At 47.1% G+C, this 198,509-nt stretch carries 179 protein-coding genes, 2 pseudogenes and 7 riboswitches (1 of these 188 cut by a window edge); of the genes and pseudogenes, 125 read left to right on the top strand and 56 right to left on the bottom strand.

The annotated features are described in order from the left end of the window. Positions 1-179 precede the first annotated feature (179 nt). A complete protein-coding gene (locus ADU24_RS17230) occupies positions 180-1,226 on the bottom strand; it encodes a GGDEF domain-containing protein (RefSeq protein WP_053367782.1) in 1,047 nt (348 codons plus the stop codon). Positions 1,227-1,443: 217 nt separating this feature from the next. Here ADU24_RS17230 and ADU24_RS17225 point away from each other — a divergent pair, with 217 nt between their 5' ends. Then, positions 1,444-2,676 carry a hypothetical protein gene (locus ADU24_RS17225; protein ID WP_156324612.1) on the top strand — a complete coding sequence of 411 codons (1,233 nt, stop codon included), beginning with the start codon at positions 1,444-1,446 and terminating at the stop codon, positions 2,674-2,676. Between the two features lie 230 nt (positions 2,677-2,906). Here the strand turns inward: ADU24_RS17225 and ADU24_RS17215 are convergent, their stop codons facing one another. The 3 genes from ADU24_RS17215 to ADU24_RS17205 all read right to left on the bottom strand — a co-directional run bounded on the left by ADU24_RS17215 (position 2,907) and on the right by ADU24_RS17205 (position 6,036). Then, positions 2,907-3,302 (bottom strand): secondary thiamine-phosphate synthase enzyme YjbQ, encoded by a 396-nt coding sequence (locus tag ADU24_RS17215; RefSeq protein WP_053367779.1) that lies wholly within the window; start codon positions 3,300-3,302, stop codon positions 2,907-2,909. A gap of 401 nt (positions 3,303-3,703) precedes the next feature. Then, complete coding sequence (locus ADU24_RS17210) at positions 3,704-4,573, bottom strand: DMT family transporter (protein ID WP_053367778.1); 870 nt, start codon at positions 4,571-4,573, stop codon at positions 3,704-3,706. A 206-nt stretch (positions 4,574-4,779) separates the two neighbouring features. Then, positions 4,780-6,036 carry a Zn-dependent hydrolase gene (locus ADU24_RS17205; protein WP_053367777.1) on the bottom strand — a complete coding sequence of 419 codons (1,257 nt, stop codon included), beginning with the start codon at positions 6,034-6,036 and terminating at the stop codon, positions 4,780-4,782. Positions 6,037-6,531: 495 nt separating this feature from the next. Here ADU24_RS17205 and ADU24_RS17200 point away from each other — a divergent pair, with 495 nt between their 5' ends. From ADU24_RS17200 to ADU24_RS17190, 3 genes are all read left to right on the top strand, one after another. Further along, the gene (locus ADU24_RS17200) at positions 6,532-8,124 is read left to right on the top strand and encodes a PTS transporter subunit EIIC (protein ID WP_053367776.1); all 1,593 of its coding nucleotides are present in this window, start codon (positions 6,532-6,534) and stop codon (positions 8,122-8,124) included. Positions 8,125-8,248: 124 nt separating this feature from the next. Further along, entirely contained in the window at positions 8,249-8,974 is a 726-nt protein-coding gene (locus tag ADU24_RS17195) for a glucosamine-6-phosphate deaminase (RefSeq protein ID WP_053367775.1), read from the top strand. 521 nt (positions 8,975-9,495) lie between these two features. After that, on the top strand, positions 9,496-10,290 hold the full coding sequence (locus tag ADU24_RS17190) for a MurR/RpiR family transcriptional regulator (protein ID WP_053367774.1): 795 nt from the start codon (positions 9,496-9,498) through the stop codon (positions 10,288-10,290). A 105-nt stretch (positions 10,291-10,395) separates the two neighbouring features. On the opposite strand, the gene ADU24_RS17185 is transcribed toward ADU24_RS17190, so the two are convergent. The 4 genes from ADU24_RS17185 to ADU24_RS17170 form a co-directional block, all read right to left on the bottom strand. Further along, positions 10,396-11,796 carry a PQQ-dependent sugar dehydrogenase gene (locus tag ADU24_RS17185; protein WP_053367773.1) on the bottom strand — a complete coding sequence of 467 codons (1,401 nt, stop codon included), beginning with the start codon at positions 11,794-11,796 and terminating at the stop codon, positions 10,396-10,398. Positions 11,797-12,046: 250 nt separating this feature from the next. Continuing rightward, positions 12,047-12,766: a sulfite exporter TauE/SafE family protein gene (locus ADU24_RS17180; protein ID WP_053367772.1), complete on the bottom strand. Its 720-nt coding sequence runs from the start codon at positions 12,764-12,766 to the stop codon at positions 12,047-12,049. A 400-nt stretch (positions 12,767-13,166) separates the two neighbouring features. Further along, positions 13,167-13,901 (bottom strand): twin-arginine translocase subunit TatC, encoded by a 735-nt coding sequence (gene tatC, locus ADU24_RS17175; RefSeq protein WP_053367771.1) that lies wholly within the window; start codon positions 13,899-13,901, stop codon positions 13,167-13,169. 80 nt (positions 13,902-13,981) lie between these two features. Next, complete coding sequence (locus ADU24_RS17170; RefSeq protein WP_053367770.1) at positions 13,982-14,182, bottom strand: twin-arginine translocase TatA/TatE family subunit; 201 nt, start codon at positions 14,180-14,182, stop codon at positions 13,982-13,984. Positions 14,183-14,604: 422 nt separating this feature from the next. Between ADU24_RS17170 and ADU24_RS17165 the strand changes: the two genes are divergently transcribed. Beyond that, on the top strand, positions 14,605-16,050 hold the full coding sequence (locus tag ADU24_RS17165) for an alkaline phosphatase PhoX (RefSeq protein ID WP_053367769.1): 1,446 nt from the start codon (positions 14,605-14,607) through the stop codon (positions 16,048-16,050). Between the two features lie 83 nt (positions 16,051-16,133). Here ADU24_RS17165 and ADU24_RS17160 read toward each other — a convergent pair whose 3' ends face one another. The 8 genes from ADU24_RS17160 to ADU24_RS17125 form a co-directional block, all read right to left on the bottom strand. After that, complete coding sequence (locus tag ADU24_RS17160) at positions 16,134-16,313, bottom strand: hypothetical protein (protein ID WP_053367768.1); 180 nt, start codon at positions 16,311-16,313, stop codon at positions 16,134-16,136. A 326-nt stretch (positions 16,314-16,639) separates the two neighbouring features. After that, positions 16,640-16,783, bottom strand: a complete 144-nt coding sequence (locus ADU24_RS23115; protein ID WP_156324611.1) for a hypothetical protein — start codon at positions 16,781-16,783, stop codon at positions 16,640-16,642. Between the two features lie 151 nt (positions 16,784-16,934). Next, complete coding sequence (locus tag ADU24_RS17155; RefSeq protein ID WP_053367767.1) at positions 16,935-17,549, bottom strand: PH domain-containing protein; 615 nt, start codon at positions 17,547-17,549, stop codon at positions 16,935-16,937. A gap of 239 nt (positions 17,550-17,788) precedes the next feature. Further along, entirely contained in the window at positions 17,789-18,676 is an 888-nt protein-coding gene (locus tag ADU24_RS17150) for a phosphatidylinositol-specific phospholipase C/glycerophosphodiester phosphodiesterase family protein (RefSeq protein ID WP_082306957.1), read from the bottom strand. A 953-nt stretch (positions 18,677-19,629) separates the two neighbouring features. Further along, complete coding sequence (locus ADU24_RS17140; RefSeq protein WP_053367765.1) at positions 19,630-20,256, bottom strand: GNAT family N-acetyltransferase; 627 nt, start codon at positions 20,254-20,256, stop codon at positions 19,630-19,632. Then, complete coding sequence (locus tag ADU24_RS23385) at positions 20,250-20,525, bottom strand: hypothetical protein (protein ID WP_053367764.1); 276 nt, start codon at positions 20,523-20,525, stop codon at positions 20,250-20,252. The genes ADU24_RS17140 and ADU24_RS23385 overlap by 7 nt, the downstream gene beginning before the upstream one ends. A 423-nt stretch (positions 20,526-20,948) precedes the next feature. After that, positions 20,949-21,977 (bottom strand): PTS transporter subunit IIC, encoded by a 1,029-nt coding sequence (locus tag ADU24_RS17130; RefSeq protein WP_053367763.1) that lies wholly within the window; start codon positions 21,975-21,977, stop codon positions 20,949-20,951. 342 nt (positions 21,978-22,319) lie between these two features. Further along, positions 22,320-24,632 (bottom strand): hypothetical protein, encoded by a 2,313-nt coding sequence (locus ADU24_RS17125; RefSeq protein ID WP_053367762.1) that lies wholly within the window; start codon positions 24,630-24,632, stop codon positions 22,320-22,322. Between the two features lie 243 nt (positions 24,633-24,875). Between ADU24_RS17125 and ADU24_RS17120 the strand changes: the two genes are divergently transcribed. The 13 genes from ADU24_RS17120 (at position 24,876) to opp4C (ending at position 41,126) form a co-directional block, all read left to right on the top strand. Continuing rightward, positions 24,876-25,574 carry an N-acetylmannosamine-6-phosphate 2-epimerase gene (locus ADU24_RS17120; RefSeq protein ID WP_053367761.1) on the top strand — a complete coding sequence of 233 codons (699 nt, stop codon included), beginning with the start codon at positions 24,876-24,878 and terminating at the stop codon, positions 25,572-25,574. Between the two features lie 293 nt (positions 25,575-25,867). Next, positions 25,868-27,196, top strand: a complete 1,329-nt coding sequence (locus ADU24_RS17110; RefSeq protein ID WP_053367759.1) for an extracellular solute-binding protein — start codon at positions 25,868-25,870, stop codon at positions 27,194-27,196. 66 nt (positions 27,197-27,262) lie between these two features. Next, complete coding sequence (locus ADU24_RS17105; RefSeq protein ID WP_053367758.1) at positions 27,263-28,138, top strand: carbohydrate ABC transporter permease; 876 nt, start codon at positions 27,263-27,265, stop codon at positions 28,136-28,138. Continuing rightward, on the top strand, positions 28,139-28,969 hold the full coding sequence (locus ADU24_RS17100) for a carbohydrate ABC transporter permease (protein WP_053367757.1): 831 nt from the start codon (positions 28,139-28,141) through the stop codon (positions 28,967-28,969). It begins immediately after the preceding gene. 53 nt (positions 28,970-29,022) lie between these two features. After that, entirely contained in the window at positions 29,023-29,850 is an 828-nt protein-coding gene (locus tag ADU24_RS17095) for a MurR/RpiR family transcriptional regulator (RefSeq protein ID WP_231689633.1), read from the top strand. Positions 29,851-29,866: 16 nt separating this feature from the next. Beyond that, on the top strand, positions 29,867-30,841 hold the full coding sequence (locus ADU24_RS17090; RefSeq protein ID WP_053367755.1) for an acetylxylan esterase: 975 nt from the start codon (positions 29,867-29,869) through the stop codon (positions 30,839-30,841). Positions 30,842-31,893: 1,052 nt separating this feature from the next. Then, a complete protein-coding gene (locus ADU24_RS17080; RefSeq protein WP_053367753.1) occupies positions 31,894-33,099 on the top strand; it encodes a quaternary amine ABC transporter ATP-binding protein in 1,206 nt (401 codons plus the stop codon). A gap of 4 nt (positions 33,100-33,103) precedes the next feature. Then, positions 33,104-34,831 (top strand): glycine betaine ABC transporter substrate-binding protein, encoded by a 1,728-nt coding sequence (locus ADU24_RS17075; protein ID WP_053367752.1) that lies wholly within the window; start codon positions 33,104-33,106, stop codon positions 34,829-34,831. Positions 34,832-35,231: 400 nt separating this feature from the next. Beyond that, entirely contained in the window at positions 35,232-36,203 is a 972-nt protein-coding gene (locus ADU24_RS17070) for an ABC transporter ATP-binding protein (RefSeq protein WP_053367751.1), read from the top strand. A gap of 13 nt (positions 36,204-36,216) precedes the next feature. Next, positions 36,217-37,218, top strand: a complete 1,002-nt coding sequence (locus ADU24_RS17065; protein ID WP_053367750.1) for an ABC transporter ATP-binding protein — start codon at positions 36,217-36,219, stop codon at positions 37,216-37,218. Continuing rightward, entirely contained in the window at positions 37,184-39,076 is a 1,893-nt protein-coding gene (locus ADU24_RS17060) for a peptide-binding protein (protein WP_231689632.1), read from the top strand. The genes ADU24_RS17065 and ADU24_RS17060 overlap by 35 nt, the downstream gene beginning before the upstream one ends. 153 nt (positions 39,077-39,229) lie before the next feature. Beyond that, positions 39,230-40,195, top strand: a complete 966-nt coding sequence (locus tag ADU24_RS17055) for an ABC transporter permease (protein WP_053367748.1) — start codon at positions 39,230-39,232, stop codon at positions 40,193-40,195. Between the two features lie 112 nt (positions 40,196-40,307). Next, on the top strand, positions 40,308-41,126 hold the full coding sequence (gene opp4C, locus ADU24_RS17050; protein ID WP_156324700.1) for an oligopeptide ABC transporter permease: 819 nt from the start codon (positions 40,308-40,310) through the stop codon (positions 41,124-41,126). Positions 41,127-41,333: 207 nt separating this feature from the next. On the opposite strand, the gene ADU24_RS17045 is transcribed toward opp4C, so the two are convergent. From ADU24_RS17045 to ADU24_RS17020, 5 genes are all read right to left on the bottom strand, one after another. Then, positions 41,334-41,726: a hypothetical protein gene (locus ADU24_RS17045; protein ID WP_053367747.1), complete on the bottom strand. Its 393-nt coding sequence runs from the start codon at positions 41,724-41,726 to the stop codon at positions 41,334-41,336. 132 nt (positions 41,727-41,858) lie between these two features. Then, positions 41,859-42,347 (bottom strand): hypothetical protein, encoded by a 489-nt coding sequence (locus ADU24_RS17040; RefSeq protein WP_053367746.1) that lies wholly within the window; start codon positions 42,345-42,347, stop codon positions 41,859-41,861. A gap of 177 nt (positions 42,348-42,524) precedes the next feature. Beyond that, entirely contained in the window at positions 42,525-42,902 is a 378-nt protein-coding gene (locus ADU24_RS17035) for a hypothetical protein (RefSeq protein ID WP_053367745.1), read from the bottom strand. Between the two features lie 174 nt (positions 42,903-43,076). Beyond that, positions 43,077-43,676 carry a hypothetical protein gene (locus ADU24_RS17030; protein WP_053367744.1) on the bottom strand — a complete coding sequence of 200 codons (600 nt, stop codon included), beginning with the start codon at positions 43,674-43,676 and terminating at the stop codon, positions 43,077-43,079. A 400-nt stretch (positions 43,677-44,076) separates the two neighbouring features. Further along, positions 44,077-44,391 carry a YrdB family protein gene (locus tag ADU24_RS17020; RefSeq protein ID WP_053367742.1) on the bottom strand — a complete coding sequence of 105 codons (315 nt, stop codon included), beginning with the start codon at positions 44,389-44,391 and terminating at the stop codon, positions 44,077-44,079. A 505-nt stretch (positions 44,392-44,896) separates the two neighbouring features. On the opposite strand from ADU24_RS17020, the gene ADU24_RS17015 reads away from it, so the two are divergent. After that, complete coding sequence (locus ADU24_RS17015) at positions 44,897-46,159, top strand: LysM peptidoglycan-binding domain-containing protein (protein ID WP_331457066.1); 1,263 nt, start codon at positions 44,897-44,899, stop codon at positions 46,157-46,159. A gap of 726 nt (positions 46,160-46,885) precedes the next feature. After that, positions 46,886-47,461 (top strand): competence protein ComK, encoded by a 576-nt coding sequence (locus ADU24_RS17005; protein ID WP_197277522.1) that lies wholly within the window; start codon positions 46,886-46,888, stop codon positions 47,459-47,461. Between the two features lie 736 nt (positions 47,462-48,197). Here the strand turns inward: ADU24_RS17005 and ADU24_RS16995 are convergent. After that, a complete protein-coding gene (locus tag ADU24_RS16995; RefSeq protein ID WP_053367737.1) occupies positions 48,198-49,130 on the bottom strand; it encodes a DUF3298 and DUF4163 domain-containing protein in 933 nt (310 codons plus the stop codon). A gap of 212 nt (positions 49,131-49,342) precedes the next feature. On the opposite strand from ADU24_RS16995, the gene ADU24_RS16990 reads away from it, so the two are divergent. From ADU24_RS16990 to ADU24_RS16860, 27 genes are all read left to right on the top strand, one after another. Then, on the top strand, positions 49,343-50,068 hold the full coding sequence (locus tag ADU24_RS16990; RefSeq protein ID WP_053367736.1) for a GntR family transcriptional regulator: 726 nt from the start codon (positions 49,343-49,345) through the stop codon (positions 50,066-50,068). 74 nt (positions 50,069-50,142) lie between these two features. Further along, positions 50,143-51,327: an SIS domain-containing protein gene (locus ADU24_RS16985; protein WP_053367735.1), complete on the top strand. Its 1,185-nt coding sequence runs from the start codon at positions 50,143-50,145 to the stop codon at positions 51,325-51,327. An 81-nt stretch (positions 51,328-51,408) separates the two neighbouring features. After that, positions 51,409-52,287 (top strand): tagatose bisphosphate family class II aldolase, encoded by an 879-nt coding sequence (locus ADU24_RS16980; RefSeq protein WP_053367734.1) that lies wholly within the window; start codon positions 51,409-51,411, stop codon positions 52,285-52,287. Then, positions 52,274-53,212, top strand: coding sequence for a 1-phosphofructokinase (gene pfkB, locus ADU24_RS16975; protein ID WP_053367733.1), 939 nt, complete (start codon positions 52,274-52,276; stop codon positions 53,210-53,212). Before ADU24_RS16980 ends, pfkB begins: the two co-directional genes overlap by 14 nt. A 272-nt stretch (positions 53,213-53,484) precedes the next feature. Continuing rightward, the gene (gene manA / locus ADU24_RS16970; protein WP_053367732.1) at positions 53,485-54,429 is read left to right on the top strand and encodes a mannose-6-phosphate isomerase, class I; all 945 of its coding nucleotides are present in this window, start codon (positions 53,485-53,487) and stop codon (positions 54,427-54,429) included. A gap of 128 nt (positions 54,430-54,557) precedes the next feature. After that, positions 54,558-55,577 carry a histidinol phosphate phosphatase domain-containing protein gene (locus ADU24_RS16965; protein ID WP_053367731.1) on the top strand — a complete coding sequence of 340 codons (1,020 nt, stop codon included), beginning with the start codon at positions 54,558-54,560 and terminating at the stop codon, positions 55,575-55,577. Positions 55,578-55,656: 79 nt separating this feature from the next. Continuing rightward, positions 55,657-56,199 carry an MgtC/SapB family protein gene (locus tag ADU24_RS16960; protein ID WP_053367730.1) on the top strand — a complete coding sequence of 181 codons (543 nt, stop codon included), beginning with the start codon at positions 55,657-55,659 and terminating at the stop codon, positions 56,197-56,199. Positions 56,200-56,217: 18 nt separating this feature from the next. Beyond that, a complete protein-coding gene (locus ADU24_RS16955) occupies positions 56,218-59,355 on the top strand; it encodes an alpha-mannosidase (RefSeq protein WP_053367729.1) in 3,138 nt (1,045 codons plus the stop codon). A 160-nt stretch (positions 59,356-59,515) separates the two neighbouring features. Further along, complete coding sequence (locus ADU24_RS16950; RefSeq protein WP_053367728.1) at positions 59,516-60,634, top strand: ROK family transcriptional regulator; 1,119 nt, start codon at positions 59,516-59,518, stop codon at positions 60,632-60,634. A 77-nt stretch (positions 60,635-60,711) separates the two neighbouring features. After that, on the top strand, positions 60,712-62,370 hold the full coding sequence (locus ADU24_RS16945) for a DUF4091 domain-containing protein (protein WP_053367727.1): 1,659 nt from the start codon (positions 60,712-60,714) through the stop codon (positions 62,368-62,370). Between the two features lie 223 nt (positions 62,371-62,593). Continuing rightward, positions 62,594-63,568, top strand: coding sequence for an ROK family protein (locus tag ADU24_RS16940; RefSeq protein ID WP_053367726.1), 975 nt, complete (start codon positions 62,594-62,596; stop codon positions 63,566-63,568). A gap of 72 nt (positions 63,569-63,640) precedes the next feature. Continuing rightward, positions 63,641-65,119, top strand: coding sequence for a CehA/McbA family metallohydrolase (locus ADU24_RS16935; protein WP_053367725.1), 1,479 nt, complete (start codon positions 63,641-63,643; stop codon positions 65,117-65,119). 52 nt (positions 65,120-65,171) lie between these two features. Beyond that, the gene (locus ADU24_RS16930; RefSeq protein WP_053367724.1) at positions 65,172-66,158 is read left to right on the top strand and encodes an ABC transporter permease; all 987 of its coding nucleotides are present in this window, start codon (positions 65,172-65,174) and stop codon (positions 66,156-66,158) included. A 22-nt stretch (positions 66,159-66,180) separates the two neighbouring features. Continuing rightward, positions 66,181-67,878 carry an extracellular solute-binding protein gene (locus ADU24_RS16925; protein WP_053367723.1) on the top strand — a complete coding sequence of 566 codons (1,698 nt, stop codon included), beginning with the start codon at positions 66,181-66,183 and terminating at the stop codon, positions 67,876-67,878. A 159-nt stretch (positions 67,879-68,037) separates the two neighbouring features. Beyond that, the gene (locus ADU24_RS16920) at positions 68,038-68,928 is read left to right on the top strand and encodes a carbohydrate ABC transporter permease (protein ID WP_053367722.1); all 891 of its coding nucleotides are present in this window, start codon (positions 68,038-68,040) and stop codon (positions 68,926-68,928) included. Positions 68,929-68,967: 39 nt separating this feature from the next. Continuing rightward, entirely contained in the window at positions 68,968-69,888 is a 921-nt protein-coding gene (locus ADU24_RS16915) for a metallophosphoesterase family protein (RefSeq protein ID WP_053367721.1), read from the top strand. Between the two features lie 24 nt (positions 69,889-69,912). Then, on the top strand, positions 69,913-73,050 hold the full coding sequence (locus tag ADU24_RS16910) for an alpha-mannosidase (protein ID WP_053367720.1): 3,138 nt from the start codon (positions 69,913-69,915) through the stop codon (positions 73,048-73,050). 60 nt (positions 73,051-73,110) lie between these two features. Next, positions 73,111-73,908: an endonuclease/exonuclease/phosphatase family protein gene (locus tag ADU24_RS16905; RefSeq protein ID WP_053367719.1), complete on the top strand. Its 798-nt coding sequence runs from the start codon at positions 73,111-73,113 to the stop codon at positions 73,906-73,908. Positions 73,909-73,930: 22 nt separating this feature from the next. After that, the gene (locus tag ADU24_RS16900) at positions 73,931-74,905 is read left to right on the top strand and encodes an aldo/keto reductase (RefSeq protein ID WP_053367718.1); all 975 of its coding nucleotides are present in this window, start codon (positions 73,931-73,933) and stop codon (positions 74,903-74,905) included. 45 nt (positions 74,906-74,950) lie between these two features. Beyond that, positions 74,951-75,715: a sugar phosphate isomerase/epimerase family protein gene (locus ADU24_RS16895; protein ID WP_053367717.1), complete on the top strand. Its 765-nt coding sequence runs from the start codon at positions 74,951-74,953 to the stop codon at positions 75,713-75,715. 30 nt (positions 75,716-75,745) lie between these two features. After that, positions 75,746-76,549 (top strand): 5-deoxy-glucuronate isomerase, encoded by an 804-nt coding sequence (gene iolB / locus ADU24_RS16890; protein WP_053367716.1) that lies wholly within the window; start codon positions 75,746-75,748, stop codon positions 76,547-76,549. 81 nt (positions 76,550-76,630) lie between these two features. After that, a complete protein-coding gene (gene iolC / locus ADU24_RS16885; protein WP_053367715.1) occupies positions 76,631-77,641 on the top strand; it encodes a 5-dehydro-2-deoxygluconokinase in 1,011 nt (336 codons plus the stop codon). Between the two features lie 299 nt (positions 77,642-77,940). Further along, positions 77,941-79,389 carry a CoA-acylating methylmalonate-semialdehyde dehydrogenase gene (locus tag ADU24_RS16880; protein WP_053367714.1) on the top strand — a complete coding sequence of 483 codons (1,449 nt, stop codon included), beginning with the start codon at positions 77,941-77,943 and terminating at the stop codon, positions 79,387-79,389. A gap of 92 nt (positions 79,390-79,481) precedes the next feature. Next, entirely contained in the window at positions 79,482-81,413 is a 1,932-nt protein-coding gene (gene iolD / locus ADU24_RS16875) for a 3D-(3,5/4)-trihydroxycyclohexane-1,2-dione acylhydrolase (decyclizing) (protein ID WP_053367713.1), read from the top strand. Positions 81,414-81,548: 135 nt separating this feature from the next. Further along, positions 81,549-82,412, top strand: coding sequence for an ROK family protein (locus ADU24_RS16870; RefSeq protein ID WP_053367712.1), 864 nt, complete (start codon positions 81,549-81,551; stop codon positions 82,410-82,412). A 97-nt stretch (positions 82,413-82,509) separates the two neighbouring features. Further along, complete coding sequence (locus ADU24_RS16865; RefSeq protein WP_053367711.1) at positions 82,510-83,166, top strand: HAD hydrolase-like protein; 657 nt, start codon at positions 82,510-82,512, stop codon at positions 83,164-83,166. A gap of 196 nt (positions 83,167-83,362) precedes the next feature. Next, positions 83,363-84,454, top strand: a complete 1,092-nt coding sequence (locus tag ADU24_RS16860) for a transglutaminase domain-containing protein (protein WP_053367710.1) — start codon at positions 83,363-83,365, stop codon at positions 84,452-84,454. Positions 84,455-84,895: 441 nt separating this feature from the next. On the opposite strand, the gene ADU24_RS16855 is transcribed toward ADU24_RS16860, so the two are convergent. The 7 genes from ADU24_RS16855 to garR all read right to left on the bottom strand — a co-directional run bounded on the left by ADU24_RS16855 (position 84,896) and on the right by garR (position 91,322). Further along, positions 84,896-85,348, bottom strand: coding sequence for a GNAT family N-acetyltransferase (locus ADU24_RS16855; protein ID WP_231689631.1), 453 nt, complete (start codon positions 85,346-85,348; stop codon positions 84,896-84,898). Positions 85,349-85,417: 69 nt separating this feature from the next. Further along, complete coding sequence (locus ADU24_RS16850) at positions 85,418-86,002, bottom strand: hypothetical protein (protein ID WP_053367709.1); 585 nt, start codon at positions 86,000-86,002, stop codon at positions 85,418-85,420. A gap of 83 nt (positions 86,003-86,085) precedes the next feature. Next, positions 86,086-86,589: a DinB family protein gene (locus ADU24_RS16845; protein ID WP_053367708.1), complete on the bottom strand. Its 504-nt coding sequence runs from the start codon at positions 86,587-86,589 to the stop codon at positions 86,086-86,088. Positions 86,590-86,831: 242 nt separating this feature from the next. Next, on the bottom strand, positions 86,832-87,212 hold the full coding sequence (locus ADU24_RS16840) for a hypothetical protein (protein WP_053367707.1): 381 nt from the start codon (positions 87,210-87,212) through the stop codon (positions 86,832-86,834). A gap of 237 nt (positions 87,213-87,449) precedes the next feature. Continuing rightward, complete coding sequence (locus ADU24_RS16835; RefSeq protein WP_053367706.1) at positions 87,450-88,793, bottom strand: GntP family permease; 1,344 nt, start codon at positions 88,791-88,793, stop codon at positions 87,450-87,452. 134 nt (positions 88,794-88,927) lie between these two features. Next, positions 88,928-90,361, bottom strand: a complete 1,434-nt coding sequence (locus ADU24_RS16830) for a four-carbon acid sugar kinase family protein (RefSeq protein WP_053368978.1) — start codon at positions 90,359-90,361, stop codon at positions 88,928-88,930. Positions 90,362-90,419: 58 nt separating this feature from the next. After that, positions 90,420-91,322, bottom strand: coding sequence for a 2-hydroxy-3-oxopropionate reductase (garR, locus tag ADU24_RS16825; protein ID WP_053367705.1), 903 nt, complete (start codon positions 91,320-91,322; stop codon positions 90,420-90,422). A 262-nt stretch (positions 91,323-91,584) separates the two neighbouring features. Here garR and ADU24_RS16820 point away from each other — a divergent pair, with 262 nt between their 5' ends. The 3 genes from ADU24_RS16820 (at position 91,585) to ADU24_RS16805 (ending at position 95,205) form a co-directional block, all read left to right on the top strand. Beyond that, on the top strand, positions 91,585-92,202 hold the full coding sequence (locus ADU24_RS16820; RefSeq protein ID WP_053367704.1) for a GntR family transcriptional regulator: 618 nt from the start codon (positions 91,585-91,587) through the stop codon (positions 92,200-92,202). A 364-nt stretch (positions 92,203-92,566) separates the two neighbouring features. Beyond that, positions 92,567-93,358: a hypothetical protein gene (locus tag ADU24_RS16810; RefSeq protein WP_053367702.1), complete on the top strand. Its 792-nt coding sequence runs from the start codon at positions 92,567-92,569 to the stop codon at positions 93,356-93,358. A gap of 458 nt (positions 93,359-93,816) precedes the next feature. Next, complete coding sequence (locus ADU24_RS16805; protein ID WP_053367701.1) at positions 93,817-95,205, top strand: M28 family peptidase; 1,389 nt, start codon at positions 93,817-93,819, stop codon at positions 95,203-95,205. Positions 95,206-95,470: 265 nt separating this feature from the next. Here ADU24_RS16805 and ADU24_RS16800 read toward each other — a convergent pair whose 3' ends face one another. Then, complete coding sequence (locus ADU24_RS16800; RefSeq protein ID WP_053367700.1) at positions 95,471-96,601, bottom strand: DUF2515 domain-containing protein; 1,131 nt, start codon at positions 96,599-96,601, stop codon at positions 95,471-95,473. A gap of 83 nt (positions 96,602-96,684) precedes the next feature. Here ADU24_RS16800 and ADU24_RS16795 point away from each other — a divergent pair, with 83 nt between their 5' ends. Beyond that, positions 96,685-98,697, top strand: a complete 2,013-nt coding sequence (locus tag ADU24_RS16795; RefSeq protein WP_053367699.1) for a terpene cyclase/mutase family protein — start codon at positions 96,685-96,687, stop codon at positions 98,695-98,697. A gap of 248 nt (positions 98,698-98,945) precedes the next feature. On the opposite strand, the gene ADU24_RS16790 is transcribed toward ADU24_RS16795, so the two are convergent. Both ADU24_RS16790 and ADU24_RS16785 read right to left on the bottom strand, forming a co-directional pair. After that, on the bottom strand, positions 98,946-99,407 hold the full coding sequence (locus ADU24_RS16790) for a GNAT family N-acetyltransferase (protein ID WP_053367698.1): 462 nt from the start codon (positions 99,405-99,407) through the stop codon (positions 98,946-98,948). Positions 99,408-99,911: 504 nt separating this feature from the next. Continuing rightward, complete coding sequence (locus ADU24_RS16785) at positions 99,912-100,295, bottom strand: glyoxalase superfamily protein (protein ID WP_053367697.1); 384 nt, start codon at positions 100,293-100,295, stop codon at positions 99,912-99,914. A 181-nt stretch (positions 100,296-100,476) separates the two neighbouring features. Between ADU24_RS16785 and ADU24_RS16780 the strand changes: the two genes are divergently transcribed. Then, positions 100,477-100,755: a hypothetical protein gene (locus tag ADU24_RS16780; protein ID WP_053367696.1), complete on the top strand. Its 279-nt coding sequence runs from the start codon at positions 100,477-100,479 to the stop codon at positions 100,753-100,755. 130 nt (positions 100,756-100,885) lie between these two features. Here ADU24_RS16780 and proC read toward each other — a convergent pair whose 3' ends face one another. Together proC and ADU24_RS16770 are read right to left on the bottom strand one after the other, a co-directional pair. After that, complete coding sequence (gene proC / locus ADU24_RS16775) at positions 100,886-101,719, bottom strand: pyrroline-5-carboxylate reductase (RefSeq protein ID WP_053367695.1); 834 nt, start codon at positions 101,717-101,719, stop codon at positions 100,886-100,888. 734 nt (positions 101,720-102,453) lie between these two features. Beyond that, complete coding sequence (locus ADU24_RS16770) at positions 102,454-103,773, bottom strand: short-chain fatty acid transporter (RefSeq protein ID WP_053367694.1); 1,320 nt, start codon at positions 103,771-103,773, stop codon at positions 102,454-102,456. 517 nt (positions 103,774-104,290) lie between these two features. On the opposite strand from ADU24_RS16770, the gene ADU24_RS16765 reads away from it, so the two are divergent. The 4 genes from ADU24_RS16765 to ADU24_RS16755 all read left to right on the top strand — a co-directional run bounded on the left by ADU24_RS16765 (position 104,291) and on the right by ADU24_RS16755 (position 107,134). Further along, positions 104,291-104,959: an SH3 domain-containing protein gene (locus ADU24_RS16765; RefSeq protein WP_053367693.1), complete on the top strand. Its 669-nt coding sequence runs from the start codon at positions 104,291-104,293 to the stop codon at positions 104,957-104,959. Positions 104,960-105,080: 121 nt separating this feature from the next. Next, a complete protein-coding gene (locus ADU24_RS23110; protein ID WP_156324610.1) occupies positions 105,081-105,218 on the top strand; it encodes a hypothetical protein in 138 nt (45 codons plus the stop codon). Positions 105,219-105,340: 122 nt separating this feature from the next. After that, the gene (locus ADU24_RS16760; protein ID WP_053367692.1) at positions 105,341-105,796 is read left to right on the top strand and encodes a DivIVA domain-containing protein; all 456 of its coding nucleotides are present in this window, start codon (positions 105,341-105,343) and stop codon (positions 105,794-105,796) included. Between the two features lie 90 nt (positions 105,797-105,886). After that, a complete protein-coding gene (locus ADU24_RS16755; protein WP_082306952.1) occupies positions 105,887-107,134 on the top strand; it encodes a transglycosylase SLT domain-containing protein in 1,248 nt (415 codons plus the stop codon). Positions 107,135-107,282: 148 nt separating this feature from the next. On the opposite strand, the gene ADU24_RS16750 is transcribed toward ADU24_RS16755, so the two are convergent. Then, positions 107,283-108,206: an LCP family glycopolymer transferase gene (locus ADU24_RS16750; RefSeq protein ID WP_053367691.1), complete on the bottom strand. Its 924-nt coding sequence runs from the start codon at positions 108,204-108,206 to the stop codon at positions 107,283-107,285. Positions 108,207-108,483: 277 nt separating this feature from the next. Between ADU24_RS16750 and galE (ADU24_RS16745) the strand changes: the two genes are divergently transcribed. The 3 genes from galE (ADU24_RS16745) (at position 108,484) to ADU24_RS16735 (ending at position 112,292) form a co-directional block, all read left to right on the top strand. Continuing rightward, positions 108,484-109,503: a UDP-glucose 4-epimerase GalE gene (gene galE / locus ADU24_RS16745; RefSeq protein WP_053367690.1), complete on the top strand. Its 1,020-nt coding sequence runs from the start codon at positions 108,484-108,486 to the stop codon at positions 109,501-109,503. A gap of 313 nt (positions 109,504-109,816) precedes the next feature. After that, the gene (locus ADU24_RS16740) at positions 109,817-111,001 is read left to right on the top strand and encodes an LL-diaminopimelate aminotransferase (protein WP_053367689.1); all 1,185 of its coding nucleotides are present in this window, start codon (positions 109,817-109,819) and stop codon (positions 110,999-111,001) included. Between the two features lie 364 nt (positions 111,002-111,365). Beyond that, positions 111,366-112,292, top strand: coding sequence for a nuclease-related domain-containing protein (locus tag ADU24_RS16735; protein ID WP_053367688.1), 927 nt, complete (start codon positions 111,366-111,368; stop codon positions 112,290-112,292). 893 nt (positions 112,293-113,185) lie between these two features. Here the strand turns inward: ADU24_RS16735 and ADU24_RS16730 are convergent. Beyond that, complete coding sequence (locus ADU24_RS16730) at positions 113,186-113,638, bottom strand: DUF2269 family protein (RefSeq protein WP_053367687.1); 453 nt, start codon at positions 113,636-113,638, stop codon at positions 113,186-113,188. A 179-nt stretch (positions 113,639-113,817) separates the two neighbouring features. Here ADU24_RS16730 and ADU24_RS16725 point away from each other — a divergent pair, with 179 nt between their 5' ends. From ADU24_RS16725 to ADU24_RS16675, 11 genes are all read left to right on the top strand, one after another. Beyond that, complete coding sequence (locus tag ADU24_RS16725) at positions 113,818-114,021, top strand: hypothetical protein (RefSeq protein WP_053367686.1); 204 nt, start codon at positions 113,818-113,820, stop codon at positions 114,019-114,021. Then, the gene (locus tag ADU24_RS16720) at positions 114,021-114,581 is read left to right on the top strand and encodes a hypothetical protein (RefSeq protein WP_053367685.1); all 561 of its coding nucleotides are present in this window, start codon (positions 114,021-114,023) and stop codon (positions 114,579-114,581) included. The genes ADU24_RS16725 and ADU24_RS16720 overlap by 1 nt, the downstream gene beginning before the upstream one ends. A 33-nt stretch (positions 114,582-114,614) precedes the next feature. Then, positions 114,615-115,388: a hypothetical protein gene (locus tag ADU24_RS16715; protein ID WP_053367684.1), complete on the top strand. Its 774-nt coding sequence runs from the start codon at positions 114,615-114,617 to the stop codon at positions 115,386-115,388. An 18-nt stretch (positions 115,389-115,406) separates the two neighbouring features. After that, positions 115,407-116,099, top strand: a complete 693-nt coding sequence (locus ADU24_RS16710; protein WP_053367683.1) for an AAA family ATPase — start codon at positions 115,407-115,409, stop codon at positions 116,097-116,099. A gap of 180 nt (positions 116,100-116,279) precedes the next feature. Then, positions 116,280-118,346, top strand: a complete 2,067-nt coding sequence (locus ADU24_RS16705; protein WP_053367682.1) for an Ig-like domain-containing protein — start codon at positions 116,280-116,282, stop codon at positions 118,344-118,346. 554 nt (positions 118,347-118,900) lie between these two features. Continuing rightward, positions 118,901-119,353: a type IV pilus modification PilV family protein gene (locus ADU24_RS16700; protein WP_053367681.1), complete on the top strand. Its 453-nt coding sequence runs from the start codon at positions 118,901-118,903 to the stop codon at positions 119,351-119,353. Positions 119,354-119,364: 11 nt separating this feature from the next. Further along, a complete protein-coding gene (locus tag ADU24_RS16695) occupies positions 119,365-119,781 on the top strand; it encodes a PulJ/GspJ family protein (RefSeq protein ID WP_053367680.1) in 417 nt (138 codons plus the stop codon). 27 nt (positions 119,782-119,808) lie between these two features. Further along, positions 119,809-121,158, top strand: coding sequence for a hypothetical protein (locus tag ADU24_RS16690; RefSeq protein WP_156324609.1), 1,350 nt, complete (start codon positions 119,809-119,811; stop codon positions 121,156-121,158). 394 nt (positions 121,159-121,552) lie between these two features. Continuing rightward, the gene (locus ADU24_RS16685; RefSeq protein WP_053367678.1) at positions 121,553-122,809 is read left to right on the top strand and encodes a M20/M25/M40 family metallo-hydrolase; all 1,257 of its coding nucleotides are present in this window, start codon (positions 121,553-121,555) and stop codon (positions 122,807-122,809) included. 152 nt (positions 122,810-122,961) lie between these two features. Then, entirely contained in the window at positions 122,962-123,750 is a 789-nt protein-coding gene (locus tag ADU24_RS16680; RefSeq protein ID WP_053367677.1) for a DUF3100 domain-containing protein, read from the top strand. After that, positions 123,750-124,235, top strand: coding sequence for a hypothetical protein (locus ADU24_RS16675; RefSeq protein WP_053367676.1), 486 nt, complete (start codon positions 123,750-123,752; stop codon positions 124,233-124,235). Before ADU24_RS16680 ends, ADU24_RS16675 begins: the two co-directional genes overlap by 1 nt. 104 nt (positions 124,236-124,339) lie before the next feature. On the opposite strand, the gene ADU24_RS16670 is transcribed toward ADU24_RS16675, so the two are convergent. Then, positions 124,340-124,873, bottom strand: a complete 534-nt coding sequence (locus tag ADU24_RS16670; RefSeq protein WP_053367675.1) for a hypothetical protein — start codon at positions 124,871-124,873, stop codon at positions 124,340-124,342. Positions 124,874-125,199: 326 nt separating this feature from the next. Here ADU24_RS16670 and ADU24_RS16665 point away from each other — a divergent pair. The 6 genes and pseudogenes from ADU24_RS16665 to ADU24_RS16640 form a co-directional block, all read left to right on the top strand. Continuing rightward, a pseudogene (locus ADU24_RS16665) lies at positions 125,200-125,742 on the top strand (GyrI-like domain-containing protein); the annotation flags it as partial. A gap of 19 nt (positions 125,743-125,761) precedes the next feature. Beyond that, positions 125,762-126,034, top strand: a complete 273-nt coding sequence (locus ADU24_RS16660; protein ID WP_053367673.1) for a DUF4190 domain-containing protein — start codon at positions 125,762-125,764, stop codon at positions 126,032-126,034. A 47-nt stretch (positions 126,035-126,081) separates the two neighbouring features. Beyond that, on the top strand, positions 126,082-126,627 hold the full coding sequence (locus tag ADU24_RS16655; RefSeq protein ID WP_053367672.1) for a GNAT family N-acetyltransferase: 546 nt from the start codon (positions 126,082-126,084) through the stop codon (positions 126,625-126,627). Positions 126,628-126,775: 148 nt separating this feature from the next. Further along, the gene (locus tag ADU24_RS16650; RefSeq protein WP_053367671.1) at positions 126,776-127,630 is read left to right on the top strand and encodes a serine/threonine protein kinase; all 855 of its coding nucleotides are present in this window, start codon (positions 126,776-126,778) and stop codon (positions 127,628-127,630) included. Beyond that, complete coding sequence (locus ADU24_RS16645; RefSeq protein ID WP_053367670.1) at positions 127,620-127,937, top strand: hypothetical protein; 318 nt, start codon at positions 127,620-127,622, stop codon at positions 127,935-127,937. Before ADU24_RS16650 ends, ADU24_RS16645 begins: the two co-directional genes overlap by 11 nt. Positions 127,938-128,102: 165 nt before the next feature. After that, positions 128,103-128,696: a histidine phosphatase family protein gene (locus ADU24_RS16640; RefSeq protein ID WP_053367669.1), complete on the top strand. Its 594-nt coding sequence runs from the start codon at positions 128,103-128,105 to the stop codon at positions 128,694-128,696. Between the two features lie 151 nt (positions 128,697-128,847). Here ADU24_RS16640 and ADU24_RS16635 read toward each other — a convergent pair whose 3' ends face one another. The 5 genes from ADU24_RS16635 to ADU24_RS16615 all read right to left on the bottom strand — a co-directional run bounded on the left by ADU24_RS16635 (position 128,848) and on the right by ADU24_RS16615 (position 133,435). Then, positions 128,848-129,321, bottom strand: a complete 474-nt coding sequence (locus tag ADU24_RS16635) for a GNAT family N-acetyltransferase (RefSeq protein WP_053367668.1) — start codon at positions 129,319-129,321, stop codon at positions 128,848-128,850. Between the two features lie 208 nt (positions 129,322-129,529). Beyond that, a complete protein-coding gene (locus ADU24_RS16630) occupies positions 129,530-130,561 on the bottom strand; it encodes an ABC transporter ATP-binding protein (RefSeq protein ID WP_269432241.1) in 1,032 nt (343 codons plus the stop codon). Next, the gene (locus ADU24_RS16625) at positions 130,558-131,580 is read right to left on the bottom strand and encodes an ABC transporter ATP-binding protein (RefSeq protein WP_053367667.1); all 1,023 of its coding nucleotides are present in this window, start codon (positions 131,578-131,580) and stop codon (positions 130,558-130,560) included. The genes ADU24_RS16630 and ADU24_RS16625 overlap by 4 nt, the downstream gene beginning before the upstream one ends. A 13-nt stretch (positions 131,581-131,593) precedes the next feature. Next, entirely contained in the window at positions 131,594-132,517 is a 924-nt protein-coding gene (locus tag ADU24_RS16620; RefSeq protein WP_053367666.1) for an ABC transporter permease, read from the bottom strand. An 18-nt stretch (positions 132,518-132,535) separates the two neighbouring features. Further along, positions 132,536-133,435 carry an ABC transporter permease gene (locus ADU24_RS16615; RefSeq protein ID WP_053367665.1) on the bottom strand — a complete coding sequence of 300 codons (900 nt, stop codon included), beginning with the start codon at positions 133,433-133,435 and terminating at the stop codon, positions 132,536-132,538. Positions 133,436-133,828: 393 nt separating this feature from the next. On the opposite strand from ADU24_RS16615, the gene ADU24_RS16610 reads away from it, so the two are divergent. The 12 genes from ADU24_RS16610 to ADU24_RS16560 all read left to right on the top strand — a co-directional run bounded on the left by ADU24_RS16610 (position 133,829) and on the right by ADU24_RS16560 (position 145,568). Further along, positions 133,829-135,415 (top strand): glutathione ABC transporter substrate-binding protein, encoded by a 1,587-nt coding sequence (locus ADU24_RS16610; protein ID WP_053367664.1) that lies wholly within the window; start codon positions 133,829-133,831, stop codon positions 135,413-135,415. Between the two features lie 917 nt (positions 135,416-136,332). Continuing rightward, the gene (locus tag ADU24_RS16605) at positions 136,333-137,004 is read left to right on the top strand and encodes a hypothetical protein (RefSeq protein WP_156324608.1); all 672 of its coding nucleotides are present in this window, start codon (positions 136,333-136,335) and stop codon (positions 137,002-137,004) included. 260 nt (positions 137,005-137,264) lie between these two features. Then, complete coding sequence (gene cyoE / locus ADU24_RS16600) at positions 137,265-138,161, top strand: heme o synthase (RefSeq protein ID WP_053367662.1); 897 nt, start codon at positions 137,265-137,267, stop codon at positions 138,159-138,161. A gap of 51 nt (positions 138,162-138,212) precedes the next feature. Further along, positions 138,213-138,530, top strand: a complete 318-nt coding sequence (locus tag ADU24_RS16595; protein WP_053367661.1) for a hypothetical protein — start codon at positions 138,213-138,215, stop codon at positions 138,528-138,530. Between the two features lie 435 nt (positions 138,531-138,965). Beyond that, entirely contained in the window at positions 138,966-139,103 is a 138-nt protein-coding gene (locus ADU24_RS23105) for a cytochrome c oxidase subunit 2A (protein WP_156324607.1), read from the top strand. An 11-nt stretch (positions 139,104-139,114) separates the two neighbouring features. Further along, positions 139,115-139,576, top strand: a complete 462-nt coding sequence (locus ADU24_RS16590) for a cytochrome c oxidase subunit II (RefSeq protein ID WP_053367660.1) — start codon at positions 139,115-139,117, stop codon at positions 139,574-139,576. A 16-nt stretch (positions 139,577-139,592) separates the two neighbouring features. Further along, positions 139,593-141,272 (top strand): cbb3-type cytochrome c oxidase subunit I, encoded by a 1,680-nt coding sequence (locus tag ADU24_RS16585; protein ID WP_053367659.1) that lies wholly within the window; start codon positions 139,593-139,595, stop codon positions 141,270-141,272. 271 nt (positions 141,273-141,543) lie between these two features. After that, positions 141,544-142,173 carry an SCO family protein gene (locus tag ADU24_RS16580; protein ID WP_053368976.1) on the top strand — a complete coding sequence of 210 codons (630 nt, stop codon included), beginning with the start codon at positions 141,544-141,546 and terminating at the stop codon, positions 142,171-142,173. Then, on the top strand, positions 142,173-142,730 hold the full coding sequence (locus ADU24_RS16575; RefSeq protein WP_197277521.1) for a hypothetical protein: 558 nt from the start codon (positions 142,173-142,175) through the stop codon (positions 142,728-142,730). The genes ADU24_RS16580 and ADU24_RS16575 overlap by 1 nt, the downstream gene beginning before the upstream one ends. Before the next feature lie 401 nt (positions 142,731-143,131). Next, entirely contained in the window at positions 143,132-144,370 is a 1,239-nt protein-coding gene (locus ADU24_RS16570; protein ID WP_053367657.1) for a GTPase family protein, read from the top strand. A gap of 259 nt (positions 144,371-144,629) precedes the next feature. After that, positions 144,630-144,896, top strand: coding sequence for a hypothetical protein (locus ADU24_RS16565; protein ID WP_197277520.1), 267 nt, complete (start codon positions 144,630-144,632; stop codon positions 144,894-144,896). Positions 144,897-144,959: 63 nt separating this feature from the next. Beyond that, the gene (locus ADU24_RS16560; protein WP_053367655.1) at positions 144,960-145,568 is read left to right on the top strand and encodes a nucleotidyltransferase family protein; all 609 of its coding nucleotides are present in this window, start codon (positions 144,960-144,962) and stop codon (positions 145,566-145,568) included. 142 nt (positions 145,569-145,710) lie between these two features. Here ADU24_RS16560 and ADU24_RS16555 read toward each other — a convergent pair whose 3' ends face one another. Next, on the bottom strand, positions 145,711-145,950 hold the full coding sequence (locus ADU24_RS16555) for a hypothetical protein (protein ID WP_053367654.1): 240 nt from the start codon (positions 145,948-145,950) through the stop codon (positions 145,711-145,713). 305 nt (positions 145,951-146,255) lie between these two features. On the opposite strand from ADU24_RS16555, the gene ADU24_RS16550 reads away from it, so the two are divergent. Continuing rightward, positions 146,256-147,113, top strand: coding sequence for a DUF6544 family protein (locus ADU24_RS16550; protein ID WP_053367653.1), 858 nt, complete (start codon positions 146,256-146,258; stop codon positions 147,111-147,113). 174 nt (positions 147,114-147,287) lie between these two features. Next, a complete protein-coding gene (locus ADU24_RS16545; protein ID WP_053367652.1) occupies positions 147,288-147,770 on the top strand; it encodes a hypothetical protein in 483 nt (160 codons plus the stop codon). A 245-nt stretch (positions 147,771-148,015) separates the two neighbouring features. Here the strand turns inward: ADU24_RS16545 and thiD are convergent, their stop codons facing one another. The 3 genes and pseudogenes from thiD to ADU24_RS16525 form a co-directional block, all read right to left on the bottom strand. After that, positions 148,016-148,828, bottom strand: a complete 813-nt coding sequence (gene thiD / locus ADU24_RS16535; RefSeq protein WP_053367650.1) for a bifunctional hydroxymethylpyrimidine kinase/phosphomethylpyrimidine kinase — start codon at positions 148,826-148,828, stop codon at positions 148,016-148,018. A gap of 3 nt (positions 148,829-148,831) precedes the next feature. Beyond that, positions 148,832-149,623 carry a hydroxyethylthiazole kinase gene (gene thiM / locus ADU24_RS16530; RefSeq protein ID WP_053367649.1) on the bottom strand — a complete coding sequence of 264 codons (792 nt, stop codon included), beginning with the start codon at positions 149,621-149,623 and terminating at the stop codon, positions 148,832-148,834. A gap of 13 nt (positions 149,624-149,636) precedes the next feature. After that, positions 149,637-150,399: pseudogene (locus ADU24_RS16525) on the bottom strand (3-oxoacyl-ACP reductase). Between the two features lie 132 nt (positions 150,400-150,531). After that, a riboswitch (TPP riboswitch) is annotated at positions 150,532-150,641 on the bottom strand. Positions 150,642-151,068: 427 nt separating this feature from the next. Continuing rightward, positions 151,069-151,177, top strand: a riboswitch (TPP riboswitch). Between the two features lie 178 nt (positions 151,178-151,355). On the opposite strand from ADU24_RS16525, the gene thiE reads away from it, so the two are divergent. Further along, the gene (gene thiE, locus ADU24_RS16520) at positions 151,356-152,042 is read left to right on the top strand and encodes a thiamine phosphate synthase (protein ID WP_053367648.1); all 687 of its coding nucleotides are present in this window, start codon (positions 151,356-151,358) and stop codon (positions 152,040-152,042) included. After that, complete coding sequence (thiW, locus tag ADU24_RS16515; RefSeq protein WP_053367647.1) at positions 152,021-152,521, top strand: energy coupling factor transporter S component ThiW; 501 nt, start codon at positions 152,021-152,023, stop codon at positions 152,519-152,521. Before thiE ends, thiW begins: the two co-directional genes overlap by 22 nt. 143 nt (positions 152,522-152,664) lie before the next feature. Here thiW and ADU24_RS16510 read toward each other — a convergent pair whose 3' ends face one another. The 4 genes from ADU24_RS16510 to ADU24_RS16495 all read right to left on the bottom strand — a co-directional run bounded on the left by ADU24_RS16510 (position 152,665) and on the right by ADU24_RS16495 (position 156,621). Next, a complete protein-coding gene (locus ADU24_RS16510) occupies positions 152,665-153,879 on the bottom strand; it encodes a M20 family metallopeptidase (RefSeq protein ID WP_053367646.1) in 1,215 nt (404 codons plus the stop codon). A 215-nt stretch (positions 153,880-154,094) separates the two neighbouring features. Continuing rightward, positions 154,095-154,928: a MetQ/NlpA family ABC transporter substrate-binding protein gene (locus ADU24_RS16505; protein WP_053367645.1), complete on the bottom strand. Its 834-nt coding sequence runs from the start codon at positions 154,926-154,928 to the stop codon at positions 154,095-154,097. A gap of 18 nt (positions 154,929-154,946) precedes the next feature. Next, the gene (locus tag ADU24_RS16500) at positions 154,947-155,597 is read right to left on the bottom strand and encodes a methionine ABC transporter permease (RefSeq protein WP_053367644.1); all 651 of its coding nucleotides are present in this window, start codon (positions 155,595-155,597) and stop codon (positions 154,947-154,949) included. Beyond that, positions 155,587-156,621 carry a methionine ABC transporter ATP-binding protein gene (locus ADU24_RS16495; protein WP_053367643.1) on the bottom strand — a complete coding sequence of 345 codons (1,035 nt, stop codon included), beginning with the start codon at positions 156,619-156,621 and terminating at the stop codon, positions 155,587-155,589. Before ADU24_RS16495 ends, ADU24_RS16500 begins: the two co-directional genes overlap by 11 nt. A gap of 187 nt (positions 156,622-156,808) precedes the next feature. Further along, a riboswitch (SAM riboswitch) is annotated at positions 156,809-156,913 on the bottom strand. An 82-nt stretch (positions 156,914-156,995) separates the two neighbouring features. After that, positions 156,996-157,100: riboswitch (SAM riboswitch) on the bottom strand. 397 nt (positions 157,101-157,497) lie between these two features. Between ADU24_RS16495 and ADU24_RS16485 the strand changes: the two genes are divergently transcribed. After that, positions 157,498-158,850 (top strand): UDP-glucose dehydrogenase family protein, encoded by a 1,353-nt coding sequence (locus tag ADU24_RS16485; RefSeq protein WP_053367641.1) that lies wholly within the window; start codon positions 157,498-157,500, stop codon positions 158,848-158,850. A gap of 44 nt (positions 158,851-158,894) precedes the next feature. Here the strand turns inward: ADU24_RS16485 and ADU24_RS16480 are convergent, their stop codons facing one another. Continuing rightward, positions 158,895-160,205, bottom strand: a complete 1,311-nt coding sequence (locus tag ADU24_RS16480) for an acetamidase/formamidase family protein (protein ID WP_053367640.1) — start codon at positions 160,203-160,205, stop codon at positions 158,895-158,897. A gap of 309 nt (positions 160,206-160,514) precedes the next feature. Between ADU24_RS16480 and ADU24_RS16475 the strand changes: the two genes are divergently transcribed. The 15 genes from ADU24_RS16475 (at position 160,515) to ADU24_RS23100 (ending at position 179,864) form a co-directional block, all read left to right on the top strand. Beyond that, positions 160,515-161,885, top strand: a complete 1,371-nt coding sequence (locus ADU24_RS16475; protein WP_053367639.1) for an NERD domain-containing protein kinase family protein — start codon at positions 160,515-160,517, stop codon at positions 161,883-161,885. After that, on the top strand, positions 161,885-162,715 hold the full coding sequence (locus ADU24_RS16470; RefSeq protein ID WP_053367638.1) for a serine/threonine protein kinase: 831 nt from the start codon (positions 161,885-161,887) through the stop codon (positions 162,713-162,715). The genes ADU24_RS16475 and ADU24_RS16470 overlap by 1 nt, the downstream gene beginning before the upstream one ends. Continuing rightward, complete coding sequence (locus tag ADU24_RS16465) at positions 162,712-165,534, top strand: AAA domain-containing protein (protein WP_053367637.1); 2,823 nt, start codon at positions 162,712-162,714, stop codon at positions 165,532-165,534. The genes ADU24_RS16470 and ADU24_RS16465 overlap by 4 nt, the downstream gene beginning before the upstream one ends. After that, positions 165,516-166,745, top strand: coding sequence for a hypothetical protein (locus ADU24_RS16460; RefSeq protein ID WP_053367636.1), 1,230 nt, complete (start codon positions 165,516-165,518; stop codon positions 166,743-166,745). The genes ADU24_RS16465 and ADU24_RS16460 overlap by 19 nt, the downstream gene beginning before the upstream one ends. A 406-nt stretch (positions 166,746-167,151) precedes the next feature. Continuing rightward, the gene (locus tag ADU24_RS16455; protein ID WP_082306949.1) at positions 167,152-168,186 is read left to right on the top strand and encodes a glycoside hydrolase family 43 protein; all 1,035 of its coding nucleotides are present in this window, start codon (positions 167,152-167,154) and stop codon (positions 168,184-168,186) included. 13 nt (positions 168,187-168,199) lie between these two features. Continuing rightward, on the top strand, positions 168,200-169,450 hold the full coding sequence (locus tag ADU24_RS16450) for an ABC transporter substrate-binding protein (RefSeq protein WP_053367635.1): 1,251 nt from the start codon (positions 168,200-168,202) through the stop codon (positions 169,448-169,450). Positions 169,451-169,580: 130 nt separating this feature from the next. After that, on the top strand, positions 169,581-170,501 hold the full coding sequence (locus ADU24_RS16445; protein ID WP_231689628.1) for a carbohydrate ABC transporter permease: 921 nt from the start codon (positions 169,581-169,583) through the stop codon (positions 170,499-170,501). Between the two features lie 10 nt (positions 170,502-170,511). Further along, positions 170,512-171,348, top strand: a complete 837-nt coding sequence (locus ADU24_RS16440; protein WP_053367634.1) for a carbohydrate ABC transporter permease — start codon at positions 170,512-170,514, stop codon at positions 171,346-171,348. A gap of 40 nt (positions 171,349-171,388) precedes the next feature. Beyond that, positions 171,389-171,814, top strand: coding sequence for a hypothetical protein (locus tag ADU24_RS16435; RefSeq protein WP_053367633.1), 426 nt, complete (start codon positions 171,389-171,391; stop codon positions 171,812-171,814). Between the two features lie 508 nt (positions 171,815-172,322). Next, entirely contained in the window at positions 172,323-174,125 is a 1,803-nt protein-coding gene (locus tag ADU24_RS16430) for a glycoside hydrolase family 2 protein (RefSeq protein WP_053367632.1), read from the top strand. A gap of 115 nt (positions 174,126-174,240) precedes the next feature. Next, complete coding sequence (locus tag ADU24_RS16425; RefSeq protein WP_053367631.1) at positions 174,241-175,230, top strand: LacI family DNA-binding transcriptional regulator; 990 nt, start codon at positions 174,241-174,243, stop codon at positions 175,228-175,230. A 60-nt stretch (positions 175,231-175,290) separates the two neighbouring features. Further along, positions 175,291-176,478 carry a galactokinase gene (locus ADU24_RS16420; protein ID WP_053367630.1) on the top strand — a complete coding sequence of 396 codons (1,188 nt, stop codon included), beginning with the start codon at positions 175,291-175,293 and terminating at the stop codon, positions 176,476-176,478. Then, positions 176,478-177,467 (top strand): UDP-glucose 4-epimerase GalE, encoded by a 990-nt coding sequence (galE, locus tag ADU24_RS16415; RefSeq protein WP_053367629.1) that lies wholly within the window; start codon positions 176,478-176,480, stop codon positions 177,465-177,467. Before ADU24_RS16420 ends, galE (ADU24_RS16415) begins: the two co-directional genes overlap by 1 nt. A gap of 14 nt (positions 177,468-177,481) precedes the next feature. Next, a complete protein-coding gene (gene galT, locus ADU24_RS16410) occupies positions 177,482-178,993 on the top strand; it encodes a UDP-glucose--hexose-1-phosphate uridylyltransferase (protein ID WP_053367628.1) in 1,512 nt (503 codons plus the stop codon). Between the two features lie 574 nt (positions 178,994-179,567). Beyond that, a riboswitch (cyclic di-GMP riboswitch) is annotated at positions 179,568-179,659 on the top strand. Between the two features lie 40 nt (positions 179,660-179,699). After that, positions 179,700-179,864, top strand: coding sequence for a hypothetical protein (locus ADU24_RS23100; RefSeq protein WP_156324606.1), 165 nt, complete (start codon positions 179,700-179,702; stop codon positions 179,862-179,864). A 129-nt stretch (positions 179,865-179,993) separates the two neighbouring features. Here the strand turns inward: ADU24_RS23100 and ADU24_RS16405 are convergent, their stop codons facing one another. The 3 genes from ADU24_RS16405 to ADU24_RS16395 form a co-directional block, all read right to left on the bottom strand. Continuing rightward, the gene (locus ADU24_RS16405; RefSeq protein ID WP_053367627.1) at positions 179,994-180,611 is read right to left on the bottom strand and encodes a class D sortase; all 618 of its coding nucleotides are present in this window, start codon (positions 180,609-180,611) and stop codon (positions 179,994-179,996) included. A gap of 5 nt (positions 180,612-180,616) precedes the next feature. After that, positions 180,617-181,333, bottom strand: coding sequence for a hypothetical protein (locus ADU24_RS16400; protein WP_053367626.1), 717 nt, complete (start codon positions 181,331-181,333; stop codon positions 180,617-180,619). 254 nt (positions 181,334-181,587) lie between these two features. Then, complete coding sequence (locus tag ADU24_RS16395) at positions 181,588-182,880, bottom strand: polysaccharide deacetylase family protein (RefSeq protein ID WP_053367625.1); 1,293 nt, start codon at positions 182,878-182,880, stop codon at positions 181,588-181,590. Between the two features lie 873 nt (positions 182,881-183,753). On the opposite strand from ADU24_RS16395, the gene ADU24_RS16390 reads away from it, so the two are divergent. After that, positions 183,754-184,197, top strand: a complete 444-nt coding sequence (locus ADU24_RS16390) for a DUF5946 family protein (RefSeq protein WP_053367624.1) — start codon at positions 183,754-183,756, stop codon at positions 184,195-184,197. 334 nt (positions 184,198-184,531) lie between these two features. Here the strand turns inward: ADU24_RS16390 and ADU24_RS16385 are convergent, their stop codons facing one another. Beyond that, complete coding sequence (locus tag ADU24_RS16385) at positions 184,532-184,828, bottom strand: transporter suffix domain-containing protein (protein WP_053367623.1); 297 nt, start codon at positions 184,826-184,828, stop codon at positions 184,532-184,534. 164 nt (positions 184,829-184,992) lie between these two features. Between ADU24_RS16385 and ADU24_RS16380 the strand changes: the two genes are divergently transcribed. From ADU24_RS16380 to gcvH, 3 genes are all read left to right on the top strand, one after another. Continuing rightward, positions 184,993-185,769: a Cof-type HAD-IIB family hydrolase gene (locus ADU24_RS16380; RefSeq protein WP_053367622.1), complete on the top strand. Its 777-nt coding sequence runs from the start codon at positions 184,993-184,995 to the stop codon at positions 185,767-185,769. 303 nt (positions 185,770-186,072) lie between these two features. Then, a complete protein-coding gene (locus ADU24_RS16375; RefSeq protein ID WP_053367621.1) occupies positions 186,073-186,429 on the top strand; it encodes an arsenate reductase family protein in 357 nt (118 codons plus the stop codon). A gap of 83 nt (positions 186,430-186,512) precedes the next feature. Beyond that, the gene (gene gcvH, locus ADU24_RS16370; protein WP_053367620.1) at positions 186,513-186,893 is read left to right on the top strand and encodes a glycine cleavage system protein GcvH; all 381 of its coding nucleotides are present in this window, start codon (positions 186,513-186,515) and stop codon (positions 186,891-186,893) included. Positions 186,894-186,930: 37 nt separating this feature from the next. Here gcvH and ADU24_RS16365 read toward each other — a convergent pair whose 3' ends face one another. Next, the gene (locus ADU24_RS16365; protein ID WP_053367619.1) at positions 186,931-187,119 is read right to left on the bottom strand and encodes a hypothetical protein; all 189 of its coding nucleotides are present in this window, start codon (positions 187,117-187,119) and stop codon (positions 186,931-186,933) included. Positions 187,120-187,294: 175 nt separating this feature from the next. Between ADU24_RS16365 and ADU24_RS16360 the strand changes: the two genes are divergently transcribed. The 13 genes from ADU24_RS16360 to ADU24_RS16295 form a co-directional block, all read left to right on the top strand. After that, positions 187,295-187,534, top strand: coding sequence for a YusG family protein (locus ADU24_RS16360; RefSeq protein WP_053367618.1), 240 nt, complete (start codon positions 187,295-187,297; stop codon positions 187,532-187,534). A 214-nt stretch (positions 187,535-187,748) separates the two neighbouring features. After that, positions 187,749-188,117 carry a toprim domain-containing protein gene (locus tag ADU24_RS16355; protein WP_053367617.1) on the top strand — a complete coding sequence of 123 codons (369 nt, stop codon included), beginning with the start codon at positions 187,749-187,751 and terminating at the stop codon, positions 188,115-188,117. Beyond that, positions 188,114-188,425: a thioredoxin family protein gene (locus ADU24_RS16350; protein ID WP_053367616.1), complete on the top strand. Its 312-nt coding sequence runs from the start codon at positions 188,114-188,116 to the stop codon at positions 188,423-188,425. The genes ADU24_RS16355 and ADU24_RS16350 overlap by 4 nt, the downstream gene beginning before the upstream one ends. Positions 188,426-188,674: 249 nt before the next feature. Next, on the top strand, positions 188,675-189,949 hold the full coding sequence (locus tag ADU24_RS16345) for an MFS transporter (RefSeq protein WP_053367615.1): 1,275 nt from the start codon (positions 188,675-188,677) through the stop codon (positions 189,947-189,949). A gap of 151 nt (positions 189,950-190,100) precedes the next feature. After that, positions 190,101-190,463, top strand: coding sequence for a hypothetical protein (locus tag ADU24_RS16340; protein WP_053367614.1), 363 nt, complete (start codon positions 190,101-190,103; stop codon positions 190,461-190,463). 46 nt (positions 190,464-190,509) lie between these two features. Further along, a riboswitch (SAM riboswitch) is annotated at positions 190,510-190,609 on the top strand. Positions 190,610-190,792: 183 nt separating this feature from the next. Then, a riboswitch (SAM riboswitch) is annotated at positions 190,793-190,905 on the top strand. Positions 190,906-191,065: 160 nt separating this feature from the next. Next, on the top strand, positions 191,066-192,091 hold the full coding sequence (locus ADU24_RS16335) for a methionine ABC transporter ATP-binding protein (RefSeq protein WP_053367613.1): 1,026 nt from the start codon (positions 191,066-191,068) through the stop codon (positions 192,089-192,091). Continuing rightward, positions 192,084-192,752 (top strand): methionine ABC transporter permease, encoded by a 669-nt coding sequence (locus ADU24_RS16330; RefSeq protein ID WP_053367612.1) that lies wholly within the window; start codon positions 192,084-192,086, stop codon positions 192,750-192,752. Before ADU24_RS16335 ends, ADU24_RS16330 begins: the two co-directional genes overlap by 8 nt. 53 nt (positions 192,753-192,805) lie before the next feature. After that, entirely contained in the window at positions 192,806-193,648 is an 843-nt protein-coding gene (locus tag ADU24_RS16325; protein WP_053367611.1) for a MetQ/NlpA family ABC transporter substrate-binding protein, read from the top strand. A 177-nt stretch (positions 193,649-193,825) separates the two neighbouring features. Continuing rightward, positions 193,826-194,197, top strand: a complete 372-nt coding sequence (locus ADU24_RS16320; RefSeq protein WP_053367610.1) for a carboxymuconolactone decarboxylase family protein — start codon at positions 193,826-193,828, stop codon at positions 194,195-194,197. 979 nt (positions 194,198-195,176) lie between these two features. Beyond that, positions 195,177-195,359: a hypothetical protein gene (locus ADU24_RS16310; RefSeq protein ID WP_053367608.1), complete on the top strand. Its 183-nt coding sequence runs from the start codon at positions 195,177-195,179 to the stop codon at positions 195,357-195,359. A 432-nt stretch (positions 195,360-195,791) separates the two neighbouring features. Continuing rightward, positions 195,792-196,577 (top strand): Fe-S cluster assembly ATPase SufC, encoded by a 786-nt coding sequence (gene sufC, locus ADU24_RS16305; RefSeq protein ID WP_053367607.1) that lies wholly within the window; start codon positions 195,792-195,794, stop codon positions 196,575-196,577. Between the two features lie 18 nt (positions 196,578-196,595). Further along, the gene (gene sufD / locus ADU24_RS16300) at positions 196,596-197,900 is read left to right on the top strand and encodes a Fe-S cluster assembly protein SufD (RefSeq protein WP_053367606.1); all 1,305 of its coding nucleotides are present in this window, start codon (positions 196,596-196,598) and stop codon (positions 197,898-197,900) included. Beyond that, positions 197,897-198,509 carry the 5' end (the start) of a cysteine desulfurase gene (locus ADU24_RS16295; protein WP_442853743.1) on the top strand. Its footprint extends 620 nt past the window's final position, so only the first 613 of its 1,233 coding nucleotides appear in the window; the start codon lies at positions 197,897-197,899; the stop codon falls past the right edge of the window. The genes sufD and ADU24_RS16295 overlap by 4 nt, the downstream gene beginning before the upstream one ends.

Here is a 198,509-nt window from a genome sequence, read left to right as displayed (position 1 = left end):
GGATGAGCGACAAAGATTGGGGCAGAAGCCGAAAAGATGTCGCTCGAATCCGGATGAATGAAGAAGTGAAGAAGGGGACGGATCTAGTGATTCATTCGGGGTTCGAATGAAACAGGAGAACCGTCCCTTTGTTTCATTGTTTCACTTTGTTTCATGGGCCAATTTTCCCCAAAAAAGCTTTACATAACGATTTGGTTTCTGCCGCGGTTTTTTGCTTCATAGAGGAGTTTGTCGGCTTTCTCTACGAGTTGGGTTGGCATTTCGCCGTTTTGCCTGCAGCAGCCGAAGCTCATTGTGAGAGAAAAGCTGCCTTTCCTTGCGTGGAACGTATAATTGGCGATTGCCTGTTGGATTTCAACGAGGAGTCTGTTCACCTCGGCTTGCCGCTTTATATAGAGGATCATCGCAAACTCTTCCCCTCCATAGCGGAACACTTTTCCGTGCTCTTCCGGAATGAAGGAAGTAAGAATCTCGCCAATTTTGCGCAGGACCATATCACCTGTTACATGCCCATACTTGTCGTTGATGCTCTTGAACTTGTCAATGTCGGCAAGAACGAGGTGGAAATCCTCTCCGTTTTGTAAATTCTTTCTCAAGCATTCCTGGAACGAGCGGTGATTCAAAAGATTTGTAAGGTAATCCCGGGTTGCGGCTTCCTCGAGCAGGTTTTTTTCCGAATAGTGCTTTCTTTCCCTTGAAACAATGATTCCTCCCAGGCAGCCCATTAGCAGCAAGAAGGCAACCTGGCAGATGTAAATGACTGCCGCTTGCAAGGAGGAGACTTCGGGATGCTGGATATAAAACATGATCGAGTAAACAAGAATGAATACAAGTGAAGAAATGATCCCGCCTATAAACCGCCAATACACAACAATATGAAGGATGATTAAATATGCTATTGGGAAAAGGGGGCTTTCAAGTCCTCCTGTAAGAGGAAGGAGGGCGGAAAACGCAATAAAGTCAAAGAATGGACCGCCTTTCGTCATGAGTGTATAGATTTTAGACCCTTCAAGAGACTTATGTAAGTGGTAATCCGAGATGCCCATATAAGCTAAGCCGAATACTAACAGGGCCATAAAGGCCTTAAGTTTATATGGTTCCGGATTTGTATTGTATTGAATAGCAAAAACAATGACCGCCAGTACTAAAAAAAACCAGCGCAAGGAAGAGAAAATGATTTCAATAGTATGGTCCGATTGATAAATATTCTTTATGTTAAATTTCATTCCTGCACATCCCGACAATAATTTTCCTTTTCTTTAGTATAAAGCAAATTTGGGCTAATTTTAATAATATTTTCCATTTTGTTTCAGGGGAGTTGGTCGGATTTGGGATAATTTTACTTTTATGAGGGGATAATGTTGAAAAAGGGAGTGAACTTTGGTTGCGGATATTGTTTCGCGTCCGGAAAATTCACTTCAATTAATCTGATGGGGTGTGGAGTTGAAGAGCCTGTTTTCCAATGATTTACGCCGTCCTCGAGCCCACACATCGCCATACATTATCAACTATATTTATGAACGCAATCCTTTACAGGTTATTTGGTGGTCGGCTGCCTTCCCTGGAGCGGGGCACATGGCTCTATGCAAGTATTTTTCCGGGGCACTCCTTATGGCCTGGGAGTTTTTTATCAATGTGAAGGCGCACATTAATGAAGCGATTTTTTATTCCATGATTGGCGAGTTTCAATTAGCGGCGGAGGTCATCGATACTCATTGGTTTTTCCTCTATATGGGTATTTACGTGTTTACGATGTGGGACAGTTATTCCACTGCGATTGATTTGAATAAGTTCTCCCGGTTGGCGGATAGGAATGATTCCCCGATTTTGCCTTTTAAAATTGGGGCGCTGGAAGTGAATTTTCTCGATTACCGAAAGCCGTGGAACGGGGTGTTTTGGTCGTTTATGACGCCCGGTTTAGGGGCTATTTACGCAAATAGGCTGCCGACGGGTTTTTTTGTAACGGTCTGTTTTGTTCTTACTGTTTATTACTCCAATGCATTGCCGGCTGTTCTTCTTACATTTGAAGGGAAAACGGAGCTTGCGGGAAAGGCCATTGATCCACAGTGGTTTTTGAATTTCCCGTCCATTCTTTTAACATCTGTAAGCAGTGCCTATTCGGACCTGTTATTCACGAACTCGTTATTCAAGATTGAACAATCCAGGTTTCTGAAAAAGAATTTTCAGCCAAAGGAATTTAGTATGCCGAATAAGAGGGGAGGGAAGAACTCCATGCATTTTGTATCAGCCTTTCAGCACAGCGCCTTTTTGGAGCTGGCCCTTAGCGACCTGGAGCAAAACGGTATTTCGAAAGAAAGTATCTTTGTCGCAACTTTGGATAAAAATTCGCCTGATTTTCCGGACGTTAGGAATACGCATAACGAAGCCGCCAGTAAATATGAATTCGCGTTTATTTTGGGCTGTGTTTTTATGCTGCTTGGAAGTATTTACGGGTTTATTTGGGAGTGGGGGCCAATCATCTGGGCGCTGATTGGCCTTGTCTTTGGCGGTGCTCTCGGTTTGGTTCTTTCCTTTATCTTTTTAAGGCGGAAATGGTTCAAAAAGAAAACTCAGACCGAAGTGGTTGTCATTGTCGAATGCGATAAAAATCAATCAGAGCTTGTGGAGCGGGTGCTTTGGGAGCATAAGGCATTAGGAGTGATGAAAACTTCATGAGGAGAATCGGGGGCTGGGCTAGTCCCAGCCTGATTTTAAAACTGCCGTCCAGGGAAGCCCGGGCGGCATTTTTGGGTTATGAAGCAGTGAAGCTGGGGACGTACCCTGTGATTCGCTTCGGAGAAAAATTCTGTAAAGAAATGAAACAGAAGATCCGTCCCCAGCTTCAATTTGGTTCACGTTTTGAAAAATTTTGTTGAGGAAATGAAGCGGTAAAAACGTCCACTAATTCATAGGACTTTTACAAAGAAATTCCGGGTCCTGGGTCCGTCGAATTCGCAGAAATAGATGCCCTGCCATGTGCCGAGCAATAGCCGGCCTTCATCCACGATCACGAGTTGGGAGGACCCGACTGTGCTGGCTTTCATATGCGCGGCTGTGTTTCCTTCCATATGCCTGTCTGCTTCATGGTGCCACGGATAGACTTCGTCAAAGCGGCGGATCATGTCGCGTTTTACGTCGGGATCGGCGTTTTCGTTAATGGTAATGCCGGCTGTCGTGTGCGGGCAATAGACGACGACCGCCCCTTCCTCCAGGCCTTGGTCTGATACAAAGTTCTGAATTAGTTCGGTTACCTCTAGCATTTCATCACGGTGATTCGTTTGCAGCGTGAACTTTTTTAACATGCGAAAACCTCCCCTTTCTCTTTAGTGTCTACTTTACTACAGTGGGGTGGGGGATGTCCTTTTTTAAAAGGTTCTTGACCACAAAGAGTGGTTTTAACGCCTGGGCTGACACCACACAATCCGTTAAAAGATGCTTTAATGACCGAACGGCGGTGTGCAGCCAGTCCTTCGGGCGCTAAAAGAAGATTTAGAGCCCGAACAGCGGTTGGCAGCCTGTCCTTCGGGCGTTAAAAGAGGCTTTAAAGCCCGAACGGCAGTTGGAAGCCTGTCCTTCGGGCGTTAAAAAACGCTTTAAAGCCCGAACGGCAGTTGGTAGCCTGTCTTTCGGTCAATCAATGAAAGATAACCCACTTTTTATGGTCGTAAGGATTTTAATATTAGAGTTGGGGTTAAATGAAACTTCACTTTTTTTCTTTGCGTGTGATAAGAGCAAGGCTTCCCAAAATAATCAACAGGCCGGCAAACATTCCGGAGGTTATCTGTTCATTCAGGATGATCGCTCCCCATAGCATGCCGAAAGGGGGAATCAAATATGTCACGGTCACCGTTTTCGTTGGGCCGACATGTTCGATCAAATAGTAGTAAAGGAGATATCCTAAGGCTGTCGAGAAAAGGGCGACTCCAAGGACCGAATACAAAACAACTGGCGCTACATTAATTGTCTGACCAGGGAAACCGGCCGAGGTTACCGGGATTAAGAGCAGTGTTGCGCCCATCAGTTGGCCAAAGGCAACCGTCAATGGCGAGCAGTTCTTGAAGGTTTTTTTCGCATAAACGCCCCCGAATGCATAGGAAACAGTCGAGAGAAGGGAGCACAAACTCGCCAGAAAAACCTCTAGGCTCGGCTCGACTGGACTCCAGCCAACCGTAATCACAACGCCGGCCAACCCAAGTATAATCCCGACGCCTTTTGAAAAAATAATCCTTTCCTTCATCCAGACCCAGACTGCAATTGCAGTGAAAAAGGGCGTCATCGCATTGATGATTGCCAATATAGACGCATTCAAATGAACAGCCGCCAGGGAAACGAGCGTAAAGGGGATGGCGGAATTCAGTGCGCCGATAATGAAATACTGTTTCCAGCGCAACCTCAGCTGGACTGTTTTTTTGAAAAAAAGCGCCAACGCCAACAAGGCGAGAGCGGCAAAGGTGACGCGCCCCTGAGTGGTAAGGAATGGACCGATTGCCGGGGAAGCAATCCTCACGAATAAAAAGGATGACCCAAACAAAGCTGCCAACGCAAACAACACAGCAAGTTCCTTAAGTTTCACACGCTTCGCCTCTTGTTCTTTTACTGACTCCTTTTTTACTGTATTCCTGGCGGGGAAATTGGGTGAGGAGGGCTTGCGTGTGAGGCTAACGAGGACATTTAAAATCAAAGCACCTAGGAAAATAAAAAGGACAGGATATAAAAGTCTTTAAAGACTCTATATTCCCGCCCAAAGGTAGTCGCCAATGTATTCAAACTAGCAATCTATCACTTGCATATTTCCAGAACCAAATGCATCATTACATCGATTCCCTTTTTCAAATCCTCATAGTCCGTCCATTCATCAGGGTGATGTGAAATGCCCCCTTTGCTAGGCACGTAGATCATATTGGTAGGAGCGAAATCAGCCATAATCATTGCATCGTGGCCGGTTCCATTGTTAATAATCGTATAGTGATAATCCAGCTTTTTGCAGATGTTTTTCATAATCTCTACATTTTCCTTGCACATGATGCTTGGCGGGGTTGGATTTGGATAGCCAATGCGCGCCATTTCGATCAGTTCTGCCTCTACATTCGTTTCTTCCTGGATGGATTTCAACTCAGCCATTAATTTTTCGTATAGATTAATATTTTCGAGAACATTCTTATCAAACGTTCGAATTTCTACTTTAGCCTGGACATATTCCGGAACGAATTGGTTGGAGTTAGGCGAAATCTCCATCTCACCGACTGCGCCTGCAATTCCGGACCCTAATGACTTTACTATTTTATTAACAGCCACAGTAAACTTCGATGCGGCAAGTAACGCATCCTTGCGTGTATCCATTGGTGCCGTTGAGTCTGCCAGCATTCCGTGGAATTTCACTTTGTATCGGCCTATWCCAGGAAGATACTCAACTAAGCCGATAGCCAGCCCTTCATTATCAAGAACGGGTCCTTGTTCAATGTGAAGTTCGATAAAGTTTTTAATCGTGCCTTTTTCCCTTTTCGCGCTTTTTAGATCGGGAATGAGGCCGTATTCTTTCATTGCTTCTCTTTTCGTTTGGCCGTGTCTATTTTTAACAGAATCCAGTTCCTGCTCGGTTAAAGTCCCAACAAGTGCCCGCGAATTTGAAACCCCGGTACTTGGGCCAAATGTTTCTCCTTCTTCAGCATTCATCGCGATCATTTCAATTGGATATTCATTTTCAATATTATTTTCATGGAGAACCCGCATGATTTCCAAGGCAGCCACAACGCCGGCAACCCCATCGAAAGCTCCGCCGTTTACAACAGAGTCATAATGAGAGCCAATCATAATAACAGGTGCGTCAGGGTTTTTCCCTTCTCGGCGCCCGAATAATGTGGAGAATCCATCCTCCCACACGTTCAGCCCTATTTTTTCCATCTCATTTTTCAAATAAGCTTTTGCTAATTTATCTTCATGGGAGTAGGAGGACCTTGTAACGCCATTTCCTGGGGTTGCAGTAAAGGCAGCCAGTGTCTCGATGTCTCTAATTACCCTGTCCAGATTAACCTTCATGCTTATCGTCCCTTTCAAAAGTATAAAATTGGATACATCTTTTCTCGACCCATCGTAGCACTTGATGTGTACGCCAACAATAAATGTGAGTCAATCAGATTAATTATTCACATTCTGAATAAATTTCTTTTTTATAAAAAAAGTACCCACCTAAGTGGATATATTTCCCTGAATATTTTTTCGCGATGTGAATTAATATTCAGAATTTGATAAAGGAATTTTAATGAAAAGAATGTATTGTTGGTTATTTTTTATAGTGATACCATGACATCAGAAAGTTTGATGAAAAGGCTTTCTTTTAAGCTGGTACAAATCTCTAGAGAAGTTTTAAGCAGGATGATGGTGTGTTTCCGGAAAACATACGAATCGGTCACAATTAGAGTAGTGGATTTAAATGAAAGTGAAGGCCGGCCTTTTTTAAAAAAATAGGTTGCTTGATTATTAGTAATGAATACGAGATTGGTTTCCAACGTTAAATTAGCTGGGGTGGATGATATGAGAACTGGTATCCAAAAGCTTGGAAAAACTTTGATGGGCCCCTTATCAATTATTGTTGCTTCGGGATTGCTCTTAGGAATTGTTTCGATCTTACAAAACCCGGCGATTGTCGGTGAAACTGTATCGAACGCTGCGATCATTCAAAACATCGTGGGCGGCGTAAGGGCGATTGTTGGCATGATGTTTGGGCTGCTGCCTATTTTATTCGCGATTTCGGTTGCTACCGGAATGGCCAAAGAGGATAAGGAAATCGCTGGTTTTGCTGCCGTCATCGCGTTTATTATTTTTCATGTAATGATCGGCTATCTCTTAAAACTAAATCAAATTACAGTCGACACGACTTCGGTCGACTATCTAGTGCAGCAAGGGAATTCACAAATTCGGGCATTTGAGATTTCGAACGCCTATGAAACGATGTTAGGGGTATTTACGTACCGAATGGGCGTTTTTGGCGGGATACTTGTTGGGCTATGGACCGCGTTTATCCATAACAGGTATCATACGAAACAACTTCCTACAGCTTTCAGTTTCTTTAGTGGAAACCGGTTTGTCCCAATCGTCATTATTGTGACAATCCCATTCCTCTCGATGATTTCGTATTTTGTCTGGCCATTTTTTAATACGGCGATTAATGGCTTGGGAGGCCTGATTGGCAAATCGGGAGCGATTGGTACGTTTATGTATGGTTTCGCAGAACGTCTGCTTATTCCGACAGGGCTGCATCACGTATTAAACCAGTTGATACGTTTCACCCCAATCGGCGGCATGGCTGTTGTTGATGGGCAAACAGTGTCAGGAGCATTGTCCATATTTAATGCGGTGCTTGCATCGCCGAATCCGGATATTGAAACATTGAGGCAATCCACTCGCTTCTTAACACAAGGTACCCATCCTTTCATGGTATTTGGGCTACCTGCAGCATGTTATGCCATGTATAAAACTTCTTATTTGGAACAGCGCCCAAAGGTTAAAGGGATGCTGCTCGCAGCCGGGCTAACTTCCTTTGTAACGGGTATAACGGAACCGATTGAATTTGCCTTTATTTTTGTCTCCCCGCTCCTGTATATCTTCCACGCATTTATGGCAGGKTTGTCATTTTTCCTTATGACAATCATGAATGTTGGGGTTGGTAATGCCGGGGGCGGACTGATTGATCTAGCCATCTTCGGTATTTTACAAGGCACCTATACGAAATGGTACGTGGATGTCATTGTTGGTCTGATCTATGCAGTTATTTACTACCATGTATTTAAATTTGTGATTCTGAAATTCAATGTTAAAACACCTGGCAGAACAACAGACTCCGAGATTGATTCAAGTGAGCAGGAAGTAGCCGCGGGTTCAGCCGGGGATGATTTCGGAGCCGCCATTCTTAAAGGTTTAGGCGGAAAAGAGAATGTTGTGGAAATTGATAATTGCATCTCAAGATTAAGGCTCGTCCTAAAAGACACGTCAATCGTAAATGAGTCAATATTAAAAGCAACAGGTTCCCTGGGAATGGTTAAAATTGATAAACAAAATATTCAAGTCGTCTACGGGCCTAAAGTAGAACAGGCAGCACGGTCTTTGAAAAAAGAAGTGAATAAATAACTCTTTTGGACGAGTGTGGAAAATTTGCTTTGTACTGTAAGTTTGAGTAGGCTAGTGGCGACGAGCTGCCACAATCGAAGAGGAGGGGAAAGTCATTAAAGTTATCAGGCTTTAATGAGAAAAAATGAAAACTATTTTTGTTAAAGATTATGATGAAATGTCAGCAAAAGCGTATGAGATTATTAAAGAAGTGATAGAAACCAAGGAAGAACCGGTTATCTCCATGACAACAGGTGGTTCTCCAAGGGGAGTATTCAAGTTATTGGTTGAAGGCATTAACAATGGCTTGGATATTAGCCATACAACCTTCATGAACTTGGATGAATACATGGGTCCGAGAGATGCCGCTTATTCAGTTAGATCCTTTATGTATAAAAATTTATATGACCTGGTCGATGCGGAACCTAAAAATGTTTTCTTGATTGATGGTGAAGCAGAAGACACGGATCAAGAAATTGCGCGGTACAAAAAAATATTGAACGACTATCCGAGAGATATTCAATTGTTGGGATTGGGCACGAATGGGCATATCGGTGCGAATGAGCCGGGAACTCCGTTTGATTCGACCATGTTTTTAGCAAAGCATGATGAATCTACAATTCAGAGCACAATGAGAGAGTACGGGATTACAAGAGAAGAAGCCCCAACTGAAATGTTGACTCTTGGATTTACGGAGATTTTGGAAGCCCAAACAGTATTGCTGCTTGTATCCGGCAAGCATAAGGCTGAAGCAGTGAAAGCGTTGCTTGAAGGGGAAATCACTGTGGATTGCCCTGCTACAGCGTTACGAAATTGTGAAAACGCGGTTGTCATCATTGATGAAGACGCTGCTTCGCTATTAGAAAAATAAGTGTGATTACCAAAATAGTAGTACAGACCGGGAGAGATGGTTTGTACTACTTTTATTTTTATTTTTACATGCCATGCGAAAACCTTCATCAAATAGAGCCTCGAATTTCTACATTTTTTCCGTTCCTTTTAAAACCCTTTAGGTTGAATCAAATATATCATTCGTAACGTTGCTGTTGATTTCCGCTACGGACACACGCTTTCCGCGGGGCGTCAGTGGAGCCTCCTCGGCGCATGCGCCTGTGGGGTCTCCACCTTGCCGCTGCATCCCGCTGGAGTCGGTGCCCTCCGCTCCAATCAACTTACAGTCCAAACTAAATGTGTAAAAAACAATTCAACTTTTATCACCTTCCCCAACTTCGCTGATTTTTTCACACTTAATATGTTCACCTGATTAGGCTTAAATCCTACGGAAATCTGTTCAATAAAGGGCTTGGCGGGTGTGTTATAATTGTGGAAAACCGGTCTGAATTCTACGATTTTATAATAAATAGAAAATCAAATTAGGGGGGCAAGCTGATTATGAATTTGGAGACATTGATTAATAAATATTATGACGAATTAAACGATAACGACTTACATGTAATCAGCTATATTAGTCAAAATATTGAGTTGTGCAAAGATAAAACTGTCACAGAAATTGCTAAGTATTGTACTGTTTCCCCCTCTACTATCATTCGAACAACGAAGAAATTAGGATTTGATGGCTATAGTGAATTTCGCTATTTTTTAAGGGACGAAGCTGATAGAAGAAGAGAAACAAAGATTTCTGCCAATCAATCTTTTCATAGCTCGGTTTTATTAAAAGATGTCCAGGAAACGATTAAACTTTTTGAAGGCGACAAACACTTAGAAGAAATTTATGATCTTTTATTAAAATCAAAAAATGTATTTGCTTACGGAACAGGCTATGGACAAAACTTGATGCTTAAAGAATTTTCGAGATGTTTATTGAACCATAATATATTCTTGAATATTATCCCTAGCAAGACAGAACTTGAGTTAATTTCTCAAGGAATCACACCGAATGATTTATTAATCGTTGCATCCTTATCCGGAAAAACTGGCTCGATTGATGCGATGTTAAAAAGTATAGCCGTTAAAAAAGTACCAATCATTTCAGTCACCGTTTTTTCCCGGAATGAATTAGCGTATTTAGCTGATTACAATCTTTATTATCAGGTCACTCATTTAAATAAAGTTAATCAACTAAATAACTCATCGTATTGTACACTAAATTTAGTATTAAGCTTGTTGTATGAAGGATTTACAAATTATATTAACGAACGGGAACCCGCTGTAATTAACCACCAGTAATGCGTAAAACATTCTGCTCAATAAGCAAAAACTCTTCTAAAACATCGCGTTTTGGAAGAGTTTTTTGGTTTGTGCATATGAATTCGTCCGTTTGTCGTAAGTTGCTTACGGAAGAATTTCAAAAACAGTTCCTTGATTTAAATCTGTCACCCTCATCGAGCCGTAAGCCCCTAGATAGAGCCGGGTTTGGTTCATGTTTGTTCCGAGGTTGACGTAGTAGGCGGAAGAGGGCTGGTCGGTTTCGATTATGCTGTAATCATTTGGGTGCCCGTCGGTTCTTGGGGTGGTGTAAGCCAAGACGCCTTTGGCGGGGGAGGTTTCCTTGCGGGCAAGGTCGGTGAACACGACGCTCCCGGTTAAGGCGGGGATTGCGGTCCCCATATAGGCTTGCACGCCGGTGAGTGCTGTCCCGCCGAACTTGCCGGGGCGGGAATCTTTATGAAAATATGTGGTTAAAGACGGTAGGCGCTTTGTTGACGCAGCTACTGCATCGCTGTAAAAGGCGAAAGAATGGGCGCTTGTTGTGGGATTCCCGGGGCAGCTCCTTATGACCGGTGTAGGAAACGCGCCTTCCCATCCGCGCCAGCCGAAGTTAATTAATCCCGTTTGGTCGAGTTGGGCGTTCATTTGAGCGGCTTCAACCAACCGGGTGACCGGGATTGGCTGATACTGAATGAATGAAAAGATTGACTCCGCGAAATCCTGTCCGACAATTCCCACGTGTTTGATCAACTGCTGCTGGATTCGTTGATAGGAGATGCCTGGTATATTCCGGACTCCTTTGGCGATTACTGTGAGGGTTTCCTGTATTGGCCGGGGGAGTTCGTTAAAACGGGTGGCGACAGGTGGATTGTTGATAAATTTATTTTTGCTTATGTCGATTTCAATGATTTTGCCGGCGATTTCCATGTCGTCCTGGGCGAGATTGAATGGGTCGTAGCCTGCCCCGCCATCCCCGGTTGTTAGAACCAGTTTGCCGGTTTCAGGTGAAAAGTTCAGGCTGTTGACGCCATTGTGATTGAAAAAGGGCCGCCTGATATTTAGCAGTGTGCGGCGTTTCTGGGGAAGGCCATTCGATGGCAGAATCCATTCTTCAACGGTGTCAATGTGATCATAACGCGTTTCCCTGTTTGTCCACCTGAGGTTTAATGTTCGAGGGTCGCATGGGTCGGGATGGAATTCTTCTGTAAGCGCACCAGGTCCTTGTGTTCCAGCGACGGAATAATGAAGGTAAAAGTGGCCGTTGGTGGTGAATTGGGGATGAAACGCGAGCCCGAGCAATCCCCGTTCGTCATATCCGCCGCCAGCATGGCCGAGCTTAATGATGCGGGAGCGGATGTCCAGAAACGTCCTTAAACCACCGTCTCCTATGTAAAAAATCTCCCCCACTTGCGTTGCGATGAATACTCTTTCAACCTGGTCTCCCGGAAGGAATGCGGTTTTCACGACTGTAGGTAAATTGATGTTCCTTACAATCGGCTGTAAACGAACTTTTACATTTGGCAATGGACTTACCCCCGTTCTTGTTGTTTCCTTATAATAAGAATATGGGGAGGACAGGTGTGTTAGTACTGGATAAGGAGTGCGGATGAAGTGCAGAAGGGGATGTATCTATGTTTCACCTCTTAAGTAGTGCGAGTTTCTTCTATTACAAAATAATAACACCTGAATGTAACAATAAAGTCGTTTGGAAATCTGATTTTTTGCCACAATCAGGCCCGATTACGGAAGAATGCCTTTCCCATCAATTTATAATTTAGAGGCTAGTTACTATTAAATAAACTCCTGTAAATATCAAAATTACATATGTAATTATTCGGAACGTTTTTTGGCTAATCCACTTAAAAAGTAACTGCCCAAGAAAGATTCCGGCAAAAAGAGGAGGTATAGCCACAAGAGAGGATAGCCATGCCTCTTTAGTGGTGCCGCCAAACGATATTTGCATAACCAAGCTAGCAAAATAAACAAAAAGATAATAAGCTAACGTTGTACTACGAAGTGTGCTTTTATCTATCCCAGCCCCGGAAAAATACAATAATAGAGGGGGACCTGGTACACCGATACTTGTCGTTAATAATCCCGAAATCCCTCCTGTTATAAAATCCTTGTTTCTCGTCCGATCTAACGTTAATTTAAAAATAAGAAGTATCGTTAAAATTAGAATAAGAGTACCAACGGCTATTTTTAATAATTGAATATTTATAAAAAGATAAATAAAAATACCAAAAACTAACCCTCCGATGCTACCTTTAATTAATCTAATTAGCAATGCTTTATCTACTTCTTTTCTAATTTTAAATATCATAAAAGCTGAAAGACAAATGGAAAGTATAATATTAATTTGAATTGCTGTATGCACAGGATAAATCAATAATAAAAAAGGAGTACCAATAATTGAAAAACCATAACCGGTACTTGTCTGTAACAGCGAAGCCACAAGCACGATTATAACAAGCACAATCAAATCTTCCCCCATAAAAATATCACCAACCTAAAACATCAAATAATCCAAATTAAATTCAACAATATGACTCGTTTGCAGTATAAGCCTATAATACTTTTACCATAAGAAATCCCTTTAGACTACTTCCAAAGGGGTTTACGGGCTGGATTGCTATTTACAAGATGAAGCGCGAGATACGTCCCCTGCTTCACTGCTTCAATATTTGTCGGAATCAATGGGCGGGATTGCGGTTGTCGCAAACGGTTTGCAATAAGGGAAATAGTTTTAGATTTTTGCAATAGATGAATGAAAAAACCTGCTCCAGTTTGCGTAATGCAAAAGAGCAGGCATTTTTTATGTGTAAATTATTCTTCGATAGAAGCGGAGATCAGCCTTAGTTTTTATCCAGCCTAAAACCTGTACCCGGGTTAGCTTACAGTTGGGCTTGCATACCTGTCTCATATTTAATACTTTTTTTATAAATAAAATTGGAAAGAGATACACTGATTTCGTAAAGCGTTAGTAAGGGAACGATGACTAGGATATCTGAAACGATATCGGGCGGTGTTATGAGAATAGACAAGACTACCAAAGCAAAGTAGGAAACTTTTCGGGCTTTCTTGAGTCTTGTGGGATTCAGGATTCCCAATCTCGTTAAAAACATCACGACGAGCGGCATTTCAAATATGAATCCAAACGGAAGTGTTAGGTTAATCATAAACACAAAATATTTCTGGGCTGTAAACATTGTTTCGAATTCCCCAGCTGAGAGGCCTGTCAGGAAACCCAACACGATTGGAAAAAGAACGAAATAGCCAAAACAAATCCCCAAAATAAATAATATAAATAAGCCTGGAATAAACTTAACCGTCACTTGTTTCTCTTCTTCCTTTAACGCAGGGGAAACAAATTTCCACGTTTGATATGCAGCCAGTGGAATGGTGCATGCAATGGCAAAAACAGATGCTAAAGTCATATAAACCCATAAAATATCACTTGGGCCCAGCACTGCCAGCTTCCCGTCATAATCCCTGACTAGCCAGCTATACAAATCAGGCACAAACATCATTGTTACGATTAAAAAAAGGATAAAGCCGCACATTGTTATGATGATACGACGGCGAAGTTCCTCTAAATGTCCAATTAGATGGGTATCTTTGGCTTGCATTTATACTGCCTCCTCCTGTTAATCCTTCAGTAAAAAGAAGATGTAAGCACAAATTGCCGCTTACATCTTCTTCTTTTCTGCTAAGCCTTTTTTTCTTCAGCAAGCATTTTCTGCTCTTTTGTTTGTTCTTCGTCGACTACCAGCTCACGGGCAGATTTTTTGAATTCCTTTAATGTGGATCCAACTGCCCGACCTAATTCAGGTAGTTTTGATGGGCCGAATATAATTAAAGCAATCACAAGGACGAGAATTAATCCTGGTATTCCGATATTTTGAAGCAAGGACTACACCTCCAATTGTTTATGAGCACAAACTGTCTCTTTTTTCAAACGGCCATGTTCTAGTGTTTTGTTCCCCCTTCGAAGTTGGTTATGTAATCACCTTGATTATAGTGAAGTAACAGGCAAATGTTTATAAAACGGGTGTAAAGAATAATAAAAATAGTATTAAAATTGTTACGGCGATATAGTGTTAACCTATGCTTTTTTGTGATTTTGGCTTGAAAAAGTGAAGCCTCCAAGAGCAATCAATGCAGGTAGCAGGTAGATTAACGTTTATCGAGCTTATTACCCCTTACAACCTTCGTTTACATATCTTAATAATTTTTAACTTAACCCTTACAGGAAAGATACCATATATTAAAATCCGCAGATTATTCTAAACTTGTACTTCAAAATACATTGGTGAAGGAGATACATATTCGATGGATGCTAATCAAACTTCAAAAAATGGCTTGAACAGACGGGATTTTTTAAAGGCTGGAGGAATGGGGACACTTGCTCTAACTCTTGGGTCAACCGGAGTTCTCACGCTTGGTTCAAAGGTGTTTGCAGATAAAACTGACAACCCTGCCAGCGGCTTTGCCGGATATGGTCCACTGGTTCCGGATCCAAATGGAATTCTTGATCTTCCAAGAGGATTCCAATACAAAATCATTTCCAGAGAAGGCGACCTGATGGCAGACGGAAACAAAATCCCTGGAGCATTTGATGGAATGGCGGCTTTTGAAGGTCTGAATAATACGACCATTCTTGTTCGTAACCATGAATTGGGGACGAGCGCAGTAAATCCTGTGGTTGGAAAAAATCCTTATGATCCAGCGGCTGTAGGTGGGACAACGGCTCTAGTTGTAAACGAGAATCGTGACGTTATAAAAGAATATGTAACCTCTTCCGGGACAATCCGAAATTGTGCTGGCGGCGCGACGCCATGGGGAACTTGGCTGACGTGTGAAGAAACACGTTCCGAAACACACGGTTATGTATTTGAAGTCGATCCACAGCAGCCGGAGAATGAAATGTCCAGGACTCCAATCAAGGAAATGGGGCGTTTCTCCCACGAAGCTTGTGCAATCGACCCATCTACTGGTTATGTATACTTAACGGAAGATGCCAGCCCAAGCTACTTATACCGCTTCATTCCAAATGACACAAGCCAAAAACCAGGAGCGCTGCATAAGGGCGGTAAGCTTTATGCGGCGGCGATTGAAGCAGTAACGGATCCATCGGCAAGTACGTTTAAAACAGGGCAAACATTCCAAATTGCTTGGAAAGAGCTTGACCCTCATTTCTGCCGCGAGGACGCTAAGGCACAAAACTGTATTGAATTTAATCGATTAGAAGGTGCGTTCTTCCAAAGTGGCGTCTTCTGGTTCGATGACACATCAGCCGGCGAGAAAAAACTTGGACGTGTTTACCGTTATATTCCCCACACGAATACGTTGGAGTTGTTTTATGAAGGAAATGATGCCCGTGATATGGAATATCCGGATAATATCTGCATGACTCCATGGGGCGACCTTTGGATTGCGGAAGATGGTTCCGGCCAAGACCGGCTGCTCGGAATTACCCCAGAAGGAAACGTTTATGTTTTTGCCGCCAACCGCTTGAGTGATTCGGAATTGGCAGGCCCAACTTTCTCGCCAGATGGACATACACTGTTTGTCAATATTCAAAGCCCGGGTAAAACCTTCGCAATCTGGGGGCCGTTCCAACGCAGGAACTCAGCTCGCGCAAGGGAAATGTCCTATGCGGCGCCTACTAATCTTGCACCGCAAGTTTCAGAAAAAGCGGCTAAGGCTGCCGAGGCACAAGGCATGTCTATTCTAGAAGCAGCTGCATTCGAACGGGCTGGAGTGGACATCGGCTAAGGGGAATGATTCAGCTTGGCTGAAAGGTGAAAAGGGGACGGTCCCGGTTTGCAAAGGCAAACTGGGACCGTCCCCTTAATTGTTTAATAAGATGAGCTAAGCCGCGTGTATTCGTATGTAAATGGCTGGGAGAGTTCGAGGGTAGCGATATCGGCATCGATTAGCGCGTATCCATTCTTTTGTTGGACGAGCAGGGCTTTCTTCAGTTGAAGCATGCTCATGCCGGGGCGCTTTTTAAGCATTTCCTGTAATGTTGTTTCCATGCGAAGTCATCCTTTCGCGTTTTGTTACCACTATTATCACATTGTTTTCATAATAAAGGGCATTAAATTGTTGCGGCATTATGAACATTCTTGTCGGATTTTTATTTTTTAGGGGATTTTTTGGCGGACGGGGACTGTTTTTAGTGGGTGGTAACTTGGTGTGATTAAGTGGATTGACTGTTTGTGTGGATGGGAATTGATTGTGTAGGTGGGCTGGCTTGTGGGGAGGTTGCTTGGTGGCATTGTGCAAACTGTCCATGGGATTGGGGGGATGGTGCTTGGGCCGATTTTTCAAAAAAAATTACCGCACCAGGGTGCGGCGTTCGCTATTGAATTTCAATTTCTTCTTCTTCGTTAAACGCTTCAGGGGAAGTGGTTTCACTGCAGTTCCAACAGTAGCTTCTAATGTTTTCCCATATCGTCAGCTGTTCGCCGCAATAAATGCATTCATTTGGATCAGATTGTGTCATAAACTGTTCCTCCTTCCGCGAGTTTGAACCATAGGCGTGGTGGGAAAGTTTTGGATGTTTCTTTTAGAGTTTTCCTTTACCCTATTGTATTGGGCGTTAAACGTTTTGATGACAGGAAATTTCTTTTTTCGATTTCTTTTTTCTCTGTGCCTTAGTTGTTGATGTATTTCTCAAAAACCGGTCCGAAATCTTTTTGATGGTATTGTTCGCGCGTCGATTTTAGCCATTCGAAGCTGAATTCGGTTAGTTGCTTGTACTGGTCGGCGAGCGCTACGTCGGCGGGCCTTGAGTTTTGGAGGATGTTTGTGGCCTTTTCCAGGCTTGCGCTGGCCATTTGAAGCATAATATTGTTTTCGATTGAGACTTCGGATATGTAGAGCAGGGCTTTGTAGAGGTCGTTCAGCTTATTGATTTGCTTTTTGTCGACATCAATGCTGAACTGCTCGTTTCCTAATGTGAATTTTATTTCGATATCGAGGTCAACCCTGCCCGCCGTTTCAAGCAGGACATCGGTGATTTTGTACTGGGAATAAGGATAGCGTTTTAGCAACCGCTTGGAAGAGATGGCATTTTCCCCGTCTACATGGATGAAGGCTAAATTTGTGAAGCAATATTCGTCTGCTTTCGTCTTGATCAGGAAATAAATTTTCTCATTGTCCTCATGGCGGACATAGTCATCTGCATCTGTTTTGTCAAAGTCCTGGGGCTCAATAATTTTTCCGATATCCGACAAGCCAAGTGCATCGGAAGCCAGTTTTTTAAACATTTTCATCTCCCCTTTTCCAGTATTATCAAACACTTTTATTTTACCATATGGGGGGGTTTTTTAGATCGTTTTTTGGGCAGCATTTTTGGGTTTTGGGGGTGGGGAAGCGTGCGTGGCAGGCTTAATGTTTGGGGATTGGTGTGTTTGGCATGTATGCAAATGCGGGATGGCATGGGCCCATTTTTCACAAAAGAAAGGGGGTTCTCGTTTACCCACTGGGCAGACGAGAACCGTCCTTGTTAGTGAAATTTCATGGCCGGCTGTGAGGGGGTTAGGTCATTTTCTTTAAGGAATTTCTCTAGGCCGCTTAGGTCATCGGTGTTTATTAGGTCTACTCCTGCTTTCAATAGCTCGGTCCATAATGCTTCCCTTGCTGGAGAGGGGGTGTCCGGTGTAGCCCAAAAGCGTACTTTTTGCCCATTGGAGTGGGCTGTTTCTACAATTTTATTTAACTTCTCGCGCTCGCTGGCGGGCATTTCTCCAATTCCGGTCCATGTGAAATGTTTTGTCCAGTTGTCGCTGATTACTGGCATGAAATGAGGAGAAACATTTGTCCCAAGGTCGTCCATCCGCCCGTCAAAGGCTGCATAGCGGACAGGCTGCTGCTCCATGGTGGCCCTTGGGCGATTGCCGGAAATGTAGACAGTTACCGCGCCTGGTTTCACACCGGAAGGGAGGAATTTTGTAAGCATCTTTTGGTAATCCCTGAGTTGGTTGTGAATGGCCAGGTATGTGGCTTCACCTTCCGATTTTATATCAATCCAAAGGATGAATTCGTCGGTGTAGCCGGGGTAAACGGATCCTCCGTTGCTTTCAACCGTTTCTTTTAATGGGTCGAGGTAAAGGGATTTCAATGTTCTGTCAGGTTGGATATCAATTTCGTCATGTGCAACAAGGAGTTCCCCGTCCTTCAGCCATACATCTGCTTCCACACTTGTAAAGCCGTGGGCAAGGGCATCAAATAAAGGACGTGTATGCTCATAATCGTTGTGGGCATGAGCTTTTGCGAGGGGGGTTATTGGGTAAGCGGGGGAGGCTGGAGTTTTTTGGCCTTCAGCAAATGCAGTGGTGAAGGACATCAAAAATAGGGTGATTGCCAGCGTCCAAATTTTTGCTGTTTTCTTCATGCGATTTCCTCTTTAAGAGTAATCTGTGTATGTATTGGTCGTTGTCCGAACCTTGATTCGTAGCCCCAAACTCATGTTGAATGGGTTTGGAACCAGAGTAAAAAAGCCCGGACAACTGAGTACATTTTAAGTGTAGCTTTTTTATATTAAAGGGATATAAATACAGTGTAAATATTTATTTAAAAAATGGTTTCAGATGACGATTCCCGGGTTGTTTATAGAGCAAAGTTTCAGTTAAAAAAAGATAACGGGTTTCGTTTAGAAGTACAAAATGAGAATTAACAGTGCTTTTCGCACGGAAATTTACAACTGAACTAGCGGACACTTTAGCTGTAAAATTAGCACGAAAAAAAAGCTGTGAGCGGTTTGAGCTCAGAGCTTTTTTAGTGGAGCGTTGTTGTACATCATAAGCACCCTCTAGTTCAATAAGGAATTTCAATTTAACTCCGAAATTTTCCGAAAAACAATACATTTTTAACCACATCTATAAGGCTTCCAACCATTATACAACTCACAAAATGAGTTGAATATGCCCATAGATTGTAATGTAAAAAATAGCTACCTGTTTCTTGATTCTGTAATTCATTATCGATTATGAAACTAAAGCCATTCCGTAACAGTAAATCTAAAATGGGGTTTGATCTTACTAACGGATGTGCATATTCAATCCAAAATATATTACTAATAATCGAGCCAATAGCGATAATGATAAAAACGATTGTAAAACTAAACAGTTTTATCTTTCTTATCATATAAATCTCATTTTGTCCTCGACGAATATCGAAATAACATTGATGAACAAGACAGAACCTTTTTTAAAAATAATTTACATATATTAACTTATTAAACGCAATTGCAAAAAAACCTTCTTCTTCAACAAAACTGCCCGTTCAATAAGGAGTTGAACAAAAAATGGCGGTAATCCTTCCTGGATCATCGCATCCTTTAGTTTCTTAAACGGAAGTATTCTTAATAGGTAAAGTATAGCTGATCTGTTCCATTCCAGGTAAAAACCCCATATTGTAGTACATAGACTCTGCTGGATTTCCTACGGTTACAAACAGTCGTACTACATCATATTTGTCATTCAAGACTGTTAAACAATGTCTTAATAAATTTGAAGCAATGCCTTGTCCACGATATTTTGGTTCTACCACAATGTTTGAAATTAAGGGGATTTCTTCCCACATAGATATTAAACATGCTCCAACTAAGTTATTATTTGTTTTATCAAAAACAAGACAAGAAGATTTTCGTAAAAAATCCTCATTGTTATTCTTGAAATAATAGTCTAAGTCTTCCATTTGTTGCTCTATTGTATTTATTGAAGGATAACCAATGCAATCAGTCCCTAAGTACGACTTGTATGAAAGTTGAGCAATTTCTTCAATACTTTCTACGGTTGGAGATTTTATTATTAAATGCTCCCTCCAATCAACCATCTCCAATTTTTCAGTTGGTCTAATCATGATACGTCTAATTTCCATTGGCTTAAAGCCCAATCGCAAAAAATGTTCAGACTGATAAGGCAGTATGCCTATTACCTTAATTGGCTTAGTTGGATTTGAAATTTCTAACATGTATTTTTTAACACTGCTATCACACTGTACAAATCTGTAAAAGGGGGTTCTAAAAACAAAGACCATAACATATTTGGTTCTATACATACTCCACCAATACGCTTCCCATTATGTACTAACCAATAAGATGGAATATTAGACTCAAAAATAGCCATACGCTTCTCCCAACTTTGTCTAAAAAACACGTTTTCTCTATAAGTTGTATAGTGAACTGCAAAATCTTTTAACTTAGCATCTATTAGGATGAATTCATTATCTATTTTAATCAAAATAATCCCCCCTTTTCTTCCATGAAATAATCCACTTTCTTTCAAACTTTTCCAAAGTTCAAAAGGATAGCAAATAATACTTTTTTATTCAACTCCATTATGTTGAAGAAGCTCTTCTTTAACTTTAACATATATATCCAAAAACCTGCTTATCATTTTCACCATTTAATTCGAGTGCTAAACACCCTTAATTGCACAGAAAACCCTGTTATATCTACTAAAAGATACAGTCCAATTCCTTTGAGAATTGGACTGCTAATTTGTGTACGAATTAGGTTTTTGTACTCGAAAACTGAACTCGTTAATTTAATTGACAGGCTGTCTTTTTATTGATGCAAATTTATGGAAGGGGAAACGTTAAACTAGTTATCTGGCGAAAAAAGGGCGTTGTCCTGGGCAAACGAGAATCGTCCACCTCTTTCCTTATTGCAGCTCCATCTTCAGGTCGGTGGCTTTTGCCCATCCTTTTAGGCTGATGAGTTTAAAGATTGCCAGGGAGATGATGATTGGCAGGATGATTCCGACAGCAATATAGATGGCCAGGACGGCGGGGCCTTGTTCGGCCAGAATGTTAATCGGCGCAATCAAGGAGTTCAAACCGAGTCCTGCGAGCTTGTAGGGCACTTTAAAGTCAAAAAAGACTGTTGCGATCGGGGCGCAAATGACTGCCGCGATGAAAGGCGGGATTGCCAATCGGGGATTTTTCACCAGGTTAGGGAATTGGACCTTTGGTGTGATGAGCGATTGGGCAATATTTGCGCCGGCGTCGTTTTGTTTGTACGACATTGCCGTGAATGCAGCAAATTGTACGGTGCAGCCGATTAATGCGGCAGCGCTGGAAACTGGGTCAAGCTGCAAGGCGATTGCGATGGCCGCGGAGGATGCGGGTGACATCAGGAAGATGCTCCATACGAGCGAAATGACCATTGGCCCGATAATAGGCGAACCTTCAACGGATGCGGCAATCTGCGCGCTAAGCCAGGTTATGAGAGGGGTCGTAATCGCTGCAAGGAATACCCCGGCGACTCCCCCGGCTAATACAGCGGCGAAGGGGATTGCCATCATATCGAGTTTGGTTTTCCCGGTCACTCTTTTTCCTACCCATGTGGCGATGATAGCGGCCAAAACGGCACTGAGCGGCTGTCCAGTCACGAGCGTTACCCCGCCATCTTCGGTAAGGCGGACGGCGTTGGCACCGATCGTACTGGAAGCCATCGCGCTGAAAATGACAAGTGTATTGCCGCCTAGCTGGTAGGCAATCCCTGCGCCAAGTGCGGGAGCAAGCATAAGTTGTGTGGCTTTTCCGATTGTGAAAAAGCCTTCCCAGCCGGTAAAGGTTCCTAAAGATTCAATGAGCAGGCCGATTCCAAGCGTAACGAGGACGGCATTGGCCAAACCTTGTGAAGCTTTGTACATTCGGTCGATCAAGTATTTCTTTGTTGATGGTTTCATTGGTGATGAGGCCTCCTAAACAGGTTGTTGAACTTTTGAGATTATATCTAGTGTTAGCACCTGATAATAATTAAGGCAAATTGTTATTATAGTATAATTGTTTTCCGAATGCCAATATTGTTGATTTATTCAGAAAACTTTAAAACGCTTTCATGTGAACCTTGGATCAAAAGCACCTGTTTTTTCGGAAGAAATCCATAGAAAAAGCCCGATTGTCGACGAACAATCGGGCTTTACCATTATAGTGATGTAGGAAACTGAACTGCTTATTTTTGCTTGTTTACATGATTTAGCCACTTGTCTGGAAAGGCCGTCATACAGGAACAGATCTCCTGGCCGGTATTATTTCCCCCGGGTTCCGTTCGCAATCGTAACCCGTACTTTGTTGGAGGTATACGTTTTGCCATTGAGTTCGGCGCTAATTGTAACGAGTGAAGTGCCTGGGCTCGTTCCTGTTAAGAGGCCTTTATCATCCACTTTCAGAACATCAGGGTTGCTTACAGTCACAGAATACTGTTTGTTCGACAATGTTACCTTGGCGCCGTTGACCATCTGTGCGGTTACGGTTGGAGAGACGGATTCGCCGGTAATGAGTTTATCATCAACCTCAAGCACAAGATTATCGACTTTCGCAGGAATTTTGTACAAGTTGGCGCCCATTGCATAATAGATGCTTCCGTCTTCTCCGAGATCCATTAAATCAACTGTGCCTTCCACCAGCTTCTCGGATTGGAGGGTTTCCGGATTCACGGCAGTGAGCTTTCGGTTCAGCGTCGTGTAGAGATTTCCGTCTGGTCCCCATTCGAGATAAAATGGCCGCCACTTCGATGAGAGGAAAGTTGTTTCGTATATTTCTTTGCTTTTCACCACTTCATAAGTTTCTGGATCCATCGCAAATATTGTTCCATCAATAATTCCCCAAAGAAGGCCGTCCGGTCCGAACGAGAAACCTCCAATGTTTTGGAATGGCGTGTCCTCCAAGCCTGGAATTTCCGGGGTGAATTCAGCTATCTTTTCACCTTTTTCCACATCCCAAACGAACATTTTGGCTTCTGGGGCAACAGGGTCATGGCCAAGGCCGCCATAAATGGATGTACCGCCATACACTTTACCGTCCTTATACGCCAGGCCGAAGATGCTTTGGTTTTCAACGATATTCCGGTACGTTTTTGCCTCTACATCAACTGAACCGTCTTCAGCCTGTTTTTCTTCAAGGATCGTCAAAGCCCCGCCATGTGCTCCGTAGGTCGGGATTGTTCCTATGAAGAGCTTCCCATCTCCCGTCGTCATTGCGAACGGGCGGTCCTGCTCGTCCTCGATATCCAGGTACAATCCCGGGTTCGCTTTGCCGTTTTCGTTGTAATCAATCGGCAATTGCGGGTCGTACCGGTACATCTTCGCGCCGGTATACGTCCCAAAATACACCTTGCCATTGTACTCGTGGATACCTTCTGATTGGTGGAAGGAGAAGTTTGTATAGGTATAGTCCTGCAGTTGTTCGTTATAAATGCTCATTCCGCGTTGATAGGCCCCTGAATAAACATTTCCATCAATGACTGCGAGGGCGTTGATGGCTGCTCCCTGGGCATCCACATCCGGAAAATGGACAGAGTATGAATGGTTTTCAGGATTGTAGAAAAATGAATCTGTGAATGCGGTCATTCCTGTCAAAACCGTTTCTCCCGTACTCAATGTCATCCAGCTGTGCGCCTTGACGGCTGTCGAACTTGGCAGGGAAGGGATGTTTTCTATTTTTGCAACAGTGTCAGTTTCTGTGTTGTAGGAAAATAAGTCACCTTGGAGTTTGTAGTAAATCAAGTCTGGGTTGTAAGGAGATGGAGGTGAGATTTTGCTTTGGAATTTCATTGTGCGAATATGTTCCCAGGTTGCCTCGTCAATAACGATCAAATCGGCTCCCGCATGGACAAAGAGCTTGCCGTTATAGATGGCAACTTCGGAAATGATTCCGCTTTGTCCGGATAGTGGAGTAGGAATTTCCTTCTTTTCGCCAGTTTTCCTGTCATAGCGAACTACGCCAGCACCAGTTCCGATTCCGGCATAGACATATTGATCCGTCACACCAAGGCCGCGGGCATATTTCTCTCCCTCTTTCATCGGCCCCAAATCTGTGAAAGTGTTGCTGGCAATGTCATACTCAAATACTTTTGACTCATCGTAGGTCGCGCCATAGATTTTMCCGTCCGAGCTGCTTTTCAAATCCCAGACAAAGTTGTCCGAAGGGTTCTTCCCGATCGTTTCCATCCTGTTTTCTTCAGGCAGATAGCGGTACACGACACCGTTAACTGTACTTGCAAAATAAACATTATTGTCGCTCCCGATGGTCATCGCCCAGATTACATCTGAATTAGGAATGGGTTGGGAGAATAAGCGCTCGCCTGTTTCCGCATTCACGACATAAAAGACTGCAGGCGTGCCCGTAATAGCTATGTACTGCAAATTTTCGCCCTTGCTGTTTTTGCCATATGCTGCTATTTGGGAAAGCGGGCTCTTCACCGCTTCTCCCAAATTCACTGTTCCCTCAAACTGATTTTTAACCGAGAATGCACTTTCATTCGCGAGTACAGTTGAGTGGGGCAATACTGTTGAAAGTAGAAGAACGAATAAAGCAGCAATCATCTTAATCTTTGTTTTCAAGGTGATTCCTCCTATATATTTTCTGCTTGCAATGATTCTATCCTCCTTTCGCTCCTTATTCTTGTTTCACCCTAAATAATAGTGACGAGCTCCTTGACCGTCAATAAAATCTGAATATTTTGATAAAAAGGGGTCTTTTTTACTAGAAGAAAAAATCTTCTAAATATCGAATAAACGGTGGAACAATTCTCCGAAATGATATATGCTGAAAATTAAGATAACAATATGCTTAAGAGGTGCTGCATGAATCCTTTGTTAAAGAATCTTGAAGGAGGCCTGATTGTTTCATGTCAGGCTTTGGAAGATGAACCCCTTTTTGGCTCAATGATTATGAGTAAGATGGCGATTGCTGCCCGGGAAGGCGGAGCAGTCGGGATAAGGGCAAACAGTCCAGCAGATATTCGCGCAATCAAACAAGTGATTGATTTGCCGGTTATCGGTTTGTATAAGAAAAACTATCAGGACAGCGAAGTTTACATAACGCCAACTAGCAAGGAAGTAGAAGAGGTAGTGGAGGCCGGTGCGGATATTGTTGCGTTTGATGCAACATTCAGGGAGCGGCCGGGAGGACAGGTGCTGGACGAATTCGTAAAAGAGATAAAGTCAAAATTCCCATCGGTTTTATTAATGGCTGACATTTCTACCATCGAAGAAGGATTGCATGCAGTGGAATTGGGCTGTGACTTGATTTCTACAACACTGGCTGGATATACCGAGGACACGGATCACATCACGGGTTTTGATAAAACGCTCCTATCGGCATTAGTGGAAAAAGCAGGCTGCCCTATTGTGGCGGAAGGCAGAGTGAATACCCCTGAGCTCGCGGCAGAATGCATTCGGGCAGGAGCTTTTGCAGTCGTTGTCGGCTCAGCGATCACCCGGCCGCAGGAAATTACGAAACAATTTGTAAAAGAAATCGAGATTACAAGAAAGATGGAGTAAATTAGCCTGTCATAGGTTATGAGACGAAAGGTGGCTCGTGTTTGGACAGAGAAGTGAGTTTTCGGAGGTTGCGAGTCCAAAGATGCCTAAAGCTTGGACACGGAAGTGAGTTTCCGGAGGTTGTGAGTCCAAAGGTGGCCCATTTTTGGACACGGAAAAGAATTCGAAAAAATGAAAGGGGTTACAAACCGCTGGACCAAGGAGGTGAAGCTTTCATTCGATTTACATAAGGATTATAGAAAACGTTTGGGGCCACATAGGAAAGAAAATTAAGAGGAAAAGGGGAGATATGTATGAAAAAGTTTCTGTTGCTGTTGGTTGCTTTGATGGTAATAGCTGCCGGCTGTAGCTCGAAGGAAAGCTCGGGCAAAGACAAAAAAGAGAAGGTCAATATTGAGGTTATGATGTTTGAAGGCGGATTCGGCTCTGAATGGGTGAAGGAATCGGCCAAGACTTATATGGATAAAAACAAAAATGTAAACATTAAGATTACCGCAAGCCCGGACATCCACACTCAGCTGCAAACGAGATTTCTATCAAAAGATGTCCCGGATCTAATGGTTCCGGGGCCAAGCTTCGATATCCGTGGTGTTATTAAAGATGGATTGATTGAAGCGATTGATGATGCGCTTGAAGAGAAGGCTTATGGAAGCGATGAAAAATGGGTCGATACGTTTGAACAAGGCCAATTCAATCAAAAGAGGGAAGGAAAAACGTACGGGATTCCTACAATTTTCTCACCGGGCTATATTTGGTGGTACGATGAGAAGCTTTTCGAGGACAATGGGTGGGAGCTTCCTAAAACACAGGAAGACCTCTATGCCTTAAAAGCCGAGGCTGAAAAGAAGGGAATTGCTGTTTTTTCAGTGCCAGGGAAACACCCGGGTTACTATTTCTTCGGTATTTACCTGCCGCTTGTTGAGCGGATTGGCGGCAAGCAAGCGCTTTTGGATGCGTTTAACCTGAAGGAAGGCGCATGGAAATCCGCTGCGTTTGTCGAGGCTGCGAAAGAATCACAGCGCATGGTTGATGAAGGTTTGTTTTTAAAAGGAACGTTCGGTTTGTCCCACACAGAAGCTCAAACGTTATTCTTCCAGCGTAAGTCCCTGTTCGTCATGGCGGGCTCGTGGCTTGAAGGCGAAATGAAGGATGTCATCCCGGCTGACTTTAAGCTGCGTGCATTCAATCAGCCGGAATTCCCTGGCGGCAAAGGCGAGTATCTTGCTCCTGTATCGACAGGTTGGGGCGGCGCCTGGTATATCCCAAGCGGCTCGAAAAATAAAAAAGAAACGATTAAATTCCTGAAGTTCCTATCCAGTGAACAAGAAGTGGAGAAAATGGTTTCTTCCAAAGGTCTCGCGAGCGTTGTGAAAAATACAGAAGATGCGATTCAGTCAGAGCCTTTAAAGAGCGCGCTTAAAGTTCTACAGGATGCTGGCGGTTCGTATGCGCCTACAGCCATTAACGATTCTTATCCTGAATTGGTCGGGAATATGAACAATATTTATCAAAGCCTCATGCTTGGCGAGCTGACTCCGGAAAAGTTTGCGGAGCAGGCGGAGAAATTCGCTGAACAAATCCGGAAAGATGACAACATCGAGAAAACAACATACTCCTGGTAAAACATAAACGTTGCGGAGAGGTCCTGAGTATTCTTGGGCCTCTCTCTTTTGAAAGGTTGTGAGTTTTTGAGAAACAACAGCGAAAGATGGGCGATTGTGGTGTTTTTATTGCCAGCCTCTGTACTCTACCTTTTATTTGTTCTCTATCCATCATTCAATGCGTTGCTGATGAGTTTATACAACTGGAGGGGTCTCGGAACAAAAACCTTTATCGGGCTGGATAATTATAAACGGATGCTCGGGGATGAAATCTTTCTCAACACATTGAAGGTGACAGGGAAATACATATTGGTCCAGGTTCCGCTCGTATTGGTGTTATCGGTCGTTATTGCGCTATCGATTTCCCACTTTTTAAAAACAAGATGGTTGAATCTTTATCGTTCGATTACGTTCTTCCCGTATATTCTTCCCGGGGTGGCCATTGCGATGCTCTGGTCAACCATTCTGAATCCGGTCAATGGCATGCTCAACGGATTGCTGGATGCGGTAGGATTGGACTTCCTTATGACGGAATGGCTTGGAAGGACGGAAACAGCTTTCGAAAGTGTTGTTTTCGTTAATGTGTGGGGAATGGTCGGGTTTTATAGCATTTTAATCCTCGCGGCAATCCTGAATATCCCGCAGGATGTCCTTGAAGCGGCGGAAATTGATGGTGCGACCAAATTAAAGAAAAGCATTTATATTACGATTCCGATGCTGAAGGACATTTTACAAGTGGTCATTATTTTTACACTGATTAATACAATAAAGATTTTCGAAATGCCGCAATTGTTAACGGGCGGAGGGCCAAACCGGTCAACCCAGCCAATCTCGCTCTATATTTATGAGCAGGCATTTTCGAACTTCAATTTCGGCTATGCTTCTGCTCTCGGGGTCATCTTTTTAATCCTTACATTGCTTGCATCGATGTTGACGTTGAAGGTAACGAGGAGGGAAGGCTAAATGAGCAAAGCTTTTCGCAATATTGGCAGCCATTTGTTCCTCATTTTGCTATCACTTTTAATTATCATCCCGGTCATTTGGGTTTTTGTGAACTCAGTCAAATCATCCGCGGATATTTTATTAAAACCGTTATCTTTTCCGGAAAAAATCACACTCGATAATTACGTGAACGCCTGGAGCAAGGCTGGCCTGGGGATTGGATTTATTAATAGCATTATCGTTACATCGATTACTGTGACCCTGATTGTCCTCATTTCCGCGATGGCCGCCTATGTATTGAGCCGGAAAAAGTTCCGTTTCCGGATTGCGGTTCAAAATACATTTTTAATGGGCTTGATGCTGCCGACGTTTTTGGCAATGGCTCCGCTGTTTTTATTAATGAATGACTTAGGGCTTGTTAACAGCATCCCGGGCTTGATTTTGGTCTATATTGCGTATTCATTATCGTTTACAATATTTATGTTGACTGCTTTTTTCAATCAAATCCCGGAATCTTTGGAAGAAGCTGCGATTATTGACGGATGCGGGCCTTTTAAGGTTTTTTGGATGGTAATGTTTCCATTGGCAAAACCAGGCCTGATTTCCGCGGCAATCTTCAATTTTGTCGGTATCTGGAATGAATACATTCTGGCGCTAATTTTAATAACCGACGATGAATTAAAGACATTGCCGGTCAAGTTAGCCAATATCATGATGATCCAGCAATACCATACCGATTGGGGAGCCCTGTACGCGGGGTTGGTATTGTCATTCATTCCCGTAACCCTCTTTTATTTGATTTTCCAAAGGCGGTTGATTGAAGGGTCAACGGCAGGTTCCGTTAAAGAATAAGGTTAGCATCAAACTGTTAAAGTAAAGTTACGATAAAGTTAGGATGAACGATGATGTCTACGACAAGCACGACTCTGAAAATCAAAAGCTATTATACCAGCTTGACGAAAGCGGAAAAAAAGGCAGCGGATTATATCGTTGCGAACCTGAATGATATTATTTATTGCTCCGTAACCGAATTGGCTGAAAAAGCGGATGTCGGGGAAACGACTGTTTTGCGCTTGTGCAGAAAAATTGGCTTTACTGGTTTTCAGGACTTCAAACTGGCTGTCGCCCAAGATTCCGTCATGATGGCCCAGGCGGACGAAAGCGAGCCATCGATCATTAGAAAAACCACCTCCAGGCATGTGGAAATCCTTGAAGAAAGCAGACAGTTACTGGATGAAGAGCAGGTAGAAAAAGCGGTTCAAGCCATTCTTTCTTCTAAAAATAATTTCTTTTTTGGGGTCGGTTCATCCGGGCTGACCGCCCTGCAGGCAGTGAATGTATTCACACGAATAGGAATTGCATGCGATGCAAAGCAGGACAGCCATTTTCAAGCAATGAGCGCTTCCTTGCTGACGGAGGAGGATTGTGCGATTGGGCTTTCTGTCTCGGGAAGCACGAAAGATACAATCCGCAACCTGGAATTGGCAAAAAAGGCAGGCGCGAGAATTATTTGTATAACAAGCAATGGGAAATCGCCGATTACAAAATTGGCGGATATTGTTTTGTTAACTTCATCAAAGGAAGGGCCGCTCGAAGGCAGCTCAATCGTCTCGCAAATCGCTCAATTGTCTGTGATCGATATCTTGCATTCCGCGCTAATTAACAAGAGAGAGGACATTGCGCAAACCGCGCGCAAAGCCACAGCGAAAGCGGTATCAGATAAGCTGTATTAAGGACGGTGCTCATTTAATGGGGAGGCATGTAGGTGATTTTTCTTTAGAACAGCTGCGCTTGTATAAGCCGGAGCTGGTGAATAAACCAGCTGATTTCGACTTGTTTTGGGCTGGCGAGAAAGAGAGGGTGAAGAGGTCCGGCTTTCGTGTGGATGTTAAGTGGGTAGATTACCCGCTTCCTTTGGTGGAAGTTGCCGATTTGACGCTTCATAGCTGGGATGGGACGCCGTTAAAGGGGATTCTGGTGCGGCCAAAGCATATTGAGGAAGGGCCTGTGCTCCTGCAGTTTCATGGGTATACGGGCAGCCGGGGCTTGCCCTCGGAATGTTTAAAATGGGTGCTTCAGGGGATAACCGTGATCGCATTTGATGTAAGGGGCCAGGGCGATTCACCCGATTATGCCAACTACCCGAATGGCAGCAGAATCACTGGCTGGATGACCCTTGGGATTTTTGAAAAAGAAACCTACTATTATACAAATGTTTACCGTGACCTAATCGCTCAAATGGAGTGGATACAGGCTAGTGCGCCTGTAAAGCCGACTGTTTTTGGAATCAATGGTGCTTCGCAGGGGGGCGGGCTGGCCCTTGCCGCAGCCGGACTGGAAGAGAATGTTCAGTTTGTTGCCTGTGATTGGCCATTTTTGACCCACTTTGAACGCGCCCTGGACGTTTCCTTGTCCGGCCCATACATGGAGATTGTGAATTTTTTGAAATTACATAACCCGGAGAACAATCTTAAGGCGGATATTTTAAAAACGCTTGCCTATGTCGATGCCTTGCATTTTTGCCCGGCGATTCATGTGCCTGTATTGATGGGAATCGGCTTCGAAGATTCGACGACTCCTCCATCATCGGCATACTCAGCCTTTAACCATATCCAAAGCAAAAACAAAACGATTATCCCTTATCCCCAATACACCCATGAATCCAACCCCTTCCATGAAGAAAAGAAAATTGCCTTCATTTATGAACAAGTTTTTGGCGGGTAAGGCAGGGGAAGGGTTAAAAAACTTTGGGGACAAAAAGTACATAGAAAAAATGCACGAAAAATATTCGCCACTTCATTTTCAATGGAGTGGTGATTTTGTTTGTTAGCGGCTTGAAAACCTCATAGTCTAATCATTGGATGGTTTTTGCGATAAAAAAACATCTCCCTGTCCAAACATTGGGCGTCTTTGGACAGGCACCCCCTAGAAATTCACTTTGTTGTCCAAACATTGGGCATCTTTGGACAGGCACCCCCTAGAAATTCACTTTGCTGTCCAAACATTGGGCGTCTTTGGACAGGCACCCCTTGGAAATTCACTTTGCTGTCCAAACATTGGGCATCTTTGGACAGGCACCCCCTAGAAATCCACCTTGCTGTCCAAACATTGGGCATCTTTGGACAGGCACCCCCTAGAAATCCACTTTGCTGTCCAAACATTGGGCATCTTTGGACAGGCAATCCCTAGAAATTCGCTTTCCTGTCCAAAGATGTTAAAGCACCAAGCAGCTCTCTGTGTCCATATGAGAACAAGACTCGATTTACACAGGCAGGATAATTTACACTTCCGATGACGATGTTGTTCGCTTACTAAATCTTCATCTAGTGTTCGAGTGAGGGGTGATCGTTGCTTTTCGGTCACTAAGTTTTCAACCTTTGCTAGGGGAGAAGGTTTCTGCCATTCGAGGTATAAACTTGGTTTATGCTCGGGGTGTTTGCTTTATGTGTGAATGCCATATTTGGAGTGCTGCTTGTACGGGGGCTTGGTGTGTGAGCGTTGAAAGCAAGGGCTGGATGGCATGGACCAATTTTTCCAAAAATAAGATGATGTAAACGCTTTACCAAAATTTATGAGCTTTGAGACGAGAAATTCTTTTGGATTTCGTGTATAGTAGTAAAGGTCTTCGTAAGTACCAACTTTTACTCTTGGTATAAGTTGTCACCGAACGGCTCCTTCTCTTAAGTGGTGCTTTTCTACCTTCCCAGGAAATAAAACAATAAACAAATGGCAAAACTGAATACGATATGGGCAATTTTACATTAAGAGGTGATTGAATGAATCCCATAGTTGAAGTGAGGAATGTTTCCAAGATTTTTGGAAAGTCGCCTCGTGCGGCAATTGATTTATTGAAGCAAGGTAAGTCGAAGAGGGAAATTTTGAAGCAGACAGGGCAGACGGTTGGCGTGAATAAGGTCAACTTTGAGATATATCCTGGGGAAATTTTTGTGATCATGGGGTTGTCGGGCAGCGGGAAGTCGACGTTGATTCGGATGTTCAACAGGCTGATTGATCCGACAATCGGCGAGATTTTGATTGACGGTGAGGATATTGTCAAGATGAATGCTGCGCGGTTAAGGGAAGTGCGGCAGAAAAAGATCAGCATGGTTTTCCAGAATTTCGCGTTGTTCCCGCATAAAACGATTCTTGAGAATGCGGAGTACGGTCTGGAAATTAAGAAAGTGGCTGTGGAAGAGCGGCGTAAAAAAGCGATGAATGCGTTGGAGAGTGTCGGCTTGAAAGGGTATGAAGACCAGTTTCCATCCCAGCTGAGCGGCGGGATGCAGCAGCGGGTTGGCCTTGCCCGAGCACTTGCCAGCGATACGGATATCATTTTAATGGATGAGGCGTTCAGTGCGCTTGACCCATTGATTAGAAAAGATATGCAGGATGAATTGATTGAGATTCAGGAGCAATACAAGAAGACGATTATTTTTATTACCCATGACCTTGATGAGGCGTTGAGGATTGGGGATCGGATTGCGTTGATGAGGGACGGCAGCATCATTCAGTTGGGCACGCCGGAACAAATCATGATGCAGCCTGCGAATGAATTTGTTGAGAGGTTCGTTGAGGATGTGGATTTGTCGAAGGTGTTGACGGCTTCGCATGTGATGAAGCGGCCTGAACGGATTAGTGTCGACAGGGGGCCGCGTGTTGCCCTTGAGATTATGCGGAAGCAAGGGTATTCGAGTATCTTTGTCGTTGACCGCCACCGGAAATTGCTTGGGGCATTGACCGCTGAGCAGGCGCGGGAGGCGATTGACCAGAACAAGTCGATTGCCGACGTGATGACGACGGACATTCCGACGGTCACCGAGGATACGTTATTGACGGATCTGATGGATACGATGGCAACCTCGAGTTTGCCGATTTCCGTTATTGATGAAGAGAATAGAATTAAAGGGATTATTATCCGGGGAGCAGTTATTGGCGCTTTGGCCGGAAATAAGGATTCCTTGAACGAAATGGAGGGGGAATGATTTTATGAATATGTCGAAAATCCCTCTAGGAAAATGGATCGATTCTTTAGTTGAATGGATTACGGTCGCGTTTGCCGGCTTGTTTTCATTTATTACTACGGCAATCAATGGGTTATTGGATGCGATCGTTAATGTTTTAAGCGCGGGACCGCCGATTGTGGTCATGGTTGTGCTGGCGCTTTTGGTCGCCTATACGAGTAGATGGCCATTGGGAATTTTTACGTTGGTGAGCTTACTGTTAATTGATAATCTTGGCTATTGGGACTCAGCGATTCAAACACTTGCGATTGTGCTTGTGTCGGGATTTCTGACGATCCTGATCGGGATTCCGCTTGGGATCTGGTGTGCGCAAAGTAAAACAGTGCAAAGAATTGTTACGCCTATTTTGGATTTCATGCAGACGATGCCGGCGTTCGTTTACTTAATTCCTTCGATTTTGTTTTTTGGAATCGGGGTCGTTCCGGGCATTATTGCGTCGTTTATTTTCGCGATTGCGCCGACGATCCGGATGACGAATCTTGGGATACAGGAAGTGCCGAGAGATTTGATTGAAGCGTCGGATGCATTCGGGTCAACGAGCGGGCAAAAGCTGATGAAAGTTCAGCTCCCTCTTGCCACGCCAACAATTTTAGCAGGAGTGAACCAAAGCATCATGCTGGCGCTGTCGATGGTTGTAACGGCTTCACTTGTTGGTGCACCTGGGCTTGGGGCCGATGTTTATCGCGCAGTCAGCCAGATTAATGTAGGCCAAGGGTTCGAGGCGGGGTTATCGATTGTGTTTATCGCGATTATCCTCGACCGGTTCACGCAAAACCTGCGGAAGCCTGCATACGGGCATATTGTGAAGGGAAGATATGTATTTGCTGTTGTAGCAGCGCTTATTGTCGGGACGCTCCTTGTGCAAGGGTTTGCGAAGGAGAAGGCGATGACGGGTAATCCGAATGAGATTGGTGGGCAAACCCATTATCGGATTATCGGGATTGAGCCTGGGGCCGGCATCATGTCGCAGGCGAGCAAAGCACTTTCTGAATATGGGCTGGACGATTGGAAAATTGTTGAGGGTTCTTCGGCGGCGATGGTTGCAGAATTGCAGAAAGCGTATAAAAATAAGAAGCCGATTATTATTACCGGCTGGTCGCCGCACTGGATGTTTTCTAAGTTTGATTTGAAATATCTAGACGATCCGAATGGCGTTTTCGGCGGGTCGGAAGGAATCCATACGATTGTCCGGAAAGGGCTTGATAAGGATGCGCCTGGCGCGTATAAAATCCTTGATCAATTTTCCTGGGAGACGGGCGATATAGAAGCTGTGATGGTTTCGATTGAAGAAGGATTGTCACCGGCTGAAGCGGCTGAAAAGTGGATCGCCGACCATCAGGATAAAGTGGCGGAGTGGACGAAAGGTGCACAGAAGGGGAATGGTGAAAAAATCAGCCTTGTGTATGTGGCCTGGGATACGGAGATCGCAAGCACGAACGTGATTGGCAAGGTCCTTGAACAGCATGGCTACAAGGTCGCGCTTAGCCAGGTTGAAGTCGGGCCGATGTTTGCCGGCGTTGCAAATGGAAGCTCCGACGGAATGGTTAGTGCTTGGCTGCCAAGTACGCATCTTGAGTATTTCAATACGTACAAGGACGATTTCGTTGACCTTGGCATCAACCTGAAAGGTACGAAGAGTGGATTGGTCGTTCCTGATTATGTCGATATTGATTCGATTGAGGATTTGAAATAGGAAAGAAGGAAGCAGGGAACTCTGCTTCCTTTTTTTTGCGTTTTATGGGCTGATGAAAGCTGTGGTACTTTAAAGCTAATTAAATGTGGTTCGATAGCTACTTGGCGATCATCATAAAAGTTAAATGTTAGATTACTCCATAGATGATTTATCCAAAAAAAAATAGGAATAACAATTACAAAATCAAAAAGGACTTCACGCAAAATTCGTAAAAGTGTTTATTTTGTGATAATTTAGTAATACAATTATCATAATTTACTATTCAGAATATTATGGGGATTTATGATTACAATTAAATCCAACGACTCTTTTTTTAAAATTTTATTAGGTATACTGCGGCAACACGGCATTATTTCTCGGTGTACCTAACTATTACCTAACTAAAGTCGGGGGGAAGCAAATGGCTGCAAATGCATTATTAGAAGTAAAAAACTTAAAGACCTATTTTTATTTAGAAGACAAAAGGATAGCAAAAGCAGTAGATGGGGTTGATTTTTCCATCGCGCCAGGAGAAACGGTTGCCCTGGTTGGAGAGTCTGGCAGTGGAAAAAGTATAACCTCCTTATCGATTATGAAGCTTATAGGAAAACCGGGAAAAATTGAAGATGGCATTATTCATTTTTCCGGAAGGGATTTGGTTAAGCTTTCAGATAAACAAATGTCAACTGTTCGCGGCAGGGAGATCGGAATGATTTTCCAAGAACCGATGACAGCACTAAATCCAGTATTTACAATTGGCAATCAGATCATGGAAACGATTATGAAACATAAAAAAATCTCGAAGCAGCAGGCATACATAAAAGCGGTGGAGCTTCTCAAGATCGTAGGGTTCCCCAGGGCTGAAGCAACGATGAACGAATATCCCCATCAATTATCCGGAGGGATGAGGCAAAGAGCAATGATTGCCATTGCTATCTCCTGTGACCCGAAGTTACTCATTGCCGATGAACCGACCACGGCTCTCGATGTGACAATCCAAGCGCAAATCCTCGATTTATTGGATGAAATGAAGCGGAAATTTAATATGTCTGTATTGCTGATTACGCATGATTTAGGGGTTGTAGCAGAGTATGCCGACCGAGTCATGGTCATGTACGGAGGACAGATTGTCGAGGAAACTACGGTTGATGAGCTATTTTTAAAACCAAAACATCCTTACACAATTGGATTGCTAGATAGCTTGCCAAGCCTTGAAAAAGAGGTTGAGCGGCTTGGGGCGATTAGGGGCACAGTCCCCCCTGCACACAGCTTTCCAGTTGGGTGCCGATTTGCTGACCGTTGTCCGCACACAATGCCAAAATGCAATGAACGCAATCCTGAGTTAGCGAGTGTGGAACCTGGACATAACGTCCGTTGCTATTTGTACGAATAAGGAGGTTGAAGCGGTGTCTGTGATTGAGAAAGCAGAAACAAGGACTGATCAAGATTATATATTGCAAGCCAAAAACATTAAAAAGTATTTTCCAATTAAGGGCGGCGTTTTGAGAAAAACAGTAGGGCATGTAAAGGCTGTGGATGATGTCTCTCTGGATGTCCTGCGCGGAGAAACGCTTGGAGTAGTTGGAGAATCAGGTTCAGGAAAGTCAACCTTAGGCCGAGTTCTTTTAAGGCTGCTTGCTCCAACAGAAGGACAAATCCTTTTTGAAAATCAAGATATTTCAACACTTGGAAATAGACAGCTTCGTCCAATCCGCCGTGATATGCAAATTGTTTTTCAGGATCCCTACGCCTCATTGAATTCTAAAATGAGTGTACAAGAACTAATTGAAGAGCCACTAATCGTTCAAACAAAATTATCAAGAGCCGAACGACGGGACAAAGCGATCGATTTATTAGAAAAAGTCGGTTTGCGCCCGGATGACCGCTTAAAATATCCACATGAGTTTTCAGGTGGCCAGCGTCAAAGAATTAGCATTGCACGGGCATTGTCTCTTAATCCGAAATTTGTTATTTGTGACGAACCAGTTTCGGCCCTTGATGTTTCCATCCAGGCCCAGGTACTGAACTTAATGGCCGACCTGCAAGATGAGTTTAATTTAACCTATTTGTTTATTGCCCATGATTTAAGTGTTGTAAAGCATATTAGTGACAGGGTTGCGGTTATGTATTTAGGCCGTATAGCAGAAATTGCACCTAAGAAATCCCTCTATGAAAAGCCACTTCATCCCTATACAGAAGCATTATTATCTTCAGTTCCATCTACAGATGTCCGACATAAGAGACAAAAAATAATTTTAAAAGGAGACTTGCCAAGTCCTTCTAACCCGCCTACCGGCTGTGCATTCCGAACTAGGTGCCCAAAAGCCCATGAACGCTGTGAACTGGTTCGTCCGGAATTAAATGAGGTTGGAAATGGTCATTATGTCGCTTGTCATTTGTACGAATAAGTTTTGGAATAGTGTTTTGAAGATTGAAGTTATTTATAGGGGGTGGTGCTCCTACTCTAATCGTGCTTCCGTTCTATCAGGTTTATTTTTAAAAAATAAAGGGGTGGTTGGATTGAAAAGAAGGAAAAGTTGGCTGCTTTTGCTAAGTTTTGTACTCGTGTTGGGAGTTCTCGCTGCTTGTTCAGGGAAAAAGCCCACATCTGGTAAGGATGATAATGCAAAGGGCGAACCGAAAAGTGGCGGAACGATTACTGGGGTTATGGATACCGCGCCTACCGGTTTATTTAACCCTATTTTCTACACAGAGGCGTATGAAAGCAATATCCTTTCTTTTACACATGAAGGATTGCTTTCCCAGGATGAAAATCTTGGATTCATTCCAAACCTGGCAAAAGAGTGGGAATTCAACGATGACCAGACGGAAGCTACATTTAAGTTAGAAGAAGGGGTAAAGTGGCATGATGGTGAACCGTTCACGGCAGATGACGTCGTGTTCACTTATAAGACACTTGCCAGCCCTGGCTACGTAGAAGCAGGTGGGGTGCGTGTAAATTACGTTGAAAGGTTATTAGGTTACGAGGAATTCTCTACGGGTAAATCCCAGGAATTCCAAGGTGTGGTGGCAGTTGATGAGCATACTGTAACGTTTAAATATGCTGAGCCAAACGTGATGGCTCTTCCGGATGCAGCTTTCCCAATTATTCCTGAGCACGTATTCAAGGATATCCCTGTTGCGGACATTCCACAGGCTCCGGCCTCACGCAATCCAAATGAGGTTGTGGGCACCGGTCCTTTCAAATTTACTGAAATGGTTGAAGGGGAGCAATATGTACTATCAAAGCATGCTGACTACTGGAAAGGCGAGCCTAAATTAGACCGTGTCGTTTGGAAAATTGTTGACCAAGCGGTTATCTTAGGATTACTTGAAAAGGGTGAAATTGACTTTGTAGCCGACCCTAACGGAGTACAGCCTGCAGACTATGAAACAGTAGCTGATCTGGATCATGTCGAGATTATTGAACAGCCGGATTTCGGATATCAAATTATGGGAATGATGATGAACCACCGTGCAAAGGGTGATACTGCAGTAGATCCATCAAAATGGACTGAAAATAAGAAGATATCAAATAAGGAAGTGCGTCAAGCCATTGCTTATGCTATCGATCGTAAAGGCATCATCGATGGTTTACTCTACGGACGCGGTTCAGTACAAAATTCACCAATCGCGACTCAATTCTGGGCTTATGACGGAGAAGCTCCAAACCAATATAAATTTGATCCGGATAAAGCGAAAGAATTACTTGATAAAGCAGGATATGTGGATAAAGACGGTGATGGGTTCCGTGAAGATCCACAAGGGAATAAATGGGTTCTTAATATGAACTATCCGACTGGAAACCAAATTCGTGAGCGTTCTGCCCCAATTATTGTCGAGTTCCTGGAGGAGGTAGGTATCGATATCAATCTTCGCCAGCCTAAGGAAACAGCAGCTTACTTTGAGGATCTTGAAAATAATAGCCAGGATTGGGATCTTTACCTAATGGGCTGGAGCCTAAGCAGCACTGATCCGGATCCGAGCGGATTGTGGGCTTCAACCTCTGGATACAACTATCAGCGCTGGATCAATCCGGACTCTGATAAGCTATTAAAAGATGCGGTCAAGCCTCCTGATGCGTTTGAGCAGGATTACCGAAAGAAAGTATACAGTGACTGGCAAGTATTATTCGGCGAAGATATGCCGTCTCTCATCCTGTATGCACAAAACAGTATATGGGCACATAACAAGCGTCTACAAGGTATCAGTGTATTGCCATCTACATTCATAAATGACCCTCATCTATGGTATGTAACAAAGTAAGAGGATAGACAGGAAGAGCGTTCGGGCTAACGCCGGACGCTTTTCTGTTAAATAAGTGGAAGCGGGGAAGCGGCGCTGAACTTTAGCATCTATGTTCTGTTCGCCGATGCTGGGAAATTTTGATGCAGTACCTAATAGAATGGAGGGGGAACATTGTACAAATATATCATTCGGCGAATTCTGATTTTTATCCCGATGCTTATCGCCCTGACCATTATTGTATTTGGACTAATAAAGGCCGCGCCAGGTGATCCGCTTACAGGCAGGTTAATGAATCCTGACATTGACCCGGAAGTGTTTGAAAGGCAAAGGGAAGCGTTGGGTTTAAATGATCCGGTACCGGTTCAATATTTTCATTGGTTAACAAACGTCGTTCAGGGGGATTTCGGAGAGTCCTTTATTTATAGAGGCCGCGATGTAGCGACATTAATCGGGGATCGGCTCGCAAATACGTTTTACCTCGGTATTTTTACTCTTTTTATTACAATTATCGTTTCAATACCGATTGGCATCTATTCCGCGCGAAATCCTTATTCGCCATTTGACTATGGTGCGACTACCTTCGGATTTTTTGGCCTGGCCGTTCCGAACTTCTTCTTTGGGCTAGTCGCTATTTACCTGTTTTCTATAAAACTCGGCTGGCTTCCTTCACATGGATCGGTTTCACAGCCTGGCTTGGAGGGCTTCGAGTTATTCAAAGATAAACTAAGCCATTTGATTTTGCCAGGATTAACGCTTGGGTTGGGTGGAACTGCTTCATATATGCGCTTTATGCGTTCTGAAGTACTTGATGTTTTATCAAGTGATTATATTCGAACAGCAAGAGCAAAGGGAATGACCGAACAAAACGTCTTATACAAACATACCCTCCGCAATGCTTTAATCCCGATCATAACCCTTTTAGGCTTTGAAATTGGGGCTTTATTAAGCGGGGCTGTTATTACTGAAGGTGTATTCCAATACCAGGGTATAGGCACTTTGTTTATCAATTCAATTGGAAACCGTGATTACCCGGTTATTATGGCTATTAATCTTCTGCTTGGGTGTACAATATTGGTAGGAAATTTATTGGCAGATATTTTTTATAGTATTGTAGATCCACGAATCCGCTACGATTGAGGTGAAAACGTTGCAACCAAATACCGAGGAAACACTGGAAACACCCTTAACCGATGTACCGAAAAATGTGGTAGCTGGGAAAAGCCCTTTTCAAATTGCATTACGGCGTTTTATGAAAAATAAGCTTGCCGTAGCAGGGGTGATTATCCTTTTTCTAATCGTGGTGGCCGTATCTGCGGCACCCCTTTTAACCGACCATAGCCCAACGAAATCCAATTTATTATTGATTGAAAGGCCGCCAAGTGCCGACCATCCATTAGGGAATGATAGTTCCGGCCGTGATATTCTATCCCGTTTATTATATGGCGGCCGAATCTCTCTTATTGTTGGATTTAGTGCGATGATTTTCACACTTATTATTGGTGTAACGTTAGGATCTATTGCGGGATACTATGGCGGTAAAATAGATGCTGTCATCATGCGATTTACAGACATGATGTTAATGTTGCCGTTCCTTGTTCTCTGTTTAACCATCGTTGCACTGCTTGAAAAGGTTACAATCGGGATATTTGTTACAATCATTGCTCTTACGGCATGGCCAAATCTAACAAGGATTATCCGAGGAACTTTTCTTTCTCTAAGAGAACAGGAATTTGTGCTCGGAGCGAGGGCAATCGGCGCCAGTGATTTGAGAATCATTTTGAGGCATTTTATCCCTAATGCGATTGGGCCAATTGTGGTAAATGCAACATTAATGATGGCAACTTACATTATTATTGAATCAGGTCTAAGCTTTATTGGCTTTGGGATACCTCAGCCAACACCTACCTGGGGGAATATGATTTCCGAAGCGCAAAGCTTACGTATTTTACGAAATAGCCCAAGTGCGTGGATACCGCCCGGTTTGTTAATTCTGTTAACGGTATTGTGCATTAACTTTATTGGGGACGGGCTCCGCGATGCTCTTGACCCAAAAAGTAATAAAAGATAAAAAAAGATGGTGCGAAGATTAACGGGTTCGGTTTTGAAGTACAAAATTTGAATTAGCAGTGCTTTTCGCACGGTTATTAGCAGTTGAATTAGCCGACACATTAGCAGTAAAATTAGCACACAACAAAGCTTGAAGCCATTATGCTTCGAGCTTTCTTTATAGTAGTGCGTTGCTCAACTAAAGCACCCGTTTGTTTAATTGCTTATATTATTTATTTTGTAAATTTTTTGTTATTAAGTATTTTTCTGTGGAATTAAATACAGCGTGATGAAGGTCGCCGCCATTTCCTTTATATTCTTTTCCATCTTCATCGAATATGATGAATTTATACCCTGAATTGATGTTTTTATGTAGTCTCATTCCAAGTCCCTCAAAGTGTATCCAATCGAATATTTCTTCTATATTAAATAGTCTAATACCATCTCTATAAACTTCTTGGGGTGCAAGGATTGTTTCTTCACCAGTAATTTTTCCACCGATAGACCATTCTTCCCCTCGATAGTTATAAAATTGATAAGCATATGTTTCTCCATTATCGTATGGAGGTTTAAACCCTAATTCCTTTAATCTTAAAACGTGTTCTTTTTCTAAATAAATCAAAAATTAACCTCCTTTTGTAATAAGTGTTTATTAAACAAACCTCCCTGCACCGTTTGTACAATAAAAACTTCAATAAAAAAGGGCTTTTATCCTTCCTGGATTAATACCCCTGTTAGTAACCTTGCCTTTATCCTACAACGTATAATTTTTTCTCAATGAAGGCAATACTTTTTCCTCGAAGTTTCCTTCATTGTTTTCATTAATGAACATTGCCACAAATTCCTCGTTCTCAATGTTTTCGTCGTCAACAGTGTGTTCTGCCACACGAATCTCAAATTTATGATTTTCAATATCCTTGTCAAAAGATGAGATCACATAAAGAATAAAATTGAATCCTTCCTTTTTTATTATCCTTATTAATTCTTGCGGATTGCTTGGATTAATCCAGGAAACATTATTATGGTATGAACCACCAAATGACCAGTAGTCACTTTTAAATACAGTTCTGTTTATAATAAATGACTTCCATTCTTCTTCTTCCCATTTTAAATTCACTTCAAAATAAGGGAACAAAATGAGGTCGCCATTTTCAAGGAAATTGTATATAAACTTTGCTGTTTCTTCTGTTCCCAGTTCGAATTTTTGAATTGTGAAATGCGGCGATTTTCCAACTAACTTCATTTAACCACCCCAATATGTAAAAGTTCTCGTTTCTTGTAAGGCTAATTTGCCACGTTGTTCAAAATAAGGAATTCAACAAAAGGTGCCTTAATCCTTCTCGGATCAAAGCCCTCGTTACTTTAAGTGTAATTCTTCACATAATAGAAGAAGTGTTCTCCCTATTTCACGGAGATTAATTTAAGATGACGATACTTGTTTAATGAACAATTGTTTATCTAGGAACAAAGGTATAATTGGAATTAGTAGTTTCATTCCTTTAAATGGAGACCCACATAGTAGATGAATAATTTCCCCTGCATTTATGTCAAATTCGTATATCTCGCTTTTATTCCAATCGACCTTTAAATAATTCTGATTCTTTCCTTGTTCAACTGGTAAAATTATTTCTTCTTCATCCCTAATGACACCTACATATTTATTGTTTAAATATATTTTGAACTTTCTTAGCTTATTAGCAAATTGTGATTTTCTTTTTAAATGAATAGAACATTTTGTCTTACTGTACAAATTACTCATAAATTTCACCCTTTCAAAGTAAATCCATTTATTCTTCATTTATTGATTTATTCCTTCTATTACCAAACAGCCACGTTAGCTCAATAAAAAAACAGGATTGCCCAGTAATCCTTTGTTAACGAACCTGCCCGTATGTTTAAGTGCATTTGTTCGGAAATCAGGTTAATTACTGGAATCCTGCTCGTTATTCAACATGGTACTCATTAAAAAAAATCAGTAATAATGCAAAATTATTTTCGTTAAAGTTTCCTCAATTGAATTTCCTTTATTTTTATACAGTTCTTTTTCAAACTCATCTATTGGAATAATTATATTTTCTATCCCTACCAAAGTGAAAGGTCCAAAGTTCGGTTTATAGACAAATTCCACCACCACAATATTGTTCATCAATTCTCTTTGGCTTAAAAAATACAGCATGCTAACTGCTTCACGTGTTACGACTTCTTTAGATCTGGAATTAATGTCATTTACCCAATTAGTATCAGTAAAAGTAATCTGAATTAATTTATTCTCCCCTGTTTGGGAATAAGGTAGCAAGATCCTTTTATCTTCTAAAAGTAATGTATTTAAGTAGTCTTGATTGAGAGTAAATTCTTCAACTGTTTGTATTTTATATCTGCCTTCATACACTACATTTAAATCATCACTTATCTGTTGAAGACTTTTATATTTTTCACCTGCTGAAGTTACTGAATGAAACCATACTCTAATGTCTTGATAATGCCAAACAGTATGAAAAATCAGGATAGCAGATAGGATTAGTAAAGCATTAAGTTTGCTCAGGCTTATTTTTCCACTTTTTTTCGAGTTCACCTTATATAGTCTCCTTTTTGCAGTTGAAATTTAAAATGGTTTATAAGCACTGCTACCGAATCCTTCTTCAATATTCCTGCCACGTTTATTTAATAAAGGATTCAATAAAAAAGGGCGAAAATCCTTCCTGGACTACGCGCCCGTTTGATAAAAGCTATCACGCTTTCTTCTGAATTAAAGTTATTAAATAATACATTTGTGAAATTAAAAACGATAGTAGAAGAATAATTACTGTTCCAATCGTGTAAACGGCTTCCTCTGCTGGATTGCCCCCACCTTTAAATATGGAATTAAATATGAAAAATAGAAATACACTTGCAATTATAGTTAAGAAGAAGATTCTACTGGATGTTGACATATAATCTCACCTACCTAAATATCGTTTAAAAGGCCACTTTTACTATATATTCATAAAATAAATAAGTATCGATATTCCAAAAGCTATGATGCCATATATTAAAGCTAAATGCGTATGTCCGAGACTATATAGGATATAGCTTGCTGCTGAAAACAGGATTAGCTCTAAAGTAAAACCGTAAAAGCCTTCAAGCTTATAAGGTGCATTTGGAGAGCCCAACATAGCCCAAGTGATCGCTACCACTAAGGGAATTCCAATCGCTCCAATCATTTTCCCTTGCTGAAACCCCCAGGTACCGAAAATGATGAGAGCTACTATTTCGCAAATAAATCTACTTGCCATTATAAGTAGTATCATTACCAACCTCCTATTATCTCGTTACTATTCTGAAAGAGTCCGTCTCTAAGTCCAAATCCGCTAACCTGTCCGTTCACATGAGTGCATCTTTTCACAAACTCCTTCATATCCACAAAATATTTTAACATATATATCCAATAATTTATTGTTTGGTTCATTTTTCTCTCACTAAATCACACAGCATCCAATCATTATTTCAAACCCTGTGATTTACTATGTGAATTTGGGCGAATTGAGCGTAGCCTTGGACAGCCCCGCCTTGTAAATTCACTTACCTGTCCAAACATCAAGCGTCTTTAGACACCAAACTCACTGAGGGTGGGCGGTCGCTGTTTATGTGGGGGGGAAGCGGCCGCGGTTTTTTGAGGGGTGGAAGGTGGCCAGGGTGTAGTTAATGGCTGGATGGTTGGGGCGGGGCTTGTGGTATGGGCCGATTTTTCGAAAAGTGGGGTTGGTTCTGGCGGGTTTGTTCATATGATGGTGTGAGGGAGGTGAGGGGTTGGGGGTGCATGTTGTTGGGGCTGGGGAGGTTTTGTGGCGGATTGCGAGGAAGTACGGTGTTTCGGTTGAGTCGATTGTGGCGGTGAATGGGCTGGCGTCTGCGTCGGTGATTGTGCCGGGGCTGGCGCTTTATATTCCGGATGGGGGTATGGGGGCGCGGGTTTATCGGGTTCGGGCTGGGGATGTTCTTTGGAAAATCGCGCGGTTTTTTGGGACGACGGTTTCGGCGATTGCGGGGGCGAATCCGGGGCTTGATGTGAATCGGCTTCGGATTGGCCAGGTTCTTGTTGTGCCTTCCCCGGTTAAGTTGGCGATCCGGACGGTTGGTTTCCTGGTGCCGTCCGGGGGTGCGGCGGATTTGGGGATAATCGACCAGCTGGCTGGGCAGTTGACGTATGTAGCGGTTGTGAATTATTCGATTACGGCCCAGGGGTATGCTTTTGCCGAGAGGGATGATTCGGCGATTGTCGCGAAGTGCAAGCAGGAAAGGATTGTGCCGTTGTTGATGATTCGGAATATGACGTCGAGTGGTTTCAGTGCGGAGCTGGCGGGGAGTGTGCTTGGAAATTCAGCGTTTAGGGAAAATTTGGTGGCGAGTATTGTGAATCTGGCGTCGAGCCGCGGGTTTGGAGGCGTGAGCCTTGATCTGGAGTTCATCCCTCCGGCGAGGCGGAATGATTTTTCCCTGTTCTTGCGGGAGTTGAAGAAGCGATTGGGCTGGCTTCTTTTGCATGTGAATGTGCATGCGAAGACGGAGGATTTGCCGGCGAATCGGATTGTCGGGGCGTATGATTATGCGGCAATTGGGGATGTTGCCGATTTGATGGCAGTAATGACGATTGATTATGGGTATCCGGGCGGCCCGCCTGATGCGGTTTCTCCGATTGATTGGGTGGAGCGGGTGGTGGCGTATGCGGTTCGGCTGGTGAGTCCGCGTAAGCTGGTGATGGCGATGCCGCTGTATGGTTACGACAAGGTGGCGCCGACGAATGCTACCAGGGGATTGTCGGTGCTGGCGGCGCAGAATCAGGCGATTTCGCTGGGTCGGTCAATTTTATTTGATGCGGCGGCACAGTCCCCATGGTATGTGTACCGGAGTGGGACGGAGGAGCATATTGTTTGGTTTGAGGACATTCGGAGCTATGTGAAAAAATACGAATTGATTGACGAGTACAATTTGGCGGGGGCAACGTATTGGCAGGTCGGCCTCTCCGCTCCGCAAAATTGGGCGTACGTGGCCAGGGAGATTGCTGTGGTGAAGCGGTGAGTGGGCCCTTTTTTCAACAAAAAAATGTGCAGAGTGAAATTTTTGTGAAATTGCCATGAATTTGTAAAAATTTGTGATTTGTTCTATAAAAATTATTGTTTGTACTTTTTAACGGGGTTGTGGGTGATTTGGGCGTATAGGGGTGTCTTAATTTATTGTGGAATGGGCTTTTTTGGTGAATGGTGATAATAGTATACAGATATAATGGATTATTGGCAATAGTTGGTTGCTATTTGGGGGATTGGGGCTTTTTTAGGGGAGTTGAAATTAAGAAGAATAAGGAAGAAATGGGATTTACTTGTCAAAAGATTTGGTTCATACTATGGGGGGAAGGAGGGGTGCGTTGCGCTTGTTCTTCTGTTCCGTGAAGGCGCGATAACTCTCCTGGCTGAGGCCGATTGCATCTTTGACTTTGATTCGATGGAACCGGGAATACTCCGATCCACTGACAGCAGGTCTGGTTCCGACTAACCATAGTAGACATCATGAAACGGCAAATCGTTCCTTTTCCATTTTGGACAGTAGGGCATTTCGTTGGTTTTTTTGATGTCTTTTTGCTTTTTTGGAAAAATGTTTTGGAGGTGGTGTTTATGGCGTCAGTAGATAGAACAAAACCCCGGGAGTGTGTCGTGGCAGACGGTCCCGAGGTGTTGTGCAGTTGGGTATGCCAACTATTAGTTAGTATACCCCTTTTGGAAAAAAATGCAACCGAATTGGGGGATTCCAGTGGTTATTTGGTCGAGGTATATGATTAATGTGAATACAGTTGGGCTTCGCGGTGGGTTTTATGGGGACGGGGATAAAGGGGCGTATGTGTTGGATGGTGAGAAGCAGTTGGTGGTGGGGCAGCCGCCGCGGGTGATTATTGATGCTACGTTGAAGAGTTTGGGGTTTTGCAGGGATGGTGCGGTTTCGGGGTCGAAGCAGTTGCTTGGGAAGGGCTGCAAAATGCTGCCGCTTACGATTAATGCGCCGCTTGGGATTTTCATGTTGCCGACGAAGGCTTATGATCGGCCGGATTGTTTTTGGCTGTCGTTGATGCATATTCAGGGGACGGACCGGTTGGCTAAAAATGGGACTCGGGTTTTTACGAGTTTTGGGCATCAGATTGATTTGGAGATTAAGGAGAGTTTGTTTATTGGGAAAATGGACAAGGCGCGGCGACTGAGGGAGCTGGTTACCCGGAATGCGCAGCAGCCGCTCAGTTTTTGCCTTGAGCAGAAGCCGGGGTTGACGATTGTTGAGGAAAAAGGGGTGTATCGGGTGAAGGATGATGAGGAGGAAGAGGAGGAAGAGGACTGAGGTAGTGGAGCGGCAGGGGCGTAAAAGATGGAGGTATAAAAGGGTGGCACTTGTAGTTCATTTGAGTTGTTGAGGAAGTGTTTGGTTGCAGGACAGAACGATATTGGCAACTGGCTTGATCGATTTTGAGTTGGTGAGCAGTTTAGCTGGCGATCATGGTGATTTGTATAGAATATGAGTTTGAGAAAGCCGTCCGTTTTCGCGGGCGGCTTTTTGTTGGTTCTAAAAAGAATTTTGACAGTAAACTGTGGTGTTGTTTTAGGGCGGGAGATGAAATTTTGTCCTTCAAAGACCGTTTGGCTAGGCGAAGTTAAAATACTCCTCCAGTGAATAATCTGAAAAGCGAGACAATCAAAGCAAACCGGATTATCCTTCGAATTATTCGTCCTCTAAATCGTGTTTCCAATACAAGAGAATCACTGCCGGCAGATACAAGGGTACCTCTAAAAGTGCCTGCCGTTGTAGTTACTTCTACATCTTGTCCTATAAGACTATAGGCATGCTGTGCAAAACTTCCGTCATACATCCTTTTCACCACCTCTCTTGTTATTAGGAAATGCAGCTTAACATGAAAGGCTTGGACATTTATTCTATTGGGGTAATAAATATTTTTAAAAAATCATCAATTTAAGTGAAGCAGGGGACGGATCTAGTGTTTCTTTTTTGAGCAGGGGTGGGAGAGGGGGTTATAATTGATTTGGAAAAATCCCCCGAAAGGCCGGGGGATTTTGACGTGTTATTTATAAATTTTGGATGGTACGTTTACTTCCGGCAAACCGGCGGCATACGGGGCGACTTCGTATTCCTGGAATTTCAGTACGATGCCGTTTGGAGTGAAGTAAAAGGGAGTGTTGTTGCTGAGATTTAAGCTGATGGGTTTAAAGCTGTACTCTCGTTTGTTCAATTCGCTTAAAGCGTGCTTGCTGATTTTGGAGAGTGCAGTTTTGCTTCCAGCGGCCTGTTGCAGGTAGATTTGGTCGCCTGTTAATGTGTTAAAGTTGTAGCTCTTTACAACAATCATGCCATGGGCGCCGCCTGTGTATTGGTATTCGTACATGAGAATGCTTAATAGGTTGTTTTCGTTGTGTCTTATTTCATAAAAGGTGCGATGTTCATAGCTGTATTGGTCGTTTTCAAAGGCGGTGACTGGTTTGCCGTGTTGTTTCAGGTATATTTGGCGGTCTGCTTGTTCCTGTTTTTCCAGCTCCAGATACCCCCGGTACGAGTGGCGAATGTGTTTTTGAAGGGTTTCGTTGATTTTGTCCTGTGCGGTTTTGCTGATTAGCTTTGCCACTTGTGGATATTCAAGGATTCCCTGGTATTTGTGTTGGTCGATTTGAACTCCGAGTGCTTGGAGCTTTTCTTTTGAAGGGGTTTGGTAGTTGATTTTATTGTCGCGGTGGACGAACAAGCCGGCTCCAACATTCAGCCTGCCTGGTGCGAAGGAGTAGATCCGGTACATTTCGCCCGGTTTCAATACTCGGACTACGGTGATTTTTCCGTCGGTTTCTGTCAGCAAGTTCGTTTCTTTGACAATTGTAACAAGGCCGATTTGCCCTTTTTTCAGCTCGCTCCCGTTCCACATTACCTTAGCGGAAGCTTGGTGTGGTGCGGTGATGCCAAAAAGCAGTGCTGACGACAAAGCAAGTGTGACTATACGTTTTTTCATAGTTGCCTCCTATCGATGTGCTCTTGGATATCATAGCATAGATTGGTAGGCGGGGATAATTTTTACTGAGGTGGGGCAGGGAGGCTAGGAGGTAAGGGATGTGTCTGGCACCTCATATCCCGAATGAAGACACACATAAGACCACTTTACAAACAAACTGAAAAGTTTTAAAGTGGTAATGACCACATTACCACCAGTTATGGGGGAAAGCGATGAAAAAGATTGATAAAGGAAGCAGGATGCCGCTATATCTTCAGTTGATGGATATTTTGATTGATGAGATCGAGAACCGGCTGGGTGAGGATGAGCAGCTTCCATCTGAACGTGAAATATGTGATAAATATGAAGTTTCCCGAACGACGGTCCGCCAGGCAATCAATGAAATGGAGCGGGAAGGGCTGATTTATAAGGTTCATGGAAAGGGGACGTTCGTTGCGCCAAAAAGGGTGAAGCAGGATCTTGTAAAATTCTATTCTTTTACAGAGGATATGAAGAAACTTGGAAAGAGGCCTGTTTCAAAAGTATTATCTTTCGAGGTCACTGGAGTCGATTCCAATATAAGCAGGAAAATGAACATTCCGGCTGATTCCATCGTCTATAAATTTACCCGGCTGCGGATTGCGAATGATACGCCGATGATGCTTGAGGAGACATATGTTCCACAAAATCTTTTCCCGGGCTTGACGAAGGAAGAGCTGGAGAGCACTGCCCTATATGATATTTTTAATGAAAAGTACAACGTTGTAAGTGATATGGCGGATGAATATTTTGCTCCTGTCATGCCCTTTGAGGAAGAAGCAAAGCTTCTCAACATGCCTGCAACTATGCCCTCATTGAGAATCGAACGTTATACGTATAGTAATAATAGGATCATTGAGTACTCGAACACGATTGCCAGGGGAGACCGATTCAAATATCACGTGCGCCTAGAAAAATAAGTCTAGGTGCGGACTAACTGGTAATTACGTCATTACATCATTACATACAATGATAATGATTAGGAGTGAACGATATGGCAATTGAAGAAAAAATAAAACTGGAAGAAACCAGTGGAGGAACGTTAACAGCGAGTGAAATCGCTCAGCAGCCGAGGCTATGGCGGGAAACACTGAATCAATTTACAGAACGAAAAGCCGAACTGCAGAATTTTCTTCAGCACAAAGTGCATGTACAGGGTGCCAGGATTGTTTTCACAGGGGCGGGAACTTCAGCATACGTAGGTGACACGGTTGCCCCCTGGTTGAGGAGGCAGCTATCCAACCAGGTCGATTCAATCGCCACGACGGATATTGTCAGCAATCCGTTGAACTACCTGAAGCCTGATGCCCCGACAGTGCTCGTTTCCTACGCCAGGAGCGGGAACAGCCCGGAGTCGCTCGGAACTTACCATCTTTCGAAAAAATTGATTAAGAATCTTACCCAGGTCATCATCACCTGCAATAAGGATGGGCAGCTTGCCAAGGAAGCGGAAAAGGATCCTGACTGCCTGCTCCTGTTAATGCCGGAGGAGTCGAACGACAAAGGTTTTGCGATGACGAGCTCGTTCAGCTGTATGTACCTCGCTACGCTGCTCCTTTTTAAGCTTGATGACCTGGAGGGCTATCGGAAAAAAGTCCTTTTGGCCGCGGAAAATGCGGAGCAGATTTTGAAAGAGAGGCAGGCATCGGTTCTTGAGCTTGCCGAACTGGGTAAGAAAAAGGTCGTTTATCTCGGTTCCTCGGCATTGAAGGGTCTGGCGCAGGAAACTAGCCTGAAGAATCTAGAGCTTTCGGCGGGTAGAATTCCGACGTTTCACGAGTCCGTCCTTGGGTTCAGGCACGGGCCAAAGTCGATTGTCGATGATGATACGCTTATTTTCATGTTCATTTCAAATGACGCTTACACCCGGAAATACGAGATTGATTTTTTAAAAGAGTTGAAGAATGACGGCGGCTCCAAAACGATTGTCGCCATTGCCAATAGTCCGGATGTGGAGCTGCTCGCGAATTGTGAATGGGCACTAATTGTTCCTACTCATGATGGCATTCTGCTTGAAGATGAGCTTCTTGCTCTCAATTATGTCCTCTATGGCCAGCTTTTCGCCCTATTCAGCTCGCTCCGCCTTGGCGTCACGCCGGATAATCCAAGTCCCTCGGGAATGGTGAACCGGGTTGTCAAGGGCGTAACAATCCACGAGTTTGAATACAGTGGAGAATAAGCTCTTTTGCGAGGAGAAATACCCGGAACCAAAATGAACAAGCAATTTTTTTAAAATTGAACACACCGGAGGAATAAACAAATGGCCAGCACCATAAAGGTCTGCAATAGCATTGTCAGCACAGCCGATATGTTCCGTAAAGCGCAGGAAGGAAAGTATGCAATCCCTGCCTTCAATATTCATAATCTTGAAACATTTCAGGTTGTCATAGAAACAGCGGCACGAATGAAATCGCCAGTCATCCTGGCAGGTACGCCGAGTACAATCACGTATGCTGGAGGCGACTACCTCGTTGCGCTTGCTGACACGGCCGCCAAAAAGTATGACATTCCGATTGCTCTCCATCTCGACCATTTTGAAAGCCTTGAAGAAATCAAGACATACATAGGGATTGGCTTCAAATCAGCCATGATCGATGCCTCCCACCATTCGTTTGAGGAGAATGTAAGAATTGTCCGGGAGGTTGTCGACTATGCCCATCAGCATGGAGTTTCTGTCGAAGCTGAATTGGGTCGCCTCGGTGGTGTTGAGGATGATCTTGTTGTCGATGAAAAGGATGCGAAATTCACCAACCCGGAACAGGCAAAGGAATTTGTTGAGCTGACCGGCGTCGATTCCCTTGCGGTTGCGATTGGTACGGCACATGGCCTTTATAAAGGGGAACCGAAGATTGACTTTGAACGGCTTGAAGAGATTCGCTCCCTCGTCAATATCCCGCTTGTCCTCCATGGGGCATCCGATATTCCCGAGGATATGGTGAAGCGGGCGATCGGGCTTGGCATTTGCAAGGTCAACATTGCGACTGACCTGAAGATTCCTTTTTCCAATGCGGTTAAGGAGTATTTTATCCGGCATCCGGAGGCGAATGATCCTCGGAATTATATGGCGCCTGGGAAAAAGGCGATGGAAAAGGTCGTTTGCGAAAAAATAGTGATTTGTGGCAGCAATGGCAAGGCATAGCGTTTTGACAATCACGCTGAATGCATCGGTTGATACGTATTACCGGCTGGAAGCGCTGACAATTGGCGCAATTACCCGGACAGCCAATCCAGTCAGAACGGCTGGGGGCAAAGGTTTGAATGTGGCTAGAGTTTTGAAGCAGCTCGGCATAGATGTAACAGCAACCGGATTTGTCGGTGGAAGAAACGGTGATTTTATCCGGGCTGAGCTTCGGAAAGCCGGGATCAAGGATGAGTTTATCGAGATTGAGGGTGAAACGAGGCAATGCCTGGCGTTTATGGATCGTTTGAAAAACCAGACGGAAATCCTTGAAGAGGGCCCGCTTATATCAGAGGAAGAGCAATTTCTTTTTAAAAAAGAGGTCGGTCCGCTGCTTGAAAGGAGTGAAGTCGTCTCAATCAGCGGGTCTTTGCCAAAAGGGACTTCGCCCGAGATGTATCAATGGATCATAGAGGAGGCCCGAAAGCGTGGGAAAAGGGTCTTGCTCGATACTAGCGGCAAAGCGCTCGTACACTGCCTTCCGTATGCACCGTTTCTAGTCAAGCCGAACATGGAGGAACTGGAGAAGCTGATTGGCCGAGAGTGTGCTCGGGATGAGGACGTCTGGGCGGCCATGGAACAAATCGCTGAAAACGGGATTCAAGTCGTCATTGTCTCAAATGGCGGGAAAGGGTCGTTTGTTCTCCATAACGGGGAGAGATTGAAGGTTTCACCTCCCAAAATTGAAGCCGTCAGTTCGGTTGGCTCTGGCGATGCCTTCGTCGCCGGTTTTGCTGCAGGGCTCATTTACGGCAAGTCCATTGGGGAATGCGTTGCGCTTGCCACCGCATGTGGAACGGCAAATGCGTTGGAAGAAAAAACAGGCTGCATCCAGCCGGAATTGGTGGATGGCTTGCTTGAAAAGGTCAACGTGGAGCACGTATGAAATTCGGTCGGGCATTCTGTTTATACCGGTACGATAATTTCGTTTGTCCGTCTGAATTATAGGTGCCTGACACTGGTCAGCACGTCCGAATTATAGTTGCTTGATACTGGTTTACATGTCCGAATACGAGGTGCTTGATCGGCGATAGGGGGGGATGGCCTGAATTCAGGCAGTTTTTTTCAATAATTGTCTAATTCTTCGGGCTTATGCGCTCTCTTTTGTGCCACTATTCTGACTATTATACTATTTTTTGTTGGTGGGAGGTTGGCGGGTTGGAGCCATTGTTTTTAAAACCGGTTTTTAAGGAGAGAATTTGGGGAGGAACCGCCCTTAAGGAGCAATTCGGATATGAGATTGACGGGGGCCAGGTCGGGGAGTGCTGGGCGATTTCCGCCCATCCGAACGGAGCTTCGGCAGTTGAAAATGGTTTGTACAAAGGGATGGCGCTCGATTTGCTTTGGCGGGAGCGTCCGGAGCTTTTTGGGAATCCGGAGGGAGAGGTTTTTCCGTTATTAACGAAGATCCTTGATGCCAATATGGATTTATCCGTCCAGGTGCATCCGGACGATACATATGCGAAAGCAAATGAGAATGGCGAGCTGGGAAAGACGGAATGCTGGTACATAATCGACTGCAAGGAAGGCGCAGAAATGATTTTCGGCCATAATGCGCGGACAAAGGAAGAGCTGGTGAGCCATATTCAGGAAGGAACATGGGATAACCTGCTTCGCCGGGTGAAAATAAAGCCGGGTGACTTCTTCTACGTACCGAGCGGGACCATCCATGCCCTTTGTGAAGGCACGCTTGTCCTGGAGACACAGCAAAGTTCGGACACAACGTACCGTGTCTATGATTATGGCCGCAGAGATGAGGCGGGGAATTTACGTGAATTGCATCTCGATAAAGCAATCCACGTAACCAGGGTGCCTCATGAGGATACAACGGTGGCACCCAGGATAGAGGAAAATGGAGTATACAAGATTACGATGTTTGTAGAATGTGACTTTTTCACGATCTATAAATGGGATGTCTCAGGCACAGCCCCCTTCTCCCTGAATGGAAAGTACCATTTGGCAAGTGTGATTGAGGGGGACGGCGCACTTTTGAAAAATGGACGTAACTATCCTCTGAAAAAAGGAAACCATTTCATCCTTCCTGCCGGGTTTGGCGAATTTGAAATCACAGGAAACTGCGAATTGATCGTTTCCCATCCCTAACGGCCCCACCGAAATGCGGGCCATCAGGCGGATAAACTTGTTTTCTGGCAGAGCAAAACTGCGGTGCCCGTAATAGCATGCTGGAAGAATTCTTATTCCTAGGATTGTAGCTGACTGGAGGAACAACATTGAAAAAGGTAGATTATCATTTGCATTTGGAAGAAGGTCCGTATTCACTGAATTGGCTGAACCGGACCAATATCGCCCTGGACTATTTTGCCCCGCTGACCGAGCAAAGGCATTCACTCGAGTGGTTGAAAAAGAGCTTGGACCGGCTGGCGGACCGGCTTCAAAAAGGCTCGTACGATCCGGCCTGGCTTGACCTGTACTTGCAGGAAGCAAAACGGAAGGGTCTGAGCGAGGTTGGGATCGTTGACCATTTATACCGGTTCCATGAAACGAGGGCCTATTTTGAACAGCATATGGACATTTGCGATACCGAGCTTGGAAATCTGCAGCGTACGTGGCTGAACCAGGTGATGACCGAATCGATGGAGGATTTTGTCCGGACGATTTCAGGGGCGAAAGAGCGCTGGGCCGCTGAGGGAATCACACTCAGGCTTGGCATTGAAGCCGATTATTTCCCAGGCGGTGAGGAAGAGTTAGCCGGGCTGCTTTCCCGTTTTGAATGGGATTATGTGATTGGTTCAGTCCATTTCTTCAATGGCTGGGGCTTTGACAATCCGGAAACACAGCATTTATTCGCAAACTACGACCTCGAGGAGCTATACAGCAACTTTTTCGCTGTCGTTGAAAAAGCAATCCGCAGCGGACTGTTCAACTTTGTCGCGCACCTTGATAATTTGAAGGTTTTCAATTACCGGCCAGATGAAAGTGTGCTGCTGCGGCATTATGAGCGGATTGGCAGGGCCTTGCTTGAAACTGATACGGCGACCGAAATTAACGCGGGCCTTTATTACAGGTACCCGGTGAAGGAAATGTGCCCAAGCCCGAAATTCCTTGAAATCCTGGCAAACATGGGCGTCGCCATTACAACATCCTCCGATTCGCATTTCCCGGACGACATCGGCAACTATGTTGACATGAATACGAAGCATCTCCTTGAGCTGGGCGTTGGAGAGATTGCCACTTTTGAAAAAAGAAAAAGGATCATGAAACCAATCCGGGAAGCCGTCAATAGAAAGTAAAGCTTTAACCTGCCAGTGGGGGGGCAAATACGCTGGCAAATCGACATCAGGGCTGCAAATATGCCAAGGAGGAAAGGAAATGGAGCATTTAGGCATTTTTTACGAGGAGCATTTACTTAAGAATATTGAGATTTATGTCCGGATTGTCATAAGCGGGCTTCTCGGAATGTTTATCGGCTGGGATCGCAGCGCGAAAAATAAGCCGGCCGGCCTGAAAACTTTCACATATGTTTCCGTTTCCTGCACCCTGATTACGATTATCTCGATTTACAGCGCCGAAGTTTTCGGGAATTCGAACATGAATAACCGGATGGACCCGATGCGCCTCACCGCCCAGATTGTGTCCGGGCTCGGTTTTTTGGGGGCCGGGCTGATCATCAAGGACGGCTTGCGGATTAAAGGGCTCACCTCCGCGGCAATGGTGTTTTTTGCCGGGGGAGTCGGAATTGGGATAGGCGCGGGGTTCTATGGCATCGTTCTAGCTTCCGTCCTCATTACGTTCCTTTTGGCGAAATTGGGGAATTTTATTGAAGAAAAACATTTGGAGCACGAAGAAAAGCAAAAACAGATGAAAAACGATGAAACGCATAAACATGAACGATACAAAAACGTTGGGTCTTAAGGAAAAAGGAGAATGGTCATGTTTTTAACGGAAGATAAATTACAGGAGCGGCTTGAAGAGCTTGAACCGTTCCGCTATCGCGACAGCCGGCCGGTGAATTCATTTCTGGCATTGGACGATGACGGGGAAATTGGCCTAAGGCCGCCGGCTATTGGCGAACACCATAAAGAAATGCGGCTCGGCGACCATTGGGAAGGCCGGGATACATACAAATGGCTCCAGGCAACGGTCATGTTTCCTGCTGAATGGCATGGCAAACGGGCGGCGGGGATATTCCGTTTCGGAAAAACGGGCGGCGGCACGAATTCCGGGTTCGAGTCACTCCTGTACGTAAATGGCGTGCCCTATCAGGGGGTCGACTCGAATCATGAGGAAGTGCTGTTCAAAAGCGATGTCATCGGGAAGGAAACGGAGCTGTCATTCCGGATGTGGACAGGGCTCGAAGGCGGCGGCCCGCGAAAGGTGATGCGCTATCAGCTGAGCAGGGCGGAGATTTGCCTCCTTGATGAAAAAGTGGATGACTTTTACTATACGGCTTTGGCGATGCATCAGACAATCCTTGAATTGCCGGAAGCCGATCCGAACAGGTCGGAGCTGCTGACACTTCTGGATGAAGCGTTCAGGCTGCTTGACTGGACAATTCCCGGTGATGACCAGTTTTATGAATCATGCTACCTTGCCCATGAATATGTAACGGCAGGCCTTGAACGCCTGGAGAAGCATCACCCTGTAACGGTCCATTGCGTCGGGCATACCCATATCGACGTGGCTTGGCTATGGCAATTGAAGCATACCCGCGAAAAGGCGGCTCGTTCCTTCTCGACCGTCCTCCGCCTGATGGAGGAATATCCCGACTATTTGTTCCTGCAGTCACAGCCCCAGCTCTACGAATTCATCAAACATGATTACCCCGATATTTACGAAGGAATGAAGGCACGGATTAAGGGTGGGCAATGGGAAGCGGAAGGGGGGATGTGGCTTGAAGCGGACTGCAACATCCCGAGCGGGGAGTCGCTTGTCAGGCAAATCCTTGTCGGGAAGCGCTTTTTAAAAGAGGAATTCGGGGTTGACTGCAAAGTACTATGGCTTCCCGATGTATTCGGCTATAGCTGGGCGCTACCGCAGATTCTGAAAAAGTCGGGCATCGATGCGTTCATGACGACAAAAATCAGCTGGAACCAGTATAACAGGATGCCCCATGATACGTTTTACTGGAAGGGGATTGACGGGACCGAGCTGCTGACGCATTTCATTTCGACTCCGGAGCCATGGAATCCGGAAGACTCCTGGTTTTATACATACAATGGCCGGATGACGGCAAGGACAGTCAACGGTACCTGGAAAGGCTACCGCAATAAAGCGATGAACAAGGAGCTTCTCCTTTCCTATGGCTACGGCGATGGTGGCGGCGGCGTCAATCGGGAAATGCTTGAAATGCGGAGGAAGCTCGACAAAATGCCAGGCATCCCACATGTGAAGGAAGGCAAGGCGGGAGACTATTTCCGAAAGCTTCAGGAAACGGTTGAGAATACAAAGCAGTATGTCCACCGCTGGGATGGGGAGCTGTATTTGGAATACCACCGTGGGACCTATACGAGCCAGGCGTTCATGAAGCGCGAAAACCGGAAGCTTGAGCTTGCACTAAGGGATTGGGAGCTCTTCGGGGTTCTCCATACCCTGAAGGACGGCTGGGAAGCGTACCCGGCAGAGGCAGTTCAGGCTGCCTGGAAAATTGTCCTGCGTAACCAGTTTCATGATATCATTCCGGGTTCCTCGATTCGCGAGGTGTATGAGGATGCCGCAATCGAGTACAGGGAAGCGTGGGAGCTTATCCGCAGCCAGTCCGAAATAACTGAAGCAGCGCTTTTTGCGCCTGCGGAACATACATATACACTCTACAATTCGGGTTTATGGGAGGAAGGCCAGGTGGCGCTTATTCCGTATGATCAGACAAATTGTGGGGAAGGAGTATTTTTGGGACAGGGCGGGAGGACGCTTGCCGCGCAGAAATCCCCGGAAGGCTGGCGGGKTTTTTCTGAAAAGCTAAAGCCATTCGCGGGCCAGGTGATTACGTTTGCAGTGGGGCAGGCGCAAGAACCGGCAAGCATGCCGTTCTCTTATGAAAATAAGCAACTGTCGACGCCGTTTTATGACGTGAGCTGGGATGAAAACGGGCATATCAAAACCCTGTTCGATAAGGAAGCAGGCCGGAGTGTCCTTGCGCGCGGTGCGAAGGGGAATGTGCTGCAGCTGTTCGAGGATCGGCCCTTGGCACACGATGCATGGGATATCGACATTTTTTATCAGGAGAAAATGACTGAGTTGGAACAGCTTGTTTCTTTTGAAGTGAAGGAAATGGGCCCGATCCGTATCGTCCTTCAAATGAAATGGAGATATCATTTGTCGACAGTCACGCAGGATGCCATCTTTTACAGCCATACAAAACGGATTGATTTCCAGACCGATGTCGAATGGCATGAACGCCGGAAGCTGCTGAAGGCAGCATTCCCGGTTGATATCCGTTCAACAGAGGCGACGTTTGATATTCAATTCGGAAATGTGAAACGCCCGACGCATTGGAATACGTCCTGGGATATGGCGAAGTTTGAGACGGTTGGCCACCATTGGGCCGATTTATCGGAAACGGGGTATGGGGTAAGCTTGTTGAACGATTGCAAATACGGGTATGACGTATACGGCAATACTCTCCGGCTATCGCTTCTGAAAAGCCCAATGCATCCGGATACGGAAGCGGATCAGGGCGAGCATCGTTTCACTTACTCGCTCTACCCGCATTTGGGCGATTGGCGGGAAGCTGGAACACATCGCGAGGCATGGCAGCTCAATTCACCACTTCACGTCTTTCCGGGAGTTTCCGAGCTTGCGGATAAGCCATTGATTCAGGCGGATTGCCGTAATATCCATATCAGCGCGGTCAAAAAGGCCGAGGACTGTGTCGGCATAATCATCCGGTTCCATGAATTCGAAGGCAGGAGAGGAACGGTCACTTTGTCCTGCGGCCTTGAAGTTAAATCCTGGCAGGAAACAGATTTAATGGAGAAGCCAGTTGGCGAGGCATTTAAAGGAAACGCACTTTCCATCTCTGTTGCGCCTTACGAAATCAAAACCCTTTTGGTCAGATTGAGGCAACAATAAAGACTGCTGCCATCCCCCCCTTGCAAATTTTGTAGAAATATAGCCTATGAGATCCGAATATTCTTTTCAATCAGCTGGAAGTTTGATACATTCATGTTAGTTTATATTTTTGCAAAAATTGCCGTTGAATAAGACAGTAGAACTTATTAAGGGGATTCAGATGAAAAAAGGGCATATAGAATTAATAAAAAAAATGAATCGTGATCTTGTATTGGAGGCAATCCGAAATGAGCAGCCAATTTCCCGGGCGAAAATTTCCAGGAAGCTCGGCATAAGCCGTTCAACTGTGTCCTCCATTGTTGATGAATTGATAGAGAAGAAGTTTGTCACCGAGCTTGGGTACGCCGAGTCAACGAAAGAAGGCGGCCGGCGTGCCATTGAGCTCGGCTTTAATCCTAGCTCGGGATATGGTGTCGGCGTCGACATTTCCAGTTCGAGGCTCTATATCTGCATTGCGGACCTTAATGGGACGGTTGTTTATAAAGAAACCCTTTCCCCGACAAACCAGCTTCATATCATTAGGGAGTCCATAAAAAAATGCGTCGCCTCATCCGGGATTTCCATTACGCAAATCATTTCCCTTGGATTCTGTTTTCCTGGAACAGCCGACAGTGAGCGCGGCATGGTCGATGCCCCTGAGCTGCAATGGGAAAACATCGAATTCATCCCTTATATGAAACAGGCTTTTTCGATGCCAATGTTTATGAACAACAATGTAAACTGTTTGGCCCTCGGCGAAAAATGGCTTGGGAAAGCAAAAAATATGGATGATTTCATTTATATTTTTATCGAGAGGGGAATTGGAAGCGCTATCTTGGCCAATGGCGATTTGATTCAGGGGAGAGACTTTTTAGCCGGTGAAATTGGATATTTTAGCTTCCAGACTGATGCCGGCTTTGATGGAATAAAAGGGCTTGGCATTTACGGGCCGTTCGATCAGCAGGCTTCACTCCTAGCCTTTGAGCGTCAATCCATTGATTTCAACGACCTTATGGATAGGTATGGGAAGCTATCTGCCGATGAGCAGCTGATGGTGGACAATTTTACTAAAACCTTGTCTCTTGGGATCGCCAATATGATTAGCATGCTAAATCCGGAAAAAGTCATCATTGGCGGCATAATGGGGAAGGGATTGTCACCTATTTTACCCGAGCTCGAAAGCGCGATAAAAAACTATACGCCGCTTCGATGCGGGATTGAATTGTCGTCCGAAAATGAGGATATCGGAGTACTTGGCATTATTTTATATTCTTTTGCCCAGGTAAGGGACTGGCTTTAATTTATTGCTTTCTTTTTTTTATTATAGTTTGTTTCGATGAAGAACAAACAAACGATAAAGAGGCAGGTGCTTGCAGAATGGGAACGGATAATCGGATTGAAACCAAGTGTTTAAGCTCGTTAACAAAAGTATTTTCCGATATTGATTTGCAGGATAGGCCTTTTACAAAAGGGTCGGCACTCCTAAACGAGACGTACTCCTTTCAGGTCGCCTACCGGGGGAAGAGGCTCATAAAAAATGTCCTGGTGAAGGTATCATCTCCTTTTGCCACAGGGGTTTCCGTCCGTTCTGTCGGGCTTGTTCCATCGGAGCTACCATGCCATCTAGGCCATGACAGTATCATTCTCCGCTCCACGCCCGGACTTTATCCTGATCCGCTTTTCCCGATTGAGGAAAACGGCGGAATTGTCGTATTCCCCGAACAGTGGCGTTCCGTATGGATTTCAATCGAGTTGAATGAGGATACCGAACAGGGAATTCAGTTGATTGAAATAATTTTTGAGGATGAAGAAGGCCTTCCTATCGGACGGGAGGTATTTGAGCTAGAAGTGATTCCTGCAAAGCTTCCCGTACAGAAGCTCATCCATACGGAATGGTTCCATGCGGATTGCCTGTCTACACATTATCGGGTGGACACATTCAGCGAAGAGCATTGGGCGCTGATTGGAAAGTATGTTAAAACGGCCGCGGACCATGGCATGAACATGATTCTTACGCCTTTGTTCACTCCTCCCCTTGATACGGAAGAAGGCGGAGAGCGGCCTACGGTCCAGCTTGTTGATGTGGAAAAATCGGGGGATTCGTACAGGTTCGGCTTCCGGAAACTGGAGAGATGGATTTCCGTCTGCACGGAGAACGGGATTTCCTTTTTTGAATTCTCCCATCTGTTTACGCAATGGGGCGCTAAACACGCGCCAAAGATACTTGGGCTAGAAAACGGAAGCGTTAAGCGGCTTTTCGGCTGGGAAACGGATGCCTCCGGGGAGGAATACAAAAACTTCCTCGATCAATTTTTACCTGAGCTAGTAAGTTTCCTTAAAAACCATGGTCTTGAGGAGAAAAGCTATTTTCATGTTTCCGATGAACCAAACCTCGAACATCAGGCTTCTTATCAACAAGCGAGTGAAATGATGACAAATCATTTGGAGGGTTTTCCAATCATCGATGCCCTTTCCGATTTTTCTTTTTACGAAAAGGGGCTTGTTAAAAATCCGATACCGGCCAACGACCATATCGGCCCTTTTCTGGAAAATGGGCTTGAAAATCTCTGGACGTATTACTGCAATGCGCAGCACAGGCTGGTGTCGAACCGTTTCTTCTCCATGCCGTCATTCAGGAACCGGGTCCTTGGCATTCAATTATATAAATATAATTTAACTGGCTTCCTTCACTGGGGATATAACTTCTGGTATTCGCAGTATTCAAGGAAACAGATTGATCCTTTCAAAAATACCGATGCGAATTACTCCTTTCCATCCGGCGATTCCTTTCTCGTCTATCCGGGGGAAAGTGGGCCGATTGAGTCACTCAGGCTGGAGGTTCTTCATGAGGCCATTCAGGATTTGCGGGCCCTTGAACTTCTTGAAAGCCTCATCGGCAAGGAGAGGGTTTTAGAAATCGTTGAGGATGGCCTTGACCAGGAGCTTACCTTTAGTACCTATCCCCTGGAGCATTCCTGGTATTTATCCAAACGGGATCAAATAAATCACGAAATTAAAAAGTTCTATACAAGGTAAAACATGCATTCTGCTGCATTAAGAAGGTTTTTTACTATGTGTATATTGTAAATTGTTTTAATTTTTAGCAAATTTGGTTGACAGGTAAAAATGCCAACATTTATACTGAAGCTATAGTTAGTTCTATCCAAGAACAAACTAACTAAACAAGTTTTGCAATCGGAATTAGGTAGGAAACGCACGATCCTGATTAACACATTTCAAGTACAACGGGGAGAATACTATGATACAAAGTGCCAAAAGGAAGCCTGGTCAGGAGCTTACGAAGAAATATGGGATTGGAGTCGATATTGGAGGCACCAAGATCATTATTTGTATCGCTGATTTACAGGGGAATATTGTTTATAAGCATAAGGTGCCAAGTACAAGCAGCTATACTGACATCCATCAGCATGTTAAAGACGCTTTGCGGGCTATGGACATATACCCTGAGGAAGTTGCAGCCGTGGGTTTCGGCGTCCCGGGGATTACCGACAGCTACCGGGGGACCATCATTGATGCGCCCGCGTTCAAATGGAAAAACGAGCCCTTCCTGGAAAGGATGCAGCAGTATTTCAACTGCCCGATTTTTGTGGACAATGACGTAAATTGCGCCGCGCAAGGTGAACACTGGCTTGGAAGTACACGAAACATTGAAAACTTTGTCCTTATTACGATTGGGACAGGGGTGGGAAGCGCTATATTTTCCAATGGCTCTATTGTTCAGGGAGAGCAATTTATGGCCGGTGAGATTGGCTATTTCCTTTCCGATAGGGACATTGAGAAAGCGCATACAAATTTGCTGGGCGAGTTCGGGATTTTTGAAAAAAAGACATCCGGTACCGCATTATCCCGCCATGGATACGAACCAAGAGTCCTTTTTCAAAACTATAAACAAGGCGATCGTGTGGCGTTGGAGGTCATCAATCAATTTGTCACGAATCTTGCTCTTGCAATCGCGAATATTACAAGCCTACTGAATCCGAATAAAGTGGTAATAGGCGGAGGCGTTTCAAGTTCGATGGGAATCATCCTCGATAAGCTTCGCCTGAAGGTTTCACAATTCACTCCAATTCCCGTAACAATAGAGCTTTCCGCACTTGGTGAAGAATCAGGCGCGGTGGGAGCACTTGCTTTTGCACTGGTTCAAACCGGCTTATATGAAAATAATAAACTCATTGAACCGTATGGCCATAATGAAAGTGTATCAATTCTTTGAAAAAATTTTACAAAWAAACGAAAGCGGTTTCATTCGTTAAGGATGTAGCACATTTAAACAGGGGGAGTCTTTTTGGAGAGGGCAGCAATGATAAAGACGAAGCTTGGGAACTATTCAATTGCCGTGACGCCGGAATGCCATCAGAGCCATATGATTTTTCGTGTTGAAGTTCCCGAGTCCACGGAGGAGCTGGTCATCCATTACTCTTATTCACCAACTGAACAAGCAAATGAAGCTAATTTGGATAAGTTGTTTTCCCGATTCCAAAAGGACAATAACATGGCTTCCTCAGACCGTGAGTACATCCGGTCGGTCAGGAACCTGATTACGGTTTCCGCCAAATCGAGCGATGGATTCGAAGGGAGCTGCCATCGATTTGAATCGATTGGGAAGATTGTCATTAACGGTACCCAATCAACTCCTGGAATGCTGACCGGCAAAGTCCATCCTGGTTTTTGGGACATTTCCTTCAACTTTCACGCACTTGTCACGGAGAAGGCAGAAATCCAGTGCACGATTGAAGCGATACATAGCGAAGAAAGAACCTCCTGGCAGCCAATCGAGCTGGCCGAGGTCAAAAAAGAAAAATTGAATCGGGAAAAGCACACATGGCAGAATACCTATTTCCACAAAATTGAGCTTCACTCCCATACGCTGCATAGCGATGCAAGGCAGTCTGCGAACGAGCTGATCGAGGAAGCGGTAAAGCGGAATTTCGACTGGCTCGCAATCACTGACCATAATACGCTCAGCGCCTTTGATGAAATCAATCCAGATGACTACCCGATCCAATTTATTAAGGGACTGGAAATGACAACCTTGCATGGGCACTTCCTGACGCTTGGGTATGGTGATCAGAAACCGGTTGATTGGACCTCGATCGACAGGGTTAACATCAATGAAAAGCTGAGGGAGATGAAGGAGCAGGGGCTGCTGATTGGCATTGCCCATCCCTTCGATGTTGGCAGCCCGTATTGTACAGGCTGCCGCTGGCAATATGCGTTGGAGTCGCTTGAATGGGTCGACTTTATCGAGGTTTGGAATTCAGAGGACCCGCACCTGTCGATGTCCAGTGCCGATGCAATCGCCAAATGGACGCAGCTGTTGAACAGCGGCATTGAAATCCCGGCAACGTGCGGCAGGGACTGGCACCATTCCGATACCGAGCGGAGGCCCGCCTATTTTTATGTGTCGGCTGAAAAGGATGCCGGCCAAAAAGATATTTTAGAAGCTATTAAACTCGGCAGGAGCTACATCACCCTTTCACCGCGGGTTGATTTCCGTGTCAATGGAAAATGGAGCATGGGTGATAGGATCCATTTGGACGAGATCGATGAATTGGACATCCGGCTTGTCTTGGAAGATTCGGATGAAGCAAAAGAGATCATCATCGAGTCGAATTTGGGAGATTTATATAGAAGCGATAGGCCGGTGGCGGATTGCCGCATTGAAAAAGGCCAATTGAACGGCCTTCTCTGGCTCCGCGCAACCGCATACGACGAAAATCAAAACAGAGTAATGCTCACGAATCCGATTTATTTTGAAAGCTGAATAGGAACGTAGTATTGAAGAGGAAGAGCAACTAGAAAGGGGGACATGTTCCATGGAAGTTACACCCGAGAACCAAATCACGCCAAAGGTAACAGTCCAAAAGAAAAGCAAACTCAAAAAAGCAAGACCTATGAAAATGACAGTTAAGAACATCTGGAAACACCGCGCCATGTATATCATGCTCTTGCCGTGTATCATCTTTTTCATCATCTTCTCCTATCTGCCAATGGCGGGGATGGTGCTGGCATTTAAGGAGTTCCGCTTTGACACAGGCCTGTTTGGCGGGCCGTGGGTCGGATTGAAATACTTCGAGCGTTTCTTCCAGGACCCGCAAAGCTGGGTTTATGTAAAAAATACACTGATCATCAGCGGGATGAAGCTGCTCCTGGCAATGCCATTCCCGATTATTTTGGCCCTGATGTTCAATGAAATTAAAAACAACAAGCTAAGGAGTTTTTTCCAAAGCATTTCTTATATGCCCCATTTTTTATCTTGGGTCGTTGTTGTTGGGATCATCCAGAGTATACTCGCGCCAAATACAGGTTTGCTGAACGAAATGATTTCTTCTGCGGGAGGTGATGGAAGTACATATTTCTTAATGGATGAAGACTATTTTCACTCAATCATGTTTTGGAGTTATGTGTGGAAGGATATCGGCTGGAGCTCGATCATCTATTTCGCGGCGATTGCCGGCATCGACCCGGCGCTCTATGAAGCAGCCGCGATTGACGGTGCGAGCAAGCTAAGGCAGATCTGGCACATTACCTTGACTGGTATACGGCCAACCATCTTGATTCTGTTCATCCTGTCCTTGGGCAATATTCTTTCCGCGGGGTTTGATCAAATCTACTTATTGAAAACACCAGGAAATGCAGAAGTTTCAGAGATTATCGATACGTACGTCATTCGTACTGGGCTGCAAAGCGGCCAGTTTGGCTATGCGACAGCCGTAGGCATGATGCAAGGGGTTGTAGGATTGTTGGTTGTACTGGCGGTAAACCGTTTTGCAAGCAAGAAATTCAACACTTCACTTTGGTAAACCAATTAGGGGGAAAATTTTTATGAAAAAAACTTCATTCAAATTCTTGGTGTTGCTTATTATCGGTGTAATGCTCCTGTCTGCTTGTAAAAGCAAGGATTCCAACGCAAATGAAAAAAGAGAAAAGCCTGAAGGAGCTCCGGACACATGGATTGCGGACCGGACCATTAAAGGGCTTGTGTTCATGAGTGATGGCGACGTTTCCGCGGAAATGAATCCGGAAATTGCAGCGGAACTAAAAAAGCGGACAGGGATTAGCCTGGAACTGCAGGGCATTGCTGTTGAGGATTCAACAGAAGCGCTTACTGCCGGCCTCGCATCAGGCGACCTGCCTGATTTCATCGCATACTATCTTGACCATAGCGGACGCCCGGAGATGCAAATCCTCCTGAAAGCGGCTCGCGAAGGCATGTTCCATGATCTGACTCCAAGCTTGAAAGAAACTAAGATTTACAGCAAATATTTTGAAGACGGCTACCTGCCGGCTGATACGAAGAACAACATTATGTTCAGGGATGAATTCAAAGGAAAGAGCTACTTCGTCCATATGTCCATTCAGCGTAAACCAGGTACTGTCACGAGGAAGTATGTCGGAGGCCCATATATCCTTCAGGATGTAGTGGACAAGCTGGGCATCAATCCTGCTGAAATCGATACAACGGATGAGCTTAAGGATCTTGCTGAAAAAATCAAGGCTGCCAACCTCAAGGATGTAAACGGCAAGCCAATTACACCGATTGGCCCGACTGCATGGGGCGGAGCTGACAGGGATTTCATCTTTAACGACCTTGTCTGGTCCGGAGCAAGCGGCGAAAAATTCCTTAAAGACAGTGACGGTAAAATCAAGCACGAATCGCAAACAGATTACGGCCTGAAGCGCGTCAATTTTATCAGGGGATTGTTGAAGGACGGCCTTCTGCATCCAGAATTCTTCACAATGGAAGAAAACAGGGCGAAGGAAGGCATCGTCAACAAGTCATTTGGCATCGTGGCCGACATGCACAATTATGTTGTCCAAAACAACGACATGAAGTATATCCCGCTAGGGCCGATTGATACAGTGGAAGGCGATTACCAAATGCAATTATCGTATAAGTCAGGCTATGCAGGCTGGTCCATCCCATCCACAACGAAGAATCCGGAAGATATCGTTAAGCTGGCCGATTTCCTTGCAAGCCGCGAAGGAAAGCTTCTTTCCCACTACGGCCTTGAAGGCAGGGATTACACGCTTGATGAAAACGGCAACCCGCTTGTGAAAAAAGAAGTCCTTGAATTGAAAAACAATGATCCGGAAGCCGCCGCGAAACTTGGCTTCAGGGGCGTCCGTTCTTTCTGGGCCGAGCACCTCGGCTACACGGATATGGACAATAAGGAGGATTTCGGAGAATTTGAGTATGGCGCAAGGGTTTCCGGCGAGGATACACAGACGGCTGATAAGATACTTCAAATGTGGAATTACGATGAAAAGTTCCAAAACGCAAAAGTCGTCGACGGTTCAACGCCTAAGTCATTTATTTTCGAATTCGACAACGGCGACAACCTGAACATCGCTCTGGATTCTTACAATGAAAATCTGCTGCGCGCCTATTACAGCAAATCAGAGGCCGACGCGAAGAAAATTTTGAAAGAGTCCCAAAAGCAGCTTGAAAAAGCCGGGCTGAACAAGTACATCAAACTGATTGAAGAGAAAGAACAAGACGGTACGACCATTAAATTCTAGCAGACTGCCTGTTAGCGGCCTATAGACCAGCTTCCTTTCTTATCACGTAAGAACTCTTTTCATCTTATAAGGGAATCCGTTCCGGGTTAATGTAATCGGGCGGGTTCCCTAAAACAAACGAATTGAAAAGGAAGCCGAATTGAATAAAGGGGGATCTGCATGCACCACGAGAAAAAATGGAGCTTCTTCAAAGTCCTGAATATTGCCCTTGTTGGACTCCTTTGCCTATCGATCATTCTGCCCTTCTTGAATATCCTCGCTCTTTCTCTTAATGAAGGAACCGATGCGCAAAGAGGCGGGATTTATTTTTTCCCAAGGGAATTCAGCGTTGAAAATTATATTGAAGTCTTTAAGCAATCAACCGTGCTGAATGCACTTGGTATCAGTGTATTCAGGACTGTTGTAGGAACCGCGGTCAGCGTATTATTGACTGCGATGGCGGCTTACGCCCTTAATACAAAAACATTGCCGGGTAGAAGATCGATTACCTTTTTTATCTTTTTCACGATGTTATTTAGCGGGGGGATTATCCCGTATTATTTGGTTTTAACAGAGCTTAAGCTAACTAACACCATTTGGGTGTATATAATCCCAAGCCTGTACAGTGTCTGGAACATCCTGATTATGAGGACGTTTTTCGGCCAATTGCCTGATAGTGTCATAGAAGCCGCCCGGATTGATGGCTGCAGCGAATTCCAGATTTTCTTCAAGATTATCCTTCCGATGAGTAAGCCGGTTCTTGCAACGATTGGATTGTTCAATGCTGTCGGCCATTGGAATGACTGGTTTTCAGGGGCATTCTATGTCAGGGATCCCGGATTGAAGCCGCTTGCCACGCTCCTGCAGGAAATGCTGACACGCCAGCAGGCTTTGGCGGATGCATTGCTCCGAAACTCTGGCGCCTATGCGGCCCTGGAAAAAATTACGGTCACGGGTGACTCATTGAAAATGGCAACGATCATTATTGTCGTCGCTCCTATCATCATCATCTATCCGTTTATCCAGAAGCATTTTACAAAAGGTGTCAATATCGGCTCTGTAAAGGAATAGGCAGCTTCGAAATCGACATATGATGGGGGAGACATGAGGATGGCACGATTAAAATTTAAACAGGATGGTACCTTTACCATTGTCCAATTTACGGATCTGCATTGCGAGAACGGCGATGAGCTGGACGTGCGGACAAACCAATTGATGGAACAAATCCTGGGCGAGGAAAAGCCGGACCTGGTCGTCTTTACTGGCGATTTGATTTACAGCCCGAACAGCGCTGATCCAAAAGCGGCCCTGAGGGGAGCGATTGAGCCGGCAGTGAAGGCAAATGTTCCCTGGGCGGCGGTATTCGGCAACCATGATACGGAAGAAGGAATTTCAAAGGAAGAGCTTCTTTCCGTCATGAAGGAATCCCACTATTGCCTTGCGGAAGCCGGCGAAGTGAGCGGAACCGGAAATTTTATCGTTGAATTGGCGGGTTCAACTGCTGAAGAACCGCAATGGGCCTTCTTTTTCCTCGATTCCGGAATGGATAATCCGAACAAACTGGTCGGTGGCTATGATTTTATCAAACGCGACCAGATCGAGTGGTATGTGAAAGAATCGAGTGCATTGAAGGAGCGGTATTCGGCGGCTCCAGCTGAACTGCACTTTTTCCATATACCTCTTCCAGAGTATAAGCAGGTTTGGGAGTCCGGGAATTATGCCGGCAATATGAAGGAAGGCGAAATTTGCAGTCCTGAAGTCAATTCCGGCCTGTTTTCGGCAATGGTTGAAATGGGCAATGTTAAAGGGACCTTCGTCGGGCACGACCATCTCAATGATTTCTGCGGTGAATTGTATGGCGTCAAGCTATGCTATGGCCGCGCGACCGGTTATAACGGCTATGGGGATGAGGACTTTCCGCGGGGAGCCCGGGTGATTAAGCTTCAGGAAGGCAGCCGGGAGTTTGAATCGTACCTGCGCCTGGCTGATGGAAGCAAAGTTGTTCAGGAAAAGGAAACGATTAAAGGATAAGTTTTGTAAAGGAGCGGGTCATTGGTGTTTTGGACAGAGAAAAAGCTAGATAGCCGCATAAGAGAATTGGAGAAATACCGGTACCGTGACCGTATTGTAATTCCGGAGCTCCGCTATCAATTGGACAGGACGGAGGGCGTCATCGTCCCAGCTCCACCAAAGGATGGCGGATGGTCGACAATCTCCATTGGAGACAATTGGACGGGGCGCGACTTGTATGCCTGGCTGCAGGCGGACGTTGACATTCCCGCAGAGTGGAAAGGCCGTACGGTCGTTGGCTTGTTCGACTTTGGCAAAACAGGGGACGGCAACAATTCAGGGTTTGAGTCCATGCTGTATGTAAACGGCAAACCGTATCAGGGAGTGGACTCCAACCATAAGGAAGCGTTCTTGCCGGATGGATGCATCGGGTCGAAGGTTGAGCTGTCATTCCGTTTATGGTCCGGCCTTGAAGGAGGCGGCCTTCCGAAGCCTCTTGAGCATAAAATCAGGCAGGCTGAAATTACCTGGCTGGATGAAGCGGCTGACGATCTTTATTATACGGCGGCTGCGATATTGAAAACCGTCAACGTCTTGAATGAGCATGCCCCGGAACGCCATGCGCTGTTAGCGGCAGTTGACCGGGCATTTCTGCTTGTGGATTGGTCGAGGCCAGGCTCGGATGCCTTTTATCAATCGATAGGACATGCACGTGAACTGTTGGCAAAAGAGTTTGCAGAACTTAAGAGCCAGCATCCCGTTGCGATTACCGCAATCGGGCATACCCATATCGATGTTGCCTGGCTATGGCGGCTGAAGCATACACGTGAGAAAGCGACACGTTCATTTTCCACCGTGATGCGTTTAATGGAACGCTTTCCGGAGTATGTCTTTTTGCAGACACAGCCGCAATTATATGAATACATAAAAAATGATTTTCCTGAACTGTATGAACAGATCCGCGACCTCGTAAAAGAAGGGCGCTGGGAGGCAGGCGGTGCAATGTGGCTTGAGGCCGATTGCAACATTCCATCCGGCGAATCGCTCGTCCGCCAGCTGCTTGTCGGAACGCGCTTTTTCAAAGAGGAGTTCGGAGCGGATTGCCGCTATTTATGGCTGCCGGATGTTTTTGGCTATAGCTGGGCACTGCCACAAATTTTGAAGAAGTCCGGCATCGATACATTCATGACAACGAAAATCAGCTGGAACCAGTACAACCGGATGCCGCATGACACATTCATGTGGAGGGGGATCGATGGTACCGAAATCCTGACTCACTTCATTACCACAACCGATACCGATGACGACTGGAAGCATATCTACACGTATAACGGCCAAATCTTGCCGGAAACGGTTACCGGTACATGGACGGAGTACCGTGATAAAGCGATAAACCAGGAATTGTTGATTTCATACGGCTATGGTGATGGCGGAGGCGGGGKGAACCGCGAGATGCTCGAAATGCGCCGCCGCCTCGAGGACATGCCTGGCATCCCCCGCGTGAAAACCGGACGCGCGGATGACTATTTTGCCAGACTGCAAGAAACTGTGGAACGTTCCGATCAATATGTTCATACATGGGACGGGGAACTGTATTTCGAATACCATCGCGGAACGTACACGAGCCAGGCCTATAACAAGAAGATGAACCGGAAACTCGAATTGCTCTACAGGGAAACAGAATGGCTTAGCGCCCTGAATAGCCTTTTCGCAGCGGATTTTGGCCTGTATCCGCTGGAAGAACTGACGGAAGGCTGGAAAATCATCCTTCGCAATCAGTTCCATGACATAATTCCGGGAACGTCCATCAGGGAAGTGTATGAGGACAGCACGCTTGAATACGCGGAGGCTGAATCGCTGGGCCGCTCGCTTCTGGAGGAATCAGTCGGAAAGCTTGTAACCGGAGGGGGACATTCGTATACCGTGATGAACTCCTCAGCCTGGCAAAGAGCAGGCCTTGTTTCCATCCCGGCAGAAAGCGGAATGGAGCACGGAAAATGGACAGATTTGAATGGCGAAACACTTGATGCGTGCCTTGACGGGGAAACATGGCTCGTCCAGGTGGAAACCGTTCCGCCGACAGGCATGACAAGCATCCAGTTTGAAAATGGAGCAGCGGATGAAAGTGCGTCAACGCCATTTGAAGTCCTGCCTTCCGGCGTTGTGAGCCCATTTTATGAAATCGAATGGGACGGGCACGGCCAGTTAACGAGGCTGTATGACCGCAAAGCCGGCCGCGAGGTTTTGGCCAGCGGAGCCAAAGGAAATATCCTTCAAGTATTTGAAGATAAACCAATGAATTTCGATGCATGGGACATTGATATTTACTATCAGGAAAAGATGCGCGAAATCAATGAGCTTCAATCCGTACAGGTTGTTTCAATGAACCCGCTCCGTATGGTTGTTGAGTTCAGATGGTCTTACATGGATTCAGCGATTGTTCAAAATATGGTCCTGTATGCCAAAAGCCCACGGATTGATTTCGCGACTGAAATCGATTGGCATGAACAGAACCAGCTGCTGAAGGCCGCCTTCCCTGTCAATGTCCGTGCGACCGAGGCAACGTTTGATATCCAGTTCGGGAATATCAAGCGCCCGACGCATTGGAACACAAGCTGGGATATCGCCCGGTTTGAGACGGTTGGGCATCAATGGGCGGATTTATCCGAGCGCGGATACGGTGTCAGCATCCTGAATGACTGCAAGTACGGGCACGACATTAAGGACAATGTCATTCGCCTCACATTGCTGCGGTCTTCGACAGATCCGGATTACCTTCAGGACCAAGGGCATCATTCCTTCACGTATTCGCTTCTCCCTCATGAAGGCGATTGGGCGGACGGCAATACAGTGCAGGAGGCATGGGATCTGAATAGTCCTCTTGCTTTTGCAAAAGGGGAGGCCGTGAAGCCTGAGTTCTCCCTTTTCCGCCCTTCCGCAGACAATATCGTGATTGATGCGATTAAAAAAGCGGAAGACAGCGATAAAATCGTTCTCCGTGTCCATGAATTTACAGGGGCACGCGGGAGGATGGAGATTGCGGGCGATCTGGCAATCCGTTCTTGGCAGGAATGTGATTTAATGGAACGTCCTATCGGCCAGGAAGTAGCTGGGGATACGATTTCTTTTGAGATTCAGCCGTACGAAATCAAAACATTTCTTGTCGACATCAGCCATTCATAGGAGGAAGGCCTGCTGCAGTTAGCGCACGGCCTGGCCCCCTCGGGCTGGAAGGAGTAGAACATGACGGCAACCGAAACCATTCGTGTGATGACATACAATCTGAAATATGCCGACAATGATCCACCGCATTCGTGGCCCGGGCGGAAGGAGCTTGTCAAAGAAATAATCGTGAATGAAGCACCGGACCTGATAGGAACACAGGAAGGGCTTTTTCCCCAACTGGAGGACCTGGCGGAGTTGCTGCCGGGTTACCGGTGGGTCGGTTTGGGCCGGGAAGGCGGAAGCCAAGGGGAATACATGGCTATTTTGTATAAGCACGAACGCCTAAGAGTACTTGAATATGGCCATTTTTGGCTTTCCGATTCGCCCTCCCTTATTGGCTCTTGCACTTGGGGGAATATTTGCCCGAGGATGGTTACGTGGGTCCGGTTTCTTGATTTGAAAACAAAGCAGCATTTCTATCATTTTAATACGCATCTTGATAATCATTCCGAATTGGCCAGGATTGAGGGTGCGAAATTACTTGCTCAAAGGGCGCTTGAGCTTGATTCGGCCATGCCCATTGTGGTGACAGGCGATTTTAATGAAAACCAACAATCTGAAGCGTATCGAATCCTCGCTGGTGAAGGACCGTTTTCTGATACTTGGTATTTGAGTGCGCGGAGGATCAATGAGGAATTGGGTACGTTCAATGATTTCAGCGATCCGTCTGGAGGGAACGAACGGATTGACTGGATTCTTGTACGAGGCAATACAGAAGTAAGGACAGCAAAAATCGTTGGGGACCGTCCCGGCGGGCAGTTCCCAAGCGACCATTATCCGATCGTTGTAGAAATGCAATTGGAAGTGCATCTTTGAGATTTTTTGGAGGGACAAGAGGATGAAATACCTAACTGTCGAAGGAATGAAAGACAACCAGCCGGTACAAATCGACATCTCCCAGCTTATCCTGGGTTCGGGAGACTTTTTCCAATTTGGCCCAGAAAATGTTACGGCATTATTGGATACCTTTGTTGAAATTGGCGGCAACACGCTTGATACGGCCCATCAATATATCCGCGGCGAGGAAATCATTGGCGAGTGGATGGAACAGCGGCAAAACCGTGATAAAATCAGGATTTTAACAAAAGGGGCGCACAATGATGACGGAGAACCCGGCAAGCGTGTGAACCCTTCTTCGATTACAAAGGATCTAATGGAAAGCCTTGAACGGCTCCGTACGGATTACATCGATTTGTATGCCCTCCACCGCGATGATGAGGATGTGGAAGTCGGCCCCATTGTTGAGGTTCTGAACGAGCATATCAGGGCAGGCCGGATCCGCGCAATCGGAACATCCAACTGGAAAACAGAGCGCATCAAAGCTGCCAATGACTATGCGAAAAAGCACAACCTTGTCCCGTTTACGTTCAACAGCCCTAACCTGAGTCTTGCGAAATGCAAAATTCCGCGCTGGCCGGGCTGTGTTTCCGCTGATGAGGAAATGATCCAATACCATGCTGAAGAAAATTTGCCTTTGCTGTCCTGGTCCTCACAGGCAGGCGGATTTTTCTCGGGATATTTCACACCGGAAAACCGCGAGAATGAAGAAATGGTCGAAGTCTATTACTCTGACGAAAACTGGGAGCGGTACGACAGGGCGAAGCATCTAGCGGAAAAGCTCGGAGCCACGCCAATCCAAACCGCACTCGCATATGTACTGAACCAGTCATTCCCGACAGCCGCCATCATCGGCCCTGGAAAAAAGGAGGAGCTTCTTTCCTCCTACGAGGGTTCCAAACTTCCTCTGGACGAGGAAATGGCCGAGTGGCTTAACCTGAAAGCAACTAACAAACCAGCATTATTGCAATCCTAATCTCAATTTTTTAAGAGGACAGGTTCCCCTGGAAGGATGATCAACATGAAACATAAATTTGCCGCACAGCTCTATACATTGCGCAACGAACTCCAACAGGATTTTCCGGGCGTTTTGCGGAAATTGAGCGAAATGGGCTGGCAAGCCGTCCAAATTGACGGACTGTTCAGCTACGAGGCCGAGGAAATTGCCGCCGTGCTGAAGGAAACCGGATTGAAGGTAGCCGGCATGCACATTAGCCTTGAGCGGATGAATACAGAACTTGAAACGGTCCTTAAGGAAGCCGACCTATTCGGCACAACCGATTTCTTCTGCCACTACCTTGAGGAAGATTACCAAAACGAAGCGGGCTACAGAAGGGCTAAAAAGGAACTGCTTGAAGTGGCCAAAAAAGTCGCTCCGCTCGGTTATCGTGTCGGATACCATAACCATGATTTCGAGTTCAAGACTAAAATTGACGGTGAATACGCGCTGTCCTATCTGCTTCAGCCTGAAGGGAACCTATGCATTGTTCCCGAGCTGGATACGTACTGGGTCAAAATGGGCGGCGAAGATCCGCTTGAATTCATCAAGCAATATCCGAACCGGATGCCAATCCTCCACTTTAAGGACATGACAACTGACGGCCGAAACTATTTTGCCGAAGTTGGCACGGGCAGCATCGAGTTTGAACCGATTCTTCAATGGGGCGAGGAACATGGCGTCGAGTATTACTGTGTTGAACAGGATTATTGTCCGGGAAGCCCGTTCGACAGCCTGAAAACGAGCCTCGATAATCTGGTGGCCATGGCTGCGAAGCTTGGATTATAGGAGAGAGTTTTCTAGAGTGAGGTGGAAATGATGTCAAAGCTTATTATCAGCCCGGGACAACGGGATGAAAAAGGAAAAGTCCTCGCCGTCAGCCCCGAATCGGCAGGATGGGATTATGTCGGGTTTGAAGTATACCAGCTGAAGCAGGGTGAGGTTTTGGCACGGGAAACCTTCAATCAGGAAGCATGTCTTGTGTTATTGAGCGGGATTGCCGATGTAAAAACAAACGAAAAAACATTTGAACAAATCGGCGAGAGAATGGATGTGTTTGAAAAAACGCCTCCTTATTCCGTTTATGTGCCAGCCAATGACTCATTCGAGGTCGAGGCGAGCACGGATCTGGAACTGGCAGTCTGCCTTGCACCAGGGGGCGGCTCTTTTGAAGCGAGGCTGATCAGTCCGGAGAAAGTCGGCTACGAACAGCGCGGAAGCGGGCATATGTCGCGAACCATCCATAACATCCTTCCCGAACAGGAACCGGCGCACAGCTTATTGGTTGTGGAGGTATTCACTCCAGGAGGGAATTGGTCAAGTTACCCGCCGCATAAGCATGACCAGGATAATTTGCCTGTGGAATCATATTTGGAAGAAACGTATTTTCATAAAATCAACCCAGGCAAAGGGTTTGTCATGCAGCGGGTTTACAATGACGACCGTTCGCTCGATGAGGCGCTGATTGTGAAAAACGGGGAAGTCGTGCTTGTCCCGGAAGGCTATCATCCGGTTTCAGCCCCGCCCGGCTATGATTCCTACTATTTAAATGTCATGGCGGGACCGGTCAGGACATGGAAGTTTCATAATGATCCCGACCATGAATGGCTTTTTAAAAAATAGCCGTTCTGTACTGGCCAGGAATGGGTTTTCTCAAAAGCAACCCTTTCTGCAGGGCGTAAAGTTTTCAAAGGGGGCAATGGCGTGAATCCAATTCGTTTTCCCGGGGAACGGGAGCTTGATTTCATTGCGCTCGGTCGCTTATGCATCGACCTGAATGCAAATGAGATTAACTGTCCAATGGAAGAGACAAAAACATTTACAAAATATGTTGGCGGGTCACCGGCCAATATTGCAATCGGTGCTTCAAGGCTTGGATTGAAGAGCGGCTTTATCGGAAAAGTATCAAATGACCAGATGGGCCGTTTTATCGTCCGCTATTTAACCGAAAATGGAATTGATACAGCAGGAGTTTCCGTTGATCACACCGGCGCCGTTACAGGGCTGGCCTTCACCGAAATTAAAAGCCCGGAAGAATGCAGCATTTTGATGTACCGCGACAATGTCGCCGATTTGAAGCTGTCGCCGGCTGACGTTTCGGAGGAATATATTAAACAGGCTAAGGCACTGCTGATTTCCGGAACTGCCCTGTCCGCGAGCCCGTCCAGGGAGGCGGTTTTCCTCGCTTTGGAATATGCCAGGAAACATGGGGTCACTGTTTTCTTCGATGTGGATTACCGTCCTTATACGTGGCCATCCTCCGCGGAACCGGCCATCTATTATAGCCTCGCCGCCGAGAAATGCGATGTCATTATCGGGACACGCGAGGAATTCGATATGATGGAGCAATTTAACGATAATCCTTCATCCAATGATGAAGTGACAGCGGGCAGGTGGTTTGGCCATCACGCTAAAATCGTGGTCATCAAGCATGGATCGGAAGGCTCGATTGCTTATACGAAAGCGGGCGACGTGTTCATGGGCAGCATTTTTAAAACAAAGGTCCTGAAAACATTCGGCGCGGGCGATTCGTATGCTTCTGCTTTCATTTACGGATTGATGCAGGGATGGACGATTGACATGGCGATGGAGTTCGGAAGCGCCTCGGCGTCGATTGTCATATCAAGACACAGCTGTTCGGAAGCGATGCCAACCGTTCGTGAAATTACGGAGTTTATCGAGAAGAGCAAAGGCGAGGAGCAGGTAACTCCTTAACATTTGAACGAATATTTTTTGGGGCATAATAGCATGGTTCGGCGTTAGGCGGATGGAGTTCCTATTTAGCGGATAAACCAACGAATTTGGCGGATAAGAGTCCTAGTTTGGCGGATATACCAACGAATTTGGCGGATAAGAGTCCTGTTTAGCGGATATACCAACGAATTTGGCGGATAAGAGTCCTTGTTTGGCGGATAAACCACCTAATTTAGCGGAATAGAGTCCCAGTTTGGCGGAATTATAGTTTGATAGAGCATCAATAATGATAGTTTCAGCAAAGAAGGAAGGAATACAATATGACGAATGTAGTGAAAAACTATATCGGTGGGGAATGGCTGGAATCCCGGTCCGGGAATACGGAGCCTGTTTTCAATCCGGCGACAGGTGAAGTCATTGCCTACGTCCCAATCTCATCAAAAGAAGAATTGAATAAAGCGGTCGAAGCGGCTAGCGAAGCGTTCAAAACTTGGAAGGAAACGCCTGTGCCAAGAAGGGCGAGGGTCATGTTCAAGTACCAGCAGCTGCTTGTGGAGCATTGGGATGAATTGGCGAAACTGATTACCGTTGAAAACGGCAAGAACTACAAGGAAGCGTACGGGGAAGTGCAGCGCGGAATCGAGTGTGTCGAATTTGCAGCGGGCGCTCCAACGTTGATGATGGGCAAGCAGCTTCCGGATATCGCTTCCGGGCTGGAGTCCGGCATGTACCGTTACCCGATTGGGGTTGTCGGCGGGATTACGCCATTCAACTTCCCGATGATGGTTCCTTGCTGGATGTTCCCGCTTGCGATTGCATGCGGCAATACATTTGTATTGAAGCCTTCCGAGCGGACGCCGCTTCTCGCAAGCCGGCTTGCCGAGCTTCTTGAAGAAGCGGGTCTGCCGAAAGGTGTCTTGAATCTTGTACACGGCGCTCATGATGTGGTGAATGGCCTGCTTGAGCACAAAGATGTCAAGGCGATTTCATTTGTCGGTTCGCAGCCGGTTGCGGAATATGTGTACAAGACTGCTTCCGCCAACCTGAAGCGTGTCCAGGCTCTTGCGGGTGCGAAAAACCACTCGATTGTCCTGAACGATGCGGACCTTGATGTTGCAGCAACGCAGATTACGGCGGCGGCATTCGGTTCGGCTGGCGAACGCTGCATGGCCTGCTCTGTCGTTGTTGCCCAGGAAGGCATAGCGGACGAGCTGGTTGAAAAGCTCGTGAAGGCGGCCAATGAAATCCAAATCGGCAATGGCTTGGATGAAAATGTGTTCCTCGGCCCTGTCATCCGTGAAGGGCATAAGGAGCGGACACTTTCTTATATCAAAAGCGGTGTAGAAGATGGGGCGAGCCTGCTCCGTGATGGCCGCGAAGATGAGCAGAGCAATGGGGACGGCTATTTCGTCGGCCCGACGATTTTTGATAATGTGACCCAGGAAATGAAAATCTGGCAGGATGAAATTTTTGCGCCGGTTCTATCGATAGTCCGTGTAAAGTCTTTGGAAGAAGCGGTTGAATGGACGAATCAATCCCGATTTGCCAACGGTGCATGCATCTTTACAAAGGATGGGGGAAGTGTCCGACAGTTCCGTGAAACAATCGAGGCGGGAATGCTCGGAGTAAATATCGGGGTACCCGCTCCGATGGCCTTCTTCCCATTCTCTGGATGGAAGGATTCCTTCTATGGTGACCTGCATGCCAATGGCAGCGACGGAGTCGAATTTTATACAAGGAAGAAAATGATTACAACCCGCTGGTCATAGCGGATAGATAGGAATGCGGCCGGACAGAAAAGGATCATTTTCTGTCCGCTGTTTTTACTATGAGGAAAAGACATAAGGCAGGAAGTGATTTTATGAAAAAAGTACGGCTAACAACCGCGCAGGCGCTTGTGAAATTTATGGCCAATCAATATGTTGAATTTGATGGCCGGCAGGAGAAGTTTGTCAGGGGAGTCTTTACGATTTTTGGGCATGGAAATGTTCTCGGTTTGGGACAGGCGCTTGAAGAAGCTGGGGATTTGGAGGTTTTTCAGGGAAGGAACGAGCAGGGGATGGTACATGCCGCTGTTGCGTTTGCCAAACAGAAGCACCGCCGGCAGATTTTTGCCTGCACAGCTTCCGTCGGCCCCGGCTCTGCCAACATGATTACGGCAGCCGCAACGGCAACAGCGAATAATATTCCTGTTCTGCTGCTGCCCGGGGATACGTTTGCGTCAAGGCAGCCAGACCCTGTCCTGCAGCAAATCGAACAGATCCATGATGCATCGATTACCACGAACGATGCATTCCGCCCGGTGAGCAAATACTGGGACAGGATCAACCGACCCGAGCAACTCATGTCCGCGATGCTTAACGCATTCAGGGTATTAACAAATCCTTCTGAAACAGGCGCTGTCACCATCTCGCTCCCGCAGGATGTCCAGGGAGAAGCATTTGATTTCCCAGAGTCTTTTTTTGCAAAAAGGGTCCACCGGATTGAAAGGAAGGCGCCCACCAGGGAAGAGCTTAGCGATGCGGTACAGTTAATTACCGGAAAGAAAAAGCCACTTATTGTTTGCGGAGGCGGTGTCCGCTATTCCGAAGCGGGAATCACGCTGGCACAATTTGCCGAGGCGTTCAACATCCCGTTTGCAGAGACGCAGGCCGGGAAAAGCGCTGTTGTGAGTGGACATCCGCTTAATCTTGGCGGGATTGGCGTCACCGGAAATTCAGCTGCGAATTCGCTTGCCCGCGACGCGGATTTGGTTATCGGCATTGGAACAAGGTTTACTGATTTTACAACCGGCTCGAAGCGGCTTTTTGAAAACGAGGAAGTTGAATTTTTAACAATCAATGTGTCCGATTTCCATGCAAGCAAGCTTGATGCCGTGAAAATTGTCGCCGATGCGAAAACGGCTTTGGCCGCCCTAGCGGCTGTTTTGAAGGAAAGCGGTTACCAGTCGGGGTACACGGCGGAGATAAAGGAAGCGAAGAAAATGTGGGAACAGGAGCTGGAACGGCTTTATGCAATACAGTATTCAGGCTCCGGTTTCCAGCCCGAGGTTTCCGGCCATCTCGATGGGCCTTTGCCCGAATACAAGGAAGCGATTGGCTGCAGCCTGACCCAGACCGAGGTGATAGGTGAAATTAACGGGCTTCTTGATAAGGATGCCATCATTGTCGGCGCATCCGGAAGCCTGCCGGGGGACCTGCAGCGGATGTGGGTCGCGAACAGCGCCAATACGTACAACATGGAATACGGCTATTCATGCATGGGCTACGAAATCTCCGGCGCGCTTGGCGTGAAGCTTGCGGAACCTGATAAAGAGGTTTACTCGTTGGTGGGGGATGGCAGTTATCTGATGCTTCATTCGGAGCTGGTCACGAGCATCCAGGAAGGAAGGAAAATCAATGTCCTCCTTTTTGATAATGCCGGTTTTGGCTGCATCAATAACCTGCAAATGTCCAACGGCATGGGCAGTTTCGGCACGGAGTTCCGGAAGCGGGATGAGCAGACCGGAAAGCTCAACGGCCCGGTTTTGAAAATCGATTATGCGCAGTCTGCGGCAGGATATGGGGCAAAAACGTATTCTGTCCATACAATCGAGGAGCTGAGATTCGCATTGGAGGACGCCAAAAAGCAGGCTGTTTCTACCTTGCTCGATATTAAGGTCCTTCCGAAAACAATGACCAATGGCTATGGCGCCTGGTGGAATGTCGGAAATGCCGAAGTAGCCGAAAAAGAGGAATTCAAAACAGTTTACAAAAAGAATAAAGAGATGCGGAGTAAGGCAAGGGTATATTGAGTTTGGTTCTGATAGGACATGCGGGCGGATGGCTTTTTCCCTCCGCCTGTTTATAAAGAACGCGGCGGGGCTCGGGTGATGGCCATCCATCATTCCCCTGCCAGTATGAAGGTACTATCGTTTGGAGGGGTTTGCATGCTGGGAGCTATTGAAGCTGGGGGAACGAAATTTGTTTGCGCGGTTGGCGACGAAAATGGTGTGATTGCCGAACGGATTCAACTACCGACGACAACCCCTGGGGAAACCATGCCCCAAGTGCTCGATTTTTTCAAAAAATATGATTTAAAGGCAATTGGAATCGGGTCATTCGGCCCTATCGATGTTCTACCGGAGAGCCCGAGTTATGGCTGCATAACATCAACTCCGAAGACAGCCTGGAGGGACTATCCCTTTGTAAAAATCATGGTGGATGCTTTCGGAATTCCAATTGGCTTCAATACCGACGTCAATGTTGCTGCGCTGGGTGAGGCAACCCTCGGTGCTGCAAAAGGGCTTGACAGCTGCCTGTATATTACGGTCGGAACTGGCATTGGCGCAGGTGCGCTAGTCCACGGGAAGCTCCTACAAGGTCTTTCGCATCCTGAAATGGGCCATCTTTATGTAAGAAGGAGCCCGTTGGATGCCTACCATGGGAATTGCCCTTATCATCGGGACTGTCTTGAAGGCTTGGCGGCTGGCCCCGCGATTGAGGCGCGCTGGCAAGAAAAAGGCGTGAATCTTGTAGGGCGTGAAGAGGTCTGGGACCTTGAGGGCTACTATCTTGCCCAGGCCCTCTATTCCTATATACTCATTTTGTCCCCGAAGAAGATCATTCTTGGCGGAGGCGTGATGAAGCAAGAAGCAGTATTTGCTTCTATTTATAAGTACTTGGCGGAGCTAATGCAAGGGTATGTTGCCTTGCCGGAGCTTACCGACTATATTGTCAGCCCAGGCCTAGGAGACAATGCCGGAATCACAGGCGCCCTCATCCTCGCGAAGCAAGCCTTGGAGGGAAAGTGAGGCAGTGAAGCAGTGAAACAGGGGACGTATCCAGTGCTTCATTCGATTTTCGAATTGTGATGCAGTTGGAGGCTGAATTTTTGGAAGGTGATCGTGTATGAGGCCGGCAATTATTTTTGATATGGATGGCACGTTGTTTCAAACTAATTTGGTTCTGGAACCAGCATTGGAAGAGACGTTCTGCAAGTTAAGGGACAAGGGCTTTTGGCTAGGCGATACTCCACTAGCTAAATACCATGAAATCATGGGAGTTCCGCTTCCGGTTGTTTGGGAAACGCTGTGCCCGGGCTTTTCCCACGAAAAACGCGAGATGGCCAATGTGCTTTTTCATAAGCATCTTATCGATCTAATTGAAAATCATCACGGGGCTCTTTACCCGGATGTCGAATATGTCCTCGCAGAACTTAGCGGGAGGTTCAATTTGTACATCGCCAGCAATGGACAGAGCAATTATTTGCAGGCAATTACCGGGGCGTTCGGGTTGGAGCGGTTTATCAAAAAGACATACAGCATCGAGGAAATTCCCTCAGGGCATAAATCGGATTTGGCGAAAAAGGTCATTGATGAAAATGGCATTGTGGAAGGCGCGGTGGTTGGGGACAGATTATCTGACATCCGAGCAGCTAAAGATAACAAGCTCATCGCTGTAGGGGTCAACTTTGACTTTGCCCAGCCAGAAGAACTCGCACAAGCAGATAAAGTTATTAATTCCTTTACAGAACTCTTGGAACTATCAGTAGAATTGGTGAAATGAGCTGGGGACACAGGGGCCGGACCATTTGTTTCATTTTTTTAGTGAAACAGTAGATCCGTCCCTTGCTTTATTTTAATTCCCAATATTTTCTTCGTTTGATTTTACTATTATAATAGATTGAAGTATACGTTTTTTAGAGAAGATACAGATGGAGCGGAGTTTTTTCGGATGGCAATCTGAGGGGATGGGGGCTGGGATGCTTAAGAAACTGGCGAGGGTTGTTATTGTCGTTTTTGTTTTGGGTGCCGTGTGTTTGAGTTTTTCCGGGGGAAAAGTGAAGGCTGCACCAAAACCGGCGGCTTATCTGGGGGTCCCTGTCGTTGCCCATACGCCGCTAGAGCAGAAGGTTGCGCTGAATATGCTGGCTGGCAATACAAAGTTTTCGCTTACGGAATTCAAGGAAATCAAGGACATGGCGTACCTTGGCGATCGCGTAAATAAGGTTATTGCACAGAATCCGTTGATTCTCGGGGTGGTTAACTTTGGGTATCAATACACTTCAAAGACAAAAGTAATGACTGTACAGTATACCGAAAATGCCACGAGGATGAAGAAGAAGCAGCAGGCCATCATCGACCAGTCGAAAAGGATTTTGGACGCGGTGATTAAGCCGAAGATGACAGACAGGCAGAAGTTCAAGGCAATCTATGATTATTTGGATGCGAACGCGAAGTATGATTTTGAGGCTTTTGAAGAGAAAAACGGGACTTTGCGGGAAACCGACCCGAAGTATTGGACGGCTTACAATCCGTATGGGGTGCTTGTCGAGAAAAATGGGGTTTGCCAAAGTTATTCAGGAAGCTTTCAGCTTTTGAGCACTATGCTTGGGTTAAATTCGGTTGTTGTGACGGGAATGCTTTATGGCGGCGGGCATAGCTGGAACAAGGTGAAGCTGAATGGCCAGTGGGTCCACATCGACCCGACGAGCAACAGGACGAACAATGCAATTCCTTATATGCTATATGAAGCGAATGATGCATTTGCAAAATCGATGGGGTATGAGGAAGACAAGCTTTATTGGACGGACAAGGAGATTGGCATGTTCGCTTCGACGGGCAAGTTAAATGATTACTATATTCAAAACAAGCTCGTCGCCGGCAGTTTGGGGGAGTTAAAGGTTAAAATTGCGGAAGCCAGGAATCGAAATTTGGACTTTGCATACATACGCACCGAGCAGAAATTCTCCTCTAATCAGGTGTTTGCTGTGCTAAGGGAAGTGACGCTCCTCAGCAAAGTGAGCATGATTTCATCGGGGAATGGGAAGTATATGGCGTTGCGGTTGAAGTGAAGCAGGGGCGAGTCCTCTGCTTCATTTTTGTTTGGTTAGATGGAGAACTGCTGACTAATTTTCCGCAAGACCATGTTAAACCAGCCATTTACAAAGTCCTTCCTTAGGATTTAGAACTATTAATGCCAATTAAGCTAGTAATAATGCCGAATGGGATCCGATTAATGCCAATTAAGCTAATAATAATGCCGAATGGGATCCGATTAATGCCAAGTAACCTATTAATAATGCCGATTTGGGCCATAATAATGCCAAACTAGTAACTATTTAATCCTAATCTAGATAGAAGATTCGAAAAGAGGCGAGTACTTCTTCAATCCGCTAAAGATAAGGTTAACAATCCGCCAGATACCAATTCTAATATGGCGGGCATTCATTCAGCCGAACCGAAACGTGTGCAGCCGTTTCTTGGTGCATGGGGCAATTTTTCCAAAAAGGGGATTAACCATCTTGGAGGTTCTTTTCGAGGATGATTTTGTGCTTGCCGTTTTTGTCGGTATAGGTTTCGATGATGTCGAAGCCGTTTTTGATGTTGAGAAGTAGCATGCTGCGCCATTTGTTCATTGTTTTGGTTTGGACGTATGTGTAGCCGTGTTGTTTGAGATAGTTGTGCTGTTGGTTCATTAGGGAAGCTGCAATTCCGTGGTTCCTGTATTCTGGAGCGACTCCGCCAAGCCAGCTGTAAAAATGGGTTTGACTTAATTCATAGCCGATTTTGTAGCCGACGAGTTTTTGGCCGTCGAGTGCGAAGTTGAAAAGCAGCTTGGGTTTATTGTGCATTTTGGCAAGCAGGTCATCGTTGCCCCCGAAGATGGAGTTGTGCAGGCGTTGGATGGCTTCCATTATAGTTGGGTTAGGGATGTTGTCGGTTGTAATATAGGTGATGTTGTTCAATGTGGTTCTCCTTCCAATGATTTTATATATAATAGCCTCCACTTGGGGAGTGGGGGCTATTTTTATCCTTCAATTCAAGTTATTATATGATTTAATTCTCCAGATAGGTTGTTCGATATTGTCTGAGTAATAACCTAGTAACTCGGTTACATGGCCTTTAGCCCACGTTAGGTCCTTTTGTGATAACCAGGCATATTCTTCTTGCTCATAAATGGCTTCTTGGATAAACGCTAGGTAATACTGGCAATTGGGATGGCGGGAAGTTTTAATATAGTTTTTTACCTTTTCAATATCTTCTTTAAAAGGGCCGTCATTCCAATGATTCTTGAACTTCATCTCTACAATTGCGAGGATATCAATAACAGAATCTTGAAGATGTTTATATTGCCCAGGATTTTCATCAAGTTTTACGATTGCCAAATCAGCCCGAATTCCATGCATAAAGAATTCTGTATAAATTCGGATGTTATTTTCTATTAAAAATTCATTTGGCAGTTTATTTCTAAGATGATGATAAAAGGCATTCTTCATGCTATCCTCTTTTAGTAAACTGAAATTACAATAATCTGAAAAGATTTCCAGAGACCACAGTTCCTTGATGGCTTGATCAATGATTTTTGAAATTTCAATGGCGCTATACGGTTTAGTTTGCATGAATGCAACTCCCAATTCAATTTAAATTCAAAGATCCAGCCTCCACACATGTGCGAAGGCTGGTTTTTTGTCGCGCGATATGATTACTGCGTAGGAGCTTCCATACCGAATTCCTGCCATTCTTCACGTGAAGGGCCGTAAACTCCTGGTACTCGGAGGCCGGCCTGGCGCATGAGAATGGTCATTTGCCCGCGGTGGTGGGTTTGGTGGCTGATCAAAATGGACAGGGTCAATCCGTTTGGCCATTGTTCGCCGTACATATCCTTCACTTCTTTGAGGGTTTCGTCGGTCCACTGTTCCTGGAGTGCGGCAATCATGGCGCTGCTTGCCTGGCGGTATCCGTCGGCGATTTCCTTCGCGGTGCCCGGGACCTTGCTTTCGTGCTCAGCTGCTTCAAATTGAAGGCCGGTGCGGGACATCATTTCGTGCAGGGATGTGACGATGTGCCAGGCCAGCTGGCCGAGCGTCCTGTGGTCCTGGGCGACTTGCTGGTTCAAGGATTCGTCTGTCAGGGCGTCCATTATTTTTTGCGTGGACTGTCCTTCGTGCTTCCAGGTTTGAATGAATTCTTCAATGGTACGAAACATGTGTATTCCTCCTCGTTTTTGGTCTCCTCTTTAGAGTTCGCCTTTTGCAGGGAAAATCCTTTGATGGATTAACGGAACTTTTGTCGACGGCCGGGAGGGGAATGAGAACAGTGCGGCGAAAATACGAACAGTGCCTGTCACTCCTCGAAAAATCTTGTTTCACGAGGAGCGGGGCTTTTGTGCTTTCCTTTTAGTTGGGGAAGGGAGCGGCTTTTAATGAATTACTGGGGGTGTATCCTTCATCACTTCCTTGTTCCAAAAAACATTTCGATATCAATAGAGCTGGAGATGTAGTATTCCTTTGTTAACACGTTGCCTGTATCGGTGAAGATAGGTACCTCCAATTTCTGCCCCTCTTTTTCGAAAAGAAGCATGCCAGCCGGTCCTTTTTCAAATTCTAGTTCATGTGCATTTTTTCTTTTGGCTTCATTAATTTGTTCAATAAGAACTTCGATTTTCTTTTTATCCTTTAGCATTGCAATTTTTTCGTACTCATTGGCATCATTTATTTTATAAAAGGTGACTTGGTCAAAATCGTGGACAACGATTTTTATGCCTGAACATGAAGCAAGCAGTGTTAGGATTAAAACAGTGAGCGACAAAAGAAACAGGTGTTTTTTCATTTGCGGCTTCCCCCTTAAGGAACCTTCTTAAAATTACTGACGAAACCACAGAATCGTTGGTTTCGCTGCAATTTTAAAAAAAGCAAAAGGTCCGCCCAGAGCTTTATTTCAAATAGCTAAATCACTAAATCGACCCGGGATTCCAAAACTGAAGCAGTAGATCCGTCCCCAGTTTCACAGCAACAAAAAAACCACCCTGCCACAGTAATTGGCAGGGTGGTTTCGTGAATCAATTTTTTACAGCCCAGGAAGGATTCCTGAGAATAGGCTGAGGATGAAGACGCAGGTGAGTGCTGTGAGTCCTGCGATGAATCCGCCGATGGTCCAGGCTTTGAGTGTTTGCGGGATGGTGAGTTTCCCGAAACGGTTGACTACCCAGAAGCCGGAGTCGTTTGGCAGGGACAGGCCGATACCGCCGGCGCAGATTGCCAGGCCAAGCAAGATTGGGGACACGCCAAGGTCGGCTGTCATTGGTCCTAGAATGCTTGATGTTGTGACAAGTGCGACGGTTGCAGAGCCGAGTGATGCGCGAAGAATCTGCGAGAAAATGAATGCAAGCAGCAGGACCGGAATGCTCCAGCTTTGCATCGAGGCAATCAGGTATTCGCCGACTCCGCTCTTGTTGATGACGGCTCCGAACGCGCCACCAGCACCCGTGATTAGGATGATGATACCGGCGGAGTTGATTGCTTCGGAATACAGTCTGTCATAAGGAATCGAAATATATGGCTTTAATAGAATAAGAGCTGCAACAACACTGATGAAAAGGGCGATATTTTTTTCACCGACAAAGCCAAGGACGCTTGCCAGGGTAGTGCCCGGGAACGCAAGCTGAGATACGGTGTTTACTAGAATCAGGATGATCGGCAGGCCAAGCATGAAAAAGCTGAGGCCGGTGCTGATTTCCTTCTTTGGCGCGTCTGCCGGATTCATTTCCACTTCTTCAATGTCGCCGGAGTGCTGGACGCGTTTTCCGATGAACAGGCCGTACAAATAGCCGCCGACGAGCGTTGCCGGGATTGAAACGAGAATGCCGTACAGGATGAACAGACCAAGGTCGGCTTTTGTGTTTTCCGCGACGACAAGCGGCCCCGGTGTCGGAGCGACCATGTTATGGGAGACAATCAGCCCAACGCCTAGCGCGGTAACAAATGTGACAACGGACAGGCCGGTTCTTTTCGAAAGGCTTTTGATCAGCCCGCTCAGGATAACGAACGCGGCATCGAAGAAAACCGGGATTGAGACAACAGTTCCTGTAAGGCCGAGGCCAGCAGGAGATCGCTTAACGCCGAAAGCTCTCAGGACAGCTCCGGCAATTTTTTCAACGGCACCGGATGCACCGAGGAATTGCCCGAAGATGACGCCAAGGCCGATGAGGATTCCGACGCCGGTCATCGTGTTTCCGAAGCCCTGGGTGACGGTAGAAGCAACTTCCTTCAAAGGCATACCGATTGCAAGCGCTGTCGCGAATGCGACGCCAATCAGCGACAGGAACGGTTCAACCTTCAATTTTAAAATAAGGAAGAACAGCGCGCCCAACGCCAGCAAAAACACCAAAATTAACATACTGCCAGTAACCATTTTCTTTCCCCCTTTGTGTATGAAACATTATGTAACCGGCAGGCAAGCCCCCTATATGGCAACTGCCGGAAATTACCGTGTGTGAATTGGTTCCGCTGATAGTTTCCGTAAATCCGGTAACTGCCGTGAGTAAATCATTTCCCCTCTAACGTTAACACGACGTCCTTCAAGGTCGAGACAGCACCGACATTTCCTGGGAAAATTACGTATGGAATGAACGGGAAGGTGCTTTCCTCGCCCGTTTTCCATACCGGGATTCCCGGGGCGATTTGGCCGGCGACGGTCGCGCGCTTGACGCAGAGCCCTTTTGTGCCGACATCGCTTGAGGTGATGCCCCCTTTGGCGATTAAGTAATTCGGGCGGATGGAGAAGTCGCGGACGATGCTCGTGACCGCGTCGGAAATTTTCACCGACAGCTTCAGCTCCTCTTCCTCCATCCCCTCGCCAAGGTCGAGGCGCTTTCTTTTTGTAAAAATAACCGTTGATTTGCCCGCCGCCACCATTTTTTCTGCTTCAAGGCGGACGCGCTCGGTTTCTTCTCGGAATGCTCCCTCATCTAAAACAAGATGCGCGTCAAACTCGATGAAGTGAAGCGAATCGACTTTCCGCAGCTCATTCAGCTGGTCGGTCGTTTTTTGAACGTGCGAACCGACGATGACAAGGCCGCCAGTAGCGGCATCTTCGGTGATCAGCTCTTCCCGGGTAAGGAGCGGTCGCGAGCTGATGTCTCCGATCACTTTTGTAAATGCAGCCGCTGTACGGAAGGTGAACCGTTTGCCGTTTTGGAGCGCTGTGATGAGTGCGGTCGCAAACACTCTGACATCTTCTTCCTCGACGGCGTTGACCACAATTTTCCCAAAATCACGAACTTGCATTAGTTGAGCGGCAATCGCATCGAGCTCCATGTTGCGCAGGCTGTCGAGCGAAATGTAAAGGATGTCTTCCTTCTTGTAGCGGCCTTCCGTTTTCTCCTCGATCCAGGCGCCGAGGTGGCTTGAACGGTAGCCGAACGTGCGGTCCCTGGCGAATTCGGTTTCGCCCGCCGGAACGAGCGTGTCGTTTTGCAGGACGTAATGGATGTTGTCGATGGTGAGTCGGCCGCCTTCTTTAAAGAACGGAAGAAGCACTTCACCGTCGATTTTCGTGTTGGCGGATTGTTCGATCGTCTCCTTTAGCACTTCGGTTTCGAGCGGATAGTGCCCGCGGAGGGTTGAGTCGCCGCGGCTGATCAGGATGTACGGCCTGTTGAATTTCTTTGCAGCCTTTTCGGCCCGTTCGGCGATTTCGGCGTGGACCGTGCGGGTTTCGTCGGCGGTGAACGCCCGTGAGTTCGTCAGGATGAAGAACATCTGGKTTTCTTCGCGGAAACCTTGCTCGATCGTGTCCTCGTTCCAGTCGGTGTAGACGGAAACGCCGTGGACGGTCTGGACGCCGGTCGGGTCGTCGTCGAGAACGATGATTTTATGGGTGAATCCGGGCCTTACTTTTGCCCAAGCCTCCTGGACGTTTTGCTGGCTGACGGCAGGGATGGAGGCAAGGACTTCATGAATGTTTCTTGGCATAATCATGGTGGATTCTTCATGGGTATTTCTCAGATTCGCCATGTTCATTTCTTGTTGGATTTCTCTAGGCTTCGTCATGTTGATCGCCCTTTATTTGAAAATTGGCCAGCTTTTCGTAAAACTGGACGAGGCCGCCGTGGTCATCGGCCGCTTTGCCGTCAGCCTTCATCGAGTGGAACATTTCGAGCACCTGGCTAGTAAGCGGAAGCGGGACGCCGAGCGCGTGCGCGGTATCCATGACATTGGTCAGGTCTTTGGCGTTAATGTCGATACGCCCGCCGGCGACGAAATTGCGCTCAAGGATGAGCGGAACCTTCGTGTCGAGGACAGCGCTCCCGGCAAGGCCGCCGCGGATTGCTTCGTACATTTTCCGGATGTCGATCCCGGCCTTGGCGGCGAGGATGAGCGCTTCGGACATGGCCGCGATGTTGACGTTCACCATAATCTGGTTCGCAAGTTTCGCGGTTGCGCCGCATCCGTTGTCGCCGACGAGGGTGATGTCCTTGCCCATTTTTTCAAGAGCAGGTTTGACCTTGCTGAAAGTTTCTTCCTTCCCGCCTGCCATGATTGCGAGCGTGCCATCGATGGCTTTCGGTTCGCCGCCGCTTACAGGTGCGTCAATCATTTCGAGGCCTTTTTCAGCAAGTGCGTCTGCGATTTCCTTTGATGCGACAGGAGAGATGGAGCTCATGTCGACAACGATGGCGCCTTCCTTTGCCCCGTGGATGACACCGCTTTCACCGAGGACGACGCTTTTTACATGGCCACCGTTTGGCAGCATTGTGAAGATGATGTTGCTGTTCTGGCCGACTTCCATTGGGGTCGCTGCAGGTTTTGCGCCTTGTTTGGCGAGCTGTTGGACAGCCTCCTCGTTAATGTCAAAGACGGTTACCTCGTACCCGCCACGCAAAAGATTGAGTGTCATTGGCTTTCCCATGATTCCGAGACCGATAAATCCCAGCTTCATAAAAACTCCTCCTTCTATGTTGTAAAACGCTTTCATTTTGCTTCTTGTCACTGATTGTACACAATTATATTAATTTTGTATACAATTATTTTTTATTTGTATACAAAAAGTTTTTGCTTTATATTGGCAGGTGGTCGTTCTATACTTTAGAAGAAAGCTGGCCGGAAGTGGTGAGTTTTTTTAAAAAAAGGGAACTTTTCACTAAAAATCCAAGGTGCCTTGAAAAAAATGGACTCAACAATAAAGTAGGAGAGTCGATACGATGATGAAAAAAACGCAGCAGCATGCATATTTGCAGACATATGAATATTTACGGGATAAAATCCTGCACGGGGAGCTTGAGCGGGGGACAAAATTGACCGAGGAGAAGCTGGCGCAGGAATTGGGCGTGAGCCGGACGCCGATCCGCGAGTCGATTCGCCGGCTTGAGCAGGAAGGGCTCGTCAAGCAAAAGCGGGTCGTGAATCCGACGGAAACGGATTTGCGGAATTTGTTCCAGGTGAGGATTTTGCTTGAAGGGTTTGCAGCGAAATCGGCGGCAACCTACATGGGTGAAATGGATTTAAAAAAGCTTGAGGAGTGTGTGCGGGTGGGCAGGACCGGAACGCCGGACGAAATTATGAAAGCGAACGAAAGCTTTCACGACATCATCGTCCGCTCGACGAACAACCCGGTCATGGTCGACACGATTGAACGGATGCAGGCAATCATCTACCTATTCAGGAAAACGGTTGTCTACCACAACCGACCATTCCTCATCGATGAACATCAATACATTTATGAAGCTATCCTCAACCGCCAAGCCGACGAAGCCGAACGCCTCATGAAAGAACACCTCCAAGCCGACCTGGATTTCTGCCTCCACGTCCTTGCACAGTAACGGATGGGGAGAGGGAATTGGAGAAAATGCGAACAGTACCTGTCACGCCTCGAATTTTCTTGTTTCACAAATGTGTTTCACAGTGGGATATGCGAACAGACCCACCCGAAAAATCTTGTCTCACGGGCAGTAGGGTGGATTTAGCACTTCACTGGATTAGAGACCTAGCAGGGGGAAGCAAGGAGCATAATGTTGTTCATTTAGTGTTGATAGATTTTTTACAGGTAGCTGCTCTATGGGGTTTTTTACGAAAACCCGGTGGGGGAGCTTTTTTTATAAAAAACCGTTTTGTTGGAAGGATTTAGAAGTTTTGTGAGTAATATATAGGTAATGAATTTTTTTAAAAGCGCATGAGGGGGATGGCATGTTTATAAGAAAGAGGTTGTTGTTTCTGTATTTTGCTGTGGCGGCGCTTTTGGTTGTGGCAATGATGGTGGCGGGCAATCCCGCGTTTAGCAAGGATAGAGAAATCAGGCTTGAGTTTGCGGACAATTTCATCAGCTATGTGATCGATGATGAAAATGGAGCAGTGTTGAATCTCTTTGCGGTTCAGGAAGTTAGGGAAAAGAATGTGAATCTGGAAGAATTGGTAACCTCTGTCCGGTTTGCGAATCCGAGTATCGAGGTTGTGGACTTTAAAGTGGATGCCGGGATGGTCCACAAGGGATACAAATTGGTGAACTTCAGGGTGACGGCGCGGGTCGTGGGCGATGAACTGGAGCGGGAAAATAAACTGAAGATTTGGTTCGGCAATGGGAAGACGGCGACCTACAGATTTGGGGAGCTGGCCGTGCAAAACGGTTCTGGTTTCGAGAAGGGACATTTTGTGCCAACAGGGAGCTATACGGCAGCGTATCCGTCGGCTGGTTTGGATGTGCAGCTTAAAAATACGTCTGGACAGGAAACGGCCGGGTTGGAGATTGAAGATTTATCGGGAGAGATCTCGCATGAGTTTGCAGATGGTTATAAAATACGGCCTGGTGAGACTGGGCATATTAAGGTTAAGGGTTTCGGAGAGACGGAGTATGATTTTACGATGATCACACCAATTTTTACGTACAGCCTGGCAGGGGAGGAATACCGCTACAACATGCCTGGCGTGCTATATGGAGTTATGCTCTCGGATCAGGAGAAGATTAATAGGATTATTGAATAGTGAAAGGAGGCCTGCGATTGGGTAGCAGGCCTCCTTTTTTGGGGATCGTGCAGAAATGCGAACGGGGCCTGTCACTCCCTGAAATACCTTGTTTCACGAAGAGTTTCACAGCTGAAAAATGGGAACAGGCACCACCCGAATTTTCTTGTTTCACGGTGTCATTTTAATTGGGGATGTATTGAGTGGCAGATTTTTCTGTACTCAAAATTAGGTTTTGAAAGGTTTCAGAAGGGATGCGCCTTCTTCTTTATGGATTTTATTGGGGATTCTTTGGTTAGAAATGATTAGCATTTAAGTCCTAGTAAAAGAAATAATATTTTGAATATTTGGTAACTTGGTAGCTTGTGGAGGTTTTGCTTTTTGAAATACGATAGAGGTGTTGAAAATAGTGGCTTACTAGTATTATCAGGTGCTAGAAATTTTAATAGACTGGTAGGCCCAAACTTGGGAGGGTTATTATGTCGTATCGTAAGAGAGGATTGAAAGTTGCTTCGTCGTTGCTGGCGTTGTCGATGGTGTTCGGATCGGCGGGGGTTCTTGCATCTGAAGCGAGTCCTGGAAAATCGGGTTATGCGCAGGATCAGAAGGTTGTTGCCCGGGTCGATGCGGATCGGGCGATTGAGCATGTCCGCTATCTGTCGGAAGAGATCGGACCGCGTCCGGGTGGGCTTGAAGCCGAAAAGAAGTCGGCCAAGTACATTGGTGACGTGTTGAAGGGTTACGGGTATGATGTTGAGTACCAATACTTCCCGGTAGCGGACCAGTACATAGCGACTGTTTCGTTCGAGGACGGCAAGTCGTGGCAGATGGGCGCCGCGCCTAACGGAAAAATCAGCAAGGATGGGGTTACCGGGGAGGTTCTTTTCGTAAATGGCGGGAAGAACTTGAGCGACTTCCCGGCTGATACTGCCGGAAAAATTGTTGTGATGGCCAGGGAAGCGACCACAGCTGATTACCGTACTCAGGTGAACAACGCAATCAGCAAGGGCGCATCTGCCGTCATCCTGCAAAGTCTCGTCGGGAGCCGCGGGAATTATGGTCAGGCATTCAACCCTAGCCTAGCTTCCAAAGTGGATGTCCCGGTTTTTGGGGCGGCTTTTATCCAAGGAGAGTGGCTGAAGGAACAAGCGGCGAAAGGGCCAGTTAAAGTGACCTTGGCAGCGGAGCATTTTTCCAACCTGCAGTCTGTGAATGTGATTGCGACAAAAGCTCCAAAGATGAAAAATAAGGATACAAAGCAAGTGATTCTCAGTGCGCACCATGACAGCGTGGTCGGCGCTCCGGGTGCGAATGACAATGCGTCTGGCGTCGGGTTGGTGCTTGAGCTTGCCCGCGTTTTCAAAGGGTACAACACGGATAAGGAAATGAAGTTTATCGCGTTTGGTTCCGAGGAGCGCGGATTGCTTGGGGCATACCATTACGTGAACCAGCTGTCTGCCGAGGAGAAGGCGAACATTGAGGGAGTTTTCAACGCCGACATGGTTGCCACCAATTACGATAAGGCGAAGAATTTGTATGCGATGACTCCGGACGGCAGCAAGAATCTCGTTACAGATTCGGTTGAAGCGGCTGGCGCGCGTTTGGGGAACTCGGATATTCTGCCGGGGACGTTCGGGTCAAGTGACCACGTGCCGTTCCACCGCGCGGGCATTCCTGCGGCGCTGTTCATCTGGATGGGCATCGACAGCTGGGATCCGCTCGTGTACCACATCGAGAAAGTTTACCACACGCCACAGGATACAATCGCCGACAACGTTTCGGCTGAGCGCATGAAATCAGCGCTTGATATCATTGGCGCCGGGCTGTACGATGTTGTCAGAAAAGACGTAGCCGCGTTGAGCAAATAAAACATTACGTAGAATTGGGAGAAAGCCGCCTGGGTGCGGCTTTCTTTGGTGTGGTGGAGGGGATGCGAACAGTGAAGCGGGGGACGGGTCCACTGTTTCATTTTTTAAAGGGATAGTGGGTTTTGGGGGGATGCTATCTGTGTCTGGCTGAAGCAGAAGGTACGTCCCCCGCTTCATTCGAGAGCCGGATGAAACAGAAGGTACGTCCCCCGCTTCATTCCGCTTCATTCGAGAATCGAATGAAGCAAAAGATACGTCCCCTGTTTCATTCGAGGAGGGCTTTTTTGGTGATGGCGGCCAGGTCGAGGTGTTGGAGGGTAGTGCAGTAGTCTTGTTTGATTTCTCCGTCAATTATTTCGGCAGACTCGACAAGGTGGTAGATTGCTTTCCAGTCGGTGAACCAGTCGCCGGTTTCGGCGGTTGGGTGCTGTTGGTTTGGCCAGGCGTACTCGAGCCTTGGGCTGAAAATCCTTGCTGCGCGCGGGGCGAGACGGCAGGAGAAAATCCGTGGTTTCAGTTCGCTTCCCGGCGTGAATTCTTCGACATCATTGAACAAGTGCGGCCAGTAGCCCTTGCGCGAGCCGGAATGCGGGTTCCTCAACGCCCATTCCTTCACAAGGTTCAACCGCTCCTCGTCCCCAAAAAGAATCCGGTATAATTTCTTTCCTATTGAAATTCGTTCGCCGAGGCTTTCGAATTGGTGGACGGTCAGTCCGGCGAGTTCCGTTTGGCCATCATACTCAAAGGGGAACAGGATGTGGTTCATCGACAGTACGTCCTGGAGCAGGAATTCGAGCGAATTGAAGACGTTCTTTTGAAAAGCAGGATTCTGCAAAACGCGGGCTTCCAAATAGTTTTGCTCGTTAACAATAAGGGCCGCCGCCAAAGTATATCGGTCCTTCTCCTTCCAAAAGTAATTCCAAATTGGCTCCATAAACGCCGAAATGCCCAAATGCGGCAGCAGGTGAAAAAGGCTCTGGCCGCGCTTTCGGCTTTCCTCATATAAAAGAAGCTGCGGAAACGCATCCTGGAAAATCAGCCAGTTTGCCCGCTCCAAAAACGCGAAAAATGACTCCGCCTCGTTCTTCGTAAGCAGCCTCCCGACCAAACCACCTTTCAAATCAGTCATGCTCCAGCCGCCATTCCGCGACACCATATGCGCCAAAAACGCCCAATGGATTTCGGGGAACCGTACATAGAAATCAAGATACGCCTTTGTGCGGGTGATGTTGTTCAGGTTTAGCCCGCTCGTGCGACCCGCAATGTCCTGGACGATTCGCGTTTCGTGCGGAGGAAGTTTGGCGTGCAGTTTCTTCGTTTTCTTAAGGTCTTTTTTCAGTTTTAAAAGATGGCCCGGGAGCGTGGGCCGATTATTCAAAAAAATGTTCCAAAACATTCGAGCCACCGCCTCTCGCGAATTGTTCGGCTTGCTGGTGAATATGTATTTGGTAGGGAATTTGCGGGGGGAGGCCGAGGGTGATGAGTGTTGGGGAAGGGATTCGGCGGCTGGTTGGGCGGCTGCGGCAGGACCAGTCGCCGCGCGGGTCGTGGGAGTATCCGTTTGAGACTGGGGTAATGACGGATTGTTATATGATTATTTTATTAAGGTCGCTTGGGATTGATGATGAAAAGTTCATCAGGCAGCTTGCGGAGCGGATTTTGAGCCGGCAGGAACGGAACGGTGCGTGGAAGCTTTTTTACGATGAGGGCGACGGGAATGTGAGCGCGACGCTGGAGGCTTATTACGCGTTGCTTTATTCGGGGCTTTTGGATAAAGGGGATGAGCGGCTTGCGGCGGCGAGGCGGTATGTTGTGGAGAATGGCGGGATCGGGAAGGCTCATTTGTTCACGAAGGTGATGCTTGCGGCGACGGGCCAGATGGAGTGGCCGCGGTTCTTTCCGTTCCCGCTTGAGATGATGCTGCTGCCGCTGTCGTTTCCGGTGAATTTCTATAGCTTTTCGGTGTTCGGAAGGGCGAATCTTGCCCCGATTCTAATTCTTGCGGACCGGAAGTTTCAGGTGAGGACGGAGCGGAGCCCGGATTTGTCGGATTTGTTGGGGCGGGAGAACGGGGAGAATGAGTTTTTCCGGGATGCGGATTCATGGCGGTCTCTTGGGTCTTTTTTGAAAAGTGGCCTACAAACTCTTGTCGGCCTGCCGGAGGAGGTTCACCGGCTTGCACTGGTGCGGGCGAAGAATTATATGCTGAACCGGGTTGAGGCGGATGGGACGCTGTTGGGGTATTTCAGTTCGACGGTGTTGATGGTTTTGGCGCTGCTGGCTTTGGGTTTTAAGAAGGATGATCCGGTGATTTTGGCGGCGGTACGGGGTTTGGCTGGGATGGGGACGGTGGTGGATGGGCATTTGCATGTGCAGTATACGACGGCTTCCGTGTGGAATACGGCGCTGGCGAGCTATGCGCTGCAGGAGGCGGGGGTTCCGGCTGGGGATCCGATGGTGGCGCGGGCGAATGGGTATTTGCTTAGCCGGCAGCATCACCGGTATGGGGATTGGGTTGTGCATAACCGTGATGCGTCGCCAGGCGGGTGGGGGTTCGCGGACAGCAATACAATCCAGCCGGATGTGGATGATACGACGGCGGCGCTGCGGGCGATTTCGTGGAGTGTGGGGGGCGGTGATAGGAGTGGTGGCGGCGGTTTTGGGACTGTAACAGGTTCCTGGGCCAGTCCGTATTCTCATTACGGTCCAGGCCACATAACTGGGACTGGAATCGGACAGGTTTCGGGTTTAGGTGAAGGGGCATCAAAGCCGGATTACTCTGGTGCCTGGGAGCGCGGGGTTCGCTGGGTATTGTCCATGCAAAACGACGATGGCGGGTGGCCGGCTTTTGAAAAAAATACGAACAGCAAGCTGCTGACGCTTTTGCCGGTTCAGAAGGGGGAGTTTCTTTTAACAGACCCGACTTCCGCTGATTTGACGGGAAGGACGCTTGAGTTTTTGTGCAATTATACGTCGCTGCCGAAAAGCGATCCAGCGGTGAAGAAAGGGGTCCGCTGGCTTGAGCGGAACCAGGAAAAGGACGGTTCGTGGTACGGACGGTGGGGGATTTGCTACATTTACGGGACGTGGGCGGCGGTAACGGGGCTGCGTGCGGCGGGAATTTTTCCATCAGAGAAGGKTTTGTCGAGGGCTGCTGGCTGGCTAAAGGGGATTCAAAATGAGGACGGCGGCTGGGGAGAATCGTGCCTGAGTGATAGTGCAGGAAAATATGATCCGTTAGGTGCGAGCACGCTCGTCCATACAGCGTGGGCGGTCGACGCACTCATTGCACTGGCAGGGCGCGGGAGGCCGACCGAGGAAATCAATGCCGGAATTCGGTATTTGCTAGAGAATCTGGAGTCGACGAACTGGACGGAGGAGTACCCAAAAGGGCAGGGGATGGCAGGCGACTTCTACATCCACTACCACAGCTACCGCTACATCTTCCCGCTGTTGGCTTTGGCGCACTACCGGGCGAAGTTTGGGGAGTGAAAATGGGGAGGAATGGGAAAGTTGGAGGGGGGGCTGATACTTTGATTTTTATACAGTTGAAAACTGCTCCACTGATAATCTCCTGTGATTGTCACTACCGGTCATATTCTGACAACCGAATTGGATATTAGCCTATGGTTGTGAGATTAACGGGTTCGGTTTTGAAGTACAAAACTTTAATTAGCAAAAAAAGAGGTGCAATTCGTACCTCTTTTTTTTATTATTTAACAAATGAATTAGCATTAGAATTAAATGTCTTTGTAGACAAACTCTCGATATTTCACAAATTCATTCTTCTTATAAAAGTTCTTTGCTATTTCGTTATTGAACCAATAGTCTAATTCAATCTTATTAATGCCGTTTTCTTTTGCAATATCCGTAATTTCGTTCATCAATTCAGAACCGTATCCTTTTTTTCTTTGGCTCTCTGCGATACTTATTTGATGCACATATACCGATTTATATGATTTTTTAAAGGCATTATCGGGATAATTTCTTACCTCGATCCAAGCATAACCTAAAGATTGGTCATAGTCCTCCAATAGAAGGAAATAGAATTCCTCTTTATCAATAATCTTTTGAAAGAAAGTCTTAATTTCCTCAAAATTATATTCTTTGAAATACTCAGGGTATAAATTTGCGTGTAAATCGTGAACATATTTATTCAATTTAGCCACTAATTCAAAATCGTTTGTTCGGCTGATATTCATATTCGTTCCCCTTTGTAAGAAAATCCCTATTCTCATACTACCATAAAAGTGTATATCCTAAATAAAATACATCCTTTTCAGGTTGTTTTGACATAAGTTGCCGCCGGGCTTGAAATTCAGTAATTAAATTGGCAATTATTTTGGGAATTCGTTTCAGACGTGTGGCATTAGCTGTTGTCACCCTGTTAAAAAGCGTGCTAATTTCAGTTCGAATTGTTACGCCAAAATGTAAAAAAACTTATTATTTTAACAAAAATAATAGGTCCAAATCATATGCGATTTGGACCAACAATTGATGTTCTAAATGAGTTTATGTGCTCCTAATCCGAACCCGTAATAGTCAGATATCCGATTTTTTTTCTGACAAGCCAACCTGGTTTACGCCTGCGGTTGTCGGATATCCGGGTTTATTCTGACAACCCGAATTGGATTTTCGCCTATGGTTGTCAGATATCCGTTCTTATTCTGACAACCGAAACCGAATTTTCCGATTGGACAGGCCCGTTACCTTCCAACATTCTCATAGAAAACAATTCGATTGCCGAATGGGTCTCCAACACGGACCTCCCGCGTATGCCAGGGGGTTGTTTCGATGCCGGGACGGGCAAATTTGTAATGCTTGGAAATAAGGTTTGAGTGGAGGAGATCCAAGTTTTCGACTTCAATTCTGATTGCAGCCCCGGGACAGCAATCCCCGTGGTGCTCAGTAAGGTGAAGAATGCAATTTCCATATGATACTTGCATGTACAAAGGGAAATCCTCTTCAAATCGATGCTCCCAATCCACCTTAAATTCCAAAAATGTTAAATAAAACTCTTTCGCTTTTTCCTCATCAAAAATACGCAAAATTGGAATCGGGCTTTTAATGCTTACTTTAGAGGTACTCATTCCTTCCAACTCCATTTCAAGTTAAAGATCGCTAACCTAATCCATCACAAAAGCTGGCTCATTCGAGCGCTAGGCCCCGACGGCTTTTCAGTGTGCAAAAACACACTATCGCACTCTCCGACATAAAATTGACGTTTTAGTTAAAGGCTAGAAAGGTAAAACGTTAAAAAGGGGTGATTTCATGTCAGACAATGTGTCGCTTCCCGAATTTGTCGCGCGTGTAAATGAGACAAAAGGGCAACCTGTTATTCATTTTAACGAAAAGGAAATTCGCCCGGATGGGATGGCCATCGCCGATGAAGACAGCGCAACGGGCGCCAGCCAAAACTTGCAGGTGCAGCTCAAGCTCGAAACGCCTTCCGAAACGGTCGTCTATGAGAACATGTACGACAACCAAGTCGAGTACGAAGAGGATATGAAAATTATCAAAGAGTTACTAAACGACACAGGCTCTTTATGAATGTAATGGAGTAAAGGCTCGCCAACCCAATGGCTTGGCGGGCCCGTTTTTTTGAAAAAAATCATCATGGGTGAGGTGGAGGAAACGTTCCCTGCCTCCCGTCCCACGTTCCCCGGCCGCAACCCGTACCTCACCCGGCGCCGAATTCACGGCTGAGCATATTCCCGAGCTTTTTGGATTGCGCGGTGGCCTCCTTGATGCAGTGGATGAGCGAGTCGTGCACCTGGTTGTTTTCAAGCACCCGGATGCCCGCTTCGGTAGTCCCGCCAGGGCTCGTGACCTCATGCCGCAGCTGGCGCGAAGGCTTGTCGGACTTCCTGAGCATTTCCGCCGCGCCGAGCAGCGTCTGGACGATGAGCTCCTTGGCCAAATCCCGTTCGAGCCCGATTTCTGAAGCGCTGTTCTCCATCGCTTCGACAAGGTAGTAAATATACGCCGGGCCGCTTCCTGACAATCCCGTCACCGCATCGAGCTGGCTTTCCTCAACAAACGCCGCAAGCCCGACGGTTTCAAACAGCGCCTTAGCCTGGTCAGCTTGCTCTCCGGAAACAAGCGAGTTGAACGCAAGCCCAGTAGCCGATTTTCCAATCGCCGCCGAAGTGTTCGGCATCGCCCGCACAATCGCGAGCTCCTTATCCGCCATCCGCTCAATCGTCCCGATCGAAAGCCCCGCCAGCACCGAAATAACCAGTATTCCTCCCGTCAGATACGGCATCACGTTCTCAAGCCCGGCCATCGCGTCCTTCGGTTTCATCGCCAAAACCACCGCGTCCGCACCCTCGAACAAAGCCTCCTTATCGTACGTAACCGTCACGCCATATTTTCCCCGCAAAACGTTGAGGCGCTCCCCGTCACGCCTGTTCGTCACCCAAATGTCCGCCGCATCAACCAGCCCATTCGCCGCAATCCCCGCAATCAACGCCTCCGCCATCGAACCCGCACCAACAAACACAATCTTCCTCACCGGAACCGCCTCCTTTTTTAAAAAATACAAAAAGGCCCTTCATCCGCAAAGGACGAAAGGCCATTCTTCCGTGGTACCACCTTTATTGACCCCTATTTTTCGGAAAAGCGGACAACGCACAAGGACAGCAAATCCCGCGCTACGCACCATTTTCCACAAAAGGGCTCACTCAAATCCACTATCGCCGGACACGCGGCCAGGTTTGCCTGGCAGCTCATAAGGTAGGTTCAATGGTCCAGAGGGCTGCGGAACCTTTCAGCCGGTGGGCCCCGCTCTCTTTCGCCGTATTCCATCTACTGGCCTTACTCAACGCTCTGCTCTATACAGTTTTTGAATATCAAAATTAGTAACAGCCACGTGCTCTAAACTTCAAAATCACTAACTGCCGTTACGCTTCTTGCTATGCATTTTTCGAATTTTCCAAAGTTTTAATTGTCATTATGCTGGAAAGGAAGCCTGTCTGTCAAGCAAATTCTTTTTTAGAAAAGAAGCTTGTGGCGTATCCTGTGTTTCACCAAGCAATTAAAAATGTAAAGTATTGTTGGCTTCGGGCAGGTTTGCGCGTTTCCCCTGTAATTAAGTCCGAAATTGCCTCCACATTGGCGGCGATGCAATACTGCTTCAGTTCTAATCCTAGGTTGGTGGTACATTCCAATGTACAAGCCAAAGAAAAGGATGGCCATGTTATGCCATCCTCTTGCATTTTTTTATAAATGCATGCCGATTTCGCCGGATTATAATATCAAGAACCCAAGCGATATAATCGCGCCGCTGACGAGGAGGGTCAGAACGCAGTAGCCCATGATGTCTTTCGCCTTTAGGCCGGCGATGGCGAGGGCTGGGAGTGCCCAGAATGGCTGGATCAGGTTTGTCCATGCGTCACCCCATGCGACGGCCATCGCGGTTTTCGGGATGGACACGTCTAAAGCCTGCGCGGCTTTGAGCATGACCGGGGCCTGGACTGCCCACTGGCCGCCGCCGGATGGGACGAAAAAGTTCACGAGTCCGGCGCTCAGGAATGTGAAGAAGTGGAACGTGTACTCGTTGGAAATCGCCACGAAGCCTTTCGACATGACGGCAGCAAGACCGGATACGGTCATCATGCCCATGATTCCGGCGTAGAACGGGAACTGGACGATGATGCCGCTTGCGCCTTTCACCGCGTTGATGACTGCTTCAAGGAACTTCCTCGGCGTTCCGTGGAAAAGGATTCCTAGGAACAGGAACAAGAAGTTGACGATATCAAGATTGAGTTTGAAGCCAATTGTTGCGAGATAATAGAATAGGAAAACGAGTCCGAAAATGCCGATCAGGAACGAGATGATGCGGCTGTTTTCCATCCGGTCGGCAGGGGTCATGGCCGTTTTTTCAATGGTGACGGCATAGGCCGGTTCCTCAAGTAGTGCCGGGTCGACCGTGATCGTCTCTTCCTTTCTTGGCATCATGAATCTGTTGACGAATGGCAGGACGAGCAAAAGCGCTGCGACGATCGCAAGGTTAAAGCCCGCGAAAATCGTCTTTTCGGTTGGAATCACGCCAATCATATTCTCGGAGAAATGGCCCGGAGTCGCGATAGTGAGCGGAATGGAGCCGGAAATTCCGCCGTGCCAAACTATAAATCCGCTGTAAGCGCTTGCAATTAACAGCCGGTAATCGACGTTTTTAACCTTGCGGGCAAGCTCCTTTGCAAAAAGGGCGCCGATGACGAGCCCGAATCCCCAGTTAATCAAGCTGGCAATCATGGAAACCAAAGTAACAATAAGGATTGCCTGGCCCGGTGACTTTGCGGTCGATGCGAGCGCGCCCAATCCTTTTTTAAAAATATGGCTGCTAGCCAACACGTGGCCGGTCACAAGGACAAGGACCATTTGCATGGAAAAGGCCAGCAGGCTCCAGAAGCCATTACCCCAATGCTGCACCATCTGGTAAGGCCCGTTGTCCGTAAAAATAAGCCCCAATACAAACACCACAAACGTCAAAATCACAACAAACAAAAACGGGTCGGGCAAATACCGCTGCATAATGCGGTTAAAAAAAGAAACCAACACTCTCATCAATACATCCCCCTTCAAAAATAACCGTACTCAACCTAATTTCTACAATATTCGGTAAATTCCTTCTTTTTCCGACGGTCGGGTGTTTACAATTGGTGCCAGGCACCGACGTGGGACAAAAACGTCCCAGTCGGGTGCCTGGCACCTTTCATTTGTTGGCGAATTTTGTGGTTTTATTTTTGGGTTTGTTTGAGATTGTGGTGGAGGATTTTTGGGAGGTTGCCTTGAATTTAGTGATTACCTCGATTGGATTCTTTTTTTGGATCCGCGGTTATTTTCCTCGTTCTTTCTGAAAATATCAATTTAAAAAACAAAATTCAATTTACTGTTTCATGAAAAAAATATAGGGCTGTTCTACCTTTGGGACGATTTTCTCATTTTTGGGTTTTTTGCATATAGTTGGGGTATGTGAGTTGAAAATGGTGCGTTCGGGTGTGGGGTACGGGCGCGGGAATGGGGGCGTTGGCCAATTTTCAAAAAAGCGGTCTTAAAAGGGTTGGTGCTGGCGGTTTTTGTTTTGGGGCTTTTTGCGCCATTGGGCCATACGGAGGCTATGGCGGCGGGGCAGACGGGGGTTGTGGAGATTAAGAGCGGCGTGCTGAATGTGCGGAGCGGGCCGGGGCTGAAGTACAAGAAGATTGGAACGCTGAAGAACAAGGTGAGCGTGCCGGTTGCCGCGGTGAAGAACGGCTGGGTGCAGATTAAATACGGGAAGCAGACCGGCTATGTGTTGGACGATTATGTGCGCGTCTACATGCCGATGGCGGAGGCGGAAGCGCGGAAGATTACAGATAGGGCGGATGCTGTAATGCGGGTTTCGTGGGAGAAGAGCTACACGAAGGCGCAGGTTTACTCGATTATGGAGCAGGCGTTTACGCGGGAGTTTGTGGACCGGTATTTCAAGCAGCAGTTCCGGACGGATGGGAAGGATAGCCGCGGGAATCAGCTGTTCCATGTGATTGAGACGGAGATTTGGGGCTTGGCGCTGTATCCGCTCGACTGGGAGCTGGAGTACAATCCGAAGAAGCCTTCAGTGGTGCGCTATCAGAAGGACGGCGTGGAGTATTTGTTCGTTTCGCAGTACCATCTGAATGAGATGAGCGGCAACCAAACGACGACGATCTGTTTATTGAAAACGAAGGCGGGCTGGCGCGTTTATGATCATTTGGTGGTTTTTGAGGAGTAGATTGTGGTGGCATTTTTTGAAAATTGAACGTGATGATATGGGTAATTTTGCAGGCGGTCCTGATCGAGGGGCCGCTTTTATTGCGTCAGGCATAAATAATAGCTAGTTTGGCATTATTATTGTGGAATTAGGCATTATTATCAGCGGAATCGGCATTAATAGTGTCCCAATCGGCATTAATATCGCCCCAATCGGCATTAATCCGGATAAAATTGACCCGGCCACCCTTCAGTTTTGGGATAGCGGGAGGATCACCTAGACTTCCTGGCTGGAAAGAGGTATTTATGGTGGTTTTCCTTGGGTTTCTGGTCTAATTCCCCAGTGGTAGGCTGGCCTGCGAGTGTGTCATGATACGAACTAAGAGATTGCTAGGAGGTTTGCGTGATCCAGGACATGATTGATTTGGCGATTGGGAAATTCCCAAAGCTGGCCAAAGCCTATGAAAAGAAGCTAGGACAGGGGTTTTCTGCTACACATATTTACACTCAAAGCCTAAGTACAGAGTATGTAAATGAATTGACTGTTATTGAATTGATAATGGAAAATGCGGAGGGTGCTTCAATTTTACTGACCTATTCGTATTCTGAAAAGTTCCTTAATACGATTATTGAAAGAGAACTGCCCGAGCTTCAGCAAAAAGGCAATGCAAACCTTCTGTTAAGGGCGAGGCAAATCAACGATAAGGAATTTAAAAGGAAGATGATTCGCGGGTATGACCCTGCTGACGTAGATGCGCTTATGGACTTGATTATGAAAGATTATTTTTATATTGAGAGTGTGTTAATAAAGGAAAATCAAATTCTTAAACAGGATATTGAGAAGCTTCGCGGGAGGTAAGCAGAGGATAGGGATTTGGATTTTCTGGTATTTTTAGGTATGATAGATTAAAAGATAGTTTATGAGACTAAAAGATTGGAGCAGTGGAGATTGAAAACACTATTGAAGACAGCGGTCCTGACACTACTAGCCCTTGGGTTGTATCACGGAAATGCTTCCGCAGCCGAGCAGCCGGGGTGGGTCTCGAAGTGCTCTAAATTCGGCGCGTTGAAGCCGAATGAGAACCCGTCCTTCCAACACGCGAACTGCCTGCTGACGAGCGCGGCGATTGCGAACGACGTCCCGCCTGAAGTGGTGAAGGCGGTGGCAAGGCAGGAAAACGGAAAATGGGAGCAGTTCGATGCGAACGGGGAGCCGGTCATTTCATGGGATGGCGGAATCGGCATCATGCAGATTACCGACAAGCCGAATTTGGACCAGGAAAGCTTGAAAAATGATGTGTATTACAATATTGAAAAGGGAGTGGAGATTCTGGCGGAAATGTACGCCAGACCGGATCTTCCGAAAATAACGAACACCACTCGGCGTGACATCGAAAGCTGGTATTTCGCGGTCATGGCGTACAATGGGACGAAGCCGGTGAACAGCCCGATTAAAAAGGACACTGGGAAGCCGAATTTAGAAGCCTACCAGGAAAAAGTGTTCAGGAATATTGAAATAGACAGCCTGCTTAACGGCGCTAAATTGGTCAAGCCTGAGTTCAAGGTGAGTGATTTTGACTATGATCCGCAAAGTCCGGCGAACATAAAGTTCCCGAAAATGGCTTATACGGTTGACGGGCCAGTCCATCCATCCGCTTATTTTTATAATAAAGGGGATAAGGTTGCGACGACCATTGACATTGGTGTTTTGAGATCAGGGCCTGGGACGGGTTCCGCGAGGGTGAAACCGCTCGGGAAATTCTCATCGCTGACGGTTACCGGGGATTTCGTGTACGATAATTCAGCAAACCAGAACCAGTTTGTCTGGATTCCGGTCAGGACATTGGATAACAAACCAGGGTACATTTCATCCGCGTACGTGACGAAGCCTGTGTGCACGCCTTGTTTGCAGTACCACAAGGGCCAGAAAATTTACTGGGACAAGTATAAGTGGGAATTGGTACCGGGTCTCCTTGGCCGTTTGACCATCCTTGAGGATACGCCTCTTCTGTCCAATGACGGCAAGTTTGTGAGAACGCTGAAAAAAGGCGAAGTGTATAGAATTTATGGGTTTAAAAAAGACGAACTCCGTGTTGGCGCTGGCCAGTTCGTCAAGCGCGACCCGAAAAAAGTAAACTACGAAACACCAAGCAAAGCGCGGCTCGACGCCGTCAAATGCATCGCGAATTTTTACTGAAAATAGTTAAGGGTGGGGCGGACAGCACAAGCTGACCGCCCCGTTTTTTTGGGGGAAGAAATGCGAACAGTGCCTGTCATCACCCGAAAAATGTCGAAATCTTGAATTTGTAAGGGCGCTAAATTCAGTACCCGACCCTGCCTTCTTTTTAGAGTTCGAGGTGCTGTTTCAGTTCCATTTGGACTCGCTGTTTTTCTCCGTCTGTGACGAGGTAGTAGTAAATTGAATTGATTTTCGTGCCGGTTCCGTTCAACTCCAGCTGCTCGATGTTTTTCGCTGCATCCCTATATTTCCCGGCGATGCCGAGCATCTGTTCAAAAGACAAATTTGTTTTCACCGACTGTCCGAGTTCAGCGAAAATTTTATCAAAATTGGTTAGCGATGAGAGGGACGCACCCTTGTCGAGAACGGCCTTGATGATGGCCCGCTGCCTTTCCTGGCGCCCGAAATCACCTCTCGGGTCCTCGTAGCGCATCCGCGTGTAGTTCAACGCCGACTCCCCGTCGAGCGTGATTTCCCCTGTTGAAAATTGATCCTCTCCATAGGTGAACGCGAATGGATTCGTGACACTGACGCCGCCGACCGCATCCACCAACCCGCTGAATCCTTCCATATTCACTTTTACATAATAGTCAATCGGGATATCGAGAAAACGTTCGACCGTTTCCATCGCCAATTCGACCCCGCCGAATGCGTAGGCGTGGTTAATTTTGTCCTCGCCGTCCCGCCCGGCAATCACAGTCCTCGTATCCCTGGGGATGCTGACCATTTTCACAGAGCCAAGGTTCGGGTTCACGGTCAGCACGATCATACTATCGGTCCGGCCGCGGTCTCCCTCGCGCTCATCAACTCCAAGCAGGAGGACGGAAAGCGGCTGCTGCTTCTCTATCGTGACCTGTTCGACCCGTTTCTCCGATTTAACGCGTTCAATCGGCGCATGCATTGTATCGGCCGCCTTGGATAAGGAATGGTAAACAGAGAAGGCATAGCTTCCACCTGCCAGAAATAAGGCGATTATGCCTGAAAGTACAATAATCAATAACCGTTTCTTTTTCGCACCCGCCATTTTCATCAGTCCTCCAGCATTTTCAGCAACATGGATAGCTGTACAGAACATTTTATTTTGCTGCGGCACAGGGTATGATTCGTGTTGTAAAAATAAGTAACTGTGTCCGGAATAAGTTCATTTAGCCGATTGAATGTGGAACTCACATTAAATTTGTGAATTCTAAATTTTATCTAACAAAATCGTGTCCATTTAAATTCGTTTCAAATTAGGCGCCGGTTTATAAGAATGGCCCTGTTTCCGCCTGAATATACTTAGGTAGTTTGGTTTTGGGGGGAATTCGGTGGCAATTTTGATTACAGGCGGGGCGGGTTTTATCGGGAGCCATTCGTGCGTGGAGCTGCTGGAAAAGGGTTACGAACTTATGATTGTCGACAATTTTTCCAACAGCAAACAGAAAGTTTTGAAAAGAATTCGTGAGATTACCGGGAAGGAGTTTGTGTTTTTCGAGGCGGACCTCACCGAGCCGGGGCAGCTGGAGGAAGTGTTTATGAGCCATCCGGTCGACGCTGTCATTCATCTTGCCGGGGTAAAAGCTGTCGGGGAATCTGTCCGGGATCCGCTTCATTATTATAAAACAAACGTTTCCGGCACCCTGAATCTCTTGGCCCTCATGGAAAAGTACGGCGTGAAAAATCTCGTTTTCAGTTCATCCGCCACCGTTTATGGTAAGCCGGAACGGGTTCCGATTTCTGAGGAATCCACGCTATGCGCCGCCAATCCATATGGCAGGTCAAAACTGATGGCCGAAAGGATTATGCAGGACTTATATGCTGCTGACGGGGAGTGGAGTATTGCGCTGCTGCGTTACTTTAACCCAGTGGGGGCGCATCCAAGCGGGTTAATCGGGGAGGACCCGAACAGCGGCGTTCCGGCAAACCTGATGCCCTATATCACCAGGGTGGCGGCCGGTAAATTGGATGCGCTCGAAGTATTTGGCAACGACTACCCGACCGCCGACGGAACCGGGATTAGGGATTATATCCACGTTGTTGATTTGGCACGGGGACACGTGAAAGCGTTGGAGAAGGTCCTGTCTTCTACGGGAGTGGAGGCATACAATCTCGGAACCGGGAAGGGCAATAGCGTCCTGGAGCTCATTACCGCTTTCGAAAAGGCTACAGGCAGGAGCATTCCGTATCGGATTGTCGATCGCAGGCCTGGTGACGTTGCAATCTGCTATGCCGATCCGTCAAAGGCGGACAGGGAACTCGGCTGGTCCGCCGCACGCGGGATCGAGGAAATGTGCCGGGATGTATGGAACTGGCAGAAGCTCAATCCGGATGGATACGGGGGCGGGTGACATCTTTGTAAGGCGGCGTATGGTAGGTGGAACCATACGCCTTTTTCCTGTGCGGGACCGAGCCGGCGTTTATGAACCTTTTCGTAGGAAGCCGTTTTGACGCGTGGTTTCTCTCGTACTACTCAAGCTTTCCAGCCAGAATGCAATTCAGCAATTTTTGTTTTGGTAAAAATATCCCCAAAAATCAAATAAATTTATAGCGGCACACTGAAACATCCTGTGTTATACTGTTAAAATAATTTTTAAAATTCACTTAACTGTCAATTGCGGCCTATTTTACAATAATAAATTCCCATATTAAGGAGAGTTACATATGAAGATTTCACCATCGACGATATTGGAAAAGCTGCCATCAGGGATTTTTCATGCCTTGGCTAGCCGCAAGCAGGAGCTTATGAAACAGGGCATGGATGTGATTGACCTAAGCGTCGGAAGCCCTGATTTGCCGCCATCGCCGCTCGTAACGGAGACGTTAGCGAAGTACAGCAGCGACCCGCTGAATTACGGCTACACACTAAAGGGGACCGCGGAATTCAGTGAGGCTGTGAGCTATTTTTACAAGCAGCGCTATAACGCGGATATTATTGCGGAAAAGGAAGTTTTGCAGCTAATGGGTTCGCAGGACGGGCTGTCGCACTTGGCGCTCGCACTTGTGAATCCGGGTGATTACGTACTGGTGCCTGACCCCGGCTACCCGATTTATGAGGCGAGCGTGACGATTGCCGGGGCCGAGGCGTACCCGATGCCGCTGCTTGAGGAGAACAATTTCCTTCCTGTGCTCGAAGATATTCCGGCGGAGGTTCTGGCGAAAGCGAAGCTGATGATCCTCAGCTATCCGGGGAATCCCGTGCCCGCTTTGGCGGACAAGCGCTTTTTTGAAAAAGTCATCGCGTTTGCAAAAGAACATGGGATTCTCGTCCTGCACGATTTTGCCTATTCGGAACTGATTTTTGACAACCATCCGCAAATCAGTTTCATGTCGGTTGAGGGTGCGAAAGAGGTTGGCATCGAGTTTAACTCCCTTTCGAAAACGTTCAACATGGCGGGCTGCCGAATTGGCTACGCGGTCGGGAACGAGCAGGCGATCGGCATCCTCGCGGCGTTCAAGTCGCATATCGACTATGGCATTTTCCTGCCGATCCAAAAAGCGGCCGCCGCGGCGCTCACTTCGGATTATGAAGACCTTGCCGAGCGGGTGAAAATTTACGAGCACCGCCGGGACACGCTGATTGAAGGCCTGAACAAAAGCGGCTGGCAGGTAACATCATCCCCGGCCACGATGTTTGTCTGGGCAAAAATCCCGGAAGGCTGGACGTCCCGTGATTTTGCGTTCCAGCTGCTGGACAACGCCGGGGTGGCGGTCGTTCCGGGCGACGCGTTCGGCAGGCAAGGCGAGGGGTACGTCCGAATCGCCATCGTCCAGCCAGCGGAAAGGCTCGCCGAAGCAGCCGGGCGGATCCGGGAGTTTTTGAAGGTTGGAGTGGGAGTGGAGGCGTAGGTTAGCAGAACTCCACTTTTTCCGGACTTTTAATACGCTGTTATAATAAAACCGCCTGGAGTTGTTCATCCTGGCAAGGTTTCGGTTGTTGTAAAACTGGATAAGTTTTTAAAAGTCTTGATGTAACGTTGGGTTTTTCCTGGTTGAAACGTGATTTACTGGAATAGTTTTTTAATAGTTTAAAACCTGTTACAGATGGCAATTAAATAAGCCAAACTGATATCGTAAGTAACACAAGTGCCAGGCACCGTCAATTCGCGGTGTCTGGTCTTTTTTTTACAAAAAATTCATATTTGCCCGGCGGATAGGCAGGGAACTTTTGTAAAATGGAATTGTGTCTAAAAAATTTGAGAGGTTGTGGATTATGCTGTTCAAACCGCGCACGGAACCTGGTGAGTTGACTGCGCTGAGGCTGCTGGATGTCAGGATGGGCTTGGTAGAGAAGGATGCGAATTATTATGCGAATAAGAAGAAGGGGTTTGAAGGGGAGCTGATGTTTGATGAGTGGACCGGCCGGCTCCAAAGTGATTGCCTCGTCTTGAACGACTTGCTTTTCAAGTTCAACAACACGACGTTCCAAATCGATTCGCTCGTCCTGGCGCCGGAAAGGCTTTACCCGTTTGAAGTGAAAAACTTCTATGGCGACCATGTCTATGATGCAAAGAATGACCGGATTATCAGGCTGCCTGATGTGGATGTTACGAACCCCTTGCTTCAAATGGCCCGCAATGATTCGCAGCTGCGCAATATGCTCCACTCGCTTGGCTACTCTCCACAAATACAATCAACCGCCGTGTTTATTAACCCCGAATTTGCCTTGTTCCATGCTCCTCGTGACAAGTCGATGCTCATGCACTCCCAGTTAAATCGCTTTTTTAAAAAATTTGACGCGCGTACTTCGAAGTTGACGAAAAGCCACTATCAGCTTGCGGATCACCTGGTTTCCCTGCACCAGGTGGAGTCGAGGTATTCAAATGTTCCGGCTTATGAGTATGACGGGTTGCGAAAGGCGCTTTTCTGCGGGCGGTGCGCGTCCGCTTTGGTCGGGGTGGAGGGTCATTATTGTGTTTGTGGGGCTTGTGGGGAAAGGGAAATTGTTGATGCTGCTGTTATGCGGCATGTGTGGGAATACAAGGTTTTGTTCCCAGGGAGGAAAATAACTACAAATGATATTTATGAGTGGTGCGGGGGAAGGGTGCCGAAGCGGCGGATACGGAGGGTTTTAGAGAAAAACTTAGATTTAGTAAGTAAACATCGTTGGTCCTTTTATGAATATATTCACGGACGTTAAACATTCGCTTATTCTTCTCGTTCTGGTGTATCTCTACTAAAGACCGTTTTGAGGAGTTTCCTAAGATGAAACAGTCTTGATGCCGCATCTCAAGACCGTTTTGAGGGGTTACTTAAGATGAAACGGTCTTGATACCCCTTCTCAAGACCGTTTTGAAAGGGTTCTTAAGATGAAACGGTCTTGATGCCTCTTCTCAAGACCGTTTTGAATGCTTACTTAAGATGAAACGGTCTTGATGCCGCATCTCAAGACCGTTTTGAGGGGTTACTTAAGATGAAACGGTCTTGATGCCGCATCTCAAGACCGTTTTGAGGGGTTACTTAAGATGAAACGGTCTTGATGCCGCATCTCAAGACCGTTTTGAGGGGTTACTTAAGATGAAACGGTCTTGATGCCGCATCTCAAGACCGTTTTGAGGGGTTACTTAAGATGAAACGGTCTTGATGCCGCATCTTAAGACCGTTTTGAGGGGTATCCTAAGATGAAACGGTCTTGATGAGTCTTACAATCAGAATAGGTTCAAAGATTCGCTTATTAATCAGTCAATGTTACTAATAATTCACTTCTTTGAGTGAATAATCGGATTAAACTCGCTTCTTTAATAAAAAGCCTGCTTGCCTGGCCCTTCATTATCCTAGTCTTTAACTTAATAGACTGATAGAAGCCAGGATAACCCTGGCTTCTTCGTTTTTGCTCGTAATAGCCACAGATACGGAATGCCAAAGGTAAAGGATTCAAGGTTCGACTGCCCTCTGTGTTTCGCGACCATGTACGATGCGCCCTCCAATAACCCGTCTGGATTCTTCGTTCCGGAGAATCCTCCTCAAACCATCAAAGCGCCGCAAACCGGTGTGTACAGTTCCCTATGGCATGGGCCCCTTTTCCCAAAAAAATCAAAAGGGCTTGGTGACCATTAAAATGATGAGGATGATGGCGGCGATGTGGGTGATTTGGTTGAGGCGTTCCATTTGCCGGTTGATGGTGAGGTAGGCTTCGGGCAGGCCATCGCCTGTGTGCGCCTCGAGGATTTGCTTTTGCTGCTTGATTTTTTTCGGGAGGATGCCAGCGACGATTGGCTGGACGGCGATATAGATGGCGATGGAGGCGATGTACCAGAATTCCTTGAAAAGCTTCGGTTCCAAAAAGCCTAAAATGAGTCCGGTCAGCAGGAGGGTGATGCTGCCGGTTTTGGCGATTTTCTCGATTCCGTCGAGGATGCCAAAGGTAAATTGCGCCTGCGAAGGGGTTTTCGGTTTTTTTGCGATTGCGGGCAGGGCGAAGGTGGAGCCGATTCCAACGATGGCAGCGATGACGTGAATCAGGACGAGAAAGTGATAAAGGTTCATACTGTTTCCTCCTAGCACGATTTATTTGGTTGTTACCAAATTATGCTTGGAAATTGTGGAAAATAACGAAACAGCACAAAAATAATTCGGGTACCGTAGGATTTACGGGAAATTGAATCTATTCGCCTAATCGGAAGTGGTATATAATGGAACAGACCAGTCCAACTGGGGGGATTTGGATGTCGGAAAAGGAAAGGGACTTCCTTGAGAGGGAAATGCGGAAGGACCCTGGATATACGTTCAACGAAGCCCAGCGCCAGGGGGTAACCGGTTCGCCGGGTGAATTTTTTCGCGGAGGCTGGAAACAGATTCTATTTAATGTAACGGTACTGGCGTTTGTCATCCTGACGTTTACTTTATTAACAAGGTGTTTTACTGGCTAATGGTAAAAAAGAAGGAGCTCAGCGGCAGGCAAAAAGCCGTTTTAAAGGGGATGGCGGCAATCCTGCCGACGTTCATCATGATCGAATTATTAACGAGGCTATTTCCGTATACCGGCCTTGAGCGCATCCTTGCCATCCCGCTTATTCTTTACATAAACCTTGCGCTCGTAGCTGCGGCGATTTTCCTCACCCGAAAAGGAACCTCCAGTAGCAGAAACAAACTAGTTTGGCCTGTGATCATTCTCCTTACCCTTATCACCACGATTGCCTTTTACCCCCAGGAATCCAGCCCCCATGTAGCCGCGCAAATCTGGTCAAGCCTTGCAGCGTTGAAAAATTATAACCAAATCAAGCCTAAGGACATTGAAAAGGTAGACGAGGAGGCGTATGTTGTTGCCCTCCATAAATTTCAAAAAGACATTCCACTTAATGGAACTTTTTACCTTTACGGACGTAAAGATGAGGAAGACGAAAAAATACGGACTCTTGCTGATATCCCGCGCAAGCTGTTGCCGCACCATAGGCTAATGTGGCGGTATATGGAAGCGGCTGGGAAATGACCTTTGCCCTGCGCTATGAAAGGAGATTAATCGATGGATTTCCGGATTTTCACACGAACGTCCCTGGCGTTCTTCAAGCTCTTTTTTAAAAATGCGATCAGCTACAAAGTGTCCTTTGTCTGGACGTTGCTTTTGCCGACAATCATCATGTCGTATTCGGCGAGGGCATGGTTCGCCGCGAAACCCGGCATCGAAGAATTCGTCCCGATGTACTCGTTTTATTTGGGGTTCATCGTAACGATTACGACAGCGAATGGAATCGGCATCGGGCTACTGAACTTACGGGAGTACGGCTTTTTAAAAATGTTCAAGTTCATCGCCGGCAATAAGTATTCGGTCATCACGGGGTTTTTCCTCTCCCAATTTTCGTTTCTAATGCTGAATATTGCACTCTTTTCCGTTATTACTTCGTTGTTTTTCGCACCGCACTTATTTTTACATATTGTACTAATTTCATTATTGATCGGGCTTGTTACCATTCTGCCGGTCGCGTTCCTATTTTCGTGGATCCCGGCGCTGAACCTGAAGGCCGAATCACTGACCCCGATTACAACGCTATTGCCAATCGTCCTATCATATTTGTCAATGCTGACGCTCGATAAAAACGAAACGGGGCTAGTAGCCCTGGCACTGCTGAATCCGGTTGAATTTGTAGCAAGGATGGCAAGAAATCTGTTCGCAATCGCCGGGTACGAATCCCACGCTACCCCGCCCGTCCTGTTCCTGGCAATCATTTTGTTATTTTCTTCGTTAGGTTTTATCACATTAAGGCGGATCGGGATTGTTTCAAAAATTGCCCGAAATTAACGATGGAGTGTTGAAATCATGAAAATACGGAATCTATCATTTGGCTACGGCGATAAGACAGTATTGGACAATATCTCGCTCGATTTCTCTCCGGACAAAGTGAATGTTATCCTCGGGCAAAATGGAGCCGGGAAGACGACGCTTTTCGATTTGATTTCCGGCGCTCTCGATTCGAAGGGTGGAATCATCGATGCGCCCCGGGAAGAAGAAGTCGTCTACCAGCTTCAAAGCGTCCCATTTCTCTATATTCTAAAAGGCAAGGACATCGTGAAGCTGTTCTTTCAAACCGATTTCCGGAGCAAGGACGCGAAGTCCGCTTTCAAAACGCTCGACCAGCGTGAGGAATTTCTTTTGAAAAAGCTGTGGGAAACTCCTTACGGCAAAATGTCACTTGGTGAGAGGCGCTGGCTGATTGTGTCATTAATCTGCCAGATGGATAGAAAGGTCTATATTTTTGATGAGCCAACGAGCGGCGTCGACCCTGACTCGAGGATCAAGATTTTAAAAAGAATTGAAGATTTGGCGAAAAAGGATGGCAGGCTCGTCCTCATGTCGACGCATATTTTGCATGAATTAGAGTATGTGGACTCCTGGCTTTACCTCTTGAATGGCGGCACAATCAGCTTTCAGGGAAGTTACACAGGTTTTCTGGAGGAAACTGGCACAACAAACCCGGACGTCGCCTTCAATATTTTGATAGGGGTCATGTAGTGCGATGTCCATTTTTTCAAAAAAAGAAGGGGGGAAGCCGACGAAGGCTTGCCCCTTTTCATTTTATTAAAATAGTATTTATGGAAGTGAAGGAAGTAAGTGAGCAATAAGGAATGAACTACCATTTCAATCTTATTGGTATATTTATATAATTTAGGGTGAAAAGGGGGTTTTTACATAATGAAAAAGGTTTCAATCTTATTTATGTCCTTGCTGTTGCTTATGGCGCCATTGCAGGCGAATGCGGCAACGAGCATTGTGACAACGGTGGACCGGGCAATCGTCCAGATGCAGAAGGCCTACCACCAGTATAGTGATGTGACGGCGACGGGAAAATTCGCGAACATCACTGATGTGTATAAGCAATACAACGCGGCTAAAGCGGCCTACTCGAACGCGAGGGCTGAGGTTGTGAAGAGCGGCGGGACGCAAAAGGCATCGCTGCTTTTAAAATTGGATACGAATTACAAAACGTACATCACCGAGCGGGTCATTCCGTACATTGACGCGTACAACTACACGGTGAAAAACGTCCAGGCGAATACGGCAGCGCTGCAGGCGAGCATCAATGCCGCCAACCTGGATGGCGTACAGGAATCCTACCACGAAATTTCCTACCAGCTGAAGGCGCGGACCGTCATCATTTATCGCGTATACGGCTTAAGCACGCGGAACCTGTTCAAGGCGTACAAGCAAGAGGCACAGGACCTTCGCGACAGCATGGTTTACGATGTGTCCGTCGCCATGAAGCTTGACGAGCTGAACAAGCTGCTTGACGAAGGGCTTGCGGATTCGGAACTCTCCGCCGCGAAAGATGCGGCTCGCCAGGTGAAAGAGTACCTGCCAAAGGTCAGCGGTACATTCAAGGGGGAACTGACCGAGCAGGCCGAGGTGACTCTGCCGAAGTATGAGGAAGCGCGCCCAGCTGGAGTGACAGGCGTGGCAGCTGAAAACGGGACTGTTACCGTTACCTTGGATAAGCAAGTAACCGAAGTGCCTGAAGAGCTTGTTTTTGTGAAAAATGGCCAGAACCTGGAGATTGCACCGGGTATGATCAGGATGGATGGGAACAAGTTGGTTGTTGCGGTCCCAAAAGTGGAGCGCACGACTGTGAAGCAGGAAATCGTTTATGGAGTGAAGCTTGGCAGCGGTGAAGCTGTGAATGCGGCTCCGATTGTGCTTGAAGCGCTTGTCGCTCCGGAAACTCCGGAAGTAACCGGGATTGGCGGGGAGGTTGTGAAGTCGGCGGCCCCTGCTGTCAAGGCGGTAGAAGGCGTGACGTACACGGCAGTTTTGAAAAAGGACGGCGTTGAAGTGGACGGCTACACGCTCGGCACTGAAATCCGTGAAGAGGGCAAGTACGAATTGACCGTGACCGCCGAGCATGATGGGTTGACTGCGGTTTCTGAGGTGTCGTTTACGGTTGATACAACGCCTCCTGTGGTAACGTTTAATGTGGCTGATGAAACAGTTTACGAAGGTGCATATGTTGTTAGCGGAACTGTGGAAGCCGGGGCAACTGTTACGGTGAACGGAGAAGCGGCAGCGGTTGATGCGGAAGGCCATTTTACAAAGGAAATTGCTTTGGCTGAGGGCGTTAACCGGGTAGTTGTCGTTGCTGCGGACGCGGCGGGCAATGCTTCTTCTGAGCTTTCCAAGGCTGTGACGTATATTGTGAAGGTTTCGTCGGTCGTATTGCCTGTTAGCGCGACTGTGAAAAGCGGCGGCACGAAGCAGTTGAGCGCTGTTGTCTCGCCTGCGAATGCGACAAACAGGACAGTCGTTTGGGAGACATCGGACGCGGGTGTGGCAATTGTCGATGAGAACGGGCTTGTGACTGGGGTCGCGGAAGGAACTGCGACGATTACAGCAACAGCTGACGGGAAAAGCGCGAGCACGGTTGTAACGGTTAGCGACAGGCCGGAGCTTGTGCTGTATAGCTATCCATCGGTTCTTATCAACAACGTCATCCAGTCGCTGTCGGTCAATGTGTACAGCCGTGACGAACAGGCTGTTACCGTTGAAAAAGTCGAGCTTTATGAAAAAGGCAGGCTTTATACAACCTACACACCGTCTCAACTAGAAGATGGCGGCGTTGCTACAACCATTAACCCATACGCCAGCTGGGGCTTCAGCGTCAATTTCAAATACGGCATGTGGCTCGACAACAGCAGTGTCAAAATCACCGTAAAAACACAAAACGGCAAAACATTTGAATTTGAAACACCGATAAAATCATCGTTTTAAAAACAAATAGGTGCCTGGCACCCAACTGGGACAAAAAACCTCCACTTCGGTGCCAGGCACCCTTAGGTAAAAGCAGATCGGAATGAATCCCGGTCTGCTTTTTCTTTTGAGTATTTAAGCAGGAAGGCGTGGGATTAGTAACCTCTTAAAATATTCCCTAAAACAAAACTGAAAGGAAGCATTCAAGACCGTTTCACCTCGTGAACTTCCACAAAACGGTCTTGAGAGGGTCCATCAAGACCGTTTCACCGAGGAAACTCCAGCAAAACGGTCTTGAGAGGGTTCATCAAGACCGTTTCATTAAGGAAACTTCTTCAAAACGGTCTTGAGAGTGTTCATCAAGACCATTTCACCGAGGAAGCTTCCGGAAAACGGTTTTGAGAGTGAAAAGCAATTTCATCAGGAGCTTGAGTGCTACTTCCAACATTTACCGCCATTTAATTGTCATATTAGGGAATTGTTTGCAGGACCTTCCACTGCTAGAATAGGTTTAATAAGAAAGAAACTTGTTATACATTTTAAATTCTAGTTTTTTTACAAAGGAAAATGACACTATGAAACTATTTTCTGAGCTAAAGTCACAGCGAGGCTTTTCGCTAATTGAAATACTGGCAGCGATGATGATCCTGACGATTATCATCGTTTCCATGCTGCCGATGTTTACCCAATCTGCACGTACCAATAGTTTCTCAAAAAACATAATTGATGCAACGTATGTGGCTGAAGCGAATATGGAGACCGTTTACAACGTGGTTTCCACGGTCCCGTCCCTCGATGGCGTGACAATACCGCTGACAAATGCCACTTACGGATTTACATTAACAACGAAGGATTGCCCAACAGGTATTTGCTTTGAAAAAACTGACAGCGGGCATTACGTATTTGTGCAGATTGTCAATTCAGGCGGTGCAAACGAGATGGCCAAGGTAAAGGTCAAGGTTTTTAAGGATTCTACTAAAGCCATTAAGGAAGCGCAAATGGAAACGTTACTAACCTGGAACCAATAGGGGGGTTCGACATGCTGAAAAATCAGAAAGGCTTGTCTTTGGCAGAGGTTTTGGCAGGCGTTGCACTCCTTTCGCTCGTCATGGTACTTGGCAGCTCAATTTTTCTGTTTGGGCAAAAACAGGCGATCAATCAAACTGCCCAAGTCCAAAATCAGGCGGATGTCCGGCTCGGCTTGAATATTATCACAAAAGAAATCAGGAAGGCTTCAAGTGTGACTGTCGCAAATAACATTCTGACGCTAAACGATACGGATATTTATAAACTTGAAAATAGCAATCTGACGAAAAACGGGGTCCCGGTAATATCCAGCCTCAAGGATTTCAAAATCCAAATGGCTGGCAATAAAATTACGATAGCAATGTCCGCAAACAACACTCAGAACAATCCGCAAACATCGTTATCAACAACAATTTATATCAGAAAATAGGAAAGCTAACCGGAAATGGGTGAGACCGTGAGAAACACAAAGGCAATTTTAAAAAATGAATCCGGCATGGCTATGGTTTTGGTGCTGCTTGTTTTGGTTGTCGTTGTGATTATGGGGCTCAGCATGATGGCGATGGCGGCAAACAATATGAAGATGGGTACGGTTGAGCGCGGCTACCAGTCTGCGTATTACATTGCCGAGGCTGGTGCGACAGCCAGATTCAACGAAATGAGCCCGGCGATCCGCTCGGTGTATAAGAACGCTGCAACGCTGGACAGTTTTTTCAGTGGAGTTGATGCGGCGCTCGAACTTGGCGTTGAGAAGCCGTATACCGATTTTGAGGACACTTTCGGTGACAAACCGATAGCCAAGGTTAAGATTGAAAAAGTAACAAGCGACACAATCATATCGTATACAAAAGACTATAAAATCACGTCAACTGGCATTGTTAATAACAGGAAAAGGACAGTTTCAAGGATTGTCCATGTTTCCTGGAAGCCGAAAAGCGTTGTGACAATTCCGGCAAGTAACGTTCTTTTTGGGAAGAGTGGCATTGATATCTCCAATACGCCGATTGTCGGGACAATTTCCACAAACGGGCCGCAAAGCAGTGTTAAAACAACAGGGTATAATGCCAACAGCTTATCAATCGTGTACAATGCCGGCGCCGTACTGACTATACCGCAGTTCCCTGAATTTGGAGTTCCCATGGGAGCCAGCTCGTTTTCAGCGAACACCCTGACAATGAAACGGGATATGGCCTTCGATTCATTGTCCGTGAACAGCAATCAGACATTGACGATTGATGTAGGGGATTACAACCGGAATCTTGTCGTGAAAAATTTGTCTGTCTTTGATAACGGGAAAATTAAAATTATCGGGAAAGGCAAGCTGTCTATTTTTGCGGATTATATTAATCTTTATAGCGGTTCGGTGATCAATACCGGCCAGGATGTTAGCAAACTTTATGTGTTCCTCAAGGGGGCGGGAACGTCGCTGAACAACGGCCTTATTTATGGTTCGATGTACGCGAAGGATCTGGACCTTCCAAAAAATGTTTCCTATTTGACAGTCAGTGTTACTTCGGGGGTGCAGGGGCACATCATTACAGGGGGGAAATCGTCAATCAAACTCAGCGGCAGTCCGATCGTCTATCCAAGGATGATTTACGCTCCAAACGCCGATATTCTGATTGATGCAACGTTCTCTGGTTCGATTATTGCTAACACAATAACTTCCAACGGTGCCAACAAAGAAGGTAAATACGAATTCGTTCAAATCAATTACGAGAATTCACCGATCTATATTGACACAGGTGGAAACGAAACCCCCGTCCAGGACAGCATCGTCACCGACCCACTTAGGGAAATCAACTAGATTCCCAATGAAATAGAGGCACGCTAACCTATATAAAAAGCCAAAGGCTGCTGAAGCAAAACGCTCAGCAGCCTTTTCCTATTTAGGGAGCCGTCCCTTGGGTTCCAGGTTCGTCCGAACAGAATACCTAACTTTTTAGGGGATTTTAGAGAAAGAAAATATATTTATGGCCGGCTTTCACCATTGTTTTTTACCAATTTAGAATTAAATGATTATTTACCTTTTGTCGGCATATGTGGATTTTTGTTCTAGTCAACTGGAAATTGTCGCTCCAAACACAAACAATCTTTTTTCGGATAACCAAAATATTCGTATTGACGTACCTTCTATGTTTGTTTAATATATTAAAGTATTAAATAGGAAAACTCCACGAGTGAACGGGGGCATATGTGAAATGTTATTCAAAAAACAATATCAGGATATCGCCGACCTTTCAAAAAAAATCTTCCAGAACCCCGAATTAGGCTACAAGGAGTTCAAGACGAAGGACACCGTCAAGGAATTTTTGCAGAAAGTGAATCCGGCCATCGAAATTGAAGAATTCAGTACAACCGGGCTGAAAACCACGCTAGGCAGCCAAACCGGCCTGAACATCGCGTTTATCGCCGAGCTGGACGCCGTCTATGCGCCCAGCCACAAGTGGTCGGACCCGGAAACCGGCGCGGCCCACAACTGCGGCCACTACACCCAGGTCGGCATCGCGCTCGCGCTGTATAGCTATCTGTTCCAAACAGAGGTTTACAAAAACTTCAATTATAAGCTGACGTTCGTCTTTGTGCCTGCGGAAGAATACCTCGACCTGGCCTACCGCGCCAAGCTTTTGGCCGAAAACAAAATCAGCTATTACGGAGGCAAGCCGGAAGCGATGAAACTGGGAGTTTTCGACGGAATCGACATCGGCATCTGCGTCCATGCGATGGGCGGGGAATTCCCCGAGCGGACAATCGAAGTCAATTGCGACCTGGCAGGTTTTTTATACAAAAAATACACATTCAAGGGGAAGGCGACCCACGCTGGGTTCGATCCTTTCTCTGGGAAAAATGCTTACAGCATGTCAACGCTCTTCAATGTGGCGCTTGGCCTAAGCCGCCAGCAGCTACGCGATGCCGAAATGGTGCGCATCAATCCGATTGTCATGGATTCGGACATGTCGACCAATGTCATCCCGAACGAGATTACGGTTGGAAGCGACATCAGGACGCAATCGGTCGGCTATATGAAAGAGGTCGTCAAGCGGATGGATGACGCGGCAATCGGAAGTGCCCGCGCCCTTCAGGGGGAAGTGGAGATTGAAACGCAAATGGGATACCTTCCTTTCGTCCAGGACCGCTACCTGAACGAGTTCGTGATCAGCGCTTTTGAAAAAAATGATGAAATTGATGCGATTAAAAACAACAATCCAATTAGCGCGGCCGGCGATATCGGGGACCTTTCCTATATGTTCCCGTGCATCCAGGTCGGGTACAGCGGGTTTACCGGTACGATCCATGGCGATGATTTCCTAGATATCGATCCGGAATACATCTTCGAGGTGTTCCCAAGGTTCATGGCCCAGGTACTCGAGGAAATGAACGGGAAAATTGACCGCTCCAGGCTATACAAGCGTTCCTATGCGGACTATGAAAAATTATTGGCGGGGATTTTGGAGTAGGTTCCACGTTAGGGGCAGGGTGGTCTTTTGGTATACCAACAGAAACTCGCTAAAATCACCTGCCCTGCCGTCCCGTCCCGGCGTCAGACATTGACACCGCCATACGAAACACCCATTTTTCAAAAAACATCCACCACAGAGAGAGGCTGACTATGAAATCGAAATTACTTTATTTGCTCGTGTTTGTCCTGCTCGTTATCACTGCCGCTGAATTTATCGGATTCCAGGCTATTACGATTGGAACCATCAAGATCGGCCTTTTGCCGCTGGTGTTCGCCATCCTGATTACTATGGTTTTGGGGATACCTGCATTCCGGAAAGGAATTTTTAAAAAGATTTATAGCCGAGAAAATGTCCTGTTCTCAAGCAAGAATTTGATTTTCATCATGCTTCCGTTGATGGCGAGGTATGGGGCGGATGTTGCGCCGCATTTGCAGGAAATTGTTAAGCTTGGGTGGATTTTTATCATACAGGAGCTTGGGAACCTTGGAACGGTCCTGTTCGGCCTTCCGGTTGCAATTTTCCTTGGGTTGAGGCGTGAAGCGATCGGTTCGACGCTTGGGCTTGGCCGTGAAGGTGAACTGGCTTACATTACGGAGAAATATACACTTGATTCAGCTGAAGGGCGAGGGGTATTGTCGCTCTACATCATTGGCACGCTGTTTGGCGCGATTTTCTTCAGCATCCTGGCGCCAATTCTGCTTGACCTTGGCTTCCGTGTCGAGGCACTCGCGATTGCTTCAGGCATGGGCTCCGCTAGCATGATGACAGCATCATCCTCGAGCCTGGTCGCTCGGATGCCAGACATGCAAAGCACGATTTTGGCCTACGCATCCGCAAGCCAGCTTTTAACGAGCTTCCTCGGGACATTTACAATGGTATTCCTGGCTGTTCCGCTGCAACGCTTCATGTACCGTCTATTTGTAAGGGGTGAAAAATAATGGCCGCTGGATTAAATAAATATGTAAAATTCGGACTGATTTTATTGCTCAGCATTGGGCTGATTTTGTTCACCCAGCAAATTAAACTTATTAAAAACCCGGCATCAACGCCGATTTCAGTTATGACCCTATACGGATTGATCGTTTTGTGGTTGTTTTCCTTCATCGGCATCCTGATTTCCGATTTAATGAAAAAGGCTCCGATAAAAGTAGTGCAGGACTTCCCGGTCCTCGGCTGGGTCGCGATTACGTCGCTTGTCTTTTGCTCCATTTCCGACTGGTTCATCAAGGCAATCGGTGCGGTCGATTTCCTATCGATCACCACACCAATCCTGGCCTTTGCCGGAATATCCGTGGTCGACCAACTTATGGACCTCAGGAAGACCTCCTGGAAAGTTGCGATTGTTGCCGTATTTGTCTTCCTCGGCACCTACATCGGCAGCGCCCTCCTCGCCCAATTCGGCCTAATGGTATCAGGGCACTAAAGTTAGTTGGATAATTAGGTGCCAGGACCCGAAGTGGGACGTTTTCTGTCCCAATGGGGTGCCTGGCACCTTTTTATGTATGAAAAATTGCTCGTTTAAATAATTTACAAGACAAGTATTAGAATCAAGAGGAAAAATGCTGCGGCCAGGGGCAAGAGAACGAGTAATAATGCAAGGACTGAGGTTGTCGCTCCCATGGCAATCATCACCTTTTTCCCTGTACTAACGTATTTATCCCGCCATTTAAAAGTAACAATCCCAAACATCAATAGAAACAAAAGGATCAAAAAAGATAGATTTGATGCCATCGTGATAGAGTAAAAGCTGATCACGAAAAGGATTGAGATCACAGATGTGATGAGCGAGGCAATAAGCGGCTTGTTTTTATCCGGGCGGTTTCGCCAAACTACCGCTAAAATCCCCCGGACTATTGCAAAAAGTGCTGCAATTAGTATTAAAAACGTGGCTGCCTCCAGGGAGAAATAGGAAATCGATAAACTAACAGCGATTACGAGGCCCGGATACAAGAAATATTCCTTGCGAATGTTTTTCCAATATTTTTTAATAATCTTATGAATCCCCAATAAAATCCAAAGTGGTACACTTGAAATTAGTGAAAACATAATAAAGTTAAACATTCTCCCCCCCCTTTACATTCAACTATGTCCTCACGCTAAGCTTTTTTTGACCGTGTTTAGAATTCTATTATGCAACGCTTTCCGTCCTAAAGAGAAATATTTGATTCTGTTACCATATTATACATACACCTCCAATTAATGGTCATAAACTTATAGAAGCGACCGAAACGAGAGGGTACCTCTCCCTGCTTCTATGAAAATAAATCTAACTTCCAAAAACCCATGCACAGAGCGGCATGGGTTTCTTTTATAGAAAAAAAGCACCAACCCACTAGGCAACCCGCCTAACAATCATATAAAGTGGAAGTAACAGGAAAAAACCGCGGACGCCAGCACTCAAGTTGAACAAACTATGTTCTGTCATAGGTTTTTTCCTTTTCGATAGTAAAGGGGTTGGGGAGATGGAGTTTAGGATTGAAACGATTGATTTTGAGGTTAAGGTTGTTGGGAAGGGGCAGGCTGTGAAGACCAGCCGGGCGTTTCAAACGATTCCGGGGCTCTGGAGCGCTGCAAAAAAAGAAGGGTTTATGCAGGAACTGATTGATCTGTCATGGGAGAACCCAAATTGCACGCTGGAAGGCCTGCTTGGGGTTTGCGGGGAGGAAGCGGCAATTAAGGCTGACGAATTTACTTATTTCATGGGAGTACGTTATGACGGAAACATCCCCGATCATATGGAGTCGCTGGTGATCCCGCCAGGCACATGGGCCGTTTTCCCGAATATTCCTGACGCCTGGAAACGCCTTTACTCGGAGTGGCTGCCGGCATCGGGATATGAACTAGCCAATCTCCCCTGCATCGAATGCTATTATGGGACAAAAAGAAAGCCAAAGCATGAACTTTGGGTTCCGGTCTTGCCGAAGGAGTAGATCAAGAGGGGGTAAGGAAATGCCAGAAAGAAATCGAACGAACAATAATTCAGTAATTTCTTTGACTGTCGGTATTTTATCATTATTTATACCTTTTATTGGATTAATCCTGGGCATTATTGGTATTGTTTTTTCAAGAATTGCTGTAAAACAGATAAATAAAACGAATGGAAATGGGCGAGGCTTGGCAACTGCGGGGTTCATATACAGCATTGTGGGAATTATACTTCAACTTTTAATGGTGCTGGGCTATGTTACCTATTTTTCCGTATCGACATTCCAGCTAGAGTAAACGTGAAACTAAATTGTTAAGTGGGCGGATTATAGGGAGGAGCTGCGATGAGGGTGGAGCGGAAGGAATTCACCGTCAAAGGCTTGCATTATTGCGTCAGGATGGCGGAGGAAAAGGATGCGAAAAGCCTTTCGGAAGTGAGGGTGAAGATTGACGGCGAAACGGAAAATCTGGACAGGGAACCAGGAGAGGCATACATGGATGAAGCTGGCTTCAAGAAGCTCATCAACGATGATTCGGGGCGGCCGGCTAATCTGTTTCTAGTTGCCGAAACAGATGGAAGGATTGCCGGATTTTCAAGATGCGAAGGAAACGCTTTGAAACGCTCGGCCCATAAAGTTGAATTCGGTGTTTGTGTATTAAAGGAGTTTTGGGGATTTGGCATCGGGAAAAATCTGCTGAACGAATCGATTGCTTGGGCAGACACGAACGGAATCAGGAAAATGACATTAAATGTCCTCGAAACGAATGAAAATGCGATTAAGCTATACGAAGCGGCAGGATTTGAAGTGGAGGGCGTGCTACGGAACGACAAACTTCTCTCCGATGGAAACTATTATAATACGATTATCATGGGAAGGCTTGGCGGCTGACGGAAACGTTTAATAGTGAAAGCTCATTTTAAAATGGAGTACTTTTCAAAATATGAAAAGTGAAACAACGGGTATGTCCCTTGCTTAAATGCAGGTAAAAAAATGAAGCAAAAGGTCCGTCCCCTGCTTCACGTGAGGAGGGAAGAGGTTGCGGTTTGTGATTGATGGCGTTGAGTACGGGCTGGTAGAGGAGCATGATTTTGGGTGGCTTAGGGATTACGGAAAGATGTTTTGCGTATTTGACCGGCAGGATTCGGGAAACATCGCATTCGGAATTGAACGGGATGGCGAGAAAAAACTCGTAAAGTTCGCCGGGGCGAAAACGTTGAGGTATTCCGGTACCCCGGAGGATGCAGTGGCGCGGCTGAAGGAGGCGGCGCTTGTTTATGAGGAATTGAGCCATCCGCATTTGGTGAGGCTGGAGGATCACTTTGCGGCGGGCGGAGGATATGCGCTCGTTTTTGACTGGTTTGATGGCGAGTGCCTGCATATGCCGGATGAGTTTCCGCCACCCAAAAAGTATACAGATCCCGAATCCCCATTTTTCCGGTTCAGGCAGCTTCCGGTTGAGAAGCGGCTTGAGATTCTCGATTGCATTTTCGAGTTCCATATCTTTGTTGAAAAGAAGGGCTTTGTGGCGATTGACTTTTACGATGGAAGCATTCTGTACGATTTTAAAACAAATTCCTCACGGATCTGCGATATCGATTTTTATCAGAAGAAGCCCTTCACCAACTCGATGGGCCGGTTGTGGGGTTCATCCCGCTTCATGTCGCCGGAGGAATTTGACCTCGGAGCGGCGATTGACGCCCGGACGAATGTTTTCAATATGGGGGCGGTGGCCTTCGTGCTGCTTGGGGGAGAACTCGACCGGTCTTTTTCAAAATGGGAAGCAAGTCCGGGTCTCTACGATGTTGCGCTGAAGGCGGTTGAAAAGGCGCGCCATCAGCGATACTCAACTGTTGAAGAGTTTTTTGAGGCGTGGAAGCACAATGAAATGTAAAGAATGTGGTTATGAACAAAATCATTTAGAAAAACAATGGGATTATGTTTGTGAAAAAGAAGGGGAACATACTTATACGATTCTCTCCCCACTATACGATCTGAATGTGTTTGAAGGCATAATGAATCACGCCTTATCACGACAAAAATCACCTTATGAAGTCATTGAAGTTTTCATTGATACTTGGCATACAGAATCCCACGGTTGCAGTACCTGCTTTATTACAAATCTAAGATTCCGTAGTGATATACATAACAGGGGCAATTATTATTATGGCAAAGGGATACGAATCTATGAGTTTTTCTAATACTTTTAGATATTGCTTTCCGTTGCAAAAAATCATTGGGGTATTTCGTTAACGCGTGGGATTCTCCAGGAGTATTTCTGCCTTTTTTTATTGAACTTCTAGTTACAGGAACGTGGAAGATTGTTGGAAAATTAGATGAAAAAATAATGAAAAGGGTTGGAGATTGTGACTACAATAGGATTAATACGGCACGGAATAACTGAATGGAACTCTTTGGGTAAGGCACAGGGAGTAACCGATATTCCTTTAAATAAAATTGGCAGGAAGCAAGCATCCGATGTAGGAGACAGGTTATTACAAGAAGAAAAATGGGATATGCTTTTTACAAGCGATTTATCGAGAGCAGTTGAAACAGCCCAAATTATTGGGAGTAAACTAGACTTGCCTGTTGATCATGTTGATGAGAGGATTCGGGAAATAAACTGTGGGAAAATTGAAGGAACAACTGAGGAAGAAAGGATTCAAAAATGGGGAGATAACTGGCGTGAATTAGACCTCGGAATGGAAAGGTTTGAGGATGTCGCAAAAAGAGGAATTCATTTTATAGAAGAAATAAATCGTATTTATAGCGGGAAAAGAATTTTAGTGGTAAGCCATGGTGCTTTAATAGGACTTACATTACAATATTTATTACCCGAAAGATTCCCAACCACTTATATTGAAAATACTTCACTAACTATATTAAATTACACAGAAGAAAAATGGGATTGTTCTTTATATAACTGTACGAAACATATAAATGCTTATATTGCTTATTAAGCTTTAAAGGATGCTATTGTTAACGAAATAAGTACGGGGCCACAAAGTTCCGATTGCTGTGCGAATTAGAAATGACCTGCATACTTTTTTGAACCCAAAACATGCCTTAGAAAAAAGTGAAGCGAAGGATCCGTCCCCCGCTTCACTTTTTCTATTGGCTTGTTCCGACTTTTAGGAAGAAGTCCATAACGTTTTCGTCTTCTAGTTTTTCTCCTGTTTCAACGAAGCCGATTTTTTTGTAAAATTCGATGGCGGCCGTGTTTTCGGGTACGACCGACAGGCGGACCCGTTCGCACTGGGGATGGTTTTCGGAAATCATCTCGATGATTTTCAGCATCGCTTTCTTTCCGTAGCCCTTGCCCTGGAACTGCTCGCCAATCATGAACCTCGGAACCCAGTGGCGGTCGTATGATTCGTTTTCGGGAATATATTCAACCGCCGCCAAACCTACGACCGCATCGCCCGCGCAAATCGCATACGGAGTAAATGCCAGGTCGACGTAAGCCCACGCGATCGTCGCCAAATTCCTCGCAACAAACTGCTTCTGGTCCTCCGCAACCTCCAATCGCGCACACTCCCGAATATTCTCCTTCGTCACACGCCTAATCTCGATGCTGTTATCCATTTCTCTTCCCCCTTCACACCCTATATTCGCAGCAAAAACAGAAAAACCTATTTTTAAAATAGAAGTGCCAGGCACTAGAGTGGGACGTTAAATATCCCAGTCAGGTGCCTGGCAACCGCCAAGAGGTACCAATCAGGACATTTGCCGTCCCCTATTGCGTACTTGGCACTACAATTCTTAGTTTTCCTAACTTCTCCCTAGAACAAAATTAATAGTTTGCCGGAACCGTCCCAAAGTCAATCTGCCCGTTTTCGACGAGGTGGCAGGCGGAGCTGTGGGATTTGCCGTCCACGCTATACAGCTTAGGTTCTTCGGTGCGGCACCGGTCGAATGCGAACGGGCACCGTGTATGGAAACGGCATCCTTGCGGCGGGTCGATCGGGGATGGGACGTCGCCTTTCAGGATGATTCGTTCACGCTTTTGTTCGAGATTCGTGCTTGGAATCGCCGACAGCAGGGCAATTGTATACGGGTGCTGGGGGTTTTCGAACAGCGACTTTTTATCGGCGATTTCAACAATTTTCCCAAGATACATGACGATGATGCGGTCCGAGATATGGCGGACAACGCCAAGGTCATGGGAAATGAATAAATACGTCAGCTGAAATTTTCGCTGCAAATCTTTTAACAAATTCAGGACTTGAGCCTGGATCGACACGTCGAGCGCCGAGACAGCCTCATCGCAAATGACAAGTTTCGGATTGACGGACAATGCCCTGGCAATCCCGATCCGCTGCCGTTGCCCGCCGCTGAACTCGTGCGGATAGCGGTCCATCTGATGCATGCCGATGCCGACTGTCTGCAGCAGGTCGGCGATTTTCTGCCTCCGCTCCTTTGGCGGGACAACATTTTGGATTTGGAGCGCCTCCTCCAAAATCTGGCTGACCGTTTGCCTAGGGTTCAGCGACGCGTAAGGATCCTGGAAGATAATCTGTAGGTCCTGCCGCTTTTTCCTCATCTCCTCCTTGCTCAATGAAAGCAAATCTTCGCCATTGAAGATTACTTCACCGGCATAGGGGTTGTCGAGGCGGAGGATGGCTCTGCCTGTCGTCGACTTTCCGCAGCCGGATTCGCCGACAATGCTGACGGTTTCGCCTTCCTGGACAGTGAAGCTAATGTCATCGACGGCCCTGACATAGTTGACGGTCCGCCCGAAAATGCCACCCTTGATAGGAAAGTATTGTTTAAGGTTCTTAACCTCGAGCAATGTTTTCACAGCCGCTGGCGCACTCATACTCATGGCAGCYGGACCTCCTCTCTTTGTTCCTCCCACTTTTCACTGTACATCCAGCAGCGAACCTGGCCGCCGTCCCCGGTTTCAAGCAAATCCGGCAATTCATCGTTGCAAAGCCCGCGCGCATGGGGGCATCTCGGCGCAAATCGGCAGCCCTTCGGCAAGTTGAACGGGCTTGGAACCGATCCGGGGATCACCGCGAGGTCGCCTTCATAGTCCTCGTCGTGTTTTGGTACGGAATTCAGCAGCCCGACTGTATACGGATGCTTCGGGTTTGTGAAAATAGCCTTCACATCCGCGTATTCCACGACCTTTCCGCAATACATGACCGCAACCTTGTCGCACATTTCGGCGACGACGCCGAGGTCATGGGTTATAATCATCAAGGATGTCCCGAGCTTTTCCTGCAATTGCTTGATCAATTCAAGAATCTGAGCCTGGATTGTCACATCAAGCGCTGTCGTCGGCTCATCGGCAATCAACAGCTCCGGGTTACAGGCGAGCGCAATCGCAATCATCACGCGCTGCCGCATCCCTCCCGACAATTCAAACGGAAACTGCTTCACCCGCTTTTCAGGAGAAGGAATCCCGACATGGCGCAGCATATCGATCGCTTTTACCCAAGCTTCCCGCCGTGAAATCTTTTGGTGAATGCGGATCGATTCGGCAATCTGCTCGCCGCACGTCATTGTCGGATTGAGTGATGTCATCGGCTCCTGGAAAACCATCGATATATTGTTCCCGCGGATGGCCATCATCTGCTTTTTTGATTTAGTGATAAGGTTTTCCCCTTTAAACAGTATTTCCCCGTCGACTATTTTCCCGGTCGATTCATCAATCAGCCTAAGAATCGAAAGGGAGGTAATGCTTTTCCCCGAGCCGGATTCTCCTACAATGCCGAGCGTTTTCCCTTTTTCGATTGAAAAATCAACGCCGTCAACTGCTTTCACTTCCCCTTCATCCGTAAAAAAGGAGGTGCGCAGATTTTTAACTTCGAGTATGTTATCTTTTTTTGAAAAAGCCATGCGAACAGCCTCCTTAGTTCAATTCAATGCGTTTATTGATCAGCCTGTACGTAATGTCGACGAGGAAGTTTACAAACACAAACAGTACGGCACACACGAGAATCGTGCCTTGCACCATCGGAAAATCATGGGCGCGGATCGAATCAATAATCAGGCGGCCAAGCCCATTAATCGCAAAAACGGTTTCGGTAATGACAGCGCCGCCAAGCAGGCCGCCAAACTGCAAGCCGACAACGGTTACAACCGGAATGAGTGCATTGCGCAATGCATGTTTGTAAACGACAAGCCGGTCACTGACTCCTTTCGAATAGGCGGTCCGGATATAATCCTGGTTCAGGACTTCAAGCATGCTGGAGCGCGTCATCCGGGCAATGATTGCCGCGCCGCCGGTCCCAAGCGTAATCGCAGGGAGAATGATGTGCTCGAGCGCACCCCAGCCGGCGACGGGAAGCCAGCCCAAATTGACTGAGAACAAATAAATTAGCATGACGCCGAGCCAAAAGTTCGGCATCGACAGCAGGATTAACGCAATGAGCATTATGCTCACATCCGCAACCGAATATTTCTTTGTCGCGGAGATAATGCCCGCAATCAGGCCGAATACGACCGCCGCCAATGTTCCGACTACAGCAAGCTGGACGGTGATCGCAAAGCGGGAATTGAAAATTTCATCTGTGACCGGCCGGGAAGTCCGGATTGAATTGCCAAGATCGCCCTGGATGGCATCGCCAATATACTTTATATACTGAATATGAATCGGGTCATTCAAGCCGAGTTTCTCGCGCATTTTTTCAATCTGCTCCGGATTGGCGTTTTCTCCCGCCATAATTTTCGCGGGATCACCGGGAATGAGGTGCATCATCAAAAATACCGCCAGCGTAACCCCGATCATGACGGGGATTGTTTGAACAAGTCGTCGTAGGATGAAAATGAACATGCGGTTCACCTTCCTTTCTTATTTTTTCGTTTTCGGGTCAAGTGCATCACGCAGGCCGTCCCCAAACAGGTTGAAGCCAACGACGATGAGCAAAATGAACAGCCCCGGGAACAGCGTGATATGCGGTGCCTGGCGAATATAGGAACGCCCCTGGCTCAGCATCGTTCCCCATTCCGGATCGGGCGGCCGCGTTCCCATTCCTAGGAAGGAGAGCGCCGCGGCCGTGATGATCGCCGATGCGATATACAGTGTCGACTGGACGATGATCGGCGAGAGGATATTCGGCAGGATGTGCCTGAAAATAATCCTAGAATCTTTTGCCCCCATCGCTTTAATGGCGTCTATGTATTCAAGCTTTTTTACACCAAGGGTCGAGCCCCTTACAATCCTTGCAAAAGTTGGCACCGCAAAAAACGCGACCGCGATAATGACGTTCGTCGTGCTTGCACCAAGGACGCTAACAATCGCAAGCGCCAAAAGGATGCCCGGGAATGCGAGGAGCACATCACAAAACCTCATAATAAGGGAATCGATCCATCGTCCGTAATAGCCGGAAACGATCCCGAGCACAATCCCAACAGTTGCGCCAAGCAATGTCGACAGGATTCCAACGGTAAGGGAAATCCGCGACCCCCATAGGAGGCGGCTGAGGATATCCCGCCCTTTATCATCCGTCCCAAGCCAGTGTTCGGCGGACGGACCCTGTAATTTATTCACGATGTTCATTTTCAAAGGATCATAGGGTGCTATGATCGGAGCCAAAATCGCTAGCAACACGAAAACAAGCACGATAAACGCACCTGCCAACGCGGCCTTGTTTTTGGCAAGCTTGCGGTAAAACGTCTTCCATGAAGCAGGACGGGCCGTCTCGGTTACGACCGGAATACCTGCTGAAGGTTGAAGTGGCGCATCATTCATTTTCCATACCTACCTTTCTCTGTAATAAAAGTAATTTTTGTAATGTTTACACATTTAGTAACATAATAGCGACACATTAAGAATTTTACAAATGTTTGTATAATTAAATAATATTTGCTTAAATTGGTGTAACCTTTCCAGTCAATCGGCGACTAATGCCATAGGGCGGCCTATAGGCAGGTCTTTTTTTAAAAAAAGCTCTATTAAACTACGTTGTCGTTGTCCAATCAATCAGCAAAAATTTCCTCCGGTTTTTAAAATTCGCATTTGGTAAATTGGTATTAAATGGTATGATTTTACATAAATGTATATATTTGTTGATTATTTTTAATTTTTAAATTATTATAAACGGAACTTGGGTTTACCCAAGGAAAAATACAAGGGGGTATGAAAATGAAAGCAAAAAAGAATATTTTCTTGCTGCTCATGCTGGCATTCACGCTCGTTTTGGCAGCGTGCAGCGGGGACAGCGCATCAGGCAAGAAAAAGAAGCAAGGCGGGGGGGATAACACACAAACTCCAGCTGTCCAGGATGGCGGCGAGCTCGTATTTGTAACTCCATCCGACGCGCCAACACTTGACCCGCATGGCAAAAATGACACTGCCACAACAAACGCAACAACCCAGATTTTCGATCGCTTGACCGAGTATGATGAAGATGGAAAAGTGGTTCCTTCGCTTGCGGAGGAATTTAATACTGTTAACGATACGACATGGGAATTCAAGCTTCGAAAAGGCGTCAAATTCCACGACGGAACTGACTTCAATGCCGATGCTGTGAAAATGAGCATTGAGAGGCTCATTGATCCTGAATTCGCTTCACCGCGGGCTGTCGTCCTGAACATGATCAAGGAAGTGGTTGTCGTTGATGACCATACTGTCCAATTCAAGACAGAAAAGCCATTCGCGCCACTGCCGGCCCACCTGGCACATAACGCAGGTTCCATCATCGCTCCTTCTGCAATTGAAGAAGAAAAGAGCGGCGGCAAGAAAGTGGATGAAAACCCGGTTGGCACGGGACCGTTCAAATTTGATTCCTGGAACCGCGGAGCAGAAATCAAATTCGTCCGCAACGATGATTACTGGGGAGAAAAGGCGAAACTTGACTCCATTGTTTTCAAGGTAATCCCTGAACAGGCCACACGCGTTGCGATGCTTGAGGCAGGCGAAGCACATGTCATGCTCGTTGGCTCCTCCGATGTTACTCACGTTGAGGGCCTTGCTGGCATCGAGCTTGACCGTGTAAAGGGAACCCGTATGGATTATGTAGGCTTCAACATGAAGAAAAAGCCGTTTGACAATGTGAAAGTCCGCCAGGCGATTGCAATGGCGATCAATAAAGATGATATCGTCCAGGGTATCCTTGACGGCCAGGGTGTTGCCGCAGTTGGCCCGCTCGCTCCAACTGTCGTGGGGAACTCCCAGGATTTGAAGCCGCTTGAATACGATGTGGATGCCGCGAAAGAATTGCTAGCAGAAGCCGGTTTCCCTGATGGCTTCAAAACGACTCTTTATGTGAACGAAGGAAGCAAGGAGCGCTCCGACATTGCTGAATTGGTCCAGGCGCATCTTGGTGAAATCGGCATCGAAGTTTCCATCGAAATTATTGAGTGGGGCGCATTCCTTGAAAAGACAGGAAAGGGTGACCATGAAATGTTCGTCCTTGGATGGACAACGGTAACAGGAGACGCCGACTACGGCCTGTATGCCCTGTTCCACTCGTCCATGCATGGCGACCCAGGAAACCGCGCGTTTTACGCTAACAAGAAGGTCGATGAACTCCTTGATAAAGGCCGCACATCAACCGATCAAGACGAAAGGAACGCTGCTTATAAAGAAGTATCCCAGCTCGTCATCGATGAAGCACCAATGGTCTACCTGCAGCACCCTGACTTCGTCCACGGCATGAACGGCATCGACGGCCTATTCGTCAACTTCAGCGGCACACCATTCTTCCACAACGTCGCCCTAACAAAATAAGAGCGGACAAGGTGAAGATGTAAGGTGCTGGCACCATAGTAGAGGTAGCAAAAAAGCAATAAAAATTTTGTATGCGATAAATAGATGCAATAAGTAAACCACCCCCAAAGCTGGTGATTTTACCAGGCTGGGGGTGGTTTTGCTTGTTTGCCGAATTTAGTTTTTTTGGCTTTCAGTGGAATTTCTCACTAACCTCTCTTTTATAAATTGAAAATTTTTTAACGATAAGCTAACAATCAGTTGCTGTTTAGGCACTACATCTTCCTTTAGTGACCAAAGGACTGGTTATCTACAATTGTTCGGTCTCTAAGTTGTCCTTTAGAGCCCGAAGCACTGGCTGCCCACTGCTATTCGGTTATTAAGTTGTCCTTTAGAGCCCGAAGCACCGGCTGCCCGTTGCTGTTCGGTCACTAAGTAGTCCTTTAGAACCCGAAGCACCGGCTGCCCGTTGCTGTTCGGTCACTAAGTAGTCCTTTAGTGCCCAAAACACCGGCTTTCAGTTGTTGCTCGGTCACTAAGTCAATCATGGACAGGGCTTCTTTAGATTAGAACGTATATTTTTATAGAAGAAACACGTCAATTCTCCCAAATTTATTGATAAGATAGAATCGAAAATTATTTTTTGAAAATATGGAAAACTCTGCTGTCATAAGCTGAGGAAAATGGTAAAATTAAGAATAGTTTTATTTTTGATGAAGAGGGGTGAAATTGGCCATCGGAAGGCTTCAATCTAAATGCCCGAAGCGCCGATTTTCTATCATTCATTATTTCAAAAGCAAGAATACATAGAAGCTTTGAAAGATTGATATCTTATTTGGAGCGCCAGTTGTTTTTTAAAATAAAGAAACATTCACTTGCGGCGCAATTCTCTTTCAGGATTTATGACTCTATTTACTTACAGGAAGGAAGAAAAGTGCGTGAGAAATCTACTATATTGTTTAATGGTTTTGTTGGTGCTGGCGGGTTGCAGCGAGAAAGAAGGGAAGCAGCCTGTGTCTGTGAATAATAATCAAACGGAAAGCGAAGGTGGAGAAGAAGGAGGGCTAAGCGGCCTCCCGGCAAGTGTCAAACTTGACTCCTATTCTACATTAAATAGCTTGAAGCTCGATGATTTTATTTTGGTAACGAACCGCGTGTATGACCGAGTTTATGAAGAAATGGCTGCAGGAAAAGATATTCCGAGAGTATTGATTGGAAACTATGAAACAATGAGCGAAATGTTTACAATTCAGATTATGGAAGGCCTTGATTTTACAGGGATGCTAAATGAGGACGGTACGGTGAACATGGTCACCCTCGTCAAGAAGCATTTTGCCGACGACGTGACTGACAAGGATGAACTCGAGCAAAAAGAAGCAATCAATGCCCAGTACGACATTTTGAAAAAGACGTTAATCAGCTCAGCCACCCCTAAAGCGACTGCTGAAGACATCAAGGCGATTGAGGAAGGCCTTAACAAGACCGCGGAACAGAAAATAGATGAGCCAACCTTCTCTTATAAAGGAATCACCTACACGGAAGCAACCGACATAAGCGACGCGGAAAACCCGCAAGTCTACTTCTTCATCACGCCTGAATCCGGGGAATAAACGAACTTTCGCGCCCGCAATAGGGTGTAAATCAAATAGGTATGTGCTGAAATTGGTGCAGGGTACCCTCATGGGAGAGGGCCAGGCACCTTTTTCATTTAGTGCGAAATTGGCAAAAAAAAGGTCCCGCCTTGGTGCCTGGCACCGATTGAAGGCACCAATCGAAAGCACCGTGTTGAAGGTACCTTTAAAAACGGACGCGGCGTTTCCGGAAAAGTGGTAAAATAGTGGTAGTTTATTTAGGTTGGGAGTTTTGCGTGATGGCTGCTGAGTATGGTGGGATATCGATGTTTTGGCGGGATGTGCGTTCGCTGTTTAAGGGTCCGGTGCTGGTGGTAAATGTGCTGCCTGTTTTTACGGGTTTTTGGCTGGCGCTGTTTTTCAATGGTTATTCTTTCGCTGACCATTCGGGTATTTTTGCGTTGACGATGCTTGGGAGCACGTTGCTGATGGGCGGGGCTCTGGTTATCAACAACTGGTACGATGTCGACATCGATACGATTATGGAGCGAACGAAGAAACGCCCAACAGTGACAGGGCATTTTTCGCTAAAATCAGTCCTGATTACCGGAATCGCTTTGTCGGTTATCGGACAGGTACTCCTGCTTTTCACGACATTTGAAGCCGCAATTTACGGCTTCATCGGCTGGTTCATGTATGTCTTCCTGTACACGATGTGGTCGAAGCGGCGGTATACGCTGAACACGGTCATCGGCAGCGTCTCAGGAGCAGTGTCGCCAATGATTGGGTGGACCGCGATTGACTCGGGTTTTCAGCTCGTTCCAATTATCCTGTTCCTGATCCTTTTTATATGGCAAATGCCGCATACATTTGCGATTGCCATCCGGAAATACGACGAATACAAAGCGGCCAAGGTCGCGATGCTTCCGGTCGTGTACGGCTTGAAGCCGACAAAACGGCAAATCTTTGTTTACGTTTTATGCCTGCTTCCATTGCCGCTCTATTTAACATCGCTAGGCGGTTTATTCGTCCTCATTGCGATGCTGCTGAACCTCGGCTTCCTGGCAGTCGCTATCCTTGGCTTTTATGCAAAAGATGACATAAAATGGGCGCGTGTTCTCTTTCTTTATTCGGTCAACTACATTACAATCATTTACCTTCTGGCAATCGTAGTGACATTGCCGGCGTTCGCGTAAGGGGATTGGCCCGCAGCAGCGAAAAAATGAGAGGCCCGAGGGGGAAGCAGGGTGTTTGTTAAAGTATATGAATACCATATCCAACCGGACAAAATCGACGAATATTTAAGCATTCAAAAAAAAGCCTCGGAGATGTATAGCAAATTCGTTGATGTACAAACAATCTATCTTCAGAGCAAGGTGGATCATACGAAGTGGCTTGAAATTTCTACGTATACAAACGAAAGTGAGTATACTAAAGCCATGTCTCTCCTCAATGAACAGAAAGAGATTATGGAGCTTTTTGAAAAGTTTACCTCTCTCCAGGTTGAGGGGATGAAGAACATTAAGGAAGAAGATTTTACTTATGTTAAAATTTCCGGCCAGTGATATAGCCTTTATAAGGAGTAAAGGGAAACCGCTATATGGTTTCCCTTTTTGTATGCCCGCTTTTTCTTTTCGTGTTTCCTATAAATTGTCTAGCTATCACCGCCTGTAAACTTTTCCGTTCCACTTCCCCTGCTCAGCTGCGAATTCTCAATTAGGTCCCATTCAGGAATTGTTCACCAATTTGTCACGATATCTTTTTCGGCAGTTTTCTTTTTCATTCCCGATGATTCGCATACCTCTATAAACTGCAAAACCCTGTCAGGGTAAGGTTTCCAACGCTATGCTTTACGCGTGCAGAGAACCAAGTGTGAACATTCGACAGGTGCGGGGGCCAACTTTTCCAAGAAGAGGGGTTGGGGTGTGATTCAGTTCACGCTGTTGATTCTCATTCGCAATTAAGATGGAGGTAARAAAAAGTGAAGGGGCTGGTTTACGGTGAGTGCAATGAAGGAGAAGGCGAACAAGGGCAAGGGGACTTCGATGGTGGGGACGTTCATTTCGCTTGGGGTTGTTGGCGGCGTGATTTTACTGACTTATTTTGTACTATTCGGCCTGTTTATGGCCAGGTATTAGGGGGAGCTAACATGCATCGTTCGGAGAAGGTTTGGCTGGCATTGAGTTTCGGGATGATTATGGGGTTTATGATTTTGACGGGGTATCAGACGTTCGCGCTGGAGATGGGGCCGCCGAGCGCCAAAGAAACGATTGATCCGCAGCGGGTCGATGAAATTGCGCCATTCGATCAGCCAGGCGTGAAGCAGGTAGGCGAGAACGAATATGAAGTCGTGATGACGCTGCAGGCGTTCAGCTTTACCCCTGCGAAAATCGAGGTTCCCGCAGGTGCGAAGGTGACGTTTATTTTGACATCAAAGGATGTTGTGCACGGGTTTGAGGTTGCGGAAACGAATATCAATGCGATGGTCGTGCCGGGGCATATCCAAAGGATCACCCAGGTTTTTGAAAAAGCGGGCGACTATCTTGTTTTGTGCAACGAATATTGCGGGGCGGGCCACCAGGTGATGGCTACGACAATTACGGTGAAATAAAGGGGGGCAGCGGAAAATGGCTACAGTATTGGCTAACTCGTTTAAAGAAAAGGCAAACAAGGCTCTTGGCATCAACTCAAAGGACGCGCTATTATCGAAATCATACATTTTTGTCGCATTCATGGCCTTGCTCGTCGGCGGATTTTTGGGGTTGCTGCAGGGATTGAATCGGGCGGGAATTCTTGAGCTTCCGACATGGTTCAACTATTATCAGGTGCTGACGGCACACGGAATTTTATTGATTCTTGTCCTGACAGCGTTTTTCACCATCGGTTATTTCTACGCGGCGATGTCCCATACATTGGGCGGGCTGCTTCCGAAAGTCAGGAAGATGGCGTGGATCGGCTTTGGGCTGAAAATGTTCGGGTTCGTGATGGCGGTGATTCCGATTTTGCTGAACAAGGCTTCGGTCATGTTCACGTTCTATCCGCCGATGGCCGCGTCTCCGTGGTTCTACATCGGGCTCGTGTTCATTGTGCTCGGCGTTTGGATGTGCGCGTTCGGCTGGTTTGTGCAGGTCGCAACCTGGAGGAAGCAGCATAAAGGGCAGCACGTTCCGATACTCGCTTACTTTGGAACAGGCGTGTTTATCCTCTTGTTCTTCAGTTCGATTCCGGTTGCAATCGAAGTGTTCATGATTATTCCGTGGGCATTCGGCTGGGTAAAAACAATCAATGTCATGCTCTCAAGGACGCTGTTCTGGGCATTCGGGCATACGCTCGTGAACATCTGGTATTTGACAGCGACATCAGCCTGGTACGTGGTTGTGCCAAAATTGATGGGCGGCAGGCGCTGGAGCGATACGCTTACCCGGGTGGTCATCATTTCCCTTGTGGTGATGAACATAACTGGAGGCTTCCACCACCAGATCGTCGACCCTGGCATCTCTGAATCAATTAAATTCATGCACGTGTTCATGAGCCTTGCGATTGGTTTCCCATCGTTGATGACTGCTTACGCTCTGTTCGCGGTTTTCGAAAGGACGGCAAGGCAGAATGGGGGCAAGGGGCTTCTTGGCTGGTATAAAAAAATGCCATGGGGCGATGTGCGCTTCCTTGCTCCATTCATCGCGATGGCGGCGTTCATACCGGCTGGCGCTGGCGGGATTGTGCAGAGTACGAACCAGCTGAATCAGGTCGTCCACAATACGATGTGGGTTGTCGGGCACTTCCATTTGACGCTTGGCATGACAGTGGCGATGACGTTCTTCGGCATCAGCTACTGGCTCGTTCCGTATCTATCCGGCAGGGTGCTGACTCGCGGGATGAACAAGCTTGGCTTGATCCAGACATGGGTCTGGACGATCGGCATGACGTTGATGGCGTTCGCGATGCACTACCTCGGATTGATGGGTTCGCCTAGAAGGACGTCCTTCACAACATATGGCGACCATGCGACAGCAATCGGCTGGAATCCGTATCTCGCTTTGCTTGCAATTGGCGGCACGCTGCTGATTATCGGGGTTTTGCTCCAGGTATATGCTGTAATTAATATGATGTTCTTCGCTCCGAAAGGCGACACAGAATTCCCGATTGCCGAGGAGGAAGAGAATGCTTCAAAAACGCCTTACTGGACAGAGCGCTGGGGCATCTGTATCGTTGTGATGCTCATCGTGGTCGGCATGGCGTATGTCATCCCGCTGACGGAGTTTATTGTAAATGCGCCTCCGGGATCGCCGCCGTTCAGGACGTGGTAGGGGATTGAGGTTTGGGCTGTTCCTGGTAACGCGGTAGGTTGAGGGGTTTGGATGGTTCGCAGTGTGTGGAGGGTAGTTGGGGTTTGATGGTTCGCGGTGTGCGGAGGGGAGATGTGGTTCGGGCTGGCGCACATGGCTCGTGGGAATTTTCGCTGGGCCGTGTGTGTGGCTTGCGCACTGGTGGCATAGACCCATAGGGTTTTTCAAAAAAGAGCGGGTTTGGCGTTCGGTTGTTTTTGCCAGGGGATTACACTGGATGGAAGTGGTTTTCATGAAGAAGCTTGGAAGGAATACGTGGGCGTGTGTCGTGGTGCTGCTGTTCGGGGTTGTGCTGTTCTATGTGGGGACGGACGGTTTCCGGGCGTTTACGGCAGAGGATGCGCGGGTTGAGCGGTTGAAGGCGGATAAACCTGCGTTTCCGGGTGTGACGCTTGAGGACAGCATGGGGCGGACGTACCCGTTCTCAGAGTTTAAAGGGAAGCATGTGTTCATTACGTTCCTCTATACTAGCTGCGGGACGGTTTGCCCTGAGCTGGAGAGGAATATGGGCGAGGTGTACACGAAGCTGCCGGAGCGCTATTTAGGGAAGGAGATTGTGTTTTTGAGCATCAGTTTCGACCCGGAGCGTGATACTCCTGAGAGGCTCGATAAGTACAAGAACATGTTCGATAGCGATGGGGAGACTTGGCGGATGGCGCGGATTGCGGACCAGGCGGAGCTCGATTCGCTGCTGAAGGAGTTTGGCGTAATCGTGATTCCTGATGGGGAAGGGAATTTTGCTCATAACTCTGCGTTTTACCTAGTCGACCCAGAGGGCAATTTGGCTGACGTGATGGATTACAAGCTGACGGACGAGGCGGCTCGGAAGGTTCTTGGGATCCTTGGGAAGGGGGAGAAGTGATGAAACAGGGAGTGTACGGTTTATTGCTGCTCGTGGCTCTGGCGCTTCCTCCGGTCGCCGGGTTCATGGAGTCAATCATGATTGTCCATATGCACATGCAGATGCCGCTGCTCATTGTTTCCGGCTTCTTTATTGGACGGTACGTCTTGGACCGGTTCCCGGACTTTTTTGAAAAATGGGATGAGAACGGGGTTCCGGGGATTTTATTGTTCGTGGTGGTTATAGGGTATTGGATGCTGCCACGGGCGATGGATGAAGCGCTCACGGTTCAGGTTGTCGAGGTTTTTAAATTTATTAGTTTGCCGCTGTTGGCCGGGGTTCCGTTGCGGGATAGCTGGGGGAAGCTTTCAGGGCTCGGGCGGAAGGTGGTTATTGTTTTTTTTACGGCGCTGTTTGTCGCGATGGGCTGGTTGTATATCATGGCGCCTGACAATTTGTGCAATAGCTACCTGGTGATCGATCAGGTTATCCTCGGCTGGGGGTATATCGCCACCGCGTTGGCATTTATCGTTTATTTGGCGTATACCTTCTTCATCAATCCGGAAGATTATGAATAGGTAATGCGTTAATGAACGCTGCGGTGCCATTCGTATCAATTACTTTTTAGGTCCTGGCGGGTGTGCCGGGGCTTTTTTGCGTGTAGGAAAAAGTTCGCAAGGATCCTGCTACTCGCAGCTATTCGGAAAATCACGGCGAACGAGTCGGAATTCTTTTCCGACCATACCAATAATGCCGAATTGCCCAATAATAATGCCGAATTGCCCAATAATAATGCCGGAAACCCGTATTCTTTTAGAACCACTGTACCGGTCTTTCGAAATTGCCACTCCAACAAAGGGGTATGAGGGTTTTGTTTTAGGGTATGGTGTTTATGTGGTTTATCGTCTAGGAGTTGTTTTGAAACATTTTTAAATTCAAAACGTTAATAATAAGAGTCAAAGCCGGGAGGGGATTGTGGATGGACAACGGGAAGGATGAACGGATTAAACAAATAGATGAGTTAATTAAGTCGATTTACGATGGCCTGGTCGTATCGAAGCTTCCGGAGGTTTTGAAGAGAAAGATTCGCGGGGAGCTCGAGCAGCTGAAATTATTCACATTGAATGCCAGGCCTGCCCGGATTGCGATTGTTGGGCGCAGGGGGGCAGGAAAATCGAGCTTGATCAATGCCATCTTTGGTGAGATGCGTGCGGAAATCGGTGACGTGAAAGCCAGAACCGGGATGGGGAAATGGCACATATATGAATCGGAAGCTGGGAACCTTGAAATCCTTGACACGCGGGGACTAGGGGAAGCAGACCGCCCCGAAGAGGAATTTTCATATGCCACCGCAATGGAAGAGGTCCAGGCGTCGATTCGGGAAAAATGCCCGGATGCGATTCTATTTTTAAGCAAAGCAAAGGAAGTAAGTTCGAGAATAGATGAGGATATAAAACAGCTTGCAGAGCTGCGAAAAATGATCGAGGCTGAGCATCAGTATTCTATCCCGGTTATCGGCGTCGTCACTCAGGTAGACGAGCTTAGCCCGAAGTCGGTGGATAAACCACCGTTTGACGATGAAGTGAAGCAGAAGAACATTGCCGAAGCGGTCGAAGTGCTGGCTGCAAAGCTTGAAGCTGGGGTTTCAGCGCCCGTTAAAGTAATTCCGGTCAGCTCCTATATGGAATTCGAAGGCGGTGAGATTGTCTACGACATTCGCTGGAACGTGGATGTACTGCTCGATTACTTGATTGAGCAGCTGCCCAATGAGGCGCAAATGATTCTCGCAAAATTGTCCAAGATTAAATCGATCCAAAAAAAACTGGCCAGGAGGATTGGGAAAAGCGTCGCGGGAATAACCGGCGCAATCGGGGCGAGCCCAATCCCGGGACCTGATATCCCCATTATTACAGGACTGCAAATGGCGATGGTGACGTCAATCGGTCTGATAGGCGGAAAGAGGCTCGATAAAAAGGGCGTCGCCGAGTTTGTAAGTGCACTTGGCGTGAATGCCGCTGCTGGACTCGTTTTCAGGCAGGTCGCACGCCAGCTTCTGAAAATTATCCCGGTTGCCGGGAACGTCATCTCCGGGGCTGTCGCAACGGCTGGCACCTACGCCCTTTGCGAGGCCGCCATCGCCTACTTCATTGAAGAAAGCCCACTCGAAAACGTACGCTCAATCTACAAAACCATCTTCGAACAAAAGAAAAAAGAATAACCCTGGTGTCAGGCACTTGCCGCCTGTTAACTTTTACAACCGCTCAATTGTTTTGTTGGGCGGTTTTTTTAGGGTTTTTGTATTGTTTAAAGCCCTGTAGATGCAACGATTTTTAGACGAATTCGTCAAGTTATTTAGGAGGCGTTTCCTATGAAAAAGTTGCTGAAAGGCATGATTTGTTTTCTGGCAGTTTTTACACTGCTGTCCTGCTCCAATACGAGTTCGAGCCCCGGCGAAATTACTGTACGGAAGCTAGAGGGTGATGAAAAAATTACTTTTACAGACAAACATTCCGTCCAAAAAAATCGAGCAGGCTATCAAAAGCGCTGAGCGAGTCCCGGGCATTGTCGACGTGACTTTTGCGGATTTCCGAATGATTGCAGGCGAAGACACCTATGATTTGTGGCTTAGGGGCGACTCGGGTGCCATCATGAATTTAAAAGATACTCATACGGTCTATTCCCTGACGGCCCAATCCGCCAAAGAGCTCAATCGATTGCTTGAGCCGATGATCAGCAAACAGTAAGCTTTGAAAAATCTCCGGCTTCTGTAAAACTGTATTTAGGCAGGAAAGAGGAGTGGAAATCAATTGAACGGGACAAATGAGATTTCACCGCATACAGAAGAGGCTTTGCGGCAAAAGCTAATCGGCATCGTTGAGGGAAATAAATGGCTGCAGGAGGCTTTTTCGGCTGCCAATCATATTCTTGGGGAGTACTACATAGGTGCTGGCGCGGTCACCCAGGCGGTATGGAACGAGATTTCCGGCTACCATCCGCAGTACGGAATCGGCGACATGGACATCGTCTATTTTAACGGGGATGATTTGACCGAGGAAGGCGAAAAGTCAATTGAAACGAGAATTCAAAGCATGCTACAACCTTTTCCTTTTAAAATAGACGTCAAGAACGAGGCGAGGGTCCATTTGTGGTATGAAAAGAAGTTCGGTTACCGCATCAAGCCCTACACGTCGCTCGAGGCGGCAATTGACACATGGCCAACAACGGCGACCGCAATCGGCATCCGAAAAGATGAAAAAGGCACCTACACGGTCTATGCGCCTTATGGGCTCGGCGATATGTTTGGGATGATTGTCAGGGCGAATAAGGTCCAAATAACAAAGGAAATTTATGAAGCGAAGGCGTTTAAGTGGAAAAGCAAATGGCCCGCACTTACGGTAATCCCGTGGGAAGGCTGAACGCATACATATGATTAACAATAACTTTAAACCGATAAAGCAGCTATTCACGCGCCTGCCACACCTAAATGAAGGCAAGTCAATGCACCTGTTAGTTCTTTTTTGTAAAATAAAACTCCCTCCGGACCAGGAGGGAGTTTTCTCATGCATACGCGATGCCAGCGCGTTTAACGTTGTTAATGTCACCCGAGCTGCAAGGAGTTACCGCGTAAGTCATTTCACATTTTGGGCAATTCATGACGACTGTTTTGAGCGTAAAGACCTCGCCGCATTCACAATGGATTTCATGCTCCGTCAAAGGAGGAAGCCCTTCCTTCCCTTTTTCCTTCACATGGTCCACAACTGCCTTTCCATTAATCAAACTCGAGCATCCGCAACCCATCACACACACTCCTTATCTCAATGGTTTCCCTAACCGTAGCACAAGCCAAGGAAAAGCCATATGCCAAATATCACAGCCGCGAAAGAGTGAGACAGAAGATAGGCCGTGTATTTCACAGCTTTTCATTTGAATTTTCACTGAAACAGATAATACGCTCATTTCTCAAATAAGACAAACGTACATCCCCAGAAGCGAAACATAGCTTTCCTTTTGTCCGCACTCTCCTCCTATGACTTTTGTCGCTTAAGAAAGGTTTTCCGTTTGCTATGATAATTCTGAACGTCCTATTTGAGGAGGGGTATCACATGCAAAAGTGGAAATTGGTTTCGCTGGCTGTCGTTGCAATTATCCTCTTGGCTTTCATTGTACTCCCCAGAATCGCAAAAATAATTTTTATAAAACAGGCGGAAGAAAGCGCGAACAGTTTACTAAACGACCAAAAAGCAGTGAGTTCTGAAACCATTACTGATAATGACCTAATAGACCTTCCATCCCCGGTTCAGAAGTGGCTGCACAAATCAAATGCAGTAGGGAGAGAAAGGATTCAAACAGTCCGGTTAAAACAGGAAGGGCAAATGAGGACGAAAAAAGATGGCCCGTGGATGGCGACGAAAGCGGAGCAATACTTTACGGTGGATGAACCGGGGTTTGTTTGGATAGCCGACGTGAAGATGGCTCCGTTCGTTCACCTGTCTGGCATTGATAGCTTTAAATCTGGTAAAGGATCCATGAAAATCAAACTCTTTTCTATTTTTCCGGTGGTGGATGAGAGCGGTGCCGAGATTGACTCGGGGACCATGATGCGCTTTTTGGCAGAAATGCCGTGGTTTCCAAGCGCTGCCATGAGTCCTTATCTAAAATGGGAAGCAATTGATGGCCAATCCGCCAAAGCGACAATGACTTATAAAGGAATCTCCGTATCAGGGATCTTTACATTCAATGAAGATGGCGACATTAGCAGTTTTAGAGGAAAGCGGTACAGGGAAGTGGATGGCGAATACCAACTAAACGATTGGGGCGGACGATACAAAGGGATTAAAGAGTTTGATGGATGGAGAATCCCTGAGAAATCAAGCGTCATCTGGTTTGAAGAAGACGGGGAGTTTAATTGGTTTGAGTTAGAGATAAACGGGATTGAATATAACAAATCAGAAATTTATTAGAGAAAGGGACAGACCGAGCGTTTCATTTGACGTCAAATGAAGCAATAGGTCCGTCCCTATTCTTTTATTTTAATTCAGTTAGGAATTCACAGGAATTATTTTGTTGGTAATCAAGTGAAATTAAAAGTAAGATTTTAGATGAATAGTATAAAAATTGCAGAAAGGGTGGTCCAGTTGAGCAGGTATGTTTGCCCGGTTTGCAAGGTAGAGAATGAAGACTGCAGAAATTATTGCAAAGAGTGCGGCACATGGCTGCTAAGTAACACCTCTCCCTCAAAACGGAACAATAGCAACCCGGTTAAGGGAAGCGAGCCGGACTTCCACTATCCTCAAAGGCCGAAAATCTCCGGATGGCTGATTGTTCTTTTTACTATTGGAACCGGACTGTTTTTGTTTTTATTAACTATATCGGGCTTAAACTATCTTTATTCATTTTTAGTCTTGTACGGGCTCGTCGGCCTAGCCTTGACAATCGTATTGGCCCTCATTTTCGCATTGGCAGGGAGATTTGCATACGAAAAAAGGAATTTGGTTGTTCTACTGATGGTTTCAGTGATGTCGTTATCCGGAGGAATTGCGCTTGCGCCGGAAAAGCTGCTCACGCAAGGCTCGGTAATAGCTTCAAATGGCCAGGCGGAAATTAACCAATCAGAATAAGCAGGGGACGGATCCAGCGCTTCAATCAGAAAATTGAAAGAAGCAGAAGATACGTCCCCAGTTTCTCCAGATTCTCTCATGAAAACCCCAATCAGGCAGCTGTCCCTTTTTCGTAAATTGGAATAGCAAAGTCCAGCCCATTATCACTTCCATCAGCCAGTCCCTGTTCCTTTCCACTTGCCAATTACGAAAGTGGAGAAGGAGCAGCTCCTTCCTGTTAAAAAATGGATTTCCGCCACACAAACTCAGCGCTTTCCTGCCAATTGGTTTTTCCGTTGAAACGCCCAGTGGTTTGTCGGGCCATGGCCATTTCCGACCTGGATGGCGTCCTCAATCGCTGCCTGGATAAACTGCTTCGCTGTTGAAACCGCATCATAAACGGAATGGCCTTTCGCCAGCTCAGCCGCAATCGCAGCCGAAAACGTGCAGCCAGTCCCGTGTGTATTTTTTGTCAGGATTCTGGGGCTGGTAAAATGGAAAAAATCCTCGCCATCAAAAAGGATATCAACGGCTTGATCCTTATCTTCATCATGGCCGCCTTTCATCACAACATAAGGTGCACCAAGGCCGTGAAGGATTCGCGCCGCTTCTTTTTTCTCTTCCTCGGTTTTAATCGCCATTCCGGCAAGCTCTTCCGCCTCCGGTATATTCGGGGTTACAACCATTGCGAGTGGGAGCAACTCCTCCTTAAGGGCTGTGATGGCTTCTTTTTGTAAAAGGGAAGTCCCGCCTTTCGCAATCATGACCGGGTCGACAACGACATTTTTCCAGCCATAAGACTTGATGCTCCCTGCTACGGTTTGGATTATTTCCGCATCAAAGAGCATGCCAGTCTTGACGGCATCTGTTCCCATATCATCTCCAATCGATTGGAGTTGCCTGGCCGTGGCTTCAGAGGGGAGCGGGTAAACCGCCTGGACGCCAAGCGTATTCTGGGAGGTTACGGCAGTCAAGGCGGACATCCCGTAAACGCCAAGCTCCTGGAATGTTTTAAGGTCTGCCTGAATCCCGGCTCCGCCGCCACTGTCCGAACCGGCTATCGTTAACACTTTTCTCATCCTTTATTCCTCCTCCTGATAATAGTCAAACGCACTGATTCGTAGAAGGTCGTCAACATTTATATGGTGAAGCTGATTCAGCAATTCGATTTGGAAGCTTTCAGCAGCGAGTTGTGCGGCTGACCCGTACGTAACGAGAGCGGCAGCGGCAGCTTTTAAGGTGTTTTTCTCGACCGCGGCGAAAGCGCCAATGACAGAGGTGAGGAGGCAGCCTGCGCCTGTCACTTTTGTCAGCAGTGGATGGCCATTGCGAATGGTGAAGGTTTCGATGCCGTTTGTTACGACATCTTCCTTGCCCGTAACCGCAATAACAGTGTTCAGCTTTTTCGCTGCTTTCACGGCCAGTTCCCGGGTATTTTTATTCGATTCGACTGCATCGACGCCTTTGATTTCCCATTGTTCTCCGGCAATGTTGGCGATTTCCGCAGCATTTCCCCTAATCACGGAAATGCTGAGTTCTTCTGCAAGCATACGGGCGGTTTCAGTCCGGTACGTTGTTGCCCCGGCACCGACAGGATCAAGGACGACCGGCACCCCGTTCCTGTTTGCCGACTTTCCTGCAAGGATCATTGCATCAACCGCGGGAGCAGTCAAGGTTCCTATGTTTAAAACCAAACTGCCCGCAATGGACGCCATTTCGGCCGCTTCTTCTTTTGCATAAGCCATTACAGGCGAAACCCCAAGAGCCAGGAGCCCATTTGCGGTAAAATTGGTCACAACGACATTCGTAATATTATGGACCAGCGGATTTTGTTCCCTAATTTTCAGCAACAGTGAGCAAATTTCCTGTTTCAACTCTTTCCCCTCCCTAATTCATCACAAGGCCGCCATCAGCCATCATATTTTGTCCGGTGACAGCCCGGCTCCATGGCGAAGCGAAAAACAGGACAGCATCCGCCATTTCCGTAGGGGATGTGACCTTACGTAGCGGGGTGGAAGCCTTGATCAGCTCAAAGACCTCATTAGATGTAGCGGCACTCGCATCGGTCGTTTTTAAAAGCCCGCCCGAAACCATATTGACGGTAATCCCGTATTTCCCAAGGTCGGCAGCCATATTCCGGGTAAAGCCGAGCAGGGCGGCTTTGCTTGTCGTGTAATCATGGTAAGGTACGACTGGATGTTGAACGAGGTTGGTCCCAATATTGATAATCCGGCCAAAATTCTCTTCCTTCATATCCTCAAGGCCTGCCTGGATAGTATGTAAGCTTGCCTTGACCGCGCCTTCAAGCTGGAGGAGATAATCCTCCCAGCTGATTGAAAAAGCGTCCTTATTTTTAACAGGATTGAATTTGATAGAGACGAGGGCATTATTGACGATTGTCGTCACCGGCGAGCCGAAGTAGCTGTTTTGCCTGTTCGAACAGTTCCTTAACCTGGTCGGCGTCACGAACATCCGCCCTAATAGCAACAGCCCTGTCTCCAAGTTCCTGGACAAGGTTTTCCGCCAGCTCCCCACTGTTAAAATAATTGCCAATCACCCTCGCGCCTTCCCGCGCAAAAGCACGGGCAATCTCACGTCCAAGGCCCCGGCTTGCACCGGTCACAAGGACAACTTGGTCTTTTATTTCCATTGTCATTTCCCCCTTATCAGAGTCGATTACTTATCCAGTCGGACTCCTGAACAAAAGGTGAATACCGAAATAGGTTTTGGGATGCAAAAAGGCCAGACCCATAGAGGGGCCTGGCCTTCATTCTTCATTGGCAGTGCGTCACCTCTACTTTCCTACGCTGGTATCATCCAGATCAGGTTCAAAGGGTTAAAAAACTCGGCGTTTTTCTCTCAGCCCGCGACAGGGCACCCCTAGTAGTCTCGCGAATATGTAACTATACCCAATGTTACCCTTGAACAGGAGGGAAGTAAAGAAATCCCTCTCCAAGGGGAAATCGTACACTCGAAATTTCCTTGCGCTTATGCGAATATAACGCTCTAGATAGCAGGAATTGCAAGAAGCCAAAGACTATATTATCACCATACAGTTGGACAATCCAATTGGGCCATTTTTGTTAAAAATTCTCGCCGAACTCAAAACGGTTTCACACACCATTAAAGGAGGAAGTACCGCCTAGCCTGTATTCATAAGTTGTTTTCTGAATGCTATCCATCTTCCATCCGCAACCCAATTTATAAAAAACTCCTTTTGCAAATAGACACCTTTCTCCAACCTTATCCCATGTAGCCTTGAAGCGTTTTCCTTTACCTGTTTCCATTTTAACCATAAAATGAGGATAATTGCATAATGCGAGACTACTAGGGGTGCCCAATTTTGGCTGAGAAAGGAACGGTATGTTTCTTAACCCTTCGGACCTGATCTGGATTATACCAGCGTAGGAAAGTAGAGGAGAGGCAGTTTTTCATTTCCTTTTGCTTTAAAGGCCAGGTCCGTATTTTGGACCTGGCTTTTTTGCGCATGAAAATACCGTATGCAGGTCTTGAAATGTGAAGTACATAGTTAGAGGTGCTGGGCTCTCGCTGGATAAACTATCCGGCTGAGGGAGAGCCTTGTTATAAATTAGGAGGGAATCGAAAATGCCTATGATTGATTCAGCAAGAATGAGAGATTTATTGAGGGTTTACTTTATTGCAGGCAGCATGAACTGCCTGAAGGATCCGGAGGTAGTTTTGGAGGAAGCAATTGCTGGCGGGATTACACTGTTTCAATTTCGCGAAAAAGGAACGGGTTCCCTGGAAGGAGAGGAGAAAAAGATACTTGCCGGAAAGCTGCACCAAATCTGTAAAGCGCACAACATCCCTTTTATTGTGAACGATGATGTGGAACTGGCGATTGAACTTGATGCGGACGGTGTCCATGTCGGCCAGGAGGATGCCGAGGCCGGCGGAGTAAGGAAGAGGATTGGCGATAAAATCCTTGGTGTGTCGGTGCATAGCGAGAAGGAAGCGCGGCTCGCTCTCGAAGCTGGTGCTGACTATGTTGGCATAGGCCCAGTTTTTACAACGAAAACAAAAGAGGATGCGAAGCCGGAGCGGGGCACTGGGTTGATTGAGCAATTGCGGGCCACTGGATATGAAGTGCCTATCGTTGGAATCGGCGGGATAACCGTTGGCAATGCAGCTTCGGTCATAAAGGCCGGTGCGGACGGCGTATCTGTCATATCAGCAATCAGCCTTGCCGAGAATCCTATCCAAGCTGCACAGGAGCTGGCCAACCAAGTAGAGCAAGGAGGACTTGCATTATGCGAAAAACACAGAAACTGACTATAACTGCGATGTTTGTTGCAATTGGCACGCTGACGAGCCATACGTTTTATATCCCGCTTGGCATTGTAAAAGCCTTTCCGATTCAGCATCTGATCAATGTCCTTTCAGCTGTTTTACTGGGGCCATACTATGCTGTAGCCCAGGCATTTTGCGTATCCCTCATGCGGAACATGATGGGGACGGGCTCGATTTTCGCATTTCCGGGCAGCATGCTTGGGGCATTGCTTGCGGGATATCTTTTTGCAAAGGCGAAAAAGGCAGGCATGGCCTTTGCCGGCGAAGTGGTTGGGACAGGGATTCTCGGCGGTATTGCAAGCTACCCCATAGCTGCTTTATTCATTGGCCAGGAGGCTAGCTTGTTCGGGTTCATACCAGCATTCATCACCAGTTCGCTCGTCGGGTCAGGAATTGCATTCGTGCTATTAAAAATTTTCCAACGGAACAGGGTTATCGAGAAGGCTAGCAGCCACCTGTAATGCAAATTGAACCGTTCATGCGTTTAGGTATGTTTTAAAAGTAGTACCTGATTATTTCAAGAAACTTGGGACGGGAAAATTTCTTGGCTTTTAGACAAATGACCCGGCCGCAATGTGCAAGCCGGGTTTTCATTTAAAAATGCTTATTTCGTTTCAGCAGCTTTCCTCTGGGCAAACTCTGCCTTAATTGCAGATAGAACTTCAGCATCAGTAAGTAGCCTCAACGCAGTAAGGGCAAGCCCCTTCGCACCAGTGATCAGCGCTTCGTCGCCTTTAGGCGAAGCGGCTGCCTCGCGGAAAGGAACTGTGTGGGCGACGAGGTCATTCGGACCAATTTTAATATAAGGATGGATCGTCGGAACCACCTGGCTGATATTGCCGGCGTCGGTTGATCCGAGTCCCGGGCGGTCGCCCTCAACGACGGTTTCTCCGAGATCCTCGATGACTTCCTTGAACACTGCATCGTACGTCTTATTTAATAGAAGATTATCGACTTCATTTTGGAAGGCGATGACGTTCAGTTTTGCACCGGTGGCAAGCGCGGCGCCTTCCGCGACCGCTTTTACCCTGAGTGTGACTTCATTCAGGGTGCTCCTTGTCGCTGCGCGGATGAAGAAGCGCGCCTTTGCGTATTCCGGTATGATATTTGGCGCATCGCCGCCGTGTGTGATGATTCCGTGGATGCGTACATCATCGGTCAGCTGCTGGCGAAGTGCATTGATCCCGTTGAACAGCTGGATGACAGCATCCAATGCGTTAATCCCTTCATGCGGTGACGCGGCGGCATGGGCCGGTTTTCCGAAAAACTCAAAATCCAATGGGTCAACAGCCAATGAAGAAGAGGTCAGCCTCGTTTCGCCAGATGGGTGAATCATAAGCGCGGCATCGATTCCTTCGACAAGGCCATGCTTCACAAAACTTCCTTTCGCGCTGCCGTTCGGGCCGCCTTCCTCGGCTGGAGTGCCGAACACAACGGCCTCGCCACCCGTTACATCAATCACCTTGCTCAAGGCAATAGCCGCGGCCACACTCGTCGTGCCAATGATGTTATGGCCGCAAGCATGCCCGATTCCCGGAAGCGCGTCATATTCAGCAAGGAAAGCGATTGCCGGCCCTTGCTTCGCTGATTTCTTCCGCGCGACAAAGGAGGTTTCGTGTCCGGCAACAGCTATTTCCACTTCAAAGCCCTCATCTTCCAAAAGCTTGATGTGCTGGGTGGAGGCGAAAAACTCCTCATTGCCGATTTCCGGGCGGGCGTGGATTGCCTGGCTTGTCGCAATGTAGAGGCTGCGCTTCGCCTCAATGTTTTCAATGATTGCATACTTCAATTCGGTTAACGATTTTGCCGGTGCTGCCATTTTAACTTCCTCCTTTGTGCTCTATGAAATAGGGGAGAGGGAGAAGGCCTTTCCCCCCGATATGCTAAATCAACAGTAAGCTGAAAGTGAGTTTCAGGTTCGAAAACCAACTGAGGCACTGGCTCCATCCCCGGTTTCACCGCCGCCCCAACTCAACTCTACTCACCTCCATACTGCTCCTGGGACCCATCCAACATCAGCAAGCTTTATCGACCTTACCAGCCAATTTTGCTAAGCGGAACGAAAGTCGGGATGGAGTTGCCTTTGAATTCTTTTTCGATGAATTCCTTTGTGTCATCCTGCTGGTAAAGCTCCGCAAGCCTCTTCAAGGTTTTGTTGTCTTTGTCTTCCTTGCGTACGGCAATAATGTTGATATAAGGAGTCGCAGTTTCGCTTTCCAGGAAAATTGCATTGTCACGAGGCGTCAGCCCTGCGTCAACGGCAATCCCGTTATTGATAATCGAAGCGGCCACGTCCGGCATAACCCTTGGCGTCTGGCCGGCAACCATCGGAACAAGCTTAAGCTTCTTTGGATTTTTAACAATTTTGTCAAGGGAGCCAATGCCGTCAAAACCTTCCTCAAGCTTGATCAAACCAGCTTCCTGGAGCAACAGCAGGCCGCGTCCCATATTTGTTGCTTCATTGGCAAGCGCAATCTTGCCGCCTTTCGGTATATCCTTCACATCTTTGTATTTTTCGGAATAGATGCCCATTGGAGCAATTTGCGTTGTCGCGATTGGCACAAGATCAAGCTTATGTTCCTTGATGAACGCGTCGAAATACGAAACGGTCTGGAAGGAGTTCGCATCCAGTTCGCCTTCCGCGAGCGCAAGGTTTGGCTGTACATAGTCGGAGAACGTGACGAATTCAACGTCAATGCCTTCCTTCTTCGCCTTTTCCGCCACGAAGTCCCATACGCGGTGATCCGTGCCGCTGACCCCAAGTTTCACTTTAACCGTTTTATCTCCCTTTGCGGATGAAGAGTCCGAGCATGCCGCGCTAAACGCTGCAAGTACAAGAACAAGGATTGCTAATACGATTTTTTTCATTGGTAAAATTCCTCCTGATTATCGTCTTCTGATTTTCTTTGCTGCAATATTTCCTGCCGACTGCAGGCCCTGTACCATCACAATCAAAATTCCGACTGTAATGAGCATGGTCCGCGTATCAAACCGCTGGTAGCCATACGTAATCGCCAGGTCTCCTAGGCCGCCGCCGCCTATTGCACCCGCCATTGCCGAAGCGCCGATCAGGCCGATTGTCGCAATCGTGAACGCGAGGATGAGGGAGCTCAATGCTTCGGGTAAAATAAACCTGAACACAATTTGCCACGGGGTAGCCCCCATTGCCTGGGCCGCTTCAATCACCCCGGGGTCGACTTCAAGAAGCGAATTCTCAACCAGCCTCGCAATATACGGCCCCGCGTAGAAAACGAGCGGGACGACCGCTGCCGCCGTTCCGATTGACGTACCGACTATAAATCTCGTAATTGGAATGATTGCCACGAGCAAAATAATGAATGGAACCGAGCGTAAAACGTTGATAGTGCCATTAAGAACATTAAAGACGGGTGCATTTTCAAGCAAATGCCCTTTTCGCGTCACAACGAGCGCGATGCCAAGCGGGATMCCTAGTACCGCCGAGAACAATAGCGAAAATCCAACCATTTGCAGCGTTTCGATGAGTGCCTCGATGATTTGGTCCGAATTAACTAGCATGTGCTCTCACTTCCTTTATGTTGACATTCTGCTGATGGATATAGTTGAGCGCTCGGATGATTTCCTTCTCGCTTCCCTGGAACTCGACAATCAAGTTGCCGAATGGCGTCCCTTGCAGCTCGGTAATATTTCCGAACAGCACGTTCACATTAAGGTCGAACTTTTTCGCAAGCCTGGACAGGAGCGGCTGCCCGGCTGAATCGCCGACAAAATTGATCCGGTACACTTTCTGCAGCCCGGCGTTTTGCTCAATCAGCTCTCTGACCGAATCCGGGATGCGGTCGTTCATGACCGAACTCACGAAATTCCTCGCAGTCTCCGTTTTCGGCGCTGAGAACACATCGAATACTGAACCCTGCTCGATGATTTTCCCTGCCTCGATGACCGCCACGCGATCACAGATTTCCCTGATGACCGACATTTCATGAGTGATAATCAGGATTGTGATGTTGTATTCCTTGTTGATTTTTTTCAAAAGCTGAAGGATGGAACTCGTAGTCTGCGGGTCAAGTGCTGAAGTCGCCTCGTCGCAAAGCAGGATCGACGGCTGCGTCGCCAACGCCCGCGCAATTCCAATCCGCTGCTTCTGCCCGCCGGAAAGCTGATCCGGATAACTATCCGCCTTATCGGCAAGCCCAACAAACTCAAGCAGTTCATAAACCCGATTCCGAATCTTATCCTTCGGCGTATTGGCGAGAATAAGCGGCATCGCCACATTCGCAAACACCGTCTTCGAATTCAGGAGATTGAAATGCTGGAAGACCATCCCGATGTTCCTTTTGACCTCACGCACTTCTTTTGCCGAAAGGGAAGTCAGGTCATTCCCATCGACAATCACCTTCCCGGAAGTCGGCCGCTCAAGCAAATTCACACAGCGGATCAGCGAACTTTTTCCCGCCCCGCTGAAGCCGATCACCCCGAAAATCTCCCCCGTATTCACCTTCAAATCAATCCCGTCAAGCGCGGCAACCTGATTCCCGCCGCCCTCGCCATACACCTTCCGCACCTGTTGAAACTCAATCATCTGCCTGCCTCCTAGTCTTCATATGTATTCTTGTTTCTTTTCTCTTTTGGGAAAAATGCTTTGCGCCCACGCACCCTGCGGGCTATCCACCCCGTCTACCCACGCACCCCGCTCCGGAAAAAGGAAAAGCCCTCTCCTGGGGGGACAGAAGAGGGCATACACTTGCACATAGGCAAGCAAGGGTCTCTTCTTATCTCCCAAGCTTTCGCTTGCTGGAATTGGCACAGACCTCCAAACGGAGTCCGCTGCCGAGGCGTCATAGGGCCAGTCCCTCAACCTCTCTTGATAAGAATAAAAATAGTATGGGGTGATGTTTGGAGGAAAATAAAAAGCCCCTTCATAAAGAAGAGGACAGAATTGATCAAGTTCGCCTCTTCTCATCTATCAAGCATCGCTTGCTGGATTTGGCACAGAGCTCCAACCGGATCTCCGCTGCCGAGGTGTCATAGGGCCAGTCCCTCAACCTCTCTTGATAAGAAGGTACAACATATTCGCTTTTCAAATTTCCTGTGTCCTACTCTACCCCCTAAAAACTTAAAAGTCAAACACTTTAAACAATTAAATTTTTTAGGTGCATAAAAAGGTACCATAAAAAGGTGCCTGGTACCATCCGGGAAAAAAATGTCCCACTATGATGCCAGGCACCCATCCGGGACAAAAAACATCCCACTTTGGTGGCTGGCACGATCCGTAGACCAATCTTAGTTTTGTCTGCTTGGCATGGACAGGCGAGGTTTAGGGTTTCTTTTTTGGACGTTCCAATCAATTGGTGCCCGTTGTCCATAATAGCAAGCAGGGAGCGAGGCTTGTTTTTGCCGATTGGCGGATGTAGGATTTAGTTGACAGCAAGTAGAAAAAGTAAGGGCGGATTCATTTATGTACAGGATTGCAGTAGCGGGAACGGGGTACATTGGCCTTGTGGCTGGCGTTTGTTTTGCGGAAGTGGGCCACATGGTGACGTGCGTCGATAGTGACGAAACAAAAATAAACACATTAAAGGCGGGAGTTTGCCCAATTTTTGAAACAGGCCTGCAGGAACTTTTGCGGAAAAATTCCGAAGCCGGTCGGATTGGGTTCACAACGGACTTTCGCCACGCCTACCGGGAAGCGGACGCGATTTTTATTGGAGTCGGCACGCCCGAGCAGCCGGACGGTTCAGCTGATTTGTCCGCTATTGCCCAAGTGGCCCGTCAAATTGCCGAATCGCTCGAAAATGATTGCCTAGTTGTTGTAAAATCGACCGTCCCGGTGGGCACGAACGACAAGGTCGAGCAATTTATCCGGGACTTTTTATTGAACGATGTGAGGGTGGAGGTTGCCTCGAATCCGGAGTTTTTGGCACAGGGGTCGGCCGTCTATGATACGCTCCATGCCAGGCGCATCATCATCGGCACTGAAAGTGAATGGGCGGAGGAAAGGCTGCGGGAAATTTACGAGCCGTTCCATTTGCCGATCGTTTCTGTCAACAGGAGGTCGGCGGAGATGATCAAGTATGCAGCGAATGACTTTCTCGCCTTGAAAATTTCCTACATGAACGATTTAGCGAACCTATGTGAATTGGTTGGTGCAGATATAGAGGATGTAGCCAAAGGAATGAGCTACGACGAACGAATTGGAAGCAAGTTCCTGAACGCGGGGATTGGCTTTGGTGGTTCCTGTTTTCCAAAGGACACGAAGGCGCTTGATTACATGGCGCGCCAGCATGGCTATGAGCTCAGGACCGTAAAGGCGGCAATCGATGTGAATAACGAGCAAAAGACGCTCCTTTTTAAAAAAGCGAGCAGAAGGCTGATAACCTTCAATGGTTTGAAGGCCGCGGTCCTCGGACTGACCTTTAAACCAGGAACAGATGACATCAGGGAAGCGGCCTCACTCGAGAACATACCGCTGCTTCTTGATCAGGGTGCAAATGTCTATGCGTATGACCCGGCGGGACAAGGCAATTTCTCGGAGCTCTACCCCGAAGGCCAGTACGGGAGAGGAAGCCTAACGTATGCCACGACCATTGAAGATGCATTGGAAGGCGCTAACGTTTGCTTCATTTTCACCGAATGGGACGAAATCAAACAAATCGAACCCGAAACATACAAAAACCGAATGAGAACCCCACTCCTCTTCGACGGCCGCAACATTTACCTGCCAGAAAGCATGCACGCTGCGGGAGTCGAATACCACTCCATCGGAAGGGGCGACAGGCGGACGGTGGCACAATATAATGCCAAGTTTTAAATGGGAGAGACCCCGGCTGAAAATCCGGAGCCTCTCCACACTATCTATTCAAGTATGGCGCGGTAGTGGTCTTTTATTAAATGGGCGAGGTTAAGCCTTTCCAGGTATTTTACTGGTGCTAGGAAGGTAACGGTGACGACGCCGGGGTGGCGGCCGATTTCAATCGAACCGGTGATGGTTGCCCGGTTCATCACTTCCGGAACGGTGATGCCAAGTGCTTCCGCAGCGCGCTCAAGCCCGTTTGCGGTGGCGTCATTCAGGTTGGCGCCGGTCCCGATGAATGAGATTGGCAGCGAATCCTCAAGCTTGTTAACACCCCATTGCCTCGCTAATGCCATGGCGGATTCTTTTTCTTGTTTCGTAATCGGTTTGGCGAGATAAGGAAGGTCTTCCGGAACCGGCAGCAAAATCGGTCCCTCAATCTTCAATCCTTTAATGACAATGGCCTGGAGGGTTACGATTCCGGCAACATCGGCAGTATGGCCGGCGATTTCCCCGTCGCCCTGCATCGCATGCATGTCGCCTAGGTAAATCCCGCCGCCATCAACTTTTACAGGGCAAACCAGGACCGCGCCTTCGCGGACCCTGTTGATGTCCATATGCCCATCCGTCCGGTCCTCCAATTGCTCGCGGGAGATGGTGTATTCATGCGGGGCCTCCACGAGAAACTGCCCGAAGTCACCCGCATTGTGTGAATCCGGCATCCTTCGCGCCGGGGTCGTTCCGAGCTGGCCGAGAAACGGACGAAGCCTGGCAACGGTGCCGACCATATCATGCGGGGCGAACGCGACAATCGGATTTTGCACCGAATTTTCAGGCGTGTTCATGAAACTCCTGCCCTGGGCCGCAGCTTCTTCAGCAGCGTCCTTATTAAGCGTAACGCCCACTTTTCGGTCCGAATCGAACGCAATCGTATAGCCATGGGTAAAAATGAACGGAGTAACATCGGTATCACAATTGGCGCACCTGACTGACTCCGGTCCCGACCCAACGACTTTCGTGTCCGGATAAAGCGTTCCGCAGCCCGGACATTTCACGGCGACAAACGGATCGCCCACAAACCTGCCTTCAACAGGCGAGTCATTCCCCGATGATGTGCCCATCGAAGTGACCTCGATGGACTTGATGCGGATTGCAATCGCATCGCCGACTTCCGCACCCTCGACATATACCGGCTTTGTTACCTCATGCCCGCCCCTCAGGCAGGGTGTGATCATTGGCCCCCAACAGCCCGGCGCCGTATTCGCTACAATATGGCCGCCATTTTTCAAAGGGCCAAGCATTTCCTCCGCGGGATCCAGAATGCCATTCGTGAATTCATTTACGAACACTGTTTGACGAGCTTCCTTCATCATAACAACCCCTCCTCCAAAATTACCCAACTACTTTCATTATAACGAACAAATCCGCTAAAAGACCAATTTTTGGATTGGAGGGAATGCGTTAAGTCTCAGACCCCACAAAGTGGTTTTGGAGTCGGCGCGCCTTTCGCTCCAATCAACATATAAGTTAGGCATTTATACCAAACCGGCACGTATGGTGAAGAACCCTGCGTTTTTCAATTACGCTATCGATAAATGGTCTGACTTTTAAGAAAATAAAGGAAAGTTGGAGGATAATGTCGAAATAGGAAATAAATAGATAGTAGTTTGGGGGGGATGAGAGTGAAATCCAAAGTTGTTTTTGCTGGAGTTCCGAAAGAGAATGAGAAGCGGGCCATCCAGGAATTAAAGAAAAAGCTGCCGCGGGAAAACCATATTATCATTGTCGGCGCCCTCGTGCCGAAGGATGGATACATTAAGGACCAGGAAATGGATGTCATCCTGATTTGTCCGAAAGGAATTTTTAACATAGAAATGAAGTCGTATCGGGGAACGATTATTACCCCGATCAGTAATATGAGCACAAAGCTTGTGACCCGGACAATTACCGGGGAACAGAAGACGGTCGATAACCCGATTATTCAGGCCGCCTCGCAATCGCGGACATTGCATTCATATGTTAACAGGAAGGCACAACGGCGTTTAAGAAAGCGGGTGTCGGTCCGCCCGGTCATCTTATTTACAAGCCCGAGAAACGAACTTGCATACGAAATAGACCAGGGCGGGACGAATGAAGTGATCCATCATATGGATACTATTTCAAAAGTTTGGATGGAAGGGCAGCCGGAATTGACCCCGAACGAAATCACAATCGTGTATGAGTCGTTTGGAATCCGCGAGGTGAAATTTACCGGGCAGTCGATTAATATCGATGTCGGCGGCTATGTACCGAAGCGGCTGCTGTTCGAACAATCCAATTACCACGTGTATGAAGCCGTTGACGAATTTGACCAAAGGTATTTCCTGAAGGTCCATGAAATCAACCCGGCACTTCTGAAGGAAGACCAGGAGCTGTTTTTGACCATCACCAAACGGGATACGAAGGTCCGGGCAAAGCTAAGGGACAACCCTTATGTCCTTTACTACCATGCAAGCCCCTTCACGTATGGCGATTACATCTGCTCAACAACGCAGTGGGTCGGCCATACTTCCTTCTTTTCCCTGATAAAAAAAGCCCGTCCTCTCGAGGAGAAATTGGCCCTCCTGAAGGAATTGTTCAAAGCGCTGCGTTCCATCCACAGCCAGGGAGTTTTCCACCGTGATCTGACTCCAAGGAACATCCTCTATACGGATGAGCAAAAGCTGAAAATCATCAATTTCGATTACTCGCGCATTTTGGGCGAACCAACAGTCGGAGCGGGAATTCCCTTTGATGAAAAAAATGCCTACGCAGCACCGGAAACGAATGTTGAGGAGTGGAAGGCGGATATCGATTTCCATACTGACTATTATTCGTTTGGCATTATCGCCTATGAGTTCCTGGCAGGGAAGTATCCGTATAAATCCGACATCGACCTGAAGCATGACACGCTGGACAAGCTCGTTCCGGGCATCTCCGAGGATTTTGCATTTGCCGTGGAAAGCCTGATCAGCATCAGCCAAAAAGACCGGGATTTCGGGTGGCAATATTTAGAGGAGCTTTGGGGGCTGTAATGTTCAATCCAAACTTCTTTGACAACTATGAGATTTTTGACCCGATTCCCGGCACCGAAAAGGAAACCGACTTTTTCGAGTCGTCCCTGTCATTCGGAAAACACCGCCTGACAGGAGAAGATGTCGTCATCAAACAAATATTCCTGATTGACCCAACCGATATGAAGGACAGAAAAAAACGGATCATGGTTGAAAATATGTTCCAGGAGGAAATCCGGATTATGCGGAACCTCCTCCAGCTTGATTGCACGGCGAAAATAAAGGAATTCTTCATCGATGACTTCGAAGTAGTTTTCGCGATGGAAAAAGCAGGCGGCTCCACCGTCAGCGAGCTCATCTTTTCGGACGGGGCCACCCTCGGACAGCGGATCGGCATTGCCGTTAAAATTGCCAAGGCATACAGTGAGATCCACCGGCTTGGCATTATCCATCGCGATTTGTCAGACCACAATATTTTTGTCGATGAAGGCGGAAACGTCAAAATCATCGACTTTGGCCTTTCCTTCCAGCGCGTTGGCGTGCTGATCAAGGCTGGAACGGATGTGTTCCCACCGCCGGAAGCGGCCACACTTCACCACAGGCCGACGCCAGCCTATGATATTTTTTCGTTCGGCGTGCTCCTTTACTTGATGGTTTTCCGGAAACGCCCGTTTGAAAAAGGGGAAATTTTGCAAAAAGGGACAGTCATCCTTAATTTCCCTGGTTCACCAGCCATCCCGGTTGGCTTGAAGGAACTTATGGAAGATTGCATGCAATTTTTACCGGGAAAACGGCCGAAGTCAATGCTCGAGGTCGCAAGAAGGCTTGAAAGAGTGGTGATTGATAAATGAGCAGGATCATTGGCGATGCGCTATCAGGCAGGACAATACGGGCATCAGGGATGCTCAACTTCCAGGTTTCCGCGAGTGAAGCAGGAAATGTTACCTTGATTCTTGCCCAAATAAAAGAAAGTGAATGGCTGTGGGCGGAATTCCGCGGAGAAGGGAACATTCAGCTCCATACGAAGGATTACAAGCTGTTATGCAAAAAATACGACAGCCCAGCCCATGGAAATGCCGCATTCCGGGTCAATGGCGTGAAAAAGCGCAATGCCGCCGACCGCACCCGTATGGTCCGTTACGGGCTCCGGCTGATATTGCTTGAACAACCCTTTGTGTTTTCCGGGGAAAATTTCAACATGCAAAAGAACCGGAATGCCGCCTATGTGTTTGCCGACCTTTATAAACTCTCGCTGAAACTCGGCCAGCTCCAGCAGGAATCGCGCGAGGACAGCTTCGAACAAAGGCGGCGGAAACAGGCGGAACAGGAATGGGCCTCCCAGCTGATTCAGATGATTAATAAGCAGGAAGATACCGATTTTGCGGAAACAAAAAAGAAGTATTTCTATTACGACCGTTTCACTGAAGCTGTTTCTTCCCAGGTAAAAGGTGTGTCTTATTCCTTTAAGGTGGTTATCGATGAAAAATACGCCTACAATGACCTGGCAATTTCCGCCGACCCGTTCCCGCTAACGTATGAAGGGCTGATTGCCGGAAAAGTGACCCGCTCGGATGAACATGAAACGATTCTTTCATTTGCCCACAGCGTCGATTATGGAAAAATTCCCAAGCAGGGCTACTTGCTGGTTGTGCCCAACAATACAACGTACCGCGTTCAGAAAAGGACCGTCCAGGAACTCATTGATGGGCAGAGTGTAAATGAAAAGCTATTGAACTACCTCGTCCATAAAGAATTTGAAAGCTACGATGCAACAGGGTCAGAGCATCCGAAAGGCGGCAGTTTATTGCCGAAACAAGAGGAGGCGGTTGAAAAGGCGGTTGCGACGAATGATTTTCTCCTCGTCCAGGGGCCCCCGGGAACAGGAAAGACGACCATCATTGTCGAAATGGTCCGCCGCCTGATTGGAAAAGGGGAGCGGGTACTGATCAGCTCGAAGAACAATCTTGCCGTCGACAATGTCCTCGAGCAATTAATCGATGATGGAATCGATTGTGTGCGAATTGGCCGCGAAGAAAAGGTGAAGGTAGCCAAGGTAAAGGACGTCCTCCTCGACCGGGTCGCAGTTAAGCTTCAGGAAAACATGATTAGCCGCTGCTCGGAAGACCAGAAACTCCTTCAATCGGAACGCGCCCGCGCGGAGGAATTCACCCGTTTGCTTGGGGAAGTGTCTGAAGATGTGGGCCGCTTTCAGGCGATTCACCGACACGCTGCCGGATTCAGGCAAAACCTTTGGAAGCTTGAAAAAAAGGCGAAGTGGAAGCTGTTCCACTTTTTTGCGCCATTGGCCTTGCTCAGGAAAACGACTAAACTCCTGCCTTTTTTAAAAATAACCACGGAGGGCTTCGAATTAAAAGCCCAAACGAAATTAAAAACAGCCCTTACCGAAAATAATGGTTATCAGGAATTGCTTATAAGGCTAGAAGCGGAGGAAGGCCAGGAAAATACGCACCTTTTGATGCTAAGCGCGAAATTGGATGGTTTCCTTGAACCGGAAAAAGTCGCTGGGCTCGCGGAAGAAGAAAACTGGCACCGCCTTCAGCAAAAAGCCGCCAACACGCTGGCCTCGTTCCAAAAGCAAACATCGATATCCGCCGATTGGATTGATGAACTGCAGGAGAGGCAGCAATCGTTGTATCCATTACTATTGAGAACCGTGCCGGTCCTAGGCGCTACATGCATCGGAATTGACACATCCCCGGAATTCAGGGATACCGAGTTTGATACGGTCATTATTGATGAATCAGGCCAGATTACAATCTTTGATGTGCTCGTGCCCATGGCTAGGGCTAAAAAGGTCATCCTGATTGGCGATCATATGCAGCTGCCGCCAGTCTCCGACTCAAATCTCGCAAAAGAATTCAAGGAAATGGAATTGCCCAGCGAATGGATTGAGAAAAGCCTATTCGAAGAGCTTTATTACAAAGCTCCCGATTCACATAAGGTGATGCTCGATACACAATTCAGGATGCATCCGCTTGTGGCATCGTTCATTTCAAGTGAATTTTACGGCGGGGAATACATATCCGGGGTTAGCCCGGAACAACGGACAATAGGGTGGGATTTGTACGAATCTCCGCTTGTATTCATCGATACAACCCGCTGTGATGAGCGATTCCAGCAATGCATCCCGGACGAGGACCATCTCGTTTATTTCAATCAGCTTGAAGCATACCTGGCAGCCCAGGAACTAATAAAAATCTTGAAATTTGGCCGAAAGCCGGAAGAAATCGGTATTGTGGCCCCGTATAAAAAGCAGAAGATGATCATTGAGGGCCATTTGCCTTCCATGCTAAAGGAGGCCGGGTTTTCCCCAGAGGAAACGCGGAGAATCGTTTCCGGTGTTGAAATTGATACGGTTGACAGCTTCCAGGGGCGTGGAAAGGAAATCATCCTGTTCAGTTTTACGAGGAGCAGCCCTGATTTTGAAATCGGATTCTTGAGGGAGCTCCGGCGCCTGAATGTGACGATGACCCGCTGCAAATCGCTGCTCGTCCTGATAGGGGACATGGAAACACTCGCGAACGCGAAAGACAAGCGGTCGGCCGTTTTATTTAGAAATCTTAGGAACTATATCAGCAGGCACGGACAATACGTGGATGCCAAGCTCCTGTTGAAAGAAGGTGAAGCCCCGTGGCGACAGCTCGTATAAAATCCCCGCTCGGCATGATGCGGAACAGGGAAAACCCAAGGCCGCTTGGCAGGCTGATCCAGCTTGATTATCCGGTCTATAACCTCCCTGTCATATTGAAAGAACGGATGAGCGAACCTTACGAAAGCCTGGAATGGTTCATCACCCGCTTTCTCCATGAAGGAAATGTAACGACACAGGATGAATTGGCTGTTAGGCTTGGCCTGCCTGAAGGATCACGGATTCTTTCGGAAACGCTTACCCACCTTGAATCGATTGGCCATATCAGGAAAGGGGATGAGCGTTACAAAGTATTGAAGAATGGCGCGGAGTCGTATGAAAAGCGGGAAAAGATTTATGATGCCGAGTCGCGAAGGCTTCTTTACTTTGATGCCCTTACTCTAAAGCCGCTCCCGCGCGAATTTTACGAGGATCCGGCCAATGTTATTTTGCCAGCCGACAACAGGGACATGCTGAACAGGAGTTTCGTGTTCGATTTATGGAGCCCTCTTGCCGACAACACGGTCCAACAATTGCTCCGTTACAACGGGACCCAGCGGTATTCGTTCAATTTGCCGCAGGAAATGATTGAAATTGAGATTAATAGGGAATTACTCGCCGCTGAAGAACTTGGCTTACACGGCGAAATCCGGTTCATCCCTTTGTTCATTTGTTTCTACGGAGAAGAGGATGACTTTTTAACCTTCACGAGGACGAACAAATGGGACGGGATTGACATCGAAGTGTATATTGGAACAACCGGAAAACGCTCTCCGTTTTTTGAGCATCTTATTGTCGGAAATCTAGTCAGGGTTTGGGCGATGATCCATTCCGAGGAGCAGTTATACAAAGGAAAGCCATTGTCCCTATCTGTAATGGGTCTGCCGCTTGGGGATTACCTCGACATGGGCAGAGGGGAAATGGATCGGACCGGGAATATGAAATATGCCATAAGGCCGGAAGATATCGAAAAGTGGCGCGAATCGCCGGAATTCCAAAACCGGATCCTCCGGCATCTTGCTTACACGAAGGAACTGCCCCTGCATGTAAATGAGCAGCTCGGCCCGATATTGGCTTTCCTTCTCCCGGACGATGCCACTTATAATCAGCTTCTAACCCTTCTCAAGCAACAGAACCAAGCCTACTACAACAAATACGAATACAGCGGCACCTATATCCAAAACCAAAACAACCTCCTTCACCAAATCTTTTCCTCTACATGGAAAAGCTAAAGCGACTTTAGCCCCTTGGCAGAGATTTTGTCCTGCAAGGGGCTATTTTTAAAAGAGCATTATATTTTTGGTAAAACTTTAGTAAAAAGACAACTGAAAGTCACCCCTCAATTGTCGCTTTAACCTCCATTCATTTCCAAAATAAATCTCGGTATTCAAAAATAGGCCGTTCATCCCCCGAATCTACATCTCGACTGTATCATTGAAAACCTTACAATTTCCATCCTTGGAATTTGACAACCATTTCAAATAAGGGTAGATTAAAAGTGTAGTAAACTTTTAATAAAACTTTTTGCAAAAGAAATTTTTTTAGCACCGAGTGAAAGCGCATTCATTTTTGTTTTTCAAATTCAAACGAACCTAAAGGAGGGGTCCTGACACCATTACCAAAACAGGGGTTGAAAAAATGCAAAAGCGAAAAACGTTAAAATGGTTTTTACTTTTTGCGGGGTTGATATTAGTGCTTGGGTTGATTGGGCTTTGGCGTACGTTTGAAACAGAGGAGGCCCTGGCGTATACGAATCCTGTCGGGGGCATCACCAATATTGGCGACCCATTCGTTATGAACGATGGGGACATGTATTATATGTATGCGACATCAGCCGCATCGATCGGTTTCAGGGTTTGGAAGTCTGATAATCTTGTAGACTGGGATGAAATCGGCATGGCATATGACATCACGGAACAGGAGGACCAATGGGCGACAGGTGACTTCTGGGCACCCGAGGTGATCAAGTATAACGGCCAATACTACATGACCTACAGCGCGCGCAATAAGGACGGCCATCTCCAGATTTCTGTCGCCTCGAGCAAGGATCCACTCGGTCCGTTCAAGGACATTAGCACCGAGATTGTGAAACAGGAAGGTTCGTATATTGACGGGCATATCTTTGTCGACGATGATGGCACGCCTTATTTTTACTATGTGAAAGATTGCTCCGAAAATATCATTGACGGCTATCATGTCAGCCAGATATATGTCCAGAAGATGACAAGGGACCTGACTGCCTTAACCGGCGAGCCGACATTCCTTATCGGGCCCGATCAGGAATGGGAAGGCCTTAAAGATGAGTATCAATGGAACGAGGGCCCGTTCGTGTTGAAAAACAAAGGCAAGTATTATCTGATGTATTCTTCAAACTACTATGCAAGCCCTGATTATAGTGTCGGTTACGCGGTTTCGGACAGTCCGGTGGGGCCTTTTAAAAAAGCGCCGGAAAACCCGATTCTGAAAAAGGATCTGGAAAACGGAATTTCCGGCCCGGGCCATAACAGTGTGACAGTTGGGCTGGATGGAAAGACGCTCTATGCTGTCTACCATACCCACACCGATCCGGCAGCGCCAAGCGGCGACAGGCAAATGAACATGGACCGGCTCTACTTTGAGAATGGAAAGCTGAAAATCGACGGCCCGACCTATACAGAACAAAAATTACGCTGAGGGGGAATTAAAAATGAAGAAATCGAGATTAGCCATGATTTTGATGCTTATCGCGGCTCTAGTACTAAGCGCCTGCAGCAGCGGCAGTGAAAAATCTTCAGGCGACAGCAAAAAGGAAAAGAAGGAAATCGTTCTCTGGAGCGGCACGACCGGTCCGGACGGTGATTTGATCAAGAAGGATATCGACCGCTACAATGCCACAAACCCTGACTACAAGGTGAAAATTGTTGCTATGGAGGGCGGGGTATTGGGGAACAAGCTGGCCAGTGTAACCCGTTCAGGCAAAGGTGTTCCTGATATCGCTTTGATTGCATCCGAAGCTGTCTCCACTTACCACTCCCAGGGGATGCTTGAGCCTTGGGATGAGTTCATTGACGGCACTGAAGTAAAAGGTGAAAACTACCTTGCAGAAGCATGGAATGTAGGAACAGTTGAGGACAGCCAGTTCGGAGTCCCGGCAACAATGGGAAGCTGGGTCATGTACTACAACAAGGACCTCGTGGATAAGTATGTACCTGGCGCGGCCGATGACAACATCATCACCTATGAAGAGGTTATGAAAGCGGGCGAAGCAGCGAAGGCCGATGGAATTTACGCTTACGGATTCACTTGGCCGATGCAGAACTTCAACAACCTTTACCTGCAAATGGGCGGAAAGTTCTCTGATGGGGAAAAGCCGACCATCGATAACGAAATCGCTGTGAAAACAATCGAGCAGTTCAAAAAGATGCATGACCTTGGCTATATGAACAAAAAGGGCGAGGACATGAACAAGCTTTTCAACAACGGAAAAGTCATCTTCCTTCCAGAAGGAACATGGATGCTCTCGCAAATGAGCAAAATTACCGATTTTGAATGGGCTGAAACATTCACTCCACAGTGGGATGCAGCACGTGTCATCCAGGGAAGCGGCGCCGACCAATTTGCAATGTTCAAGAGTAAAGAACGCTCTAAAGAGAAAATCAAAAGTATTGTAAAGTTCATTGAATGGCTGCAGGGCAACCAGACTGAATGGATTAAGTCTGGTGCGAACCCTACATCTTTGGGAATGCTCGACAATGAAGAATATACGAGCATGCCGCAATCGTTCCTTTTGAAAACGGACGAAGCGCGTAAGGCTGTTACAATCATTACCGATCCGGGCAGCTCCTATGTCTTTGGTGAAATTGATTCCTCCCTTTGGGACATGATCCAGGGCAAGGTCGACATTAAGGAACAGCTGAAGAAAATCCAGCAAACTGTCAACGATAAGATGGGCCAGTAAAAGCAAGTGGTTGGAAAAGGAGGAGGGATCCATTCCTCCTCCTTTTTCTATAAGACCCAGTTGATAGGCACCCAACAGCATCCTTTCAAAAGGCACTTCAACTAACCCTTTCAAAAAACGAGGTGAAAGAATGGCGACATTAGCTGAAAAGCCACTAAACGAACATAAGGGCATGGACAAGCGGAGGAAGCCCAATCTTTGGCCAGTTTTCTTCATAGGGCCCCATCTCCTTTTATTTATCCTGTTTTTTCTCTTCCCGTCAGTATTCGGAATCTATATCGCATTCACGAAATGGGACCTTTTTCAGTCACCTGAATTTGTAGGGTTCGCGAACTTCCAGACCATTCTCTTTAACGAGGAATCGAGCTTTCATGGGCAATTTTACAACGGGATTAAGAACACGTTTATATTTGTCCTTATTTCGGTCCCGTTTTGTATCATTATCCCGCTCTTGATGGCAACGGCTCTTTCGGCAAAACCGGCAATGAACAGGCTGTTCCAGTCATTGTTTTACTTGCCTTCGCTATTTGCCATTTCGGCGGTGATGATTGTCTGGAACTTCCTGTTAAGCGTTACATACGGGCCGCTCCAGAATTACTTCAGCATTTCGACGAATATGCTCGACAACCAGCCGCACGCCTGGATTTCCCTCGTCATTGTAACGGTCTGGTGGACAATTGGCGGGAATATGGTCATCTATTTGGCAGCCTTGAACGGGGTTCCGAAAGATTTGCTGGAAGCGGCCGAACTTGATGGCGCGGGTGTCTTCAGCAAATTTTTCAGGGTGACGCTGCCGAGCATCAAATACCAGATTTTATTCACAACCGTCATGACCACAATTGCCCAGTTCAATGTGTACGGACAGCCGCTCATGCTGACAGGGGGCGGGCCAAATGATTCGACACGGGTCCTCCTCATGTACATCCAGCGAAATGCCTTCGGTTCCGGTATATCGGCGGCCGGCATTTCCTCGGCGATGGCCATCATGCTTGGCCTATGTATCATGGTTGTGTCAGCCATCCAATTTTACCTGTTAAGGGACCGAGATTAGGGGTGAGACGATGAAACAGTACAGGGCAACGAAACTAGCAGCGTTTATTTTCTTATTAATAATGGCCATTGTTTGGGCCTTCCCGATCCTCTGGGGCGTCTTTACATCCTTTAAATCGGAGGCGGAAATCACGGCCGCGGGAGTCAGTTTCCTGCCAATCCACTGGTCGATGAGCAACTATGTTGAGCTGCTGTTCAATAATGATTCGACGCCAATCGTGAAATGGTTTACGAATTCGCTCATCATTGCGATTTCGCATACAGTGCTCGTGCTTGTGGTCGTATCGCTCGCGGCCTATGGCTACACGCGCCTGCATTTTAAGGGACGCGATTTCCTGTTCGGCGTCTTGCTTGCATCGATGATGTTTCCTGGCATCGTGAACTTGATTCCTTTGTACGGCATTATGGAACAGCTAGGATGGGTTAACAACCTTCTCGCCGTCATCGTTCCGGGCGCGGCTGGGGTGTTCAACGTGTTCCTCGTCCGCCAGTTTGTCCTTGGCATCCCGAAAACATTCGACGAATCGGCGCGTATTGACGGCGCGAATGAATTCCAGATTTTCTGGCATATCATTTTGCCGCTGATCCGGCCTGTCCTGACAGTTGTCGCACTGTTCAGCTTTACTGGCGCATGGAATGATTTTCTCTGGCCGTCCATTGTCCTGAATGATGTGGAAAAACTTCCAATCACACCGGGGCTGCAGCTGCTCCAGGGACAATATTTGACATACCCGGGAATCGGCACGGCTGGCGCCCTGATTGCACTCGTGCCAACCTTCCTGCTCTATTTATTCGCACAGCGTTATTTCATGCAGTCAATGTCACTGTCGACAGGCGTAAAAGGATAATTGTGCCGTCCCTGAAGTTTGAGGTAAGGAGTGAATGCCAATGAGCCGTTCCTTTGAGCGGAAACTCATCTATGCCGCAAGCGCGTGGCAAATCGTGGCCGGATTTATCACGATGTTCTTCTATTCAATGTATATCAAAAAACAGGGAGCACAGTTGCCTGGCCTCGAAGCTGTCGAACGGAAGGGCGCCGAGTCCCTGTTTGACAGTTTATATGGATATGCAGTGACTTACGGACTGTTGTTTATTGTCATTGGCAGCCTGAACATCCTTTTCACAAAAAAGCTCATGAACGATGGAACGCTCCAGTACAAGCTGCCGGCATTCTGGATTGCGCTCGCAGTTGCGTTCTACTTTTTATCCGACCTGATCAGCCTAGCGCTATCCCTGGCCGCCGCAGTCATTGCCCTCGCGAAGAACAAGCCGATCAAGGCAGCAGGGCGGGCTTCAGCTGAGCAAACACATTAATTGGGCCGGTTCATTTCCGGGAAAACCCCAAGGGTGAAGGCAGGTAACTTCCCCTTAAGGATGACATTGCATCCGTTGCCTGTTGGTACCAGGCGGAACCGCATAACCCGTTCCCGGCACTCCCTGGTAAAGATGACATCGAAATGATCTAGATTATTTTTGGAAAAAACATAAGAACTATATAGGTTGAACTTAATAATTACCCCATTAGTTTGGGTAGCTGGTTGATTGGAGCTCAGGCATGTAGACTCCTCGAAAACGCTACCGCGTTTCCTTCGTGCGTGGGCAAATTCGATAATGCCATTCAGTGTCCTGCGGGATTGAGCGGCAAGGGGAGACCCCGCAGGAGCAACGCGACGAGGAGGCTCCACTGCAGCCCCGCGGAAAGCGAAATGCCCGGAGCGGAAATCAACCACCTCGTTCACATTAATTTTTATTTCGACCTATATAATCGGGCCAATTCTGGTTAGCCGATACAATCACAGATTTTGCAAGGAGAGATAAAACAATGACTTACAGACCTGAATACCCTAGACCGCAGTTTGTCCGGAAAGAATGGTTGAATTTGAATGGTGAATGGGATTTCGCCTTTGACGATGAGAATGTAGGTGTGAGAGAAAAGTGGTTCGCCAGTGTGGATGCCTTTGACCGGAAAATCAACGTTCCGTACGCATACCAGACAAAGCTTAGCGGCATCCATGACCCAACATTTCATGACCACGTCTGGTACCGGCGAGAATGCAGCGTGCCCGAAGCGTGGATGGGAAAACGGGTTCAGCTCCATTTCGGCGCGGTTGACTACCGGGCGTGGATTTATGTGAACGGCCAGTTTGCCGGTTTCCACGAGGGCGGGCATACCTCGTTTTCGCTGGATGTTACCGATCTATTGACCTGGGTTACGGAAACGATTGTTGTCAGGGTAGAAGATCCCTCGACGGATGAAACGATTCCGCGTGGAAAGCAATTCTGGGTCGAGAAATCGGATGCAATCTGGTATACAAGAACAACGGGCATATGGCAAACTGTCTGGCTTGAGCCGGTCGGAAAGGCCAGCTTGTCCAAGCTCCGGCTAACCCCGGATATCGATCGCGGCGATGTGATCGTCGAATTTGAGGTGGATGGCGATTTTACAGAAAAGTGCGTAGAAATTGAAATAACCTTCAAGGGTGAAAAGGTTACCAGGGATACGGTTGACATGACCGAATCGTACACGAAGCGGGCCATCAACCTCTATAACCGGAAGATTTTCCGCACGTCCTTCCACCACATCGGCTGGAATTGGTCGCCTGAAAGCCCGAATCTTTTCGATGTAAAACTTACTCTAAAGGATTCCAATGGCACAACGATTTTTGACGAAGTAGATTCGTATTTCGGGATGAGGAAAATCCATGTTGAAAACGGCATGGTTTATTTGAACAACAAGCCATATTACCAGAAGCTCGTTCTTGATCAGGGCTATTGGCCGGACGGGCTGCTGACTGCACCGGGCGATGAAGACTTGAAAAAGGACATTGAACTCGCGAAGGAAATGGGCTTTAACGGCTGCCGGAAGCATCAAAAGGTAGAAGACCCGCGTTTCCTGTACTGGGCTGATCAGCTCGGCTTCCTCGTATGGGGTGAATGTGCCGCGTTCCCGTCGTACAGCGAGGATGCGGCGGCGAGGCTGACGAAGGAATGGATTGAAATCATTGAGAGGGATTACAACCATCCGTCCATTGTCGCCTGGGTGCCGGTCAATGAAAGCTGGGGAGTTCCTTTTATAAAAAATAATAAACAGCAGCAGCACCATTCGCTTGCGATGTACCACCTGATTCATTCCATCGATCCGACCCGCCTCGTCATTTCGAACGACGGCTGGGAGCTTACCAAAACGGATATTTGCGCGATACACAACTACAACCACGGGGGCAGCGAAGAGACAGCGAAGTACGAAGAATTCAAGGAGTCGCTGTCCACAAAGGAAAACTTGCTGAATTCCAAGCCAGCGTTAAGGGGGATTTATGCCGACGGTTTCGAGTACCAGGGAGAACCGATTCTTTTGACTGAGTTCGGCGGCATTGGCTTCAAAGCGGGTGAGGAGAGCGGCTGGGGCTACACCGCGGTGAAGGATGAGTTCGAATTCGTCGAGGATTACCGCCGTGTAATGGAGGCTGTCTTTGCCTCGAAAGCACTCCATGGCTTTTGCTACACACAGCTGACGGACGTTGAACAGGAAATCAACGGGCTGCTGACGTATGACAGGAAACCGAAGTGCGACCTTGCAACAATAAAGGAAATCAACTCGATGTGGCATCCGACCACCATAAAGTAAAATTATTAGTAAAAGAAAATTGATTATTTTACTAAAAAATATAAAATGAAAGTAAGCGGAGGTACGAACACTTCCGTCCCCGGATTGATGAGGACGGGGAAAGGAGGGATGCCCCCTGGCAACGATTAAGGATATTGCCGAAATGGCGGGAGTATCAATCGCAACAGTTTCGCGGGTTTTGAATTACGACCCGACGCTATCGGTCACGGATGAGACGAGAAAGCGAATCATGGAAGCGGCGGAAGAACTGTCTTATAAAAAAAAGCCCGCGAAAAAAACAGCCGCGAAAAAAATCGCCATCATCCACTGGTATACGGAAAAGGAAGAGATGGAAGACCTATACTATTTGTCGATCCGGCACGGCATTGAACAGAAATGCCAACAGCTCGGCATTCAATTCGCGAATTACTTTTACGATGAACTGAAGGAAATAAAATATGACCAGCTGCAGGGAATCATCGCGATTGGCAAGTTCAGCCCCGGGCAGGTTGCCGAAATCGCCGGGGTCACCCGGAATATCGTTTTTGCCGATTGCAACCCTGATGATGACGTGTACGACTCGGTCATTATCGATTTTGACATGGCGTCGAAGAAAATCATTGATTACCTGATTGAAAAGGGCCATGATTCAATCGGTTATATTGGCGGCCGCGAGGCTTACAAAGAAAGCTCCGTAGAGATTGCCGATCAAAGGGAAGCCAGTTTCCGTTCCTATATGGCCGAAAACGGGCGGTTGCGGGACGAAATGGTTTACATTGGCTCGTTTTCGGTCGCAAGCGGGKACAGCCTTATGAGCCAGGCAATTATAGAGCTAGGGGAAAGGCTGCCGACGGCTTTTTTCGCTGGGAACGATTTAATCGCGATCGGCTGCCTGCGTGCACTCCATGAGGCGAATATTCCGGTTCCGGAGCGTGTGAACATCATTGGGATAAATGATATCAGCGTCTCGAAATACGTGTTCCCGTCCTTGTCGACATTGAAGGTCCATACAGAGCTGATGGGTGAAACGGCCCTTGAAATGCTGCTTGAACGGATTGACGGGCGGAGGGTCGCCAAGAAGATTTTCATCGGCACGGAACTGGTGATTCGGAACAGCAGTTTCTAAGGGGGCGCCGCCAACGTTGAGACGCCCTTCGGAAATCCTATTAGTGAGGGGAAGAAGACTATGAATCTACAACAATTAACGAAGGAATTCCGCGAGATTTTTTCTTACGGTGAAACGGAGGCAGTCCGTTGTTTTTTCTCGCCGGGCAGAATCAATTTGATTGGCGAGCATACCGATTACAACGGCGGCCGCGTCTTTCCGTGCGCCATTACGTACGGGACGTATGGCGTTGCCAAACAGCGTTCCGACCGCCAGATCCGGCTTTATTCAAAAAACTTCCCGGAAACGGGGATGATCGAATTCAGCCTCGATGAGCTCGATTACAACCCGGACCAAACATGGGGGAACTTTCCAAAAGGAATGATTCGCTATATAATCGAGGCGGGCTGGGGCATTCCGGCCGGAATGGATGTCCTGATTGAAGGAAACATCCCGAACGGGGCCGGGCTATCTTCTTCAGCCTCCCTTGAAATGCTGATTGGTGTCATTGCCAATGAACTGTTTGGCCTGGAAATACCAAGAATCTCGCTTGTGAAGCTTGGCAAACTAGTTGAAAATGAATTCATTGGCGTCAACAGCGGAATTATGGACCAATTCGCTGTCGGGATGGGAAAAAAAGATTGCGGCATTCTCCTCGATTGTGAGACGCTTGAATATGAGTATGCGCCGCTGCACCTGAACGGCTGCAAAATTATCATCATGAATACAAACAAACGGCGCGAGCTTGCCGATTCAAAGTACAATGAAAGGCGGAGCCAGTGCGAAAGCGCCCTTGCCTATTTGCAAAAAGGACTTGATATACGTTGGCTGGGCACGCTGACCGGACAGCAATTCGATGCGCATATGCATCTTATTCCGGATGAAATTTTACAAAAAAGGGCCAGGCACGCCGTATATGAAAACGAACGGACAATCATGGCGCTAGCCGAGCTGAAGAAAGGAAACCTCGAGGGCTTCGGAAAATTGATGAACGAGTCGCACCAATCCCTAAAGGAAGACTACGAGGTTACCGGGATCGAGCTTGATACGCTCGTTGAAGCTGCCTGGGAGCAACACGGCACTCTCGGTGCGAGGATGACGGGCGCTGGATTCGGGGGCTGCGCGATTGCGCTTGTCGAAGCTGGCGCTGTGGATTCGTTTATCGAAGCAGTCGGCAATGCCTACAGGGAAAAGATTGGTTACGATGCGAGCTTTTATGTCGCCCATATCGGGGACGGTACGAAGGAACTTACAGCGGAGGTGAAATGATGGGCATTTTGGTGCTTGGCGGCGCGGGCTATATTGGCTCCCATGCTGTCTATCAGCTAATTGACCAGGGATATGACGCGATTGTGGTGGATAATCTTCAGACTGGCCATGCAGAGGCCGTCCATCCGAAAGCGAAGTTTTACAATGGCGACATCCGCGACAAGGAATTTTTGCGCGGGGTCTTTGCAAAAGAAAAGATAGAAGGCGTCCTGCATTTCGCTGCAAACTCGCTTGTCGGTGAATCGATGGAAAAACCGCTCGACTATTTCAATAACAATGTGTACGGGACCCAGGTCCTGCTAGAGACGATGGTTGAGTTCGGGATAAAAAACATCGTCTTTTCGTCGACCGCGGCAACGTACGGCGAGCAAATGGTCATGCCGATTACGGAAGACATGCCCGCGAATCCGACAAACGCTTACGGCGAAACAAAGCTGGCGATGGAGAAAATGATGAAATGGTGCGAGACTGCCTACGGGATGAACTATGTGTCGCTTCGCTATTTTAACGTGGCGGGTGCCAGGCACTCGGGCGAAATTGGCGAGGACCATCAGCCGGAAACGCATCTGATTCCGCTCATCCTTCAGGTTCCGCTTGGCCAGCGCGAGTATATCTCAATCTATGGGGATGATTACGATACGGTGGATGGAACATGCATCCGCGACTACATCCACGTTGAAGACTTGATCGATGCCCATATCCTCGCCCTCCGCTATTTGCAAAATGGCGGTGGAAGCGAGATCATCAACCTCGGCAGCGGGCAGGGATTTTCAGTCAAGGAAATGATCGAAGCTGCCCGGAAAGTGACCGGCCATGGCATTCTGGCAAAAATCGATTCCCGCAGAAGCGGCGACCCGAGCAGGCTGATTGCATCGTCCGAAAAAGCGAAACGGGTGCTTGGCTGGAATCCGGAAAGGACATCCGTTGAACGGATTCTCGAGGACGCCTGGCAATGGCACCGCAATCACCCTGAAGGCTACAAAAGATAAGGGGAGGGCTTGGCATGGAGGTTTATCAGGCGATAAAGAAGTTGCTTGACCAGGCGCTTGCCTGCGAAATGATCAAACATCAGGATGAAATTTACGCGCGCAACCAGATCATGGCCCTCCTTGAGCTGGACGAATTTATCAAGAGCGGCACTGGCCAGGAACGCAATGATGAATCGGGAAACGCGTCGATTCCCGATCTCCTCGAGGCGCTCGCCGATTATGCTGCTGAGAAGGGAATCATCGGCGGATTGGATTCCGAGCGGGAGATTTTTACCGCGAAAATCATGAATGTCCTCATGCAAAGGCCTTCGGATGTCAATGCCTTATTTTATGAAAAGTACAGCAGGAATCCGGAACTTGCGACGGATTATTATTATGAGCTGAGCAAAAACAGCAACTATATCCAGACAAAACAGATTGCCAAAAACATCAGCTACACGTATGAATCGGGGTATGGAACGCTCGATATTACAATCAACCTTTCAAAACCGGAGAAGGACCCAAAGCAAATCGCCCTTGAGCGGGAAATGAAAAAAACCGCTCCGGAATATCCGAAATGCCTCCTTTGTATAGAAAACGAAGGATACGCAGGCAGGATCGGCTACCCGGCGCGCTCAAACCATAGAATCATTGAGTTGGAGCTTGGCGGGGAGCCCTGGTATCTCCAATATTCACCGTATGTGTACTACAACGAGCATTGTATCGTCCTCAGCGGCGAGCACCGCGATATGAAAATCGACCGCTCGGCGTTCACGCGGCTGCTTGAATTCGTTGGAAAGTTTCCGGCCTATTTTCTTGGTTCAAATGCCGACCTGCCAATTGTCGGTGGGTCGATCTTGAGCCATGACCATTACCAGGGCGGGAAATACGAATTCGCGATGGCGAGGGCGGAAGAAATCTACTCGTTTCCTCTCGGGGGATTCCCAAACGTGGAAGCGGCGGCGCTTAAATGGCCGCTGTCCGTCATCCGGCTGCGCGGGTCCGACCCGAACGAGCTTGCCGACGCGGCAAACAAAATTTTCGAATCGTGGAAAGGCTATAGCGACCCGGAAGCGGGAATCGAAGCGTATACCGGCGAGACGAGGCATAACACGATCACGCCGATTGCGAGGATGCGCGGCGAACAATTTGAGATGGACCTTGTTCTCCGCAACAACCGGACGAGCGCCGAACATCCGCTTGGCATTTTCCATCCGCACAGCGATGTACAGCATATAAAGAAAGAAAACATCGGCCTCATTGAAGTCATGGGTCTGGCCGTGCTGCCGGCAAGGCTTGAATCCGAGCTGCTGGAAATTGAAAAGTACTTGCTCGGCGAAGAGGCGGGCGTGAAGGATTACCACCTTGCCTGGGCGGATGAAATGAAGGAAAGGCACTCCGCCGAATTGTCGCCAGATACAGTTTCGTCGATTGTCCGGAAAAATGTCGGCGCGAAATTCGCAAGGGTACTTGAGGATGCCGGCGTCTTCAAACAAACCGAGGAAGGCAAGAACTCATTCCGGAAATTCACGGATTTAATAGGTTAAGAGGGCAAAGGTTGTAGGACCAATTGGGGAACTTGAATAGCTTATTGAAGAAAGCCTGTACCAGCACAAGCTGTTGGTCCGGGCTTTTTTGTTGTCTGGGAAATTATACAACCGAACCTTGTGGATAACTCGAATTAAGTTATTGTAATCCAGCTCCACAAGGAAAGCTGCGGCAGCATATCATCGCACGAAGGAAAAGTGTTCTTCTTTTCCGAGGAGCGCCTAGCCCCTCGAGGTCATAAGCCGGTTCCCTCCAGAGGGCAGGCCCATCCTGCGGGCCCCGTCTTATGCTGGTCGGGGCTGACCACTAAGGAAAGCTCCTTAGAATAATCCTCGCAGGGACAAGCGGTGTGTGCTTGTCGCGAAGGCGCTTGCGCATTTTGTTCTTAAAAATACCACGATAAAATTATCTCCAGATGTTTACTTCAGTGCATAAAATGGATATTACCTGTATATATACCAAATAAGCAGCTTAAATTGTCAAGCGATTGGCTGACCGATTGATGACATTTTTCTGACATTAAACATTGAATTGGCTGCTGATTTTTGGTAAATTAGGGGCATAGCACAAAAAAGTACGAAACGGCAAATCCACTGAAAAGTGGGGGCGCAAAGCTAAAGGGGCTAAAGCTATTATCATGATAGCCATGCCAGCCAGTTCCCGAATACGGCCCTGCGGTATACGGATCATTAGGGGGTAATTGTGTTGAAAAGTCTATTGAAAGCCAGGTATTTTTTCCATTTGTTCTTACATAGGTACAACCGCCGATTAGTAGACGACGCGTTATGCGCTGAACTGAAATCAAAATTACTTGCCCGGTCGCACTACCATTTGTGCAAAGCTGCCGGCCTGACAGCAAAAGCGGAATAAAGCGAAAGCACTGCCCTCATAATGTGGGCAGTGCTTTTTTAAATAAAAAATGTGTCCAGTTCTATGGCCTATACGGGTTCTTCCGCTTTTTAAACAAAAAACCGGGCAATGCCGGCTTCGAGTTCGTTATTAATGTTTGGCGATGTCGGGCTGGGAGACCAGCTTCGTATAGATGATGTACCTGTCCGGAGCGTTTCCGACAAAGTAAAACGGATAGCAAGTCGTCAGGGTCAAGGTCTCATAATCGGTCGGGACGGCAACTGTCATATCGTCCGCATGGGTGATTTTGAAGTCGGTTGTTTCATATATGAAATCACCATAGGGGGTCGTGAAAATAACTTCCTCGCCCTTTTTCAAATCCTTTAGTTTTCTGAAGACAGTATCCCTGTGGCCGCTGAGGACAACATTCCCGCCTTGTCCGGGGAGGGCGCTGCCGGCAAGATGGCCTGCGCCTTTTTTCAGCTCCCTGTCATGGGTTCCCTGGACAACCGGCACATCAAGGCCCACTGAAGGGAACTTCAGATCACCAATCTTTTCGCCGGGTGCAGGCAGGGTTGGCCATGGCTGGTCAAACTGCCTGTCAGGCAAATCGGGTTTATACTCACTCAGGGCCGTGTGCGCCAAAAGGACCGTCTGTTTTGTCAAGTCAAAGCCGAAATAGGCAACGATGCCTCCACCAAGCAGCAAAAAGAAGATGGGTATTGAAATAATAACCCATCTCCATATGTTTCTGCGTTTCTTTCGCATGTGGCTTATGCCTCGATGGTGTTGCCTGTTTTACGGAAATAACGCGCCGTAGGTACAGCAGCCGCTGCGCCAAGCAGCATGATCAGTCCGCCAAGCAGGAGATATTCATAGTTGTCAGTCGCTGTGTTAGGAAGCTTTTGAGCTGGCATTGGAACGAACTTCCCGCTTTTTTCAAGCTGTTSCTTTGCCTGGACTGCAGCTTTGAGGGCGTTCATTTTTGCTAAAAGAACCTTTGGGTCCAGGTCAGCCAGCGTCGGGTCGGCAGTTGCAAGGATGTTTCCAGCCATGTCTTTCAGTACGATGACAAGTCCGGTCGTACCAGGCTTGTACTTGAAAATATCGACAGGGTTCCCGTTGTCATCGACAAAATCCGCCTGCAAGTGGGCAAGCTTCACGCTGTCAAGGAAGAGGCGTCCAAGCTCTACCTTTTGGGCATCGGACAGGTTTTCAGGGTTTTTATTATTCAGGAGTTCGCTGGCACGCTTTGTGTTTGCGTTAATCCCGTCCAATTCCGCCTGGCTCAATTTTACTGATTGAAGATAAGCATAAAGATAATCGACATTGTCCAAATTAAGAGCCTTTAATGAGTCCACTAGTTTCTGGGCATGGGGAGTTCCGTTCCCAGCAGCAGATGCCTCGCCCGGAAGCATGCCGAAACCGGATAATCCCACGCTTAGGGCAGCAACGATTGCCCCCTTTTTCAATAACGCTTTAACTTTCATTCTCCACCCTCACTTCTGCATAGTATAACTCGTAATATACCATATTTTAGAATAATTCTCAATTTATATTTAAAAATGTTAGAAAAAGTCGAATTTCACAATAGATGGAATCCGGAATTCGGGGGGTTTTTCACTTTCACTGTATTGTCGGCCGGTTTTTTGAAAAATAAACCAAAAAAACGGACAGAGTTTTTCTCTCCGCCCGTTTCAATCTATTAATCATATTCATTTGATTTTTATAAAAAGCTTAAACTCTACTTAAACTGAACCGGCACCATGCTTGAGGTGAGCGGCATAAGTTTGAAATTCTGGCTCTTCAGGTAATCGAGCAAGGCGGGCAGGCAGGAAAGCGTCTCATCACGCTCATGCAAAAGCACGACAATCGGCCCCGGTTTACCCTTTTGCTTTTCGATTTGTTCGATTGCGCTGTCAACGAAACGGCGGTCACGGTAATACCAATCCCGGCTGTCGACATTCCAGTCCCACATTTTATATCCGTGTTCGGCTACAGCCCTCTTATAATCTGGCGTCATATACGGAGAACTGCCGAACGGGGTGCGAATCAACACGGTGTCGATCCCCGTAATCCGTTTGATCGTATCCCTTCCCTGGTTCATTTCCACTAAGACCGTTTGCGCCGAATGGTAAAACTTTTGCTTGTTATGGCTGACTCCGTGCATGCCCAGGCTATGGCCGGAAGCCGCCATCCGTTTGACTGCTCCGGGATATTGTTTCATGTTCCCGTCGAGCATGAAGAAAGTGGCCTTGGCATTGTATTTGTCGAGCAAGTCTAAAATTTGGTTTGAAACGCGGTGCGGGCCATCGTCAAATGTCAGGTAAAGCTCTCGTTGTTTCCCGGTAGGGGCGGGAGGKTTAGCTGAAGGTTTGCTTTGGGCTGGAGCAGGCGTTGTTTTGTTTGCTTCTTCGTGTCCGGGCTGGTGGGACGAATCAGTGTTTTGCTCTTGTTGCTGTGCTGGCTTTGCTGGTGGCACTTGATTGGACGCCGGATTTTGTGAAGGATTTTGAGCCTGGTTTTGGGCAGCTTTTGATGCCTGTGCCTGGTTTGATACCGTTTTCTGAGCAGTCTTTGGCGCTTGATCCTGGTTTGAACCCGTGTTCTGACCGGTTTTTGAGGCTGGATTCTGGCCCGGTTTTGAAGTGGGCGCCTCTTTTGTGGCCGGTTGCTGGGCTGGGTTTGCTGTCGGGCCAGCCGGTGCTTGTGTGTTCTGAGCGGTTTTCACTGGCTCAGCCTGCTTTTCGGACGTTATTCCCGTGTTTTTTGAAGCAGCGGATGCCTGGGCATTCTTGATTTTCTCTCGTTCCTGTGGCGGGGAAACTGGTTTAAGAGGATGGAGCCTTGCACCATAATTCCGAAACTCCGCTGCCAGTTCTCTTTTTATTCCTGTAACCTCGGTGCTGTCAGTCTTTGCTGTCCTGGGCTTGGATGCATAGGCGCCGGCGGCCATACTCATCCCAAAAACAAGCGGAATAAAAGCGAGACAAATCAATAATGTCTGTACCTTCTTGTTGGCAAGCAAATTCCCCATCTTTCTTCCCCTCTGTTTCGTAAAATTTAGCCACTCAATTATATAGTCGATTATATTTCTATTACGTTACAAATATTTCTGATATTTTACAATTTACTAGTTTCAGAGAGAAAAAGATAGATGAATTTGTCCTATTTTTTTGGAGAAGTTTGTAGCTTTTTGTTACCAGTTGGATTTACGTGGCTGGCTTCCTCAAAGTAAGAGTGGTAGAATATGGATGTAGGACGTTTGAATGGTCCCTTCAGCATAAACAGTGGGATGAACGGATGGATTGCACAACACCATAAACCGATTCTGCGAAAGATTTAAGAAGAAAAACCAACTCAAATCAAAAGTACCGCTCTCGAAAGACGACTTAGAGCCCGAACGGCAGCAGGAAACCAGTCCTTTGGGCGTTAATCGAAGACTTAGAGCCCGAACAGCAGCGGGTGGGCAGTGCTTCGGTCACTAAAGGACGACTTAGAGCCCGAACACCAGCGGGCAGGCAGTGCTTCGGTCACTAAAGGACGACTTAGAGCCCGAACACCAGCGGTCAGGCAGTCGTTCGGTCACTAAAGGACAACTTAGAGCCCGAACAGCAGCGGGCATGCGTCATTCGGTCACTAAAAGAGGCCAAGCCCAACTTCAGTTCAAGGATGCAACCCGCCCTACGTTCTTATGGATCATCCTTTCAAAGTCTGGCAATTAATTAAATCAATTAAAAAAACGGGAGGACAAGTAAAATCCCTCCTTTTATTGCGTTGTGTGGTAACTTAACCTCAAAGGGATTCTGCGTTTAGTATTTATTTTCCATTTATGCGTTTCTAGTGATAAACCACTTCTTTAAGATGAAGAGCCGTGTGAATTTTCCACACTAACAGGGGGCGGAGAGGGATGAACAGGGGAATTAATTACACCAACCGGTGCCCGGAATGCGGCGCCCCGGAGGCAAATGGGCTTGATTGCCAAGGCCAGCTTGAAGAAATTCTCGCATGGGAGCAATTCGACCCGGATTTGCTTGGACGTCATTTTTGGACGGTCGCGTGTTTCAATATCCAGCATCCCTCGTCTTTTGCGGAGGAAGCCTGGGAAGGGCTGCGCGCCGTTTTTCGCGAGGCGTGTGACAATCAATTGACTGTGAACGAGATTCGCCGTAAGGTATCCGCGCTCGTGGACGGCCCTGTCAGAATAAAGAGGAAAGTGGCGGCAGCCCCGATTAGCCGCGAGTGGGCAATGGCAATTTCGGAGGTTTACCTCGCCGGGGAACCAAAAGGAGCAGCCGACCGGGTCCTAGCCTGGTCAAAGGTTATCCGGAAACAACTTGATGGGTTTGTCTAAAAAGCCTGCTTCCTCAGCCAAAGAATAAGACAAGTTTTAATTGCACCGCCAAGTTTGTTTCACCGCAAGACTTTTCCTTATACGCCCCAGAAACGCCGCATCAAGGCCGTTTCATCCATGGAAGAACGAAAAGTGTCCCTGAAACGCCACAGCAGGCCGTTTCATTCATTTAAGAAACCCAAAACGGCTATGAGACACTAAACATGCACTCCCCCTGAATTCAGCCTCTCCGCATATAATCAAAAAACCATCGAAGTACCCATCGCCAACAGAACCCCGACCAAAGAAAAAACCATGGCGCCCCTCACTTTATGCAGGGATGCACCATGGTTTTTTACTGATCCTTTTTTTGTCCACCACTTTTAAACCAAGTCATCGGGTTCAGGTTCTTTCGGTAGCGTGTGACTGCTTCCTTGCCGAGGATAATGCCGCCAATCCAAAAGGTAGCTTCTCCAGCAATCACAAGGCCTCCGGTAATCACGACCTTCGTTCCGGTTGAAAACGAACTAAGCGGTACGAGCAGGATTGCCGCATAGAAAATGCACGATACTATAATCAGGAAAACGCCCAACCGGGTGAGCGTGGCTTTTCTCTTTTGCTGGGCGGCTGTTGCTCCCTCATTCTCAAGCATGGGTATCCTCCGGTTTCTTTTTTTCTAAATTATATAGCATAGCCGCCCTGCCGGCTATTGAAATCTGGTGCGTCGGCTTGGTGGATAATTAATGCGTACTTCTGTACAATGGGTAGAATGAACGCAGGAGTGCGGGAATTTTTTAAAAAAGAAAGGTGTTGGACATGGAAAAAAGCATAATCTTCTTTGACATTGACGGGACTTTGCTCGATGATGACAAACGTCTCCCAGCATCGACTAAGGAAGCTGTATTCAAACTGAAGGAACTTGGCCACGAGGTTGCGATTGCGACCGGGCGCGGGCCATTCATGTACGAAGAGCTTCGTGAGGAACTTGGCATTGATACATATGTTTCCTTTAACGGGCAATACGTCGTCCTCCGGGGCAAGCCGGTTCACCGCAACCCGCTGGATAAGCAGGCACTTGAACAAATTACCTTAACAGCGGCAGAAAACAACCATCCGCTTATATACATGGATGCATTTGATATGAAAATGAGTGTACCGGAGCATAACTGGATCGACGAGAGCATGGGTACGCTCAAGCTTACAAAAAAACCGTCACACGATCCTGATTATTTCCGGAACCGGGAAATTTACCAGTCACTTCTTTTCTGCCAGAACGATGAGGAACTTCGCTATGAAAAGACTTTTAGCGAATTTGATTTTATCCGTTGGCATCCGCTATCCGTCGATGTCATTCCAGCAGGCGGTTCTAAAGCAAAAGGGATTGAAAAACTCGTCTCTGCCATGGGGCTGTCCATGGAAAATGCCTATGCATTCGGCGATGGCTTGAACGACATTGAAATGCTTTCATACGTTCCGAACAGCGTTGCCATGGGGAATGCCTTGCCGGAAGTAAAAGAGGCGGCCAGGTATGAAACACTCCATGTCAATGATGGCGGCATCCTCCACGGGTTGAAACTCGTCGGCCTGCTTTAAGGGCAGGCGGCCTGAATAAAAATCAAAAATTAGGCGCTGCGGCCATAATAACGCAGAAATCAAAATTGAAACGGGATCCATCCACCGCCTCACAGGGAAATCGAAACTGAGTCAAAAATCGGTCCCTCGCGTCATCACCGCTACAAAGAATGTGGCAATTTGGTGGCGAAATGAAAATGCTTGCAGGAATTTGCGGGAAGGTGGCGAATAAGTAAATTGCGCCTCATCGACAAAGGACGGTATTAGGATTTTTTTCGCTGATATGATACTATTTCAAGGGAAGTATCTTTAGGGGTGATGCAGTTGGCTTTAACGTTTTATTGGTACCCGAAATGCGGGACATGCAGAAACGCCAAAAAGTGGCTGGATGAGCACGGGAAATCCTATGAAGCGGTACATATCGTCGAGCACCCGCCATCAAGGGACGAGATAAAGGACCTGTATGAAAAAAGCGGACTCGATCTGAAGAAATTTTTCAACGTGAGCGGCCAGAAATACCGTGAGCTTGGCTTGAAAGACAAAGTCAAGACAGCCTCCGAAAATGAGCTGCTCGATATCCTTGCGTCGGACGGGATGCTCCTGAAACGGCCAATCCTGACCGATGGCGAAAAAGTCAACATCGGCTTCAAGGAAGAGGAATACAAAGAAGTTTGGCTTTAGATGCCTGTTGCCGGTCTCGGCATTCATGGTAGTATCGATTACCAAATCGATAATAGACAAAATGGACATTTGGAGGGATTGCAATGAGTACACCAAAAGATTTGCGGTATTCAGAAGAGCATGAATGGGTAAAGGTTGAAGGGGAAAAAGTGCGGATCGGCATCACGCATTTCGCGCAATCCGAGCTTGGCGACATCGTATTCGTGGAACTTCCGGAAGTTGGCGATGAAATAACAGCGGACGAGCCATTCGGTAGCGTCGAGTCCGTCAAAACCGTTTCCGAACTTTACGCTCCAATTAGCGGCAAAGTAGTCGAAGTAAACGAAGACCTATCCGACAGCCCGGAATTCGTTAACGAATCCCCATACGAAAAAGCATGGATGATCGTTGTTGAGCCTTCCGACATGGGTGAAGTCGACAACCTCATGACCGCCGAGCAATACGACGAAATGACCAACGAATAATACGACAGGAGGCCTCCCTTATTGGGACGGCCTCCTTTTACTTTAGGAGATTTTTCGGCTGGCTAATTTTGATGGAGGCAACCTCCCCGCAATCCAAACAGACCGTATAGATTTTCTCCGACCCCAACGCCATCTTTTTAGTAAGCGGACGAAGGTTCACATAATCCGTCGCTTCAACAAAGGCCGTTCCACCACAGTTTTTACAAACCAGTATCTGTTCATTCATATCTGTCCCTCCTCAATTCAGCCTTTAATTGTAATTCCTCCTTCCGTGCCAAATACCTTTTTTCTTTTTGTTTTTTCTTTTTTTTGGTGAAAATTGGCCAACGCCCTAACTTTCCCAACTATGCATTCCACACGCACCGGGCATGATAATGGAAAAACAAAAAGGGTGGTATCCCATGACATTGGATTTAAAGAAACTCGATATAACCGACAGGGTGGTTGGAAAACTGAAAAATGGGGAAATAAAACTATACCTGGAAAACGAGCCCATCGGCCGCATCAAACTCACAGGCGAAGCCGACTTCGAACTCGACAAGCGCTTCGATGTAGACCAACAACGAATATTCCAGCACATCACCATCACTCAAAACCCACACGCCCAATACACCGACTGCCAAGACGGCGGCTGGTGCTAAACGAAGGTGCCTGGCACCAATAAAAGCACCAATTTTAGACACCAAGAGAAGGTGCCAACATAGATAGACACGACTTGAAGGTTTAGCGCAGGGGGCAAAGTTCTGTATGTTCTTAAATGGCCATGGTATAGTTGAAGAAGGGCGGGAGGCTACACACAAAGCGCGCGATTGAATAAGCTATCTATTACCAACAACTTTCCTGCAGGTGATTTCAATGAGCGAAGAATACGCGGATAAAATTATTATTGTCGAAGGCAGATCGGATAAGAAGAAGGTACTCGCGATGATTAAGGATCATGTGGAGGTTATTTGCACAAACGGGACGATTTCGATTTCCAGGCTGGATGAACTGATCGATTCGTTCGGGGACAGACAGGTGTTTATCCTCGCAGACGCGGACGAAGCGGGCGAAAAGCTAAGGCGGCAATTCCGCCGGGAATACCCGGAGGCGGAGCATCTCTATATTGACAAGATGTACAAAGAGGTCGCCACCGCGCCATACCATCACCTTGCCATGGTGCTTCTGGGCGCCAACATTGATGTTCATGCCGAATATTTGGAGATGGGCCGTACCGCGCAATGAAGGAATGGACAAGCGAAGAAGCTTCCGCCTTTTTGCAAAATGCGAAATCAGGGCTGCTCTATTTTTATACGCCTTTGTGCGGAACCTGCCAGGTAGCTTCAAAAATGCTTGAAGTTGTCGCTGCAATGAACCCACATGTGGAAATTGGCAAAATCAATCTCAATTATGCTCCCGAATTCGCGGAGATTTTTGCGATTGAAAGTGTTCCTTGCCTCGTTTTTATCAGGGAAGGGCGAGCCATCGATTCCGTTTACGCGTTCCGATCTGTACCGTACCTGCTGGAAAAACTACAAACAGTTTTACAATAAGCGGATGCCAAGGCTGCATCTGCTTTTTCTATGCAAAAATCCCCTTAATTTCCTCGTCCGCCCTCCCTTCACTGCCAATCGCCACAAAATTTGGACAAAAATTCAAAAAATAGGCTACTCCCAGCATGTTCCCTTGTTTACAAAATGTTCCTAACCGATTATGATACTTAGGGAGGCGAAATAAATGCGCTTCCATGAATGGAATAAACGTTCGGGCTATGTCCAAACATCTGCAAAGGGCGGGTCAAGATGGCATTTTACAAAGGGTGGGCCAAACAGCTTAACGCCTATAACTACAATATTAAACTGAGCATGGCCGCCAATATCATTACCCAGATTGGAATTGGCATTTTTATCGTCATCTATAATTTTTATGTCCGTGAATTGGGTTATTCGGAATCCGTGAACGGGCAAATTATTTCAATGGCATCGCTTGCGACGGCGATCGTCCTCGTCCCCGCCGGAATCATTGGCGACAAATTCGGGCGGAAAAGAGTTATTTTCACAGGCATTCTCGTATCCGGAACCTTGCTGATCCTAAGGGCTTTGGCGGCCGATGAAACAATGCTCGTCTATTTGGCATTTGCCGCGGGCCTATCGGGCGCATTCCTGCAGGTTTCAGGCATTCCGTGGCTCGCTGAAAACTCCGACCCATCCCAGCGGGTCAACCTGTTTTCCCTCCACTTCGCATTAATGACTGCCGCAAGCGTGATCGGGAACATGCTTGGCGGGATTTTGACCGACTTTTTCGGCCTCTTTTTCACAAACCTTGAAAGCTTGAGGATTACCCTATTAATTGGGGCGGTTATTTACTTAGGGGGAGCGATTCCTGCCTATAAATTCAGGACTCCCGCCAATCGTATGGAAAAACCGCAAACAGATGAAGCCGGCAAGAAAAAAGCCGCGTTCAACTGGAGCGGATTTAAAATCATTGCCCTTTTCGCAATCGCGCAAATGCTCATAGGCTTTGGTGCGGGGCTCGTCATCCCTTACCTGAACCTGTATTTCGCGGGAAGGTTCTCGGCTTCGACATCAACGACCGGATTCATCATCTCACTTGGCCAGGCGGCTACCGCTTTTGCGATGATCATTGGGCCAAAGGTCGTCAAACGCGTCGGCGAGGTCAGGGCTGTCGTTATCCTACAGCTGCTATCGCTCCCATTCCTGCTCTTGACCGCCTACACGGAAAACTTGTGGCTGGCGGCGATTGGCTTCCTGTTCAGGCAGGCGCTTATGAATGCCGGTAACCCGATTCAAAGTTCGCTCATCATGTCGCGCGTTGATGATTCGATGAAAGGCTTGGCAAACTCAATCAACCAGACCGTTTTCAATCTTGGCTGGGCGTTCATGGGGCCGGTTTCGACCGGAATCGTAGTCAAATATGGAGATTACTGGGGCTACGCATACGTCTTCACCATAACCGCAAGCCTTTACTTAATAAGCTCCGTTTATTTCTACCTCGTATTCGGCAGGAAGGTTTTGAAAGGCCAGGCTTCCAAGGTTCCGAAAGCCGCCGGGATGTGACATATTTCCCCGGAAATGTTCCTTTTCTTCAGCAGAAGGGCGTTTTTTGGAAAAAAACACACCAAGATGCCGAGCTATCCAAATCTTGTCGAACGAATCATGGAGGATTCCTCCTACCCGGAAAGAATTAAATGAGCAGGGGGGATTTACAATGATTGAGCAGATGAATCGGTTCTGTGCCAATTTTAATAAAAAGCCGCATTTACATTCATTACTTGGCAGCAGCCATACGGTTTTTTTCCAAATCGGTGGTTTTCTAGTAGAGATCGCGGACGGAAGGGCGGGGGTTGTAATTAGCGATGTACCAGGGAAACCCTTGCTAGCGAAAATCACAGGAAGCCCTGAAGCCATCGGCGAACTGCTTTGCGGGACGGCAAGAATGCGCGATCTGCTCAATCATCGGACAATAGAAGTCCAAGCGTCTTTCCGTGCTGTGCTAAAGCTAGAGTCGATCTTTCTTTTGGCAAAAGAATTTGAACCTGAAAAAACGCTCTTGACGGAAACGATGTCTTAAGATAAACTTTCTTTAAATCTTAGCGCAAGATTCAAACAATTCAATAAACTTATCAAGAGAGGCGGAGGGACTGGCCCAATGATGCCCGGCAACCGGTGAAAGCACGGTGCCAATTCCAGCAGGGTGGCCCCTTGTAAAGATAAGAAGAGAAATTCCCCTCTTCTTATGGAGCGGGTTTTTTGTTTTTTTAGGAAGGTTTAGCCATTTTAGCTGTTCCGAAGCGTTCCGAATTACTGCCTGAAATTTCCGAGTTTTTTTAAAGCTTCTTTATTGACACCATATTTTCGCCATGATACGATAGCAATCGTGATTAATTGAATAGTTAGTTGCTCTTATCAAGAGAGGTGGAGGGATGTGCCCGATGAAGCCCGGCAACCGTCACAGGACCAGTTCTGTGAAATGGTGCCAATTCACACAAAGCGTTCGCTTTGGGAGATGGGAGAAAGGATAAATGTTTAATATGCCTTTCTGCCCAGTTGCAGAGAGGCTTTTTATTTTTATCAGAATGAATCAATAGGTGAATTCAAACGATAGATGAGAGCGTTCAATTGCATGATTGCTGCCTGGAATGATGGGTAAAAGGATGTAAAGAAGGTGATGGAATGATTTCAATTAAAAACGTCAGAAAAAGTTTTTCCTCAAAACAAGGTACACTGACAGCAGTTGATGATGTCAATCTTGACATACAGGAAGGGGAAATCTTCGGGGTAATCGGCTATAGCGGCGCCGGAAAAAGTACGTTGATTCGGATGCTGAACAGACTTGAAAGCCCGACTGAAGGAACCATTACGATTGCAGGGCGTGAAATTTCAAAAATTTCGGGAAGCGAGCTGAGGAAGGCCCGCCAGGAAATCTCAATGATTTTCCAGCATTTCAACCTTCTCTGGTCCAGGACGGTCCGGGAAAACATCGCGTTTCCGCTAGAAATTGCCGGAATCTCGGGCCCGGAGCGAAAAAAGCGTGTCGATGAGCTTATCAAGCTAGTCGGCCTTGAGGGCAGGGAAAATGCTTACCCGTCACAGCTGAGCGGCGGGCAAAAGCAGCGTGTGGGAATTGCGAGGGCGCTTGCGAACAACCCGAAAGTCCTGCTCTGCGACGAAGCGACATCCGCTCTCGACCCGCAAACGACGGATTCGATTCTTGACCTTTTGGTCGACATTAACAAGCGGCTCGGCCTGACGATTGTTTTGATTACCCACGAAATGCATGTTATCAGGAAAATCTGCCACCGCGTCGCCGTGATGGAAAGCGGAAGGATTGTCGAACTCGGTCCGGTGCTGGATGTCTTTAAAAATCCGCAGCAGCCGATAACGAAGCGGTTCGTCCAGCAGGTAACCGAGCCGGAGGAAACAAAAGATACGGTCGAGCATCTGCTTGAACGATTGCCATCCGGGAAGGTCATTCAGCTTACATTTGTCGGCGAGGCGACCGAACAGCCGCTTATTACGAACATAATTAGGAAGTTTGATATAACGGCTAATATTCTGCAGGGAAAAATATCGCAAACACAAAGCGGGTCCTATGGTACACTGTTCCTTCATTTGGATGGGCCGGAAAGCGAACTCGCAAAGGCGCTCGCGTATATCAACTCCCAACAGGTTGGCGTGGAGGTGATTGCGAATGCTTAAAACCTATTTCCCTAATGTCGTCTGGGAAAATATGTGGGCGGCAACACTTGAAACTCTCTACATGACGAGCATTTCCGTTGCGATTACCTTTGTGCTCGGCATTATCCTTGGATTGCTTCTATTCCTGACGGGTAAGGGCAATCTGTGGGAAAATGCTTTTATCAATAAAATCATTGCCGCTTTCGTCAACGTATTTCGTTCAATTCCGTTCATCATTCTAATCGTCCTGCTCATTCCGTTTACCGTTTTCGTGGTCGGATCGATGATTGGGGAAAATGCGGCCTTGCCGGCACTGATTATCGGTTCAGCGCCGTTTTACGCAAGGATGGTTGAAATTGGGCTTCGAGAAATTGATAAAGGGGTCATCGAGGCGGCGAAATCGATGGGTGCCTCGACGTCGACGATTATTTGGAAAGTCTTATTGCCCGAATCGATGCCGGCGCTTGTATCGGGGATTACCGTAACAGCAATCGCCCTTGTCAGCTACACGGCAATGGCTGGTGCAATCGGGGCTGGCGGACTTGGCAACCTTGCTTACCTGGAAGGCTTCGGCCGCGGCCGCAATGATGTAACGGTTATGGCAACAGTCATTATCCTTGTTATTGTTTTCATCATTCAATTAATCGGGGACACAATTACCCGTAAATTGGATAAAAGATAAAATTCCTCAGTCCATGCGGCTGATCATTTACCTACAACAAAGGAGAAGAGAACATGAAAAAATGGCTTGGAACACTTTTAACATTCGTCCTTGTCCTCGTACTTGCTGCTTGCGGCAGTTCCGATGACAACAACAAAGCGGGAAGCGACAAGAAGGAAGATGACAACAAACTCGTTGTTGGCGCAACAAATGTGCCGCATGCTGAAATTCTTGAAGAGGCGAAGCCAATTTTAAAAGAAAAAGGCATCGACCTTGAAATCAAAACATTCACGGACTACGTTCTTCCTAACAAAGCATTGGACTCAAAGGAACTGGATGCAAACTACTTCCAGCACATTCCTTACTTCGAGTCGCAAATCAAGGAAAATGGCTATGACTTTGCCAACGCTGGCGGAATCCACATTGAGCCAATCGGCGTATATTCAAAGAAATATAAGAGCCTCGACGAACTGCCAAAAGGCGCGCATATCATTGTGAGCAGCTCTGTTCCTGACCATGGCCGAATCCTTGCCATGCTTGAAAGCAAAGGGCTGATCAAGCTGAAAGATGGTGTGGACAAAGTTACAGCGACTGTTGAAGACATCGTTGACAACCCTAAAAACCTTAAATTCGACGCAAAATACGAAGCAAAGCTTCTTCCGCAAATCTTTAACCAGGGTGAAGGCGACGCAGTCCTTATCAACTCGAACTATGCAATGGATGCGGGCTTAAACCCAATTGAGGATTCAATCGCAATCGAAGAATCCGATTCACCATATGTTAACATCATCGCTGTCAATAAAGGCGATGAAAACAGCGATAAAATCAAAACTCTCGTGGAAGTCTTACGCTCCAAGGAAGTCCAGGACTTCATCCTCGAAAAGTACAAAGGCTCAGTCGTACCGGTTTCCGAATAATCGGCTGCCGGACCGGCTTTCCTTAGGAAAAATGCGATACTTGCAATTTGGCGGTTCCCTTTTTAGGGGGCCGCTTTTTCTGTTCTATTGCCTCGATTGAAGCCTTATGGAAAACGCATACTTCCCCAGCCATTTCTCCATACTAACGAGGACAACGAATCGTTAGGAGTGAGAGAATTGGAACATTTTCACGAGCCCCAAAATTCAACTGAAGAAGCATTATACGAATATAAGGCTGGCCTTGGCGTCTTTACGAAGAAAATGCCCGAAATAGCGCGGCTGTACAACGCGTTCACAGAAGAATGTTTTAAGGAAGGTGCGCTTTCACAGAAGGACAAGCATCTGATCGCGCTCGGTGTGTCCCTCCATGCCCAAGATGAATATTGCATCATCTATCACCTGAAGGGCTGCCTTGACCAGGGGGCGTCTGAAGATGAAATTCTTGAAACAGTCGGCGTCACCGCGGCATTCGGAGGCGGCGCCGCCATGAGCCAAGGCGTCACCCTCGTCCAGGAAGCTATCGACGAGCTAAACCAGATGAACCACTGATGTAAAAGCCATGGTAAAACGGTACCGATAGAGTTTTTTACGAAGTTATGAAGACACTTTTGGAGGAGTTATTCGTTTGAAACTGCCTTCATTGAGGTTATGAAGACACTTTTGAAGGAGTTATTCGTTTGAAACTGCCTTCATTCAGGTTATGAAGACACTTTTGAAGGAGTTATTCGTTTGAATCTGTCTTCATTGAGGTTATGAAAACACTTTTGAAGGAGTTTTTCGTTTGAAACTGCCTTCATTGAGGTTATGAAGACACTTTTGAAGGAGTTTTTCGTTTGAAACTGTCTTCAAAGGTTTTAGCGGTAGATCTAAGAGTTAAGTTCATGGTGAGCCACATGTCTAAAAGCTTGAGTCTCTTCATCAAGACCGTTTCACTCGAAAAGGAAGCCTCAAACGGTCTTGAGTCTCTTCATCAAGACCGTTTCACTCGTAAAAGAAGCCTCAAACGGTCTTGAGACCCTTCATCAAGACCGTTTCACTCGAAAAGGAAGCCTCAAACGGTCTTGAGGCTCTTCATCAAGACCGTTTCACTCGTAAAGAAAGCCTCAAACGGTCTTGAGACCATTCATCAAGACCGTTTCACTCGTAAAGGAAGCCTCAAACGGTCTTGAGTCTCTTCATCAAGACCGTTTCACTCAAGAAGAAAGCACCAAACGGTCTTTAACCCCCGTTAATCAAACCTTTACAATTAATATTTTGCTCCGGAGCTGCTTCTCGTTAAGTCCCATCCGTAAAATCCCATCCCAACCGGCAATCGCCCTCGGCATAAAGGCCATCCATTAAAAAGCAGAAGCCACCCCATCCCTTCCGGAATCTTTTTCCATCCATTCCTCCCATTACCGTTAAAAAAACTGTTTTCTCAGCCTGGCCAAGGGTATACACTTAAAGTCGAAGAAATACAAAAGCACAAGTCTTATGGCCATTTTTACAAAAACCAAAAGTGATGGGTAAATGAAAGGACGTTTTATTTGTGGAAAAGCTTAACATGAGGTATACATCCGAGATGGAGAAAGCCATGCATGGATCTCATGGAGTAGGGTACGAGGAATACAAGCTGAATCATGAAGTCCGGATGGAAGTAGAGCAGCGCCGCCAGAGGGAGTATGTGAAAAGCCAACGGATGATTGCAGACATCGACCGGAAAGTTTTCTAGGCTAGGAAAAAAATGAACGTACAATCTTCCAGGTAAAATCAGCAACAAATCTTCTTGGAAAAAATTTAACGTATCCTCCAAGTAGGGCACACCCGGCAAAACGGGCAGGCCCACGAGAAGGACACACTATATAATAGGAAGAAAGCCGGAGAGCCAGGGGACCGTTTCACTGGCTTTTCGGCTTTTTTTAAGCTATGGTTAAATCGTGTATACATGAAGCTGTCCGGGCAAGGGGACAATAGCCTTGATAAATCGAAAGGTGAATTCTCAGTACTGCCTGGTTCAGTGAAAATCGGAAAGCATCCTGATAGTAAGTTTAAAGGGTTGCTAACACATTTGATTTGTTATAAGATTGGAATGATAATAAAATGAGAATGGAAGTTTCCGCAATACAGCCGGGCAGACTTCCTCATTAGTAGCGGAGGTATTGAAATGGGTGGATCAACTTTAACGATCAAAGATCTTCATGTCGCGATCGAAGGGAAAGAAATTTTGAAGGGTGTAAACCTTGAAGTAAAAGGCGGGGAAATCCACGCAATCATGGGCCCGAACGGAACTGGGAAATCAACTCTCTCTTCCGCGATCATGGGACATCCTAAATATGAAGTAACAGGCGGTTCCATTACGCTTGACGGCGATGACGTCCTTGAAATGGAAGTTGACGAGCGCGCGCGTGCGGGGCTTTTCCTTGCGATGCAATATCCAAGCGAAATCAGCGGTGTTACCAATGCTGACTTTTTACGTTCAGCCATTAACAGCCGCAGGGGCGAAGGCAATGAAATTTCATTAATGAAATTCATCCGCCAGATGGATTCCCAAATGGACTTCCTTGAAATGGACCAGGACATGGCCCAGCGCTACCTGAATGAAGGTTTCTCCGGCGGTGAAAAGAAGCGGAACGAAATCCTTCAGCTCATGATGCTTGAGCCGAAAATTGCCATTCTTGACGAGATCGACTCCGGTCTTGATATCGACGCGCTCAAGGTTGTTTCCAACGGAATCAATAAAATGCGCGGCGAAGAGTTCGGATGTTTAATTATTACACACTATCAGCGCCTTCTAAACTACATTACTCCTGACCATGTTCATGTCATGATGCAGGGCCGTATCGTAAAATCGGGCGGACCGGAACTTGCGAAGCGCCTGGAAGAAGAAGGATACGAGTGGATCAAGCAAGAGCTTGGCATTGAAGATGAAACTGTCGGCCAAGAAGCATAAGCATTAGGGGGACTAGAGATGACTACTGAAACCATTTTGCCTTTTGACAAAGAGTTCATCAGCTCTTTTTCAAAAGATAAGGCCGAACCGGCATGGCTTGAGGAATTACGTCTGAAGGCTCTTGCCAGCCTCGACTCTCTGCCAATGCCAAGGCCCGATAAAACGAAGATCGACAAGTGGAACTTTACAAAGTTCGAACGCCACACAGTCGAGAGCGAGCCGTACGCATCCCTGAATGACCTTTCCGAGGATGTCAAGGCGCTTATCGACATCGAAGGCCAAAAGAACCTGTATATTCAGCGGAACAACACGCCAGCCTATCTTTCCCTGTCACAGGAACTGAAAGACAAGGGCGTTGTGTTTACAGATATTTTCACGGCAGCGAAAGAGCATGGCGACCTGCTGCGCCGTTACTTCATGAACCAGGCTGTCCAGATTGACGAGCACCGACTCACTGCCCTTCATGCGGCATTGATGAACGGGGGCGCGTTCCTGTACATCCCTAAGAATCTTGAAGTAAGTGAGCCAATCCAGGCCGTTTACCTGCACGACAATGCCGAAACGAACCTGTTCAACCATGTCATTGTAGTTGTTGAGGACAACAGCTCGGCGACATATGTTGAAAACTACATTTCAACTGTCGATGGACAAGGCGTGTTCAATATCATCAGCGAAGCAATCGTCGGGACGAATTCCCGCCTGCAATATGGTGCAGTTGACACCCTGGCCGCAGGAATCACGACCTATGTTAACCGACGCGGCGTTACCGGCAGGGATGCCAGGATTGATTGGGCGCTTGGCCAAATGAATGACGGCAACACCATTTCCGACAACGTGACCAAACTTGTCGGCGACGGCTCCCACGGCGACCTGAAAACAGTTGTAGTCGGGCGCGGGGACCAAGTTCAGAACTTTACAACCCAAATTGTCCATTTTGGTAAAAATACAGAAGGCTTCATCCTGAAGCATGGCGTCATGAAAGACAGCGCGACATCAATTTTTAACGGTATCGGCAAAATTGAGCACGGCGCATCCAAAGCGAATGCGGTTCAGGAATCACGCGTCCTGATGCTAAGCGAAAAAGCACGCGGGGATGCAAACCCGATCCTGCTTATTGATGAAGACGATGTTACCGCGGGCCACGCAGCGTCTGTTGGACGTGTAGATCCATTACAGCTGTACTATCTAATGAGCCGGGGGATTCCGAAGACCGAGGCAGAGCGCCTTGTCATTCATGGCTTCCTTGCGCCGGTTGTCAACCAGCTGCCGATTGAAGGCGTTAAAAAGCAGTTGACAGAAGTGATTGAGAGGAAAGTAAGATGATTAACTCAGCCGAAATCCGCCAGCTGTTTCCAATATTGAACCAGGAAGTAAACGGAAATCCACTTGTCTACCTTGACAGCGGCGCGACTTCCCAAAAACCGGTTCAGGTCATTGAAGCGCTAGATAAATACTATCGCGAGTATAATTCCAACGTCCATCGCGGAGTCCACACACTCGGCACAAGGGCGACCGATGCCTTTGAAGGGGCGCGGGAAAAAGCGCGAAAGTTCATCAATGCCAAATCGACCCAGGAAATCATTTTTACGCGCGGGACGACGACAGCTCTGAATATTGTCGCCCACAGCTATGGCACGGCGAATTTGCGGGAAGGCGATGAAATCGTCATTACCCCGATGGAACACCACAGCAACATCATCCCGTGGCAGCAGGTAGCAAAACGTACCGGCGCCACACTGAAATACATGCCGCTTCAGGAAGACGGCACAATTTCTCTCGATGATGCGCGCAATACGATTACGGAAAACACGAAAATAGTTTCCGTCGTCCATATTTCCAACGTGCTCGGCGTAGTGAACCCGGTCAAGGAAATCGCCAAAATCGCCCATGAAAATGGCGCGGTCATGGTCGTTGACGGCGCCCAGAGCGCAC

This window comes from Bacillus sp. FJAT-27245 (assembly GCF_001273955.1).
GTDB lineage: Bacteria > Bacillota > Bacilli > Bacillales > Cytobacillaceae > Bacillus_D.
The sequence above is the reverse complement of the archived record's forward strand: the minus strand, read 5'-3'. Positions and strand labels throughout refer to the sequence as shown.

What these genes read in the sequence shown, in the direction of transcription:
- ADU24_RS16350 (WP_053367616.1), top strand. Translation starts at nt 188,114, where the DNA reads ATGAAGGAATGGACAAGCGAAGAAGCTTCCGCCTTTTTGCAAAATGCG.
- ADU24_RS17110 (WP_053367759.1), top strand. Translation starts at nt 25,868, where the DNA reads ATGAAAAAGTTTCTGTTGCTGTTGGTTGCTTTGATGGTAATAGCTGCC.
- ADU24_RS16980 (WP_053367734.1), top strand. Translation starts at nt 51,409, where the DNA reads ATGGCCAGCACCATAAAGGTCTGCAATAGCATTGTCAGCACAGCCGAT.
- ADU24_RS16805 (WP_053367701.1), top strand. Translation starts at nt 93,817, where the DNA reads ATGTCGTATCGTAAGAGAGGATTGAAAGTTGCTTCGTCGTTGCTGGCG.
- ADU24_RS16785 (WP_053367697.1), bottom strand. Translation starts at nt 100,295, where the DNA reads ATGAGTACCTCTAAAGTAAGCATTAAAAGCCCGATTCCAATTTTGCGT.
- ADU24_RS17230 (WP_053367782.1), bottom strand. Translation starts at nt 1,226, where the DNA reads ATGAAATTTAACATAAAGAATATTTATCAATCGGACCATACTATTGAA.
- sufC (WP_053367607.1), top strand. Translation starts at nt 195,792, where the DNA reads ATGGGTGGATCAACTTTAACGATCAAAGATCTTCATGTCGCGATCGAA.
- pfkB (WP_053367733.1), top strand. Translation starts at nt 52,274, where the DNA reads ATGGCAAGGCATAGCGTTTTGACAATCACGCTGAATGCATCGGTTGAT.
- sufD (WP_053367606.1), top strand. Translation starts at nt 196,596, where the DNA reads ATGACTACTGAAACCATTTTGCCTTTTGACAAAGAGTTCATCAGCTCT.
- ADU24_RS16585 (WP_053367659.1), top strand. Translation starts at nt 139,593, where the DNA reads ATGGCTACAGTATTGGCTAACTCGTTTAAAGAAAAGGCAAACAAGGCT.
- ADU24_RS17165 (WP_053367769.1), top strand. Translation starts at nt 14,605, where the DNA reads ATGGATGCTAATCAAACTTCAAAAAATGGCTTGAACAGACGGGATTTT.
- ADU24_RS17070 (WP_053367751.1), top strand. Translation starts at nt 35,232, where the DNA reads ATGGCTGCAAATGCATTATTAGAAGTAAAAAACTTAAAGACCTATTTT.
- ADU24_RS16385 (WP_053367623.1), bottom strand. Translation starts at nt 184,828, where the DNA reads ATGCTTGAGAATGAGGGAGCAACAGCCGCCCAGCAAAAGAGAAAAGCC.
- ADU24_RS16420 (WP_053367630.1), top strand. Translation starts at nt 175,291, where the DNA reads ATGAATCTACAACAATTAACGAAGGAATTCCGCGAGATTTTTTCTTAC.
- ADU24_RS16860 (WP_053367710.1), top strand. Translation starts at nt 83,363, where the DNA reads ATGCTTAAGAAACTGGCGAGGGTTGTTATTGTCGTTTTTGTTTTGGGT.
- ADU24_RS16635 (WP_053367668.1), bottom strand. Translation starts at nt 129,321, where the DNA reads ATGGATAACAGCATCGAGATTAGGCGTGTGACGAAGGAGAATATTCGG.
- ADU24_RS16835 (WP_053367706.1), bottom strand. Translation starts at nt 88,793, where the DNA reads ATGGTTACTGGCAGTATGTTAATTTTGGTGTTTTTGCTGGCGTTGGGC.
- ADU24_RS16685 (WP_053367678.1), top strand. Translation starts at nt 121,553, where the DNA reads ATGTTATTCAAAAAACAATATCAGGATATCGCCGACCTTTCAAAAAAA.
- garR (WP_053367705.1), bottom strand. Translation starts at nt 91,322, where the DNA reads ATGAAGCTGGGATTTATCGGTCTCGGAATCATGGGAAAGCCAATGACA.
- ADU24_RS16620 (WP_053367666.1), bottom strand. Translation starts at nt 132,517, where the DNA reads ATGTTCATTTTCATCCTACGACGACTTGTTCAAACAATCCCCGTCATG.
- ADU24_RS17160 (WP_053367768.1), bottom strand. Translation starts at nt 16,313, where the DNA reads ATGGAAACAACATTACAGGAAATGCTTAAAAAGCGCCCCGGCATGAGC.
- ADU24_RS16915 (WP_053367721.1), top strand. Translation starts at nt 68,968, where the DNA reads ATGGCACGATTAAAATTTAAACAGGATGGTACCTTTACCATTGTCCAA.
- ADU24_RS16450 (WP_053367635.1), top strand. Translation starts at nt 168,200, where the DNA reads ATGAAGAAATCGAGATTAGCCATGATTTTGATGCTTATCGCGGCTCTA.
- ADU24_RS17020 (WP_053367742.1), bottom strand. Translation starts at nt 44,391, where the DNA reads ATGATACTACTTATAATGGCAAGTAGATTTATTTGCGAAATAGTAGCT.
- ADU24_RS17040 (WP_053367746.1), bottom strand. Translation starts at nt 42,347, where the DNA reads ATGAAGTTAGTTGGAAAATCGCCGCATTTCACAATTCAAAAATTCGAA.
- opp4C (WP_156324700.1), top strand. Translation starts at nt 40,308, where the DNA reads ATGAAAAATAAGCTTGCCGTAGCAGGGGTGATTATCCTTTTTCTAATC.
- ADU24_RS16470 (WP_053367638.1), top strand. Translation starts at nt 161,885, where the DNA reads ATGTTCAATCCAAACTTCTTTGACAACTATGAGATTTTTGACCCGATT.
- ADU24_RS16570 (WP_053367657.1), top strand. Translation starts at nt 143,132, where the DNA reads ATGGACAACGGGAAGGATGAACGGATTAAACAAATAGATGAGTTAATT.
- ADU24_RS17150 (WP_082306957.1), bottom strand. Translation starts at nt 18,676, where the DNA reads ATGAAGAAAACAGCAAAAATTTGGACGCTGGCAATCACCCTATTTTTG.
- ADU24_RS17180 (WP_053367772.1), bottom strand. Translation starts at nt 12,766, where the DNA reads ATGGGGGAAGATTTGATTGTGCTTGTTATAATCGTGCTTGTGGCTTCG.
- ADU24_RS16925 (WP_053367723.1), top strand. Translation starts at nt 66,181, where the DNA reads ATGAAAAAAACTTCATTCAAATTCTTGGTGTTGCTTATTATCGGTGTA.
- ADU24_RS16750 (WP_053367691.1), bottom strand. Translation starts at nt 108,206, where the DNA reads ATGAAAATGGCGGGTGCGAAAAAGAAACGGTTATTGATTATTGTACTT.
- ADU24_RS16485 (WP_053367641.1), top strand. Translation starts at nt 157,498, where the DNA reads ATGTACAGGATTGCAGTAGCGGGAACGGGGTACATTGGCCTTGTGGCT.
- ADU24_RS16615 (WP_053367665.1), bottom strand. Translation starts at nt 133,435, where the DNA reads ATGAATGATGCGCCACTTCAACCTTCAGCAGGTATTCCGGTCGTAACC.
- ADU24_RS17155 (WP_053367767.1), bottom strand. Translation starts at nt 17,549, where the DNA reads ATGTTTAAAAAACTGGCTTCCGATGCACTTGGCTTGTCGGATATCGGA.
- ADU24_RS16950 (WP_053367728.1), top strand. Translation starts at nt 59,516, where the DNA reads ATGAAAAAAGGGCATATAGAATTAATAAAAAAAATGAATCGTGATCTT.
- ADU24_RS16365 (WP_053367619.1), bottom strand. Translation starts at nt 187,119, where the DNA reads ATGAATGAACAGATACTGGTTTGTAAAAACTGTGGTGGAACGGCCTTT.
- ADU24_RS16710 (WP_053367683.1), top strand. Translation starts at nt 115,407, where the DNA reads ATGAAAATACGGAATCTATCATTTGGCTACGGCGATAAGACAGTATTG.
- ADU24_RS16660 (WP_053367673.1), top strand. Translation starts at nt 125,762, where the DNA reads ATGCCAGAAAGAAATCGAACGAACAATAATTCAGTAATTTCTTTGACT.
- ADU24_RS17080 (WP_053367753.1), top strand. Translation starts at nt 31,894, where the DNA reads ATGAATCCCATAGTTGAAGTGAGGAATGTTTCCAAGATTTTTGGAAAG.
- ADU24_RS16440 (WP_053367634.1), top strand. Translation starts at nt 170,512, where the DNA reads ATGAAACAGTACAGGGCAACGAAACTAGCAGCGTTTATTTTCTTATTA.
- ADU24_RS16735 (WP_053367688.1), top strand. Translation starts at nt 111,366, where the DNA reads ATGCTGTTCAAACCGCGCACGGAACCTGGTGAGTTGACTGCGCTGAGG.
- ADU24_RS16670 (WP_053367675.1), bottom strand. Translation starts at nt 124,873, where the DNA reads ATGTTTAACTTTATTATGTTTTCACTAATTTCAAGTGTACCACTTTGG.
- ADU24_RS17130 (WP_053367763.1), bottom strand. Translation starts at nt 21,977, where the DNA reads ATGAAACCATCAACAAAGAAATACTTGATCGACCGAATGTACAAAGCT.
- ADU24_RS16580 (WP_053368976.1), top strand. Translation starts at nt 141,544, where the DNA reads ATGAAGAAGCTTGGAAGGAATACGTGGGCGTGTGTCGTGGTGCTGCTG.
- ADU24_RS17120 (WP_053367761.1), top strand. Translation starts at nt 24,876, where the DNA reads ATGAATCCTTTGTTAAAGAATCTTGAAGGAGGCCTGATTGTTTCATGT.
- thiE (WP_053367648.1), top strand. Translation starts at nt 151,356, where the DNA reads ATGCCTATGATTGATTCAGCAAGAATGAGAGATTTATTGAGGGTTTAC.
- ADU24_RS16675 (WP_053367676.1), top strand. Translation starts at nt 123,750, where the DNA reads ATGGCCGCTGGATTAAATAAATATGTAAAATTCGGACTGATTTTATTG.
- ADU24_RS16630 (WP_269432241.1), bottom strand. Translation starts at nt 130,561, where the DNA reads ATGAGTATGAGTGCGCCAGCGGCTGTGAAAACATTGCTCGAGGTTAAG.
- ADU24_RS16330 (WP_053367612.1), top strand. Translation starts at nt 192,084, where the DNA reads ATGCTTAAAACCTATTTCCCTAATGTCGTCTGGGAAAATATGTGGGCG.
- ADU24_RS16780 (WP_053367696.1), top strand. Translation starts at nt 100,477, where the DNA reads ATGTCAGACAATGTGTCGCTTCCCGAATTTGTCGCGCGTGTAAATGAG.
- ADU24_RS16945 (WP_053367727.1), top strand. Translation starts at nt 60,712, where the DNA reads ATGGGAACGGATAATCGGATTGAAACCAAGTGTTTAAGCTCGTTAACA.
- ADU24_RS16895 (WP_053367717.1), top strand. Translation starts at nt 74,951, where the DNA reads ATGAAACATAAATTTGCCGCACAGCTCTATACATTGCGCAACGAACTC.
- ADU24_RS16680 (WP_053367677.1), top strand. Translation starts at nt 122,962, where the DNA reads ATGAAATCGAAATTACTTTATTTGCTCGTGTTTGTCCTGCTCGTTATC.
- ADU24_RS16435 (WP_053367633.1), top strand. Translation starts at nt 171,389, where the DNA reads ATGAGCCGTTCCTTTGAGCGGAAACTCATCTATGCCGCAAGCGCGTGG.
- ADU24_RS16865 (WP_053367711.1), top strand. Translation starts at nt 82,510, where the DNA reads ATGAGGCCGGCAATTATTTTTGATATGGATGGCACGTTGTTTCAAACT.
- ADU24_RS16920 (WP_053367722.1), top strand. Translation starts at nt 68,038, where the DNA reads ATGCACCACGAGAAAAAATGGAGCTTCTTCAAAGTCCTGAATATTGCC.
- iolB (WP_053367716.1), top strand. Translation starts at nt 75,746, where the DNA reads ATGTCAAAGCTTATTATCAGCCCGGGACAACGGGATGAAAAAGGAAAA.
- ADU24_RS16455 (WP_082306949.1), top strand. Translation starts at nt 167,152, where the DNA reads ATGCAAAAGCGAAAAACGTTAAAATGGTTTTTACTTTTTGCGGGGTTG.
- tatC (WP_053367771.1), bottom strand. Translation starts at nt 13,901, where the DNA reads ATGCAAGCCAAAGATACCCATCTAATTGGACATTTAGAGGAACTTCGC.
- ADU24_RS16790 (WP_053367698.1), bottom strand. Translation starts at nt 99,407, where the DNA reads ATGAATATCAGCCGAACAAACGATTTTGAATTAGTGGCTAAATTGAAT.
- ADU24_RS17095 (WP_231689633.1), top strand. Translation starts at nt 29,023, where the DNA reads ATGTCTACGACAAGCACGACTCTGAAAATCAAAAGCTATTATACCAGC.
- ADU24_RS17190 (WP_053367774.1), top strand. Translation starts at nt 9,496, where the DNA reads ATGAATTTGGAGACATTGATTAATAAATATTATGACGAATTAAACGAT.
- ADU24_RS16720 (WP_053367685.1), top strand. Translation starts at nt 114,021, where the DNA reads ATGGTAAAAAAGAAGGAGCTCAGCGGCAGGCAAAAAGCCGTTTTAAAG.
- ADU24_RS16430 (WP_053367632.1), top strand. Translation starts at nt 172,323, where the DNA reads ATGACTTACAGACCTGAATACCCTAGACCGCAGTTTGTCCGGAAAGAA.
- ADU24_RS16700 (WP_053367681.1), top strand. Translation starts at nt 118,901, where the DNA reads ATGAAACTATTTTCTGAGCTAAAGTCACAGCGAGGCTTTTCGCTAATT.
- ADU24_RS16335 (WP_053367613.1), top strand. Translation starts at nt 191,066, where the DNA reads ATGATTTCAATTAAAAACGTCAGAAAAAGTTTTTCCTCAAAACAAGGT.
- iolD (WP_053367713.1), top strand. Translation starts at nt 79,482, where the DNA reads ATGAAAAAAGTACGGCTAACAACCGCGCAGGCGCTTGTGAAATTTATG.
- ADU24_RS16840 (WP_053367707.1), bottom strand. Translation starts at nt 87,212, where the DNA reads ATGAAAAAACACCTGTTTCTTTTGTCGCTCACTGTTTTAATCCTAACA.
- galT (WP_053367628.1), top strand. Translation starts at nt 177,482, where the DNA reads ATGGAGGTTTATCAGGCGATAAAGAAGTTGCTTGACCAGGCGCTTGCC.
- ADU24_RS16730 (WP_053367687.1), bottom strand. Translation starts at nt 113,638, where the DNA reads ATGAACCTTTATCACTTTCTCGTCCTGATTCACGTCATCGCTGCCATC.
- ADU24_RS16555 (WP_053367654.1), bottom strand. Translation starts at nt 145,950, where the DNA reads ATGGGTTGCGGATGCTCGAGTTTGATTAATGGAAAGGCAGTTGTGGAC.
- ADU24_RS16870 (WP_053367712.1), top strand. Translation starts at nt 81,549, where the DNA reads ATGCTGGGAGCTATTGAAGCTGGGGGAACGAAATTTGTTTGCGCGGTT.
- ADU24_RS16575 (WP_197277521.1), top strand. Translation starts at nt 142,173, where the DNA reads ATGAAACAGGGAGTGTACGGTTTATTGCTGCTCGTGGCTCTGGCGCTT.
- ADU24_RS16380 (WP_053367622.1), top strand. Translation starts at nt 184,993, where the DNA reads ATGGAAAAAAGCATAATCTTCTTTGACATTGACGGGACTTTGCTCGAT.
- ADU24_RS16445 (WP_231689628.1), top strand. Translation starts at nt 169,581, where the DNA reads ATGGCGACATTAGCTGAAAAGCCACTAAACGAACATAAGGGCATGGAC.
- ADU24_RS16850 (WP_053367709.1), bottom strand. Translation starts at nt 86,002, where the DNA reads ATGCAAACTAAACCGTATAGCGCCATTGAAATTTCAAAAATCATTGAT.
- ADU24_RS17060 (WP_231689632.1), top strand. Translation starts at nt 37,184, where the DNA reads ATGGTCATTATGTCGCTTGTCATTTGTACGAATAAGTTTTGGAATAGT.
- ADU24_RS16800 (WP_053367700.1), bottom strand. Translation starts at nt 96,601, where the DNA reads ATGTTTTGGAACATTTTTTTGAATAATCGGCCCACGCTCCCGGGCCAT.
- ADU24_RS16995 (WP_053367737.1), bottom strand. Translation starts at nt 49,130, where the DNA reads ATGAAAAAACGTATAGTCACACTTGCTTTGTCGTCAGCACTGCTTTTT.
- ADU24_RS17090 (WP_053367755.1), top strand. Translation starts at nt 29,867, where the DNA reads ATGGGGAGGCATGTAGGTGATTTTTCTTTAGAACAGCTGCGCTTGTAT.
- ADU24_RS16725 (WP_053367686.1), top strand. Translation starts at nt 113,818, where the DNA reads ATGTCGGAAAAGGAAAGGGACTTCCTTGAGAGGGAAATGCGGAAGGAC.
- galE (WP_053367629.1), top strand. Translation starts at nt 176,478, where the DNA reads ATGGGCATTTTGGTGCTTGGCGGCGCGGGCTATATTGGCTCCCATGCT.
- ADU24_RS16810 (WP_053367702.1), top strand. Translation starts at nt 92,567, where the DNA reads ATGTTTATAAGAAAGAGGTTGTTGTTTCTGTATTTTGCTGTGGCGGCG.
- ADU24_RS16655 (WP_053367672.1), top strand. Translation starts at nt 126,082, where the DNA reads ATGAGGGTGGAGCGGAAGGAATTCACCGTCAAAGGCTTGCATTATTGC.
- ADU24_RS17215 (WP_053367779.1), bottom strand. Translation starts at nt 3,302, where the DNA reads ATGTTAAAAAAGTTCACGCTGCAAACGAATCACCGTGATGAAATGCTA.
- ADU24_RS16360 (WP_053367618.1), top strand. Translation starts at nt 187,295, where the DNA reads ATGACATTGGATTTAAAGAAACTCGATATAACCGACAGGGTGGTTGGA.
- thiD (WP_053367650.1), bottom strand. Translation starts at nt 148,828, where the DNA reads ATGAGAAAAGTGTTAACGATAGCCGGTTCGGACAGTGGCGGCGGAGCC.
- ADU24_RS17100 (WP_053367757.1), top strand. Translation starts at nt 28,139, where the DNA reads ATGAGCAAAGCTTTTCGCAATATTGGCAGCCATTTGTTCCTCATTTTG.
- ADU24_RS16550 (WP_053367653.1), top strand. Translation starts at nt 146,256, where the DNA reads ATGCAAAAGTGGAAATTGGTTTCGCTGGCTGTCGTTGCAATTATCCTC.
- ADU24_RS16740 (WP_053367689.1), top strand. Translation starts at nt 109,817, where the DNA reads ATGAAGATTTCACCATCGACGATATTGGAAAAGCTGCCATCAGGGATT.
- ADU24_RS16505 (WP_053367645.1), bottom strand. Translation starts at nt 154,928, where the DNA reads ATGAAAAAAATCGTATTAGCAATCCTTGTTCTTGTACTTGCAGCGTTT.
- ADU24_RS16390 (WP_053367624.1), top strand. Translation starts at nt 183,754, where the DNA reads ATGAACAGGGGAATTAATTACACCAACCGGTGCCCGGAATGCGGCGCC.
- ADU24_RS16770 (WP_053367694.1), bottom strand. Translation starts at nt 103,773, where the DNA reads ATGAGAGTGTTGGTTTCTTTTTTTAACCGCATTATGCAGCGGTATTTG.
- ADU24_RS16960 (WP_053367730.1), top strand. Translation starts at nt 55,657, where the DNA reads ATGGAGCATTTAGGCATTTTTTACGAGGAGCATTTACTTAAGAATATT.
- ADU24_RS16345 (WP_053367615.1), top strand. Translation starts at nt 188,675, where the DNA reads ATGGCATTTTACAAAGGGTGGGCCAAACAGCTTAACGCCTATAACTAC.
- ADU24_RS16985 (WP_053367735.1), top strand. Translation starts at nt 50,143, where the DNA reads ATGGCAATTGAAGAAAAAATAAAACTGGAAGAAACCAGTGGAGGAACG.
- ADU24_RS17075 (WP_053367752.1), top strand. Translation starts at nt 33,104, where the DNA reads ATGAATATGTCGAAAATCCCTCTAGGAAAATGGATCGATTCTTTAGTT.
- ADU24_RS16480 (WP_053367640.1), bottom strand. Translation starts at nt 160,205, where the DNA reads ATGATGAAGGAAGCTCGTCAAACAGTGTTCGTAAATGAATTCACGAAT.
- ADU24_RS16820 (WP_053367704.1), top strand. Translation starts at nt 91,585, where the DNA reads ATGATGAAAAAAACGCAGCAGCATGCATATTTGCAGACATATGAATAT.
- ADU24_RS16340 (WP_053367614.1), top strand. Translation starts at nt 190,101, where the DNA reads ATGATTGAGCAGATGAATCGGTTCTGTGCCAATTTTAATAAAAAGCCG.
- gcvH (WP_053367620.1), top strand. Translation starts at nt 186,513, where the DNA reads ATGAGTACACCAAAAGATTTGCGGTATTCAGAAGAGCATGAATGGGTA.
- ADU24_RS17035 (WP_053367745.1), bottom strand. Translation starts at nt 42,902, where the DNA reads ATGAAGAATAAATGGATTTACTTTGAAAGGGTGAAATTTATGAGTAAT.
- ADU24_RS16880 (WP_053367714.1), top strand. Translation starts at nt 77,941, where the DNA reads ATGACGAATGTAGTGAAAAACTATATCGGTGGGGAATGGCTGGAATCC.
- ADU24_RS16695 (WP_053367680.1), top strand. Translation starts at nt 119,365, where the DNA reads ATGCTGAAAAATCAGAAAGGCTTGTCTTTGGCAGAGGTTTTGGCAGGC.
- ADU24_RS16930 (WP_053367724.1), top strand. Translation starts at nt 65,172, where the DNA reads ATGGAAGTTACACCCGAGAACCAAATCACGCCAAAGGTAACAGTCCAA.
- ADU24_RS16465 (WP_053367637.1), top strand. Translation starts at nt 162,712, where the DNA reads ATGAGCAGGATCATTGGCGATGCGCTATCAGGCAGGACAATACGGGCA.
- ADU24_RS16495 (WP_053367643.1), bottom strand. Translation starts at nt 156,621, where the DNA reads ATGATTGAGTTTCAACAGGTGCGGAAGGTGTATGGCGAGGGCGGCGGG.
- ADU24_RS16990 (WP_053367736.1), top strand. Translation starts at nt 49,343, where the DNA reads ATGAAAAAGATTGATAAAGGAAGCAGGATGCCGCTATATCTTCAGTTG.
- cyoE (WP_053367662.1), top strand. Translation starts at nt 137,265, where the DNA reads ATGGCTGCTGAGTATGGTGGGATATCGATGTTTTGGCGGGATGTGCGT.
- ADU24_RS16845 (WP_053367708.1), bottom strand. Translation starts at nt 86,589, where the DNA reads ATGTTTCGTACCATTGAAGAATTCATTCAAACCTGGAAGCACGAAGGA.
- thiW (WP_053367647.1), top strand. Translation starts at nt 152,021, where the DNA reads ATGCGAAAAACACAGAAACTGACTATAACTGCGATGTTTGTTGCAATT.
- ADU24_RS16715 (WP_053367684.1), top strand. Translation starts at nt 114,615, where the DNA reads ATGGATTTCCGGATTTTCACACGAACGTCCCTGGCGTTCTTCAAGCTC.
- ADU24_RS16325 (WP_053367611.1), top strand. Translation starts at nt 192,806, where the DNA reads ATGAAAAAATGGCTTGGAACACTTTTAACATTCGTCCTTGTCCTCGTA.
- ADU24_RS16590 (WP_053367660.1), top strand. Translation starts at nt 139,115, where the DNA reads ATGCATCGTTCGGAGAAGGTTTGGCTGGCATTGAGTTTCGGGATGATT.
- ADU24_RS16905 (WP_053367719.1), top strand. Translation starts at nt 73,111, where the DNA reads ATGACGGCAACCGAAACCATTCGTGTGATGACATACAATCTGAAATAT.
- ADU24_RS16610 (WP_053367664.1), top strand. Translation starts at nt 133,829, where the DNA reads ATGAAAGCAAAAAAGAATATTTTCTTGCTGCTCATGCTGGCATTCACG.
- ADU24_RS16940 (WP_053367726.1), top strand. Translation starts at nt 62,594, where the DNA reads ATGATACAAAGTGCCAAAAGGAAGCCTGGTCAGGAGCTTACGAAGAAA.
- ADU24_RS16900 (WP_053367718.1), top strand. Translation starts at nt 73,931, where the DNA reads ATGAAATACCTAACTGTCGAAGGAATGAAAGACAACCAGCCGGTACAA.
- ADU24_RS16405 (WP_053367627.1), bottom strand. Translation starts at nt 180,611, where the DNA reads ATGCGAAAGAAACGCAGAAACATATGGAGATGGGTTATTATTTCAATA.
- ADU24_RS16510 (WP_053367646.1), bottom strand. Translation starts at nt 153,879, where the DNA reads ATGGCAGCACCGGCAAAATCGTTAACCGAATTGAAGTATGCAATCATT.
- ADU24_RS17195 (WP_053367775.1), top strand. Translation starts at nt 8,249, where the DNA reads ATGAAAACTATTTTTGTTAAAGATTATGATGAAATGTCAGCAAAAGCG.
- ADU24_RS17140 (WP_053367765.1), bottom strand. Translation starts at nt 20,256, where the DNA reads ATGTTAGAAATTTCAAATCCAACTAAGCCAATTAAGGTAATAGGCATA.
- ADU24_RS23115 (WP_156324611.1), bottom strand. Translation starts at nt 16,783, where the DNA reads ATGACACAATCTGATCCAAATGAATGCATTTATTGCGGCGAACAGCTG.
- ADU24_RS16355 (WP_053367617.1), top strand. Translation starts at nt 187,749, where the DNA reads ATGAGCGAAGAATACGCGGATAAAATTATTATTGTCGAAGGCAGATCG.
- ADU24_RS16645 (WP_053367670.1), top strand. Translation starts at nt 127,620, where the DNA reads ATGAAATGTAAAGAATGTGGTTATGAACAAAATCATTTAGAAAAACAA.
- ADU24_RS16705 (WP_053367682.1), top strand. Translation starts at nt 116,280, where the DNA reads ATGAAAAAGGTTTCAATCTTATTTATGTCCTTGCTGTTGCTTATGGCG.